Below are 208,160 nucleotides of genomic sequence, written 5' to 3'. Positions count from 1 at the left end.
AGCCGCGTCTGCCGCGTCTGCCGCGTCTGCCGCGTCTGCCGCGTCTGCCGCGTCTGCCGCGTCTGCCGCGTCTGCCGCGTCTGCCGCGTCTGCCGCGTCTGCCGCGCCTGCCGCGCCTGCCGCGGACCAGGGCGTCGCCGCGGTCGGTCGCGCCGACCCGACCGCGTCTGCTCAGAGCGGCCATCCGGCGGCCGTGACCGACCCAGACCTCCGATCTGACACGGCCGACCGTTCCGACCTGTCGACGTCAGCCCAAATTGACCCTGCGGACCCGGCCGACCCGGCCGACCCGGCGGACCCGGCCGACCCGGCCGACCCGGCGGACCCGGCGGATCGCAGCAGCTCGGCCGAGTCCGTCCAGGTGGGCCGCGACGCCTTTCCGGCAGGTGCGGCAGTCTCGGCTAGTGCAGGTGGGCCAGCCGGCGAGGCCGCCTCGCTGGCCGGCTCGCCCGGCGGGACCGCCAATGCGGCCGGCCGGGCGTTGGCGGCTGGCTCAGCTGGCCTCCCCGAGTGGTGGCCCGAGCTTGCCGAGGCCCGTGCGGTCGTGCACGTGACTCAGGGGACGCTCGATGTCGACCCGGCAGACCTTCTTCGCCCGGCCATGCAGGGGCTTGCCGACCGGGACGTGCTGGTGGTCTGCACGACGGGCGGCGCCGACCCGGCCACGCTTGGGCCGCTGCCGGCGAATGCGCGGGCCGCCGCCTTCCTCCCGCACGACCTCTTGCTCCCGCACGTGGATGTCATGGTCACCAACGGCGGCTGGGGTGGCGTGCTGGCCGCTCTGCAAGCCGGGGTGCCGCTCATTGTCGCCGGTGGGTCGCTGGACAAGCCGGAGGTGGCGCGTCGGGTGGCCTGGTCGGGCGCGGGTCTCGACCTGCGAACCGGGAGCCCGAAGTCGAGCCGGATCGTGGCGGCTGTTGATCAGGTGCTCGGCGACCCGAGTTTCCGCGCTCGGGCCGGTGAGATCTCCGCGGCCATGGCGGTGGCCGGCGGTGTGCCGGTGGCCGTTGACCTGATCGAGGGACTGCTGACGCGCTGAACTGGGCTCAGGGATCATGATCGGCTCCTTCGGGTCGCTCATGGACAGGCTCGATTCTGACTCCGGCCGGTTGGGCGGCGCCGAACTTTCTCGCCGGCCTGTGGATAACCGCCGGCTGTGGATAACTCCAGTTCTGTCGGTGGCGGCTGATAGACATGCCGGGTGACCGAGACAACGCGGACGACAGCCGGAGTGGCCGAGCGAGCAGCGGTGCGTGAGCGCGCCGAGGAGGTGCTGCGGCGCCTCGCCGGCGAGCGTGCCGTCCTGCGCGAGGACCAGTGGCGAGCCATCGAGGCGCTGACCGTCGATCGGCGGCGAGTGCTCTGCGTGCAGCGCACCGGGTGGGGCAAATCGGCCGTCTATTTCGTGGCCACCGCCCTGCTGCGCGGCGCGGTTACGGCCGAGCCCGGCGACCCGCCGGCCGGCCCGACCGTCATCGTGTCGCCGCTGCTCGCGCTGATGCGCAACCAGGTCGATGCGGCCGCCCGAGCCGGCATCCAGGCCCGCACGATCAACTCGGCCAACCTCGACGAGTGGTCCGAGATCGAGCACGAGATCCGGGCGGGCAGCATCGACGTGCTGCTGATCAGCCCGGAGCGGCTCAACAACCCCGACTTCCGTGACAACGTGCTGCCCGGCCTGGCATCGAGCACGGGGCTGCTGGTGGTCGACGAGGCGCATTGTGTCTCCGACTGGGGCCACGACTTCCGCCCCGACTATCGGCGCCTGCGCACGTTCCTGGCCGGCCTGCCGGGGCGCACGCCGGTGCTGGCGACCACCGCGACCGCAAACGCGCGGGTGACCGCCGACGTGGCCGAGCAGCTCGGCGATGCGCTGGTGCTGCGCGGTGCGCTCGACCGCGATTCGTTGCGCCTGGCGGTGCTCGACCTGCCCAATCCGGCGCAGCGGCTGGCCTGGCTCGCCGACCACCTCGACCGGCTTCCCGGTTCCGGCATCATCTATACGCTGACCGTCGCCGCGGCCACGGAGACCGCCGATTTCCTGCGCACGCGGGGCTTTGCGGTGGCGTCCTACACCGGGCAGGTGGAAGACAACGAGCGGCGTGCCGCCGAGCAGGACCTGCAAGACAACAAGATCAAGGCTCTGGTGGCGACGTCGGCGCTCGGCATGGGCTTCGACAAGCCTGACCTCGGTTTCGTCGTTCACCTGGGCGCGCCGCCCTCCCCGATCGCCTATTACCAGCAGGTCGGCCGGGCCGGGCGAGCTGTTGAGCATGCCGAGGTGGTGCTGCTGCCCGGGCGGGAAGACGCGGCGATCTGGCGCTATTTCGCCTCACTGGCCTTCCCGCCGGAAGATCAGGTTCGCCTGGCGCTGGCCAACCTGTCGGCGGATCGTCCGATGTCGACACAGGCCCTCGAGCCACTGGTCGACCTGCGCCGCAACCGCCTCGAGATGATGCTCAAGGTCCTCGACGTGGACGGCGCGGTTCGCCGCACCCGTGGTGGTTGGCTCGCCACCGGTGAGCCGTGGACCTACGACACCGCGCGCCTGCGGCGGGTGGCCGAGGCGCGATCGGCCGAGCAGCAGACGATGATCGATTATGCGGAGACCGACGCGTGCCGCATGGAGTTCCTGCGTCGCTGCCTGGACGATCCCGAGGCCACACCGTGCGGCCGCTGCGACAACTGCGCTGAGCCGCTGTTCGATACCGATGTATCGGCGGCCGCGCTCGCCGCGGCCGACGCGTTCCTGGGCCGGCCGGGCGTCGAGATCGCGCCGAAGAAGATGTGGCCCACCGGCATGGCCGCCGTCGGCATCTCGCTCAAGGGCAAGATCGCGCCGGCCGACCAGATCGAGCCCGGCCGGGCCGTCGGCCGCCTGTCCGACCTGGGCTGGGGCGGTCGGCTCCGCACAGTGGTCGCGCCCGAGTCACCCGACGGGCCGATTCCCGACGAGTTGGCTGCCGCGGTTGTGGAGATCCTGAAGGCTTGGGCGCACGGCGAGGACGCCTGGCGCCGTCGCCCGGCCGCCGTGATCGAGGTGGGCTCGCAGCGTCACCCGCAGCTGATCCACACGATGGCCGAGCACATCGCGCGGGTGGGCCGGCTGCCGCTGCTCGGGGCGATCGCTTCCGCCGCCCCATCCGGCGACGGTTCCCGAGGCAACAGCGCGCAGCGCGTGCGCGCGCTGCACGAGGCCTTCACAGTCCCGCCCGAGCTGTCGACCTTGGGCGGTCCGGTCCTGCTGGTGGACGACCTGGTCGATTCGGGCTGGACGATGGTGCTCGCCGGCCGAGCGTTGCGCCGGGCCGGCGCGGAGGGGGTGCTGCCCTTGGCGTTGGCGGTGGCCGCCTGACCATCTGAGCTGTAGCGCTCTCGGGTGCCTGGTGGTGACAAAAGTACTGGAAGTGGACAAGATGGGCCGCGAGGGCCACCCCGGCGAGGGGCGGCCGGGAGCGGCGCAGATACGGGGAGGGGGTATGCTCGCACCATGTCCGACGAGTCGACGACACACCACGGTCCGCATGGTTACTCCGGTGACAAGGCGGCGCTGCTCGGGCGCCTACGGCGTATCGAGGGGCAGATCCGTGGGCTCCAGCGAATGGTCGACGAGGACACCTACTGCATTGACGTCCTGACCCAGATCTCGGCCGCCAAGAGCGCACTTCAGGCGGTGGCGGTCGGCCTGCTCGAGGACCACCTGGCGCACTGCGTCGTCGACGCGGCGCGGGCTGGTGATCCGAGCGCCAAGGTCAAAGAGGCATCGGACGCGATCGCCCGGCTCGTGCGTTCCTGACGAGTCCGGATCGCCACGAGTCCGGATCTCCATCATCCAGAAAGGCAGTTCCATGGCTGTGACCAGCACCTACACCGTGACCGGGATGACCTGCTCGCACTGCGTCCAGGCAGTCACCGGTGAACTCACCGCCCTGCCGGGCGTCGCGGAGGTGCGGGTCGACCTGACCTCCGGCGCGGTCACGGTGACCAGCGAGTCGCCCCTGGCCGACGACGACGTGCGCGCGGCGGTCGACGAGGCCGGCTACGAGCTCGCGAATGCCTGACGGCTCACCACAGGACAGCACGACCACCTCCGCCAAAAAGCCGACCGGCGGCGGCGCGACCGAGCCTGAAAAGCAGGCAGGCGGCGGGACGACCGAGCCTGAAAAGCAGGCAGGCGGCGGGACGACCGAAGCAACCGCGCGACCGGAAACCGAGCGACTGGAATCCGGACAACCGGAAACCGGGAGCGACCAAGACCTCAGCCTCCCCGGGACGCCCGCAGCGGGGGACAAGGCCGGCTTCCGGCTGGCGGCGTTCGGGGCGCTTCTCATCGTGGTGCTCTTCGCGGGCTACGGCCTCGGCCGCCTCAACAACGGCACCGCCTCGGCCTCGGCCCCACCGGCGACGGCGACCGGAAACGGCAGCGGAAGCGCGATGCCGGGCATGGTCATGGACGAGAGCCAGCCACACCAGCACAACACCGACGGAACGGTCACCCAGGGCAGCACGGCGGCCGGCACCACTCCGATGGGCGCGGCGGTCGGCGGGCTCTCACTGAGCTCCGGCGGCCTCACCCTGGTGCCCACGACGACGAGCTTTACGGCCGGGAAACCCCAGCGTCTCAGCTTCCGGATCGCCGGGCCGGGCGGTGCGCCGGTCACGACGTACGCGATCGTGCATGAGAAGTTGTTGCATCTCATCGTGATCCGGCGAGATCTCAGCGGGTTCCAGCACCTGCATCCCTCGATGGCGGCCGACGGCACCTGGGGCATCGACCTGACTTTGCCCAGCCCGGGGATCTATCGGATGATCGCGGACTTCACCGCGGTCGTGGGTGGCGTGCCGATCGCCACCACCTTGGGCAGCGACCTGACGGTGGCGGGCAACTACGCGCCGACCGCGTTGCCCGCGCCGGTGCGGGCGGTGGCCACCGACGGTTTCGCGGTCGGCTACGAGGGTGAGCCCAGCACGAAGTCGACCCAGCCGATCCTGATGAGTGTGGCCGGCCCCGATCATCAGGCCGCGGTGCTCGAGCCCTACCTGGGCGCGTACGGGCATCTGGTGGTGCTGCGCGCCGGCGACCTTGCCTACGTGCACGTTCATCCGGAGGCGCAGCCGATCGACGGGAAGGTCAAGTTCTGGCTGTCGGTGCCGAGCAGCGGTAGCTACCGGATGTTCTTCGACTTCCAGGTGGCCGGCCAGGTGCACACCGCAGCGTGGACGGTCGAGGTCAGCTGAGCAGCTTCTCCAGCGCGGGAGTCACGTACCACTGGCTGGTCAGGGTTTCGTACTCGGTGCGCTGGGCCTCGGTCGGCGCGGCGCCCGTGCGGCGGGCGCGGAGCAGCAGGTTGCGCGGGGTGTGCGCCGAGTCGATGAACTCGACCACCTCCACCTTGTAGCCGTTCAGCCGGAGCAGGGACGCTCGCAGCGAGTCGGTGAGCACGTCGGCGAAGCGCTCGCGCATGATCGCGTGCCGGCTCAGCTCGCCGAACGGCGCCGGGGCGGGCGAGCCCTTGAGCTGGGCGGCGATGTCGTGGTGGCAGCACGGCGCGGCCAGCACCCAGCCGGCGTCCCACTGCACCGCCCGGGCGAGCGCGTCGTCGGTGGCGGTGTCGCAGGCGTGCAGGGCCAGGACCAGGTCCGGTGTGAACGGAAGCGACGCCTCCGAGATGGTGCCGGCCACGAAGCTGACGTCGGCGGAACAGCCCAGCTCGGCGGCGACGGCGGTGTTGCGTACGCGCTGGTCCTCGCGCACATCGACCCCCACGACCTGGACCGACACGCCCAGCCCGGCGAGGTAGCGGTAGGCGGCGAAGGTCAGGTATGCGTTTCCGCAGCCCAGGTCGACGACGCGCAGGGGCGACGGCAGCGTGTCGGGCAGAGTGGCCGCGAGCGCTCGCAGGAACGCGTCGACCTGCCGCCGCTTGGCCGCGTTGCCGCCGATCACCGAGAACAGCGGGTCGCCCGGATCGAGCAGCCACTGCTTGGCGCGATCATGCGAAAGCGAAGCGGCAGAGGCGGGTGCCGAAGAGGAACGGTGCACCAGGGCGTCACCCTTTTTGGTGATTCGCACCTGCACCGTCGCCGACGACGTCTCCACGTGCCAGTTCCCGAACGGCTCCGCGAGCAGCTCATCCACCGCCGCAGCGGCCTCGTCACCGGGCGTCACGTTCCGAGTGAACGGTCGCGATCCGTCGTCGGTGACGATCTGCAACTTCGGGCCACCCTTCAACGCCACCGGCCGCAACTCCGCCCTGGTCACCGAGGGTGTCTGGCCGCGGCGGCGACCGGCCGCGACGGCACGGGTCAGAGCGGGGTCGAGCAGAAGGGTGCGAACTTCGGCGAGTACGTCCGCCAAGGGCTGTGGCATTCCCCAATTGTGCCTGGCCCCTGGGCCCACGAATTCGTCACCAGGGGCGGGACATGAAGTCGATCAATAGCTACGCTGTGCCCCCAAGAAGCGGTGACAGAAAGTGAGGTCAGCGATGGCCGACCCGCCGGGGGCTCATCGGCTCTCCGCCCGGCTGCGCCGGGAGACCCACGCCGCGCACGATGCGGCGCAGGGCAGCGGGTTCCTCGACGCGCTGGCCACCGGGTTGCTGCCCTGGGAGGCCTACGCCGATCTCACCGCGCAGCACTGGTTCCTCTACGAGGCGCTCGAGCTGGCCGCGCGCACTATGATCGACGACCCGCTGGCCCGCGCGTTCGTCTTCCCCGAGCTGACCCGGCTGCCATCGCTCGAGGCCGACCTGCGCTTCATGCACGGCCCGCGCTGGCCGGATCGGATCGCCGCGCTGCCGGCCACCACCACCTACTGCACCCGCCTGCGCTACGCCGCCAACTCGCACCCGATCGGCTTCATCGCCCATCACTACACGCGCTACCTGGGCGATCTCTCCGGCGGGCAATATCTGGGCCGCGCCATCGCGCGCTCCTACGGCCTGAACGGCGAGGGCCACCGCTTCTTCGTCTTCGACGGCATCGACGCAGAGTCCTTGAAGAGCTACTACCGACAGTTACTCGATACGCTGCCCTGGTCACGCTACGAACAGGAGGAGTTCATCGCCGAGGTGCTTGAGGCGTACCGTCTCAACATCGCGGTGCTCGATGACCTCCGCCAACGCTGGACCTGACCACCCCGCAGGAGTCCGAAATGTCAGATCCGTTCACGCCCGAAGTGGTCGAGCAGATCGCCCGCCACATGAACGATGACCACGCCGAAGACAATGTGGTGATCGTGCGCGCGCTCGGTGGCATGCCATCGGCCACCGCCGCCCGCATGTCCGGCATGGACTCCGACGCCATCGAGTTCGCCGCGGTGGTCGACGGCATCCAGGTCCCGGTCCGCATCCCCTTCGCGGAACGCCTGACCGAACGAAGCCAGGCCCGGCTGGAGGTGGTGCGGATGTACCGCGAGGCTTGCGCAGCGCTAGGCATCGACTCTCACCCTGAGTGAGATTCCTACGCCACTTTTCCAGTACGGAGATAGGCCAAGCCCCGCCAAGCAGTCGGAGCGCCATCGGCCTCAAGGCCGTCCGCCCGCTACGGCCCAGCCGGTTGTCGCTCCGCTGCCGCTGAACGACCTCGGCCACGCACCCCGGTAAGGGGCGGTGGCCGAAGACGATCAGACAGGATGCCGGCCACGCCGCGAGAAGCGGCAGTAACCGACGAACGGATCAGGCAGTGGTGCCCACCCCGGCCTCGGAGCCGCCACTCATGTCGGCCGCAGCTTCACCGGCGCTGCCGTTGCCGGAGCCACGGTTGCCGCGGCCACCGCGCCGACGCCGCCGGGGAGCCCGATCGGCGTCGCCCTCGTCCGAGGACGGTGCGCCGGGGGATGCGGATGGCGCGGAGTCGCTGAGATCCACCGTGGGGGAGTCGGGAGCGGCATTGCCGTCGTCGAAGGAGAGCGATGTTGCCGGGGCGCGCCGCCGCGTCCGCGTCCGCTTCGGAGCCGCCTCGTCGGTGGCATCGGGCGCCGCCTCGGTCGAGCCCTCGGCCGGCGTGATCTCCGGCGTACCCGGCTCGGCGTCGGCAACCTGGCGCCGGCGACGCTGGCGCTTGGGCCGGTCGCCGTCTTCTTCCGCGGCAGGCGCCGCCGGGCTTTCGTCGGCGGGCCCGGAGCTGTTGCGTCCCCGGCGGGGAGCGCGGTCGCGGTCGCGATCGCGGCTGCCGCGACCACCGGTTTCCCGCCGCCGGCGACCGCCACCGAGGTCCTCCTCGATCTCGGCAGCCAGTCCGACGCGGTTGCGGTCCGCGGTCGGCAGCGTGCCCGAGATGTCGGTCGGGATGTCGAGGTCGGCGTAGAGCGCCGCGCTGGTGTGGTAGGTCTCCGGGGGCTGCGGCATGCTCAGGCCCATCGACTTGTCGATGAGCACCCAGCGCGGCATGTCCTCCCAGTCGACGAAGGTGACCGCGACACCGGTGGCGCCGGCGCGGCCGGTGCGGCCGATCCGGTGGGTGTAGGTGTCCGGGTCTTCCGGGCAGTCGTAGTTGATCACGTGGGTGACGCCGGAGACGTCCAGACCGCGGGCGGCGACGTCGGTCGCGACCAACACGTCGATCTTGCCGCTGCGGAAGGCTCGCAGAGCCCGCTCGCGCGCGCCCTGGCCCAGGTCGCCGTGCACGGCCGCGACCGCGAAGCCGCGGAAGTCGAGGTCTTCGGCAACCCGGTCGGCGGCGCGCTTGGTGCGGCAGAAGATCATCGTGAGGCCGCGGCCGCGGGCCTGCAGGATGCGGGCCACCATCTCCAGCTTGTTCAGCGGGTGGGTGCGGTAGACGACCTGCTTGGTGAGCGGCGACGGGCCGCTCTCGCTGGTGTGCCCGGCGTGAATCGTTACCGGGTTGTGCAGGAAGCGGCGGGACAGCGCGACGATCGGGTCGGGCATGGTCGCCGAGAACAGCATGGTCTGCCGCTGATCGGGGAGCATCGCCAGGATCTTCTCGACGTCGTCGAGGAAGCCCAGGTCGAGCATGCGGTCGGCCTCGTCGAGCACCAGCGCCTTGATCGACTTGAGGTTGAGCTGCTTCTGCTTGGCCAGGTCGAGCAGGCGGCCGGGCGTGCCGACCAGGATCTCGACGCCCTTCTTGAGCACGTCGACCTGCGGCTCGTAGGCCACGCCGCCGTAGATCGGCAGCACCCGCACGCCGCGCGTGCTGCCCGCGGCGGCCAGGTCGCGGGCGACCTGAAGGCCCAGCTCACGGGTGGGAACGACGATCAGCGCCTGCGGCTTGCCGTCGGCGCCCTCACTCGGGGCGAGAACGCGCTCAAGCAGGGGCAGGCCGAAGCCCAGCGTCTTGCCGGTGCCGGTCGGCGCCTGGCCGATCAGGTCGGTGCCGCGCAGGGCGATGGGCAGGGCGTATTCCTGGATCGCGAAGGCCCGGGTGATGCCGGCTGTCGCCAGCGCCTCGACGGTCTCGGCGCGGACACCCAGCTCAGCAAAGGTGGGGCTGTCCGGACGGACCGGAGCGCGATTGATAACCGGCACCAAAGCGGGTTCTGAATTTTCGATGTCTGTCATGAAGTTTTACGGGTGCCTCTCGTGGTGCGCCCGTCGTGTCAGGGGCGCGCTATGGGTAGGGCGCGGGCCACACGCTGTAAAGCGGGCCGCACGCGCGCGGGGTGCCGCGGCGACTCAACTGCTCCCAAAACCGCTCAAAGCCCGGGAACATGAATCGACGTCGACGGCAACGCCCGCAAGTCTACCCGACCGGGAGATCCCGCACCTCAGACCAGAGTTACGGGAGGGCACCCCGATGCACGGGATGCCCTCCGGACGAGGCGTTACCTCAGCGGGTGGTGAAGCCGAACGGCCGGTTGGACGACTCGGCGATCTCCACGTAGGCCACCTTGGCGATTGGAATGATCACCTTGCGGCCCTTCTCATCCGTGAGCGACAGCACGCTGTCCTTGGCCATCGCCTCGGCCACGGCCTGCTCGACCTCCGCCGGGGACTGAGCGCTCTCCAGCACCAGCTCGCGGGGCGTGTGCTGCACGCCGATCTTGACCTCCACGGGGCCCTCCCTCTGTGCGGGTGTTACCGCACAGAAGGTTATCCGATTTCGGCTGGTGTTCCGCCGGATGTGCCGCCCTGCAGGGGGTAGCTGGCGATGCCGCGCCAGATCAGTGCAGCTACGAGCGCTTCGGCTTCAGCTTTAGGCGTACGCCGTCCGTTCGCGAGCCAGAACTGAGCCGACTGGCCGGCCGCTCCCACCAGGCCGGAGGCGAGCAGCTCGGCCGCGTCCGAACTGAGCGCGGTGTCCGAGATGATCGTGTCCGTGACCGCGGCGATGCAGCCCTGCTCGACCCGCTCGACCCGCTGCCTGACCTGCGGATCGTTACGCAGATCGGACTCGAAGACGAGACGGAACGCCTCGCTCTCGTGGTCGACGAAGTCGAAATAGGCCCGGACGGCGCCCTTGACCCGGTCCTTGTTGTCGCTGGTAGCCAGCATCGCGTCCCGCACCTTGGCGATTATCGCGTCGCAATGCGTGTCCAGCAGGGCGAGATAGAGCTCGAGCTTGCCCGGGAAATGTTGATAGAGCACCGGCTTGGAGACACCGGCCCGTTCGGCGATGTCGTCCATCGCGGCGGCGTGGTAGCCATGCGCCACGAAGACCTGCTGGGCAGCGGCCAGCAACTGCTTGCGTCGTGCGGAACGAGGCAGGCGGGTGGGCCGGGCGGTCTGTGCCCCGCCAGAAGCAGCGGTCATCTCTCTCTAACCTCCAGGGGGTCGGTCCCCACGGTTCGGTCGGCGCGGATTGTCCGGATCGGCGCTCCTCGCGGCCAAGGCCGGTCAACTGTCGCGACGCCGCAACTTATCGCCACCGCATGCACACGGTAGCCTCAGCACGGGCGAGCGAGGAGCGCGCGGTGGATGAATCAGGGCATTCCGGAGACACTGGAGCCGCGGATAGCGGTAACAGTGCCGATTCGCGTGAGCGCGCTCGGGTGAACGGCTGGGCGACGCAGGATAGTCCCTGGTCGAACACCGGCGCGGCGCTCGACGCGGAAAATGACGTGCCGGCATGGCGCCGGCCCACGCCATTTCCGCGCAATCAGGCATTTCCCCCGCCTGACCGCGGTTATACCCCTGTTCAGACCACTCCCGCTCAGCCGCCCATGCCGGTTCCGCCCACCCCGATCGCCGCGCCCACGCCGCCCGGTTTCGTCGACGCGAAGCAATCTGGCGAAATTCCCCCGTCCGTGGTGCCGGCCGACCCCGATCCGCGGTGGTCGGACAACCGTCCGCGCTATTCGGACCTGCTGGCCCACCTGACGCCGTCGGGCAGCGAGCCGGCCCGCCCGCCGGCCCCGCGCACCGAGCCGCCACCGCCGCCCGCTCCATTGCAGCGCCCCACCGGCGAGAGCATCGGCGCCTCGAGTCCCGCATCACCGGCATTCGGCGGACGACCGGTCAGCGGGCCGGGCCTCGGTGCTCGTGCCGCGAGCGAGCCGGGTCTCGGCTCACGGGATGCGGCGGGCCGCCCCACCAGCCTGCGGTCGGCCGAACCGCGCCGCTACGACGTGCCCACCCCGAACAGCGCACCCCCTTATCCGTACGAGGGGGACCTCGACGACACGCAGACCACGGCCCCGGCGCCGGCCGCCGCCCAGCAGCGCGCCGCGGTGCCGCTGGTGCGCCCGGCCGCGCCCGCGGCGCGTCGCCCCGAATGGAGCGCTCCCGAGTCGCCTCGCCCGCAGTCGCCGGCGCCCTTTCCGCCGGCCGCCGCGTCCCCGCCGAGTGCCCCAGTCGACGCACCGTCCCCGACCCGCCCGTCGTACGATCCATCCAGCTTCCCGCGCCGGGTGTCGTACGAGTCCGGGCCGGCCGCCGAGCCGTCGGGTTATGTCCCGCCTCCGGCATACGCGTCGTTCGGCAACTCGCCCGCGGCCCCCGGAGCAGGCGGACCGGCCGACCCCGGTTCGCGGGGGCTGCCGCAGCGCGTCCCGGCCCAGCCGGACGTGCCGAGAGTTCCGGAGCCGCCGTTGACCGAGCCCACGGCCGAGACGCCGGAGTTGGCCCGGATCGCGACGCATCTGCGCCGCGGCAACACGGTGCAGCCGCGCGAGCGGGAGGAAGGCTTCGACGTGCAGGCGATCCTGGCGGCCGTCCGCGGAGTGGACGGCGTGCGCGACGCTTCCCTGCGGGCAACCCCGTCGGGCGCGCACAGTCTCCGGCTCGACCTGGCCGAGGGCGCCGACCCGGCCGAGGTGAGCCGCCGGGTGGCCCGCCTTCTGCAGGACCGGATGGGCCTGGACGCCGCCATGAAGGGCGAGACGCCTCCCGCGGCCGCCCCGGTCTCCCCGTCCGCCCTGGTGCCGACCCGCCAGCGCAGCGCGCCCCCGGCGCCACCCGCCGGCCCGCCGCCGTCCACCTCACCCTCGTTCGCCGCCGAAGCCCTGCCGCCGGCCCGCCAGCCCGACCCCGCCCGCCAGCCCGACCCCGCCCGCCAGCCCGACCCAGTTCGCCCGTCCGAGTCGGCCCGGCAGTCCGAGCTCGCCCGGCAGCCCGAGCCGTTCCGGCAGTCCGAGCCGTTCCGGCAGTCCGAGTCGGCCCGGCAGCCCGAGTCGGCCCGGCAGTCCGAGCTTGCCCGGCAGCCTGAGCCGGTCCGGCAGCCCGAGCCGATCCGCCAGGCCGAGCCGGTCCGGCAGCCCGAGGCGGTCCGCCAGGCCGAGCTCCCCCGGCAATCCGAGCCGTTCCGCCGGCCCGAGCCGGCCCGGCAGCCGGATCCGACGCCGGCTCCGGTGGTCGAGCGGGCGCGCCCGCAGCGCGAGGAGCGACCGGTCGAGCCGGAACCGCCGCGCCGGGTGGAACGCCAGCCGGAACGGGCCGAGTCGCACCGGGACAAGGACGACGCGTACGACGCGGTGGTCCCGGCCGACGACGAGCCCGGCCCGCCGCGCCCGCTCTTCCCGGGCGAGCACCCCGGCCCGCGCATCCTCATCGAGAACGTGCACGTCAATACGTACGGCACGGACGCTTCGGTCGAGGTGCAGCTGGCCGTCGGCGGGCGGACGGCGTCCGGTGTGGCCGACGGCCCGGCCGTGGACGGCTACCTGCTCCGGCTGTGCGCGATGGCCACCGCCGGCGCGGTCAACGACCTGCTGAACGAGTCGGACCATCCGGACGGCCCGGCCCGCTGTTTCGTCGAGCACGCCGCCGCCGTCCCGTTCGGCAACTCCCAGGTCGCGGTGGTTGTGCTGCTGCTGTCCTGCAACAGCTGGGTGGAACAGCTGGCCGGTTCGGCCGTGGTGAGCGGTGACGATCGGCACGCCATGGTTCGGGCAACTTTGGCGGCGGTCAACCGGCGCCTCGAGGCACTGTTGTCGCAATGAGAGGCGCTCGACTGGCCGACGACAGCGTTCTGCTGCCGGACGGCGACGGTCCACCCCCGTGGCCCGCACGCCGGGTCGTGATCGGCGGGTCGATGCTCCACGTCCGCGACACCCCGGCCACCGAGCCGGGCGCCGAGCCGGCGGTCTACGTGCACGGCTTGGGCGGTTCCTCGCAGAACTTCACCGACGTGGCCGGTCTCCTCGCCGACCGGTTCGACGGGCAGGCCGTCGATCTGCCGGGATTCGGCTACAGCGATCCGAGCCGGCGCTATTCGATCCCGGCGTTCGCGGCCGCGCTGATCGGCTACCTCGAGCACGCCGGCCGGGGCCGGGTGCATCTGGTGGGCAATTCGCTGGGCGGCTCCATCGCCGTACGCGTGGCTGCTTTGCGCCCTGACCTGGTCCGGACCTTGACGTTGATCTCCCCGGCCATGCCGTTCCTTGATCCGCGCCGGACGGCGCATGGGCCTTATCTTCCGATCCTGGCCCTGCCGGGCGCGGACCGGATCTTCGCGTGGGGGATGGCCCGCCTCTCGGTCGAGGAGATGGCCGATCAGGTGCTCGCGGCCTGCTTCGGCGACACCCGCAAGGCGAGCGCGCAGCGCCGGGCCGAGGCGCTCGAGGAGATCCGGCTGCGCTACACGGTGGAGCACTATCCGAACGCCTACCTGCGTACGCTGCGCGGCCTGGTGTCCAGCTTCCTGCGGGCGTACCTTCCCGGTCGCAATTCGCTGTGGCGGCTGGCCACCGAGATCACCGCGCCGACCCTGGTGATCGGCGGGCTGACCGACAAGCTGATCGACCCGCGGGTGCCGGCGCAGGTGGCCCGGGCGATTCCGGACAGCCGGCTGCTGGTTCTGCCGGGCGTGGGCCACGTGGCGCAGATGGAGGTGCCGCGGGTGGTGGCGCGCGCGATCGTCGGCATGCTCGACGAGTTGCCGGCCACCGTTACCGAGAAGGCGGCGTAGCTCTCACAAGATCCATCGGGGAAGACAACGATCGCCGTATGTGAAACCCTGGCGATCGATGATCGAGCAAGCCCTCGCGCCCGTTTCCCGGCCGCCCAGTTCGCCGGATCGGTGGCGGCGCTGGTGGCTGGCCGCTCTGGTGCTGACCGCGGTGGTGGCGTCCGGTTTCCTCGCCGGCCGCGGGCTGAGCTCGAGCGCGTCGACCGTGCCATCGACACCAGTGACTTCCGCCATGCCCAGCGTGACACCGTCGATCGTCCCGTCGAGCGAGCCGCCGGTATTGGAAAGCGCGGCTGCGCAACCGCTGAGTCTGACGGGCGCGGTGCCGTCGCACGGCTCCGGCAAATTCACGTACGCGATGACCGCCGGCCCGGTGCTCGGCGCCGCAGGGCCGCTCCGGCGCTTCCACGTGGCCGTCGAGCAGGGCAGCAACGAGGACGTGACCGCGTTCGCGGACGCGGTCGTGGCGACCCTGGGCGACCAGCGCAGCTGGATCGGCGGCGGTCAGGTGCGGCTGCAGATGGTGGCCGGCCCGGCGAAGGCCGACTTCACGGTCTATCTGGCCACCCGGGAGACGGCCGGGCGGATGTGTCAGCGCGGCGGCACCAACATCAAGATCAATGGCGTGCCCTATACGTCGTGCCGCACCACCGGCAAGGCGATCATCAACCTGGACCGCTGGCGGCTGTCCGCGAAGCCGTACGTGAACGCGAAGGTCCCGCTGGCCACCTACCGCCAATACGTGGTGAACCACGAGGTCGGCCATGAGCTGGGACACCGGCACGAGGGCTGCCCGAAGGCGGGTGGCCCGGCGTCGGTCATGGTGCAGCAGACGCTCACCACCCGCGGTTGCGTGCCGTACGCGTGGCCGCGCCGGGGGAGCGGTTACCTGACCGGTCCGGCGAGGTAATCGCACGAGAACGGCTCATATTTCCCGATAAAGCGTGGCAATCTCGGCTATGTCATGACTGTGCGGGGGAGGACTGAGTCGGCGCGGGCGGCGGAGCCCTCGGTGCCGGCCTGGAATCCCGTACGCAATCCACCGGCGATGAGCCGTGCCGTTCTCGCCCGCCAGGAGCCCCCGCCGCTCGTCGAGGACGAACCGGTCGAGCCGCGGCCCGCCCGGCTCCGGCGTCGCCTGACGTTCGCCCTGGTCCTGATCGTGTTCGCCGCGGTTGCCCTGCTGGTAGGCCGGCTGGTGCGGGCCGACGGCGGCGACCGCATTGTGGTCCCGCAAGCCGCACCGGTCGCCTCGGCCCACCCGTTTGCCGCCAAAACGCTGAAGCCGGTCGGCACGAGCGGATCCTTCACCTATGTCGGCGGGTTCGGGCCGATCCTGGGCAGCGGCGGCCCGATCCACCGCTTCAAGGTCGCGGTGGAGAAACCTGCCACCGGGGTGACCGACTTCGCGAACGCGGTCAACCGCACACTGGGCGACCGCCGCAGTTGGATCGCGAGCCACCGGTTCCGCTTCCAGCGCGTCCCGGACTCCGCGCACGCCGAATTCATCATCTACCTGGCATCGGCGGCCACCTCGGAGAAGATGTGCCGCACCGGTGGGCTGGAAACCGACGGTTTCACGTCCTGCCGGGTGCCGCGGAAGGTGATCATCAACAGTGACCGCTGGGCGGGCGCGATCCACGGCTACGGGGCTCCGCTGGCCACGTACCGCGCCTACGCGATCAACCACGAGGTCGGCCACCAGCTGGGACACGGGCACGAGCAGTGCCCGGGCAAGGGCCGGCGGGCGCCGGTGATGATGCAGCAGACGTACGGCTTGAAGGGCTGCGCGGCCAACTCGTGGCCGTACCCGTGAATATTCCCCGTCCCGCATGTCGGGCCGGTGGGCAACGTCATGGTTACGGCGCTCGCGAACGAGCAAGAATGGGTACCGATCCTTACTACCAACCCGGGGAGTGAACCGTGGCATTGCCCCCGCTCGTCGAGCCGGCCGCTGAGCTGACCATCGACGAGATCCGCCGCTACTCTCGTCACCTGATCATCCCGGACGTCGGGATGGACGGGCAGAAGCGGCTGAAGAACGCCAAGGTGCTCGCCGTCGGCGCGGGTGGCCTCGGCTCGCCGGCCCTGCTCTACCTGGCCGCGGCCGGGGTGGGCACGCTCGGCATCATCGACTTCGACACGGTCGACGAGTCCAACCTCCAGCGCCAGATCATTCACGGCGTCTCGGATGTGGGCCGTCCCAAGGCCGAGTCGGCGGCGGACAGCATTCGCGAGATCAACCCGCTGGTGAACGTGATCATTCACAACACCGCGCTCGACCGCGACAACGTCCTGGAGATCTTCAGCCAGTACGACCTGATCGTCGACGGCACCGACAACTTCGCGACGCGTTACATGGTCAACGACGCAGCCGTGCTGCTCGGTAAGCCGTACGTGTGGGGCTCGATCTACCGCTTCGACGGTCAGGCCTCGGTCTTCTGGGAGGGGCACGGTCCCTGCTACCGCTGCCTCTACCCGGAGCCCCCGCCGCCCGGCATGGTCCCGAGCTGCGCCGAGGGCGGCGTCCTCGGCGTGCTCTGCGCGTCGATCGGCTCGATCCAGGTCAACGAGGCGATCAAGCTGATCACCGGCATCGGTGAGCCGCTCGTCGGCCGGCTGATGGTCTACGACGCCCTGGAGATGGAGTACCGCAAGATCAAGGTCCGGAAGGACCCGAACTGCGCGCTCTGCGGCGAGAACCCGACGGTCACCGAGCTGCTCGAAGACTATGAAGACTTCTGCGGCGCGGTGTCGGCCGAGGCCGAGGAGGCGACGCAAAACGCCACCATCACGGCCCGTGAGCTGAAGGACTGGCAAGACTCCGGCAAGGACCTCTTCCTGGTCGACGTGCGCGAGCCCGCCGAGTGGGAGATCAACCGCATCCCGGGCGCCGTGCTGATCCCGAAGGGCGACATCCTGTCCGGCGAGGCGTTGTCCCGCTTCCCGCAGGACCGGCAGATCGTGCTGCACTGCAAGTCGGGCGTGCGCTCGGCGGAGGCTCTCGCCGCCATCAAGGCGGCCGGTTTCAAGGACGCCGTGCACGTCCAGGGCGGCATCGTCTCCTGGGTGAACACGGTCGACCCGTCACTCCCGTCGTACTGATCGATCACTCTGGGGAGTTGCGATGTGACTCCCCAGAGTGATTGGTGAGTGACTATGAACAGATGCCGAGACGCGTGAGCGGAATGCCGGTAGGCGATGTAGCGTCACCGTCGTGGTCGATATTGACGCCGCGATCGGGTATGTGGTCGCACACGGCGACCCCGTAGAACGCGCCCGTCTTTCCTTCCTGCGCACCCGTCAGGCGCCGCCCCCGCACATCGTCGAGCGCATCGCGGCCGGGCAGATCGCGTCCGGCGGCTGGCCGGCCTCCACCGACGGGGTGATCCCCTCCGTCGACGCCACCTGCTTCCGGCTCAACGAGCTCGACGACCTGGGCGGGCTGCACGGCGACGTCGTCGACCGGGCGCTCGGCTGGCTGGCCTCCGTGCAGCGGCTGGACGGCACGTGGCAGGAAAATGAGTCGCTCGCCGCCGAGGCGCCCGCCTGGGCGATGCCGGGCGACCCCGAGGCCACGCTCTACCTGACCGCGCTGGCCGGTTTCTGGTTCACGGTCGCCGAGGTGGAGGTCAACCCGCAGCTCGACCGCGAGACGCGGTTCCCGAACACCATGCAGGCCGCGGCCGCCTTCTTCGTCTCCCAGCTGAACCCGGACGGCACCTGGCCGTCGTTCCTGGCCACCGGCTGGCATGCCGCCGGGCTCCTGCACGCACAGCAGTTCTTCTACGAGTCGGCCCGGATGCAGCTGGTGCTCGGCGACCGCCTGCATGACATGACGCCGGCCGATGTCGCCTCGATGGCGGCGGCGCTGCGCCGGGTCAACCTCGGTGACGACTGGCTGCTGCAGGAAGCCCGCAAAAAACTGGCCGCCACCCAGCGGACGGATGGCGGCTGGGACAGCGCCGAGGGCCCGATCTTCGACGTCAACACGACTCTGACGGTGTTGCGGGCCTGTCGTTAGCGGGTGTGGCCGTTGCCGGTCACGATGTATTTCGTCGAGGTCAGCTCGGGCAGGCCCATCGGCCCGCGGGCGTGCAGCTTCTGCGTGCTGATGCCGATCTCGGCGCCGAAGCCGAACTCGCCGCCGTCGGTGAACCGGGTCGACGCGTTGATCATCACGGCGGCGGCGTCCACCCGGGCCGCGAACCGGCGCGTCGCCGTGCCCGACTCGCTGACGATCGCCTCGGTGTGCCCGCTGCCGTAGCGGCGGATGTGCTCGAGCGCGTCGTCCATCGAGTCGACGATCGCCACCGCGATGTCGGCCGACAGGTATTCCTTGCCCCAGTCTTCCTCGGTGGCCGGGACGACGTCGTCGCTGTAGCCGGCGACCCTCGGATCGCCGTGCACCGTCACGCCCTTGAGCGTGAGCTCCTCGATCACCAGAGGCAGGAACGAGTCGGCGATCTCGGCGTGCACCAGCAGGGACTCGGCGGTGTTGCAGGTGGACAGTCGCTGGGTCTTCGAGTTGACCGTGACGCCCAGCGCCTTCTCCAGGTCGGCCGCCTGATCGACGTAGACGTGGCAGTTGCCCACCCCGGTCTCGATCACCGGAACCGTGGACTCCTCGACCACCGTCTTGATCAGGCCGGCGCCGCCGCGCGGGATCAGCACGTCGACCAGGCCGCGGGCCCGCATCAGCTCCTTCACCGAGTCACGCGAGCTGGCGTCGAGCAGCTGAATGGCGTCCGCCGGCAGGCCGGCGTCCGCGACGGCCTTGCGCAGCACCGAGACGATCGCGGCATTTGAGCTGTACGCCGACCCGGAACCGCGCAGGACAGCCGCGTTGCCCGACTTCAGGCAGATGCCGGCCGCGTCCGCGGTCACGTTGGGCCGGCCCTCGTAGATGATGCCGACCACGCCGAACGGCACCCGGACCTGCCGCAGCTCGAGCCCGTTGGCCAGGGTCGAACCGCGCACCACGTCACCGACCGGATCGGGCAGCGCGGCAAGCTGGCGCAGCCCGTCGGCCATCGCCTCGACCCGGGCGGGCGTCAGGGTGAGCCGGTCGATCATCGACTCGCTGTGCCCGCCGTCACGGGCGCTGTTCACGTCGACCGCGTTCGCGGCCACGATGTCCTCGGCCCGCTCGACGAGGCGGTCGGCCATCAGCAGCAGCGCCCGGTCCTTCTCGCCACGGGTGGCGGCGGCCAGGTCGATCGAGGCCGCGCGCGCGTCGGCGGCCTGCTTCAGCACAGTCATCCCGGACTCTCCGCTCAGAGAAGGACTAGGTCGTCACGGTGGACGACCTCTCGTTCATAGCCTGGACCGAGGGTGGCGGCCAACTCGGGGGTGGACCGTCCCAGCAGAGCAGGAAGTTCGACAGCGTCGTAGTTGACCAGGCCCCGGGCCACCGGTGCACCGGAGCCGGCGTCCACCAGATCAACGGGATCGCCCGCCGCGAAGGAACCGTCAACCGCGGTAATTCCGGCCGGCAAAAGCGACTTGCGGCGGGCCACCACCGCGGCGACCGCGCCCGGGTCGAGGTGCAGCCGGCCGCGCGGGGCGGTGGCGTGCGCGAGCCAGAAGAGGCGGGCGGCCGGGCGGTGCTCGGCCGCCCGGAACAGGGTGCCCACCTCGTCGCCGGCCAGGGCGGCGCCGGCCATCGGGGCCGAGGTCAGCACGACCGGGATGCCGAAGCCGGTGGCGATCCGGGCCGCCTCCACCTTGGTCACCATGCCGCCGGTGCCGACCCCGGACTTGCCGGGCGTCGAGACCTTGACGCCGGCCAGGTCTTCGTCGCCGGCAACGTAGGGAATCCGTTGCGACGCCGGGTCGGACGGGCTGCCGGTGTAGAGCGCGTCCACGTCGGAGAGCAGCACCAGCAGTTCGGCGTCGACGAGCGCGGCCACCAGCGCGGCGAGCCGGTCGTTGTCGCCGAACCGGATCTCCTCGGTGGCGACCGTGTCGTTCTCGTTGACGATCGGCAGCGCGCCCAGGTCGAGCAGCTTGCGCAGAGTTCGGTACGCGTTGCGGTAGTGCACCCGCCGGGTCACGTCGTCGACCGTCAGCAGCACCTGGCCGACCGTCAATCCGTGGCGCGCGAAACCCGCCGCGTACCGCCCGATCAGCAGGCCCTGCCCCACCGAAGCCGCCGCCTGCTGAGTGGCCAGATCGCGCGGCCGGCGGCGCAGCCGCAGTGGCGCCAAGCCGGCGGCGATGGCGCCGCTGGAGACCAGCACCACCTCGCGGCCGTGGGTGGCCAGACCGCCGAGCACGTCGACCAGGGCATCGACGCGCTGCTCATCGAGGCCGCCGGCCGCAGTGGTCAGGGAGGACGAACCGACCTTGACCACGATGCGTTTCGCACCCGTCACTACTTCGCGCACCTGGCCCATTGTGCTCGGGTGGGGCGTCCGGCCCACGCGGTGATCCCATATCGTGGCCCGGGTGACACCCCAGGAGTACGTGGAAGAGGTGCTCTCGCTCGTCGAGCGCATTCCCGCGGGCAAGGTCATGTCGTACGGGGCGATCGCCGACTCGCTCGCCGAGCTCTCCGGCCGGAACTCGGCCCGTCAGGTCGGCACGATCATGGCCCGGCACGGCGGCGGCGTGCCCTGGCACCGGGTCGTGAACAGCGCCGGGCGAATGCCACCCGGGCACGAGCAGGAGGCTCGTCAGCGTTTGCTGAGCGAGGGAGCCCCGCTGAAGGGTGATCATGTGGATATGACGCGTGCGATGTGGATGCCTTGATGGAAACCGGACAGCCCAGCAAGACCGCCTACAGCGCCGCGCGCTATCGGGCCGCGCACCAGTTCCTCGAACTCGGCGCGATCTTCAAAGATCCGCTGGCGCCACGCATCCTCGGCGCCTCGGCCGAGGAGTTGCAGGCCGACGCCCCTCGGCGGGCGATGCGGGTGTTCATCGCGGCCCGCCACCGGTTTGCCGAGGATGCCTTGGCCGCGGCCGTGCACCGGGGCATCCGCACGGTCGTGGTGCTCGGCGCCGGGCTGGACACGTTCGCCTATCGCAACCCGTTCGAGGACGTGCGGGTCATCGAGGTCGACCATCCGGCCACGCAGGCCTGGAAGCGCGAGCGCCTGGCCGACACCGGCATCGAGATTCCCCCGACCGTGTCGTACGTGGGCGTCGACTTCGAGAAGGAGTCGCTCGGCGACCGGCTCGACCTGGCCGGGCCGGCGTTCTTCGTGTGGCTCGGCGTCGTGCCCTACCTGACCCGTCAGGGCTTCGACGAGACGCTCCGCTTCGTGGCCGGCGTTCCCGGCAGCGAGGTCGTGTTCGACTACGCCCAGTCGCCGTCGGTGATGTCGCCGGAACGGCGGGCGCAGCTCGAAGCTCGCGCCGACCGGGTGGCCCGGATCGGCGAGCCGTGGCTGACCTACTTCGAGCCGGCCGAGATCGCGGCCGAGTTGACCGGGCTCGGCTTCACCGAGATCGAGGACCTCGGGCCGGCGCAGTTGGCGGCGCACTTCTTCGGGCGTCATGACGTTCCGGCCGACACCCCCGGCGGCCATCTCCTCAGAGCAGCCCGATAAAGGTCGCCGCGCCGCGCATCTGAAACTCGAAGAAGCCCCGGCGGTCGTCCTCGATCGTGTTGTTGAGCTGGCCGAACAGTTCGGCGCTGACCGCGCCCATGAGCTGGATGAAGGCGGCCATGCCGGCGCCGATGAGCCGGGGCGGGATGCCGGGGCCGAACTGGTCGGCGACCGCGGACAGCTCCTGCGCGTAGCGGCCGGTGAGCTCGGGGCGCGGTTCGACCCGGCCGGCCTCGTGCGCGTCCTTGATGATCTCGGCGATCTGCATGATCACCCGGATGGCGGACACGATCGTGTCCTGCGGCGCCTGGTAGCCGGGCACCGGGCTGCCGTAGATCAGGGCCCACTGGTGCGGGTCGGCGAGCGCCCACTCCCGTACCGCCAGAGCGACCGCGACCAGGCGATCGGCCGGACTCTCCGCCGGTTTTGCCGCCGCGGTCTCCGCGGCGGCGCCGACCGAGTCGTACGCCTCGATGATCAGCGCCGTGAGCAGGTCGTCCCGGCTCGCGAAGTAGCGGTAGACGGCCGAGGAGGCCATCCCGACGTCGCGGGCGACCGCGCGTAGCGACAGGTTCGCCCCGTCGGTGGCGAGGTGCCGGCGGGCGACCGTCTTGATCTCTTCGGTCATCTCGGCCCGGACCCGGGCGCGTACTCCTGAGGCGCTCATGCGACCAGTGTGCCATATCGAGAGCACTGCTCTTGCATTTCTGCGAAAAAAATGTGACTGTTGTTCTCGACAGAGAGCACTGCTCGCAAAGGAGAACAGTAATGTCGACCCACGTCATCATCGGTTCCGGCCCGATCGGCAGCGCCATCGCCCGCCTCCTCGTGGACCAGGGCGAAAGCGTTCGGATGATCACCCGCAGCGGCAGCGGCCCCGACCTGCCCGGCGTCGAGCGAATCGCCGCGGACGCCTCCGACGCCGCCCGGCTCACCGCACTCAGTGCGGGCGCCGAGGCGATCTACAACTGCGCGAACCCGAAGTACACCGAGTGGGAGCGCCTCTGGTTCCCGATGAACGACGCGATGATCGCCGCCGCCAAGGCGACCGGCGCGGTCTACGTGATCACCGGGAACCTCTACGGCTACGGCCCGCAGCCGGGCGGCCGGATGAACGAGAACACACCGATGGCCGCGGTCGGCCGCAAGGGCAAGGTTCGCATCAAGATGTGGCGCGACGCGCTGAACAGCGGAGTGCGCACGGTCGAGGTGCGCGGCTCCGACTACGTCGGCGCCGGCGCGGTCGGTGTGTTCAGCTCGGTGCTGCTGCCGGCAATTCAAAGCGGGCGTACGGCGTGGGCCCCCGGCAACACCGACCTGCCGCACAGCTTCACCTACACCGTCGACATGGCCGCCACCATGGTCAAGCTGGCGCGCGAGGAGCGGGCGTGGGGCCGGGCCTGGCACGCGCCGACCCAGCCCGCCGTCCCGATCCGCGAGCTGGCCAACCGCTACACCGATCTGACCGGCCAGCCCCGGGTGAAGATCCGCAACCTGCCGCGCTTCGTGATGCGCACGGCCGGTCTGGTCGCCCCGATGGCCCGCGAACTGGCCGAGATGGACTACCAGTTCTACGCCCCGTTCCACCTGGACAGCCGGCTGACCGAGGAGACCTTCGGCCTCAAGCCCACCGCGCTCGAGGTCCCGCTGCGCGAAACCGCCGCGGACGCCCAGAGCGTCGTGTCCCGCCGCATGAACTGACCGCCACGGCAGCCCTCCGGCCACGCGCACCCCAGCGTGGCCGGGCTGGTCGCGCTCGTCAGAGCGGCAGGCCGACCCCGTCCCGCCGGGGATCGCCGGCCGCACCGGCCTGGCCGACCGCGGTGACCCCGCCGAAGTAGTGGTTGAGGTCGGACCACTGCTCGATCTTCCAGCCGTCGGCGGCCAGCGCCGCCAGCTCGTCCCGGGGGTAGCCACCCTCGGCGTGGACCGTGTCGCCGACCACGTGGAAACGCGGCCGCCCGATCGCGGCCGCCATGTCGAGGTCGTCGACCAGCACGCCGAGCAACGTGTCGATCAGGGCCGTGCGGATGCGCGACGCACCGGCCGAGCCGGCCGCGACGGCCAGCCGGCCCTCCGGGTCGATCACCACGAGCGGGCACATGTTGGAGGGCATCCGGTCGCCGGGCTCGAGGTCCCCGATGATCAGTTCGCCCTCGCCGAGCATCGAGTTGAGGTTGATGCCGAGGCCGGGCAGCCACACCGCGGACCCGAGACCCAGCGTCGTCGTGATCACGCAGGCGTTGCCGTCGGCGTCCACCACGGACACGTTGGTGGTGTCACCGACCCGCTGCCGCCCAGGATCGCGCAGCGCCCGGGCCAGCCCGACCGCCCGCCCGGGCCGGGACAGATCGGCCGGCAGCGCCCCGATCGTGTCGACCACCCGGTTGAGGTCGTGCCGGGCCCGCACCTGATAGCCGCCGAGGGTGGCTCGATCGACCGGCGTCTCCAGCACCCGGTATTCGGCCAGGTCGCGCGGGCCGAGCGAACCGCCCGCGCCGCGCACCGCGTCGACGATGACCGGGGCGAAGTCGCCGGTGTAGAAGATCGACGGGCCGTCCACCGCGAGCGCCTCCAGCGCGGTTGCCAGGCCCGGATGGAAGAGCAGCTCACCGCCCCGCAGCCGGCGCCCGTTCGGGGTGTAGATCGGGGCGCCCTCGCCGTAGGCCAGCGCCGGCGCGCACGCGTCGAGCGTGCGGGCGTGCGCCTCGGGGGTCGGCACCCCGGTCTTGGCCAGCGCGAACGCGGGCGCCACCAGATCGGCCCAGGGCAGCCGCCCCCAGCGCCGGTGGACCTCGCCGCAGCCGGCCGGCACGCCGGGCACCGCGGCGCTGGCCCCGCCGATCGAATAGACCTGCGGCAGGCCGCCGAAGAACACGTCCACCGAGATCATCGGTCCGGGCTCGGCGTCGCCGTCCAGGCCGGGGGCCGCCACGAAGAAGTCGAGGCAGGTGACGTCGCCGGTGGCCGCGTCGAAGTAGGTGGCGAACCCGCCGCCGCCCAGCCCCGTGAAGATCGTCTCGGTGACGCAGGTGGCGAGGACGGCTGCCACCGCCGCGTCCGCCGCGCTTCCGCCGTCCCGGAGGATCTGCTGACCGGCCCGCGCGGTCGCGGGGTGGCTCGCGGCGACTCCGGCCGCAACGCTTTTCATGCGGCGAAGCGTAGGCGTAGCCGCATGATCATGGTTACCATGCGCGACCATGACGACCTCCGGTCCCTCTCCGGAAGTACGGCCCGCCGGCGTGTTGCCCCGTCGCGTCCGGGCCGGTTACTCCCTGGGTTCGTTGGTCACGGGTGCCTTCGGCACCGTGCCGGGTCTGCTTCTTCTGCCTTATCTGACCGATACGTTGGGTGTGGCCGCGGGTGTGGCGGGACTGCTGGTTCTGCTGCCGAAGGCGTGGGACGTCGTGGTCAACCCCATCGCCGGCCGGATCTCCGACCGTCGCGGTGACCGGCGGGCGTTCCTGCTCGTCGCGGGCCTGCTGCTGGCCGTGCTGTTCGCGGCCATCTTCGCCGGTCCGATCAGCAGCGGCGCCGGTGCGGGCGCCTACGTGGCGATCTCCTTCCTCGCGGCCGCGACCGCCTATGCGTTCTTCCAGGTGCCCTACGTCGCGATGCCGGCCGAGCTGACCGACGGCTACGACGAGCGCACCCGCCTGATGACCTGGCGGGTCGCGGTGCTGGCCCTGGCCATCCTGATCTCCGGGGCGCTGGCCCCGCTGGTGGTCGACCAGACCGGCGGCGGCATAGTCGGCCACCGATGGTCCGGCATCTTCGTGGGCGTGCTCATCGCCGTGGGCACGCTGGGCGTCTGGTGGGGCACCCGCTCGGCCGACTCCCGCCCCGCCGGCGAGGCCGAGCCGAATCTGCGTAGCCAGTTGCGCATCGCCGCCGCCAACCGTCCCTTCCGCTCGCTGCTGCTCTGCTGGGTGATCCAGGCCGTCGGCATCGGCACGATGCTGGCCGGCGTGCAGTACTTCGCCGACCACGTCGTGCGCGCCGACTCCGGCGCCACCTTCCTCTTCGCCGCCTTCGTCGGCCCGGCGTTACTGGTCATGCCGCTGTGGAGCCGGGTGGGCGCTCGAGTCGGCAAGCTCCGCTCGCTGGTCGCCGCGTCGCTGATCTTCGCGACCGGCGCACTGGTGCTGCTCGCCGCGCCGATCCTGCCGCCGATCGCCGTCTATCTGGTGGTTGCCCTGATCGGCTGCGGCTACGCCGGTCAGCAGGTCTTCTCCCTGTCGATGCTGCCCGACTGCATCGCTTACGACACCGCGCGGACCGGCCGCCGCCAGGCCGGCGTCTTCACCGGCCTGTGGACCGCGGGGGAGACGCTCGGGCTGGCCCTCGGTCCCGGAATCTACGCATTGGTCCTCCAGCTCTTCGGCTATGTGTCGTCGTCGAGCGGCGAGGCCGCCGCCCAGGACAGCACCGCGCGACTCGGCGTGCTGCTCGGTTTCACCGTGCTGCCGGCCGTGCTGGTCGGCGTCGCGGTCCTGCTATTGGGCGCCTACCGCGACGTTGATCGGTAGCCGACTTTGGTCGACGGACCGTCGACCAAAGTAGGCTGCCGCCCGGCGACGCGACTCGGTTAACTTCATCGCATGTTCGAAGCGCTGCCCGAGAAGGGCGTCCCTGGCCAGCAGATCCTCGATGAGCTGCGTGAGTTGCGCCGGGCCGATCTGCCCACCCACGGCGGCCGCCTGTTCGCTTACGTCTACGACCCCGCGCTCGAGGGCCTCGACGAGCTGGCCCAGGCCGCCTTCGCGATCTCGGCGCACGTCAACGGCCTCGACCCGACCGCCTTCCCGTCGCTGCTGGCGATGGAAAATGCTCTGGTCGGCGCCGCGGCCGGGCTGCTGGGTGGGGGCGACGAGACGGTCGGCAGCGTCACCAGCGGCGGCACCGAGTCCCTGATCCTGGCGGTCAAGGCGGCCCGGGACAGCCGCCCCGAGCTGACCGCCCCGCGCCTGGTGATCCCGTCCACCGCGCATGCCGCGTTCGCCAAGGCCGCGCATTACCTGCGGGTCGAGCTCGACGTGGTGCCGGTCGGCGCCGACCTGCGCGCCGGCCCCGAGGCGATGGCCGCCGCGATCACCCCCGACACGGTGCTGGTGGCCGCGTCCGCCCCGTCCTATGCGCACGGCGTGGTCGACCCGATCCCGCAACTGGCCGCGATCGCGGCCGAGCGGGGCGTGCGCTTCCACGTGGACGCGTGCTTCGGCGGCTGGGTCCTGCCCTACCTGAAACGGCTCGGCGCCGACCTGCCACCGTTCGACCTGTCCGTCCCCGGCGTCACCAGCATCTCGGTCGACCTGCACAAATACGCCTACGCCCCGAAGGGCGTCTCGATCCTGCTGCACCGCACCGAGCAGCTGCGCCTCCCGCAATACTTCGCGTTCGCCGGCTGGCCGGGTTACACGATGATCAACCCGATCATCTCGTCCACCCGCTCCGGCGGCCCGATCGCCGGCGCGCTGGCCACCATGCGCCACATCGGCGACGCGGGCTATCTGGAGCTGGCCCGCCGCACGCGGGAGGCGGTCGAGGTCCTGTCCGCGGCGGTCACCGAGACCGACGGGGTCAGCCTCTTCGCGCCACCGGAGACCAGCGTGGTGTGCCTGACCGCGGAAAATCCGTTCGTCCTGGCCGACGAGCTGGCCGCCCGCGGCTGGCACACCCAGCCGCAGATGTCGTTCGGCGACCTGCCCGCCACGATCCACCTCACCGTGACGGCGGCGGTCGCGCCCACCGCCGGGGAGTTCGCCGCCGACCTGGCCGCCGCGGTGGCCGCGACCCGCGAGCGAGGCCCGGCGCCGCAGCTCGACGTCTCCGGTCTCACCCCCGAGATGATCACGCCGGAGCTGGTGGCCGGCCTGGCCGAGAGCCTCGGTCTGGGCGGCGGCGATTTCACTCAGATGGCCGCGGTCAACTCGCTGCTCGACACCGTCCCGCCCGCCGTCCGCGAGGCGCTGCTGACCAGCTTCCTCAGCCTGCTGCAGCGTCCGGCGAAGACCACAGAGTAGGTTGACGACGTGTCCGGTCTGCCAGGAGTGCTCGGCGAGCCCATCCGGTTCGTCCTGAACTGGGGGAGGCGTTACTCCCTCTGGGTGTTCAACTTCGGGCTGGCGTGCTGCGCGATCGAGTTCATCGCGTCCAGCATGAGCCGGCACGACTTCATGCGCCTCGGGGTGATCCCGTTCGCGCACGGCCCCCGCCAGGCCGACCTCATGGTCGTCTCCGGCACGGTCACCGACAAGATGGCCCCGGCCATCAAGCGGCTCTACGACCAGATGCCCGAGCCGAAATACGTGATCTCGTTCGGCTCCTGCTCGAACTGCGGCGGACCGTACTGGGATTCCTACTCGGTGACCAAGGGCGTCGACCAGCTGATCCCGGTCGACGTCTACGTCCCCGGCTGCCCGCCCCGCCCCGAGGCGCTGCTGCACGGCATCCTTCGCCTGCAGGAAAAGATCGCCGCCGAGCAGTCCGGCCTCGGCGGGGTGCCGCGCCCCGATCCAATAAAAAGCCCTCGCGACGCTTCCTCTCTGACTGCCCCGATGGTCCCTCCTCCGGTCCGCACCGCCGACTAGTCTGCGCCTTATGAGCCCTCGCGCGGATTTCATCATCGACGTTCTGACCAGGGAATTCGGCGAGCTGATGGCGCTCGATCCGGCCGCCTTCCGGCGGAAGTTCCGGAAAATGGCGGCCTCGCCGTTCGCCTTCTACCGGGGCAGCGCCTCGCTCTTCTACGCCGACATGACGAGCGCGTTCGCCGACGACCGCTTCCTCGACGAGCGGACCAGCCGGGTGTGGATCCACGGCGATCTGCACGCGGAAAACTTCGGCACCTACATGAACTCGTCGGGCGTCCTGGTCTTCAACGTCAACGACTTCGACGAGGCCTATGTCGGGCCGTTCGCCTGGGACCTCAAGCGGTTCTCGGCCAGCCTCGCCCTGATCGGTTACCAAAAGGCGCTCTCCGACGACAACATCACGACGCTGGTCAAGGCGTTCGCCCAGTCCTATCTGATCGAGCTGCGGGCGATCGCGTCCGGCGGCGACGACGCGATCGGCTCGATCACGCTGGACACCGCGGACGGGGTGCTGCGCCGCGTGCTGCAGGAGGCCCGCCTCAACACCCGGGTCGACCTGCTGGCCGGCCAGACCACGATCGACGACTACGAGCGCCGGTTCTCCGCGGGCGACGGCGTATTCGAGGTCGACGAGGTGACCGAGTCCCTGGTCCGTGCCGCGTTCGACGACTACCTGTCGACGCTGCCCGACGCAAACCGGGCGGTGGCCACCAACATCAAGGACATCAAGCTGCGCAAGGGCGTGGGCATCGGCTCGGCCGGCCTCCCGTCCTACAACCTGTTGCTCGAGGGCCACACCCAGGCCCTGGAAAACGACGTGATCATCTATATGAAGCAGGCGCAGGTGCCGGCCGTCGCGCGCTGGGTCGACGACGAGCGCGTGCAGGCGTACTTCAAGCATCAGGGCCACCGCACCGCCGAGTCGCAGCACGCGCTGCAGGCGCACGCCGATCCGTGGGTCGGCTACACCACGCTCAACGGCATCGGCCAGCTCGTGGCCGAGGTGTCGCCCTACGCGGCCGACCTCGACTGGGCCGACGTCAACGAGCCCGACGAGCTGCTCGGCGTCATCACCGACCTGGGCCGCGCGGTCGCCCGCATGCACTCGGTCGCCGACGACGAGTCCAGCCACGACCTGGTCGACTTCTCCACCGAGGAATCGATCGCCGCCGCCGTCGACAAGGACGAGAAGGGCTTCGTCGACCACCTGGTCGAGTTCGCGCATCGATACGGCGATCAGGCCCGCGACGACCACCAGGACTTCGTCGACGTGTTCCGTAACGGTCAGCTGCCGGGCCGGTAGGTCAAGAGCAGCCATAGGATGACGCCATGACGCCCGAAGAGGTCGGCGAACGCCTGGTCACGCTGATGGAGGACGACTCGCCCGACCAGCCGGACAAGGCCAACGCGACCGCGTCCGTCTCCGGTGGCGGCCCCGGCCACGAGCGTGCCGTCGTCGACGTGCCGGCCGCCCGCTGGTGGGAGGCGATCGGCACAGCGAAGCACAACGGCGCGCTGGGCTGCGACTACTTCGACTGGCTGTCCGCGGTCGACGAGCTCGACGAGGGCTTCTCCGTGCTGTGCCACCTTTATTCGACCCGCCGCAAGCATTCGCTGCTGATGCGCACCCGGGTTACCCGGGAAGACCCGGTGGTCGAGTCGGTGGTCGAGCTGTTCCCCGGCGCCGCCTGGCACGAGCGGGAGACGTTCGAGATGTTCGGCATCCACTTCGCGCGCCACCCCGACCTGCGGCCGCTGCTGCTGCCGCCCGGTTTCGAGGGCCACCCGCTGCGCAAGGAGTTCGTGCTCGCGGCCCGGGTGGCGAAGGCGTGGCCGGGCGCCAAGGAGCCGGGCGAGTCCGAGGCCGGCACGTCCAAGCGCGCTCCGATGCGGCCGCCGGGAGTGCCCGATCCGGCCGAGTGGGGGCCGGACGCGAAATGATGCCGCTCTGGCTCGATCTCCTGATCCGCATCGTGGCCGTGGTGGTCGGGTTCCTCACCCTGCCGCTGATCGTCGGCCAGGCCGAACACAAGGTGATGGCCCACATGCAGGGCCGCCTCGGCCCGATGTACGCGGGCGGTTACCACGGCTGGGCGCAGTTGGTCGCCGACGGCGTGAAGTTCGTCCAGAAGGAAGACATCACCCCGAAGGACGCCGACCGCGGGGTGTTCCGGCTGGCGCCGATCGTGGCCCTGTTCCCTTACCTCCTGGTGCTGCTGGCCGTCCCGCTCGGACCGGGCAACCTGGTCGCCCAGCCGCTGGACGTGGGCCTGTTCTTCGTCCTCGCCGTTCTCGGCGTAGGCGTGCTCGCCGTGCTGATGTCGGCGTGGGCGAGCGCCAACAAATACAGCCTGCTCGGTGGCCTGCGCGGCGCCGCCCAGTTGCTCGGTTACGAGCTGCCGCTGGTGCTGGCGGCGGCGAGCGTGGCGATGGCGGCCGGCACGCTGAGCCTCCCCGGCATCGTCGAGGCGTGGAAGCCGTGGTGGCTGCTGTGGCAGGCGCCGGCCGCGATCATCTTCTTCGTCGCCGGCCTGGCCGAGATCCGCCGTCCCCCGTTCGACATGCCGATCGCCGACTCGGAGCTGGTCTTCGGGTACATGACCGAATACACCGGTCTGCGCTTCGCGTTCTTCCTGCTGGCGGAATACGTCGGCATCATCGTGATCGCCGCTCTGACCACGGTCCTGTTCCTGGGCGGCTGGCACGGCCCCGCCGCCGATCATCTCGGCTGGCTGTGGACCCTGCTGAAGATCTTCGCCCTGTCCTTCGTGATCATTTGGTTCCGGGTCACCTTCCCCCGCCTGCGCGAGGACCAACTCCAGCGTCTCTGCTGGCTGATCCTGGTCCCGCTGGCCCTGGCCCAGTTGGTTCTGACCGCCGCGGTGAAGATAGCGACGTAATACGCGGGGGTGTGCTCGCATCAAAACCCCTGACGGGGCAGGATGTGCGTTTGTGACTGATGACGGGGAGCGGGGCACGCCGGGCAAAGGGCTGGTGCAGGGGCTCGCCGTCACGCTCAAGACGATGACCAAGCGATCGACGACCCGGCAATATCCGGACGTCGAGCCCGAGCTCCCGCCGCGCAGCCGGGGCGTGATCGCGCTGCTCGAGGAAAATTGCACGGTCTGCATGCTCTGCGCCCGCGAGTGCCCCGACTGGTGCATCTACATCGACTCGCACAAGGAAGAGGTCGTCGTCCCGGGCGCGGCGCGCGCGAGGCAGCGCAACGTGCTCGACAAGTTCGACATCGACTTCTCGCTGTGCATGTACTGCGGCATCTGCATCGAGGTCTGCCCCTTCGACGCGCTGCACTGGACGCCCGAGTTCGAGTACGCCGAGACCGACGTCCTCGATCTCCTGCACGACAAAAATCGGCTGGGCGAGTGGATGCGCACGGTGCCTCCGCCGCCGGCCCACGACGTGCTCGGCGAACCTTCCAAGGAAGAAGCGACGGCCGCGCGGAAAGCTGCGGGTCCGGGGGCGGCAACGGCCGCGAAGGCAGATGTACGCCGTCCCACCGCACCACCCGCAGGGCGGCCGAACCCAGCTGCTCAAGCCGAGCCCGAACCCCCGGAGCAACCGCAGTGACCGTGGCGGACGCGCTCATGCTGGCTCTCGGCCTGATCGCGTTGGGCTCCGGCGCGCTCGTGGTGACCAGCAGTCACCTGGTCCGGGCCGGTTTCTACCTGGTGGTGAGCCTGGGCGCGATCGCCGGCCTCTATCTGGTGATGGGCGCCGAGCTGGTCGCCTGGGTGCAGGTGCTGGTCTATGTCGGCGCTGTGGTCGTCCTGCTGCTGTTCGCGGTGATGCTGACCCGGGCCCCGATCGGCCCGTCGGAAGACCTGGACCGGCCGGCCCTCCCGGCCGCGATCATCGGCGCCGGCACCGGTTTCGGGCTGGCCGCGTTGCTGATCGACGCGTTCCGCTGGACCGAGTTCGAACTGCCCCCGCCCAGCACCGCCGAGCGGGTCGGCGAGCAGGTCTTCGGCGCCTGGGTGCTGCCGTTCGAGGTGCTGTCGATCCTGCTGCTGGCCGCCCTGATCGGCGCGATCGTGCTGTCCCGCCCCGACCTGGGCGCCCGGCCCGACCCGGCGGCGGTCGAGACGGCCGATGGCCCGCACGACCCGGTCGACGAGTCGGCCGAGGTGGTTGCCCGGCTGGAGCGGATCGCCGCCCGCCAGACCGCCGCGCAGGCCCGGGTCCGGCAGGCGCACGCCGACGCGCTGGCGGCCGAGGCGGCGGCGAACGCCCCCGAGTCCGAACCGGCGCCGGCCGACCCGCTCCGGCAGCAGGCGCATGACCTGGTCTTCGGCGCCCACGAGGCCCGCCCGCGGGTGGGTCAGCCGCGCGACGCCGAGATTCTCGACTCCCGGATCATCCAGGGTGAGAGCGTGGTCGAGAACGATCAGCCGATCCCGCCCCGGCGCGCGATCGAGGGCAACGTGGTCGAGGGCGAGCTGGTGGAAGGCGAGCCGGTCAAGGAAAAGCGGCCGGAGAAGGACAAGCTCGAGGGCCGCAAGGATCGCCCGGCGCTCCCGGCCGGCGAGAACGACGACGGGAAGGAGAAGTGATGCACGCGGTCATCCCGTACGTCATCGCGTCTCTGCTCTTCGCTCTCGGTGTTTACGGCGTCCTGCGCCGGCGTAACGCGATCCTGGTCCTGATGGCGGTCGAGCTGATGCTCAACGCGGTCAACCTGATCCTGGTCGCCGCCGACGGGACGGTCCGCGCGGTCCTGAACGGAGTGCAGCCCGAGGCGTGGGCCTATCCGGTGCCGGAGCCGAGGTCCGGGGCAATCTTCGCGCTGTTCATCATCGTGCTGGCCGCCGCCGAGGTGGGCGTCGGCCTGGCGATCGTCCTGCAGTACTACCGCCTGCACCGGGCAGTCGTGATCGACGAGGTGGTGCTGGACGAGCACGACCACGAGAAGAGCGAGACGCAGGTGACCGGGTGAACGCCGCCACGTTCGGTGCGCTGATCCCCGGCGTACCCCTGCTGCTTGGTGTTGTGGGTTTGACCCTGAAGCCCGGGGATCACGGTCCGCGACGGACTGCCGCCTCGCTCGGCGTCGCGGGAGCGGCCATCTCGCTCGTCGTGACCATGGAGATGTTGCTCGGCGCGACCATGCCGCTCGATGCCAACACCCACTGGGTCAGCATCGGCGACATCGACATCACGCTCGGCTTCTCGGCCGGCCTGGCCGCTCTCTACATCGCGCTGGCAGTCGGCGTGGTCGCGCTGTTCGTGCAGATCTACTCGATCGCCTACCTGCACGACGACCCCCGCTACGCGCCGTACGCCGCCCAGGTCAGCCTGTTCACCGGCGCGATGCTGCTCGTCGTCACGTCCGGTGACCTGATCGGCATGCTGGTCGGCTGGGAGGTGATGGGCGCCTGCTCCTATCTGCTCATCGGCCACGACCGGCGGCTGCCCGAAGCGCCGGCCGCCGCGGTCAAGGCATTCCTGGTCACCCGGGTCGGCGACGTCGGCTTCCTGCTCGGCATCGCGCTCCTGGCCGTCGACGCCGGCACCACCCGGATCAGCGTGGTCCTGACGCACGACTACAGCCACGGCACGCTCACCGCCGCGCTGCTGCTGATCCTGGCCGGCGTGGCCGGCAAGAGCGCCCAGTTCCCGCTGCACACCTGGCTGCCGGACGCGATGGCCGGCCCCACCCCGATCTCGGCGCTGATCCACGCCGCCACCATGGTCGCGGCCGGCGTCTACGTCGTCTTCCGGATGTACCCGCTGTACGAGCAGTCCCCGGCCGCGCTGGCCGTGCTCGGTGTGGCCGCCTCGATCACGATCCTGCTGGGCGCGCTGAGCGCAACCGCGCAGGACGACCTGAAGCGGGTGCTGGCCTGGTCGACGGTGAGCCAGATCGGCTACATGACCGGCGCGCTGGCGGTCGGCTCGCCCGCCGCCGCGCTGTTCCACCTGCTGACCCATGCCGCGTTCAAGGCGCTGCTGTTCCTCGCGGCCGGCGCGGTGATCCACGCGGTCGGCACCAACTACCTGTCCCGGATGGGCGGCCTGCGCGAGCACATGCCGGTCACGTTCTGGTCGTTCGTGGTCGGGCTGGGTGCGCTGGCCGGCCTGCCGCCACTGGCCGGTTTCTGGTCGAAGGAGAACGTGCTGGCCGCGGCCGCGCACGCCACCGACGGCGGCGGTCCGGCCCCGGTCTGGGTGGCCTGGCTGGTCTGGCTGGCCGCGCTGTTCGCCATCGCGCTCACCGCTTGGTACGCCACCCGCCTGCTGCTCTGCGCGTTCTTCGGCATCTCCCGCGCGCACGGCCCGGACGGACCGGACTGGGAGGTCGGGTTCGACGACGCCCGCTACACCGAGGCGCACACCCCGCACGACCCGCCCGGCCTGATGCGCCGGCCGATCATCCTGCTGGCGATCCCGGCCGCGCTGCTCGGCCTGGCCGCCTACGCCCCGGGCTTCCGCACCGCCCTCGAGCTGGAAGACCCGCACCTGGGCGTGGCCATCGTGCTGCCGCTGGTGCTGCTCGCCCTCGGCGCCGGCTCGGCCTGGTGGTTGTGGCGCGCGGCCCCCGGCGTCGACCCGGCCGCCGTGCTCGGCCCGGCCCGCGAGTTCTTCCAGAAGGGCTTCCGCCTCGACGAGGTGCAGGACCGCCTCATCGTCCGCCCGGTGAAGCAGATCGCCCGGCTGGCCAAGACGACCGACGAGCGGGTCGTCGACGCCTCGGTCGAGGGCACCGGCACCGCCACCAGCTGGCTGGGCGAGCTGGTCTCGGACATGCACCGGATGGCCCTGCCCTTCGCCGCGCTCATCGTCTTCGCCGGCGCCCTGCTGCTGACCGTCTGGTTCGGAGCCGCCTCGTGAAGCAGATGAACGACGTCTACCAGGTGATGCTGGTCGCGGCCGTGGCGTTGCCGGTCGTCGGCGCCGCGCTGCTGGCCGTGCTGCCGGCCCGCGTCGCCGGCGTCACCGCGACCGCGTTCGCGGCGGTGACCCTGATCCCGATCGTCGTGCTGGCGTTCGCCCACGACTCCAATCTGGGAGAGGGCGCCCGGCCCTCGGCCGTGAAACCGTGGGCCGAGCTCGACGTCTCCTGGGTGCCGTCCCTGCGCCTCGACTTCCACCTGGGCGTCGACGGGGTGTCCTACCCCCTGGTCGCGCTGACCGGGTTGCTCACGCTGCTCTGCTGCGTCTACACGATGCGGCGTGCGCCGGCGGGCGGCTCACCGCGTACCCTCCTGGCCCTGCTGTTGGTCCTCGAAGCCGGCATCCTCGGCACCTTCCTTGCCCTCGACCTGATCCTGTTCTTCCTGTTCTTCGAGGTCGTGCTGCTCCCGATGTACGCGGTGATCGCCGGCTGGGGAGGCGAGGACCGGCGCCGGGCCGCCCGCAAGTTCGTGCTCTACACCCTGTTCGGCTCGGTGCTCCTGCTGCTGGGCGTGCTCACCGTGGTGGTGCACGCCCGCACCGGCAACATCGTCGCGCTCAGCGGCGAGCCGATCCTGACCAAGACCACCCAGTACGCCGCGTTCGCCCTGTTCGCCGTCGCGTTCGCGGTGAAGGCCCCGCTCTGGCCACTGCACAGCTGGCTGCCCGACGCACACACCCAGGCCCCGACGGTCGGTTCGGTGATCCTGGCCGGCGTGTTGCTGAAGATGGGCACGTACGGCCTGATCCGGGTCGGCGTCGGCGTGACGCCGCTCGGCGCGCAGTGGGCCGCGCCGGCGCTGGGCATTCTGGCCGCGGCCGCCATCGTCGCCGGCGCCCTGATCTGCCTGCGGCAGACCGAGTTGAAGCGACTGATCGCCTATTCCAGCGTCGGTCACATGGGTTTCGTGCTGCTCGGCATCGCCACCCTGACCACCACCGGCATCCAGGCGGCGCTGCTCGGCAACGTGGCGCACGGGTTGATCACCGGACTGCTGTTCTTCCTGGCCGGGGCGATCAAGGACCGGGCGCACACCGGCGATCTGGCCGCGCTCGGTGGCCTGCGGGAGACCGCGCCCCGGCTGGCCGGCCTGCTCGGGTTCGCCGCGATCGCGTCGCTGGGGCTGCCCGGCCTGGCCGGCTTCTGGGGTGAGGCGTTCGCCGTGGTCGCGGCCGTGCAGCACGGCGGAGCGCTGTGGATCGTGCTGGCCGCGGTGGCCGCGGTCGGCGGCGCGCTGACCGCCGCGTACTTCCTGCGCCTGTTGCGCAAGGTGACGCACGGACCGGTCGGCACGCCGGTGTCGCCGGGGATCTCCGGCGTGGAATGGTTCGCCTGGGCGCCGCTGGTGGCGTTGACCCTGGCCGTCGGCCTGGTGCCGTCCCTGGTGCTGGCCATGACGTCGCTGCCGGTGGAGGCGCTGATCCGATGACCATCGACCAGGTGACGCTGCTGCCGCTCTACGCGGCCTCCGGGACCGCCGTTCTCGTCCTCCTCGCCGACCTTCTGCTGGCTCGGCGAGGGTTTACGGTCGGGGTTTTAAGCGCAGGGGGCCTGGCCACGGCTGTCTGCGCGATTGTCGTGGGCACGCGAAAGCCGACATTTTGCGTCGGCCCCGAGTGCTCCTGGGTCCCGACACCGCTGGCCGTCACCATGGCCGTCGTATTCGTGGCACTCACCATCGGCGTGCTGGCCCTGTCGGTGCCGTCGCTGCGGATCGGCGCCGCCCCGCCCGGCGAGTTCTGCTTCCTGCTCGCCGCGTCGATGACCGGCGGCATCGTGATCGGCTACGCCGGCGACCTGATCACCCTGATCGTCGGCCTGGAGACACTGACCCTGCCGCTGTACATCCTGGTCGGCCTGCGCCGCTTCGCCCCGGGCGAGAAGGCCAGCACCGCGGGCGCCTCCGCGTCCATCACGTTCTTCCTGATCAGCGTGGTCTCCACGGCGATCGCGCTGCTCGGTGCGGCTCTCAATTACGCCGCCACCGGCGCGATCCACCTCAACCACCTGGTCGCCGGCATCGGCCCGCTCGCTCCGGTCGCGCAGACCGGCGCCGCCCTGCTGGTGATCGGCTTCGCGTTCAAGGTCGCGGCCGTCCCGATGCACGCCTGGGCGCCGCCGACCTACGAGGGCTCGCCACTGCCGGTCGCTGCCTATCTGTCCACCGCCTCGAAACTGGGCGGCATCCTGGCCCTGGCCGCGATCGTCTCGAGGCTGGACGCCGCCCCGATCATGGCCGCCCTGGCCGTGCTCACGATGACCACCGGCAACCTGGTGGCGTTGCGTCAGCAGCGGATGGTGCGGCTGCTGGCCTGGTCGTCGATCGCGCAGGCCGGCTACATCCTGGCCGCTCTCGCGCTGGGCGCCGAGGGTGTCCGGGCGGCCGGCGTCTACGCGGTGTTCTTCGTGCTGCTCGAGTTCCTCGCGTTCGGCGTCGTGGTGGCGCTGCGGCCACCGGCCGCCGACGGCGGCGATCTGCTCGCCTACCGCGGCGCCGGCCGCCGGCACCCGTGGCTCGGTGCCGCCATGGTGCTCGCCCTCGCCGGCCTGGCCGGCCTGCCGCCCGGTCTGGCCGGCATGTTCGCCAAGGTCACGGTGGTGGACGCGCTGATCGGCGCGGGCTGGGGGTGGCTGGCCGGCTTCGTCGCGCTGAACGCGGTGATCGGCCTGGCCTACTACGTACGCGTCGGCGCCAACCTTTACGTGCACCCGCCCAAGCCCGGCATCCAGATCGTCGACCCGGACCTGCTCGAGGCGGCCACCCACCCGCGGGTGCGGGTGACCGCCCCGGTGGCGGCCGCCCTGATCGGCGCGGCGATCGCGGCGGTGGCGATCGGCTTCGCCCCGCAGCTGCTCTTCGACGCGCTCAGCTGACCTTCTTCTCGATCTCTGCACGCATGTCGGCGTCCAGCCCTTCGGCGTCGAGCAGCCGGGCCAGCCGAGGCCGGTCGAGCATGTAGATGTGGAACGCCTCGGCGATGCTCACGCTCTTCGCCGGCCGGTGGACGATCGAGATCGAGTCGCCGGCCTGCACCGACCCGGGCGTCACCACGCGCAGATAGGCCCCGGTCCGGTTCTCCTTGGTGAACCGCTTCAACCAGTGCGGCTCCTCCATCCGGACCTGGAACGTGACGCACGGGATCCGCCCGAACGTCGCCTGCAGCTCCAACTCGTCACCGATCCGCCAGACCTCGCCGATCATCGCCCCGCACACGTCGACCCCGACCGTGGTGAGGTTCTCGCCGAAAGCGCCGGCGGCCAGTTGCCGGCCGAGCTCCTTCTCCCACCAGTCGTAGTCCTCCCGGGCGTACGCATAGACCGCCTGGTTGTCGCCGCCGTGGCTCCTGATGTCGCCGATCGGATCGCCGACCAATCCGCTGTGCAGGCCGGTTGTCTTCGGCCCGGGCGCGCGCACCTGCACCGGATGGTCGACCGGCCGCTTGTCGATGCCGGTCATGGCGAGCTGTTTCGCCGGGTTGGACCGGGGAACGCCGACGTTCACCGAGAGGACATTCACCAGAACTCCACCACCGTTCGATCCTCGACCGGCCGGTAACCCAGCCGCTGATAAAGCCCGTTGCTGGTCGGATTGGCCAGATCGGTGTTGAGGACGACCGCCTCGGCGCCCTGGTCGATCGCGGCTCGGGTGGCCACCGTAGTGGCGCCACCGGCATAGCCGCGACCGCGAAACTCCTTCGGGGTGTAGACCATCTGCACCCGGCTCATCCCCGCCTCGACCCGGGAGAACTCGGCCACCGACACCGGCACGCCGTCGACCTCCCACAGCACGACGCCGCCGTAGCCGAGCCGATCGTCGACGATCCCACCGGGCGATCTTTCGCCGATCTCGTCGTAGAACGCTTCATGCCAGCGCAGCAACAGGTCCCGATCCGCCGCCGCCGCAACGCGTGACTGTCCTATTTGTCTGGCAGGCGGCGGGAGAGTGTCCAAAAGGTACAGCCGGGTGCGCATCTTCACGGTGGTCGTGGCGCCGGTGCGCTCATGCCAACCGGCTACGAACTCGTCGACGGTGTCGGCCAGCATGTTCACCCCGGTCAACGGGCGATCGGCGACCGCCTCGACGGCCTCGGGAACGGCCGCGGCGGGCATCGCGCTGAACATCATCGGGTACGGCGGGGTCTGGATCAGGACGGCTTCAACACTCTGGTCAGGGCGCCAAAAGCCGAAAACCGGATCCCCCGGCCCGTACGCATGAAGCCCTCGCCGCCGCAACGTGCCGACCAGCGTGAGCATCACCGTGTGCTGAACCGGCCGGGACCGCAGGAAATCCCCCGCGGTGGCGACGAAAGCCTCGACATCCGCGGTCAGCTCCCAGGGCATTCCCCCATCTTTCTCCAGCGAGGGCGGGAATGCACCCCGATTAGAGACCCCAGACCTTCGCGATCCGGGCCAGCGAATCCTGCCGGGTAGCCGGGTCGTAGACGGTCCCGGCGAGAATCAGCTCGTCCGCCCCGGTTCGTTCGACCAGCGCGTCCAGGGCGTCGACGACCTCCTCGGCGGTGCCCGCATATTGCGTGCCCGGCAGGGAGTCGAGCATCGCCCGGTCCAGATCGGACAGTTCGACCTGCGCGGCCTGCTCGGGCGAGACGATCGGGCCGAGCCGGCCGGTGCGCAGGCTCAACGCCATGATCCGGCTCGGGCCGGCCAGGTAGAGCGCCTCGTCGGTCGTCTCGGCCGCGATCACCGAGGCGCTGACCATGACGTGTGGCGCCGGAAAGTGCGGCGACGGCTTGAACCCGGACCGGTAGAGATGCAGCGCGGACTCCACATCGGAGCTCGTCGCGAAGTGGTAGGCGTAGCAGAACGGCAGCCCCAGCGCCGCCGCCACCTGCGCGCCGTAGGTCGAGGAGCCGAGCATCCACACCTCGGGGAAACTCTCCGCGGCCGGCGTCGCCCGCAGCCGGGAGGCCGACCCGGCGTCGATCCGCTCGTCGCCCAGCAAGGCCAGCAGCGTCTGCAGGTGCTCCGGAAAATGCTCGACCGTCAGATAGGGCGAGACGCCGCGCAGCGCGGTCGCGGTGGCCTGGTCGGTGCCCGGCGCGCGGCCGATGCCCAGGTCGATGCGGCCCGGGTGCAGCGCCTCCAGGATCGCGAACTGCTCGGCCACCACGAACGGCATGTGGTTGGGCAGCATCACGCCACCGGAGCCGACCTTGATGCGGTCGGTGCGCGCGGCCACCGAGGCGATCAGCACCGGGGGAGCGGTCGACGCGACCGCCGGCATGTTGTGGTGCTCCGCCACCCAGAACCGGCGGTAACCAAGCTCGTCGGCGGTCTTGGCGATCTCGAGAGTGCCGCGGAGCGCATCGGCGCTCGTGTGCCCGTCACGGACGGTGGCCAGGTCGAGCACGGAGAGCGGAACGCGCGTCATACGTCCGACTTTAACGCGGCCGTGATCAGTGCTTCTGGTTGCGGATCGCCTGCACGCCCACCGTGACCGCGCCGAGCGCCGCGCCCGGCACCAGCAGCCAGGCCGGCCACGGATAGATCGTCCCGTCCGTGCTCGCCACCACCAGGGCGAACACCACCAGGTTGACCACGGCGAGCGTCGCCCAGATGGTCCAGAGCACGATCAGCGCCGGCGGCAGCCGACGCGCCTCGCGGCGCCGCTCGGCCAGTTGCCGGGCGGCGACCTCGCTCGCGCTCAGACCCGGGCGGGGCAGGTCGGCGACGAGGACGAGCAATTCCTTGTACGTCTTTGCGCCGTACGCGTCGCGCACCCGTTCGTCGTACTCATGAAGCGAAAGTCGACCCTCGTCGAGCGCCGCTCTCAGCTGGTCGGCGACCTTCTGCCGATCGGAGTCGGCCGCCCGGAGCGTCTCGATGTCGACCCGGATCTCTTTCCCCATCGGACGCTCCTCCCCGTTGATGCGGGTCAGATTATCCGAGCTGATCCATCAGTGGTGATGCTGCTGCGCGTGGTGATATTGATGCGCCACCGCGTGCCCTTTGCCGCGCGAAATCATCCACCGGTTGACCGGCACCGTGATGACGAACGCGATGGCCAGCGAGGCGATCAGGCTGCCCCAGAAGAGAAGGTCGCCCAGCCCGGCATTCATCGCCCCCGGGATGAACAGCAGGCTGCCGTTGTCGACGATTTCCATGACCGCGATCGAGACGGTGTCGGCGGCCAGCGCGACTCCGAGCGCCCGGCGAAAGTCGACACCGGCCGCGAGCACCGGCCGGATGGCCAGCGTGTAGCCGAAGAAGAAGGCCAGCACGATGGAGAGCGCGATGTTGCCGGCGTTGTGCCACCCCAGCGCCGTGCTGATCACCATGCCGAGGATCTCCCCGATGGCACACCCGGTGAGGCAGTGCAGTGTCGCCGAGATGGCGGCCTTGGTCAGATCTCGCGAGTTCATGCAATCAACATACCCCCGGGGGGTTCATTTTCGACCGGCCAGTTGCTCCTGCAGACTCTCCTCGGCGCGGGCGATCGGCCCACTCGGTGCCGCCGTCACCAGAGCCGCCGCCACCAGCACACTGCCGGCGAAGACGAACGCCCACGGCAGACCGCCCGGCCGGTCGACGATCAGGCCGGCCACCGCGGCGCCGACGGCACTGCCGCCGACCGAGACGGTCACGGTCCAGGTGTACGCCTCGTTCAGCATCGCCGCCGGGGCAAGACGCCCGACCAGCGTGTTGCCGATCGTCAGAGCCGGCGCGATGGTCACCCCGCCCAGCACCAGCGCCATGCCCAGATAGAGCGGCCGCGGCATCACGGTCAGGATCAGGAAGCTGGCCGCGACCGCGCCGAGCGCCCAGGCGAACTGCCGGGCGAGAGCCATCGCCGGCCGCCGGGTGCCGAACCAGATGCCGCCGACCGCACTGCCCACACCCCAGATGCCGAGGAGTACGCCGCCGAGCCCGTCACCGCCGCCGTGGTGCTCCGCGTACGCCGGAACGATGACCCCAGCCGCGCCGAACGCGATGCCCAGCGCCACCACGCAGGTCATGAGCGCCGGGAACCCGGCCGCAGCCAGCGGTCCGAGCCCTCTGGCGGCGAGCCCCGAATCGGCCCGGTGCCGATGCCGCATCACCGGCAGCCGGGAGATCCAGCCGGTGCCGGCGAACGTGGCCGCCGCGGCCGCCAGCAACGCCGCCGCCGGCCGGTGCGTGATCACCACGAGCACCGACACCAGGATCGGCCCGAGCACGAACACCAGCTCGAACAGCGAGGTCTCGGCGGCCAGCGCGGCGCCCCGCAGATGATGCTGGCCGGAACCGGCCGCGGTCATGTCGTTCCAGGCACGCCGGATCGCCGCGGTCAGCGGGGGATAGGTAGCGCCCGCGACCGCCGACGCCACGAAGATCCAGGCCAGAGCGGACTCGCCCCCGCGACTCACCAGCACCAGGGCCACCAGGGCGAGCGGGTGCAGCACGGCGGTGGCGAGCAGGATCGGCGCCGGCCCGATCCGGTCGGCGAGGCGACCCACGACCGGGCTCACGACACCGCCGGCGATCGCGTAGAGGCCGCCGGTGAGGCCGGCCGCCGAGTAGCGCCCGGTGGCTTCCTGCACGAGCAGGAGCAGGGCGAGCGGTGTCATCCCGATGCCGAGACGGGCGAGGATGCCGACGCTGAGCAGGATCCGCCCGGCGGGCAGCCGCCAGACGTCGGCGTACTGCCGCAGCGCGGTCACGGCACCGACGGTAGCGGGCGCACACGAACGGGGCCGCCCGGTTTTTCCGGACGGCCCGGCGTTTGCTGGGTCAGCGGCGGTGCTGGACCGCGCCCGCCATCTCGCGCAGGCGGGCGATCCGCTGCTCCATCGGCGGGTGGGTGGAGAACAGCGCCGAGATGCCGCCGCCCCGGAACGGGTTGGCGATCATCAGGTGCGCGGCGCTGGTGAGCTGCCCGTCGGCCGGCAGAGGCAGCCGCGCCGCCCCGTACTGGATCTTCTCGAGCGCACTCGCGAGCGCCAGCGGATCGCCGGTCAGCGTGGCGCCGGAGGCGTCCGCCTGGAACTCCCGGTTACGGCTGATCGCCAGCTGGATGACCGAGGCCGCGAGCGGCCCGAGGATCAGCATGAGCAGCAGCGCGGCCGGGTTGGGGCCGTCGTCGTCGTCCGAGCCGCCACCCAGCGGCAGGAAGATCGCCAGCTGGGCGAACATCGTGATGATCCCGGCGAGCGCCGCGGCGACGCTGGAGATCAGGATGTCGCGGTTGTAGACGTGCGACAGCTCGTGCCCGATGACGGCGCGAAGCTCCCGCCGATCGAGCAGCTGGGTGATGCCGACGGTGACCGCCACCGCCGCGTGCTGCGGGTTACGCCCGGTGGCGAACGCGTTGGGCTGCGGCGACGGCGACACGTACAGCCGGGGCATCGGCTGCCCGGCGGTGGCGGAAAGCTCCCGCACCATCTGATAGAGCGCCGGGAACTCGGCCTCGCTGACCGGCTGGGCCCGCATGGCCCGCAACGCCAGCTTGTCCGAGTAGAAGTAGCTGAACGCGTTCATCGCCAACGAGATGAGCACCGCGAACACGAGCCCACCGCTGCCGCCGATCCAGTAGCCGACGGCCAGGATCAGCCCGGTGAGCAGACCAAGCAGAGCGGTCGTCTTGAGACCGTTGTGATGGCTGGACACTGTTACTCCTAGGTGAGTTTGCGTACCTACGTGAACGCCTCTCACCTGCATTTTCATCCGCGCGGGACTGTGAGTTCGCTGAACGCTTGCTAGCGTCTTCCGGCATGTCCGTGACCGCGCTGCGCGCTCTGACCGACGCCGACCTCGAGCGCCTGTTCCGGATGATGCGTGACCCCGAGTCGGTGCGGATGGCGGCCTTCACCGCCCCCGATCCCGACGACCGCGCCGCCTTCGAGGCCCAGATGTCCCGCATCCGCACCAATCCCGAGGTCACCAACCGGGTGATAACCGTGGACGGCGAGGTAGTCGGAAGCATCGCCTGCTTCGTGATGGAGGGCGACACCGAAATCACCTACTAGCTGGACCGCTCCCGCTGGGGCCAGGGCATAGCCACCGAGGCCCTGACCCTGTTCCTGAAGATCGTCCCGACGCGCCCACTGCACGCCCGCGTCGCCAGCGACAACACCGGCTCCCGCCGGGTCCTGGAAAAGGCCGGCTTCAAGCAGATCAACACCGAGATGTCGTACGCCGAAGCCCGCGGCACCGACATCGAAGAGACGATCCTGATCCTCGAATGAAAGCGACCCCGGAGCGCGTTTCCGCAGCTCACGGGGCCATTTTCAGTGGATGTGGCGGGTAGAGGATTCGAACCTCTGTAGCTTTCGCGACGGATTTACAGTCCGGGCCGCACCTCCGTTCTGACCTGCTGAAACAGGGGATAGGCGGCGTGGCGGGGGACGCATGGGGGAGACGGCCACCCGCTGCTCTCTGTTTCAGCCGCTCTGCGACTCCGGCGCCGAAGGTGCGGAGCCGGCCTTGCTTGAGTCCATCTCGCGCCACTCGCCAGGCCCGTCGGCGGTCGTCAGCCGGTCGACCATGGAGCGGGCTGCGTCCTCGGACTCGAAGTCCCAGCGCAGGACTTTGCCGTGCTCGGAGTTCCCTTGCCGGGCGGTAACCCGGTAGTTGATCGACAGCCAGATGTCCCGCCTCCCGAGCCGGCCCCATACGCCGTTCCACCAGCGACCCAATACAGCCATGCGACCAGGTTAATCGAACACACGTTCTAGAGGGGTGTGACACTGTCGTTAGCACGCGTCACACCGGTTTCCCCAGCTCAAGCCCCATGCAGTGACAACAGTGACATGAGTGACACGGTGACACGGGGCAGCGTGATCCGTGAGTGTTGACCTATCGTGCCTAAATGATCACCCAAGTCGATCGCGTCAAGCGCTGGGCAACGGAAATTAGGGCAACCTATGACCAGTGGGAGGCCCAGGTAAGCGCCGGCCGCTTGAGCCGCTCAGTCCGCCGCCGATGGGTCACGCTCGTCCTGTTGCCTGTCCTGCTGGTCTGCTGCGGCGGTACCGTGGTCGGTGTCCCGGTCGCTTGGGTGGCGCGCCTCACGATCGAGGCCAGCAGGGGCGAGAAGTCGCCGGATGCCGCAGCGAACCTCTACCTGATGGCATTGGGCTACACAACGAAGACGGCCTCTTGCCAGTGCTCGACAATCGAGCGCAGGACGAACTCCTGACTCAGTGGCGCTCGTATCGGGACGCGATGCAGGCCACCCATCCAAAACCGGCGCGCTTGGATTTCGGCGCGTTGACCGTCGGCCCGATCCATGACGGCCGGGCAGAGGTCACAACGGACGTTGCCGCAACGTGGTGGGATACGGATGGCCATGCGGGGAGCTATCGCAGCGAGGATCATGCGTGGACGTTCGAGACGCGAGAAGACAATGGGTGGCAAGTTTCGGCGGTACGTCCATACCGATGGTGTGGCGGATATGTTCGTACTGAGGTGTGCCGCTAGCGGGACTAGAGGTAGTCCTTTTCCCCTCGTTCCTTCATCGGCCGATCAACCCAGAGCGACTCGCCGCCGCCAACTTCCAGTGACGGCAACTGCGCGGCGTTGAGCGTCAGTCGAAGCGCTCGTATTGCTTGAACCCGCTGCAAGGCCGTATGCCTTGCAGCATCGCTCTGCTTCTTCCATTCGGCCGTTCTGGTGACCTGGCCGGGATGCTGCCGATAGAGCCATGTCACTTCCGGGTCGTTGTAACCGTCGCAGACTTCACCGAGTCCGCAGAACATAATCGTGTCTTCATCGTTTGGACTAGCGGCCCATCCGCCAAACGCACGAACGGTATCGGTCCGGAGCATTAAGCCTGCGCCGTGAATGGGCCAGTTCGCCCCGTGCGCGATTGCATAGTCATTTATGACGCCTGCCTTAACCAGGCCAACCGGGATCAGAGGATCCCATGCGACTCGGCTTCCGTCCGTCATGAGGTCATCCGCCTGACTAATTCCCCAGTGGATCGGTTGGTTCACAAAATGAGGAATCAGGGAAGCGACTGCATTGGGAAGGAGGAGGTCGTCAGCATCTAGGACGCGTACGAGGCTCCCCGATGCGCGCTCCAGTGCCAGATTGCGAGTAGGGCCGACGCCCAACTGTTTCCCGTTGGCTGAGTACCGGACGCGGGCCACGTCGTCAAAAAGGCTAGCTAGAGTGGGCTTGTTTCCGTCTTCTTGTACAAGCCACTCGATTTCCCACCCGGTCGGCAATATCTGTGCCTCGACGCTTGATATCGTTTCCCGGATGAATCCTGCGCTCGGCGCGTGAGCGGCGGTAATGATCGAAACGGTTGCCATGTGTCGTCAATCTCTCTGCGTTGAGTCGAAAGCGAGAACGGGGAAGTGATATCTATTGCCACTTCGCCAAGTTGCTAGTGAAGCTCAGCTCTGTGCGGTCGGCAGGAAAATCGGCATCAGAAAGCTCTACGATCTTGCCACGCCCGTCGTAGGAGATTCGTCGCACGCGTAACATCGGCACCCCAACATCTAGCCGCCATTCGTGCGCTTCCGCGGTGGTCGGCATGGACGCTGAGACTTGGTCGTCCACGCGCATAACTTCGATTCCCGCCGTATAGAGCTGGTGCTGAGTACCCCCGGGCCATGGCTCGTTATTCTTATCTAAAAGGGCTGGCTGCATTTCGATGAGCGGGAGTGGAATGTAGGAAACGCTCCAAGAGAGCCGCCGCCCGTCGCGCCTATCCCGCATTTCATAGGTTCGCCGCAGAACCGTGGTTTCTTGCGTGATCCCGAGGTCCGCTGCAAGCCTCGCTGAGGGCAAGATCTGTTCATATTCTGTCGCGAATGACAAGTCGCCAATCTTGCTGCCCATGTCGGTCTCAGCGACACCCGTTGCGGCCCGGATTTCTTCCGGCTGAAGAACGAGATCCTTTTCTTGTTGGTGCCTATCAGACGAACGGCAGACGCGTGCCGCGGGAACACGAACAACGGGCGCCTTTCCACGCCCGCCCGTGATCAAGCCCTGTTCCTTGAGTAGCCGGATGGCGTTCCTGGCTGTGTTGATCGCGCAGTCGTAGTCGTCGCAGATGTCCTGAAGGGTCGGCAAGGGATCGCCGGGCGCGAGGTCGCCTCGCTCGATCTTCATGCGCAGGTCGTCAGCGATCTGAAGTTGGAGAGGCGCGACAAGGCCCGTGGGCTGCGGTTCCATGCAGCCACGGTACCTCAGTTTGAGGGTTTGTGGTCAAACCCCCTTGCGTTCTTGCGGTGATGGGGCTTACGGTCCGAGGCAAGCAAGTTTGTGGTCAAACCATCAAACCCACAAACTCGACCTTGGAGGATCAGTTGAGGAAGCGTGAACCCATCTCCGCTGAGGAGCCAACTGCGGAGGATCTGTCCTCGATCGAGGCCGAGTGGCCGCTGATCGAGGCTGAGTTGGCCGTATTGGACGCCGAGATCACTCTGATCAACGCCGCCGACCACAGCGCCCCGTCGCCGCTGGACTGGCGGCGCCTGCGCCGGGCTGAGGCCCGCCTCACCCGCGTGGCCGCCGAGCTGGCCGCGCGTCCCGCCGCCCTGCGCGAGGTGGCGTGATGACCCCGGACATCAACCGTCTCAAGCGCATCGGCTGGGGCACCCGAGGCGTGTTCGCCCTCGGTATCACCGCGTCTCTAGCTGGCAACGTGCTGCACGCCGCGGATAACCCGGTCAGCAAGGCAATCTCGGCGTGGTCGCCGCTCGCCTTGCTGCTGACCGTTGAGCTGATTTCCCGTGTTCCGGCCTCCCGTGGGATGGCGTCAGTGGCCCGGCTCGGTGCTACAGCGGTGATCGCGGGCATCGCGGCGTGGGTGTCGTACTGGCACATGGCCGGCGTCGCGGCCCGGTATGGCGAGACGGGCGCGAGCCCGTACCTATTGCCGCTCAGCGTGGACGGTCTGATCGTGGTCGCCTCGATCTGCCTGGTCGAGATCGGCGGGCGAATCAGCGCGCTTGCGGCACCTGCGTGTGCTGACGACGAGAAATCCGGCCGTGACGCGCTAGAAGGCGTGCTTGGCAAGCTCGCCATGGTCTCGGCCGGTGAGGGCTGGATCTCACCTGAACCGGCTTCCCCCTCCCCGACGGCCGAGTCCGCCGAAGTTCCGGCCCGGCCGGCGAAGCGCCCGGCGCGGCCGAAGGTCACGACCGCCGAGCGGGTGGCGCGGCATCTGGCGAAGAACCCGGATGCGACGCAGGAACAGGTCGCGGCCCGGCTCAAGGTCACGGTGCGCACGGTTCAGCGGTACTGGCCGAGCCGCGAGGCCACCGTCACGGCACTGCCGGTCGCGGCGTGAGGGGGCGTTCCGATGGCTAACAACCTTGCGGGTCCTGGTCAGAGTTTCTCCGCTGCGGTACACGCCGACCGGATCGCTGAGCGGCAGGCCGAGGCGATGCGTGAGGACGCCGATCGGCAGCGCGCCGCGCGGGCGGCCGGCCCGGCCCGCCGGTCGATCGCCGCGGTCCGCCGCTCGCGTGACGACGGCGACGAGTTCTAGCTCCGCCCGGGGCGCGGCCTTCCGGCTGCCAACCACCCGGCCGCGCCCCGGTCCTCCCGAGTCCCGAGCCCAATATCCCCTTCGATCCACGTAGGAGCACAGACCGCGATGAGCGAAGAAGAGATCGAGATCAACGAGGCGTACGCCGAGCTGCACAACCTGCGTACCGAGCTGGCCGAACTGCACAACTGGGCCGACCGGGTGCTCGACAACGAGAACACCGACCGGCAGTACATCGCTGAGCACCTGTCCACCGCATGCGGGGTGCTCGCCTCGGGCGGCCCGATGCCCACGCGGCCGTACGACGACATCGACGAGTTCTGAGAGGCCACGAAACCATGACTTCCAAGACCCTCGTGCGGACCGCCGGCGCCGGTCTCGTGATCGCCGCGTCCGGGTGGCTGCTGGCCGGGCACCCGGGCCACCGTCTCGCCGGCGCGGGCCTGATCTTGGCCGGCCTGGCGATCGGCGCCGTGCCGGTGTGGTGGCAGCTCCGCTCGACCGGGACGGCCGGGCTGATCGGCCGCTGGGATCGGCACGGGCGCCGCAACGCCGGGACCGCCTCCCGGTGGGACATCTGGCGTACCTCTTCGCCGTGGGCGATGCGCCGCAAGGCCGCGGTCATCCGTCCGTCGCTGGCGCTGTTGCCGTGGTGGGGGGCCTGGCGTGAGCCGCTGCGCAGCTTCGCCGTACCTCTCGCGAAGGCGGGCCGGCAGACCGTGTGGACCTCGGGTGAGGAGTCCACGCTGCGGATCGGGATCCCCGGCACCGGTAAGACTGCGGAGCTGGCCAACCGAGTGATCGACGCCCCGGGCGGGGTCGTCACGACCAGCACGGCCACCGACCTGTACGACCTGACCGCCCCGCTGCGGCACAAGGCCGGGCCGGTGCAGGTGTTCAACCCCGGCGGCCTCGGCGGACTCGTCTCCACGTTGCGCTGGTCGCCGCTGTCCGAGTGTGCCGACCCGTCGACCGCGGCGCGCCGGGCGGCCGACCTGATCGGCCCGATTGACTCCCAGGGCGCCGAGGGTGCCCGCTGGGCGGCACAGGGCCGCCGCGTGCTCGCGGTGTGGCTGCACGCCGCGGCGCTGGGCGGGTACCGGATGGCCGACGTGTCCGGTTGGGTCGCCGACCCGGACACCGCCCGCGAGGCGATCCTGACCGCGCTCAAGACCTCCCCTCGGGCGGCCGAGATGCGCCAGGCCGCCGCGCAGTCGATCGACATGAGCGCCCGGACCCGCGACGGCGTGATGTTGGCGATGACCCCGGCGCTGGCGTGGATCACGCTCCCGTCGGCCGCCGAGGTCGGCGACCCGGACCCGGACGCCGACGTGTTCACGGTGGCGGAACTGACCGACCGGCGTGGGGCGTTGTATCTGCTGGGCGACGATGACGGCACGGTCGGTCCGCTGGTCGCCGCCTTGGTCGCCGAGGTCGCCTACCAGGCCCGTCGGACCGCCGCGGCCCGGCCGGGTGGCCGGCTCGACCCGGGGCTGACCTTCGTGCTGGATGAGGTCGCGCTGGTCTGCCCGACCCCGCTCGATCGGTGGATGGCCGAGTTACGCAAGCGCTCGATCACGATCCACGCGGCCTGCCAGGGCCTCGGCCAGTTGCGCGAGCGGTGGGGCGACGACGGCGCGTCGATGATCCTCAACTCCGCCGCGGCGGTCCTGGTCTACGGCGGCTGCAAGGACGCCCGCGACCTGCGCGCCTTCACCGACCTGGCCGGCGAGCGGGAGGAAACCACGCACACCCGCGGCGCCGACGGGCGGATCACCGGCAGCAGCACCCGCCGGGTGCCGGTCATCGCCCCGGCGCAACTGGCCGGCCTGCCCAACTTCCAAGCCCTGCTGATCCGCCGCGGGATGCGCGTCGCCCTCGTGCGCACGCCGATCGTTTGGAAGCGCCGCGACCTGCGCCGCGCCTTGAAACCCGCCAAGACCCACCGGGCGTTCTCCCTGCGCCTCAAGGACTCCCTGCGCCTCAAGCACTCTCTGCGCTTCACGCGCACCCCCAAGCTCCGCCCGGCGGCCGACGTCCGGACGGCTCGTACCGCCGCCTGACCACCAAAAGGAGAAACCTCGCGATGAGCAGCAAACCCACACCACCGCCGTTCAACGCCCGCGCTCTGGGCGAGTTGGTTCTCAACCGGCTCGCCGAGATCGAGTACCTCAACTCCAAGGCCCGCCAGGACGAGCCCGGCGCCGTGTACGAACGGCAGCACGACCGGGACCGGGTGACCGAACTGTCGCAGCACCTCGGCCTGTACGCGCAGCTCGCTGACACCGCCGCCCACGCCGAGCAAAACGACGTGTTCGCCGCCGAACAGCAAGCCACCCGCCGCCGCACCGACGAAGACGAGTTCTGAGGAGAACTAGCAGATGACCACCGAACCCGAACACGACAGCTTCCACCCCGGCCGGCACTCCGACACGTACGAGGCCCTCGCCCGCCGCTGCGAGACCGGCGCCGAGCAACTGAAGTACGAGGCCGAACACGCCGCCGAGATCCTGCCGACCCGGGCCGGCGGCGACCGGCTCGACCCGCAGCAATGGGCCGCGCAGAAGCTCACCGCCGCGCAGGCCGCTCTCGACTACGCCGCGGGGCTGCGGGCCGAGGCCGCCGAACACGGGCCGCTCGCCCGGATGGAGCCCGACCGGCTCGCGCAGGCCGACAAGGTGGCGTTGGCCGCGAACCTCGGCGGCATCCTCATCGACGGCCGCGGCCCGGCCGAACGCCAGGCGCAGTCCGACTCCGTGTTCGACGAGAACCACCGGAAGGCGTGGGAGGCCGGCGAGTACCCAGCCCAGATCAAGGCCGCCGAGATCGAGGCCACCGGCCGGTTCACGCACGTCGCCGAGACGATCGACGGCATCGAACAGGAGGCGTTCTGGCAGCTCGGCGGAACCGCCGACGAGTCCACCGACCAGCGCCAGACGCAGCACACCGACAACGACAGCGACGAGTTCTAGCTCCGCCCGGGGCGCGGCCTTCCGGCTGCCAACCACCCAGCCGCGCCCCGGTCCTCCGAATCCCGAGCCCTCACGAACCCGTGGAGGAACACCCATCATGACAAGCCCCACCCCTGAGGACCGCTTCGACTGGCAGGCCGCCGAGGCTGATGTCGTCGATCTGAACGCGGCCCGCCAACGCCGCGACAACCGGGACGACACCGCACCCGACACCGAACACGACACGACCGGCGACACCCGGGACGGCGTCGACATCGACACGGATCCCGACAGCGAAGACGACACCGGCCGGCCGACGTTGGTCGACAGCATCGGCGTGCAGCGGCGCCCGCGGTTCTCCCTCGCAAGCTTCCGCGACGCGCAGCGCGTGCCCATCGTCCCGTCGTCGCTGAAGTCCCGGACCGAGTTCGCCGGGAACCTCGCATGGGCAGCCGGTTTCGGCCTGCACGCCCTCGCCTACCACGCGATCCGGCTGCCGAAATACGGGCTGCGGATCGCCTGGCGGATCCCGCGCGGCTCCGCCCGGGCCGGCAACATCTTCGGCCGGTGGCTGTTCGACCTGGAGGCCGAACAGGTGCGCCAGGCCACCGTGCGCCGCGAGGACGCCGAAACCTACATCAAGCTGGCCCGCCAGCGCGACCGCCGCGTCCGGTGGCGCGGCATCGTCGCCGTCGGCGCCCTGATCGGCAGCACTTTGTTCTGGGTGTGGCTCGCGTTGCTCGGCCCGGACTGGCTGTGCAACACCGTGATCGCCCTGGCCGCGGTCGTGCTCGGCTGGCTCGGCACCCCGGCGGACAAGCCGCTGTTGGACACTGCCGTCGTGCGCCGTGATGTGGCCCCGTTGACCTCGGTGGAGGTGTTCGCGGCGCTCGGCTCGCTGCGGATCCCGGGCATCGACGCGGCGATCCGCCGCGGCGACAACGGCAAACGCTGGTTCCCGGCGCCGATCGCCCGGGAGAACGGCGCCGGGTGGCACTGTGCGGTGGAACTGCCGCGCGGCGTGGTCGCCTCGGCTGTCGTCGACAAGCGCGAGGAACTGGCCGGTGCGCTGACCCGGCCGCTCGGGTGCGTGTGGCCCGAGACCAACGCCGAGGTGCACCCCGGCCGGCTCGAACTGTTCGTCTCCGACAAGGACATGAGCAAGGCCAAGCAGGCGCTGTTCCCGCTGATGAAGGCCGGTACGGCGAACCTGTTCAAGGCCAACCCCTTCGGCACCGATCCGCGCGGGGCGATGGTCACGATCACGCTTATGTTCGCGTCGATGATCATCGGTTCGATCCCGCGGATCGGCAAGACGTTCGCGCTGCGTCTGGCGCTGCTGATCGCCGCATTGGATCCGCGGGCGTGGGTGCTGCCGTTCGACCTGAAGGGCACCGGTGACCTGTCACCGCTGGAGCCTGTCGCCCACCGGTATCGGGCCGGCGATGACGATGAGGACATCGCCTACGGCCTGACCGCGATGCGGGAGATGCGCACCGAGATGCGGCGCCGCACCAAGGTAATCCGGGAGCTACCGCGTGACCTGTGCCCGGAGAACAAGGTCACCGATGACCTGGCAAACAACCGCAAACTCGGTCTGCAACCGATCGTGATCGGTGTCGATGAGTGTCAGGTGTGGTTCGAGCACCCGAAGTACGGCGACGAGTTCGAGGAGATCTGCACCGACCTGATCAAGCGTGGCCCGGCGACCGGGATCACGCTGATCCTGGCCACCCAGCGGCCGGACGCGAAGTCGCTGCCGTCGGGCATCTCCGCCAACGCGGTGTTGCGGTTCTGCCTGAAGGTCATGGGGCAGATCGAGAACGACATGGTGCTCGGCACGTCGATGTACAAGAACGGCATCCGGGCGACGATGTTCAGCCGCCGCGACCGCGGCATCGGCTACCTGGCCGGCGAGGGCGACGACCCCGTCATCGCCCGCACGTTCTATGTGGATGCTCCGACCGCCGAGATCCTGGTTCGTCGGGCACGTGGCCTGCGAGAAAAGGCCGGCACGATCACCGGATATGCCGCCGGGGTCGTGCTCGACACCGTCGAGGTGCGCCGGGACACCGTGCTCGAGGACCTGGCCGCGGTCATGGGTGACAAGAAGCCGAAGGTGTGGACCACGGTGCTGGTCAAGCTGCTGGCCGAGTTGCGCCCCGAGGTCTACGGCGACCTGACCGCCGACCAGCTCCGAGCCGCGGTCAAGGCCCACGGCGTCAAGCCGGGACAGGTGTGGGGCAACGACCCGGACACCGACGAGACCGGCAACCGGCAGGGCTACGCCCTCGCCGACATCCACAAAGCGCTCACCGAGCGTGACGGAAACGGCGGGCGCGGCAAGAACAAGTGACCCGCGAATCGGTCCTAGGTCTAGCACCCCATCCCTCCTAGACCTAGGACCCCTCCTAGAACCGAATCCGAATGCCTGCCAGCGCCCTAGCAACTAGGAGCGCCGGCCCTTCACACCCTGAAAACGGCCCTGGAGGCACTTCCGTGACCACCCTCGCCCTGCTAGCTAGCCTCGCCACCCTCGGTTACTCAGCGTTCTACATCCTCAACTGCGCCTTCAATCCGTGGGGCGTCTGCAAGCGGCCCCGGTGCCGCGGCGGACGCGTCTACTCCCGGATCTTCACCAAGACGTTCCGCGAGTGCCCACGCTGCAACGGCACCGGCCGCCGGGTGCGTATCGGCCGCCGGATCTACGAGTACCTGCGCTCCGAGCACAAGGCGGGCACCCGATGAACCGGACCATGGGCCAGTTCCGCCGCGAGGCCACCGAACACACCGACTGGTGCGCCCGCGACCACCGGTGCGGCATCAACGAGCACCGCGCCCCCGACGTCGAAGCCCGCGAGGTCGGCGGCCGGGCCTGGATCACCCGCACCCGCGCCGGCGACGTCGAGTACGCCGAGGTTCGCGTCCGGATCCCGTTGCACCGTACCGAAACCGGCGCCCGCTGGCAGCTAGCCCTCACCCTGCGCCTCATCCGCGAACTGCTGACCGCCGTCGCCATCCGTCCCGGCATCAGCCGCACCGGACAGACAGGCGTCGACAGTGCCCGCTCCCGCGGCGCGATCGGGAGGGCCGCATGAAGATCCGGGCCTTCCTCGCCCGGCTCGTCTGCGGGGACACCGCGCAGGCGCCGACCGGCGACGCGCACGGCACCACCCGCCGCGCCGAGGCGGCCGATCAGGTCGAGCCGCGGACCGCCTGGCGGCCGACCGCACGCAGCGCCTACGGCCGGTACCTCCAAGCGTCGCAGCACCAGCAGGCCGCGATCGAGGCCATCAGCCGGCGCGGGGACCAGATCGGGGCCGACCCGAGGGACGTCCTCGCCGCCTACGACCGGCTCGACGCCGGGCTGCGCGCCCGCGGCTGGCACCCCGACCAGTTCCGGGACGGCTGGAGCAGCGACGAGCCATGGATCGACGACTTCATGGACCGCACCGACGTCGACTACGACCCCCGCATGGCCGCCTACGACGCGCAGCTCAGGCAGCGCCGGGACACGGACGGGGACGAAGCATGAGCCGCTCGCTGCTGCTGGACCTGTTCTGCTGCGCCGGCGGGGCGGGCGCCGGCTACCACGCGGCAGGGTTCGACGTGCTCGGCGTGGACCTGGTCGACCGCCCGCGGTATCCGTTCCGGTTCGTCCGGGCCGAGGCCCTGTCCCACCTGGCCCGGCTGATCACCGGCGGCGGGATCCGGGCGTTCTCCCTGATCCACACCTCGCCCCCGTGCCAGGACGGGTGCGCGCTCACGCAGGGCACGAACCGGGCGATGGGCTGGGGCCGCGATCACGTGCAGCTCATCCCCGACCTGCGCGATCTGCTGGAGCGGTCCGGGCTGCCGTACGTGATCGAACAGCCGAACGGCACGGCGCCGGTGCGCAAGGACGTGACCTTGTGCGGGGAGATGTTCGGCCTCGGCGTGATCCGGCACCGCAACTTCGAGCTGGGCGGCTGGACCGCCGGGCAGCCGGTGCACGTCAAGCACCGCGGCCGGGTCCGCGGGTGGCGTCACGGCGTCTACCACGACGGCCCGTACGTGGCCGCCTACGGCGACGGCGGCGGCAAAGCCTCGGTGGCCGAGATGCAGACGGCGATGGGCATCGACTGGACCGACGTCCGGGAGGAACTGACCGAGGCCATCCCGCCCGCCTACACGGCCTGGCTCGGCCGGACCTTCCTCGCCGCCGCCGTGGCGCCGGCCCGGATCGCGAGGGCCGCCTGATGAGCCGGATCCGGGCGGTCTTCAACGACCCCGAAGGCATGCAGTTCGGGATCCCGACCTACTGGTGGCGCGGGGCGCCCGCGGGCCTGGCCACTCGTCGGCAGCTCCGGGCGCGCGGGCTGAGGCCGGGCGGGCAGGAGATCGCGGCGCAGGTGCGGTGGATGGGTGTGGGCGGGGAGCGGTTCGCCGACCTCTACCGCGTCGACCTGGCCCGGCCCAAGCGCACCGCGAGCCCGGCGCAGCGGCGGGCGATCCGGGCCGCGCTGCGCGCCCGGCGGGTCTGCCCTACCTGTGGTGAGCTGCGCGACTACTACATCCCGCGCTCGCTCGGTGAGTGCCTGATCTGCCACGACCGGTACCCGGTCCGATGACCGGCCGGTCGCGGCGCGGGACCAATCTCGTGGCGCAGGAGGACTGCGTGTTCGGCGGCGGGCACCTCCCGGCGCTGATCTACCGCGACGCGGCCGGGATCGAGCATGCCGGGCTCGACTGGACGGAACACAAGTTCGATCACCGATACGCACCGTACGGGCCGTGCCGGGTCTGCCGGCACCGCACCCAGCTCCGCGACTGCCGCGGCCGGCCCTGCCACAAAACCTGCGCCGAACAGGAATTCCTCCGTTCCGGACAACCATCCACATCAGACATCAAGGAGCGCAATCCCATGCGAGACAACGAATTGCTGACCGCGGCACTCACGGCCGCGGGGCACGGCTGGCACGTCTTCCCGCTGCGCCCGGACGACAAGCGCCCGGCGATCGAACGGTGGGAGGAACGTGCCACCGTCGACCCGGCCCGCATCCGCCGCTGCTGGTCCGCCGGCCCGTACGGAATCGGGCTCGCGTGCGGGCCGTCCGGGCTGGTCGTGCTCGACTTCGACGCCCGCAAGACCGGCCAGCCCGCGCCCGCCGGGCGCGAGGGCTACCTGCACGGGTGGGGCGTGTTCACCGACCTGTGCCGCGACCTCGGCCACCCGATCCCGCAGGACACCTACGCCGTGACCACCGGCCGCGGCGGACTGCACCTGTACTTCCGCCACCCGGCCGAGGCCGAGCTGCGCAACACCGCAGGCGCGTTGGGCTGGCTCATCGACACCCGCGCCCACGGCGGCTACGTCGTCGCCGCCGGCTCCACCGTCGCGGGCCACCCGTACGTTGTCCAGCGCGAGGACGAACCCGCCACCCTGCCCGACTGGCTCGCCGACCGGCTACGACCCGCGCCGCTACGCCCGGAAGGCCCACCGGTCGTGGTCGAACTGCCCGCCGACCGCCGCGGCGCCTACCTGCGGGCCGCGATCGACGGCACCCTGGCGAAGCTGACCGAGGCCGGTGAGGGCGGCCGGAACCACGCGCTGTTCATGGCCGCGCAGACCCTCGGACAACTGGTCGCCGGCGGCGCGATCGGCGAGGACCCGATCGTTGACGCCCTCGCCGATGCCGCGGCCCGCATCGGGCTCGGCCCGCGCGAGATCGAGCGCACCATCCACTCCGGGCTGACCGCCGGCGCCCGCCGGCCGCGGCAGGTGGCGTGATGACCGCCCCGATCCCGGCCGAGCGCCCGCTGCTGCGGGTGGCCGGGCCGGACGACGCCGCGGCGGTCCTCTCGGCCGCCGACAAGCGCGAGCCCGGCCGGCTGCGGACCGCGTGGACCGCCGCGGACATCATGAGCATGGAGTTCGCCCCGCCGAAGTGGGCCGTCCCGGGGGTGATCTCCGAGGGCTTCAGCCTGCTGTGCGGACCGCCCAAGGTCGGCAAGTCCTGGATGTCGCTCGCCCTCGGCGTGGACGTCGCCCTCGGCCACAAGGCGCTCGGGTCGATCCACGTCGAGCAAGGCCCGGTGCTCTACCTCGCCCTGGAGGACACCGCACGGCGGCTACAGAACCGGCTCCGCAAGGTCCTCGGCGAGCGCCGCGCACCGACCGGGCTCACCCTGGCCACCCAGTGCCCGCCGCTGCCCCAGGGCGGCGCCGAGGCCATCGCCGCGTGGCTCGACCGGCACCCCAACGCCCGCATGGTCATCATCGACGTGTTCGCCAAGCTGCGCGGCAACTCCACCCCCGGCGCCTCCGCCTACGACGCCGACTACGCCGCCGTGAGCAGGGCGAAGAAGGTCGCCGATGACTACGGCGTGGCGATCGTCGCGGTCCACCATGTCCGCAAGGCCGGATCCGAGGACTTCCTGACCGAGGTGTCCGGGACCAACGGCCTCGCGGGCGCCGCGGACGCGACCCTCGTGCTCAAGCGGGCACGCAACCAGGGCGACGGCGTGCTGCACGTGACCGGCCGCGACGTCGATGAGGCCGAGTACCCACTCACGTTCGACCCCAACGCCGGGACGTGGCAGATGCTCGACGGCCCGGCCGATGAGCATAAGGTCAGCAGCACCCGCGGGGCGATCCTGCGGTTCCTGCGCCAGGCGCCCGGCAGCACACCCAAGGTCATCGCCGACGGCACCGAACTCAAGCCCGAAACCGTCCGGCAGACGTGCTCCCGGATGCTCGCCGATGGGCAGCTCGCCGCTGAGCCGGGTGGCCGGTACAGGGTGCCGGGTGTCACTGCTGTCACTCCTGTCACTGCTGTCACTCAAGCCGAGCTGACCTGCGAAAACAGCAGTGACACCCCGAGTGACACCGCTCGTGAGCCGTGACGTGATGGATCGGTTCAAACAGGAACAGATTGGCCTCAATCCGGCCAGACCCTTACAAACACACCGGGGTAGCGGAGATCTTGGCTCAGCGCGGCTCTCAGCGGGCCGTTCTCCGCCCCTCTGCGGTACCGCCTCCCGCGCCCTCCGCATCGCGCCACCCGCCGAGCGATCGGCCGCCACAGCCGCACTGAGAGCCACGCACCGCCCAGCCAAGGGAGGCCGGAACCCCATGGCAACGAGCAACTTCCTCACCCTCGACGAGTTCCTCGACGAGATGTCGGTACCCCGCTCGACCTTCTTCCGCTGGAAGGCCCTCGGGCAGGCACCCGAGCACTACAAGATGCCCAACCGCCAGATCCGCATCCGGCGCGCCGCATTCGAGTCATGGCTGTCCGCACGAAAGGAACCCCAGACCGCATGAAGATCAGCTATGACGTGCAGGTCTACAAGATCGAGGAGCGGAAGTACCCTTCCACGAAAGGCGGCAAGCCTCGCGTCTCCTACCGGGTGCGGTGGGTCGTCGCCAGCGCCCGATTCGGCGACACCTTCCAGACCAAGGGCCTTGCCGAGAGCTTCCGTTCCCGGCTGATCACCGCACAGCGGGAAGGCGTTGCCTTTGATACCGCGACCGGGCTACCCGAGCCGATGGCCCGCGAACTCAACACCCGCTCGTGGTACTCGCACTCTGTCGCGTTCGTCGACCTCAAGTGGCCGCGGGCGTCGGCCAAGCATCGCCGGGACATCGCAGAGGCTCTCGCGACCGCCACCATGGCGCTTCTCTCGACCGACCGAGGCCGACCGGCGGACGCCGATCTCCGGGCCGCGCTCAAGGGGTGGTCGTACAACAAGGGCCGCCGTGGCGCCGCGGGTCAGCCGCCGGCTGACCTCGCGGATGCCGTGAGCTGGCTCGAATCCGGCACCGTGGATCTTGCCGCCCTCATGGAGCCAGACACTGCCCGCAAGGCCCTGGACGCTCTTGCGCTACGCATCGACGGCAAGATCGCCGCAGCGAGCACGGTCCATCGCAAAAAGGCGATCGTGAGCGGCGCTCTGCGCTACGGCGTCGAAACGGGGCACCTGCCCACCCATCCGTTCGGCAAGGTGCGATGGGAGGCCCCGAAGCTCAGCACGGAGGTCGACCGGCGAGCCGTGGTCAACCAGGAACAAGGACACCGCCTATTGATGGCGGTTCGGCAGACCACTCCAGAGCTGGAGGCCTTTTACGGAACGATGTACTACGCGGCGCTACGGCCGGAGGAGTGCCTGAACCTGCTGGACACCGAGTACGAGCGGCCAAAGAAGGAAGGCGAGTGGGGCTGGCTGCATCTGACCGGCGCGGTAGTTGAGGCGGGGGCAGGGTGGACCGACTCCGGATCCACGATCGAAGAGCGGGGCCTCAAGCATCGCGCCGATGCCGCGGTGCGCGACGTCCCGGCCTCACCGCCGCTGTGCGCGCTGCTGGACCGTCACATCGAACTGTGGCCACCCGCCCTGAACGGCCGACTGTTCGTCACCCGCCGCGGACCGGGTGGGATATACGTCGCCGCCAGCGGCCGGCCAGTCACTCGCAACGCGATCGGCACGGGGTGGCAGAAGGCGCGAACCGCGGGGCTCACGGCCGCTGAGTTGGCCTCGCTCCTGGCCCGAAGGCCCTACGACCTGCGGCACGCGTGCGTCTCGTACTGGCTCTCTCGCGGCATATCCCCGGCCCTGGTCGCCCGCTGGGCAGGGCACAGCATCAAGGTCCTGCTGTCGACCTACGCAAGCTGGATCTTTGGTGAGGAGGAAGCGGCGATGCGGCGGATCGAGGAAGGGTTCGAGACCTTCCCTGAAGAGGGTGATCTCGCCGCTTGATCTTGCCCGGAACTCGGGGGACGTATGGGGGACAGCGAGCGAGATCAAGCGGTATCGAGTGGGACTGAATGAGACTCACGAAAGAGGCCCCCGACCGGCTTCATGCCTGGTCAGGGGCCTCTTTGTGCTTATGGTGGCGGGTAGAGGATTCGAACCTCTGTAGCTTTCGCGACGGATTTACAGTCCGCTCCCATTGGCCGCTCGGGCAACCCGCCTTGCCACACTGCGCGATCTCTCGCCGCAGCGGAGAACAGAATAACCGTACCGCCGCCCCGGATTGCAACCGGGTACGGTCGGCATGTCGGAGGGCCGGTTCGCGGCCTCCGACTACATCGACGTACGCCAGCCCGCAGGAGTCTGATCATGGCAGCCAGCCCGTCCTTCGACATCGTCAGCAAGGTCGACAGTCAGGAGGTCGACAACGCGTTCCACCAGGCGGAAAAGGAGCTCAGCACCCGGTTCGACTTCCGGGGCACGGGCACCGTCATCGCCAAGTCGGGGGAGGACGGGATGACCATCACCTCGGAGACCGAGGAGCGGGCCACCGCCGCGCTCGACGTCTTCAAGGAGAAACTGGTCAAGCGGAACATCTCGCTGAAGTCTCTGGACGCGGGTGAGCCCCGGCAGTCCGGCAAGACCTACAAGATCGACTGCAAGGTCGTCGAGGGGATCGAGACCGACAAGGCCAAGGCGATCAGCAAGAAGATCCGGGACGAGGGCCCGAAGGGCGTGCAGGCGCAGATCCAGGGCGACCAGTTGCGTGTCACCGGCAAGAAGCGCGACGATCTGCAGGCCGTGATCGCCCTGCTCAAGGCCGAGGACTTCGGCGTCGCCCTGCAGTTCACCAATTACCGCTGATCCGGCGCCGCGCGGCGGCAGACTGGGGCGATGAGCACCAGTACCTGGACCATGGTGGTCGGCGCGGTCGCCGGCCTGACGCTGGTGGTGTTCGGCGGCGGAATGCTGGTCACCGGGCGCGCACCGGACGCTACCGTCCGGGCTTTCCGCAGCGTGCGTGACGCCGGCCTCTATCACCTTCTGTTCGGCGCCGGCCTGGCCCTGGTGGTGGTCGGTACGGCCCTCGGCGGCGGAATCATCACGGTGATCACCGCGGCCATCGCGCTGGTGCTGGTCGCGATCGCCGTGGTCCGTTTCCGGCCGCGAGGCCACCGCCGGCCGTTGAGCAGTGGCAAGTAGCGACTCGTAACGGATAGAAACGGCGTGTGGACCTGACACACGCCGTTCTGTCGTTCGCCGTGCTGGGCGCCCTGCTGACGATCACGCCGGGCCTGGACACGGCCCTGGTGCTGCGCGCCGCCGTGACCATGGGCCGCGGTCCGGCCTTCGCCACCGCGCTCGGGGTGGGTGCGGGCGCGCTTACCTGGGGCGCAGCCGCCGCGGTCGGAGTTTCTGCCCTGCTCACCGCCTCGCACGTGGGTTACACGATCCTGCGGGTGGCCGGCGCCGCCTACATGATCTACCTGGGCCTGAAGATGATCCGCGGCGCGAAGGCCGGCGCACATCAGGACGAGCCCAAAACCCAGAAGACCTTCCTGGGTACGTTCGGACGCGGCCTCCTGACCAGCCTGCTCAATCCCAAGGTCGGCGCCTTCTACGTGGCCGTGCTGCCGCAGTTCATCCCGGCCGGCGAGTCTCCGCTGCTGGTCGGCGTCCTGCTGGCACTGGTGCACGACCTCGAGGGCATTATCTGGTTCACCGCGATCATCCTGGGCGCCGGCGCGCTCCGCCGTCACCTGGCCCGCCGCAAGGTCCGGGTAGCCGTCGACCGCGGCACCGGCGCTGTCCTGGTCGGCTTCGGCGTGAAGCTGGGATTGTCCAGCCGATAACGTAGGGCTGTGGTGATCGAACCGGTGGTCGGGCTGGATCGGGTGGACGAGCGCGTCGTGCTCGCGGACGTCAGGTACTACCTGGACGGCCGCTCCGGCCGGGAGGCCTACGAGCGTGGCCACCTGCCGGGCGCGATCTTCGTGGACATGGACCGCGATCTCGCCGCGCACGCCGGGCCGGGGGAGGGGCGTCATCCGCTGCCGGACGCCTCGGCCTTCGCCGCGCGGATGGCCGAGCTGGGCGTCGGCGACGACGACACGGTGATCGCCTACGACGACGCGGGTGGCGTGATGGCCGCCCGGCTGGTGTGGATGCTCCGGGCCACCGGGCACGACGCCGCGCTTCTGGACGGCGGCCTCACGGCGTACTCCGGGGATCTCGAGACCACCGTGCCGGACCGTCCCCGCGCGACCTTCACCGCCCGGCCGTGGCCGGCGAAGCGGCTGGCCGGGATCGACGACGCGGCCTCGGCCTCCTTTGTGGTGATCGACGCGCGCCAGCCGGAGCGGTTCCGTGGCGAGTCCGAGCCGATCGACCCGAGGCCGGGCCACATCCCGGGCGCCCGCAGCGTGCCGTGCCGGGAGAACGTGGGCGCCGACGGTCGTTTCCTCGCCCCCGAGGCGCTGCGCGACCGTTTCCGGCAGGCCGGCGTCACCGACGATGCCGAGGTCATCTCCTATTGCGGCTCCGGCGTGACCGCCTGCCACAACCTGCTGGCGCTGGAGCGGGCGGGGTTCGCGCCGGGCCGTCTCTACCCGGGCTCATGGTCGCAGTACAGCTCGACCGATCGCCCCGCGGCGACCGGCGACTAGTTCTCGATTCCCTGCTCATCCAGCCACCGGGAGTGCGATTCCCAGGCGGCCTGCTTGCTGCTGCCCAGCGCGGTGCCGACCTGGGTCCACGAGGCACCGGCCCCGCGCGCCGAGCGCACCATGGACTGTCTGCCGTAGCCGGCTTTGCGGATGACGACCTCGCTCAGCGCCAGCATTTCGAGGGCCTCGTCCCGGCTGAGCGGAGGCGAGTTTCCCTCGTTCTCGACCGCCATGGCGGCCAGCGCGTCCCGCATCCTCAGCTCGTCGTACCGCGTTGTAGCGGTCGAGAGGGTGTGCTGTCGCTCCAGTTCGTCCGGTGAGGCCGTCATGCGCCCACTCTGGCGTCAGGCCTTCTTGACGTCAAGTGATCTTGACGAGTCCGAGGCGAAATGCCCTCACTTACGGTCCTATATCCGGCAGAAAGCCGTCAATTTTGCTGGGTGAAATCCGCGCCTAACCTCAGCCGTTCGGTCAGGATTTAGGTATGAGGGTCGCCGAGTCGCTCGTGCACACTGCCCATCGCACACCTGGTGTGGCACCATCATGTGACCCCCCACAAGGCGCGTCTAATGCATCGCAGGAGCCAAAGATGTTCACAAGGAAGCTAGGCCGATTCCTCGGCTTGGTTTTCGTTCTCGCCGCAGCCATCGGTGGTGTTAGCGCCGCGGCGGGGGCGGAGCAGAAGACCGGTGCTCCGGCAGCTGTCGAGTTCTCCACCCTGACCATTGTCTGGGATTAATTCCGAGGTTGGACTGAGCGGTGCTGTCCTGCTGAGTTGAGCGACGAGGGAGCACGATGGTCGGGCGTCCGGCGACGCAGCGCCGCTCTGCGCAATATGCGTGGCTGGTCACCAATCCGATGGCCCTGTTCACACTGGTTTGTTTGAGTTTCTTCTGGGCGGCCCATCCGCGGTGGTATGAAGCGTGGGCCGCCGGACTCATAGCCTTCTTGCTCTACATCGTGGCCGACATCGGCGTCTTCAACGTCGTGATCGGCCGCAGCACGTTCAGCGTCATCGTCTACGAAGTTCCCTTCGTCCTCGCGCTGTACTACTTGCCGCCACCGATGGTCATCTGTGTCGTCACCGTGTCGATGATCGTCTGTCAGTGGCGATCCCGGATGACGCCCGCCAAGTTGTGGTTCAACGTGGCCAAGACGGCGGCCAGCGCCTGCGTGGCGCTCCTGGTGATCGCCGCGCTTCCGGACATCCGCGGCGCCGGTCCGGGCACCTGGGCGATCCTCACCGCGGCCGTCGCCGTCAACTTCCTGTTCGACATCGCGGCCCTCGCCGCCATCATGAGCGTGGTGCAGGGCCTCCGCGCCGGCCAGGACGTGTTGCGGGCGATCTGGTCGCCGATGCTCATCTCCGGCATCAACCTCACCGTCGGGCTGGTCTTCCTGGTCGCGCTCGACACCACCTGGTGGGCGGCCATCCTGCTGGTGGTGCTGGCCGCGGCGCTGATCACGGTGCTCCGCTCGTTCGCCGAGTTCTTCCGCCAGCACCGCACGCTCGCCGAGGTCTACGAGCTCACCCAGGCGATCCGCGCGGTGGACACCGACGCCGCCCTGCCCGACGTGCTGCTCGGCCGCACCCGAGCGCTGATGCGCTCGGAGTACGCGACGCTCTGGCTCGCCCCGCAGGGCCGGCACCCCGAGGTGCTGCTCACCGCCCGGGTGGAAAACAAGGGACTGCTCGACCTGTCGCCGACGCCGGCCTCGATCCGGGAGCGCTCGGTCGCCGATGGGCAGACGATGGCCGCCGGGCCGCGGTTCGCCGAGAGTCAGGAGCTGCGCCGGGAACTGCGCTCGTCGAAGATCAAAGACGCGATCATCGTGCCGCTGCGCTCCGGCCAGACCACCATCGGCAGCCTCGAGGTGCTCAACCGGCTCGGTGACGCCCGCTCCTTCCGCCCGGCCGACGTGCAGGTGCTCGAGACGATCGCGGCGCACGTGGCGGCCGCGGTGGAGAACACGCGGTTGGTCGACCGGCTGCGCCACGACGCGTACCACGACCGCCTCACCGGCCTGCCCAACCGGCGCCGCATCACCGACGCGCTCGCCCAGTCGGTCCGGGTCCGGGCCGAGCAGGACGTCGTCGCGATCCTCCTGTTCGACGTGGACGGCCAGCGCGACGTCAACGAGTCGATGGGCTATGCGGCCGGCGACAAGCTTCTCGCCGAGGTGGCCGAGCGGCTGCTGGCGATCGCCGGTCCCGGCGCTCTGGTGGGCCGGATCGGCGGCGACGAGTTCGTGGTGACCCTGCGGGCCGAGAGCACCGACGCGACCGTCGAGCTGGCGACCGAGATGCGCGAACGCATGCGCGGCCCGATGACGGTCGGCAAGCTCACTCTGGACGTCGACACCGCGGTGGGCGTCGCGGTCTACCCCGACCACGGCGTCGACCCCGAGACGCTGCTGCAGCGGGCCGAGCTGGCCGCCAACGCGGCCAAGGTGCTGCCCTACGGGGTGCAGCTCTTCCACCCGGCCCTGGAGTCGCGTGCGGTCCGCCGGCTGGGCATCGCCGCCGACCTGCGCAAGGCTCTCGACAACGACGAGCTGAACGTCTACTTCCAGCCCAAGGTCACGCTCGCCGACCGTCATCTGGTCGGTGTGGAGTGTCTGGCCCGCTGGCAGCACCCCACGCACGGCGAGGTGGCCCCGGAAGACTTCGTGGCCGTCGCCGAGCACACCGGCCAGCTCTCCCGGCTGACCGAGCGGGTGCTCAGCGAGGGCCTGCGGCGCTGCCGGGAGTGGTCCGACGCCGAACGTCCGCTCTCCATCGCGGTCAACCTGTCGGTCCGCACCCTGCTCGACTCCCGCTTCCCCGACCAGGTCGAGGCGATGCTGGCCAGTTCCGGTGTGCCGGCCGCCCAGGTGACTTTCGAGATCTCCGAGCCCGGCATGCTCGGCGACATCGAGCGGGTGCTGCCCACCCTCTACCGCCTGCGCGATCTGGGCGTCCGCCTCAGCGTGGACGACTTCGGCACCGGCGCCTCGTCGCTGTCCTATCTGCGTCAGTGGCCGGTGCACGAGGTGAAGATCGACGACAGCTTCGTGCAGGGCATGGCCACCGATTCGGGCGATCTCGCGATCGTGCGGGCGGTGGTGAGCCTGTCCCGCGAGTTCGGTCTCACCGTGGTGGCCGAGGGCGTGGAGAGCGAATTGACGCTCGACCTGCTCGAGGAGATGGGCTGCGAGATCGGCCAGGGTTACCTGTTCTCCCGCCCGTTGCCCTACGAGCGTCTCGAGGCCTGGTTCAACGCCCAGACCGAGCCGGAGACGACCCCCACAGGCGAGGTCCGCAGGCTCCGCGCAGTCATCTGAACTGCGGTTTCCGGCGACTGGGGGAGTCGATTTCACCCCGGCGGAAGGGCCGTGTAATGTTACCCCCGCAGCGGGCAAGAGATTGCCCGCGCGCCCCCTTAGCTCAGTCGGCAGAGCGTCTCCATGGTAAGGAGAAGGTCTACGGTTCGATTCCGTAAGGGGGCTCTACCGGGTTTCGTTCCCCGCCGCGGCGCTGGACTTGAGCCCGGCTCGGCGGTGTAGCTCAGTTGGCAGAGCAAGCGGCTCATAATCGCTGTGTCGCCGGTTCAAGTCCGGCCACCGCTACTTGCGATAGGGACCCTCCCTGGGGTCCCGCTTTGCAGAATGGCCTGGCAAGCATCTACGCTGTTAGGTCGTTAAGTAATCCCGTGAGCAGGAAGGCACCTTGCCGTGGCCAAGGCGACCGACGTCCGTCCGAAGATCACCCTGGCGTGTACGGAGTGCAAGGAGCGGAACTACATCACCCGCAAGAACCGGCGTAACGACCCCGACCGCGTTGAGCTGAAGAAGTTCTGCCCGCGGGACGGCCGGCACACCCTGCACCGCGAGACGCGCTAACTCGCACCAAGCTTCCCCTGCGCCGCTCAGGCTCGTCCTCAGGACGAGGCTTCTGGGCGGCGCAGAGTAGTTTGTGGGCATGCCCCTGGACCAGTCCTTCATCGGACGTTCATACGCGCCCACCGAGCCTTATCTGGTCGGGCGTGAGAAGATCCGCGAGTTCGCCCGCGCCATCGGCGCCACCGACCGGGAATACCTCGATCCCGAGGCGGCCCGTGCGATCGGCTACGCCGACGTCGTCGCCCCGCCCACGTTCCCGATCATCGTGACCATGTCGTCCAGTCACGCGCAGATCGTCGAGGACCCGGAGCTCGGCATCGACTACAGCCGGGTGGTGCACGGCGACCAGAAGTTCGCCTACGTCCGCCCCATCGTGGCCGGCGACGCGCTGGTCTGTGTGAACACGGTCGAGGACATCACCTCCCGGGGCGGCCACGACTTCATGACCACCCGCAGCGACGTCACCACCGAGTCGGGCGAGAAGGTCGTCACCGTCTGGGCCAAGCTCGTGCAGCGCGGGGAGGAGTGACGATGACGTCGGAAAACTCAGAGACCCAGACCTTCCGGGTCACCCGGGCCGACCTGGTCCGCTATGCCGGCGCCTCCGGTGACTTCAACCCGATCCACTGGAGCGAGCGCTTCGCGAACAGCGTGGGCCTGCCCGGCGTGATCGCGCACGGCATGTTCACCATGGCTCTGGTGGGCCGGGCCGTGACGGCCTGGGCCGGCGCTGCCGACTCGGTTGTGGAGTTCAGCGTCCGCTTCGCCCGCCCGGTCCCGGTGCCGGACACCGACGAGGGCACCGAGGTCGTCGTGACCGTCACGGTGAAGGGCGAGACCGACGAGGGGCACACGAAGCTTTCCCTGGTGGCGACGTGTCAGGGCGAGAAAGTTCTGTCCCTGGCGCAGGCGGTTGTGCGGAAGCGGTAGGGCGGGTTGGGCTAACGGCCTGTGAACCCGTACACTTCTCTGCCGTGGGGCAGTGACCCCCTGAACTTGCCTGCCTGAAGCAGATCTTGATCAGGGATAAACCGCCTCGCACAGGGGTGTAGCTCAATTGGCAGAGCAGCGGTCTCCAAAACCGCAGGCTGCAGGTTCAAGTCCTGTCACCCCTGCGCAACTCTCCTGACGTGCCCGCCCGGTGCGCGGTCCGCACGACCCCCGCGCCGGATCGAGCGCCGACGGGGGTCCACCACCACCGATCACGGAAGTAGGGCGGCATGGCCGAGAGGAACCGACCCGGTGACGCCGGCGACCCGGCCGACGACGAGGTCTTTGACGATGCCGTCGCCGAGGACGTGGAAGACGACGAGGACGCCGACGGCGAGCCGGTAGGCCGTGGCGGTGCCGCCGTCAAGGAGCGCACCAAGGGCGATGCCCCGAAGGCGAAGAAGGAGACCCGGAAGACCGGCTTCTTCGGTCGCATCGGTGGTTTCTTCCGTGAGGTCGTCAGCGAACTGCGTAAGGTCATCTGGCCGACCCGCAAGGAGCTGTTGACCTACACCACGATCGTGATCGCGTTCGTCACGATCATGACCGCCATCGTGGCTGTCCTGGACTACGGGTTCGGCAAGGGCATCCTCTGGGCGTTCGGCGGCAAATAGCCGTCTCTTCGATAAAGACTTATCTGGAAGTGAGCGAGCGTGCCTGAGTACGACGACGAGACCGCGCAGTCCAGCGACGAGCAGTCGTCGGTGGCCACGGCGGATACCGACGAGTCGGTCGAGGCCGCCCCCACCGAGACGGCAGTCGAGGAAGAGGCCGTCGAGGCCCCGGCCGTCGAGGACGACGAAGACTTCGACCCGGTGCAGGAGCTGCGGCAGAAGCTGCGCTACGCGCCCGGCGACTGGTACGTCGTGCACTCGTACGCCGGTTACGAGAACAAGGTCAAGACCAACCTCGAGACCCGGATCACGAGCCTCGACATGGAGGACTTCATCTTCCAGGTCGAGGTGCCGACCCGCGAAGAGGTCGAGGTCAAGAACGGCAAGCGCCAGCAGGTCAACAACAAGGTCTTCCCGGGCTACATCCTGGTCCGGATGGATCTGACCCCGGAGTCGTACTCTTGTGTGCGCAACACCCCGGGCGTGACCGGCTTCGTGGGCGCCACCGACCGGGTCGACCGGCCGGCCCCGCTCTCCCTCGACGAGGTGCTGAAGTGGCTGGCGCCGGCGGTCGAGACCGAGGAGAAGAAGGCCAAGGTAGAGATCAAGGTCCTCGACTTCGAGGTGGGCGACTCGGTCACGGTCACCGACGGTGCGTTCGCGTCGCTGCCGGCCTCGATCAGCGAAATCAATGCCGACCAGCAGAAGTTGAAGGTTCTGGTCTCCATCTTCGGTCGTGAGACGCCGGTGGAGCTCAACTTCAACCAGGTCACCAAGATCTGACAGCAGTCAGTGGGAGGGGCTTCGAAACCAGAAGCCCCGCCATCAACCACAGGAGTAATCAGAAATGAAGCGCAGCAAGGCTTACCGCGCGGCAAGCGAGAAGATCGACGTCGCGAAGCTCTACGAGCCGACCGAGGCGATCAAGCTCACCAAGGAGAGCAGCCCGGTCAAGTTCGACGCGACCGTCGAGGTCGCGATGCGACTGGGCGTCGACCCCCGTAAGGCGGACCAGATGGTCCGTGGCACGGTCAACCTGCCGCACGGCACCGGCAAGACGGCCCGCGTGATCGTCTTCGCCCAGGGCGCCAAGGCGGAAGAGGCCGTGGCGGCCGGCGCCGACGAGGTCGGCACCGACGAGCTGGTGGCTCGCATCCAGGGCGGCTGGCTCGACTTCGACGCCGCGATCGCGACCCCCGACCAGATGGCCAAGATCGGTCGGATCGCCCGCATCCTCGGCCCGCGTGGCCTCATGCCGAACCCGAAGACCGGCACCGTGACGGTGGATGTCACCAAGGCGGTCAACGAGATCAAGGGCGGCAAGATCACGTTCCGGGTGGACAAGCACTCGAACCTGCACCTGATCATCGGCAAGGCCTCGTTCTCCGAGACCCAGCTGACCGAGAACTACGGCGCCGTCCTCGACGAGGTGCTCCGCGCGAAGCCGTCCGCGGCCAAGGGCAAGTACCTCCGGAAGGTCACCTTCAGCACCACGATGGGCCCCGGCGTGCCGGTCGACCCGAACGTCGTGAAGGGCTTCATCAACGCCGAGGCCTGATTTTAAAAGGCTCTCGAGAGGCCCCCGGGGGACACCCGGGGGCTTTCTTTGTGGCAGGCTTGCCGCCGTGCGATTCGAGGCGGTCTGGTTCCGATACGCGAGGCGGGCCGGCTGGACGCTGAGTGAGGTCGATGCCTCGGTCGAGCCGGGTTCGACGGTCGTGGTCCTGGGCCGCAACGGCGCCGGCAAGTCCACCCTGCTCCAGCTGGCGGCCGGGGTGCTGCGCCCGGTCCGCGGCGTGATCAGCGGCCGCCCGGCGACGATCGGCTGGGTGCCCGAGCGCTTCCCCGCCGACCAGCCCTTCACCGCAGGCGTTTACCTGCGCCACATGGCCGGGATCCGCGGCGTCACCGACCCGCACGCCGCCGACCGCTGGATCGAGCGCCTCCTGCTCACCGAGCACACCGGCACCCGCCTGGCCGACCTCTCCAAGGGCACCGCCCAGAAGGTCGGCCTCGCCCAGGCCCTGCTGGTCCCACCCGGCCTGCTGGTCCTCGACGAGCCCTGGGAAGGCCTCGACGCGATCGCCCGCACGCTGGTCCCCGAGATCGTCACCGAAGTGACCGAGGCCGGCGGCATGGTCCTGGTCAGCGATCATCGCGGCGAGATCACCGCGCTGCCCGGCGCGATCCACTGGACCGTTTCCGAACACGGCGTGCACGCGGCCACGGCGCCACAACCGGAACGGACGGACGAGGTCATCGTCGAACTCGCGGTCCGCCGTGAAAAGGCGACCGAGACGGTGGCCCAGCTCCGTGCCGCCGGTCACCGCGTGCTGCGCATTCAAGACCCCGATGACGTACGCGGTGGGCCCTCCCTCGCCGGGCCGGGTCGCGACCAGGAAGCTCGAGCGGAGTGGGAGTCCCGATGACGGCCCTGCTGGCTATGCGCATCGGGGGATTCGTCCGGGGCGGCCGGGCCCTGGCCCCGCTGATCGCCGTGCTCGTCGAGCTGGGCGTGATCTACGGCGGGGGAGCGTCCCCGGCCGCGGTCGCCTACGGCTATTCGGCCGCGGCCCTGTTCCCCGTTCTGGCCTGGCTCACGAAGCTCCTGCTGGACACCGAGCCCGACGTGCAGCGCCGCCTGGCCCGCCTGGCCGTCGGCCCCACCCGCGAGGCGACCTCCGGCATCCTGGCCGCCGTCCTGCTGGCTCTGCTGGTCTGCGTGGCCGCGATGGCCGCGCCGTGGCTGTTCAACGGCATCGACACCACGGTCGACCTCGGCAGCGGCATCGTGCTGGGCATCCTGGCCCACCTGCTGGCCGTGCCGGCGGCGGTGGCAGTCGGCGCGCTGGCCAGCCGCGCCGTCACCGGCAGCATCCGGATGGGCGTCACGGTGCTGGTCGTCTCCGCCGTCCTGGTGGTCGTGCTGGGCCTGAGCGGTTCGATCGCGCCGTGGGTGGTCCCGCCGGTGATGGCCACCGCCCGCGAGCTGACCGAGGCCGTGCCGCCAACCGGCACGGGTGTGCCGCCGGCCGGCACGTTGGTGCAGCTCATCGTATGGGCGGCGGTGTGGTGCGCGGCCGCGTTCGCCGGCTACGGCTGGCTCCGCCGCTCCCGAGCCTGATTCCGGAGTCGCCGGGCGATGCTGGCGAATCCGCACGATCGCGGAGGGCGGCGTTCGGTATCCGCACGGGAGTGGCTGCTTTGCGCGCCCGAGGCAGGTGCGGCCCGATTTGGCGGTGGCGGTGAGGCCGCGTACTGTTGCCTCTTGAAGTTCCACCCATAGACCGCTGGTCGCCGCAACCACCGTTCGCAATGACGGAGGTCGCGGTCGAAGGCCCCGCAGGATGCGGGCGGCCCGCGCAGGGGAGAACGGTTCGTGAAACTGGTTCATGTTTGCTCTGAGCCTGCTTCCCGCCCCGTGCGCCCTGCGCCGGGGCGTTTCTCATTCGCGGTTCCTTCTCCCCAGCCCAGTGGTTTGAGCACTGAGAGAGGAGGGACATGGCGGACAAGCCGGTCCGGGCCGACAAGGCCTCTGCCGTTTCCGAGCTGACGGACAACTTCCGTAACTCGGCGGCCACCGTGTTGACCGAGTACCGCGGCCTCACGGTCAAGCAGATCACCGAACTGCGGCGATCGCTCGGCAAGGAGACCAAGTACTCGGTTTCGAAGAACACGCTGGCCAAGCGGGCAGCGACCGATGCGGGCATCGAGGGTCTCGACGCGCTGTTCACCGGTCCTACCGCGCTCGCCTTCGTCAGCGGCGACCCGGTCGAGGCGGCCAAGAGCCTTCGTGCTTTCGCCAAGGCCAACCCCGTCCTGAAGATCAAGGGCGGCGTCTTCGAGGGCAAGCCCCTAACCGCTGACGAGGTCAACAAGCTCGCCGACCTCGAGTCCCGTGAGGTGCTGCTGGCCAAGCTGGCCGGTGCCATGAAGGGCAACCTGAGCAAGGCCGCTGCGACGTTCCAGGCTCCGCTCTCCCAGGCCGTGCGCCTGGTGGACGCCCTGCGTGCCGAGCGCGAGAAGGACGGTTCCGCCGAGGCTGCCTGACGGCCTCGCGAACCGCGCAGTTTTTACATCAGAAGCTAAGAAAGGTTGCCAAACATGGCGAAGCTCAGCACCGACGAGCTGCTTGACGCGTTCAAGGAAATGACGCTGATCGAGCTGTCCGAGTTCGTGAAGACGTTCGAGGACGTCTTCGACGTCAAGGCCGCCGCGCCCGTCGCGGTTGCGGGCCCGGCGCAGGCCGGCCCGGCTGCCGAGGCCGAGGCCGAGAAGGACTCGTTCGACGTTGTCCTCGAGGGCGACGGTGGCAAGAAGATCCAGGTCATCAAGGTTGTGCGCGAGCTGACCGGCCTGGGCCTCAAGGAGGCCAAGGACGCCGTCGAGTCCGCCCCCAAGGCGATCCTCGAGGGTGTCAACAAGGAGAAGGCCGAGGCCGCCAAGGCCAAGCTCGAGGGCGAAGGCGCCAAGGTCACCCTCAAGTGATCTAACGCTCCAATGCTTTTCCTTGCGGATGGCGGGGACCTGTGTCCAGGTCCTCGCCATTCGTGTTTTGTGGCGCATTGTCGCTGGTGAGAGGGTTGCTAACCGCTGTCAGCCTCCCGACCGGCAAAGCCGGTTTAATCGGGCATTCCCTCGGGTATGGTCGCTAGCACGTGCCCGTCACCCGGCGGCACGAGTCCGACCCGCAGCGCAGCCCTTGACTGAGTGTCCGCTGACAGGCACGCTGACAGCAGCAAGTTTCCGCGCTTGCGACAGCCGCCCTGGGGGTGGCCCGATTTTCTAACGGGCCTCTCGCAGACGGCACCCGAGGGAGACAGCCGCGTTCTGAGCGGCCCCACGTGAGGCACTGACCCGGAGGCGCAGGTCAGAGGCTGTGGGGACACGTTCCGCAGGCACCCTCTGGTGTGGGCTGGACAGCGGTTAGCCGAGCGGCTACACTGCTAGTTTGCGCTGCCTTCTGTCATGAGCCCTGCCGGGACATCCATCCGGATGATTTCCTGGGGGCTCGTCACAATGCCTGCATAACGAGGGCAACGCAAACAGTTGCATACCGCAGCTGCAGCCGCATCAGCAGCACCGGTCCTCGGAAGGACGCATCTTGGCAGCTTCCCGCCCTGCGAAGACCAGCCGTACGTCGAGCGCTTACGCACCCCGCCGTGTCTCTTTCGGCCGGATCACTGAGCAACTTGAGGTCCCCAATCTCCTAGCCCTCCAGACCGAGTCGTTTGACTGGCTGGTCGGCAACGAGGCTTGGCAGGCCCGGTCGACGGACGACCAGGACGCCCACTCGGGCCTCGCAGAGATCCTCGAAGAGATCAGTCCCATTGAGGACTTCTCCGGCACTATGTCGCTGTCCTTCTCGTCTCCACGATTCGACGAGGTCAAGGCCTCGATCGAGGAGTGCAAAGAGAAGGACCTGACTTACTGCGCACCGCTGTTCGTGACCGCGGAATTCACCAACAACACGACTGGCGAGATCAAGAGCCAGACCGTGTTCATGGGCGATTTCCCGATGATGACCCCCAAGGGGACGTTCGTCATCAACGGCACCGAGCGCGTCGTGGTGAGCCAGCTCGTCCGCTCGCCGGGCGTGTACTTCACGAAGGAGCCGGACAAGACCTCTGACCGTGACCTCTCCAGCGTCAAGGTCATCCCGAGCCGGGGTGCCTGGCTGGAGTTCGACATCGACAAGCGCGACACCGTCGGTGTCCGGATCGACCGCAAGCGCCGGCAGGCTGTCACCGTCCTGCTCAAGGCGATCGGTTGGTCGGCGGATCAGATCCGCGAGCGCTTCGGCTGGTCCGAGCTGCTCATGACCACCCTCGAGAAGGACCACATCGCGGGTCAGGACGAGGCCCTTCTCGACATCTACCGCAAGCTGCGCCCTGGCGAGCCCCCGACCCGGGAGAACGCGCAGACCCTGCTCGACAACCTCTTCTTCAACCCGAAGAGGTACGACGTCGCCAAGGTCGGTCGCTACAAGTTCAACAAGAAGCTCGAGATCGATGTCCCGATCATCCGGGGCACGCTGACCGAGGAAGACGTCGTCAAGACCGTGGAATACCTCTGCCGGCTGCACGCCGGTGAGGAGGGCTACGAGGCCGACGACATCGACCACTTCGGCAACCGTCGCCTGCGCACCGTCGGCGAGCTCATCCAGAACCAGGTCCGCGTCGGCCTGTCCCGGATGGAGCGCGTCGTTCGCGAGCGCATGACGACTCAGGACGTCGAAGCGATCACGCCGCAGACCCTGATCAACATCCGCCCGGTGGTGGCGGCGATCAAGGAGTTCTTCGGTACTTCGCAGCTGTCGCAGTTCATGGACCAGACCAACCCGCTGGCGGGCCTGACCCACCGGCGCCGGCTGAGTGCTCTCGGCCCGGGTGGTCTGTCGCGTGAGCGGGCCGGCTTCGAGGTGCGCGACGTGCACCCGTCCCACTATGGCCGGATGTGCCCGATCGAGACCCCGGAAGGCCCGAACATCGGCCTGATCGGTGCGCTCTCGACGTTCGCGCGGGTCAACCCGTTCGGCTTCATCGAGACGCCTTATCGCAAGGTCGAGGACGGCACCGTCACCGACGAGGTCCACTACCTGACCGCCGATGAGGAGGACAGGTACATCAAGGCCCAGGCGAACGCCGTCCTGAGCAGTGATAACACCTTCGCCGAGGATCGCGTCCTGGTCCGCCGTAAGGGCGGTGAGGTCGACTACGTGCCTGGTGTACAGGTCGACTACATGGACGTGTCGCCGCGGCAGATGACCTCGGTCGCCACCGCGATGATCCCGTTCCTCGAGCACGACGACGCGAACCGCGCGCTCATGGGCGCGAACATGCAGCGTCAGGCCGTGCCGCTGGTCAAGGCCGAGGCCCCGCTGGTCGGCACCGGCATGGAATACCGTGCCGCGGTCGACGCCGGTGACGTGGTCGTCGCCGAGGTCGGTGGCGTGGTCGAGGACCTGTGCGCCGACTACGTGACGGTGCACCAGGACGACGGTCACCGCCGTACCTACCTGCTGCACAAGTTCCGCCGCTCGAACGCCGGCTCCTGCGTCAACCAGAAGCCGGTCGTGTTCGAGGGTGACCGGGTCGAAGCCGGCCAGGTCATCGCCGACGGCCCGTGCACCGACGAGGGCGAGATGGCCCTGGGCCGCAACCTCCTCGTCGCGTTCATGTGCTGGGAAGGCCACAACTACGAGGACGCGATCATCCTGTCGCAGCGCCTCGTGCAGCAGGACGTGCTCACCTCGATCCACATCGAGGAGCACGAGGTCGACGCTCGGGACACCAAGCTCGGCCCGGAGGAGATCACCCGCGACATCCCCAACGTCAGCGAGGAAATGCTGGCGGACCTGGACGAGCGGGGCATCATCCGGATCGGTGCCGAGGTCGTCCCCGGCGACATCCTGGTCGGCAAGGTCACGCCCAAGGGCGAGACCGAGCTGACCCCCGAGGAGCGGCTGCTCCGCGCGATCTTCGGTGAGAAGGCGCGCGAGGTCCGGGACACCTCGCTGAAGGTTCCGCACGGCGAGACCGGCACGGTCATCGGCGTCCGCACCTTCTCCCGCGAGGACGGCGACGAGCTGCCCCCGGGCGTGAACGAGCTGGTGCGGGTCTACGTCGCGCAGAAGCGGAAGATCCAGGACGGCGACAAGCTCGCCGGCCGCCACGGCAACAAGGGCGTCATCTCGAAGATCCTGCCGGTGGAAGACATGCCGTTCCTCGAGGACGGCACGCCGGTCGACATCGTGCTGAACCCGCTCGGTGTGCCCTCGCGTATGAACATCGGCCAGGTCCTGGAGACCCACCTCGGGTGGATCGCCAAGACCGGATGGTCGGTCGAGGGCGACGACACCGAATGGAAGCGTCAGCTGCGGTCGATCGAGGCGCACGAGTCGGTCAAGGACTCGAACGTCGCGACCCCGGTCTTCGACGGCGCGCAGGAAGAGGAGATCAAGGGTCTCCTCGAGTCGACGCTGCTCAACCGCGACGGTAAGCGGCTGGTCAACGGCGACGGCAAGGCGCAGCTGTTCGACGGCCGCTCGGGTGAGCCGCTGCCGGACCCGATCTCGGTCGGTTACGTCTACATCCTGAAGCTGAACCACCTGGTCGACGACAAGATCCACGCTCGCTCGACCGGTCCGTACTCGATGATCACGCAGCAGCCGCTGGGCGGTAAGGCCCAGTTCGGTGGCCAGCGGTTCGGCGAGATGGAGTGCTGGGCCATGCAGGCTTACGGCGCCGCATACGCGCTGCAGGAGCTGCTCACCATCAAGTCCGACGACGTGCTCGGCCGCGTGAAGGTCTACGAGGCCATCGTCAAGGGCGAAAACATTCCGGAGCCGGGTATCCCGGAGTCCTTCAAGGTGCTTCTCAAGGAACTGCAGTCGCTGTGCCTGAACGTCGAGGTGCTCTCCAGCGACGGTGTGGCCCTGGAGATGCGCGAGACGGACGACGAGGTCTTCCGGGCCGCGGAGGAACTGGGTATCGACCTGTCCCGGCGCCCGAACGAGGGCGTCAGCAGCGTCGAGGAGATCTGACGGATGGCGCCCCCTCGTCACTGAGGGGGCGCCGCCGCCGGCCTTGAATTCATTCCGAGCAACGAAACACGAGGGATAGTCCAAGTGCTCGACGTCAACTTCTTCGACGAGTTGCGCATCGGCCTGGCGACCGCCGACGACATCCGGCAGTGGTCGCACGGCGAGGTCAAGAAGCCCGAGACGATCAACTACCGCACGCTCAAGCCCGAGAAGGACGGACTCTTCTGCGAGAAGATCTTCGGTCCGCAGCGGGACTGGGAGTGCTACTGCGGTAAGTACAAGCGGGTCCGGTTCAAGGGCATCATCTGTGAGCGCTGCGGCGTCGAGGTGACCCGGTCCAAGGTCCGTCGTGAGCGGATGGGCCACATCGAGCTGGCCGCGTCGGTCACGCACATCTGGTACTTCAAGGGTGTGCCGAGCCGGCTCGGCTACCTGCTCGACCTGGCTCCCAAGGACCTCGAGAAGATCATCTACTTCGCCTCGTACGTGATCACGAGCGTTGACGCCGAGTCGCGTCACCGTGACATGTCCACGATCGAGAACGAGATCTTCGCCGAGAAGCGCCAGTCCGAGAACAGCCGCGACTCGGAGATCGAGAAGCGTGCCGGAAAGCTGGAGCAGGACCTGGCCGAGCTCGAGGCCGAGGGTGCGAAGGCGGACGTGCGCCGCAAGGTCAAGGAAGCTGGCGAGCGCGAGATGCGCCAGATCCGGGACAAGGCGCAGCGCGAGATCGACCGCCTCGACGAGGTGCTCGACACCTTCCGCAAGCTCGACTCCAAGCAGCTGGTCACCGACGAGCTGCTCTACCGCGAGCTGCGCGACCGCTTCGGTGAGTACTTCACCGGCGGCATGGGCGCCGAGGCGATCAAGGCGCTGCTCGAGAACATGGACCTGGACGCTGAGGCCGAGAACCTGCGGGAGATCATCCGCAGCGGTAAGGGCCAGCGGAAGATCCGTGCGCTCAAGCGCCTCAAGGTCGTCGCCGCGTTCCTGAACACCCGCAACTCACCGCTCGGCATGGTGCTGGACTGCGTCCCGGTCATCCCGCCGGACCTGCGCCCGATGGTGCAGCTCGACGGTGGCCGCTTCGCGACTTCCGACCTGAACGACCTGTACCGCCGGGTCATCAACCGGAACAACCGGCTCAAGCGCCTGATCGACCTGGGTGCGCCCGAGATCATCGTGAACAACGAGAAGCGGATGCTGCAGGAGGCCGTCGACGCGCTGTTCGACAACGGCCGCCGCGGCCGGCCGGTCACCGGCCCGGGTAACCGCCCGCTGAAGTCGCTGTCCGACATGCTCAAGGGCAAGCAGGGCCGGTTCCGTCAGAACCTGCTGGGCAAGCGGGTCGACTACTCCGGTCGTTCCGTCATCGTCGTCGGCCCCCGGCTCAAGCTGCACCAGTGCGGCCTGCCGAAGCAGATGGCGCTGGAGCTGTTCAAGCCGTTCGTGATGAAGCGCCTGGTCGACCTGAACCACGCGCAGAACATCAAGTCGGCCAAGCGGATGGTCGAGCGTCAGCGCCCGGTCGTGTGGGACGTCCTCGAAGAGGTCATCAGCGAGCACCCGGTGCTGCTGAACCGCGCGCCGACCCTGCACCGCCTGGGCATCCAGGCCTTCGAGCCGCAGCTGGTCGAGGGCAAGGCGATCCAGATCCACCCGCTCGTCTGTACGGCGTTCAACGCCGACTTCGACGGTGACCAGATGGCGGTGCACGTGCCGCTGTCGGCCGAGGCGCAGGCCGAGGCCCGGATCCTGATGCTCTCGTCGAACAACATCCTCAAGCCGGCCGACGGCAAGCCGGTGACCATGCCTACCCAGGACATGATCATCGGGCTCTACTACCTGACGCACCAGACCGTTGGCGCCAAGGGTGAGGGCCGGGTGTTCTCCTCGGACGCCGAGGCGCGGATGGCGTTCGACAACGGCGAACTGCACCTGCAGGCGTCCGTCAAGATCCGTCTCCGTGAGGTCATCGGCGTCGACAACGGCATCAAGGGACCGAAGTGGGACGCTCCGGAGGAGTGGACCGCGGGCGAGAACCTGCTCGTCGAGACCACGCTGGGCCGGGTTCTCTTCAACGAGACCCTCCCGCCGGGCTACCGCTTCGTGAACTACGAGATCCGCAAGGGTCAGCTGTCGGCGATCGTCAACGACCTCGCCGAGCGCTTCCCCAAGGTCGCCCTGGCGGCGACCCTGGACGCGCTCAAGGAGGCCGGCTTCCACTGGGCCACCTGGTCCGGTGTGACGATCGGTATGGGCGACGTCATCGGCCCCCCGCGCAAGCCGGAGATTCTGGCCCGCTACCAGGCCGAGGCCGACACCATCGACAAGCAGTACCAGCGTGGTCTGATGACCGCCGAGGAGCGTCGCGGCGAGCTCATCGAGATCTGGACCAAGGCGACCAACGAGATCGCTGCCGAGATGTCGACGGCGCTCCCGCAGGAGAACCCGCTCTGGGTCATGATCAACTCGGGTGCTCGCGGTAACCTGCTGCAGCTTCGGCAGATCGCCGCGATCCGTGGCCTGGTGGCCAACCCCAAGGGTGAGATCATCCCGCGGCCGATCACCTCGTCCTACCGCGAGGGTCTGACCGTGCTGGAGTACTTCATCTCCACGCACGGCGCCCGTAAGGGTCTGGCCGACACCGCGCTGCGTACCGCCGACTCGGGTTACCTGACCCGTCGTCTGGTGGACGTCTCGCAGGACGTCATCATCCGCGAGGAGGACTGCGGCACCGACCGCGCGATCCCGATGCAGGTGGGCGAGCGCGAGGCGGACGGCACCCTGGTCGTCCACGTGCACGCGGAGACCGGCGTGCACGCCCGGACGCTGGCCGACGACATCAAGGACGCCAGCGGCAACCTGGTCGTCGCGCGTGGCTCGGACCTCAACTCGATCATGGTCGACCAGCTGGTCGCGGCCGGCGTCGAGAACGTCCGGGTGCGCTCGGTGCTGACCTGTGAGTCGAAGCTCGGTGTGTGTGCGGCCTGCTACGGCCGTTCGCTGCCGACCGGCAAGGCGGTCGACATCGGCGAGGCGGTCGGCATCATCGCCGCCCAGTCCATCGGTGAGCCGGGCACGCAGCTGACGATGCGTACCTTCCACACCGGTGGTGTCGCGGGTGAGGACATCACCCAGGGTCTGCCGCGTGTGCAGGAAATCTTCGAGGCCCGTGTGCCCAAGGGCAAGGCGCCCATCGCCGACACCCCGGGACGCATCCGCATCGAGGACGGCGAGCGCTCGCGGAAGATCGTGGTGATCCCGGACGACGGCAGCGACGAGATCGTCTACGACAAGATCTCCAAGCGCGTCAAGCTGCGAGCGCACGACGGCGACCACGTCGGCGTGGGCGAGAAGCTGACCGAGGGCACCATCGACCCGCACGAGCTCCTGCGCATCATGGGTCCGCGCGCGGTCCAGGTTCACCTGACCGCCGAGGTCCAGCAGGTCTACCGCTCGCAGGGCGTGCTCATCCACGACAAGCACATCGAGATCATCATCCGCCAGATGCTCAAGCGGGTGACGGTCATCGACTCGGGTGCCGCGGAGTTCCTTCCGGGCATCCTGGTCGACCGGGCGCTCTTCGAGTCGGAGAACCGCCGGATCGTGGGCGAGGGTGGCGAGCCCGCCGCCGGTCGTCCGGTGCTGATGGGTATCACCAAGGCCTCGCTGGCCACGGATTCCTGGCTCTCGGCGGCCTCCTTCCAGGAGACCACCCGGGTTCTGACCGACGCGGCGATCAACTCGCGTAGCGACTCGCTCGTCGGCCTCAAGGAGAACGTGATCATCGGTAAGCTCATCCCGGCCGGTACCGGTATCTCCAAGTACCGCAACATCCGGGTCGAGCCGACCGAGGAAGCCAAGGCCAAGGTGTACTCGATGACCGGGTACCCGGAAACCGACTACGGCTTCGGGCCGGCCAGCGGGCAGGCTGTGCCGCTGGATGACTTCGACTTCGGTTCCTACCGCTGACGTTGTCTTACTGAAGGGCGGTCGCGCGCTGCGCGGCCGCCCTTCGGCGTTCTTACTATGGTGTGGTGACTCTTCCCGTGGCCGCGCCCACCCGCCATCCGATGGACCCGGACCCGGCGCCCGCGACGAAGGCGCGAGCGGTCTTCGCGCTCGGCCTGGTGGGCTTTCTGGCCGGCGTATTCATCGGTGGGGTGATCCCGGCCGTGATCGCCCTCGTAATGGCGCGTCAGACCGCACGGGACGCATTTACGGCCAAGGGCTATCTCACCGGCTCCGCCTGGATCCGCCGGGGCCGACGGCTGGCCTGGGCCGGCATCGTGCTGGCGATCACTGCGCTCGTGGTGGCCTCGATCGCCGGCCTGCTCCACCTGGCTTCCGCCCCGTCCGGAACGGACTTCGCACCCGGTACTGACTGATTCTCGTTCGGGTGACATCCTCGTGTCATGAGCCAGCCGCCCTACGCGCCGCCGGTACAACCACCCCCGCCGTCCGGCCGCTGGGAGCCGGAACGGGTCGAGGCCGTCCCCGGCACCGAGTTCGGCCTGGTTCAGTTCAAGGTCGTGCCGATCACCTCGGGGCTGGCGATCGGGTCCCTGATCGCCGGCGTCGGCGCCATCCTGGTCTCGACCCTGGTCCTCTGCTTCGGCCTGACCGGCGCCAATGGCGGCTGGGGCGGGTTGGTGGCCGGCGCGTTCTGCCTCACCTCGGTGCTCGCCGGCGGTGGCGCGATCACGGTCGGTCTGGTCGCGCGCCGGCAGATCCGCCGGTCGGGCCGCACTGGTCAGGTGCGCTTCACCGGCCGCGGAGTCGCCGTCGCGGGGATCTCCTGCGGTGCGGCCGGCGTGGGAATTGCCCTGGTGTCACTGGCGTTGACACTGGTGTTGCAGTTGTCTTCGTCCGGGAGCTGACCCGGATCCCGATACCGCGGCATTGCCGCCTCAGGGCACCCGGTACACTTGTATCGGAGGTATCCGTCGTCGGCCCCAAGTTGTTCATTTTGACCTGGGTGCTTGTGGTGGGTAGTCTTTCCCCTCGTGCCCGGGCTTGCCCGGGCAACTCGTGCGTGCGCCCGAGTCGGAACTAGACGGGGCATGAAGCACGCCGAGCTCACCGCTCTGACCTGATCAGTGCGGTGACACAGACAAGACCCGGTGCGCGTAACCACGCGCGGCGGGACCGTGAGCCGGACGACACGCCCGACCGCGGGTGCCGGGGATGACCTCGCTGACGTGGGGGAACTCCGGCACAGAGCCATACAAGACGGTGCGGCCGTTCGAAAGCGGCCGAAGGGAGCGGAGAAACCCGGTGCCCACGATCCAGCAGCTGGTCCGAAAGGGCCGTCAGGCGAAGACGAGCAAGACCAAGACGCCGGCGCTGAAAGGTAGTCCTCAGCGGCGCGGCGTGTGCACGCGCGTGTACACCACCACCCCCAAGAAGCCGAACTCTGCGCTGCGCAAGGTCGCTCGTGTGAAGCTCAGCAGCCAGATCGAGGTGACGGCGTACATCCCGGGCGTCGGCCACAACCTGCAGGAGCACTCCATCGTGCTCGTGCGCGGCGGTCGTGTGAAGGACCTTCCGGGCGTTCGCTACAAGATCGTCCGCGGTTCGCTGGACACCCAGGGTGTCCGCAACCGCAAGCAGGCCCGCAGCCGTTACGGCGCGAAGAAGGAGAAGAGCTGACATGCCGCGTAAAGGCCCCGCGCCGAAACACCCGCTGGTAGCGGACCCGGTATACAACTCTCCGCTGGTCACGCAGCTGGTGAACAAGATCCTGATCGGTGGCAAGCGTCAGCTCGCCGAGCGCATCGTCTACGGCGCCCTCGAGGGCTGCCGCGAGAAGAGCGGCACCGACCCCGTGGTGACGCTCAAGCGCGCGATGGACAACGTCAAGCCGACCCTCGAGGTTCGCAGCCGCCGCGTCGGTGGCGCGACCTACCAGGTTCCGGTCGAGGTCCGCACCCCGCGGCAGACCACCCTCGGTCTGCGCTGGCTGGTTCAGTACTCCAAGGCCCGCCGTGAGAAGACCATGATCGAGCGCCTGCAGAACGAGCTGCTCGACGCCAGCAATGGCCTCGGTGCCGCCGTCAAGCGGCGCGAGGACACCCACAAGATGGCGGAGTCCAACAAGGCCTTCGCGCACTACCGCTGGTAAGACCCCGCCGCAGGCCCGGCGATTGCCGGGCCACACGGCAAGTCGTACCGGTTTTCGAGACGACGACGAAGAAAAGTAGGGATTGAAGTGGCCGCCGCAGACGCGCTCGCCAACGTACGCAACATCGGCATCATGGCGCACATCGATGCTGGTAAGACCACGACTACCGAGCGAATCCTGTTCTACACCGGCATCACGTACAAGATCGGTGAGGTCCACGAGGGCGCTGCCGTCATGGACTGGATGGAGCAGGAGCAGGAGCGCGGTATCACGATCACTTCCGCCGCCACCAAGTGCGAGTGGAAGGGCCACACGATCCAGATCATCGACACGCCCGGCCACGTCGACTTCACGGTCGAGGTCGAGCGGTCGTTGCGAGTGCTGGACGGCGCGGTTGCGGTGTACGACGGCGTGGCCGGCGTGGAGCCGCAGACCGAGAACGTGTGGCGCCAGGCGGACAAGTACCACGTTCCCCGGATGTGCTTCGTCAACAAGCTCGACCGGACCGGTGCTGACTTCTTCCGCTGCGTGCAGATGATGATCGACCGGCTCAATGCGACCCCGCTGGTCCTGCAGATCCCGATCGGGCTCGAGGGCGACCACATCGGCGTCGTGGACCTGATCGGCATGCGCGCGCTCACCTGGCGTGGGGAGACCCAGAAGGGTGACGACTACGCGATCGAGGAGATCCCGGCCGACCTGGTCGACTCCGCGAACGAGTGGCGCGAGAAGCTGATCGAGACCCTCGCCGACGTCGACGACGACGTGATGCTGAAGTACCTCGAGGGCGAAGAGGTCTCGCCGGACGAGATCAAGGCCGCCATCCGGCGCGCCACGATCGCCAGCAAGGCCAACCCGGTGCTGTGCGGCTCGGCGTTCAAGAACAAGGGCGTTCAGCCCATGCTCGACGCCGTGATCGACTTCCTGCCGTCCCCGCTGGACGTGCCGGCCATCGAGGGCACCGCGCCGGACGGCGAGACGCCGCTGCTGCGCAAGCCGTCGAACACCGAGCCGTTCTCCGGCCTGGCCTTCAAGATCCAGACGGACAAGCACCTCGGTAAGCTGACCTACGTCCGGGTCTACTCCGGCACGCTCGACTCCGGTTCTCAGGTGGTCAACTCCACCAAGGACCGCAAGGAGCGGATCGGCAAGATCTACCAGATGCACGCCAACAAGCGTGAAGAGCGTCCTTCGGCGCAGGCCGGGGACATCATCGCCGTGCAGGGTCTCAAGCAGACCACCACCGGCGACACGCTGAGCGACCCGGCGCACCCGGTCATCCTGGAGTCGATGACATTCCCGGAGCCGGTCATCCAGGTCGCCATCGAGCCGAAGACCAAGTCGGACCAGGAGAAGCTGGGCACCGCGATCCAGCGCCTCGCCGAGGAGGACCCGACCTTCCGGGTCTTCAACGACGAGGAGACCGGTCAGACGATCATCGCCGGCATGGGCGAGCTCCACCTGGACATCCTGGTGGACCGCATGCGCCGCGAGTTCAACGTCGAGGCCAACATCGGCAAGCCGCAGGTCGCGTACCGCGAGACCATCCGCGGCAAGGTCGAGAAGCACACGTACGTCCACAAGAAGCAGACCGGTGGCTCGGGCCAGTACGCCAAGATCGTCGTCAACGTCGAACCGCTGCCACTCGAGGCGGACGGCCCCACGTACGAGTTCGTGAACTCGGTTACCGGTGGTCGCATCCCCAAGGAGTTCATCCCCTCGGTGGACGCGGGCGCGCAGGACTCCCTGCAGTACGGCGTCCTCGCCGGATACCCGCTGGTCGGCGTCAAGTTCACGCTGGTCGACGGTCAGTACCACGAGGTCGACTCGTCCGAGATGGCGTTCAAGATCGCCGGCTCCATGGCAATGAAGGAAGTAGCCCGCAAGGCTGACCCCGCGCTGCTTGAGCCGATGATGTCCGTCGAGGTCACCACCCCTGAGGACAACATGGGTGACGTGATCGGCGACCTCAACTCCCGCCGCGGCCTGATCCAGTCGATGGAGGAGCGCTCCGGCGCCCGCGTCATCAAGGCTCTGGTTCCGCTTTCGGAGATGTTCGGCTACGTCGGCGACCTGCGGTCGAAGACGGCCGGCCGGGCTAGCTACAGCATGCAGTTCGACTCCTACGCCGAGGTTCCGCAGAACGTCGCGAAGGAGATCATCGCGAAGGCAACCGGCGCGTAAGCGTCAACTGCCTCAAGCGTTGAGGCGCGTGCGGTCCGTCGAGGACCGCACGCGCGCGAGCAGTCGACAGAGTCCCAGTCGCTCTAACCGGGCGTGCCGGGCAAAGTAATGATCAGTCCACAGGAGGACACCAGTGGCGAAGGCGAAGTTCGAGCGGACTAAGCCGCACGTCAACATCGGCACCATTGGTCACATCGACCACGGTAAGACGACGCTGACTGCGGCCATCACGAAGGTCCTGCACGACGAGTTCCCGGACCTCAACCCGTACACCCCGTTCGACGAGATCGACAAGGCGCCTGAAGAGAAGGCCCGTGGTATCACGATCTCGATCGCGCACGTCGAGTACCAGACCGCGTCGCGCCACTACGCGCACGTGGACTGCCCCGGCCACGCTGACTACATCAAGAACATGATCACCGGTGCCGCGCAGATGGACGGCGCGATCCTGGTGGTTGCCGCGACCGACGGCCCGATGCCGCAGACCAAGGAGCACGTGCTCCTGGCCCGCCAGGTCGGCGTTCCGTACATCGTCGTGGCGCTGAACAAGAGCGACATGGTCGACGACGAGGAGCTCCTCGAGCTCGTCGAGCTCGAGGTTCGCGAGCTGCTCAGCACCTACGAGTTCCCGGGCGACGACCTGCCGGTCGTGCGCGTCTCGGCGCTCAAGGCGCTCGAGGGCGACAAGGAGTGGACCGCGAAGCTCCTCGAGCTGATGAACGCGGTTGACACCGCGATCCCGCAGCCCGAGCGTGACGTCGAGAAGCCGTTCCTGATGCCGATCGAGGACGTCTTCACGATCACCGGTCGTGGAACGGTCGTCACCGGTCGCGCCGAGCGTGGCATCCTCAAGCCGAACGAGGAGGTCGAGATCGTGGGCATCCGCGAGAAGTCGACCAAGACCGTTTGCACCGGCATCGAGATGTTCCGCAAGCTGCTCGACGAGGCTCGCGCAGGCGAGAACGTCGGCCTGCTGCTCCGCGGCATCAAGCGCGAGGACGTCGAGCGCGGCATGGTCGTGGTGAAGCCGGGCTCCAGCACTCCGCACACGGAGTTCGAGGGCCAGGTCTACATCCTCTCCAAGGAGGAGGGCGGCCGGCACACGCCGTTCTTCCAGAACTACCGCCCGCAGTTCTACTTCCGCACCACGGACGTCACCGGCGTCGTCACGCTGCCCGAGGGCACCGAGATGGTCATGCCGGGCGACTCCACCAGCATGTCGGTCAAGCTGATCCAGCCGATCGCCATGGAGCAGGGCCTGAAGTTCGCGATCCGTGAGGGTGGCCGCACCGTCGGCGCCGGCACGGTCACGAAGATCAACGTCTGAGCTAAGTGTGACCCCGATTAGCATTGCCAGGTTCCATCGGGCATACTAGTCAGGTTGCGTCCGCGCGGGGTGGTTGGCGCCTTTGGGTTGCCAGCCACCCTCGCCGGGTGTCCGGGCGTGTTTATGGCCCGTCCGGCACTCCAGATCCCCGTGATCGAGTTGCTTGATAAAGGCTGCATAGCGACAGCAGGCGCGACACGCCCGACCGCGGGGGTCGGACATCGCAGGATCAACGGTCCTGCGGGCATGCGAGAGCCACCGCTCTCGCACGTAGCGGCATCGAGAGAAGGAAACAGAAGCCACCATGGCGGGACAGAAGATCCGCATCCGGCTCAAGGCCTATGACCACGAGGTCGTCGACTCCTCGGCGCGAAAGATCGTCGAGACGGTGACGCGGACCGGTGCTCAGGTTGCTGGCCCGGTGCCGCTGCCCACGGAGATCAACCGTTTCTGCGTGATCCGTTCGCCGCACAAGTACAAGGACTCGCGCGAGCACTTCGAGATGCGCACGCACAAGCGTCTGATCGACATCATCGACCCGACTCCGAAGACGGTCGACTCGCTCATGCGCCTCGACCTTCCGGCTGGCGTCGACATCGAGATCAAGCTGTAGGGATCTGCGACTAATGGACAGGCAAGTAAAGGGGATCCTGGGCGCCAAGCTCGGCATGACCCAGGTCTGGGACAACAACAAAGTCGTCCCGGTTACCGTGGTGCAGGCCGGCCCTTGCGTCGTGACTCAGGTCCGCACAGACGAGAAGGACGGCTACACCGCCGTCCAGCTGGCGTACGGCGCTGTCGACCCGCGCAGGGTCAACAAGCCGGAAAGCGGCCACTTCGAGAAGGCAGGCGTGTCGCCGCGGCGGCACGTCGTGGAGATGCGCACCAGCGATGCCGGTGAGTACGAGCTCGGCCAGGAAATTACCGTTGAGGCGTTTGCGGTCGGTTCGCCGATCGACGTCACCGGTAAGACCAAGGGCAAGGGCTACGCCGGTGTCATGAAGCGCCACGGCTTCCACGGCCTCAAGAGCAGCCACGGTGTCGAGCGCAAGCACCGCTCGCCCGGTTCGATCGGCGCGTGCGCGACCCCGGGTCGCGTCTTCCGGGGAACCCGGATGGCCGGCCGGATGGGTAGCAAGCGGTTCACCGTGCAGAACCTGGTCGTGCAGGCGGTGGACACCGAGAACAACCTCCTGCTGGTCAGGGGTGCCGTTCCCGGTCCCAAGGGCGCGCTGATCCTGGTCCGCACCGCCGCTAAGAAGGGTGGTGTCAAGTGAGCTCGGTTGACGTGATCAACGCCGAGGGAACCAAGGCCGGCTCGGTCGAGCTTCCCGACGACATCTTCGACGTGCAGGCGAACATTCCGCTGATGCACCAGGTCGTCGTGGCGCAGCTGGCCGCGGCCCGGCAGGGTACGGCGAAGGCCAAGAACCGCGGTGAGGTCGCCGGCGGCGGCAAGAAGCCCTACAAGCAGAAGGGCACCGGTCGTGCCCGTCAGGGCTCGATCCGCGCGCCGCAGTTCACCGGCGGTGGCGTCGTGCACGGCCCCGTGCCGCGCGACTACAGCCAGCGGACTCCCAAGAAGATGAAGGCCGCTGCTCTGCGTGGCGCCCTCTCCGACCGGGCCCGCGATGGCCGGGTGCACGTGGTCGAGGCGTTCCTCGACGGTGACAAGCCGTCGACCAAGGCCGCGATCACGATCCTGCGCAAGGCGACCGAGTCGAAGAAGGTCCTGGTCGTTCTCAGCAGCACCGACGAGCTGAACTGGCTGTCGCTGCGGAACGAGACCACCGTGCACCTGATCGAGGCAGGTCAGCTGAACACGTACGACGTGCTGGTCGCCGACGAGGTGGTCTTCACCAAGGACGCTCTCGACGAGTTCCTGGGCGTGCCGGCCGAGGCCTCCGAGGAGGGGGACAAGTGACCACGATCGCCGACCCGCGCGACATCATCTTCGCGCCCGTCGTCTCCGAGAAGAGCTACAGCGTTCTCGACCAGAACTGGTACACGTTCCTCGTCCACCCGGACGCGAACAAGACCCAGGTCAAGATCGCTATCCAGCAGATCTTCAATGTGCGCGTGCTGACCGTGAACACCGCGAACCGCCAGGGCAAGCGCAAGCGCACCCGGACGGGCTTCGGGCAGCGTAAGGCTACGAAGCGCGCGATGGTCAAGCTGGCTGACGGTGACCGTATCGAGGCCTTCGGCGGCCCGGTCAGCTAAGGGGTTGTAAAAACAATGGCTATCCGCAAATACAAGCCGACCACGCCGGGCCGTCGTGGCTCCAGCGTCGCCGACTTCGCCGAGATCACCCGGTCGACGCCGGAGAAGTCTCTGCTGGTCCCGCTGCCCAAGAAGGGCGGCCGCAACGTCCACGGCCGGATCACCACCCGGCACCAGGGCGGCGGTCACAAGCGGCAGTACCGGCTGATCGACTTCAAGCGGGTCGACAAGGACGGCGTGCCGGCCAAGGTCGCGCACATCGAGTACGACCCGAACCGCACCTCCCGCATCGCACTGCTGCACTACGCCGACGGCGAGAAGCGCTACATCCTCGCGCCGAAGGACCTGAAGCAGGGCGACGCCGTGGAGTCGGGCCCGGGCGCGGACATCAAGCCGGGGAACAACCTGCCCCTGCGCAACATCCCGGTCGGTACGACGATCCACGGTGTGGAGCTTCGTCCCGGCGGTGGCGCCAAGCTGGCCCGCTCGGCCGGTGTCGGTATCCAGCTGCTCGGCCGTGAGGACGTTTACGCCACGCTGCGTATGCCCTCCGGTGAGATCCGCCGGGTCGACATCCGCTGCCGCGCCACGGTCGGCGAGATCGGCAATGCCGAGCAGTCGAACATCAACTGGGGCAAGGCCGGCCGCATGCGTTGGAAGGGCAAGCGCCCGACCGTTCGTGGTGTCGCCATGAACCCTGTCGACCACCCGCACGGTGGTGGTGAGGGTAAGACCTCCGGCGGTCGCCACCCGGTCAATCCGGCTGGTAAGCCCGAGGGTCGTACCCGCCGCAAGGGCCAGGAGAGCGACAAGCTGATCGTTCGCCGCCGCTACGCCACCCGCAAGCGCGGATAACGGGAGTAGAAGAAGATGCCTCGCAGCCTGAAGAAGGGCCCGTTCGTCGACGACCACCTGATCAAGAAGGTGGAAGTCCAGAACGAGAAGAACTCGAAGAACGTCATCAAGACCTGGTCGCGGCGCTCGACGATCATTCCCGACATGCTCGGGCACACGATCGCCGTGCACGACGGTCGCAAGCACGTCCCGGTGTTCATCACCGAGGCCATGGTCGGTCACAAGCTCGGGGAGTTCGCTCTGACCCGCACGTTCAAGGGTCACGAGAAGGACGACCGCAAGAGCCGTCGTCGCTAGTCAGTCCACGGATAAGAAAGGGGTCACAAGCGATGCCAGTAAAGAACGATGCTCCGGCGCTTCCGGGTAGCCGTGCGGTTGCGAAGCACGTCCGCATGTCTGCGAGCAAGGCACGCCGTGTGGTCAACCTCGTCCGCGGTCTGCCCGCGAAGGAGGCTCTGACCGTCCTGCAGTTCGCGCCGCAGGGCGCCAGCGAGCAGGTCTACAAGGTGCTCGCCAGCGCGATCGCCAATGCGGAGAACAACGAGCGGCTCGATCCCGACGCACTCCTCGTGAGCGAGGCGTTCGTCGACGAGGGTCCGACGCTCAAGCGTTTCCGTCCGCGGGCTCAGGGCCGGGCGTACCGGATCCGCAAGCGCACCTGCCACATCACGATCGCCGTCGAGGCGGTCCAGGTCGCACGGCCGGCCAAGAAGGCCGCCGCGGCGAAGAAGGCGGCGCCGGCCAAGGCTGTTGCTGCTGAAGAGCCCCAGACCACGGAGGAGTCCGAGTAATGGGCCAGAAAGTTCACCCCACCGGATTCCGCCTGGGCATTTCCACTGACTGGAAGTCCCGGTGGTTTGCGGACAAGCTCTACAAGGACTACATCGGCGAGGACGTCAAGATCCGCCGCATGATGTCCAAGGGCCTCGAGCGGGCCGGCATCTCCAAGGTGGACATCGAGCGCACCCGTGACCGGGTTCGCGTCGACATCCACACCGCCCGGCCGGGCATCGTCATCGGCCGTAAGGGCGCGGAGGCCGACCGGATCCGCGGCGAGCTCGAGAAGCTGACCGGCAAGCAGGTCCAGCTGAACATCCTCGAGGTGAAGAACCCGGAGTCGGACGCACAGCTCGTGGCGCAGGGCGTCGCCGAGCAGCTGTCCTCCCGGGTCAGCTTCCGCCGGGCGATGCGCAAGGCGATGCAGTCGGCCATGAAGAACCCGATCTGCAAGGGCATCCGGGTGCAGGTCTCCGGCCGCCTCGGTGGCGCGGAGATGAGCCGCACGGAGTTCTACCGTGAGGGTCGCGTTCCGCTGCACACGCTGCGGGCGAACATCGAGTACGGCTTCTTCGAGGCCCGTACGACGTTCGGCCGGATCGGCGTGAAGGTCTGGATCTACAAGGGCGACGCTGTTCCCGGTCGCGAGGCTGTTGCCGAGGCTCCCGCGCGTCCGCGCCGGGACCGCGCCGACCGCCCCGAGCGTCCGCGTCGTGGCCGTTCCGGTTCGTCCGGCACGACCGCCGGTGGCACCGAGGCCGGCCGGGCTGCCCAGCAGGCCGCCGCCAACGCCGACGCGACGCCCGCACCGCAGAACGACACCGCCGCTGCTCCGGCCGCGGCCGAACCGCAGCAGGAGGGCTGACCCATGCTGATGCCGCGTAAGCCCCCGAAGGGCTTCCGCAAGCCGCACCACCCGGACCGCCACGGCGCGTCCAAGGGCGGCAACCGGGTCGTCTTCGGCGAGTTCGGTATCCAGGCGCTGGAGCCCGCGTACGTGACCAACCGGCAGATCGAGTCGGCCCGTATCGCGATGACCCGTCACATCAAGCGTGGCGGCAAGGTCTGGATCTCGGTCTTCCCCGACCAGGCTCTGACCAAGAAGCCGGCCGAAACCCGGATGGGTTCCGGTAAGGGCTCGCCCGAGTGGTGGGTGGCGAACGTCAAGCCGGGACGCATTCTCTTCGAGATGTCGTTCCCGAACGAGACGATCGCGCGCGAGGCAATGCGCCGCGCGATCCACAAGCTCCCGATGAAGTGCCGCATCGTTACGCGCGAAGTGGGTGAAAGCTGATGGCAGCGGGCGTTAAGGCCGGCGAGCTGCGCGAGCTGACCGGCGAAGAGCTGGTCTCGCGGCTCCGTGAGGCCAAGGCGGAGCTGTTCAATCTTCGCGTTCAGGGTGCGACCGGCCAGCTCGACAATCACCGTCGACTGCAGGTCGTTCGCAAGGACATCGCGAAGATCTATACCGTGATGCGCGAACGCGAGCTGGGGCTCTCGGTTGCGCCGGATGAGGTGACGGCATGAGTGACGAGAGCACGACCCCGGCGCGCGCGACCCGTAAGGTTCGCGAGGGCCTGGTGGTCAGCGACAAGATGGACAAGACGGTCGTCGTCGAGGTGGAGGACCGTGTCAAGCACGCCCTCTACGGCAAGGTTCTGCGGCGCACCCGCAAGCTCAAGGTGCACGACGAGCAGAACGCCTGCGGCACCGGCGACCGGGTTCTTCTGATGGAGACCCGTCCGCTCTCCGCCACCAAGCGGTGGCGGGTCGTGGAGATCCTCGAAAAGGCCAAGTGAGTGAGTCGGGCCGGCCCCGGTCGGCCCGACACACCTAGTTCCGCCAAGCTTCGCCCCCTCTTGCCGATCTTCTGGTTTCGGCAGGACGGGCGAAGAACTGGCAGACATAGGAGACCCCAGTGATCCAGCAGGAGTCGCGACTGCGTGTCGCCGACAACACGGGTGCGCGTGAGATCCTGTGCATCCGCGTGCTCGGTGGTTCCGGCCGCCGCTACGCGAGCATCGGCGACGTCATCGTGGCCACCGTCAAGGACGCCATCCCCGGCGCCGGTGTCAAGAAGGGTGACGTCGTCAAGGCGGTCATCGTTCGCACCGCCAAGGAGAGGCGTCGTCCGGACGGCTCGTACATCCGTTTCGACGAGAACGCCGCCGTCATCATCAAGGATGGTGGCGACCCCCGCGGTACCCGCATCTTCGGCCCGGTCGGGCGCGAGCTGCGCGACAAGCGGTTCATGAAGATCATTAGCCTGGCGCCGGAGGTGCTCTGACCGTGAAGATCAAGAAGGGCGACACGGTCGTCGTCATCGCCGGCAAAGACAAGGGCGCCAAGGGCAAGGTCATCGCGGCCTACCCGACGCGTGACAAGGTCCTGGTCGAGGGCGTCAACCGCGTCAAGAAGCACGAGCGCATCCGTACGACGCAGCGCGGGTCGAAGACCGGCGGCATCGTGACCCAGGAAGCCGCGATCCACATCTCGAATGTGCAGATCGTCGACGACCAGGGCAAGCCGACCCGGATCGGCTACAAGGTCGACGAGAACGGCAACAAGGTTCGTATCGCGCGTACGACCGGTAAGGAACTCTGATGACTGCCGCTACCGAGACCAAGACGCTGCCGCGCCTCAAGCAGAAGTACCGCTCCGAGGTCATTGGTGCGCTCAAGGAGCAGTACAACTACGCCAACCCCATGCAGGTTCCCGGCCTGGTCAAGGTCGTCGTGAACATGGGTGTGGGCGAGGCGGCCCGCGACGCGAAGCTGATCGATGGCGCGGTCCGTGACCTCACCACGATCACCGGCCAGAAGCCGCTGGTCCGCCGGGCGACCAAGTCCATCGCGCAGTTCAAGCTGCGTGAGGGCATGCCGATCGGCGCGAAGGTCACCCTTCGCAACGACCGGATGTGGGAGTTCCTGGACCGGCTGCTGTCCATCGCGCTGCCGCGTATTCGCGACTTCCGCGGCCTGGACGGCAAGAAGCTCGACGGGCACGGCAACTACACGTTCGGCCTGACCGAGCAGTCGGTGTTCCACGAGATCGACCAGGACCGGATCGATCGCACCCGGGGCATGGACATCACGGTGGTCACCACCGCCGCGACTGACGACGAGGGCCGGGCGCTGCTCAAGCTCCTGGGCTTCCCGTTCAAGGAGAACTGAGCATGGCTAAGAAGGCGCTGATCCTCAAGGCGGCCGCGAAGCCGAAGTTCGCCGTGCGTGCCTACACCCGCTGCCAGAAGTGCGGTCGCCCGCACTCGGTCTACCGCAAGTTCGGCCTGTGCCGGATCTGTGTGCGGGACATGGCCCACCGTGGTGAGCTGCCCGGCGTGTCCAAGGCTTCCTGGTAACCAGAGAAATACCGCTTCGCCGTAGGCCTGGCCAGTCCGGGAACCCCGGCGAGAAAGGTTGACGAATACCCATGACGATGACGGACCCGATCGCAGACATGCTCACGCGTCTGCGAAACGCCAACCAGGCGTACCACGACAAGGTGACGATGCCCTTCTCGAAGATCAAGGCGAACATCGCCGAGGTCCTCAAGGCCGAGGGCTACATCGCCTCCTGGACGGCTGAGGAGCCCGAGGAAGGCGCTGTCGGCAAGCGTCTGGTCGTTGAGCTCAAGTACGGCCAGAGCCGCGAGCGCAGCCTCGCCGGCATCAAGCGCGTTTCCAAGCCCGGCCTCCGGGTGTACGCCAAGTCCGACGAGCTCCCGCGGGTGCTCGGCGGCCTCGGTGTCGCGATCATTTCGACGTCCCAGGGGCTGCTTACCGACAAGCAGGCCCGCAAGCGGAGCGTTGGCGGGGAAGTCCTCGCCTTCGTCTGGTAACTGGAGACTTTGACATGTCGCGAATCGGACGTAAGTCGATCCCGGTCCCGGCCGGCGTCGATGTCACCATCTCGGGCCAGACCGTCAAGGTCAAGGGCCCCAAGGGCGAGCTCTCGCACACCGTTTCCGAGCCGATCACGGTCGAGCAGGACGGCAGCGAGCTGCACGTCAACCGCCCCAACGACGAGCGCAAGGCCAAGGAGCTCCACGGCCTTTCTCGTACGCTGGTCAACAACATGATCGTCGGCGTTACCGAGGGCTACAAGAAGACGCTCGAGATCAACGGCACCGGTTACCGCGTGACCGCCAAGGGCAAGGACCTCGAGTTCGCCCTGGGCTTCTCGCACCCGGTCAACGTGGTCCCGCCGGCCGGCATCACCTTCTCGGTGGAACGGCCGACGCAGTTCACGGTCGCTGGCATCGACAAGCAGCTCGTCGGCGAGGTCGCCGCTAACATCCGGAAGATCCGCCCGCCGGAGCCCTACAAGGGCAAGGGCGTCAAGTACCAGGGCGAGGTCATCCGCCGCAAGGCTGGAAAGGCAGGTAAGAAGTGACCGCCACGCTGCTCAAGCGCCGCAATGGCGGCGGTGTGTCCGCCGCCCGTGCCGTCGGCAAGGCGCGTCGGCACTTCCGGGTCCGCAAGAACGTCCGCGGCTCCGCCGAGCGCCCCCGCCTGGTCGTCACCCGCTCTTCGCGGCACATCACCGCGCAGATCATCGACGACCTCAAGGGTCACACGCTGGCTTCGGCCTCCACTCTCGACGCCTCGATCCGGGGCAACGAGGGTGACAAGAGCGCCCTGGCCGGCAATGTCGGCGCGCTTCTTGCGGAGCGGGCCAAGGCCGCCGGTGTGTCCAAGGTCGTCTTCGACCGGGGTGGCAACAAGTACGCGGGGCGGATCGCCGCGCTTGCCGGTGCCGCCCGTGAAGCCGGACTCGAGTTCTAGGAGGAATTGACCTATGCCTGGTCAGCAGCGCCGAGGCGGCGGGTCCGGCGGTAACACCGAGGGTGGCAACCGCCGGGACAACCGCCGTGAGGGCGGTCGCGGCAACGCGCCCGTCGACAAGACCCCGCATCTCGAACGGGTCGTCGCGATCAACCGCGTCGCCAAGGTCGTCAAGGGTGGTCGTCGCTTCAGCTTCACCGCCCTGGTGATCGTGGGCGACGGCGACGGCACCGTCGGTATCGGCTACGGAAAGGCCAAGGAGGTGCCCGCGGCGATCGCCAAGGGCGTCGAGGAGGCCAAGAAGCACTTCTTCAAGGTTCCGCGGATCGCCGCGACGATCCCGCACCCGATCATCGGCGAAGCTGCCGCGGGTGTCGTGCTCCTCAAGCCGGCCTCCGCCGGTACCGGTGTTATCGCCGGTGGCCCGGTGCGTGCCGTGCTGGAGTGCGCGGGCATCCACGACATCCTGTCGAAGAGCCTGGGTTCGTCGAACCCGATCAACATCGTGCACGCGACGGTGGCCGCTCTGAAGGGCCTCGAGTCGCCGGAGATGGTCGCGGCTCGCCGTGGCCTGCCCGTCGAGGACGTCGCACCGGCTGCGATGCTGGCGGCGCGGGCGGAAGCGGCGGTGCACTGATGGCACGCCTGAAGGTCACCCAGACCCGGTCCGGTATCGGCCGTAAGCAGAACCAGCGGGACTCCCTGCGGTCGCTCGGCCTGAAGCGGATCAATGATGTGGTGGTCAAGGAGGACCGCCCCGAGATTCGGGGCATGATCTTCGCCGTGAACCACCTCGTGACGGTTGAGGAGGTCGAGTAATGGCGATCAAGGTCCACCACCTCCGCCCGGCGCCCGGAGCCAAGACCGCGAAGACCCGTGTGGGTCGCGGTGAGGGCTCGAAGGGTAAGACTGCCGGTCGCGGTACCAAGGGTACGAAGGCCCGTTACCAGGTTCCGGCCAGGTTCGAGGGTGGGCAGATGCCCATCCACATGCGCCTGCCGAAGCTGAAGGGCTTCAAGAACAAGAACAAGGTCGTCTTCCAGGTCGTGAACCTGGAGCGGCTCGCCGAGCTGTTCCCGAACGGTGGCGAGGTCGGCCCGTCCGAGCTCGTCGACGCCGGCGCGGTCCGCAAGGGCCAGCTGGTCAAGGTTCTGGGCTCGGGCGAGCTGGGCGGCGTGTCGCTGACCATCTCGGCGCACGCGTTCAGCGAGTCGGCCAAGGAGAAGATCGCAGCAGCCGGTGGTTCCGCCACCGAGCTGTGAGGCTTGTGGGGGTGCTCGCCCGGGCGCCGAGAACGCGTCGCCCGGGCAGCATCCCCTTTGTGGCGTCTGACCAGCCATTTCGCCGGCCGGAAAGATGCCTACCCGCAGTGAGCGCTACCGCGACTCACCGCGGCGCTCCAAGACTGTTAGAGTCCGTTCCCAGCTAGGGATATCGGTCGTCCGGACCGATGCCTTCCCCCGTCCGCCGGATACGGCGGTAACCTCGCGCAGGAGGAAGAAGTTGCTCTCCGCCTTTACCAGTGCGTTCCGGACGCCTGACCTGCGCAAGAAACTGTTGTTCACAGTAGCGATCATCGCTCTGTACCGGTTGGGCGCCACCATTCCCAGCCCTGGTGTGTCCTACACCAACGTGCAGACGTGTCTGAAGGCTGTGAGCGACGCCGATGCCGGCGGCGGTGTGCTGAACCTCCTGAATCTCTTCTCAGGCGGCGCACTGCTGCACCTGTCGGTCTTCGCGCTAGGCATCATGCCCTACATCACCGCGTCGATCATCCTGCAGCTCCTGACTGTCGTGATCCCCCGCCTCGAGCAGCTCCGCAAGGAGGGCCAGTCCGGCCAGGCCAAGATCACTCAGTACACCCGGTACCTGACGCTCGGCCTGGCGATCCTGCAGTCCTCGGCGTTCGTGGCGCTCGCGCGCACCGGTCAGCTGTTCGGCAACGCGTGTGACCAGAGTCAGCCGTCGATGCAGATCATCCCGGAGAACACCGGGCTGCCGATGTGGCTGACGCTCAGCATCCTGGTTCTGACCATGACTGCCGGCACCGGCATGGTGATGTGGCTCGGTGAGCTGATCACCGACCGCGGTGTCGGTAACGGCATGTCCGTCCTGATCTTCACCTCGATCGCGGCCCGCCTCCCCGGCGAAGGCTGGACGATCAAGGAGACCAGCGGCGTCGCCAAGTTCTTCCTGGTCATTGCCTTGGTCCTGGTCATCATCTGCCTGGTGGTCTTCATCGAGCAGGCGCAGCGCCGGATCCCGGTGCAGTACGCAAAGCGCATGATCGGTCGCCGGATGTACGGCGGCACCTCGACCTACATCCCCCTCAAGGTCAACCAGGCCGGTGTCGTCCCGGTCATCTTCGGCTCGTCGCTGCTTTACCTGCCGCAGCTGTACCTGCAGTTCTTCGACCAGAACAACCTCAAGGGCTACCAGATCTGGATCCAGAAGTGGCTGGCTGACCCCACGAGCACGCTCTACATCGGGGTCTACTTCTTCCTGATCATCTTCTTCACGTACTTCTACGTCTCGATCACGTTCAACCCGACCGAGGTCGCGGACAACATGAAGAAGTACGGTGGTTTCGTGCCGGGTATCCGCCCGGGCAAGCCGACCGCCGACTACCTGGACTTCATCCTCAGCCGGATCACCCTTGCGGGCGCGCTCTATCTCGCCGTGATCTCGGTTCTGCCGAACTTCTTCTTCATCTGGCTGAATCAGCAGCAGTACCAGAACTTCCCGTTCGGTGGTACGGCAGTGCTGATCATGGTCGGTGTGGGTCTGGAGACGGTGAAGCAGATCGAGAGCCAGCTCATGCAGCGCAACTACGAAGGGTTCCTCCGGTAGTGGGGACGCGGAGCCGGGGGGCTCGTGCGTCTGGAGTTTCTCGTTCTCACCGAAGCGAGGCGATGTAGGTGCGGCTGGTACTGGTGGGCCCTCCCGGGGCCGGCAAGGGGACCCAGGCTGAGTTCATCGCCGCGCACCTGGCCGTACCGAAGATCTCGACTGGCGACATCTTCCGGGCCAACGTCTCGCAAGGCACGCCCCTGGGCGTGGAGGCGAAGCGCTACATGGACGCCGGGCAGCTGGTTCCGGACGAGGTGACCATCAACATGGTCCGGGACCGGCTGGCCGAACCGGACGCCGGCGACGGCTTCCTGCTCGACGGCTTCCCGCGCACGGTGCCCCAGGCTTCGGCGCTGGACAAGCTGCTGGCCGACCTGGGCAGCGGTCTTGATCTGGTGATGGAGCTCGTGGTCGACGACGACGAGGTGATCCGGCGGCTCTCGGGCCGCCGGACCTGCCGCGGCTGCGGCAAGATCTGGCACGTCGAGTTCGACCCCACCAGCAAGGACAACATCTGCGACCGGTGTGGGTCGGAGCTGTTCCAGCGGGACGACGACAAAGCCGACACCATCGCCAACCGCCTGGTGGAGTACGCGGAGAAGACCGCGCCCCTGGTCGACTTCTTCGGCGCGCAGGGCAAACTGGTAGGGATCGACGCGACCGGGCCGGTCGAGGACGTTACGGTGCGCGCCATCGACGCCCTTCGGTCGTACGGGGGCTGACATGCGCCGCCCGCAGCTGGATATTCAGCTGAAGACCCCCGAGCAGATCGCGAAGATGCGCGGCGCCGGCCTGGTTGTCGCCGCCGCCCTGGACGCCATGCGCGACGCGGTGGCGCCCGGTGTCTCGACCGCCGACCTCGACGCGATCGCCGAGAAGGTCATCCTCGACGCCGGCGCGGTCCCGTCGTTCAAGGGCTACCACGGCTTCCCCGCCTCGATCTGCGCCTCCGTCAACGAGCAGGTCGTGCACGGCATCCCGCACGCCGACCAGGTGCTCGCCGAGGGCGATCTGATCTCACTCGACTGCGGCGCGATCCTGGACGGCTGGCACGGCGACTCCGCGATCACGGTCGGCGTCGGCGCGACCGACCCGGCGCTGCTGACCATGGCCGAGGTCGCCGAGGACGCGATGTGGGCGGGCATCGCCGCCGCCGCGCGCGGCGCCGCGAACGGCCGGGGCCGGCTCACCGACGTCTCCTTCAACGTGGAGAAGACGGTGCGCAAGGCCGGCCGCTACGGCATCGTCGACGGTTACGGCGGCCACGGCATCGGCACCGAGATGCACCAGGACCCGCACGTGCTCAACCACGGCAAGCCGGGCAAGGGCCCGCGCCTGGTTCCCGGCCTGTGCCTGGCCATCGAGCCGATGATCACCATGGGTTCGCCGCGCACGCAGGAGCTCTCGGACGGCTGGACCGTGGTGACCCGGGACGCGTCGTTCGCGGCCCACGTCGAGCACACCATGTGCCTGCTCGAAGACGGCGTCTGGGTGACCACCGCGGTCGACGGCGGCCGCGGTCGCCTGGGAGACCTGGTCACCGCCCGCCAGGCCTGACCTACCGGTCCGAGTTTCCATCGGGCATGCTGGGACGCATGGGGCGGGACGACATGCGGGCCGGGGACAACGATCGCAAGGCCATCGCCGAGCAACTGAAGACGGCGCTGGACGAGGGCCGGCTGGACCTGGGCGAGTACGACGAGCGCCTCCAGCGGACCTATTCCGCGAAGACCTACGCCGATCTCGACGGGCTGCTGTCCGACCTGCCCGGCACGACGCCCGTCCAGCACTCTCAGATCCAGCCTGCCGCCACGGCAGCCCCGGTCGGTGCCCCGGTGCAGCGTCCGCACACGACGGGTCGTCAGGTCGCGCAGTGGGTGGGGCCGTACGCGGGAGTGATCCTGGTCTGCACGCTGATCTGGGTGATCACCAGCGTGAGCGCCGGCCACCTCACCTACTTCTGGCCGGTCTGGATGCTGATCCCGCTGATCTTCGGGGTCTTCGGTCAGGCGTTCGGCGGCGGTGGCGGCCGGCGCGACCGAAAGCGTTGACCGGGGAGTTCACGATGGAGGGCATGAGCCGGGAGCAATTGCGGGCCGCCGACACGGATCGCCAGGTGGTCGCCGACCAACTGAAGTCCGCGCTCGAGGAGGGCCGCCTCGACCTCTCCGAGTACGACGAGCGCCTCCGGGACGCGTACGCGGCCAGGACCTATGGCGATCTGGACCGTTTGCTGACCGACCTGCCGAACGCCGCACCGGTTGTCCCGGCTGCGCCGCAGGCCCGGCCGGAGGCGAAGAGCGACGGTGTGACCGGGGCCTGGCTGGCGCACGTGTGGGGTTCCTGGGCCCGGACCGCCGCGCTGCTGACGCTGATCTGGGCGATCGCGTTCGTCGCCTCGGCCGACACGATCTATTACTGGCCAGCTTGGGTGATCGGCCCATGGGGCGCCGTGCTGCTGGTGCAGACGGTGTCGGGCCTGACCAGGGGCGAGCCCCGGAAGTACGCGGGGGAGGCCGAGCACCGGCGGCGGCTGCGCGCGCACAAGCAGGAGCGCAAGGAGCTCTACCAGCAGGCGATCGCGCAGGGCGAGCTGCCGGTGAACCCGAGCAAGGAACAGCGCAAGGCGTTCATCGCGGAGGCGACCGCCCGGGGTGAGCTGGCACCGAAACCGCGGCGGGCAGGGGACTAACAAAGGTCTTTGTCCGGTTTTGGGCACGGCGACACACCCGACCCCGGGTCAGGGATACCTCGGTTTGGCTGGCCGAAGCGGCGCGCGTACACTGGCTAGCTGGCGCGCAGCGTCCACTCCCGCATGTCCTCAGCGCTTCGAGGGCGAGCGGGTGCCGCGGCTGGTCCGAGCAGTTCAATTGCTCGGAGAAGACGTTGCAAGCCAGCCCCGAACCCCAGTGTCAGGTAGCGGAGGACATGCCCAAGAAAGACGGAGCAATCGAGATCGAGGGCCGAGTGATCGAGCCCCTGCCCAACGCCATGTTCCGGGTGGAGCTCGCGAATGGTCACAAGGTGCTGGCTCACATCTCCGGCAAGATGCGGCAGCACTACATCCGCATCCTTCCCGAAGACCGGGTCGTCGTGGAGCTCTCGCCCTACGACCTCACCCGTGGGCGCATTGTCTACCGCTACAAGTAACTAGGGCGGGGTTCGTCCCGTCCGTTCTGAGAGTTAAGGCAAACCGTGAAGGTCAAGCCGAGCGTCAAGCGGATCTGCAACAACTGCCGGGTCATCCGGCGGCACGGTCGCGTCATGGTCATCTGCAAGACCGACGCGCGCCACAAGCAGCGCCAGGGCTGAGCCCTAGCAAAGCAACGGCAGATCCCGGCACCACAAACAAGCTCGTCCCGGTCGCTGAAGAGTGGCCACACCCCCGGTCGGAGGCCGGGGCCCGTCCGGGCAGACGGGGTGGGACGGGCACAGACCTCCGAATGATTTCGAGGAGCACGCCCACTTATGGCACGTCTCGTCGGCGTCGATCTGCCCCGCGAAAAGCGGATGGAGATCGCGCTCACCTACATCTACGGGATCGGTCGTACCCGTTCCGTCGAGGCACTGACCGCCACCGCGATTGACCTGAACAAGCGCGCCAAGGACCTCACGGACGAGGAGCTCGTTCAGCTCCGGGAATACATCGAGGGCAATTTCAAGGTTGAAGGCGACCTTCGCCGCGAGGTCGCCGCGGACATCCGCCGCAAGGTTGAGATCGGCTGCTACGCCGGCATCCGCCACCGCCGGGGCCTCCCCGTGCGTGGACAGCGGACCCGTACGAACGCTCGTACCCGCAAGGGTCCGAAGCGCACGGTCGCCGGTAAGAAGAAGCCCGGTCGGAAGTAATAGGAGCGCACTGACTTATGCCACCGAAGGCGCGCACAGGGGCCGCAGTAAAGAAGGTCCGGCGCAAGGAACGCAAGAACGTCGCCCACGGGCAGGCGCACATCAAGAGCACCTTCAACAACACCATCGTGTCGATCACCGACCCGACCGGTGCGGTCATCTCCTGGGCCTCTTCCGGCCAGGTGGGCTTCAAGGGCTCCCGCAAGTCGACCCCGTTCGCCGCGCAGCTGGCCGCCGAGGCCGCCGCTCGCCGGGCGATGGAGCACGGCATGCGCAAGGTCGACGTGTTCGTCAAGGGCCCCGGTTCCGGCCGGGAGACCGCGATCCGTTCGCTGCAGGCCGCCGGCCTCGAGGTCGGGCAGATCTCCGACGTCACGCCGCAGCCGCACAACGGATGCCGTCCGCCGAAGCGTCGTCGGGTCTAGGGGAGAGACAGAAGCAATGGCTCGTTACACAGGTGCGGACTGCAAGCGCTGCCGCCGCGAGAAGATGAAGCTGTTCCTCAAGGGCAGCAAGTGCGATGGGCCGAAGTGCCCGTTCGAGTCGCGTCCCTTCCCGCCCGGCCAGCACGGCCGCGGTCGCACGAAGGAGACCGAGTACCTGCTCCAGCACCGCGAGAAGCAGAAGGCCCGCCGCGTTTACGGCGTGCTGGAGAAGCAGTTCCGCGGTTACTACGAGGAGGCTGTCACCAAGCCCGGCAAGACCGGTGAGGTGCTGCTGCAGATCCTTGAGTCGCGTCTCGACAACGTCGTTTACCGGGCCGGCCTCGCGCAGTCCCGGGACATGGCCCGGCAGCTGGTCAAGCACGGCCACTTCCTGGTCAACGGCGTCAAGGTGGACATCCCGTCCTACCGCGTCAAGGAGCACGACATCGTCACGACCCGGGAGAAGTCGAAGGAGATGACTCCCTTCGTCGTCGCTCAGGCCCAGGCCGGTTCCCGTACGGTGCCGGCGTGGCTCGAGCCGATCCCGAGCGAGTTCAAGATCCTCGTGCACTCGCTCCCGGCCCGCGCTGTCATCGACACGCAGGTCCAGGAGCAGCTGATCGTCGAGCTCTACTCCAAGTAGCGCTCATGGGGATGCCGGCCGTTCGGCCGGCATCCCCAGCATCATCGACGGCCATCAAATAGTGGGTGGCCTGACAGAAAGAAGAATTGCGTGCTCATCAGCCAGCGGCCGACCCTCTCCGAGGAGTCGATCAGTGAGACCCGCTCCCGGTTCACCATCGAACCTCTGGAGCCGGGCTTCGGCTACACCCTCGGCAACTCGCTGCGGCGGACCCTGCTGTCGTCCATCCCGGGCGCGGCGGTCACCAGCATCAAGATCGACGGCGTCCTGCACGAGTTCACCACGATCCCCGGTGTCAAGGAGGACGTGGTCGAGCTGGTCATGAACGTCAAGGAGCTCACTGTCAGCTCCGAGCACGACGAGCCGGTCAGCATGTACCTGCGCAAGCAGGGCCCGGGCGACGTCACCGCTGGTGACATCCAGCCCCCGGCCGGCGTGTCCGTGCACAACCCCGACCTGAAGCTGGCCACGCTCAACAGCAAGGGCCGGCTCGACATGGAGCTCACCGTCGAGCGGGGCCGTGGCTATGTCACGGCGGCGCAGAACAAGAACACCGGCGCCGAGATCGGCCGCATCCCGGTCGACTCGATCTACTCGCCGGTCATGAAGGTGACCTATCGCGTCGAGGCGACTCGTGTCGAGCAGCGCACCGACTTCGACCGCCTGATCATCGACGTCGAGTCGAAGGCGTCCATCTCGCCCCGCACCGCGCTGGCGTCGGCCGGCTCGACCCTGGTCGAGCTGTTCGGTCTCTGCCGCGAGCTGGACGAGACCGCCGAGGGCATCGACATCGGCCCGTCCCCGCAGGACGCGCAGCTCGCTGCCGACCTGGCCCTTCCGATTGAGGAGCTGGACCTCACCGTCCGGTCGTACAACTGCCTCAAGCGTGAAGGCATCAATAGCGTGGGCGAGTTGATAGGGCGTACGGAGGCTGATCTTCTGGACATCCGGAACTTCGGCCAGAAGTCCATCGACGAGGTCAAGATGAAGCTCGCCGGAATGGGCCTGGGGCTCAAGGACAGCGCGCCGTCCTTCGACCCGGCGCACGTCGTGGATTCGTTCGGCGACGTGGACTACGACACCGACGACTACCGCGAGACCGAGCAGCTGTAACCCCCGCTGCCCGGCCCATCATCAAGGAGCATCTGAAATGCCCACGCCCACCAAGGGTCCCCGCCTCGGCGGCAGCCCGGCGCACGAGAAGCTCATCCTGGCCAACCTGGCCACCGAGCTCTTCCGGCACGGGAAGATCAAGACCACCGAGACGAAGGCCAAGCGGCTGCGCCCGCTGGCTGAGCAGCTCATCACGAAGGCCAAGCGCGGCGACCTGCACTCCCGTCGCCGGGTTCTGACCGTCGTGAAGGACAAGGACGTCGTGTACGCCCTGTTCGAGCAGATCGCTCCGCGCTACGGCAACCGGCCGGGTGGCTACACCCGGATCACCAAGACCGGCCCGCGCAAGGGTGACAACGCTCCGATGGCGGTCATCGAGCTGGTCGAGGAGCTGCAGGTCGCGGCCACCACCGCGCCCGCCAAGAAGGCGGCGCGCAAGGCCGTCGCGCAGCAGGACAAGGTCGAGGCGCTCGCCCGCGAGGACGAGACCCCCGCGACCGCGCCGGCTGAGGCGAAGGCCGACGAGACTGAGGCCGCGCCCGAGACCGAGGTCAAGGACGACGAGGTCAAGGACGACGAGGTCAAGGACGACGACGCCAAGGCGTAAGCAAGGCATCGAGCGCCCGGCACCCTTTCGGTGTCGGGCGCTCTTTTTATGAGTACGGGGTTGGGCTGCGTCCCGTTTCGACGGCCCGGCGCCGTCGTGGGTCACGGCCGAAGAGGGGCGTTTCGCGTGAGGGAATCCATCCGCTTAAGACTCGACATCTCCTATGACGGGGCCGAGTTCTCCGGGTGGGCTGTTCAACCGGGCCGACGGACCGTCGCCGGCGTGCTGCTGGAGGCGCTGGCGCGGCTGGTGGGCGCCGAGACGCCGCTGGGCCTGACCGTGGCCGGGCGCACCGACGCCGGCGTGCACGCGACCGGCCAGGTGTGCCACATCGACCTTCCGTCCGCGTCGTGGATCGAGCTCGAGGCGTCGCTGCTCCGGCGACTCGCCGCGCTCATGCCGCCGGACGCCCGGGTTCGCACGATCACCGAGGTGCCGGAGACGTTCGACGCGCGGTTCTCGGCCACGTTCCGGCGCTACGAATACCGGGTCTCGGACACGCCCTGGGGGCCGGAGCCGCTGCGCCGGCACGACACCCTGGGCTGGGTGCGGCCGCTCGACCTGGAGCGGCTCAACGTGGCCGCGATGGGGTTGCTGGGGGAGCACGACTACGCGGCCTACTGCAAGCGGAAGGAGCACGCCACGACGGTCCGGGCGATCACCCGGCTGGACTGGCGCCGCGACCCGGACGGGATCTGCGTGGCGACCGTGCAGGCCGACGCGTTCTGCCAGTCGATGGTGCGCAGCCTGGTCGGCGCGATGCTCGCCACCGGCGACGGCCGCCGCCCGGTCGAGTGGCCGGCCACCCTGCTCACCCTGCGCGAACGCTCCAGCGAGGTGACCGTGGCCCCGGCCCACGGCCTCACCCTGATCGCGGTCGGCTACCCGGCGGACACGGAGTACGCGGCCCGCGCCGAAGCCACCCGCCGGCTGCGCGCCTAGGGGCTCGACGCGCGCCGGCCGAGCACCGTGGTGTTCAGATAGGCGTCGACCAGTTGCGCGGTGATCCGTTCGGCGACCGGGTCGTCGCTGGTGACCAGCTTGCCGTCGGAGCGGGTGATCACGCAGTAGAGCAGGTAGTGGCCACTGGTGCGCCAGCCGACCTGGGCGGTGGGCAGCGCGTCCGGACCCGAGCGGGTGGCCGGCAGCGTCGCGAAGCTGCCGTCGCCGCTCACCACCAGCTCCCGCAGCCGTCCGTCGACCACGCCGGCGCCGGCCTCGTCGGCCAGGTTGAACAGCCCGGCGGTCACCTCGTAACCGTCGTAGGGCGCGGTCATCCCGGCCCGGACCACCTGGTTACAGCCGTGCGCGAGCAGCAGCGCGCCGGTCTCGCCGGTGGTGGCGGTGCGGCAGTCGGCATCCGTGTGGGTCATGGTGATTCGGTAGGGCAGCGCCGAGGGCGGCCGCACCTCGCGCGAATCGGGGAAGACCTCCTCGACCGTCAGCGGCGCGTTGTCCACCGTGCGGGAGGTGAGCAGGCCGGCCTTCACGTCGGCGGCGGCCTCGGTGCCGGCCTTGCGATCGCCGCCGAACACCAGGAACGTGGTCATCGCCACCAGGCCGAGAAGGATCAGCGCGGCCAGCCCGCGGACCAGGAACTGCGCGGTGCGTTCCGGCTCGCGTGGCGCTCGCCGGCGTTGGGTCCGGGCGCGCGGCGCCGGCCGGTGCTGGCCGCTTCCCACGGCGCCGAAACCACGGACGTACAGGGCGAGGCCGCCGCGAGCGGTCGCTCGGGGTTCGTAGCGGGGAGGGGTCCCGTACAGCATGTATTTGAAGCTAAAAGCGTACGGTGATCGATGGACGCACTGGTTGTGCGGCACCCCGGCGATGGTCGCCCGTTGTGGGGCGGCAAACTGGACACGTGACCGCCGAGCATTACTTCAGCGCCGAACCGTCCACGCCCGCCCAGCGCGGCGAGATCGAGTTCAGTGCCGCCGGCCGCGACTACCAGTTGGTCGTGGCATCCGGTGTCTTCTCGGCCGGCCGGCTCGACCCCGGCACGGCCGTCCTGCTGCGCAAGGGCAGCCTGCCGGACGCCACCGCCACCGGGGTCTTCCTCGACCTGGGCTGTGGCTACGGGCCGATCGCGAGCGTGCTGGCGAGCGAATCGCCGCAGGCCACCGTGTGGGCGATCGACGTGAACGCGCGGGCCCGCGAGCTGGCCGCGGAAAACGCGGAACGGCTCGGCCTGGCCGACCGGTTGCGGGTGGCCGAGCCCGACGACGTACCCGCCGAGGTGGTCTTCGATGAGATCTGGAGCAACCCGCCCACGCATGTCGGCAAGGCCGAGCTGCGCGCCCTGATGGAACGCTGGTTGCCCCGGCTCGCTCCGGACGGGGTGGCCTGGCTGGTGATCAACCGGCATCTTGGCGGTGACTCGTTGCACACCTGGCTCACCGGCCTCGGCTGGGCGGTCGAGCGGATGGCCAGTCAGAAGGCCTATCGGGTGCTGCGGGTGCGCCGGAAAACCAGCTGACCGCAACGCCCTCGACCCGGGAGAATGCGTCCCCATGGGTTATGTGGACGTGGCCGGGGCCGGTTTTGTGCTGCCGGACGGCCGGGAGCTGTTCGCCGACGTGTCGTTCCGGGTCGGTGAGGGCGCCAAGGTCGCGCTGGTGGGGCCGAACGGGGCCGGCAAGACGACGCTGCTGCGCCTGGTCGCCGGTGATCTGCCGACCCAGACCGGCAGCATCGCGCGGGCCGGCGGGCTGGGCGTGATGCGCCAGTTCATCGGCATGATCGGCGACGATCGTACCCTCGCGGATCTTGCTCTTTCGCTGGTCGAACCGCCCCTGCGCGCGGCTGGCGAGCGACTCGCCGCGGCCGCCGCCGCCCTCGACGAGACCGAGCGCACCCAGCTCGCCTACGCCAACGCCCTCTCCCATTGGGGCGAGGTCGGCGGTTACGACGTCGAGGTGCTGTTCGACACGGTGGCGGTCGCGATCCTCGACAAACCGTGGGAGCAGGTGCGGAACCGTCCGGTTCGGACACTCTCCGGCGGGCAGCAGAAGCGGTTCGCGCTCGACCTGCTGCTGCGCGGGCGCGACGAGGTGTTGCTGCTCGACGAGCCGGACAACTTCCTCGACGTGCCGGGCAAACGCTGGCTGGAGCAACGGCTGCGCGAGTCGTCGAAATCGGTGCTGTTCGTCTCCCACGACCGGGAGCTGCTGGCCCAGACCGCGGACCGGGTGGTGGCGGTCGAGGGTGGTGGCGCGTGGACCCATCCGGGCGGTTTCGCCTCCTGGCACGAGGCCCGGGTGAACCGCCACGAGAAGCTCGAGGAAAACCGCCGGCGCTGGGACGAGGAGCACCAGAAGCTGCGCGAGCTGATGTTCATGTACAAGCAGAAGGCCGCCTACAACTCCGATATGGCCTCTCGATATCAATCGGCGCAGACCCGGTTGCGTAAGTTCGAGGAGATCGGGCCGCCGCCGCTGCCGCCCAAGGAGCAGTCGCTGCGGATGAACCTGCGTGGCGGCCGCACCGGCAAACGCGCGGTGATCTGCGAACAGCTCGAGCTGGTCAACCTGACGTTCCCGTTCGACCTGGAGATCTGGTACGGCGATCGGGTCGCGGTGCTCGGCGCCAACGGCACCGGCAAGTCGCACTTCCTGCGGCTGCTCGCGGCCGGTGGCAGCGACCCCGACGCGGAGAACAAACCGGTCGACGGCGCGCCCCTGGCCTATGTGGCGCACGACGGGGTGGCCCGGCTCGGCGCGCGGGTGCGGCCCGGTCACTTCTCGCAGACGCACGACCGGCCTGAGCTGCTCGAACGCACCCTCGTCGAGATCCTCTGGCGGGGCGACGACCACCGGTCCGGGATGGACCGGGCCGGTGCGATGAAGGCGCTCAACCGGTACGAGCTGGCCGGACAGGGCGATCAGCGGTTCGGCACGCTTTCCGGCGGGCAGCAGGCGCGGTTCCTGGTGCTGATGCTGGAGCTGTCCGGGGCGACTCTTCTGCTGCTGGACGAACCGACGGACAACTTGGACCTGGCGTCGGCGGAAGCGCTGGAAGAGGGGCTTCGCCAGTTCGAGGGCACGGTGATAGCGGTCACCCATGACCGCTGGTTCACCCGGTCCTTCGACCGCTTCGTGCTGTTCCAGGGCGACAACGAGGTGGTGGAGACGCCGGAGCCAGTCTGGGACGTCCGCTAGCGCGGAGCGTGCTTGGGCGGTTATGGTCCGAGACAAGACCAACCCCACGGGAGTCCGGTGCACCGGGCTGAGAGGGGGGCTGAGGCAGCCCCCGACCGTCGAACCTGATCCGGATCATGCCGGCGCAGGGAGGAGCGTTCGTTGTGTTTCCTCGGCTGCACATCGTCACCGACTCGCTCGACGTGGTTCGCGGCGCGGTCGGGCACGGGCCGGTCGCCATCCAGGTGCGGATCAAGACCGGTGACCGGGACGCCTATCAGCTGACCGTCGCCGCGCTCGCTCTCTGCCGGGCCGCGGGCGACGCGCTCTGCCTGGTCGACGATCGGGTCGGGGTCGCGCTCGCGGCCGGCGCCGACGGCGTGCACGTGGGGGCCGAGGATCTTCCGGTCGAGGCCGCTCGGCGGGTGCTCGGGCCGGCCGCGATCCTCGGCGTGACCTGCCGGAACCCGGCCGACGCGCGAAAGGCCGTCGCGGACGGCGCCAGCTATCTGGGCGTGGGACCGGTTTTCGCGACCTCCTCCAAGGACGGGCTGCCGCCACCGATCGGGCCGGCCGGGCTGGCGGCGGTGGTCGACGCGGTGCCGGGCACGCCGGTGATCGCGATCGCCGGCATCACCCCGGCGCGGGTTGCCGACCTGCCCGGATACGGCGTCGCGGCGATCTCGGCGGTAACCGCCGACCCAGCCGCCGCAACCGCCGAGTTCCTGCGCGTGCTCGGCGCACGGGACGGCGCCTCCGCGGCGGCACGCGGTGGCTTGACCGTGGCGAACGGCTCTGGCGCTGCGGCAGGCGGTGGCTTGAACCTGGCGAACGGCTCTGGCCGGGCGGCGCGCGATGGCGGCGCGGCTGGGGGTGTGGCATGAGCGGCGGCGGTGGGACGGTTGCGGTCGTCGGCGGCGGGATCATCGGGCTCTCGATCGCGTGGCGGCTGCAGCTGGGCGGAGCCGACGTCGTGGTGCACGACGACGGCGAGCCGGGCGCGTGGCACGTCGCGGCCGGGATGCTCGCGCCCGGTGGCGAGGCCACGCACGAGGAGCCGGAACTGATCCGGCTGCTGGCGGCGGGCAATGAGCGCTGGCCGGCGTTCGCGGCGGAGCTCGGGGTGGACGTCGGCTACGACGACACCGGGACGCTCAGTCTCGCGATGACCGCGGACGACCTGGCCGAGGTCGCCCGGGACTGGACTCACCAGAAGCTGGCCCAACTGCGCCCCTCCGACCTGCGGGAACGCGAACCGGCCCTGTCGCCGCGAGTCCGTGCCGGGGTGTTTTCGCCGGCCGAGCGGCAGGTGGATCCGCGCCGGGTGGTGGCGGCCCTCCGCGACCGGCTGGCCGATCGGATCGTCAGCAAACGGATCGACGATCTGTCCGAGGTGGACGCGGCGACGGTGATCGTCGCGGCCGGCTGCGGGACGGCCGCCCTCACCGGGTTGCCGATCCGCCCGGTCAAGGGCCAGGTGCTGCGGCTGCGCGGCGAGCCGGGGCTCATCCGGCACGTGCTCGAGGCGGCCGTCGACGGGCGGCACGTCTACGTCGTGCCGCGCGCGGACGGCGAGATCGTCGTCGGCGCCACCCAGGAGGAGCGCTCCGACCGCACGGTCACCGCCGGGGGCGTGCACGAGCTGCTGCGGGCGGCCATCGGCCTCGTACCGGATCTGGCCGAATGCGAGCTCGTCGAAACCACCGCCGGACACCGCCCGGGCACGCCGGACAACGCGCCGCTGCTCGGCCGGCTCGACGAGCGGGTGATCGTGGCGGCCGGGCATTTCCGGAACGGGGTGCTGCTCGCGCCGATCACCGCCGACCTGATCGCCGGCCTGGTCCTGGACGGGGTCGCGGATCCGCTGCTCGAGCACTTCGCGCCGGGGAGGTTCTGATGCGGTTGACGGTCAACGGGCGAGAGCTGGTGGAAAGCGACGACGACCTCTGCGTGGCGGCCCTCGTCGAACGGCTCACCGAGGCTCGGCGCGGGGTCGCGGTCGCGGTCAACGGGACGGTGGTTCCACGCAGTACCTGGGACGACGCCCGGCTCGCGGACGGCGACGCGGTCGAGGTGCTCACCGCGGCGCAGGGAGGATGACGATGTTCTTCGGCGAATCTCGGCTCATCCTCGGCACCGGCGGGGCGAACAGCCTCAGCGCGCTGGAGGGCGCCATCCGCGCCTCCGGCACCGAGCTGGTCACGGTGGCGCTCCGGCGGGTCGACGCGGCCGGGCCGGGGCTGCTGCCGATGCTCGACCGGCTCGGCGTGCGGGTGCTGCCGAACACGGCCGGCTGCTACACGGCCGCCGATGCGATCAAGACCGCTCACCTGGCCCGGGACGCGTTCGAGACCGATCTGATCAAGCTCGAGGTGATCGGTGACGAGCGGACCCTGCTGCCGGACGGCGTCGAGCTGCTGGCGGCCGCGGAGAAGCTGGTCACGGACGGGTTCACGGTCTTGCCCTACACCACGGACGATCCGATCCTGGCCCGCCGCCTCGCCGGCGCGGGCTGCGCCGCGGTGATGCCGGCCGGTTCGCCGATCGGCTCCGGCCTCGGCATCTCCAACCCGCACCACATCCGGCTGATCCGCCAGGCGGTCGACATCCCGGTGGTGCTCGACGCCGGCATCGGCACGGCCTCGGACGCGGCTCTGGCCATGGAACTCGGCTGCGATGCGGTGCTCATCGCAAGCGCGATCACCCGGGCCGACGACCCGGCCGGGATGGCGGCAGCGATGCGGCACGCGGTCGCCGGCGGCCGCCTCGCCTACACCTCGGGGCGGATTCCGCGTCGCTTCCACGCGGTCGCGTCCACCGCCGACGAAGGGCTGGCGCGGTGGTGACGCCGAGCGGTCTGGTGCTGCTCACCGACCGGCGGCTCGCCTCCGGCTCGCTTGCCTGGGTGGTCGCGCGGGCGGTCCGCGGCGGCGTGGCGTGGGTCATTCTCCGGGAACGCGATTTGCCGTACGCCGAACGAAGAGCCCTCGCGATCGACCTGCGCGACCTGCTGCCCCCGGGCCGACTCATCGTCGCCGGCCCGGACCCGCTGGGCGCGGACGCGGTTCACCTGGCCGAGGCAGACCCATCGCCACCCGCGGGCATCGTCTCCCTGATCGGCCGCTCCCGCCACGCCAACCCCGCCACGCCGCCGCTCGGCGGCTCGTCGGCCGGCCGTTCCCGCCACGCCGACCCGGCCGCGCCGTCGCCCGGCGGCCCGCTGATCGGCCGTTCCCGCCACTTTGAGCGGGACCCGCTTCCACGGCCCGGCGGCTTGCTTGGCGGCCGGTCTCGCCACGCCGCGCCGGACCCGTTGCCGCCAGCCGATAGCTCACTGATCGGGCGGTCCGGCCCTGCTGAGCCGGACCCGCCGGTGCAGGCCGGCGGCTCGCCGGTCGGCCGGCCCCGGGATGATGCGCCACCCGTGCCGTCCATCGAGGACTACGTGACGATGTCGCCGATCTATCCGACGTCGACCAAGCCGGGATACGGGCCGGCGCTCGGCCCGGACCGGGCGGCGATGCTGGCCGGGGACGTGCCCTGGTTGGCTCTGGGTGGGATCCACTCGCCGGAGCGGGCGGCGGCCTGCGCGCATGCCGGTGCGCGGGGAATCGCGGTGCTGGGCGCGATCATGCGAGCCGCCGATCCGGAGGAGATGGCGCGAACGCTGGCCACCGCCTTTGGCGCGGCACGGTCCGCCCGCGCCGCCGAGGCGGCGCGCGAGAGCCCGAATGCGTGGGCCGATGACGTGGGGCCGATCAACGCGGTCCTAACGACCGGCGCGCCGCCGGAGCGGCCCGGCGGGACGACCCGCCCGGCCGAGCCGGCGCGCCCGGCAACGCCGCCGGCGCCCCGCACCCGGGGCCCGGCCGGATCGGCGGGCCTGCGATGACGCCGTCCGCGCCGCGAATTCACGGCATGGGTGGAATCGGGGCCGCGATGACGGGGCGCATTCGTGGCTTGGGTGGATCGGTGGGGGCGGGATGACGCCGCCGGTTTTGTTGACTATTGCTGGGTCGGACTCCGGTGGGGGCGCGGGGATTCAGGCGGATCTCAAGACGTTTGCGGCGCTCGGAGCCTATGGGGTCTCCGTCGTTACGGCGATTACGGCGCAGAACACGCTTGGGGTTACGGCCATTCATTCGGTGCCGGTGGATGTCGTTGCGGCGCAGCTTGATGCGGTGCTTGACGACTTTTCGGTGGTGGCGGTCAAGGTGGGGATGATCGGGGACGCGGCGGTCGCCGAGATGGTGGCCGAGCGGGTTTCGCGGCTTCCGCACCTGGTGGTGGATCCGGTGCTGGTGGCTACCTCGGGCGCTCGGCTCGCGGGTGTTGCGTCTGTTGCGCCGCTGTTGGCGTACGCAAGCATCGTCACGCCTAATCGGCAGGAAGCTGCCGCCCTCACCGGAAGCCGGTGTGAGACGGCCGAGGAAATGGTTGCGGCGGCGGTGCGGCTGGCCGCCGCCGGGCCGCGCGCGGTGGTGGTGACCGGCAGCGAGCTCGCGGTGGACGTGCTGCATTGCGACGGGGAGACGTCGGTGCTGCGCGGGACGCCGGTGGAAACCACGAACAACCACGGGTCGGGGTGCACCTTTTCCTCGGCGGTGGCGGTGCGGCTGGCGTTCGGGGACGACGTTCCCGCGGCCGTGATCGCCGCCAAGAAGTATGTCGCCGGTGCGCTGCGCGGCGGTCGTTCATGGCGGCTGGGCGCCGGGCCCGGACCGCTGAATCACTTCGCCTGACGGTTCCCCCGTCCCGGCCATGGGATCCGTGCTGCCGTCGTCTGTCCATTTAGTACCTGTTTGGGAGGAAAAGATGAGGCGCAAGGTGTACGTCGAGGGGTCGCGGCCCGAGCTTCGCGTGCCGTTCAGCGAGGTCCCGTTGACCAACGGTTCCTCGTTTCGGCTGTACGACACCTCGGGGCCGGGCAGTGACCCCGAGGTGGGGCTGCCGCCGCTGCGGTCGGGGTGGGGCTCCGGGCGTACTCAATTGGGGTTTGCCCGCTCCGGTGTGGTGACGCCGGAGATGGAGTTTGCCGCCATCCGTGAGGGGGTCTCGCCGGAAATTGTTCGCGAGGAGATCGCCGCCGGGCGCGCGGTGCTGCCGGTCAACCGGAACCATCCGGAGTCGGAGCCGATGGTGATCGGGTCGCGGTTCCTGGTGAAGGTCAACGCGAACATCGGGACCTCGGCGGTGACCTCGTCGGTCGCCGAGGAGGTGGAGAAGATGACCTGGGCGACGCGGTGGGGTGCGGACACCGTGATGGATCTGTCGACCGGGCCGCGGATCCACGAGACACGCGAGTCGATCATCCGGAACTCGCCGGTGCCGATCGGGACCGTGCCTCTCTATCAGGCCCTGGAGAAGGTCAACGGCGATCCGGCGAAGCTTTCCTTCTCGATTTTTCGAGACACGATTCTGGAGCAGGCCGAACAGGGTGTGGACTACATGACGGTCCACGCCGGGGTGCTGCTGCCGTACGTGCCGTTGACCGCGAACCGGGTGACCGGCATCGTCTCGCGTGGCGGATCGATCATGGCGGCCTGGTGTCTGGCGCACCACGAGGAGAACTTTCTCTACACGAATTTCGAGGAGCTCTGCCGGATATTTGCGGAATATGACATCACGTTCTCGCTCGGCGACGGGTTGCGGCCGGGCTCGATCGCGGATGCCAATGACGAGGCCCAATTCGCCGAGCTGCGGACTCTCGGGGAGCTGACCCGCCTCGCGTGGGAACACGACGTGCAGGTCATGGTCGAGGGGCCGGGCCACGTGCCGATGCACAAGATCAAGGAGAACGTGGATCTGCAGGTCGAGCTGTGCGGGGGAGCGCCGTTCTACACCCTTGGGCCGCTGACCACCGATATCGCGCCGGCCTACGACCACATCACGTCGGCCATCGGGGCCGCGATGATCGGGATGTTCGGCACCGCGATGCTCTGCTACGTCACGCCCAAGGAGCACCTCGGGCTGCCCAACCGGGACGACGTCAAGGCCGGGATGATCGCCTACAAGATCGCGGCGCACGCGGCCGATCTCGCCAAGGGGCATCCGGGCGCGCAGGCCTGGGACGATGCGCTGTCGGCGGCGCGGTTCGACTTCCGCTGGGAGGACCAGTTCGAGCTGGCGCTGGATCCGGCCACCGCGCGGGCCTACCACGACGAGACGTTGCCGGCCGCGCCGGCCAAGACGGCCCACTTCTGTTCGATGTGCGGGCCGAAGTTCTGCTCGATGAAGATCTCGCACGAGATTCGCGAGCGAGGGTTTGCTGACAAATCGGATGAATTCCGCGCTTCGGGCGGGAAGGTCTACGTGGAGGTGCAGGCGGGGCCTTCTCTCGTGGAGACCCCGCCTGTTTCCGCCTAGAGCTTGTAGAACGTGACGTAGTGGTCGGGGGTGAACCAGGTCTCCTTGGTGGAGCGGTTCACCACGATCCGGTACGCGTCGCGGCTCGCACCCCGGGCGCGGGAGTAGACGTCGTACTCGTTGTAGTTCGCGTTCGTCGGGAGCTCGCCCTCACGGTTCTGGAAGGTCCCGCCGGTGTAGTTGTACTGGCCGTACGGCCAGGCGTACCAGCCGGAGCTGGTCGGCCAGCCGAGCGAGCTCCAGCCGGTGCGCGCCGTGCGGGCCGCCGAGCAGCGGGAGATGGTGCAGGTGGAGTAGACCGCGGCCTCGGCGGCGGAGGTGTGCGTCGGCGCAACCACGGCCGGCGCCACCAAGCCGGCGCCGGACAGCGCGAAGACGAGAGCGACACCGGCGATGAGCCGGCTGAGGCGGGTGCGGGGTTGCCGGTCAGTGTTCATGATCGGACTCCGTTGCCGTCGTGGGGTCGGGGTCGACCCGGTTGGCAACATCGTCGTCAATCAATGCGTCCAGCGGTACATATCCGGCTGGTCATTCCATCTATGTTCGTCTATGCGTTACTTCGTTACATCGATCAGCTGTTGCCGAGGCCGCTGACCCATTCGGCCACGCCGTCCGGTTCCGCCTGGCGGCGCGCTTTCACCTGGGGCTTCACCTGGGGCTTCGCCTGGGGATTCACCGGCGGCGGAGGCGCGATCGGGGTGGGGTTCGGCAGTGGCGGGCTGATCTGCTGCGGGACCTTCGCCGGGGTGAACCCGTCGAACGGGGGCGGCGGCGGGTCGGCCTTGGGTGGCGCGGCTTTGCCGACGGCGGCCTTCGCGATCACCGACTCCGGCTCGGGGTCGCGCTTCGGCAGCGGCGGGCGGTTCGGGGTCGGCTTCGGGCCGTCGCCGGGGTGGGTCTCCGGGGCGCGCCGCAACACGGCCGCGAGCACCGAGCCGAGCACGCCGGCGCCGGCCGCGGTCATCGCCGCCCAGTACGGCACGGTCTGGTAGCCGTCGTCGCCCGAACCCGGACCGGCGATCAGGTAGGCCGCCGTCAGCAGCGCCGGGCCGGCCAGGCCGGACAGCGCGATGGTCAGTGTGGAGAACTCGCGCCGGCGCGCCGTCCAGCCCAGCGCGATGCCGCTGATCAGAGCCAGCAGCGGCATGGTGAGCAGGGCTGTCCGCTGGGTGACCTGGTCGGAGAGGAACGCGGCGTCGAGCACGCCGAGGCGAACCGTGGGCAGTTCCTTGCCGGGGGCCATCGAGGGCGCCACCGAGATGATCGCGATCGCCCAGACAGCGACGCCGATGGCGGTGAGGCTCCAGCGGGCGACCGGCCGGCTCAGTGCGGCGTACGCGGCGAACAGGCCGGCCGTGGCGGCCAGCGTGGCGCAGACCCCGATCACGAAGACCGGCTGGACCCCGGCGACCGCGGCGGAGCGAGCGGGCTGCATGGTCAGCGGGACCACCACGGCGGCGCCGATGCCGGCCGCGACCGCGGTGACGAGCCGGGTGCCCGCCCCCGAGTGTTTCGGCAGGCGCGGCCGGCCGGCCATGCCACCGACCACCGCGGCGGTCATCGCGAACCAGGCGACCCAGGCGAGCTGAGCGGTCCACTGATCACGCGCAGTTAGGTCAAGCTCGAGGGTGAGACGCACGATGCCCAGCCCGTAGGCCAGCCCGAGCTGGCTCGCGCCGGCCAGCGCGGCGACGCCGAGCGTCACTCCCAACAGTTTGGCCGAGGTCCGGAATGCCATGTCGGGCACGTTACGGAATCCTCCGTCGATGTCGCCACTGCAGAATCGGATTCTTAATACAGGATTAGATGAGTGACTCTGAGTGACTGGTTGATCTTGCCGGTCGGCTCAGGATGCCAGTCGCCAGCGGCCGGCGCGAGCCACCAGGAGAGTGAGTGCCTGCGGCATCAGGCCGGAGTGGTTCGCCGGGGTGAGCCGGATCGGGCCGGAGAGGCCGTCGGTCTGTGACGTCTCGATGATGGCCCGGATCTCCTCGCGGTTGCCGCCGACCCGGGAGATCGCCGCGGTGATCAGGTCGACCGCGTCGGCCGCGAACGACGCGACACCCGAGTAGCTGCCGTAGCGCGAGACGTAGTCGCGGAACCACTGCTTGCGCGCGGCCTTCGCCGGCGTCGTCGCGATCACGTCGTCGATCGCCAGGATCTGGGTGAACACCATCGTGGTGTTGTTGGTGGCGGCGGCCGAGTCGTTCGGGATGAACATGTCGCTCGCGGCGGCCGCGTCGAAGAACACCCGGCCGGAGAAGCCGGCGCTCTTCGCGCTCTTCGCGGCGAGCGCGGCCTGGTCCGGGCCGGCCAGCACCAGCAACGCGGCCGGCTTGGCGTCGATCAGGGTGCCGACCGCCTGGGTGATGTCGGTGGCGGACGCCTTCACCGCGCGGGTGCCGCTCACCGGGATGGCGGCCTTGCCCAGCTCGGCGGTCAGCGCCAGGTTGCCGCCACGGCCGTAGAGGTCGTCGGTGTGCAGGATCGCCACGTTCGCGACCTTGAGGCGGCTCAGCTCGGTGACCATGGCCGCGGCGCTGTCGGCCGAGTTGGGACCGAGCTTGAAGAAGTACGGCTGATCGGTGACCGGCGTGGGGACGACGTCAGCATCGGCCAGCGCGATGGCCGGGATCTTCTTGTCGTTGATCGTCTTGGCGGCGCCGACCGAGCACTCGTCGCACGAGCCGAACACGACCGCGGCGACCGACGGGTCGTCGGCGAACGTGCTGGCATTGCGCAGCGAGGCGGTGGCGTCACCCCGGTTGTCCTGGGTGTGCAGCTCGAGCTTGCGACCGCCCAGTCGACCCGACGCGTTGATCTGGTCGATCCGCAACTGCAGCGCGCGGCCGTAGGCAGTGTCCACGGTGGACGAGTTGTTCAGGTCGGCGGCGATCACGACGGTGTCGCCGTCGCTGCCCGATTTACCGTCGTCCGATGTGCAACCGGCCAATCCGGAGACGAGAAGTGTCGAGGCCACGATGGTTGCCGTGGCGAGGCGGGGGAGCCTCACTGGGGGTGCCTCCTCGGAGGGCGTCGTCCGGCCGGAATGCGCGCCGATACGGACTGCATGTCCGTCTGATCGCGGCAAACCTTGCCAACGAGAAGGCGGCTGGTCAAGCTGGTGGCGACCGTCGCGGCGGGACAGTTGTCCCACATATTGGTTGGAATCTTGACCGTTCTAGGTAGTCGTAATATCACTCTCAGTGTTCTATTGGACATTCGCGCACGTCAAAGCCGCAGCGGTGTCGATTGTGGATCCGAATAGCCGGTTACTCATCGGACAACAAGTTTGTTTCCGGGCGCACTCAGACTTCCCAAACGGCAACGCCGTCTGATGAAATCGCCGGGCCGCAGGCTCCAGTGCGGGCGAAGAACACGGGAAGACCACGGAGGAGAAGTCGTGAGCACCGGATCTTCGACCCAGGTGACGCGCCGTGGTGTCCTCCCCCGGCTTCGGGACGCCCGGATCCGCGCCAAGCTCGCTCTCATCCTGGTCGTTCCACTCGCCGCAGTCATCGTGCTCGCCACCGCCCGCCTGGTCGACGTGAGTCAGCGGGCCAACGCGGCCGGCCAGGTCGAGAAGCTGACCGATCTCGGCACCGACGTCTCGACGCTCACCCAGTTGCTGCACGGCGAGCGGATGCAGGCCGCCGAATACCTGGCAACTCCCGGCGCCAAGGTGGACGAGTACACCTCGCGGGTCCAGGCCACCGACGCCGAGATCGAGATCTACCGCGGTCACCGCCGCGCGCTCGACGGGCCGCCCGCGGCCGTCGAATCCCGGCTGGTTCAGATCGACGACAACCTGAACACCCTGAACGCCACCCGCGACCAGGTGACCAAGCGCGACGGCCTCGGCGTGGCCGAGGCCATGTCCCGGTACGGCGTGGTCCTGACCGACCTGCTCGGTTACGGCGACGCGGTCAGCCAGTACGCGGGTGACGACGAGGTCGGCGACAGCCTGCGGGCCACCAGCGCGTTCGCCAAGGCCAAGGCGGGCGCGGCCGAGTTCGAGGCGACCGCCTACTCCGCCCTGGTCTCCGGCGACCTCAGCGTCGAGCAGCGCAGCGCCTTCATCGCCGCGCAGACCAGCCAGCAGGAGGGCCTGCTCACCTTCGCCGCGTTTGCCGACCAGAACCAGCAGTCCCTGGTGGACAACGTGGTCACCGGCGACGCGGTCAACCTGGCCGACCAGACCTCCATCCAGCTCAGCCGCGGCGTGGCCGTCACGCCCGCCGAGGTCATCCAGTCGCTCGGCTCGGTCGTCGACCTGATGCGCTGGGCCGAGCAGGAGCTGGAGTCGGCGAACGTCAAGCTCGCCGGGGACGAGGCCGACTCGGTGCTCCGGCAGGCTGCCCTCGAGGCCGCGCTGGTGCTGCTGGTGCTGATCGTCGCCATCGCGCTGGCGGTGCTCCTGGCCCGCTCGCTCAACCTCTCGCTGCGCCGCCTGCGTGAAGGCGCGCTCGCCGTGGCCAACCGCGACCTGCCCGACGCCGTGGCCCGGCTGCGCGACGCGCGCACCCTCGGCGAGAACGGCGCCGAGGACATCATCCGGCAACTGCGCGACCCGATCCGGCTGACCAGCAAGGACGAGATCGGCCAGGTCGGCCAGGCGTTCAACGTCGTCCACCGGGAAGCCGTCCGGATCGCGGCCGAGCAGGCCGCCCTGCGCACCACCGTCTCGGCGATGTTCCTCAACCTGGCCCGCCGTTCCCAGTCCCTGGTCGACCGGATGATCGGCGAGCTGGACTCGATCGAGCGCACCGAGGAAGACCCGAAGCGACTGGCCCGGCTCTTCGAGCTCGACCACCTCGCCACCCGGATGCGCCGCAACGACGAAAACCTCCTGGTGCTCGCGGGCGCCGACTCCAGCCCGCCGCGCCGCGAGGACGCGCTGCTGGTCGACGCGCTGCGCGCCAGCCAGTCCGAGGTGGAGCTCTACAACCGCATCGAGTTCGGCACGGTCGACACCGACGTGGCCATCGCCGCGCTCGCCGTCAACGACGTCGTCCGGCTGGTCGCCGAGCTGCTCGACAACGCCACCCGATTCTCCCCACCCACCACCAGCGTGGTCGCCGACGCCCGGCGCATCCGCGACTACGTGGTGATCCAGGTGGAGGACCGCGGCCTCGGCATGTCCGAGGAGCAGATGGACCAGCTCAATCGGCGGCTCGCCGAGACGCCCAACGTGGATGTGGCCGCGTTCCGGCTGATGGGTCTGGCCGTGGTCAGCCGGCTCGCCAGCCGTTACGGCATCCGGGTCGAGCTGCGCGCCAACCTCGAGGGCGGCACGGTCGCCCAGGTGATCCTGCCGGCCAGCATCGTGGTGCTGCCGAACCGGCGGGACGGGCAGCTCAACGGTGGTGGGCACACCCCGGAGCTGAGCGCCGCGCCGCGTGGCAGCTGGGACTCGATGTCCGCGATGTCGGCCACCGCGACGCTGCCGGCCATCGCGCCCGAGCCGTGGCGCGATCAGCACCAGATGTCCGCGCCCTCCGTGCCGTCCCACCCGCAGCTGCCGATGTTTCCGTCGCAGCGGCCGGAGCCGGCGCCGGAGCCCGCACCCACGCCGAACCGGCCGCCGCTGCCGACCCGGGTGGCGAAGCCGGCCACCGCGGAGGGCGGCATGAACGGCTTCGTCCCGACGGTGCCGGCGCCGACACCCATGTCGCCGACACCCATGTCGCCGACGCCGGCGCCCGGGCAACCCGACTCCGGCAGCTGGGGGGCGGCGCTGGCCGCGATGCCGCCGGTGCCGGCCCAGGCGATGCCCGCGCCGGCCGAGGATCGGACCGATTCGCCGATCTTCGTGCAGATGCAGCAGAGCTGGTTCCGCAATCACGACACGGCGGCAACGGAAGAGTGGGGTATGCCGACCGCCGGATATGCTCCGCCTCCCAACTCGGGTGGTGGCGAGAAGAAGTCGGCACCGGCTCCGGCATCTCGTCCGGCTCCGGCTCCGGCACCAGCTCCGGTGGCGGCACCACCACCCGCACCCGCTCCGGCGGCGAACGGGCACAATGGATCATCGATTCCGAAGCCGCGGCCGGCGGCGGAGGACCGGTGGAAGACGGCGGCCGACGACGGATGGAAGCTGGCGATGGCGGCGGCCGAACCGGTCGACGCCGGGACCACCCGGTCGGGACTGCCCAAGCGCGTACCGCAGGCACAGCTCGTGCCCGGCGGCGTGCAGAAGGGGCCGAGCACCCAGAACCGTCGTAGCCCCGATGAGGTCCGTGGACTCCTGTCCGCGTACCACCGCGGTGTGCAACGCGGACGGACGGACGGCACCGCCGAGAACGCCCTCCAGGCTAAGGAGAAGGACCAGTGACCAGGCCCCCCACCATGCATGACATGGGCTGGCTGCTCAACAACTTCGCCAACAGCGTCGCCGGCATCGCCCACGTGGTTGCGGTGTCGGCCGACGGTCTGCTGCTGGCGGCTTCGCGCGATCTGCCGGCCGACCGCGCCGACCAGCTCGCCGCCATCGCTTCCGGCGTGGTCAGCCTCACCGAGGGCGCGTCGCGGATGTTCAACGCCGGCGACGTCCAGCAGACGATCATCGAGATGGACAGCGGCTATCTCTTCCTGATGTCCGTCAGCGACGGCTCGTCGATGGGTGTCCTCGCCGCGCGCAGCTGCGACGTCGGCCAGGTCGGCTACGAGATGGCGCTGCTCGTGGAGCGGGTCGGCGCTGCGCTGACGCCGGCTCCCCGTGAGGTCGTCAGTCATTAGCCGCCGGCCGGCCGAAAGGGGGTGATCGCGTCATGGGGCAGCCACATGACCCACGGGGCAACCTGGTGCGCCCGTACGCGGTCACTCGCGGACGGACCGAGCCGCGTCGCGACATTCCGATCGAGGCGATCCTGGTAGCCAGCCAGGCCGCCGTGCAAGAGGCCCGGTTCGCCGGGCATGACAAGTACCGCATCGCGGTGCTCTGCGAGGCGAAGGCGCAGTCCCTGGCCGAGCTCGCCGCCCTCTCCCGGCTCCCGCTGGGAGTGGCCCGGGTGCTGGTCGCGGACATGGTGGCCGACGGACTGCTGTCGTTGCACAGCGCCGCTCCCAAGAAGGGCTTCACGGAGCGGATGGATCTGCTGGAAAGGGTGTTGAGTGGACTTCGCAAGCTCTGAGCGGGCGGGGGCGCAACCCAAGGAGATCACCTCCGCGAAGATCGTCATCGCCGGCGGCTTCGGCGTCGGCAAGACGACGCTCGTCGGTGCGGTCTCCGAGATCGAGCCGCTGACCACCGAGGCGCTGATGACCTCGGCCGGGCAGGGTGTCGACGACGCGTCCAAGGTGCCCGGCAAGGAGACAACCACGGTGGCGATGGACTTCGGCCGGATCACCATGGCCGACGACCTGATCCTCTACCTCTTCGGCACCCCCGGGCAGACCCGTTTCTGGTTCATGTGGGACGAGCTCATCCGGGGCGCCGTGGGCGCCGCGGTGCTGGTCGACACCCGCCGGATCGCGGACGCGTTCGCGCCGCTGGACTACTTCGAGAACCGCCACCTGCCGTACATCGTGGCTCTCAACTGCTTCGACAACGCGCCGCGTTACGAGCCGGAAGAGGTCCGCGAGGCGCTGGCGATCCCGGCGCACGTGCCGATGCTGATGTGTGACGCCCGTCACCGTGAGTCGGTCAAGCAGGTCCTGGTGCACGTGGTCGAGCACGCGATGGCCACGCTGGTGGCCGAGCAGTCCGGCGGTTACCCGGCCGTCGTCGGGTAACCCGCTCCACTCAGTTCGGGAGGCGGTAGCCCCGCTTCACCACGGTTTGAACCACCCCGGGAGCGCCCAGACCGGCACGCAGGCGGGCAACCGCCATCTCGACCGCGTGCTCATCGGCGCCCCGGGGGAGGGCATGCAGAAGCGCGGCCCGGGACAGCACCCGGCCCGGCGTCTCGGCCAGGGCCCGGAGCACCGCCATCGGGGCCGGCGCCAGCGGCCGCAGATCGCCGTCGACGATCGCGGCGTGGCCGCGCAGGGTCAGCGTGTGGCCGGCCACCTCGAGCGAGAGCGCCCGCTTCGGCAGCTCCTCCACGATCGTGCGGACCAGCGCGCTCAGCCGGGCGCGGGCCGGAGCCACGATCGGGATGTCGTGCCGTTTCAGCGGCGCAGCCGTCACCGGGCCCACACAGGCCACCAGCACGTTCGTGCGCAGTGCCTCCAGCAGAGCCTCGGAACCGGGGCCCGCGGCCCGCAGGAGGGCTGTGACGGCCGCTGCCGAGGTGAATGTGACGGCGTCCACCAACTGGCCGGTGATGAGGTCGACGAGGCGGTGCAGCGGCGCCGGGTCGGTGGGCGCCGCCCAGCGGTAGACCGGCACCTCGATCACCCGGGCACCCGCCGCCTCCAGCGCCTCGGTGTATTCCGGCTGGCTCTCCCCGTGCAGTTGGAGCGCCACGGTCAGGCCGGCGATGCCGCGTGCCTTGAGGTGGTCGACGACCTCCTCGTAGCTTTCCCCCTCGGGGGACCACTGGTCGTGCAGCCCGGCCGAGCGGATCGCGGCGCGCGCCTTGGGGCCGCGAGCGACCAGGTAGGCGCGGGCCAGCGCGGCTCGCAGCGGCTCGGACAGGCCCCAGCCTTCGGCGGCCTCGAGCCAGCCCCGCATGCCGATGCCGGTGCTGACCAGCACGATGTCGGGTGGGTGGTCGAGGCAGGCGCGGGTGGCCGCCTTGAGCTCGGCGTCGTCGGCGATCGGGACGATCCGCAGGGCCGGGGCCAGCACGACCCGGGCCCCCCGGCTCTCCAGCAGGCCGGCCAGCTCGTCGCGGCGCCGGTCGGCGGTGACGCCGACGGTGTATCCGGACAGTGACGCGGTCGGCTCGGCCAGGGCGGCAGCTGTGATGACCGTCCGTCGCGTTCCCCCCGCGCGATCGGTCATGTTTTTTCGAGAAGTCGCGGCGTGGCCGGCCGGTCCACCGAAGGGCACGCTCGGAGCCCGCCGTCCTCAGCGTCGACCCGCTCCCATGTCACGCTTGCGTTCTCCGCCGTACCTCCGTCCGGCGCACACCGCGACTTCTCCTCGCCGAACCGGTTAACCGGTTCGGCGGTCACCGTCAGGTCCGTCCTCAACCCTGACGGTGGCTTTCCCATAGTGCGCTGTCGACGCCCGTGGGGGCTACGCCAGTCCCACTTCGTCGAGGGGTGCGCACCATTGGCCATGCCAGGAAGCGTGCCGGGGGGGAATTTCGGCCTCGCGTCCCGTTTGTTTCAAGCCTGCTAAGAGGTATAGATCCGGGACCTTGGTGACCTTGGATCCCGGGCTCGGGTGCGTCGGGAGGGCGGAGTATGCTTGCCGGGCATATCGTGGGGGTCTTGTGAAGAGGCCACCTCGTTTTGACCACGTGTCGCGCGGCCGGGTATTGTTGCCTGCTGTTGTGTGAGCGCTCGGAAACTTTAGTTCTCGACGCGACCAGCGCGCGACCCCAGACCGACGACAAGACAAGGTAATTCTGTGCGTACGTACAGCCCGAAGCCGGGTGAGATCGAGCGTCAGTGGCACATTATCGACGCTTCCGACGTCGTTCTGGGCCGCCTGGCTACCCACACCGCGACCCTTCTGCGCGGTAAGCACAAGCCCACCTTCGCGCCGCACATGGACACTGGCGACTTCGTGGTGATCATCAACGCGGGCAAGGTGGCTCTGACCGGCAACAAGCGGCAGACCAAGGTCGCCTACCGGCACTCGGGCTACCCGGGTGGCCTCAAGCAGATCGGCTACGAGGAGCTGCTCACCAAGCGCCCCGAGAAGGCGATCGAGCTGGCCGTTCGCGGCATGCTCCCGCACAACAAGCTCGCGCGGCAGATCATCAAGAAGCTGAAGGTCTACCCGGGCGCTGAGCACCCGCACGCCGCTCAGCAGCCCAAGCCGTTCGAAATCACCCAGATCGCGCAGTGAGCGCGGGAGAAGGCAGCAGCATGTCCGACATCATCGAGCCCGAGGTCGTCGAGACCGTCGAGGAGCCCGCTGAGACGGTCGTCGTCGTCGAGACGCCCGCGCCGGCCCCGGTCCGCGCCCCGCGTCCCGGTGACCGTCCGATCCAGACCGTCGGCCGCCGCAAGGAGGCCATCGTTCGGGTGCGCCTCGTGCCCGGCAACGGCAAAATCACCTGCAACGGTCGCGACCTCGAGTCGTACTTCCCGAGCAAGGTGCACCAGCAGCTCATCCGTGAGCCGTTCGTCACCGCCGAGAAGGCCGAGCAGTTCGACGTGATCGCGAACCTTCGCGGCGGCGGCATCACCGGCCAGGCCGGTGCGCTCCGCCTCGGGATCGCCCGCGCTCTGATCACGAACGAGCCGGACGACCGGCCGGCCCTCAAGAAGGCCGGCTTCCTCACCCGGGACTCCCGGGTCAAGGAAAGCAAGAAGTACGGCCTCAAGAAGGCCCGTAAGGCTCCGCAGTACTCGAAGCGCTGATCGCTTCATAGGCGGCCGGGTTCGCCCTCCTCGTTCATCGGAGGGCGAGTCCGGCCGTTTTGTATTCGTTCCCTTGAAAGGAAGCCGCCATGGGGCGACTCTTCGGTACTGACGGCGTGCGCGGACTCGCCAACGGCGACCTGACCCCGGAGCTCGCTCTCTCGGTCGCGGTGGCGGCGGCCCGGGTCCTGATCGAGACCGACACCAGCCACCCGCCACTGGCGATCGTCGGGCGCGACCCGCGGGCCAGCGGCGAGATGCTCGAGGCGGCCGTCGTTGCCGGGCTGACCAGCGCCGGCGCCAACGTCGTGCGGGTCGGCGTGCTGCCGACGCCCGCCGTCGCCTACCTGGTCGCGCAGACCAACGCCGACCTCGGCGTGATGCTCTCCGCCTCGCACAACCCGATGCCGGACAACGGCATCAAGCTGTTCGCGCCCGGCGGCGCCAAGCTGCCGGACGAGCTGGAAGCGCGGATCGAGCAGGCGATCGAGGACGGCCACGGGCTGATCGGCCGGCCCACCGGCGGCGGAATCGGCCGGGTCAACGACCTGCTGGACGGCGCCGAGCACTACATCAAGCACCTCGTCTCGTCGACGCCGCACCGGCTCGACGGGATCAAGGTCGTGGTGGACTGCGCCAACGGGGCGGCCAGCGAGGTCGGGCCGATCGCGTACGAGGAGGCCGGCGCCGAGGTCATCGCGATCCACGCCGACCCGGACGGCCTGAACATCAACGAGGAATGCGGCTCCACCCACATGGACGTCGTCCGCGAGCGGGTCCTCGCCGAGGGCGCCGACCTCGGAATCGCACACGACGGAGACGCCGACCGGTGCCTGGCCGTCACCGCTTCGGGTGACATCGTCGACGGCGACCAGATCATGGCGATCCTCGCGCTGGCCATGCGGGACGCCGGCACGCTCACCGACGACACCCTGGTGGCGACCGTGATGAGCAACCTCGGGCTGAAAATCGCGATGAAGCAGTCCGGCATCCGGATGATCGAGGCCAAGGTCGGCGACCGGTACGTGCTGGAGGAGCTGAACGCGGGCGGACTGGCACTGGGCGGCGAGCAGAGCGGCCACATCGTCATGCCGGCGTTCGCGACCACCGGCGACGGCGTGCTCACCGGCCTGCACCTGATGGCCCAGCTGGCGTCCAGCGGCAAGTCGCTGGCCGACCTGGCCGCGGTGGTGCACAAGCTGCCCCAGGTGCTGATCAACGTACGGGTCGGCGACCGGGAGGCCGGCGCGGCCGCCCCCACGGTGCAGGCCGCGGTGGCGCTGGCCGAGGCGGAACTGGGTGAGACCGGCCGGGTGCTGCTGCGTCCCTCCGGCACCGAGCCCCTCGTTCGGGTGATGGTCGAGGCCGCCACCGAGGAGCAGGCGCGCACGGTGGCCGAGCGGATCGCCGACGAAGTGAGCGCGGCCAGCCCTTCTGCTTAACTCTTCGCCAGGCGGCGGGCCGCCTCGTCGATGACCTCTTCGCGCTTGCAGAAGGCGAACCGGATCAGGTGGCGGCCCTCCGCCTTGCGGTCGTAGAAGACCTGGGTGGGCACGGCCACGACGCCGCATCGCTCGGGCAACTCCCGGCAGAAGTCGGCGCCGTCCTTCGCGCTCAGCGGCCGGATGTCGGCCGTGACGAAATAGGTGCCCTCGGACGGCTGCACCGCGAAGCCGGCCTCGGTCAGGCCGGTCACCAGGCGGTCCCGGCGCGCCTGCAGGCCCGCTCGGAACTCGGTGAAGTACGTGTCCGGCAGGCCGAGCGCTACCGCCACGGCGGGCTGGAGCGGGCCGGCGTTCACGAACGTCAGGAATTGCTTGACGCGCTGCACGGTGGAGACCAGCGCGGCCGGCCCGGTGGCCCAGCCGACCTTCCACCCCGTACAGGAAAAGGTCTTGCCCGCCGAGGAGATCCGCAGCGTGCGGTCGTGCATGCCGGGCAGCGTGGCCAGCGGGGTGTGCGGTTCGGCGGCGTCGGTGAAGACCAGGTGCTCGTAGACCTCGTCGGTCACCGCGTACGCGTCGAACTCCTGGCAGAGCTCGGCGATCAGGGTGAGCTCGGCTCGGGTGAAGACCTTGCCGGTGGGGTTGTGCGGCGAGTTGAGCAGCACCAGCCGGGTGCGCGGGCCGAACGCGGCGCGCAGCTCGGACTCGTCGAAGCCGTAACGACCGCTTTCCGGGCGTAACGTCACGGTCCGTCGTCTGGCGCCGGCCAGGGTGATCGAGGCCGCGTACGAGTCGTAATAAGGCTCGAACGTGACCACCTCGTCGCCCGGCTCGCACAATCCGAGGATCGCGGCGGCGATCGCCTCGGTGGCCCCCGCCGTGACCACGACCTCGGTGTCCGGGTCTCGAGTCAGGCCCCAGAACCGCTGCTCGTGCTCGGTGATGCGGGCTCGCAGCGCGGGGATGCCAGGCAGCGGCGGGTATTGGTTGGCGCCGCCCGCCAGCGCTTCCGCGGCGGCCGCCAGCATCTCCGGTGGGCCGTCGGTGTCCGGGAAGCCCTGGCCCAGGTTGATCGAGCCGGTGCGCACGGCCAGCGCGGACATCTCGGTGAAGATCGTGGTGCCGAACGCTTGCATGCGCTCGACCAGCGGATCGCCCGTCATCTCACTCCAGGACCAGTTGGACGCACGAGGTGGTGGCGAAGTTCGACGACGCCGACTCGTTCTGCTTGACCTCTTTGCCGTCGACCAGCGCGCGGCAGCTCACCGTGCCCTCGCTCGTGGCGATCCGGACGGCGACCACCGACAGCAGCGCCGGGATCTTGGCCTTGGCGGTGAACTTCCACGGCAGCTGCACGTCTTCCAGCCGCGTCGGCGATGCGCCGATCTTCTCGATGTAGACGATCGAGACCGGTCCGTCGCCGGTCACCTCGTACGTCACGGTGATCTCGCGGCCGCTGCCGGCGCCGTCGGTCGGCACGTCGGTGGGCAGGGCCGGCACCTCGGGCAGGCTCGTCGGCAGGCTGTTGACCGTCTCGTCGGCCTTGTCCTTGACGCTGCGGGCGATCAGCACGCCGGCCGTGGCGATGCCGCCGCAGAGCAGCAGCGTGACCGCCAGGATCACAGCGATGATCGGAGCGTTGCTCCGGCGCGGCGGCGGCGGCTGCTGCGGCGGATAGCCATAGCCGGCCGGTGGTGGGGGATAGCTGTAGCCGGCGGCTGGGGCGCCGTAATCAGGTGCCTGGCCCGGCGGCGCGTAGTTGACCGCCGGAAACTGCGACGTCGGCGGGTAGTCCGGCGGGGGCGGGATGGGGGCCTGGCCCGGCGAATAGCTCGGCGGCTGGTAGGGCTGGGCGGAGAGCGGGTCGCCCGAGGGCGTCGACCAGGGCTGCGCGGAGATCGGCGAGCTGCCGCTCGGGCTTTCGCGCGGCGCACCGGTGCCGTCCGAAGCGGGCGGCGGCGGGCTGTCTGGCTGGTCGGTCACGCTGGTCTCCCGGTCCGGGCGCGACGTTCCGCGCGCATGCTGACGGTACGCCGGCGACGCCAGCGGGCAAGCTCCGGTACCGGCCGATCGGCCAATTCGACAACACCCTTTCGAGCAAATCGGATGCTCGAAAGGGTACTTCCCGAGCATGCGGCGTGAGCGGTCGTCGGTTACGCTGCCCCCCATGTGTGGCATCGTGGGTTACGTCGGAAGTCGTCCGGCGCTCAGCATCGTTATCGACGGACTACGCCGGCTGGAATACCGCGGGTATGACTCCGCCGGGGTCGCCGTCGTCGACGACGGCATCGTCCTGACCGAGAAGAAGGCAGGAAAGCTCGCCAACCTGGAAAAGGCGCTGGCCGAGCGGACCGGCGACAACATCGCCTCCGGCAACACCGCGATCGGGCACACCCGGTGGGCCACGCACGGCGGCCCGACCGACCGCAACGCCCACCCGCACCTCTCCGCCGACGGGCGGGTCGCCGTCATCCACAACGGCATCATCGAGAACTTCTCCCGGCTGCGCGCCGAGCTCGAGGCGACCGGCATCGAGTTCGCCAGCGACACCGACACCGAGTGCGCGGCCCACCTGCTCGCCGGCGAGATGCGCGCGCTGCGCGACTCCGGCGGTCTTTCCGGCCCGCAGCTGCTGGCCGAGGCGATGCGCCGCACCGTCCGCCGGCTCGAGGGCGCGTTCACCCTGCTGGCCATCGACGTCGACGTGCCGGACGCGGTGGTTGCCGCCCGGCGCAACTCGCCGCTGGTGGTCGGCCGCGGTCAGGGCGAGAACTTCCTGGCCAGCGACGTCTCCGCGTTCATCGAGCACACCCGGGAGGCGATCGAGCTCGGCCAGGACCAGGTCGTGCTGATCACCCCGGCCGGCATCGAGATCACCGGCTTCGACGGCGAGATCGCCGAGGGCAACGAGTTCCACATCGACTGGGACGCGAAGGCCGCCGAGAAGGGCGGCTACGACTACTTCATGCTCAAGGAGATCGCCGAGCAGCCGCAGGCGATCGCCGACACCCTGCTCGGCCGGCTCTCCGACCGCGGCGAGATCGTCCTGGACGAGGTGCGGCTCACCGACCAGGACCTACGCGACATCGACAAGGTCTTCATCGTGGCCTGCGGCACCTCCTACCACGCCGGGATGGTCGCCAAGTACGCCATCGAGCACTGGACCCGCATCCCCTGCGAGGTCGAGCTGGCCAGCGAGTTCCGCTACCGCGACCCGATCCTGGACCGTTCCACGCTGGTGATCACGATCAGCCAGTCCGGCGAGACCATGGACACGCTGATGGCGGTGCGGCACGCCAAGGAGCAGAAGGCCCGGGTGCTCGCCATCTGCAACACGAACGGCTCGACCATCCCGCGCGAGTCCGACGCGGTGCTCTACACGCACGGCGGCCCGGAGATCGCGGTGGCGTCCACCAAGGCCTTCCTCACCCAGCTGGTCGCCTGCTACCTGATCGGCCTGCACCTGGCCCAGATCCGCGGCGTGATGTATGCCGACGAGGTCGCGGCCGTGGTGGAGAAGCTCCAGAGCACGCCGGACAGCCTGCGCGAGCTGCTCGGCCGGATGGAGGACGTCCGGGCGCTGGCCCGCGACCTCAAAACGGCCTCGACCGTGCTCTTCATCGGCCGGCACGTCGGCTTCCCGGTGGCGCTCGAGGGCGCGCTGAAGCTGAAGGAGCTCGCCTACATGCATGCCGAGGGCTTCGCCGCGGGCGAGCTCAAGCACGGCCCGATCTCGCTGATCGACGAGGGCACCCCGGTCGTCTGCGTGGTGCCGTCACCGGCCGGCCGCGGCGTCCTGCGCGACAAGGTGGTCTCCAACATCCAGGAGGTCCGCGCCCGCGGCGCCCGCACCATCGTGATCGCCGAGGAGGGCGACGAGAGCGTCCGTGCCTACGCCGACCACCTGATCGTGGTGCCGGCCACGCCGACGCTGCTGGCGCCACTGATGACCACGGTCCCACTGCAGATCCTCGCCTGCGAGATCGCCGCGGCCCGCGGCCTCGACGTCGACCAGCCCCGGAACCTGGCGAAGTCGGTCACCGTCGAATAGCTCCCGGCGGCCCGCCCGCCCGTGCCCGGGCGGGCGGCCCCCGCCCGGCTGTCCACTCGCCCCGCCCGCCCGGCGGCCCCGCCGCTCCCGATATTGGCGGCGGTCTCGCTCCGGGCCGCGCCGGCAGCCGACGGCCGGGGTGCGGTGCAGGCGTCGCTGCTTGCCGGGAAATGGGCTTCTCCGCCCTGACCGGCGTGCTGAGCGCGGGCGGGATCATCGGGCCGTGCCCAGGGTGATGGACGCCAGAGCGTCCAGCGATGGGCCGCCGGCATCCCAATAGCCCAGGTGGCCGGCGTTCACGCTGCTCGGGAACTGGTGGGCGCCGAACGCCGGGTCGCTCGGGTTGTGGCCGAACCAGAGGTCGCGGCTGGGGCTGCCGAAGGCCAGGGCCGGGCCGATCACCGGGACGGCGCCGGCCAGCTCCAGCTTGCGGAGCAGTGAGCCGGGCGAAGGCGCCGCGTATTGGATGACGTCGCTGTGTGAGGTCGACGACCAGACGTGGCCGGCCGGGACCGCGAGATCACCGGCCGAATCGACGCCCACGCCGGGGGAGCCCACGAACACCACCTCGTCGGCGGCCAGGCCGGCTCCGGTTGCCGCCTTGCCCACGACCAGCGAGCCGTAGCTGTGCCCGATCAGCGTGTGGCGGGCCGACGTGTCGTCCTGAGTGGCGCGGATGCCCTCCAGGAAGCGGCGCAGCGCTGGTGCGCCCGCCTCCGCCCGGCGGGCCGAGGCAGCCTCGCCGACGAAGTCGGGTGCGTCGTAGTCGAGCCACAGCACGGCGCTCGTCGACGCCGCCGGCGACAGCTCGGTGGCCCGCTCGGCCACCCGGGCGGCCCGGGACAGCTCGCCGGTGAAGGAGGCCAGGTCGGCGGTCATGCCGGGCACGTGGGTGACCACGTTGGCGGCCTGGTCGGGGTCGCCGAGCGCCACCACCGTGCGGCCCTCCTCGCTCAGGTCGAGCCGCAACAGGTACGCCCTCGGGCCCTCCTCGTCGGCCAGCCGGTCGGCCAGCGCGCCGAGCCCGTGCCGGATCTCCCGCAGCCGATCGCGTTCGCCGCCGGTGGCAGTGGTCAGCGCCCGGTCGACCTCGGCCCGCCGGTCGTCCAGCAGCAGGCGGTTGGCGGCGTCGCGGTCGGCGGCCGGGATGCCGTCGAGCGGGGCGAGCCAGGACGGCTCGGTGGCAAGCAGCCACTGTCGCTCGGCCGTGGTCAGACCGGCCCACCAGCGCCGAACCTCGGCGGGCGATGCGGTGCACGCGGGCCGGTCGGGCGGCGGTGTCGCGGCCTGGTGGGTCGCGGCCGCGATGCGCTCCAGCCGGGCGGCCGCCCGATCGTCGGCCTGCGCCGCCACCGCGAGCGCGGCAGCCACCTCCGATGCTGCCGCGGTCAGCGCCGCGCCGGCGGCTGCGGAGGGGATAGGCGGTATGGAACCGGTGGGTGAGTGGACACTGCCGTCGTCCTCGATGGTGACACCGCGGGCGGCGGCCCGGGCCAGTAACCGCTTTGCCCGCTCCAGTGCCGAGGCGAACTCGCTCGTTGCCTGGTCGGCCTGCCAGCAGAGCACGCGGAACAGCACCAGGCGGCGGCGCAGCGCGGCCGCGCTGGCCAGGGCGGCCGAAGCCGCGGCGCCGGACCAGACCGCGGCGATGCGGGCCAGACCCGTGGCGAGGTCGGCGGCGAGGCGGCCGGCCAGGGCGGCCCAGCGCCGCCAGGACAGGGCCGCCGCTCGCCAGCGGGTGGGCTCGGTGACGCGGAGCCGGGCGTAGACCGCGGTGGTCATCGGGCCGACCGCAGGCGGGCGGCGGCGCGGGCGTCGGCCTCCTCGTACGCCTCGGTGGCCTGTCTGATCCGCCGGGCGGTCTCGCCGATGTCGCCGCCGAGCAGGACGAGTTGTCGTCGGGCGGCCTCGGCCGCCAGGCTCGCCGCGTCGGTCGTCAACCAGCGAGGGACCCGCGGGATCGTGGGCGTCTCCGACGCCCCGGCGGTCACCCGGGCCGCGGTGTCGGCCAGAGCGGAGGCGGCTCGGCGCAGCTCGTCGGCGTCGACCTCGAAGTCGGGGTTCATCGGCAACCTCCATGCGGGGCGATGGTGGGGTCTCGGCCAGGTGGGCGAGACCCCGGGGATGCGCCGACGTTATGGGCCGCGGGCGGTCGGTGGGTGCGGTTGTGGACGGCCGGATAGGTGCGTACCCGAGGGTTGTCCACAGGCCTTGCACAACCGATCGGCCGTGCGTTAGGCCGCAGCACGGCTGATCGGCTACCGATAGGGTTGGGCGGTGATCGTGGCTGTCGGCATCGATGTCGTCCTGGTGGAACGCTTCGCCCGGGCCCTCGACCGAACTCCGCTGCTCGCGGATCGGCTCTTCACCGAGGGCGAGCGGCTCAGCGGCTCCGGCAATCCGCGTTCACCGGAGTCTCTCGCCGCCCGGTTCGCGGCCAAGGAGGCGGTGGCCAAGGCGCTCGGCGCTCCGGCCGGCCTGCGCTGGCACGACTGCGAGATCGTCTCCGACCCGGACGGCCGGCCCTGGTTGACCGTTTCCGGTACGGTCGCCGCCGCCGCCACCGAGCGGGGTGTCAACCGGTGGCATCTCTCGCTCTCACACGATGGCGGGATCGCCTCGGCGATGGTGGTCGCGGAGACCTGACCAGCCGAAAGTGGAGACCTGACCAGCCGAAAGTGGAGACCTGACCAGCCGAAAGTGGAGACCTGACCAGCCGAAAGTGGAGACCTGACCAGCAGAAAGCGGAGACCTGGCCAGCAGAAAGCGGAGACCTGGCCAGCAGGAAACCGAGGCCAAAGACGGTGGAGGGTTGATGCGGCAGGCATGGCGGGTCGCGGATGTGCGCGCGGCCGAGAAGAAGCTGATGGCGACCTTGCCGGAAGGCACGCTGATGCAGCGGGCCGCGGCCGGTCTGGCTCGGCGCTGCGTGCTGCTGCTCGAGGATAGCGGCGGTGTCTACGGCGCCCGGGTGCTGCTGCTGGTGGGCAGCGGGGACAACGGCGGTGACACGCTCTACGCCGGTGCGGCGCTGGCCCGGCGCGGCGCCCAGGTGCGGGCGCTCCTGCTGCGGCCCGAGCGGGTGCATCTGGCCGGGCTGGCGGCGCTGCGATCGGCCGGCGGCCGCTCGGTGAAGGACCTGCCGCCCGGGGCCGATCTGGTGCTCGACGGCATCGTGGGCATCGGCGCGAGCGGCGGCCTGCGCTCGCCGGCCACCGAATTCGTCGCCCGGCTGGGTGACCTGCGCGGGCGGACCGGCCGGCGGGCGCCGGTGGTCGCGGTGGACGTGCCGAGCGGGGTCGCGGTCGACACCGGCGACGTGCCGGGCGAGGCGGTCACGGCCGACGTGACGGTCACCTTCGGCTGCCTCAAGCCGGCGCACGTGCTCGGGCCGGCCGCGGTGCGCTGCGGTCAGGTCGAGCTGGTCGACATCGGGCTCGGGCCGGTGCTGCGGGCCGATCCGGCGGTGCGCGTGCCCGACGCGGCCGACATCGCCGGGTGGTGGCCGCAGCCGGGGCCGGCCTCCGACAAGTACACCCGCGGCGTGGTCGGCATCGCGACCGGTTCCGCGCAGTACCCGGGGGCCGCGCTGCTCTCGGTGAGCGGTGCGCTGGCCGGCCCGGCCGGCATGGTGCGTTATGCCGGCAGTGCCCACGAGGAGGTGGTGCGGGCGCATCCGTCGGTGGTGGCCGCGCCCCGGCCGGGCGACGCGGGGCGGGTGCAGGCCTGGCTGTGCGGGTCCGGCCTCGGCACCGACGACGAGGCCCGCCGGAGCCTGCGCAGCGTGCTGGCCTCCTCGTTGCCGGTGGTGCTCGACGCCGACGCGCTGACCCTGCTCGTCGACGGCTCGCACGCCGAGGACCTGAAACGGGACGCCCCGCTGGTGATCACGCCGCACGACGGCGAGTTCAAGCGGCTGGCCGGCGAGATGCCCGGGGCCGACCGGGCCGGCGCCGCCTGCAAGCTGGCCGCCTGGACGAACGCGGTGGTGCTGCTCAAGGGCGACCGGACGATCGTGGCGACGCCGGGCGGCGAGGTGTGGGCCAACCCGACCGGCACGTCGGTGCTGGCCACCGCGGGAAGTGGCGACGTGCTTGCCGGGCTGCTCGGCTCGCTGCTGGCCGCCGGGTTGCCGCCGCAGCGGGCGGCGGTCGCGGCCGCCTATGTGCACGGGTTAGCCGGCCGGCGAGCGGCCCAGTCCGGGCCGGTGACCTCACCCGACGTGGCCGCCGCACTTCGCCCGGTTCTGGCTGAGCTGCTGTGACAGGCGATGCTGCGGTAACAGACGATAAGTAGGCTGGGAACCATGTGGCAGGCCGAGGTCCGGGTCGATCTGGACGCGATCCGGGACAACGTGGCGCTGATGCGCGCCGGAACCAGCGCCGAGGTGATGGCGGTGGTCAAGGGCGACGGTTACGGGCACGGCATGCTGCCGTCGGCGCGGGCGGCGCTGGCCGGCGGGGCGACGTGGCTCGGGGTGGCCACCCTCGACGAGGGGCTGGCCCTGCGCCGGGGCGGCATCGAGGCGCCCGTGCTGGCCTGGCTGCATTCGCCCGGCCTGGCGCTGCACGAGGGTGTCGAGGCCGGCATCGACCTCAGCGCGAGCAGCCTGGGCGTCGTCGAGGAACTGGTGACGGCCGCGCGCCGGGCGGAGCGGACCGCACGCGTACACCTGAAGCTCGACACCGGCCTGGCACGCGGTGGCGTGTCGCCGGCCGACTGGCCGGCGGTCCTGGAAGCGGCGGCGAAGGCGCAGGCCGACGGCGATTTCGAGCTGGTCGGGGTGTGGAGCCACTTCGCCTGTGCGGACATGCTCGGCCATGAGTCGATCGATCGGCAGCTGGCCGCGTTCGCGGACGGCCTCGCGGTCGCCGAGCGGTTCGGCATCACCCCGCGTTATCGGCACATCGCCAACTCGGCGGCCACCTTGACCAGGCCGGATGCTCACTACGACCTGGTTCGGCCGGGCATTGCGGTCTACGGGCTGTCGCCGATCGAGGGGGAGACGTTCGGGCTGCGGCCGGCCATGACCGCGCGGGCCCGGGTGGCGCAGACGAAGCGGGTTCCGGCCGGGCAGGGCGTCTCCTACGGGCTCACCTACGTCACCGAGCGGGAAACGACGCTCGCGCTGGTGCCGCTCGGCTATGCCGACGGGGTGCCGCGCGCCGCGTCGAACGCCGGGCCGGTGGAGTTGGGCGGGAAACGGCGCACGGTGGCCGGCCGGGTGTGCATGGACCAGATCGTGCTCGACGTCGGCGACGATGAGGTGGCGGCGGGCGACGTGGCCACCCTGTTCGGCCCGGGGGACGACGGCGGGCCGACCGCCGACGACTGGGCCGAGGTGGCCGGCACGATCAACTACGAGATAGTGACCCGGTTCGGCAGCCCTCGGGTGCCCCGGGTCTACGACGGCACGGCCGGGGTGCCGGCGTGAGCCCCCGCAGACCCCGGGCCAAGCAGCTCGGCATCGCCGGGGCCGCGGTCGGTGTGGTCGCGGCCGGGCTGGCCACCGCGTTCGCGGTCGAGCGGGCGCTGGTCCGCCGCTCGGTCAACGCGCCCGGCGACCGGTACGCCGAGGAGAGCTTCGCCGACCAGCCGTTCGACGCCGAGCTCACCGTCACCGCGGCCGACGGCACCGATCTGCACGTCGAGGTGGTCGAGCCCCGCCGGGACACCGGCAAGCCGACGATCGTCTTCGTGCATGGCTTCGCGCTGGACATGGGCACGTTCTACTTCCAGCGCAAGCTGTTCACCGAGCGCGGTGACCACCGGCTTGTCTTCTACGACCAGCCCGGCCACGGCCGGTCCAGCAAGCTGAAGTCCGGCAACTACGACATCGCCGGTCTCGGCAAGTCACTGGCCGCGGTGCTCGACGCCACCGTGCCGGAGGGGCACATCATCCTGGTCGGGCACTCGATGGGCGGCATGACGATCATGGCGTTCGCCGAGCAGTACCCGGAGTGGTTCGGCGCCCGGGTCACCGGCGTGGCGCTGATCTCCACCTCGGCACGGACCATCGACCGGGCCAAGCTGGCCGTGCCGTCGCTGGTGGCACGGGCCAGCGCGCCGTTCTTCCCGCTCTGGGACCGGGCCGCCCACCTCGGCGGCGGCGCCATCGAGCGGGCCCGGCACACATCGAGCGACCTGGCCTGGCTCCTCACCCGGCGGTACGGCTTCGGCGACGCGAAGCCGAGCCCGTCGTTGGTCTCGTTCGTGGAGGGGATGAACTCCAAGACCTCGGTCGAGACGCTGACGAAATATCTGAACACGCTCTACAACCACAACCGCTTCCCGGCGCTGGCCGCGCTGCGCGGGGTGCCGGTGCTGGTGATCGTCGGCGACCGGGATTACCTGACCCCGCGAGCCCACTCCGAGGAGATCGTGAAATACCTGCCCGACGCGAAGCTGGTGACGGTGGCGGACAGCGGACACGTGGTGATGCTGGAGAAGGCCGACGAGGTCAACGCCGCGCTGGGTCCCTTCGTGGAGAAGATCTCGTGAAGCTGGCCACCGTCGAGGACACCCAGGCTTTCGGGCGCCGCCTCGCCGGCCTCCTGCGCGCCGGCGACCTGGTGCTGCTCACCGGGCCGCTCGGAGCCGGCAAGACCGCGCTGGTGCAGGGCATCGGCGCCGGCCTCGGGGTGACCGACGCGATCACCTCGCCGACCTTCGTGATCGCCCGGGTGCACCGGGGCCGCACCCCGCTCGTGCACGCCGACGCCTATCGTCTCGGTGACAAGCCGGACCCGCGCGCCGAGATCGACGACCTCGATCTGGATGCCTCGGCGGACGACGCGGTCACTGTCGTCGAGTGGGGCGCCGGCCTGGTCGAACAGCTCAACGACGAATACCTGCAGGTCCGCATCGACCGGCTGGACGACGACACCCGGGTGGTGGAGCTCGTGCCGCACGGCGGCGACTGGACCACCCGATTGCGTGATTGGGAGACCCCGTGAACCTGCTCGAGCTCCTCCCGGCCCAGTGGCGTGCCGAGCTGGAGCCGTTCCTCGACGCCGGGGCGACGGCCGCCCTCGGCACGTTCGTGGCCGGCGAGTACGCCGCGCAGACCGTCTACCCGCCGATCGAGGACCTGTTCGCGGCCTACCGGCTGTGCTCGCCGGGTCAGACCCGGGTGCTGATCCTGGGCCAGGACCCGTACCACGGGCCGGGCCAGGCGCACGGGCTCAGCTTCAGCGTGCGCGAGGGGGTGCGGATCCCGCCGTCGCTGCGCAACGTCTTCAAGGAGCTGGCCGAGGACGTCAACATCGCCCCGCCCGTCTCGGGTGACCTCACCAACTGGGCCGAGCGGGGCGTTCTGCTGCTCAACGCGGTGCTCACGGTCCGGGCCGGTGCGGCCGCGTCGCACGCCGGCAAGGGCTGGGAGGCGTTCACCGACGCGACCATCCGGGCGCTGAACGCACGCGACGAGCGGATCGTCTTCCTGCTCTGGGGTGGGTACGCGAAGAAGAAGGCGGTGCTGGTCACCAACCCGGCGCACGTCGTGCTGGAGGCCGGCCACCCGAGCCCGCTCAACCGGGAGGGGTTCCGGGGCGCCCGCCCGTTCAGCGCGGCTAACAAGGCCCTCGCCGACGGTGGCCGCCCGCTGGTCGACTGGGACCCGCGTTAGGGTCGGCTGGTGCTCGTTCTAGCTCTCGATACGGCTACGCCCGCCTCCACCGCCGCGCTGGTGGAGGTCACCGCCGACGGCCTGTCCGGCATCGCCGAGCGGCGGACCGTCGACCCCCGCGCGCACGGTGAGAAGCTGGCGCCGGAGATCGCGGCGGCGCTGGCCGAGGCCGGGGTGCGGCCGGCTGATCTGGGCGCGATCGTGGCCGGGGTCGGGCCGGGGCCATATACCGGTCTGCGGGTTGGCCTGGTCACGGCGGCGAGCATGGGGCACGTGCTCGGCATCCCGGTTTACGGCGTGTGCTCGCTCGACGGGCTCGGCCGGGCGGCCGGGCCGGGCCGGGTGCTGGTGGCGACGGATGCCCGCCGCAAAGAGGTCTATTTCGCGACTTATGCCGACGGAGTCCGGCAAAGCGGCCCTGAAGTCGCCAAGCCGGCCGAGGTGACCGGCGAGTTCGATCGGGTCGTCGGCGAGGGTGGCCTGAAATATGGCGATGTTTTCGGCGTACCGGTGGAGGAGCATTTGCTCTATCCGCCCGGAGCTGCGCTGGTGGCGCTGGCCGCCGACCGGATCCGTGACGGCGCGCCGAGCGAGCCGCTCACGCCGCTCTACCTGCGCCGGCCGGACGCCGTCGAGCCGGCCGGGCGCAAGCCGGTGCTGACCTGATGCAGATCGAGCGCTTCCGGTGGTGGCACATCGCCGACGTGCTGACCATCGAGGAAGACCTGTTCGGCGCGGAGAAGTGGTCGCCGGCGATGTTCTGGAACGAGCTCGCCCAGCGCAATTTCTACGTGGTCGCGGTGGATCAGGACGAACTCGCCGGCTACGCCGGGCTCGCGGTGAACGACGGCGAGGCCTGGGTGCAGAACATCGCGGTGCGCCGCACCGCCCAGCGCCGCGGAATCGGCCGCGAGCTGCTGGAATCGCTGCTCGGCGAGGCCGAGCGGCGGGGCATCAAGCAGACGCTGCTGGAGGTCGCGGTCGACAACGCGCCGGCCCAGCATCTGTACGCGACGTACGGTTTCGAGCCGGTCGGGATCCGGCGTGGCTACTACCAACCCAGCAACACCGACGCTCTGGTGATGATGCGTGATGTCTGACGAGCCACTGGTCCTCGGGATCGAGACCTCCTGCGACGAGACCGGGGTCGGCATCGTGCGCGGGCACACGCTGCTCGCCGACGCGCTGGCGTCCAGTATGGAGCAGCACGCCCGGTTCGGCGGGGTGGTGCCCGAGGTCGCCAGCCGCGCCCACCTCGAGGCGATCGTGCCGACCATGCAGCGCGCGCTCGACGAGGCCGGCGTCACCATCGCCGACATCGACGCGATCGCGGTGACCAGCGGGCCGGGTCTGGCGGGCGCGCTGCTGGTCGGAGTGGCCGCGGCCAAGGGTTATGCGCTGGCCGCGGAGAAGCCGCTCTACGGCGTCAACCATCTGGCCGCGCACGTGGCGGTGGACACCCTGGAGCACGGTCCGCTGCCGGAGCCGGCGATCGCGATGCTGGTCTCGGGTGGACACTCGTCGTTGCTGCTGGTCGACGACCTGGCCCACGGGGTGACGCCGCTCGGCGCCACCATCGACGACGCGGCCGGCGAAGCGTTCGACAAGGTGGCCCGGCTGCTCGGGCTGGGCTTCCCGGGCGGCCCGATCATCGACCGGCGGGCCCGCGACGGCGATCCGGGCGCGATCGCCTTCCCGCGCGGCCTGACCTCGCCGAAGGACCAGGCCACGCACCGTTTCGACTTCTCCTTCTCGGGCCTGAAGACGGCGGTGGCCCGGTGGGTGGAGGCGCGCGAGCGGGACGGTGAGCCGGTGCCGGTCGCCGACGTGTCGGCCAGCTTCCAGGAGGCGGTCTGCGACGTGCTCACCGCGAAAGCGATCGACGCCTGCCGCACCAACGGCGTGGAGACCCTGGTGATCGGCGGCGGCGTCGCCGCCAACTCGCGGCTGCGGATTCTGGCCGAGCAAAGAGCGGCAAAACACGGCATTCGCGTACGCGTTCCGCGCCCCGCACTGTGCACGGACAACGGGGCGATGGTCGCGGCGCTCGGCTCCAGATTGGTCGCGGCCGGTGTGGCGCCGAGTCGTCTCGATCTGCCTGCCGATTCGGCAATGTCATTGACCACGGTCAGCGTGACGGGGTAGGCAGTGCACATGATCGCACGGATGTGGGAGGTTCGGGCCCTCGCCAGCGGCTTCGACGAGCTCCTGACCTGGGTCTGCGACGTGGCTGTGCCGCGGCTGGAGGTGCTGCCGCAACACGTTGCGAGCGATGTGTACTCGTCCACCGACAACCGCATCGTCGTGATCACCAAGTGGCGCAACAGCCCGGAAGCCATGCCGGCGCCGCCCGCCAAGCTGGTCGCCCGCGCCCCGCACGTGTGGGACTTCAGCCCGGTCGACCGCTGAGAGAGCCGCTGGGAAACTGCGTCGCGAACTGTCGCACCCGGCCCGTAACGTCGGGCCTCGATGAGACAGCTACCCGTCGCCGATCTCGGCACTCCTGACGGCCGGTCCGCCACCCACTACCTGGGCTGGCTGACCTGGCGGTTCCGGCGCACCGTGTTCCCGGCGATCGGGATGGCGATTCTCTGGATGCTCTGCCAGGCCGTGGTGCCGGCCATCGTCGGCAAGGCGATCGACGCCGCCGTCCGGCACGACCGCGACGGCCTGCTGACCTGGTCGCTGGTGCTGTTCGCGGTCGGCGCCGGGCAGGCCTTCTTCGGGGTCAGCCGGCACCGGTTCGCGCTGGTCAACTTCCTGAGCGCGATGTTCGCGACCGTGCAGACCACCGTGCGGCAGGCCGGCCGGCTCGGTTCGGTGCTGTCGCGCCGGATCGACACCGGTGAGGTGGTCGCGATCGGCACGGCCGACATCCGGGCGGTCGGCGCGGCCATCGACATCACGGCCCGCGGCACCGGCTCGCTGATCGCGGTGGTCACCGTGACGGTCATCCTGCTCACCACCTCGGTGCCGCTCGGGCTCGTGGTGGTGCTCGGGGTTCCGGTCCTGATGGCGGTGGTGGGTCTGCTGATCAAGCCGCTGCACCACCGCCAGCAGCAGACCCGCGAGCAGCAGGGCCGGCTCACCAGCCGGGCCACCGATCTGGTGGGCGGCCTGCGGGTGCTGCGGGGCGTCGGCGGCGAGGCGGTGATCGCCGAGCGTTACCGGGCGCAGTCGCAGGCGCTGCGGGCGGCCGGCGTGCGCACGGCCGGGGTGGAGTCGCTGCTGGAGGCGGCCCAGGTGCTGCTGCCGGGGATCTTCCTGGTGCTGGTCACCTGGCTGGGCGCGCGGTTCGCGCTGCGCGGGCACATCACGGTGGGGCAGCTGGTCTCCTTCTACGCCTACGCCGCTTTCCTGGTCGCGCCGCTGCGCCAGTTGACCGAGGCGCTCGACAAGCTCACCCGCGGGCACGTGGCCAGCCGGCGGGTGGTGGGGCTGATGGGGGCGACGACCGATCTGCCCGACCCGGCCACGCCCCGGCCTGCCGAGCGGCTGACCGGCGAGCTGGCCGACCCGGAGTCGGGCGTGGTCGTCCGGCCCGGCCAGATGACCGCGATCGTGGCGGCGCTCCCGGCCGACGCCGCGCTGATCGCCGACCGGCTGGGGCGTTACACCGAGGGCGGTGTCGTTGATGATCAGCCGCTCGACGAGTTCGCGCTGTCGGTGGTGCGCGACCGGATCCTGGTGGCGGACAACGACGCGCGGCTGTTCACCGGGCCGCTGCGTGCCGATCTCGATCCGCACGACACCGGGCGTCTTCCCGCGGCCCTGCACGCCGCGGCGGCCACCGACATCGTCGAGGCGCTGCCGGAGGGGCTCGACAGCGAGGTGGCCGAGCGGGGCCGCACCTTCTCCGGCGGCCAGCAGCAGCGGCTGCGTCTCGCCCGTGCGCTGGTCGCCGACCCGGAGACGCTGATCCTGGTCGAGCCGACCAGCGCGGTCGACGCGCACACCGAGGCGCGCATCGCCGGCCGGCTGATCGCCGCGCGGGCCGGCCGCACCACGGTGATCTGCACATCCAGCCCGCTCGTGCTCGACCGCACCGACCGGGTCTGTTATGTCGAGGAGGGTCGTTTGGTCGCCGAGGGCAGCCATCACGAACTGCTCACCGCCGAGCCGCGATATGCCTGGACAGTGCTGCGGGAGGATGCGTCATGACCGCGTTGCTGCCCGTCGCCGACATCGGCCAGGTGCGGAGATACGCCCGTGACCTGTTCCGGCGCAACCCGCGGGCGCTCGTCGTCATGGTCGGGTTGCACGTGCTCGCGGCGGTCGCCGGGCTGGTCGGGCCGCGCCTGCTCGGCGAGCTCGTCGAGTCCATCCAGCACGGTGGGGCGGTCCGGACGATCGACCGGCTCGCGGCGCTGATCGCCGGGTTCGTGGTGATCCAGGCGGTCCTGACGCGCTTCGCGCATCTCGCCTCCGCCCGGCTGGGCGAGCGCGTGCTGGCCGACCTGCGGGAGGAGTTCATCGAGCGGGTGCTGGCCCTGCCGCTGTCCACGGTGGAGCGGGCCGGGAGCGGTGACCTGCTGACCCGCACGACGCGGGACGTGGACGCGCTGTCGAGGTGCGTCCGGCTCGCCGTGCCGGAGACGATGATCGCAGTGATCCTGGGCGCGCTCGTGGTGGCCGCGATGGTCGCGGTCTCCCCGCCGCTCGCGTTGCCGCTGCTGGTGGCCGTGCCGATCCTGGTCGTCGGCACCAGGTGGTATCTGAAACGTGCGCCCGCGGCCTACCTGAAACAGAACGCCACCTATTCCGCGGTCACCGACGGCCTGGCCGAGACGGTGGAGGGCGCCCGGACGGTCGACGCCCTGCACCGGGAGCGGCAGCGCATCGAGCGCACCGATACCGACCTGCACCGCACCTGGCTGGCCGAGAGATACACGCTGTTCCTGCGGACGGTGTGGTTCCCGATCGTCGAGGTCGGTTACGTGCTGCCGGTGGTGGCGACGCTGCTGGTCGGCGGCCTGTTCTATCTGCACGGCACGGTCACGCTCGGCCAGCTCACCGCGGCGGTGGTCTACGCGCAGATGCTGATCGACCCGGTCGACCGGCTGCTCAGCTGGCTCGACGAGTTGCAGGTGGGCGCTGCGTCGCTGGCCCGCCTGCTCGGAGTGGCCGAGGGTGGCCCGGAGATCAAGGTGGGGCCGGAGCCGGTCGGCACCGGGATCGAGGTGCGCGGGGTGCGTTTCGCCTACGTGGCCGGGCGCGAGGTGCTGCACGGCATCGACCTCACGCTGACGCCGGGGGAGCGGCTCGCCATCGTCGGGCCCTCCGGGGCCGGCAAGTCGACGCTCGGCCGGCTGCTGGCCGGGGTGCACCAGGCCACCGCCGGCACGATCACGGTCGGCGGGGCGCCGCTCGGCGACCTGCCGCTCGACCGGCTGCGCTCCGAGGTGGCGCTGGTCAGTCAGGAACACCACGTGTTCATCGGCTCGGTGTGGGACAACGTCGCCATGGTCCGGCCCGGCGCCGGCGAGCCGGCCGTGCGGGAGGCGCTGGCCGCGGTGAACGCGCTGGACTGGGCGCTGGCGCTGCCCGGCGGGCTGGCCACCGAGGTCGGTGCGGGCGGGCACCCGCTGTCGGCGGCGCAGGCGCAGCAGATCGCACTGGCCCGGCTGGTGCTGGCCGATCCGCACACGCTGGTGCTGGACGAGGCGACGTCGCTGCTCGACCCGCGCGCGGCCCGCGATCTGGAGCGGTCGCTGGCCGCGGTGCTGCATGGCCGCACGGTGGTGGCGATCGCTCACCGCCTGTTCTCGGCGCACGACGCGGACCGGGTTGCGGTGGTCGAGGACGGGCGGATCACCGAGCTGGGCTCGCACGACGAACTGGTCGCGGCCGATGGGTCATACGCCGCGCTGTGGCGGTCGTGGCACGGTGAGCGGGCGCATAGCGAGGCGATCATGGAGCGGTGAGCGGGGTGATCATGGAGCGTGAAACGGGGTACCGTGCGCGGATGGAGCAGCGAGGTCCCTGGACGCGGTACAGCACCGAGGAAGTCTGGGGTGGCCCGTTCTTCCGGGTGCGCAACGACCGGGTCGCCACGCCCGGCGGAGCCGACATCGACTACGCCTGGGTGGACGCCCCCGACCTGGTCCGGGTGGCCGCGCTGACCAGCGACGGCGAGATCTACGTGGTGCAGCAGCACCACTACCTGCCGGACCGGCCCGGCATGTGGCAGCTCCCCGGCGGCGGAGTCGGCCGGGACGAGGCGCCGGAAGCGGCGGCGGCGCGTGAGCTCCGTGAGGAGGTCGGCGCGACCGGCACGCTGGAGCGGGTCGGCGAGGTCTGGCCGATGCCGGGTCTGACCGGGTCGCGCACCCACCTGTTCATCGCCCGCGATCTGCGTGTGGACGGCGTGACGGAGTTGGACGAGTCCGAGGCCGACCTGGTCGCGTTCGCGGTTCCGCTGTCCCGGGCGATTGCCGCCGCGCTGGACGGCACCATCGGCTGTGCGCCGTCGGCACAGTTGGTGCTGTCGGTGGCCGTGACGGTCAGGTAAGCAGCAGCGGGTCTTCGAGGAGGTGTTCGAAGGCCAGCTCGGCCGCGCCGATCAGGGCCGCGTCGTAACCCAGCTCCGGGGTGCGCAGGCGGATGTGTTCGCGGCACGCGGGGAGGGCGATCGCGTTCAGTCGGCTGCGGATCTGGGCCGCCGCCACCAGGTAGACGTCGCGCAGGGTGCCGCCGAAGATGACCGCTTCGGGGTTGAAGATGTTGACCAGGTTGCCGACGCCGAAGCCGATCCACTCGCCGACCTGGCGCACCGCGAACTGGGCCTGGCTGTCGCCGCGCATGGCCGCGTCGACCACACCGAGCACCGCCTCGCGCCCGGTGTCGTCGGTCCGACCGGCGTGCTTGAGCAGGGCGTACTCGCCGATCTCGGTTTCCCAGCAGCCACGCGAGCCGCAGCTGCACTCGCGGCCGTAGGGGTTGACGACCATATGGCCGACCTCGCCGCCGTACCCGCCGTGGCCGGAGACCCGGCGGCCGTCAGCGATGATGCCGGCCCCGACCCCGACGTCGCCGTACAGGTAGATGACGTTGTCGCAGCCCTTGGCGGCGCCGCGGGCGTGCTCGACCAGCGCCGAGACGTCCGCATGATTGCCCACCGTCAGCTGGCCGTCGCCCAGCTCGGCGCGCAGTGCCGCGCCCACCGGCTCCTCGGTCCACCCGATCGTCGGCGCCAGCCGCACCATGCCGTCGTCGCGCCGCACCATGCCGGCCACCGCCACCCCGGTGCCGACGTAGCGGGCGCCGGGGGGCAGCTCCTGGCGCATCTCGCGAACGAACTCGGAGAGCGGCTCCACCGCGTCGAGCACCTGCATGCCGCGCGGCCGGTCGGTCTCCCGCCGGTCCAGGATGCGCCCGCCGAGGCCGACCCGGGCCGCGCGCAGCCGGTCCACCTCGATGCTCAACGCGTACGCGTAGACCGTGGACGACTCGGGCCGGACGACCAGCGAAGGTCGTCCGGCCCGGCCGGTCTCACGTGGTGCCGCCTCGCTGACCAGCCCTGCGGTGGTCAGCTCGGCGGTGAGGGCCCCAATGGTGCTCCGGTTGAGGCCGAGCCGGGTCGTGAGTTCCGCCCGGGAGGTCGCGCCGTGTACGTGCACGTACCGCAGCAGGGTCCCTAGGTTGTGCCGGCGAACCTCTTCCTGGCTGGGGCCGGCCCGCATCATCAGCGTGCCGCCCCCGTTCCCAGGATCCTTCTCATCGGTTTCCGGTTGATGCGGCTCTGCGCCGCGCCAGTGCGTCGACGCTCGCGGCGACCAGCAGAATCAGACCGGTGACCATGTACTTCGTGCCGGCCGAGTACCCCATCAGGCCCATGCCGTTGTCGATGACCGTGATCACGGCGCCACCGACGACGGCGTTGATGGCCTTGCCCTTACCGCCGAAGAGGCTGGTGCCGCCGATGACGGCCGCGCCGACCGAGTAAAGCAGGATGTTGCTGCCACCGGTGTTCGGGTCGACCGAGTTGGCCCGGCTGACGGCGAGGATGCCGCCGATGGAGGCCATGAACGAGCCGATTACGAAGACCGAGATGCGGATCCGGTCGACCGGGATACCGGCCCGGCGGGCGGCCTCGGTGTTGCCACCGACCGCGTACAGGTGCCGGCCGTAGGTGGTCTTGCCGAGTACGAAGGTCCAGATGACCAGGAACACCGCGATGATCGGGGCGACGATCGGCACGCCCTTCACCGAGTTGATCACCGGGTTGATGCTGCGCTCCTGGGTCAGGATCGCGGTCGCCACCAGCACGATGATCGCGAGGGCGCCGATCCGCATCGCGACGATGCCGATCGGGTCGGTGACCAGTTTGCGGGCCAGGCGGGTGCGTACGTTGTTGAGCTGCACCACGGCGAACAGGACCACCGCGACGATGGCGAAGACCCAGCTCAGCCCGACCGACAGGTTGCTGTTGGCCAGCTTCAGCACGAACGTGTCGGTGATCGAGATGTTCTTGCCGCCGCCGAGCAGCTTCAGCAGGATGCCCTGGAAGGCGAGGAACGCGGCCAGGGTGACGACGAAGGACGGGATGCCGAATTTCGCCACCATGAAGCCGAGCACGAAGCCGATCACGATGCCGGTGAGCATCGCCGCCGGGATCGCGGTGTACCAGTCCCAGCCGTGGTTGGTCAGCAGGATCGCCATGATCGCGCCACAGACGCCGGAGGCGAAACCGGCGGACAGGTCGATCTCACCCAGCAGCAGGACGAAGACGAGGCCCATCGCGATGAAGATGTACTGAGCGCCCTGCGAGAACAGGTTCGCGAAGTTCAGCGAGCCGAAGAACGTGTCGCGGGCGATGCCGAAGATCAGGCACAGGATGACCAGGCCGAGGACGGCCGGGAGACTGCCGAGGTCACCACCGCGTACGCGGCCCCAGTAGTCGTTGATGTGGCTACCGACAGTCGGCTTGACAACCTTGATGTCGCCGGCCGTGGTCGTAGTGGTGGTCACTTGTCGCCTCCCGGCGTGATGTCGACGATGTCGCCGCTGAAGTCGGAGGGCTTCTCGGGAGGCAGGCCGATGTTGCCGCTACGGCCGGCGGTGATCAGCTCCACGATCTGGGAGTGGGTCACATCGGTGGTCTTGACCTGGGCGGCCATCCGGCCGAGGTAGAGCGCCGCGATCCGGTCCGACACCGCGAACACGTCGTTCATGTTGTGCGAGATCAGCACGACGCCGAGGCCGTTGTCCGCGAGGCGGCGCACCAGCTCCAGAACCTGGGCGGTCTGCGCGACACCGAGGGCGGCGGTCGGCTCGTCGAGGATCACGACCTTCGAGTTCCACAGCACTGCCTTGGCGATCGCGACGGTCTGCCGCTGACCACCGGAGAGGCTGGCCACGAGCTGGCGGAGCGACTTCACGGTGCGGACGGACAGGCTGGCGAGGGTGTCGCCGGCCATCTGCTCCATGGTCGGCTCGTCGAGCACGATGCCGCGCTTCTTCTCCCGGCCGAGGAACATGTTCTGGACGATGTCCAGGTTGTCGCAGAGCGCGAGGTCCTGATAGACGACCTCGATGCCGAGGGCGGAGGCGTCGCGGGGACTGTGGATCGCCACCGGGTTGCCAGCGAAACTGACCGTGCCCGAGTCGATGGTGTAGATGCCGCTGACGCATTTGACCAGCGTCGACTTGCCGGCGCCGTTGTCACCGACGAGCGCGGTGACCTCGCCCGGGTAGACGCTCAGGCCGACGTCGTGCAGGACCTGAACGGGACCGAAGCTCTTGTCGATCCCGCTTAGTTCCAGGAGGGGTGTGGCGGCCACGGTGGTTCTCCTTCGCATAGTGACCGGGGTTCGTCGTCGTGGCTCGGCCACAGGCGAAAAGGGGTGACGCAACTCCGGCGCCGCCCACACCCGGGAGGGAGTGAGCGGCGCCGTTGTCAGCCAGCAGAGGTCAGCTGATGCCCGCGGTCGTGCAAGCCGCGGCGAACTCCGCCGTGCACAGCTCATCCTTGGTGACGTAGCCGTCGGTGACGACGTCCTTGACGTTGTCCTTGGTGATCGACGCCGGGGTCAGCAGCACCGAGGCGACGTCCTTCTTCGACTCCGGGTCGGTCACCTTGCCGGTGGCCGTGGTCGGCTTCTCGCCCTTGGCGATGGCGATGGCCACCTGCGAGGCGGCGTCCGCCTCCTTCTTGATCGCCTTGTAGACCGTCATGCATTGGTCGCCGGCGAGGATGTTCTGCAGACCCTGAACGGTCGCGTCCTGGCCGGTGACCGGGACCTGGCCGTTCAGCTTGTTCTTCTTCAGAACCGCGATGGCCGCGTTGCCGAGGCCGTCGTTGGCCGCGAGGACACCCTTGATGTTCTTGTTGGAGGTCAGCATCTGCTCGAAGATCGTGCCTGCCTGGGTGTTGTCCCAGTCCGGCACGTCCTGGTTCGGGCCCTTGACGAAGGTGCCGTCGGCATACTTGGGGTCGAGCACCGAGTTGTAGCCCTGCGCGAACAGGGTGGCGTTGTTGTCGGTCGGCGAGCCGTTGAGCTCGGCGACGACCGGCTTGACGGCCTTGTTGGCGGTGAGGCAATCGACCAGGCCCTGGCCCTGCAGCTCGCCGACCTTCACGTTGTCGAACGACACGTAGTAGTCGGCGCCACCGTTGAGGGTCAGCCGGTCGTAGTCGATCGTCGCGATACCGGCGGCCTTGGCCTTGTCCAGCACGGCCTTACCGGTGCCGGAGTCCAGGTTGACGATCATGAGGACCTTGACGCCACTCGAGATCATGCCGTCGGCGATGGTCTGGAACTGCGTCTTGTCACCCTGCGCGTTCTGGATGTCGGCCGTGATCCCGGCCGCGTCGAACGCGTCCTTGAGGTACTTGACGTCGGCCGTGGCCCACCGGGCGGAGCTCTTGGTGTCCGGGAGGATCACGCCGACCTTGCCGGTCGACGAGCTGGTGGTGCCGCTTCCGGAGCTGTCACTCTTGCTGTCACCGCAGGCAGCGATGCTGCCGGTGGCCAGCAGGCCGACCGCGGCGAGGGCGAACAATCCCTTACGCATTCCTTGTGTCCTTTCGGGTGATCCGGCCTTCGATCGGATTCGATGGGTGTGCGCTGCCGGGAGTGTCGCTCCCTGAGACGCCAAATGATCAGGAGCTAGTTTGTTGTGTCCGGCAACGTATTCCCGTTGCGGCTTGGAACACAAGCGGTTGCGCCATGGCGATCTGGTAACCCGGCATAACAATCCGGCAACACGGCGGTGATACAAGGATTTCGGCCCTTCCAGCGGGCGGGGCCGGGCCTGGACGGTAGCTCAGGTGGCTCACAAAATTACGCTAAGTCACATCTGTGCCCGATCTATCCGGTTCTCGGGAGAAAGATCGTCCGGAGCGTAACGTTGTCATAACGGAGGAGCACCAGCCAGACATATCAAGCTTTATGTCCGAATATTAGCGGTAACCGCATCAGTCAGGCGGATCAGGTCGGCCGGCGCGAGCCCCACCTGTAACCCCCGGCGACCAGCCGAGATGAACATCCGGTCAAGAACCGTCGCCGACGAGTCCACCACCGTGAGCAGCCTCTTTCGCTGTCCGAGCGGACTGATCCCGCCCCGTACGTAACCGCTGCTCCGCTCGGCGACGGCCCGGTCGGCCAGGGCGCCCCGCTTCCCGCCGACCGCGATGGCGAGTGCCTTGAGGTCGACCTCGCCGGTCACCGGCACGACCGCGACGACCAGCCGGCCGTCGACGTCGGCGACCAGCGTCTTGAAGACCCGCGCCGCCTCGATCCCCAGCGCCTGCGCCACCATCGCGCCGTAGTTGGACGCATCGGGGGAGGCGTCGTAAGGATGCAGCGTGTGCTCCACCTTCTGATCGGTGAGCACGGCGATCGCCGGGGTCGCGGCGGACTTCTTCGCCATGACCGAAGATTAAGCCCCCAGCGGGCGGCACAGCAGCACCGTAGTCGGGCCGGCGACGCGGGTCAGGGTCAGCGCGAGGCTGCATCAGGCCCGGACAGGCGCAGGTCACGGCGCAACTTGATCAGGTTCCAGTGCGAGCCGCGCTTGCGGATCTCGAGCCGGCCGATGCCGCGCTCACACAGCAGGGCACGTCGGCAGCGTCTTTCGTTGTCCGAGCGGACTTATTCCGCCGCGCACATAACCGCTGCTGCGCTCGGCCGCCCGGTCGGCCAGGGTCGCGCGCTTGCCGCCTGCGGCGTGGGCCCGCGCTTTCATATCGAGCTTGCCGGTGACCGGCACGACCGCCACCGTGAGTGCGCCGTCGACGTCGGCGATCAGGGTTATGAACACCCGCTCTAGCTCGATCCCGAGGACCTGGGCGATCAGCGCACCGTAGTTGGGCGCGTCGGGTGACACCTGGTACGAGGGCAGCGTGTATGACGTCCGTTGCGCGTCCTGGGCCGCAGTCGCCAGAGTGTTGGCAGCATCCTTTTTCGCCATGGCCAGCACGCTAATCTGCTCGGGAGCCCGCCCCCGTCAAACAAAGATCGGCTTCAACATCTGGGCCGGCATGACCCGCAAGCCCGAATGGCTGAACAATTGACCTCAGCCATTCAAAGCCTTGTGGCAGGCGAGCACATCGTGCCGGTCCAGACGATAAGCGATATGACAAGATTCAACTAGGTTGAAACAGTGTTGATCGCGAAGTGGATCCTCGGTTAGAGGACTCCTACGGTTCCACCCTGCAGGTACCTCTTGTCGCTTCCGCATGTCGCTATGGAATATTTTCCAGACGACACCGAGACCGTCGAACCGAAGACGTAGGTGAAGGCACTCCCCTGGGTGGGGTTTGCGCTGCAGTAGGCAATGGCCTGGTAGTAGCCGCTGCCGGCGGTGCAGTGGGCTGTGTAGGACCCGGGAATGGAGTAGTTTGCGGTTCCCTGGCAGTTGCTCGCCGCGGCCATCGCCGGTCCGCCCGTGGAAACAAGAGCTGCTGCCGAAACGAGCCCGACGGCGGCTCCCGTCAAAAGCGGCATTCTAACTGCTTTGCGCATGGATTACCGTGCCTCTCGCTCGTAGTGAATAGCATAAGCTAGGACGTCGAGAGCGTATCAAGGGATATCAATCTTGTCCACGACGGCGGTCGGTCCCAATTGCGCTATATCGATATGCCGGAAGGTGTCCGGTTAAGGGGATTTATGTGCTCTCGCAAAGGTCTGTCTAGCAGTTTGGCTCACATAGTAGGGCGGTGGGGGCGCCGGTCACTCGGGTCAGCACCAGCGACGCGCCGTTCGGTCCGGCAAGCTTGAGGTCGCGGCGCAGTTGGTCCGGCTCCAGCGCCGACCCGCGCTTACGAATCTCCAGCTTGCCGATCCCGCGCTCGCGCAACAGCGCCCGCAGCCGCTTGAGCGAGAACGGCAGCACGTCAGTGACGCTCAGCCTCCTCCCGAACCGGGTTTCGATCCGGGCGTCCGTGTAGACGTACGCGATCGACGGGTCGGCGAGCCGGCCGCCGATCGTCGCGGCGAACTCGGCGACCAGGTGCGCGCGGACCACGGCCGGGTCCGGGTCGTACAGGAAAGCGCCGACCGGGCCGACCGCCGCGACCGTGTCGCCGGGCCCGATCAGCTCGGCGCCGGACGGCAGTAAGGTGGCGCGTCGCGGCGCGGACGCGAGCGGGCCGCACCAGAAGGTCGCCTCGACCAGGTCGCCGCCGACGCTCACCCATTCGCCCTCGGCGCCGGGCGGGAGCAGCGCGTGGTCGATGCCGGGGGCCAGTTTCAGGACGGTGCGCGGGACCCGGGTGGCCAGGTCGCTGACGAAATCCCACGGCGGGGAGAAGGACTTCGGGTCGAAGACGCGACCCCGGCCCGCCTTACGCCGGGCGGGATCGGCGAAGACCGCATCAAAATCCTCCACGCGTACGGTCGTGGCGTCCGCGCAGTCCACCTTGATCATGTCGTCGAGGCCCAGAGCGGCGACGTTGGCGGCGGCGACCGCCGCTGTGGTCGGGTCGCTGTCCACCGCGTACACGAAAATGCCGGCCCGAGCCGCGGCCATCGCGTCGGAGCCCAGGCCGCATCCCAGATCCGCCATGGTCTTGACCCCGGCGGCCGCGAGGCGCGCCGCTCGACGTTCCGCGACGACCGCTCGCGTCGCCTGCTCCAGGCCGGGCCGGGTGAAAAACATCCGTTCGGCCCCGGCGCCGAACTTCGGCACGGCTCGCCGGCGCAGCTCGGCCTGGGTGAGCGCGGCCGCCGCGAGATCCGCGGGGATGCCGCGGGAGCGCACCGCGGAGGCCGCCGCCAGCGGATCTCCATGATCGGTTTCCGTGGCGACAGTCAGGGCATTCACCCCGGCGGGGGTGCGGAGTTGGGCCAGCAGCTCGGGAGTCACGCAGGCATTCTCCCTGGCATGACGACAAATGAGGGTTGTTCAGGACGGTGGCGAACTACTCACAAACACGCGGCGACCTGCAACTCAAGGTAAGTCCTGAACAACCCTCATTGGCACTCTGGTTGACGGAGTGCTAGTTCCGGCATAACCTCGCGTTAGCACTCTCAACATGAGGGTGCCAGCTGTCCGCCCGTCGGGCAGACAGTTAGGCACCAGGCGGACCGGCACCCGCGACGACGGCCCCGCCCGGTGGCATGAGGCATGAGTCCGGCCAGTCAATGGCCGGCAAACCTGTACCCAGGAGGGTATGCCCGTGACTACCGCGACCAAGGTTGCGATCAAGCCCCTCGAGGACCGCATCGTGGTCCAGGCGAATGAGGCTGAGACCACCACTGCGTCGGGCATCGTGATCCCCGACACCGCCAAGGAGAAGCCGCAGGAGGGCACCGTCCTCGCTGTCGGCCCCGGCCGCATCGACGACAAGGGCAACCGCGTCCCGATCGACGTCCAGGTCGGCGACACGGTTCTCTACTCGAAGTACGGCGGCACCGAGGTCAAGTACGCCGGCGAGGAGTACCTGGTGCTCTCCGCCCGCGACGTCCTCGCGGTCATCGAGAAGTGACCTACTGACAGTGCTGACCGCCCTGGCCCACCTTGTGGGCCAGGGCGTCGGTGCGTGAAGGGACCTAAATATGGCGAAGATTCTCAGCTTCTCTGACGACGCCCGGCACCTGCTGGAGCACGGCGTCAACACGCTCGCCGACACGGTCAAGGTCACTCTGGGCCCGCGCGGCCGCAACGTCGTCCTGGACAAGAAGTTCGGCGCGCCCACGATCACCAACGACGGCGTCACCATCGCCAAGGAGATCGAGCTTTCCGACCCGTACCAAAACCTTGGCGCGCAGCTGGTCAAGGAGGTGGCGACGAAGACCAACGACGTCGCCGGCGACGGGACCACCACCGCGACCGTGCTCGCGCAGGCGCTGGTCAAAGAGGGCCTGCGCAACGTGACCGCGGGCGCCAACCCGCTCGGCCTCAAGCGCGGCATGGACATCGCCGCCGAGGCTGTCTCCAAGGCGCTGCTGGCCAAGGCCGTCGGGGTCGACGACCACAAGGCGATCGCCAACGTCGCCACCATCTCGGCTCAGGACGCCACCATCGGCGAGCTGATCGCCGAGGCGATGGACCGGGTCGGCCGCGACGGTGTCATCACCGTCGAGGAGGGCTCGGCGATGCTGACCGAGCTCGAGGTCACCGAGGGTCTGCAGTTCGACAAGGGCTTCGTCTCGCCGAACTTCGTGACCGACGCCGAGTCGCAGGAAGCCGTCCTCGAGGACGCGCTCATCCTGCTGACCACGCAGAAGATCTCCAGCATCGAGGAACTGCTCCCGCTGCTGGAGAAGGTGCTGCAGGCCGGCAAGCCGCTGCTGATCATCGCGGAGGACGTCGACGGTCAGGCGCTGTCCACTCTGGTGGTCAACGCGATCCGCAAGACCCTCAAGGTCGCCGCGGTGAAGGCCCCCGGGTTCGGTGACCGGCGCAAGGCGATGCTGCAGGACTTTGCGATCGCCACCGGCGCCGAGCTGATCGCGCCGGAGCTCGGCTACAAGCTCGACCAGGCCACGCTCGACATGCTGGGCACCGCCCGGCGGGTCGTGGTCGACAAGGAGAACACCACCATCATCGACGGTGGCGGCAAGGCTCCCGAGGTCGCCGACCGGGTCGCGCAGATCCGCAAGGAGATCGAGGCGGCCGACTCCGACTGGGACCGCGAGAAGCTCTCGGAGCGGCTGGCCAAGCTCTCCGGCGGCGTCGCGGTCATCAAGGTCGGCGCGGTCACCGAGGTCGAGATGAAGGAGCGCAAGCACCGCATCGAGGACGCCATCGCGGCGACCAAGGCGGCCGTCGAGGAAGGAACCGTCCCCGGTGGCGGCGCCGCCCTCGCGCATGTCGCCAAGGAACTCGACGGCGGCCTCGGCCTCACCGGCGAGGAAGCGATCGGCGTCTCGATCGTCCGCAAGGCGCTCGTCGAGCCGCTGCGCTGGATCGCGCAGAACGCCGGCCACGACGGTTACGTCGTGGTGGGCAAGGTCGCCGAGCTCGGTTGGGGTCACGGCCTCAACGCCGCCACCGACGAGTACGTCGACCTGGCCGCGGCCGGCATCATCGACCCGGTCAAGGTGACCCGCAACGCGGTCACCAACGCCGTGTCGATCGCCGGTCTGCTGCTGACCACGGAGAGCCTCGTGGTCGACAAGCCGGCCGACTCGGAGCCGGCCGCTGCCGGCGGTGGCCACGGCCACGGCCACGGTGGCCACGGCCACCAGCACGGCCCCGGCTTCTAGATCCACTCAGTCGAAAGGGCGCGCCGATGGCGCGCCCTTTCGCTGTATCTGCCGGTCGGAAAACGGGGCATCGGAAATGATCAAAGTCGGTTACGATCCCGGGCCATGTCCGACACCGTGCTGCTCGATGCGGCGTCCGCCTACCCCGAGGTGAACAACGTTCTGGCGGCCCTGCGCGGGCGCGACTGGAGCGCTGTTCGCGCCGTGCTCGACGCGGCGCCGCCGGTGGGTCGCTCGATCCTGATCCGGGCCGCGGCCGACGAGGCCGGGCTGGAAGAGTTCCTGCGGTACGTGTTGTCGGCCGACCCGGACGACACGGCGGCCGCGGCGATGCTCGGCATGCACCTGATCGACATCGGCTGGAAGATCCGCTCCGGCGCCCGCGCGCAGCATGTCTCCGGCGATCAGTTCGTCGCGTTCCACGACTGGCTGCGCCGGGCCGAGGTGGTGCTGCTGGAGGGCGTGGCCCGCCGGCCGGACGACCCGGCGCTCTGGGTGGCCCGGCTGACCTCGGCGCGCGGCCTCGAACTGGGGCTGGCCGAGACCCGCCGGCGCTACCGCAAGCTCGCCGCGATCGACCCGCACCACCTGCCCGGCCAGAACCAATACCTGCAGCGCCTGTGTCCCAAGTGGAGTGGCAGCTGGGAGTTGCTGCACGCCTGGTGCCGCGAGGAGATGCTGGCCGCGCCGCCCGGGGCGGTGCAGGGCGCGCTGGTCGTGGACGGGCACATCGAGCACTGGCTGGAGCTGGACTCCGGCGCGGACCTGACCTATCTGCGGAACCGGCCGGTCCGGCAGGAGATCGACGAGGCGGCCCAGCGGTCGGTGCTGCATCCGGACTTCCGGCACGACTACGGCTGGGTGCAGGCGGCCAGCAGCTTCGCCATGGCGTACAGCGTGCTCGGCGACCGGACCGCGGCCGCGTCGATGTTCACGCTGCTCGGCGACCTCGGCACCGACCTCCCCTGGTGCTACGTCGGCGACGGCAACGCGGCGAGTCAGATCCGGATCCACCGGCAGCGGTCCCTGCGGCGCGGAAAGGCGGCCTGATGATCAAGAAGTTCGAGGTCGGCGGTGTGCCGGGCCTGCTCGCCCCGACCACCGGGCCGATGCAGGCCGGGCTGGCGTTCCGGGTCGGGTTCACCGACGAGCCGCTGGCCAAGCGCGGCATCACCCACCTGATCGAGCACCTGTCGCTGCACTCGGTGGGCGTCGCCGACTACCACTACAACGGCGCGACCGGCGTCGAGTTCACCCGCTTCCACATGCAGGGCGCCGAGAAGGACGTGGTCGCGTTCCTCAACGGCGTCTGCGCAGCGCTGCGCGATCTGCCGATGCGGCGCCTTGCGGTGGAGAAGGAGGTGCTCGAGGCGGAGGCACACGGCCGCAGCGCGTCGGTCTCCGAGCCGATGTGGCTGTGGCGGCACGGGGCGCGTGACTACGGCGCCGGCGCCTACCCGGAATGGGGCCTGCCCTCGATCACCGAGGACGATCTGCGCGCCTGGGTGGCCCGCTACTTCACCCGGGAGAACGCGGTGCTGTGGGTGGCCGGCGACGCGGTGCCGGCCGGCCTGGAGCTCGATCTGCCGTCCGGCACCCGGCAGCCGCTGCCGGAACCCTCGTCGGCGCTGCCGGTCACCCCGGCCTGCTTCGGCGGCTCGCCCGGCCTGGTCGCGTGGGACACGGTGGTGCCGCGGTCGGCGGCGTCGTCGGTCTTCGCCGAGGTGCTGGAGCGGATGCTGTTCCGCGAGCTGCGCCAGGAGTCCGGCCTGTCCTACGCGGCGCAGACCGATTACCAGCCGACCGGCCGCGACCGGGTGGTCATCACGGCCGCCGCCGACTGCCTGCCGGAGAACTCCGGTGCGGTCCTCGGCGGCATGGTCGACGTGCTGGCCACGCTGCGGGCCGGCCGGGTCGACCCGGCCGACGTGACCGCGGTGATCAGCAAGCGGGTCGAGGGCCTGCGGCACGCCGAGGAGGTGGCCGCGCGCCTGCCCGGCCTGGCGGTCGGCCTGCTGGCCGGTCGCGACGTGCTCGACGTCGACGAGCAGATCGCCGGACTGACCGCGGTGACCCCGGCCGACGTGGCGGCGGTGGCGGCCGGCGCCTGGGCGAACGGCCTGATCATGGCGCCGTCCCGGGCCGACTGGGCCGGCTTCGCGATCGCGCCGCCGGAGTCCCTGCGGGCGGTCACCGGCACCGAGTTCAAACCGCTCGGTGACGTGACCGCGCGACTGGTGGTCGGCCCCGAGGGGGCCAGCCTCGTCGAGCCCCACAACCTGCTGACCGTCCGTTTCGACGAGTGCGTCCTGATGCGGGCGTGGCCGGACGGCGGGCGCCAGCTGATCGGCGCCGACGGGATCGTGGTCTGGGCCGAGCCGACCCTGCACCGCGGCGGCCGGGAGGCGGTCAAGCTGATCGACGCGGCCGTCCCGCCGGAGCGGGTGGTCGTCCAGGCCATCCGCAACCCCGAGCAGATCCCGCAGCCCCGCACCAGGTCGACGACGCCGACCACCACGGCCAGCACGTCGGACCGGGTCAGCGGGATCCTCGGCCTGATCGTGTTCTGGCCGCTCACGCTGATCTTCGGGGCGCTCGGGGCGTTGCTGTTCCTCTCGCTGTCGACCGACGCCGAGGATGTCGAGTACACGATCGTGATCGGGCTGCTCTGCATCCCGGTGACGATCATCGGCATCATCGGCATCCGCCGCTCGCTGTACCGGATGCGCTACGGACCGCGGAAGTCCAGGCAGCGGTAAGGAAGCCGTAACAAAAGCGTGTCGCCGGGCCGCGTGCGGCGGAGCACCATGGGGTGGTGAATCTTTCCGTGCGCGGCGGGCTGTCCGGCGTGGCGGCCGCCGCGGTAGCTGTGGGCGTCGCCGAGTTGGTGGCAGTGCTGACCGGGCCGCTGTCGGCGCCGCTGCTCGCGGTCGGCGGCGTGGTGGTCGACAACGTGCCGGCCCCGGTCAAGGACTTCGGCGTCGCCACCTTCGGTGTGCATGACAAAACCGCGTTGCTCACCGGCACGGCGATTCTCCTGGCGATTTACGCGTACGCCGTGGGCGTCACCGCCGTGCGGCACTGGCGGATCGCGCTCGCCGGCATCGGCCTGTTCGCCGTCGTCGGGGTCGCGGCCGCCGTGACCCGGCACGACGCGGGTGTGTTCGCGGCCCTCCCGACGCTGATCGGAGCGGGTCTGGCGGTGGTCGTGCTGCGTTATCTGCTCGACCTCGCCCGGGCCGGGGCCCAGAGCCCGGCTCGGGCGCCGGCGCTGGTCGGAGCGGCCCCCGGGGTGACCACCGGGGCCGGGCCGCAGCGGGCGGACGGCCCGGTGCCCGACGATGCTCCCACCGAGAAGGCCGAGACCTATTCGACGGCGTACCTCATGGAAAGCCGCCGCCGATTTCTCAAAGCCGTGGGGATCGCGGCCGGGGTGGCGGTGGTTTCCGGCGTGGCCGGCCGTCTGCTGACCGCGCGCAAGGCCGTCACGCAGGCGCGCAAGGAGGTCGTCCTGCCGGCGGCGAAGCAGACGGCGACGCCGCTGCCGGCCGGCGTGCAGGCGCCCGGCGCGACGCCCTACATCTCGCCGAACAGGGATTTCTATCGGATCGACACCGCGCTCTACCCGCCGCAGGTCGACCCGTCGACGTGGCAGTTGAAGATCCACGGGATGGTGCGGAACCCGATCACGATCACCTGGGAAGAGCTGCTGCAGCGGCCAATGATCGAGAGGTACATCACGCTGACCTGCGTGTCCAACGAGGTCGGCGGAGATCTGATCGGGAACGCGCGGTGGCTCGGCACCCCGATCAAGGCCTTGCTGGACGAGGCGGATCCGCTGCCCGGGGCCGACCAGGTGGTGCAGCGGTCGGTCGACGGATGGACGTGCGGTTCGCCGACGGCGACGTTGCGGGACGGGCGGGATGCGCTGCTCGCGGTCGGGATGAACGGCGAAGCGCTGCCGGTCGATCATGGTTTTCCGGTGCGGATGGTGGTCCCGGGTCTGTACGGCTATGTGAGCGCCTGCAAGTGGATCACCGAGATCGAGCTGTCCCGGTTCTCCGATTTCGACGCCTACTGGGTGCCGCGCGGGTGGTCGCAGCAGGCGCCGATCAAGACCGGTTCGCGGATCGACACGCCCCGCGACGGGGCCGCCCGCGAGCCGGGCACGGTGGTGGTGGCCGGCGTGGCGTGGGCGCAGCACGTGGGGATCGCCAAGGTCGAGGTGCAGGTCGACGACGGGCCGTGGGCCGTCGCCACGCTCGCCGACACCGCATCGACGGACACCTGGCGGCAGTGGAGCTGGCCGTGGCCGGCGACCGCGGGTCAGCACACTTTGCGGGTGCGCGCAACCGACACTTCTGGGCAGACCCAGACGAGCGCCGACGCACCGCCCGCTCCGGACGGAGCCACCGGATGGCATTCCGTGCAGGTCAACGTCGGGTAGTGCCATTGATTGAAGGACGCACTAACGGTCCGACTCGGGTGCGCAAGTCGCTCATACGGTGGTTTGCATGTCAACCGATGCGGTTGTTGAAGAACCGTCAGACAACGAAGCCCGGCCCCCGTACGGGGACCGGGTCGTCGGAGTAATGCCCCGTGCTGATCAGGCGGCAGGTGCCTGTCGCTGTGCCGGCACGGCCGATTTGTGGGGCCGACCCAGGCGAGCTTCGAGACGAGCAAGGTCGACACGTCCGTGAGTACGGTCGGCGAGGTCTTCCCAGCCAACCGCGAGCAGCCGCAGCCGCTCCGCTTCGCTGAAGCCTCCCCAGACCCCGTACGGTTCCCGGACCGCGAGAGCGTGTGCGGCACACTCCGCCCGAACCGGGCAGGCGCCGCACATGGACTTGGCCTTGGCCTCCCGGCGATTGCGGGACGACCCGCGCTCGCCGTCGGGGTGGAAGAACTGCGCACTGTCCCGACCTCGGCAAATTCCGAGGCGTTGCCAGTCCCACAGGTCAGCGATGGGCCCGGGCAGTCTGCGAACGTTCGACATCAAACACCCTCCTCCCGCGCGGCACCGCGGAGTGTTCGTATGAGGGGCCTACATGCTCAGGCCTGGGCCGCACTTACCCCGGTGATCCCCGGCTCACACACGACTCTTCGATGTGTTCTTCAGCCGCATGACATCGACCAAGCAACTGATACCGATCTTTCCCATTTTTTCCATCTAAAGCGCGTAATGCTGCGGCCCTCGCGTGATCTCCTCTGAGAGAGAAGGAGGATCACTGTGCGTACCGTCCTCGTGTGCGTCCGTACCCCGCTGGCGGCCCAGACCGTCGCGTCCACCGCGGCCCGGCTCGGCATGACCGGCGTCGTCCGGACCGCCGTTAGCGAGACTGAAGCCATGATCCGGCTGGCCGAACGGCCGGCTGAAGTGGTCCTCGCCGACACCGCCGTGACCCGTCCCGACAGCGTCGGGTTCACCCGTCGCGTTCTCGCCCGCGCCCCACAGGCGCAGGTGGTGCTCTTCGGCGCCGAAGACCCGCGGGTAGCCGCGGCGGCGGTCGCGGCCGGCGCCCGCGGCGTCATCCGTGGCGTCGAGCACGACCTGGTCAGCGTCGTCGCCAAGGCGCTTCTCCTGCTGCTGCTCCCGGTGCGGCCGCAGGGCATGCCGATCAATGGAACCAATGCGCAGCCGGCGGGGGTCGCCGGCGGCGCACGCAACAACAACTCCCCGGCGGCCCGGGCCGCCTATCAGAACGGCCTGCCGATGGGGTCGCCGAACTCGGGCGGGGTGCCGGCCATGCTGCCGAACTCGCCGATGGTGCCCGCCCAGCGTGGCGACGCGCCGATCGACCCGGTGACCGGCCGGCCGATGGTGGCCTGGCCGGGCAACGAAACGCAGGTCGGGGTGGCCGACCCGGCTCCGGCCGGCCGGCGGCTCACGCTCACCGAGCGGGAGCTGCAGGTGCTGCGCGGGATGGCCGACGGCAAGAGCAACGCGGAGATCGGCCGTGAGCTCTTCGTCTCGGAGGACACCGTCAAGACCCACGCTCGCCGGCTCTTCCGCAAGCTGGGTGCGCGTGACCGCGCGCACGCGGTGGCGGCAGGTTTCCGGGCCGGGCTGGTCGCTTAGATCATCGAACGGGGCCGGCGACTACTCGTCGTCGGTCCCTTCGGTCAGCGTGTCGTGTACGCCGTCGGCGTAACCACGCGCGTATTCCCACGTCACGTAATGATCGGGATCGGGGTCGTAAGCCGGCTCGTGCACCCGTGGGCGCCCGCTGGACAGCAGATGCCGCAGGTTGCCCCGGAGCAGATCCCAGTCGAAGTAGTGTGGCTCGTGGCAGTCCTCGCACTCGATGACCAGCCCGCGGATGCCGGTGGGACTCAGAAGTGCCTGGTAGATCTCCAGGTCACTGAGGTCCTCGAGCACGTCCTGCCGCTCGGCCTCGGTCAGCGGCTCGGACTCGTCGGCGTCGCCGATGTCGTCGAGGCTCGCAGCCGGGTCGCTCGGGTCGCCGTTGAACGGGTCGATGGGCTCATCCTGCACCCCCTTACCGTACTCACCCCGGGCGGATGTGTGCTGGCCCGCACGTCCTGTCCGTCGCACGAGAGCGCCCACAACGGATGGGTACGATGAACCATCCGTCTTCCGGCAGTTAGGGATGCTCCGTGGAAAGCGACTCGGCCCGTACGGTTCCACTCGGTCTGACCTTCGACGACGTGCTGCTCCAGCCCGGCGAATCGGACATCGTGCCGAGCCGGGTCAACACGAATACGCGGCTGACGCGCAACATCGACCTGACCATCCCGGTGCTGTCGGCCGCGATGGACACGGTGACCGAGGCGCGGATGGCGATCGCGATGGCCCGCGAGGGCGGCATCGGCGTCCTGCACCGCAACCTTTCGGCCGAGGACCAGGCCGCCCAGGTCGACCTCGTGAAGCGTTCCGAGTCTGGCATGATCACCAACCCGGTCACCTGCAGCCCGGATGACACGCTGCGCGACGTCGACGCGCTCTGCGGACGCTTCCGCATCAGCGGCCTGCCGGTGGTCGACGCCGAGGGCGTGCTGGTGGGCATAGTCACCAACCGCGACATGCGCTTCGTCACCGACCACAGCGCCAAGGTGCGCGACGTGATGACCAAGGCGCCGCTGATCACCGCGCCGGTCGGCTGCAGCAAGGACCAGGCCCTCGGCCTGCTCCAGCGGCACAAGGTGGAAAAGCTTCCGCTGGTCGACGAGGCCGGCCACCTCCGCGGCCTGATCACCGTGAAGGACTTCACGAAGTCCGAGCAGTTCCCGAACGCGACCAAGGACCCCCAGGGCCGGTTGCGCGTCGCGGCCGCGATCGGCGTCGGCGACGAGTCCTACAAGCGGGCCCGGGGCCTGATCGAGGCCGGTGTCGACGTGATCATCGTGGACACCTCGCACGGTCACCAGCGCCAGGTGCTCGACATGATCGCCCGGCTGAAGCGGGACACCAGCACCGACATCGTCGGCGGCAACGTGGCCACGTTCGCGGGCGCCAAGGCGATGGTCGAGGCCGGTGCCGACGCGGTCAAGGTCGGCGTAGGCCCGGGCGCGATCTGCACCACCCGGATCGTGGCGGGCGTCGGCGTCCCGCAGATCACCGCCGTGATGGAGGCGTCCCGGGCCTGCCGCGCGGCCGGCGTTCCGGTGATCGCCGACGGCGGCATCCAATATTCCGGCGACATCGCCAAGGCGATCGTGGCCGGCGCGGAGACGGTGATGCTGGGTGGCCTGCTGGCCGGCTCCGAGGAGAGCCCCGGCGATCTGATCTTCGTGAACGGTAAGCAGTACAAGTCGTACCGGGGGATGGGCTCGCTCGGCGCCATGCAGTCGCGCGGCCAGGCCAAGTCGTACTCGAAGGACCGCTACTTCCAGCATGATGTGCCGGAGGAGAAGCTGGTGCCGGAGGGTGTCGAGGGTCAGGTGCCCTACCGTGGCCCGCTGTCGCGGGTGGTCGCTCAGCTCGTCGGTGGCGTGCGGCTGGCCATGGGTTACGCCGGCGCCGAGACGATCCCGGACTTGCAGGAGCGCGGACAGCTCATCAGGATTACCGCTGCGGGCCTCAAGGAGTCGCACCCGCACGACATCCAGATGACCGTCGAGGCCCCTAACTACCACTCGCGTTAAAAAGAGGATCAGTAATGCGTGACGTCGTGGAGATCGGCCTCGGAAAGACCGCGCAGCGCGGTTACCACCTGGACGACATCGCCATCGTTCCGAGCCGGCGGACCCGCGACGTGGACGACGTGTCCACCGAGTGGCGCGTCGACGCGTACCCGTTCAAGATCCCGTGCGTCGCGCACCCGTCCGACGCCACCATGAGCCCGGAATCGGCTGTCGCCCTGGGCCGCCTCGGCGGCCTGGGCGTGCTCAACGCCGAGGGATTGTGGACGCGGTACGAAGATCCCAGCAAGATCCTCGAGGAGCTGGGGTCGCTCGACGAGGACGCCGACGCCACCAAGCGGCTCCAGGAGGTCTACTCCGAGCCGATCAAGCCGGAGCTGATCGCCGAGCGGGTCCGCGTGATGCGGGAGGGCGGCGTCACCGTCGCCGTCCGGGTGTCGCCGCAGCACACTCTCGCCCTCGCCCCGGTGGTGCTGGACGCCGGCGTCGACCTGCTCGTCATCCAGGGCACCCTGGTCAGCGCCGAGCACGTGTCCACGACGGACGAGCCGCTCAATCTCAAGGAGTTCATCGCCGACCTCGACCTGCCGGTGATCGTCGGCGGCTGCACCGACTACAAGACGGCGCTGCACCTGATGCGCACCGGCGCGGCCGGCGTGATCGTCGGCGTCGGCGCCGACGAGTGGTCCACCACCGACACCGTGCTCGGCATCCGGGTGCCGATGGCGACCGCGATCGCCGACGCGGCCGCGGCCCGTCGCGACTACCTCGACGAGACCGGCGGGCGTTACGTCCACCTGATCGCCGACGGCGGCATCTCGACCAGCGGTGACATCGCCAAGGCGATCGGCTGCGGCGCCGACGCGGTCATGCTGGGCGAGCCGCTGTCGCTGGCCGAGGGCGCGCCGGCCGGGGGCGCCTGGTGGCACTCGTCGGGCAGCCACCCGGCGCTGCCGCGGAGCGGGTTCTGCATCGGCGGCGAGCCGGACGGCACCCTCGAGGAGCTGCTGTTCGGCCCGGCGAACCGGCCGGACGGCCAGCTCAACCTGTTCGGCGGCCTGCGGCGGGCGATGGCCAAGTGCGGCTACCGCGACGTCAAGGAGTTCCAGAAGGTCGCGCTGGTCCTCGACCACTGATGCGCTCTGCGCTTGCCGGGCTCGTCGCGTTAGCGTTGGCCCTGGTCGGATGCTCAGGAAAGCCCGCTCCGTCGTTCTCGGCCGGCGCCGAGGGAGCGGGCGATCCCTATTTTCCGACCTACGGCAACGGCGGCTACGACGTCGCCGGCTATGACCTCAACCTGCGCTACGACCCAACACCAGGGCACTTGTCCGGTACGGCGACCATCAGTGCCACCGCGACGCAGAACCTGTCCCGATTCGACCTCGATCTCGCCCACCTGACCGCGAGCCGGGTGACGGTCGACGGCGCCGCCGCCCAGGCCAAGCAGGACGCGAACGAGCTGGTGGTGACGCCGGCCGCCGGAATAGTCAAGGGCACGGCCTTCACCGTGGTGGTCGACTACGCCGGCACTCCCGGCCAGATCGCCAACAAGACTCTCGGTGACGGCGGCTGGTTACGCAGCGACACCGGCGCGGTCGCCCTCGGCCAGCCCGAGTCGGCGAGCACCTGGTTCCCGGTGAACGACCACCCGTCCGACAAGGCCACCTTCAGGCTCGCGATGACCGTGCCGGCGGGCCTCGAGGCGCTCAGCATCGGCGTGCCCGGGGAGCAGACCACCGCCGACGGCTGGACGACCTGGCGCTGGACCGAGAGCTCGCCGCTGGCCAGCTATCTGTCCACCGTGCTCATCGGGCAGTACCGGGTGTCCACCAGCACGCACGACGGCAAGCCGATGGTGACGGCGGTGCCCGATTCGCTCGCGGCCGACAGCCCCGCGGCGAAGTCGATCGCCCGCACCGGCGAGATCGTCGACTTCCTGGCCACCCAGTTCGGCCCGTACCCGTTCGACGCCTACGGCGGGATCGTGGTCGACGACACCCGGATCCGTTACGCGCTGGAGACGCAGTCCCGGCCGGCCTACGGGCGGGCGTTCTTCGCGGGCGGCGAGAACGACACCGTGGTGGCGCACGAGCTGGCCCACCAGTGGTTCGGCGACAGCGTGGCGCTGGAGAAGTGGCAGGACATCTGGCTCAACGAGGGTTTCGCGACGTACGCCGAATGGCTCTGGCAGGAGCATGACGAGAAAGTCCCGGTCGAGGAGAGCTTCCGGCGCGCCTACGACGCATTCGACTGGAAGCAGACGCCGGGCGATCCCGGGGTGGCCCGGCTGTTCGGCGGCGCCGTCTACGACCGCGGCGGGATGACCGTCTACGCCCTGCGCAAGAAGATCGGCGACGCGGCCTTCGCCACGCTGTTGACCACCTGGACGAGCGAGCACCGCGACGGCAACGCCGACACCGATGACCTGATCAAGCTGGCCGAGAAGCTCTCCGGGTCGGATCTCGGCGCGTTCTTCCAGGCCTGGCTCTACGGCACGAGCAAGCCTACTTATTGATCAGTTTCGGGTGTTTGGCCAGGTAGGGCCCGATCTGTCCCTTGGCGACGGCGGTCAGGAAGCCCTTGCCCTCGGCGGTCAGCGCCTCGCCGAGGTAACCACTTCCGCTGCCGACCCCGTTACCGGGCAACCCGACCAGCGTGATCTTCGCGGGGGTGAGGTCGCGTAGGGCGTACGCGTACTCCAGGGAGGTCCGTCCGCCGACGTACACCAGGGTCTGACCCAGAGCCGTGATGACACCCTGCAGCTTGGCCGAGTCGGAGGCGAGCCCCTGGGCGAGCGACTTGGTCAGGATCGACTTGACCAGTTGCCGCTGGTGCCGCTGCCGGTCGTAGTCGCCGTCCGGCAGGCCGTACCGCTGCCGGGCGTAGTCGATCGCCTGCCAGCCGACCAGGTGGCGCTGCCCGGGCAGGTAGACGGCGGCCGGCCCCTGATATTCGCCACCGACCAGCGGCCGCAGCGACCCGTCCGGCTTGCGGTGGTGCGACGTCACCTTCTGGTCGACCTTCAGGTCGACCCCGCCGAGCTGGTCGACCAGCTTGTCGAGGCCGCCGAAGTTGAGGATTGCCCCGGCCTGGAAAGTCTTGATCCCGGTGTACGCCGAAAGAGTCTTGGTGAGCAGCTCGTAGCCCTGCTGCACGTTCGTCTTCTTCGACCCCGGCACCCGCGATCCGCGGCTCATCGCCTCGGTCAGCTTGTAGGTGCCGCCACCGAACCCGGCCTTCGCGAACGCCGGCATCTTGACCCGCAGGTCACGCGGCAGCGAGTAGAGGTATCCCGACTGCAGTCCGGCGTCGACGTGCAACAGCATGATCGCGTCGGAGTGCGGCTCCCAGTCCGGGATCGTGACCCGGGTGTCGACGCCGAGCAGCAGCAGGTCGAGCGGGCCGGTGATGTCGGCGCCGGGGGAGGGCGGCGGGGTGGTGGGCGTCGTGCTCTGCTCCACAGTGGGCGCAGCGGTCGCCGCCGACGGAGCAGGCTTCGCCGCGGGGGACGATTTGCGCGAAACGGCTAAAGCGATCCCGCCGCCGCCCAGGAGCACGACGACGATCGCGCCTACCACCCACCACATAAGCTTCCGATTCCGCACAGCGGAACAGTAGAGGACGACTTCCAGCAGCTCAATGCCACAAGATCCCGTACTGTGAAACAGCCCATTGCTCTTCACCGATGGACCCTTACGCTCTCTCCGCCACATCTACGGGGGAGGGCACGAGCTTCATGCAGCTCACCAAACGACGGCTTGCCGTCGGTTTGATCTCCACGACGGTCGTCGCAGCAATGACGGGCGTCGCCACCTGGGCCAACGCTGCCGTGACGGGTGGCCCGGCCACCACGGCCGCGCCGGTCCGTCTGGTCATCGGCTACAAGTCCGACACCATCCCGACCAGCGCCACCCAGAGTTTCTCCGCGGCCGGCGTCCGCGCCCAGAGCCTTGACCAGCTGCGCGCCGCCACCGTTCAGGTGTCCGCCTCCCGCAGTGCCGGCCTGATCGCCTCGTTGAAGAGCGACCCGAACGTCGCGTACGTCGAGGTCGACCACGTGCGCAAGATGGCCGAGACGACCCCGGACGACCCGATCTACGGCGAGGGTTACCAGCCCGAGCTCAAGGAGCTCAACGTCCCGACCGCGTGGGACACGACCACCGGCTCGGCCGTGAACGTCGCGGTCCTCGACACCGGCGTGAACGCCGGCACGAACGGCGTGGACGACCTGTCCGGCGCCCTGCTCGGCGGCTACGACTTCGTGAACAACGACAGCAACGCGGCCGACGACGAGGGCCACGGCAGCGAGGTGGCGTCGCTGATCGCCGCCCGCGGCAACAACAGCCTGGGCATGGCCGGCGTCTGCTGGAGCTGCCAGATCCTGCCGGTGAAGGTCCTGGACTACAAGGGCGACGGTTACGACAGCACCATCGCCAAGGGCATCACCTGGGCCGTCCAGCACGGCGCGAAGATCATCAACATGTCGCTCGGTGGCGTGCAGTCCAGCCAGGTCCTCTCCGACGCAGTGGCCTACGCCAACGCCAGCAGCGTGCTGGTCGTGGCCGCGGCCGGCAACTCGAACTCGACGACCAAGCAGTACCCGGCCGCGTACACCGATGTGCTCGCGGTCGGCGCCACCGCCCGCTGCCCGAACTGGCAGAGCAACGTCGGCTGCACCGAAGGCATCACCGGCAAGGCGAGCTTCTCGAGCTACAACTCGAGCACCGTCAAGTGGGTCGACGTGGCCGCGCCGGGCACGGTCTACAACAAGGACTCGAACGGCAACTACAGCTCCGGTCAGTCCGGCACGTCGTTCTCGGCGCCGCTGGTCACCGGGGTCGCCGCCCTGATGAAGTCGAACAAGCCGAGCCTGACCGGCTGGTCGCTGCTGAGCCAGATCCAGGCCAGCGCCACCCCGATCCCCGGCACCTGGGTCACTTACGGCAAGGTCAACGCGGCCAAGGCACTGACCATGAGCAGCGAGACCACGCCGCCGACGATCTCCGGGCTCTCGCCGGCGCAGAACGCGAAGGTGCGCGGCACGGTCACCTTCACGCCGGTCAACCTGACTGACGTCGGCTCCGGCGTCCGCAGCATCACGCTGTGGGTCGACGGGGTGTTCAAGTCCGGCACCTACAAGGCGCCATGGGCGCTGAAGTGGAACTCGGCCGGTCGCAACGGCACCGCCAAGGTCTCGTTCCGGGTCTTCGACAAGGCCGGCAACCAGCGGTACTACGACCGGGTCGTGATCGCGGACAACACCGCCCCGACCGTCAAGGTCACCAAGGCGCCCGCCAACAAGGCCAAGATCAAGGGCACCGTCAAGATCTACTACACCGGCTCCGACAAGTACGGCATCAAGAACTACCAGCTGATCATCAACGGCAAGGTCGTGTCGACGCACACCAACACCGCCGCGTTCAGCTTCGTCGCCAGCAAGTACCCGAAGAGCAGCATCAAGGTGCAGGTCCGGGCGTACGACGTGGCCGGCAACTCGAAGATCACGTCCACGCTGACCTACCACCGATGACGACAACCTGATCGCACCCGGGATCGACCAGAACGCTCAGGGATCCGCCCGAAGTTGAGGGAGCCGGCCAAGTTGGCCGGCTCCTTTCATGTAGGGGGCGGACCACATGCTCGTTCGAGGAATCCTCGCCGGCCTGGCCCTGGTTGTCGCGATCTCGTCGCCGGCCCAGGCCGCGGTCGCCCGCCCGTCCGACCCCGCCTACGCCACCCAGTGGGGCGTGCAGCGTGCCCGCGTCAACGAGGCCTGGTCCGCCGTCAAGGGTGACCCGCGGGTCACTATCGCGATCGTCGACACCGGCGTGAGCAAGCTGCCCGACTTCGGCGACCGCCTGCTCGACGGCCACGACTTCGTCAACAACGACGACGACGCGTCCGACGACAACGGCCACGGCACGATGGCCGCCGGGGTGGCCGCCGCGGCCGGCAACAACCGGCTCGGCGTCGCCGGCATCTGCTGGTTCTGCCGCATCCTGCCGGTCAAGGTCCTCGACGCGACCGGCGCCGGCAACTACGACAACTTCGCCAACGGCATCCGGTACGCCGCCGACCACGACGCCACGATCATCAGCGCGTCGTTCGGCGGCAACGACGACAGCCAGTCGCTGCGCGACGCGGTGAGCTACGCGACCGCCAAGGGCTCGCTGGTGATCGCCGCGGCCGGCAACAAGGGCACGTCGCAGCCGCACTACCCGGCGGCGATCCCGGCCGCGCTGGCGGTCGGCGCGGTCGACGCGCAGGGCGTCCGCTATTCCTGGTCCAACTACGGCCCGAGCTGGGTCGACCTCACCGCTCCCGGGTGCAATCCGGCCCAGCAGCGCAACGGCGTGATCGGCGACTACTGCGGCACCTCGTCGGCGACCCCGTTCGTCTCCGGTGTCGCAGGTCTGCTCGCGGCGACCGATCCGGCGCCGTCGGCGTCGACCATCCGCGCGGCGCTGGTGGCCGGTGCCCGCGGCGGTCAGGTCGACGCGGTCGGCGCGCTGAACGCGCTTCCCCCGGCCGGTGACACGACCGCTCCGGCGGTCGCCGTCGACGCGCTTCCGGCGCTGGCCCGGGGCCTGGTCACGGTGGGTGCCGCGGCCGCCGACCAGCACGGAGTCGCCCGCGTTGAGGTGTACGCCGGTGGGCGCCTGATCGCCGATGACCGCGTCGCCCCGTACTCGGTCGCGTGGCAGTCGGCGCCCCGCAACGGCCTGGTCCCGCTGGAGTTCCGCGCCTACGACCGGGCCGGCAACGTGACGGTCGTCCGCCGCACCCTGCGCGTCGACAACGCCGCCCCCGCGGTCAAGGTCTACCGCAACGGCCGCAACGTCACCGCCCGCGCCACCGACGCCTCCGGCGTGGCCCGCCTCGAGCTGCTGATCAACGGCAAGATCATCGCCCGGTACGCCGGTTACCTGCACCAGTTCCGGGTCCCGGCGGGCGCCCGCACGATCGGGATCCGCGCCGTCGACAAGGCGGGCAACGCCCGTCTGGTGGCCGCCGCCCGCTGACCGGTTTTCCGGGTCGCCCACGTAAACTCGCCGGAGTGAGTACCCCGCGCCCCGTTCTGGTCGTCGATTTCGGCGCTCAATATGCCCAGCTGATCGCCCGCCGCGTCCGCGAGGCACGCGTCTATTCGGAGATCGTGCCGCACTCGATGCCGGTCGCCGAGATGCTCGCCAAGGAGCCGGCCGCGATCATCCTGTCCGGCGGCCCGGCCAGCGTCTACGAACCTGGCGCGCCGTCGCTCGACCCCGCGCTGTTCGACAACGAGGTGCCGGTCTTCGGCATCTGTTACGGCTTCCAGGCGATGGCCCAGGCGCTCGGCGGCACGGTCGCGCACACCGGCTCGCGGGAGTACGGCCGCACCCTGCTGGCCGCTCAGGGCGGCACGCTGCTGCGCGACCTGCCGGCCGACCTGCCGGTGTGGATGAGCCACGGCGACAGCGTCGCGGTCGCCCCGCAGGGCTTCGCGGTGACCGCGTCGACCCCGGGCGCCCCGGTCGCCGCGTTCGAGGACCTGACCGCCAAGCGGGCCGGTGTCCAGTTCCACCCCGAGGTGGCGCACACCGAGCAGGGCCAGCGGATGCTGGAGCGGTTCCTCTACGACATCGCCGGCCTCGAGCCCACCTGGACGTCGAGCAACATCATCGACGACCAGGTCGCCGCGATCCGGGCGAAGGTCGGCGACAAGCAGGTGCTGTGCGGCCTGTCCGGCGGCGTCGACTCGGCGGTGGCCGCGGCCCTGGTGCACAGGGCCATCGGCGACCAGCTGACCTGCGTCTTCGTCGACCACGGCCTGCTGCGGGCGGGCGAGGCCGAGCAGGTCGAGAAGGACTACGTGGCCGCGACCGGCATCCGGCTCAAGGTGGTCGACGCGTCCGAGGTGTTCCTCGGGCACCTGGCCGGCGTGATCGACCCCGAGCAGAAGCGCAAGATCATCGGGCGCGAGTTCATCCGCACGTTCGAGGCCGCGGCCCGCGAGCTGGACGCCGAGCGGCACATCGAGTTCCTGGTGCAGGGCACGCTCTACCCCGACGTGGTGGAGTCGGGCGGCGGCACCGGCACCGCGAACATCAAGTCTCACCACAACGTCGGCGGCCTCCCCGACGACCTGCAGTTCGATCTGATCGAGCCGCTGCGCACGCTGTTCAAGGACGAGGTGCGGGCCCTGGGCGCCGAGCTCGGCCTCCCGGAGGAGATGGTGCAGCGTCACCCGTTCCCCGGCCCCGGCCTGGCGATCCGCATCATCGGCGCGGTCGACCGCGACCGCCTGGAGATCCTGCGCGCGGCCGACCTGATCGCCCGCGAGGAGCTGACCGCGGCCGGTCTCGACCGGGGCGTCTGGCAGTTCCCGGTGGTGCTGCTGGCCGACGTCCGCAGTGTCGGCGTGCAGGGCGACGGCCGCACCTACGGCCATCCGGTCGTGCTGCGCCCGGTCTCCAGCGAGGACGCGATGACCGCCGACTGGTCCCGCCTGCCCTACGACCTGGTCGCCAAGATCTCCACCCGGATCACCAACGAGGTCCGCGAGATCAACCGAGTGGTGCTGGACGTGACGAGCAAGCCGCCGGGCACCATCGAGTGGGAGTAATCCTCAACTGACCGGCCGGCCCCAGCTCGGGTCGGCCGGGTCGCGCCACGGTGGCGGGGTGGGCGCCGGCTCCTCCGGGATGATGAACCACATCACCGGGTAGGCCAGCAGGGCCACGCCCCACGTGACGGCGGCGAAGATGGCGAAGGCGACCCGGATCAGCACCGGGTCGACGCCGAAGTAACGGCCGATGCCGCTGCAGACGCCGGCGATGACGCGGTCGTCCAGCGGGCGGAGAAGGCGGCGATAGGGTGCGTCAGTCATGTCTCCATGCTGGCTTCGTCCCGGCCCGGCAACCTCGGTGACAGCCCCTATTTGAACCCTGAGATCGGGCCCCAACAAGATCGGAAATTCCCGACACTACGGGTAACCGCCCGGAAGCTCCGAGTGGGCAACAACGCTCTGATCTGCGGTTACGCAGCGCCACCACACTGTCAGGAATACGACAGACGTTTTCTCTAGGTAACATAAACCGGGCAGAATTGCGGCCCGTGACCCCCGCACTGGAACCACTTCGGCGAATCGCCGCGTATGCCGTCGCTACCGACGACGACGGCCGTGTGCTGCTCGTCCGAGCGTCGAGCCGCTCCGGCACCCCCGGCGTCTGGTCGCTCCCCGGCGGCGCAGTCGATCATGGTGAAGACCCCAACCACACCGTCGTCCGCGAAACCGCGGCCGAGACCGGCCTGAGCGTCGCCGTCAGCGGCCTGCGCAACGTGCTGGCCGACATGCGCTCATTGCCGCATCGTGGTGTCACCATCCACACCGACCGCCTGATCTACACCGTGTCGATCCGCGGTGGCAACCTCGTCGATCGGGTCGGCCACAACACCGACCTGGCCCGATGGTTCACGCTGGAGGAGGCGGAGAAGCTCAAGATCCGCCCGTTCGCGGCGGACGCTCTCGGGCTGAGCGCGGCCTCGCCCGACCTGCGCCCCGACGTGGCGCCCACCTTCCCGTCCTTCTACGCCTACGAGGGCCCGGACGGCCTGCACCGGGCGCAGCGCTTCGCGGCGTACGCGATCGCCACCGACGCGGACCAGACCCACGTGCTGCTCACCCGGATCGCTCGCGGCTACCCCGGCGAGGGCTGCTGGCACCTGCCCGGTGGCGGCACCGACTACGGCGAACAGCCCGGCACCGCGCTGATCCGCGAGCTGGTCGAGGAGACCGGCCAGGAGGGCCGGCTGATCGAGCTGCTCGGCGTGGCCAGCCATCGCGACGCGGCCTCGCTCGGCCCGGAGGGCTACCCGATCGACTGGCACGGCGTGCGCGCCTTCTATCGGGTGATCGTCGACGATCCGACCGACGTGATCGTCAAGGACGTCGGCGGGTCGACCTCCGAGGCGATGTGGATGCCGCTGCCCGACGTGCGCCGGCTGGCTGAGTCGGAACTCACCGAGGTGACCGCCGAAGCACTGCAAAAGGCGCGGCTAACCTAGTTAGGTGAAGATCAGACGGGTCGGGGCGTACGGGGTGTGCCGCGACGATTCCGGGCGAGTGCTGCTTGCCCGGAATTCGGCCGCGAGCGAGTTCCCCGGCCTGTGGACGCTGCCCGGCGGCGGTGTCGAGCAGGGCGAACATCCCGATGACGCGGTGATCCGCGAGTTTTTTGAGGAGACCGGTCTGTCTGTTCGGCGGGCCGGCCTCCGCGCCGTGACCGCCGACGTGTTCCGACTGCCCAACGGCCATCTCGAGCACACCGACCGGATCCTCTACGACGTGACGGTCGTGGGCGGCTCGTTGACCGCCGAGGTCGGCGGCACGACCGACCAGGTCGCCTGGGTCGACCCGTCGACGGTCCCGCTGATGGCCTTCACCGCCGATCAACTCGGACTTCCCGCTGATTTCCCTGCTCTTTCCGACAAATCGGATGAGGAGCTGGCCCGGCCGGTCCGGGTGCAGCGCTTCGGGGCGTACGCGGCGGCAACCGACCCGGACGGGCGAATCCTGCTGGCCCGGATCGCCCCGGGATACCCGGGCGCCGGCAACTGGCACCTGGCCGGCGGCGGCACCGATCACGGCGAGACCCCGGAGCAGGCGCTGGCCCGTGAGCTGGTCGAGGAGACCTCGCAACACGGCCGGGTGACCAGGCTGCTGGCCATTTCGTCCCGATATGATCCGTCGGCCGTTGGACCGGAACGGGTGCCGATCGACTGGCACGTCATCCGGGCGATGTTCAGGGTCCAGGTCGACCTGCCGACAGAGCCGATAGTGACCGAGGCAGCCGGCGGATCCACCGCCGAGGCAGGCTGGTTCACGCGGGCCCAGACCGAGCGGCTCCCGCTGAGCGAGTTGGCCCGTGAAGCCATTGAGCAAATTGACCGGGAACGAGCGAGTTAAAATCGTCACACGGGACGTCTGGTCCCGCCGCCCGCTCGTAACAAAGGCCGCCGGTCGGCCTCTCGCCAAGGCTGCGCGGCTGTGCAATCGTGTAACCCCCGCGCATCGGACGGACGCGTGTGCGGCGGGCGACGGGGCTACCACCCACCGCAACAGTGCAGGTGGGCATACCGATCCATGGAGGAGACACACGTGCCGAGAACCCCTTGGCGCCGGCGACGTACGACGGATAGTCCCCGTCCCGCCGGACGCCGTTGGGCAGGCCGTCTGCGCCGCAGTGGCACCATCGCACGGCAGGCTCTGCTGGTGCGCGTGGGCCGCCGAACCGGCGAGTCCGGGCGGGCAGCTACTGCCACCCGGGCCGAGGTGATCTACACGGGGCACGAGCCCGCGCCCGCACCCCGTCCGGTCGTCTCACATGTGATCACTGCCCCGGTCGTGGTGGCCGAGGAGACCTCGCTGCTGCCCGGCGAGCAGACCACCGCGCGCCGCCTGCGGTTCGCCCTGGTCAACTCGTGCACCCTGGCCAGCCTGGCGCTGGGCCTGTTCGCGATCTTCCTGGCCATGTCGGGCGACATCCGCCCGGCCGCCGCCTGCCTGGTCGCGTGCGTGGCGTTCGACGGCCTGGACGGCGCGCTGGCCCGCAAGCTCGGGGTGTCCAGCCCGTTCGGCGCGCAGATGGACTCGCTGGCCGACATGTGCTCGTTCGGCCTGGCCGCTCCCGTGGTGGTCTACGCCTCGCTCGCGCACACCGTGCCCACCGCGGTCGCGGCCGTGGCCTGCGTGCTGGTGGCCGGCTGCGCCGCGATCCGGCTGGCCCGCTTCAACGTCTCGCCCAAGGACGGCAAGTTCTTCTGCGGCGTGCCCACCACGATGGCGGCCGCGGTGCTGGCCGTGACCGTGCTGATCGACCTGCCGGTGCCGGGCCTGGCCCTGCTGGGCGGCGTGGCGCTGCTGGCGTTCTCGATGGTGTCCAGCTTTCCGTACGCAAAGCTGGCCCGCCTGCTGCGCCTGCCCCCGTGGATGTGGCTGCTGCCGGTGGTCGGTGTCCTGGTCGACCCGCGGCTGACGTTCGCCGTGGTCGTCCTGGCCTACCTGCTGAGCGGCCCGGTGCTCTGGGCCCGCGCCCGCCGCGCCTGATCCTCTAAGCAAAATGGGCCGCCCCTCGGGGCGGCCCATTTTTATGCGCTCAGCGCCAGCGGGCGATCACGGTCGAGCCGCCGATAACCTTCTCGTTGACCGCGACCAGCGGGTCGGCCTGGTCGACCGGCAGGTAGACGTCGGTGCGGGAGCCGAAGCGGATCAGGCCCATCCGCTCGCCCCGGGCGACCAGCGTGCCGACCGGCACCCGCTGCACGATCCGGCGGGCGATCAGCCCGGTGCGCTGGGCGACCACGACCGTGCCGTGCTCGGTGTCCAGCACCGTGTACGCCGCCACGTTGTGCTCGGCCGCCGCGGTCATCGCGTTCGCGTAGCCGCCGTCCTCGACGAAGTAGTCGGTCACCCGGCCGGCCACCGGCACCCGGTTGACGTGCACGTCGAGCACCGACAGGAACACCGCGATCCGCAGGAACTCGCCCGGCCCGAACCGCTCGTCGGTCATCCGCTCGACCGACAGCACCCGCCCGTCGGCCGACGACACGACCGCGGCCGGGTCGGTCGGCACGTCCCGCTCGGGGTCGCGGAAGAACGCCGCCACCGGCGCCGCGGCCAGCGCGGGCAGGAGCCACAGCTTCGACTTGGGGCGGGTGGTGCGGGCCAGCGCGGCCAGCCCGAGCGCGATGCCGGCCGCGGCCACCCCGTTGGAGTCGATGTGCATGCCGCGGGTGACCGGCACGCTGGACGGGCGGTATGCCGGGGCGAGCGTGGCCGCCACCTTCGTGTCGGCCGGGGTGAACCGCAGCTTGTGCACGCGCAGCGGCGGCGAGTTGCGCACCACCAGCTCGGTGCCGACCCCGAAGAGCGCGCCCTGCCGGAACAGCTCGGCGGCGGCGCCGCCGGTGCGGCCGGGCGTCGCCGGGGTGGCCAGCGTGACCACCGCACCGTCGGTCAGGTATTTGCCGAGTTGATCGAGCAGGCCGCGGACCTCCTGCGCGGTGCCGGTGATCGGCTCGCCCACGATCACCACGTCGGCGGGCTGCGCCTCGTCGAGCGCGTCCACCACCTTCACCCGATCGGCGATCCAGCCGCCCAGCCCGGTGATGTGGTCGCGGAGCAGTTCGGCGGTGCTGCGCTCGCCGGCCACCAGGGTGAGCGTGTCGCCGGGGAGCAGCGCCTCGACCGCGGCGGCCACCACGAGCGACGCGTGGTCGGCGCCGACCACCAGCGCGGACGTGGCCGCGTTGTGCCGGGCGAACTCCGCGGTGAGCGCGCGGGCAGCGATGCTCCCGATGCCGACGATGGGTGCCTTGGAGACGGCGGGGTACGAGGTCATGGGGCCGAGCATATTGCGCCGCCCGTGAGCGGTCTGCTCACGGGCGGCTGCATCAGTTGCTGCGCGGTTGGTCGGCCTGATCCGGATGTTCCTTCCGGAAGCGCTCGGCCGGGTCGTCGAGCAGTTCCTGGACGATCGAGGCGTGCATCTCGGGCGGCAGATCACCCGGGATGGCGGGCTCGGCCGGCTGCGGCTCGACGGTCGCGGTGGCCTGGACGGGCGGGGTGCGCCGGCCGGTGCGGATGGCGCCGAGCAGGCCGATCACCCCGAACATGATCAGGCCGCCGGCCACCATCCAGCCGACCGCCGGCAGGTGGATGGTCATCATCCGCGACAGCGCCCACCAGAGCGCGACCAGCAGGAAGATCAGGCCGAAGCTCAGCGAGACTCCATCGGTGCGATGCGGCTTCATCGGAGCACCTCCACGTTGCCCGTGTCCATCTGAAGATCGAGCTTGAGGGTGCCGCCGCCGGTGCCGTCGGAGCCCAGATCGGTGACCGTCTGCGTGGTGTCGTTGCGGTCGCCGGTGAATTCGTGCCCGAAGAGCACCGCTCGGCCACCGTCGATCTTGACGTCGGCGACGGTGTCGACGTTCGGCGGGAGCAGGACCCGCATCTGACCCACCTTCATGGTCATCGTGATGAGTTGGCTCTGGTCTTTGAAGTCGATGGCGCGCAGGTCGAGCGTGGCGTTGCCGGCGGTGAAGTCATACCGGTCGGCGACCGCCGCCACCGTTTCCGGGCGGTAGACGCTGTTGCCGACGTCGCCGCCCCAGCGCTCGACGCCGTTCGAGACGAACAGGCCGATCGAGGTCAGGACGGCCAGGGCGATCAGGCCGCGGGCCCGGCCGAACCAGGCGCCCACGATCAGGCCGAGGGCGATCGTGATCAGGGCGGCCGCGAAGTAGGCGGAGACCGCGATGCTCGCGCCGGCCGTGTCGATCGCGGCCATCGTGCCGATCACCACGATCACCGCGAAGAAGGTGAGGCGGCCGAGCTTGGAGCGCTCACGCGGCGGTTTCGGCGGCTTGGGCGGGCGGGGCTGCTGCAGCGGGTGGCCCTGGTGGTGCTGCGTGGGGCCGGCCCAGGGGCCGTGCGGGGCGAACGGCGGGCGGTAACCGCTGGGCGGCGGCGAGAACGGCGGTCGCGGGGGCAGCGGCGGCTCGGTCACCGGTTCCGTGGCCGGTGCGGCCGTGGTCGCCGAAGATGCGAAGCCGGCCGGAGCGTACGCCGCAACGGGCTGCTCTGCCGTCGGGAAGCTGCTGGTCGGGAAGCCGACCGGCGGCTCAGCGGCCGGCGGGGGCGGGGGAAACGTCGCGGGCGTGCCGCCGTTTCCCCGTTTGATCAGCAGGACCGCGCCGAGGATCACCGCGGCGGCCAGCAGGCTGGCCCGCATCCCGTCGTTGACGATGAACCCGAACGAGATCACCGCGGCCGCGCCGAGCAGCACGACCGACAGCGGCGCCATGCCGGAGCGGCCCCGGCCGAGCAGCGACTCGATCGGTGAGGCGGTGTCGCCCTCAGCCGGGATGATCAGCCAGCCGATCAGATAAAGAAGGACGCCGACACCGCTCAGGACGCCGAGCACGGCGACCAGCACCCGCCAGAGGACCGGGTCGGTGTTGGTGGCCCGGGCCATCGCCGCGCAGACGCCGGCAACATATCGGCCCTGGCGGGGGCGGACGAGGTGCTCGCGGGAGAAGGCGGGCCCGGTGGTGGTCGGTGGGGTCTGCTCCGTCGTCGGCGCCGAGGCGGAATCCGACGACGCGGCGGAGGCGGCGGAGTTGATGGGGTCGTCGGTCATGCCATCGATCCTGTCTTCGAAGGCGCCCTAGTCGCTTCCGGAGCCGACCCTGAGGCCACCCTGAGATCCGGACGGCCCGATACCGGGGGTCTTACCCCGTGGCCCGGGACCGCCGAACGTGTGACGATCGGAGGACCGAACTTAGGAGGAGCCATCAGCACCGCGGTCAACGCACCCACCCGCCGGCTGTACCGGCCACGTGACCACCGGATCATTGCCGGCGTCGCGTCCGGTCTCGCCGAGCATCTGGGTGTCCCGCTGCTGGCGGTTCGCATCGCGCTCGTCGTCCTCCTCGGCTTCAGCGGCCTGGGCCTGTTGCTTTATGCGGCCTTCTGGGCGGTCCTGCCGCAACAGATTCCCACCGCCGACGCGCCGCCGCGACGCGACCTGGCGATGTTGCTGCCATTTGCGGCGATCGGTCTCGGCGTGGTGCTGCTGCAGGCACTGGTCTTCAAGGACAGCGTGGCCGGCACGGTCGGCTGGCTGATCGCGGTGGTCGCGGTCGGCGCCGGCATCATCTGGCACCAGTCCGACCCGTCCCGCCGCGGCCAGCTGGCCGGCAACCTGCCGCAGACGCCCTGGCTGGCCGCCGTGGTGGCGGAAAGCGACCGCCGGTTCTTCCTGCTCCGTTTCATCGGCGGCGGCGTGCTGGTGGCCACCGGCATCATCGGCGTGGTCGCGGTCTACGCCCCGGCCGGCTCGCTCGGCTCGGTGTTCAACGGCGTGATCTTCGCGCTGGTCGGCCTGCTCGGTGTCGGCGTGGTCGCCGCCCCATTGCTCTACCGCATGTTCAACCAGCTGCGCACCGAGCGCGAGGGCCGCATCCGGGAGCAGGAGCGCGCCGAGGTGGCCGCCATGATCCACGATCAGGTGCTGCACACGCTGGCGCTGATCCAGCGCAACTCGGCCGACATCAAAGAGGTGCAGCGGCTGGCCCGCGGCCAGGAGCGAAGCTTGCGCAACTGGCTCTACAAACCGACCGCCTCGCCGACCGAGCGGTTCGCCGCGGCTCTCGAGCAGGCCGCCGCCGAGGTCGAAGACACCTATGCGATCAGTGTCGAGACCGTCGTGGTCGGCGACACCCAGTGCGACGAGCGGGTGGCTGCGCTCGTCGCGGCGGCCCGCGAGGCCCTGGTCAACGCGGCCCGGCACGCCGGGGTGCAGACCGTCTCGCTCTACGCCGAGGTCGAGGCGGACGAGTTGAGCGTGTTCGTGCGTGATCGCGGAGCGGGGTTCGACATCGATAGCGTGGAGGAGTCGCGCCACGGAGTCCGAGGGTCGATCATCGGGCGTATGAAACGACACGGCGGGCGTGCCGAGATCCGCAGTACGCCCGGCGAGGGCACTGAGGTCCGCCTCATGTTGTCCGTGACCCGAGAAAGCATGACCGCAGGAAAGGAGTCCGCACGATGAGCGAGACCGAGGCCGAGGTCGGCCGTCTGCGGGTCTTCCTGGTCGACGACCACGCGATGTTCCGCGCCGGGGTGCGCGCCGAGCTGGGCGTCCACGTCGACGTGGTGGGTGAGGCGAGCACGGTGGCCGAGGCGGTCAGCAAGATCGCCACGATCGAGCCGGACGTGGTGCTGCTCGACGTGCACATGCCCGACGGCGGCGGGCGCGCGGTTCTGGACGCGATGCGCCGTTCCCACCCGCAGGTCCGTTTCCTGGCGCTGTCCGTCTCCGACGCGGCCGAGGACGTGATCGGCCTCATCCGGGCCGGCGCGCGGGGCTATGTAACCAAGACCATCTCGCCGGACGAGTTGGCCGCCGCGATCCGGCGGGTGGCCGACGGCGATGCGGTGTTCAGCCCGCGGCTGGCCGGCTTCGTGCTGGACGCTTTCGCCTCCCGTCCGGACGTGCCGGTCGCCGACCCCGAGCTCGACCAGCTCACCAACCGCGAGCGCGAGGTGTTGCGCCTGCTCGCGCGGGGTTATGCGTACAAGGAGATCGCCAAGGAGCTGTTCATCTCGATCAAGACGGTGGAGACCCACGTCTCCAACGTTCTGCGCAAGCTTCAGATGAGCAACCGTTACGAATTGTCACGATGGGCGGCCGACCGGCGGCTTGTCTGACTTCTGCCAACTTCGTCGCTGCGGTGCGTCGTAGATCGCACACCGAGTGACATATTTGCAGGTCAAGGCGCTGTGGACGGCGTCCGCCGGTAAGCCGTATCCTGGCCGTCGCTAGTATCGGCTTGGTAACAGGGCACCGGCGTTCGGTATCGCTGTGTCACAGTTGCTCGGGCTCACAGACCCCCGTGAGCCGACGAAGGAGGCATCCTCCACATGCGTGGGAATGGCCCATGGAAGATGGCGGCCGGTGTGGCCGCCATCGCCTTGTTGGCGGGCGGCTGCTCCGGCGGCTCCTCGGACGACGACGAGACCCTGCCGAACACCATCAGCATCGGGATCGTCGAGCCGGACAGCCTGGTTCCGTCGAACACGACGGAGGCGAACGGCTCGTCCGTGCTGGCGTCGATTTTCTATCCGCTCATCCGGTTCGACGACAACAGCAACCCCTACACGGTGGCTGCTGAGTCGATCACGCACGACAAGGCCAACAAGGTCTGGACGATCAAGCTGCGTTCCGGCTTCACCTTCAGCAACGGCGAGCCGGTCACCGCCGACAACTACATCAACGCCTGGAATTACGGCGCCTACGGGCCGAACGCTCAACTCGCGTCGTACTTCTTCAGCCGGATCGACGGCTACGCGCAGATGCAGTCGATCGACCCGGACGGCTCCGGCCCGGACAAGGCCTCGGAGCCGAAGGCCAAGAAGCTGACCGGGCTCGCGAAGCTCAACGACCTCACCTTCCGGGTGACCCTCTCGGCCGGCTTCTCGGGCTGGGAGTCGGTGATGGGCAACGACTCGTTCTATCCGCTGCCCAAGGCCGCGTTCAAGTCCGACGGCGTGCTGGCGGACGGGTTCGGCGACGCCCCGATCGGTAACGGCCCCTTCAAGATGAAGGGCAAGTGGGAGCACGACTCGAAGATCGTGGTGGAGAAGGTCGCCGACTTCAAGGGCACCATCCCCAAGGTCGACGGCATCACCTGGAAGATCTACCAGGACCTGGGCGCGCAGTACGCGGACCTGATCGCCGGCAACCTCGACGTCGAGACGAAGATCCCGATCGAGAGCCTCGCCTCGGCCTCCGGTGACCTCGGCGCCCGCCTGCAGAAGAGCAAGAGCTCGGCGTTCTCGTTCGTCGGTTTCCCGCTCTACGACAAGGACTACCAGAACCGGGATGTCCGCCGGGCGATCTCCATGGCGATCAACCGCGAGGAGATGACCGACCAGATCTTCCTGGGCTCGGAGACTCCGGCCACGTCGTTCGTCTCGCCGGTGGTCGCCGGTTACCGGGCGAACACCTGCGGCGACAACTGCGTGTACAACCCGACCGAGGCCAAGGATCTGTACACGAAGGCCAACGGCCCCAAGGATCTGAAGATCTCGTACAACGCCGACGGCGGCCACAAGGCCTGGGTCGACGCGATGTGCAACCAGATCAAGGCGTCGCTCGGTGTCAACTGCACCGGTTCGCCGGAGCCGAAGCTGGCCGACCTGCTCAAGAAGGTGCGCGAGCACAAGTCGGTCGGCATGATCCGGCTGGCCTGGGCGATGGACTACCCGCTCATGGAGAACTACCTCGCCCCGCTCTACACCACGGACGGGTCGTCGAACTACTACGGCTACACCAACACGGCGTTCGACAGTCTGGTCGCCGAAGGCTCGGCCGCGGCCACCACGCAGGCGGCGCAGAAGAAGTGGCAGGACGCCGAGGACATCCTGGCGACCGACATGCCGGTTCTCCCGCTGCGCTTCGGCCAGAACGTGTACGGCTTCTCGGAGAAGGTCACGAACGTGAGCATGGACCTCTTCCAGAAGGTGGACATATACAAGATCGAAGTGGCCAGCTAGCCTGGCCGCTCGAAACGCGGTGGCGTCACGGCCGAACCCGTGGCGCCACCTTTCTTCGGCAAAAGGCCCACCCGAATGCTCCGCTACATCGTGCGGCGTCTGCTGCAGATGGTCCTCACCTTCTTCGGGGCCACGTTCATCGTGTACGCCCTGATGTTCGCGGTGCAGGACGACCCGATCCAGGCGCTCGTCGGCGAACGACCCATCACCGCGAGCCAGCGCACCGCTCTGACCGAGCGGTTCCACCTGAACGACAACTTCTTCGCGCAGTACTGGTACTACATGAAGGGCCTGCTGACCGGCGATTTCGGGACGTCGATGACCAACCGGAAGGTCGCCGACATGCTGGCCGACGCCTGGCCGGTCACCCTGCGCCTGTCGCTGCTGGCGATCGTCATCGCGGCCGCCGTCGCGATCCTGGCCGGCGTCGTCTCCGGCATCCGGCGCGGCAGCATCTTCGACAACGCGACCCTGGTCATCACGCTGATCGTGCTGGCCATGCCGATCGTGGTGCTGGCCCCGCTCGCCCAGCTGATCTTCGGCATCAAGCTCGGCTGGTTCCCGGTCACGGCGGGCAAGGACGCGAGTCTGTGGCAGCTGCTGTTGCCCGCGATCGTGCTGGCCAGCCTGGTCGTCGCCACCGAACTGCGGGTGACCCGGGCGTCGGTCGCCGAAAACCTGCGGGCCGACTACGTGCGTACGGCGCGGGCCAAAGGCCTCACCCGGGCAAGGGTGATCGGCGTGCACGTGCTGCGCAACTCGCTCATCCCGGTGATCACCCTGATCGGAGTGGACCTCGGCGCGTTGATGTCGGGCGCCATCGTCACCGAGAAGGTGTTCAACATCCCCGGCGTCGGCTTCAACCTCTTCCGCGGCATCCGCACCGAGGACGGCCCGCTGGTGGTCGGCTTCGTCAGCGTGCTGGTGATCGTCTTCCTGGTCGTGAACCTGCTGGTGGACCTGCTGTACGCCGCCCTCGATCCGAGGATCCGCTATGAGTGACTCCGCGGTCAGCGAACAGGCCGTACTGGAAAAGGTCGTCGGCAAGCCCCGCAGCCTGGCCTCCGACGCCTGGCATGACCTGCGCCGCAGCAAGATCTTCTGGATCGCGTCGGTGCTGATCCTGGTGATCCTGCTGATGGCGGCCTGGCCGTCGCTGTTCACCTCGGCCGACCCGCGTGCCTGCGTGCTCAGCCGCCAGCACCGCGGGGCGAGCGGCAGCGCCATCTTCGGCTACGACTTCCAGGGCTGCGACGTCTACGCCAAGACCGTCTACGGCGCTCGCTACTCGATCGTCGTCGGCGTCTTCGCCACCCTGATCTCCGGCGTCATCGGCGCCGCGGTCGGGCTCTCGGCCGGCTTCTTCGGTGGCTGGATCGACGCGATCCTGTCCCGCTTCATCGACATCGTGCTCGGCGTGCCGCTGCTGCTCGGCGCGATCGTGCTGGCCAAGCGGCTCTCGGCGAACCCGGAGAGCAACGGCGTCTTCGCGGTGACGTTCACCCTCGGCGTGCTGGGCTGGACCACCGCGGCCCGGGTGATGCGCTCCTCGGTGCTCACGGCCAAGAACCAGGACTACGTGGCGGCGGCCCGAATGCTCGGGGCGAGCAACAGCCGGCTGCTGTTCCGGCACATCCTGCCCAACTCGATGGCGTCCTTCACCGTGGTGCTGACGATCCTGCTCGGCATCAACATCGCCAGCGAGGCGACCCTGTCGTTCCTCGGCATCGGGCTCAAGGGCGACGCGATCAGCTGGGGCATCGCGATCTCCGAGGCGACCGGTTACGTGCGGGTCGCGGCCGGCCCGCTGATCTGGCCGTCGCTGTTCCTGGCCGCCACCGTGCTGGCCTTCATCATGCTCGGCGACGCCGTCCGCGACGCCTTCGACCCGAAGCTGCGGTGACCGGAGTGACAGACATCAACGTCGGCCTCGATCCCCGCGCACCCCTGCTGCACGTCGACGACCTGCGCGTCGAGTTCCGCACCCGGGACGGCGTGGCCCGGGCCGTGAACGGCGCCAGCTTCTATCTCAACCCGGGGGAGACCCTCGCGATCCTCGGCGAGTCCGGCTGCGGCAAATCGGTCACCGCCCAGGCGGTGATGGGCATCCTCGACACGCCGCCCGCGCACGTCACCGGCGGCCGGGTCCTCTTCCGCGGCGTCGACCTGCTGAAACTGTCGGAGAACGAGCGCCGCGGCTTCCGCGCCAACCGCATCGCGATGATCTTCCAGGACGCGTTGTCCGCCCTGAACCCGGTCTACACGGTCGGCTTCCAGTTGGCCGAGATGTTCCGCAAGCACCGCGGGATGTCCCGGAAGGACGCCAAGCAGCGCTCCATCGAGCTGCTCGATCAGGTGCGCATCCCGGCGGCGAAGGAGCGGATCAACGACTATCCGCACCAGTTTTCCGGGGGCATGCGCCAGCGGGTCATGATCGCGATGGCGCTGGCCCTCGACCCCGAGGTGCTGATCGCCGACGAACCGACCACGGCTCTCGACGTGACCGTCCAGGCGCAGATCATGGGCCTGCTCGCGGAGCTGCAGCACCAGCGCAACATGGGTCTGATTCTGATCACCCACGACATGGGTGTGGTGGCGGATGTCGCCGATCGGATCTCGGTCATGTACGCCGGCCGGATCGTCGAGGAGGCGCCGGTCTACGACATCTACGCGCGCCCTGCCCACCCGTACACCAAAGCGCTCTTGGAATCGATTCCGCGTCTCGATCACAAGGGCCGGCAGCTCAACGTGATCCGCGGCCTCCCGCCGTCGCTGACCGACATCCCGGCGGGTTGCTCGTTCCATCCGCGCTGCGGCTATGCCCGCGACATCTGCCGGTCGGATCAGTCGCCGCCGGTCTATCAGATCGCCCCGCACCGCTTCGCGCGCTGCCACTTCATCCGGGAGGTGCTCGGTGTCTGACGTGTCCGATCTGGTGCTCGACGCCCGGGGCCTGGTCAAACACTTCCCGATCACCCAGGGCATCGTCTTCAGGTCGAAGATCGGCGCGGTCCGCGCGGTCGACGGCGTGGACCTGCAACTGCGTCGCGGCGAGACCCTCGGCATCGTCGGCGAGTCCGGCTGCGGCAAGTCGACACTGGCGAAACTCCTGGTCGGCCTGGAGAAACCGACGGCCGGCGAGATCATGGTGCGCGGCGACGACATGACCCGCCTCTCCGGCCACGCCCTGCGCCGGGCCCGCCGCAACATCCAGATGGTGATGCAGGACCCGTACACGTCGCTGAACCCGCGCATGACGGTCGGCGACATCATCGGCGAGCCGTTCGAGATCCACCGCGACGCCGTCCCGCGCGCCGGCCGCGAACGCGCGGTCCAGGAGCTGCTCGATCTGGTCGGGCTGAACCCCGACCACATCAACCGCTACCCCCACCAGTTCTCCGGCGGCCAGCGCCAGCGCATCGGCATCGCGCGCGCCCTGGCGCTACGCCCCGAGATCCTCGTCTGCGACGAGCCGGTGTCCGCCCTGGACGTCTCCATCCAGGCTCAGGTGATCAACCTGCTCGAACGCCTGCAGCGCGAACTGGGCCTGTCCTACATCTTCATCGCCCACGACCTGTCGGTGGTCCGGCACATCTCCGACCGGGTGTCCGTGATGTACCTCGGCAAAATCGTCGAGACCGGCTACCACATGGCCATCTACGAGCAGCCCACACACCCGTACACCCAGGCCTTGCTCTCCGCGGTCCCGGTGCCGGACCCGCGCCTGCGCGGCCACCGCGACCACATCGTCCTGGAGGGCGACGTGCCGTCCCCGGCCAACCCGCCGTCGGGTTGCCGCTTCCGCACCCGCTGCTGGAAGGCCCAGCCCTACTGCGCCGACCACGAGCCACTGCTCCAGATCCGCCAGCGGGCCCCCCACCCGAGCGCCTGCCACTACGCCGAGATCCGGGACGTACTGCACCGCTACTAAAACCATTTGGAAGTACGCATACCCGACACCGGCCCGGGTTGTCAGTTTGCGCTGACTGCAACACCGGGCCGTGCGCCCGCTACGGCCAGGTGGGCACTCAGGCCGGGCGGAAGCCGTCGTCTTTGACGCCGCTGATGAAGGCCGCGAAGTCGGCGGGCGTGAACTTGAGGATCGGCCCGGTGCGGTCCTTCGAGTCGCGGACGCCGATGGTGCCGTCCGTCAGCCGGCCGACCTCAACGCAGTTTCCCGAACCGTTGCTGCGAGTGCTCTTGCGCCAGACCCCGCTGACCTCGACCTGCGCCACCTGCTCGTCCTTCCGTCTACGTGCCTGCCGCCTCGGCAATGAGCGCGGTCGACGCCCGCTGGTCACGGCCGGATGCGGTCAAATGGGTGAACAAGACCGAGTATTCGCGAGCCTGTACACCCTCCACGTAGAGGCTACCGGCCCGTGTCTCGATGTAGACCACTGGCGAGTCGCCGGGCTCGGGGAACGAGAGGATCGAGAAGGAGCTTCCCATCGATCCGTGCTCGCAGACATCAAAGGGAAGCACCTGGATGGTCACTCCCGGCGTTTCTGCCGACGCTTGCAGCCGTTCGAGCTGTTCGCGCATCACGCTGGGGCCGCCGACGGGGCGCATAAGCACGCTCTGATCCAGAATCACCCAGAGCTTCGGCCTGTGCTCAGCGCCCTGGCGTCTCATTCGCAGTTCGACGCGGCGGTCGACTTCTGCCGTCGAAGCCTCGGGGTGCTCCGCGCGGATGATGGCGCGTGCGTAGTCGGGTGTCTGGAGTACGCCGGGAACAAGCTGGGATTCGAAAGTTCGGATTTCGCTCGCCTCGGCTTCGAGGCCCACGTATGTCTCGAACCAGTCCGGCAGCACCTCGGAGTAGCTCTGCCACCACCCACGCTTGCGGGCTTCCCTGGCAATCTGAAGTAGAGCTTCGAAGTCGTCGCCCTCGACGCCATACGTGCTGAGCAGGGAACTCGCCGCGGGGACGGAGATCGACACCTGCGCGTTCTCGATGCGGCTGAGCGCCGACTTCGAGATGCCGACCTCCTTCGCCACGTCGTCGATCGTTCGGCCGGACTGGTCGCGGAGTCGTCGCAGCGCCGCAGCAAGTCGGCGGCGCCGGACCGTTGGGCTCACAGCATTCACGCAACGCATTCTCCGCCCCCTCGCAGGGCTAGTGCAACGTACCCGAAATGGGAATCCCGATCTGGGCGTTGCCAATCGGGGCGGCCCCGAGCATTATGGCCGGGTAACAGGCACCGTGCTTTCAAGATCGCACACGGTGCGGAAGCTCCCCGGGCCTCGCGTTGTGAATCGAGGGGATCGGGTCGAGGAGTGGCGGGGCGCCGGCCGAAGCCCCCAGGAACTGCGCCGGTGCTCCGCCGCTCACCATCGGAAGGAGCGAGGCGCTGTGACCCTGGCGGGTGCTGTTATCGCGTCACTGCTGGTCGGCTCCTGGCCGGTCTGATGTCCTTCAAGAAGTCGCAGGAGTTCTGTCCCGCTCATGGGGTGACGACGAACTGCCCACTGTGTATGAAAGGCAATCCGGCCGATGAGCGACGGGGAGCTGGGGTACGTCCTCAGTTTGACGTTCGACGTGCAGGACCCGGACGAGGCCCAGCGCCTTGTCCGTCAGCTCGTGCTCTCGATCGAGCACCTGCCGACGCTGGAGTTCGAGGCAACGTTCATCTCTCCCGGGGGCCTGCCGACCCGGCGGATCTGGGTCTTCTGCGGTTACTTCATCGCGGGCGGTGGCCGCTGCCGGCTGCCCAGCATGCACGAGGGGCCACACTCGCCGGAGTGGCCTGACGACGGGCTCTGAGCCTAGAGGGGACCGCGGCCGGCTCGGAGGATCATCAGGGCGATCTGGGTGCCGTCGGGGCCGAGGGCCTCGCGGAAGCGCTCGACGATCTCGCGTTCGCGGGAGAGCACCAGGCGGGTGCCGCCGCTGGCCATGCGGGTCTTGCCGACGGCCTGGGAGATGCGGGCTCGTTCCAGCCACAGGTCGATGATGGCCTGGTCGATCTCGTCGATGCGCTCGCGCATCGCGATGATCTCCTCGGCGGCCAGAGTCTCGCCTGCACCGGTCGGCTGGTCAGCCACGTCCGCGGTCATATCGTGCTCCTCGGGTGCTTGCGCCCCGGTCGGCCCGGCCCGGGCAGCATCAAGCCCCGGGCTGGGAGGCCCGGGGCTCGATGTAGGTCTGTCGTTCAGACGAGGCCTACGGCCGCCGGACATCCGGTGCCGTAGTAAAAAAATCGTGCCCGCTGAATCACGCAGCCGAGTATGCCCCCGTCCGGAACCGCTCCGCAAGGAAACCGCCCGAACCGTGGGATGGACGTCGGGGCTGACGATCAGGGCAAAGGGGCCCACGCTGAGATTGGCGGGCCCCTTCGCCGCGGTCAGGCGATCGTGCTGATCCGCTTGGTGTCGCCGGGGGCGACGGGGGCGGCGCCGAGGTAGGCGACCAGGGCGTCGATGTCGAAGCCCGGGGCCGTGGTGCGGCCCGTGCCGGTGGCCAGGACGGTGAAGCCGTCGCCGCCGTTGGCCAGGAAGTCGTTCGTGGTGACCTGGTAGTTGGTGGCGGGGTCGATGGCCACGCCGTTGAGCTTCAGCTCGGTGATCTTCGAGCCGAGCGCGGCCGAGGCGCTCCACGTGTAGGTGAGGCCGGCCGACACCTGGAGCATCTTCGTGGTGGTCTGGCCCTTGTAGCCGGTGAACTGCTGCTCCAGCGCGTCCTTGAGCTGCGCCCCGGTCAGCGTCTGGGTAACCACCAGGTTGTTGAACGGCTGGACGGTGAACGCCTCGCCGTAGGTGATCTGGCCGACCGCCTCACCGCCCGCCGACGCCTCGGCGTCGAAGTCGGCCCGGATGCCGCCCGGGTTCATCAGCGCGATCTGAGCGTTGCTCGACTTGGTGTAGGCCAGCTGGCCGTCGGCGATCACGTCACCGAGCGGGGTCTCGCCGGCCGCCGTCGCGGTGCGGGTGATGTCCGCGGTGATGCTGCCGACGATCTTGTTGGCGATCGGGGCGACCGCGGTGCGGTACTTGTCGGCGATCTTCTTGGCGCCCGCGTCGACGGTGTCGGGGTTCTTCAGGTAGACGCCGGCCGCGTCCTTCTTCCAGCCGCCCGCGCCGTCCGAGACGCCGTTCTCGACGATCACGTTGTGCGCGGTGATCTCGGCGAACTTGCCGCTGCGCTTGTCGATCGAGTAGTCGATGTCGGTGATCAGCTGGCCGTTGGTGCCGGCGCTGGTGACGACGCTCGTGCCCGTCGAGTTGGGCAGGCTGCACGAGTAGAAGCGGTGGGTGTGACCCGAGACGACCAGGCCGATCTCCGGGTTGAGGCCCTTGACGATGTCGATGACCGGGCCGGAGAAGTTGGTGCAGTCGGACACGCCCGGGGTCGGGGTGGCCGAGCCCTGCTGGCCGCCCTGGTGCAGCAGCAGCACCTGAGCCTTGACGCCGAACAGCTTGAGCAGGTTGCTCCACTTGTTCGCGGTCTCGATCTCGGGGGCGAAGTGCACGTTTTTAATACCGGCCGGGTTGACGATGCCGGCCGTGCCCTCGAGGGTCAGGCCGATGAAGCCGACCGGAACGCCGTCGATGAACTTGATCTCGATCGGCGGCAGGATCGGCAGGCCGGTCTTGTTGTTGATCGTGTTCGCGGCCAGGTAGGTGAACTTGGCCCCGTAGAACGGGTCGCCGTCCTGGCAGCCGTCGGTCGGGTGGCAGCCGCCGCGCTGGAGGCGGATCAGCTCGTCCACACCCTCGTCGAACTCGTGGTTGCCGACCGAGCTGACCTGCAGCCCGACCTGGTTCATCAGCTCGATCGTCGGCTCGTCGTGGAACGCCGCGCTGACCAGCGGCGAAGCGCCGACCAGGTCGCCGGCGCCGACGGTCAGCGTCTGCCGGCCCTCGGCTTTCGCCTCGGCGCGAAGCTTCTTGAGGTACGTCGCCAGGTATTCGACACCGCCGGCCGGCGTCGAAGTGCCGGACGCGTTGACCACGGCGCCGCTGCCGCTGGGCGGGTCGATCGCGCCGTGGAAGTCGTTGTAGCTCAGGAACTGACCCTTAGCGACCTTGGATCCCTGCGGGAAGCCGTAGGAGACGCTCACCGGCTTGAACTCGGCGGGCGGGGCGGCGGCACCGGGCGCCTGCCGGGCGATCGGCAGGGCGGCCACGACGGCCAGGGCGAGGGCGGGTGCGGCCAGATGGCGCAGCACTCGTTTCATATCAGAAGCTCCCGATCAGGGTTAACGGTCGATCAACGTCCGTCAGCTTGGCCCATCGACGCAGGTGAGCGCCACAACGTTCAGGTGACAACTCTGTTGCTGGTCGGCTATCCGACCTGGTGCGTCATCCAATTGACACACGTCGTGGTGACATGCCGGAAATCTGTTCCGAACACGCTCCGGGAAGCATCGTCCAGGGCGTACCGCAAGCGCAGGCGAAGCCGGACAAACTCCATCGCACGGGGCTCGCCGAACGCCGTGACCAGACAGTCCACCGCGAAGTGGCCCTGCGCGTAGAACGCGGCGACCTCCTTCTCGCTCGCACCGTCCCGCAGCGGGTGGGCGGCCAGCCGGGTGGGTTTCTGCAGCGACCGCCGGTTGTACGTGTCGAAGGCACGCTTGGGCTGGGCGCCGATGTATTCCGCCACGCCCTCGACGAGCCACATGTCCTCGTGCCGGGAAGTCACCCCGCCGATCGTGGCGACGTGGCCGAACTCGTGCTGGATCACCTCGCGCAGAGCGGCCGTCGTGGTCAGCTTGCTCGGGTTGATCACCACGTCGGCGCCGGCCTCGCCCAGCGGCTGCATGTAACCCACCGCCCAGTCGGTCGCCTTGCCGCCGTACCAGCTGCGCCAGAGCTTGTCGGTCGCGATGAACAGGCGGTATCTCGTCTGGCGGTTGCCGGCGTAGGCGGCGTACCGGTCGTCGATCGCCGCCGCGCCGTCCGCGATCCTGGTGATCTCCGGCAGCCGGCTCTTCAGTGCCGGCGGGGCGCCGACCGTCACCCGCTTGCCCTGGGCGAAGACGAGGTCACCCTTTTCCCACGGGGTCGGCTGCAGGTCGGTCAGCTGGCCGGGCCGAGCCTCGGCCATGATCACATTGGACTTGACGGTCAGTTTCTGGGCGATCTTGGGCCGCTCCGCCGGGCACTTCGCACCGGCGAAGCAGTACGAGAGCTCGACGTCGACCGTCGGCGGGCTCGTGGCCGTGATGCGATAGTCCACTGTGGTCACGTGCAGAGCCTGCAGACTTCGGTAGAGATCGCGGTAACGCTGCCGGAGCGGTGCGGCCACCGGTTTGAGCCAGCCGGCCTGGTCGCCTCGGGACAGCGCGGTGGCCTGGGCGGCCAAGATCTGCTTGACCGGATCGGCCGGGCTGGGGGTGGCGGCACCGGCCGGGATCACCCGGGTGGGGTCGCCCGGACCGGTGATCAGGATGGACACGGTGATCGCCAGCACGGCGACCAGAACGAGACCGCCGATGCGCCGAGCCAGGTCATGCGCCCCCGTGACATCCCGCACCGCGCCTCCTGGGGCCGGACCTGCCTGTTGTCCGAGTGAAACAGAAGCTCGTTTGTGTCGCACCCCCTCGGCATGATGATTGGCATGCGAGCGGCGGGTTGGATAGTGAGCGTGGGGCTGGGCGCCTTGGTGCTCTCCTTCCTCGTGCTGCATAGCGACCTGCTGTCCATGGGCGACCAGCTCGCCAGCGTGATCAGCTGTGCGGTCGCGGTGGCCGGCATGGTGTTCACGGCCTCGGTGCAGCGGCGGCAGGCGATCGACCCAGCGGAGCGGCGGCGGCGCGCCACCGAGGAGCTGGCGCTGCGCATCCGTCGGCAGTGGACCCGCGAGGCGACCGAGCGTGGTTTGCTGCACGCCGAGCCGTTGCACGTGCGCTGGGCGTCGACGTCGCGGCCGGTGCAGACGACGCCCGCCTCCATCGCCGGAGCGGGCGTGACCAAGCTGCGGTTGCACGGCGACGTGGTGGGCATCGCGGCCGCCTTCCGTCAGTTGCCGCAGCGCAAGCTCGTGGTGATCGGCGCGCCCGAGGCCGGGAAGTCGTCTCTGGCCGTGCTCTTGGTCAACGGCCTGCTCGACGCTCCGCTTGCCGCCGAGCCGGTGCCGGTGCTGCTCAACATCGCCGGGTGGGACCCGGCCGAGCATCTCGACGCGTGGCTCGTCCGGCAGTTCGCCGAGCAACACCCGTTCCTCGCCCGGGAAATAGCGAGGGAGCTGGTCGAGCGGGAGATGGTGCTGCCGGTCCTGGACGGCCTCGACGAGATGCCGGCAACGCTGGGTAAAGATGCGATCATGGCCCTCGACGACGCGCTGGGCGGAAAACGACCCTTCGTGTTGACCTGCCGCGCCGAGGAATACGAAGCCTTGGTGGCCGCCACCGGCCGCCCGCTGCTCGGGGCCGCGGTGATCGAGATCGCCCCGGTGCGCGCGGCCGAGCTGGCGGCCTACCTGCCGAGCGGCCAGATCGACGGCGAGCGCCGCTGGCGGCCGGTGATCGACGAAATAGGCACCCATCCCGACGGCGAACTGGCGCAGGTTCTTGACAGTCCGTTGATGGTTTATCTGGTCCGGACCATCCATAGCGCGCCCGGCAGGGATCCGGCCGAACTGCTTCGGCTGGGTGGTAAGGCGGCGATCGAACGGCACCTGCTGGCCGCATACCTGCCGACGGTGTACGGTCGCCGGCCGCCGGCGCCCACTGCGGGATCGAGCCTGCGTGATTGGCGGCCGTCCGACGCGGAGAGGTGGTTGCGTTTTCTGGCCGGCGACGTCGTCCGTCGCAACACGCAGAGCATCGCGTGGTGGGAGCTGCCGCTCTCACCGACCGTCCCGTCAGTGAACCGATTGGTCTCGCGCGTAGCCGGGATGGCGACCTTTGCGGGCACGATCATGATGGGCTACCCAGCGGCGAGTCTGGTCACAGCCGTCGCAGTTGTGCTCGCCGTGAGCTGGGTGCTTCCTCGACGTATGGTTCTGCCCAACCGTCTGCGCCTGAGGGCACCTTCGATGTATCTCGGCATCGCGTTTGGCATCCTCGCCGAGGTCGTCCTGCTGATGCTGGGGGATGTCTGGTCCGACCATGGGCGCGGTGCGATCGGATCGGCGTTCATTGTGGGCTTTCTCAGATTCGCTAATATCCCGGCCGATCCGCAGCTGGTGACCCCGGCCAAGTCGATGCGGGCCGAGTGGGTCGGGTTGTCCGTGATCGTCGGTGTGCTGAGCAGCTTGGCGATCGTCGCGTCCGTGTTCGTGGCCGGCTGGCCCGACGGGCTGCGAATCGGTCTCGGCGCAACGTTGGAGCTTGGTGTCCTTACGGTCGCAGTCGACATCGCCGGCACGGCGTGGGCGCTGTTCGGGGTCATGTGTTTCGTGCGGTCATTGAGTGGCGAACTGCCGTTCCGGCTGATGACGTTCCTTGACGACGCGCATCGGCGTGGGGTGCTCCGGCAGGTCGGGGCGGTCTATCAGTTTCGGCATGCGCGGCTTCAGGCGTACCTCGCAGGAGAGTGACGGTGAATTTCTTGTCGGTGGGTGGGCCTAGACTTGCCAGCGCGATGCGACCTTCTGCGGAAACCCCCAGTGACACCCCGAACCCGGGGCTCTTTGCCATGCCCGCCGTGCGTGAGCAAGAGCCGCCGAGGCGGGCGCCGGCGCGCCGGCTCGACCCGGATGAGCTGCTGGTCGGCCTCAACGGGCCGCAGCGTGACGCGGTCACCCACGCCGGTTCGCCGCTGCTCATCGTGGCCGGCGCCGGCTCCGGCAAGACGCGGGTGCTGACCCACCGCATCGCCTATCTGCTGGCCGAGCGCAACGTGCATCCGGGCGAGATCATCGCGATCACGTTCACCAACAAGGCGGCCGGCGAGATGAAGGAGCGGGTCGCCCATCTGGTGGGGCCGCGGGCCCGCCTGATGTGGGTGTCGACGTTCCACTCGGCGTGTGTGCGCATCCTGCGCGCCGAGCACGACCACGCGGGGCTGAAGAGCACGTTCTCGATCTACGACGCCGACGACTCGCGCCGGCTGATGACGCTGGTGATCCGCGAGCTCGACCTGGACCCGAAGCGGTACACCGCGCGGGGTCTCGCGGCCCAGGTGTCGAACCTGAAGAACGAGCTGGTCGAGCCGGAAGGCTTCAAGGACAACGCGAAGGGCCCGAACGAGCGGGCGCTCGCCGAGGCGTACGAGCTGTATCAGCGTCGTCTGCGCGAAGCGCATGCCCTTGACTTCGACGACATCATCATGGCGACCGTGCACCTGTTCCAGTCGCACCCGCACGTCGCCGAGGCTTACCGCCGGCGGTTCCGGCACGTGCTGGTCGACGAATACCAGGACACGAACCACGCGCAATACATGCTGGTCAAGCAGCTGGTGGGGGAGAGAGGCGGCGAGGTGCCGCCGGGCGAGCTTTGCGTGGTGGGTGACGCCGACCAGTCGATCTACGCGTTCCGTGGCGCCACGATCCGCAACATCCTCGAGTTCGAGCGCGACTACCCGGACGCCCGCACGATCCTGCTCGAGCAGAATTATCGGTCGACCCAGACGATCCTGTCCGCGGCCAACGCGGTGATCGACCGCAACACGTCGCGCAAGCCGAAGCGACTGTGGAGCGACCAGGGCGCCGGCGAGCAGATCGTCGGCTATGTGGCCGACACCGAGCACGCCGAGGCCGACTGGGTGGCCCGCGAGATCGACCGCCTGCACGATCGGGAGGACATCCGCCCGGGTGACGTCGCGGTCTTCTACCGGACGAACGCGCAGTCCCGGGTGTTCGAGGAGGTGTTCATCCGGGTCGGCCTGCCCTACAAGGTGGTCGGCGGGGTGCGCTTCTACGAGCGCAAGGAGGTCCGCGACGCGCTGGGTTACCTGCGTGCGGTGGTCAACGACGACGACACGGTCAGCATCCGGCGGGTGCTCAACACCCCGAAACGGGGCATCGGCGAGCGGGCCGAGGCGTGCGTCGAGGCGCTGGCCTCGCGGGAGCGCATCTCGTTCGGCCAGGCGTTGCGGCACGCCAAGGACGCGCCGGGCATCGCCGCCCGCTCGGCCAACAGCATCGCCGACTTCGTGCAGCTCCTCGACGGCCTGCGGGAGATGTCGCTGGCCTCCCCGCCGGAGGAGGTGCTGGAGGCGGTGCTGCAGCGTTCCGGCCTGCTCAGCGAGCTGGAGGACAGCATCGACCCGCAGGACCAGGGCCGGGTGGAAAACCTGCAGGAACTGGTGAGCGTGGCCCGGGAGTACACCGAGCGGGTGGAATCGCAGGCCGAGGAGGGCGAGGAGCAGGTCGCGACGCTGGCCGGCTTCCTCGAGCAGGTGGCGCTGGTCGCCGACGCCGATCAGTTGCCCGACGACGACCCGGACAACCAGGGCGTGGTCACGCTGATGACGCTGCACACGGCGAAGGGCCTGGAGTTCCCGGTGGTGTTCCTGACCGGGCTGGAGGACGGCGTCTTCCCGCACATGCGGGCGCTCGGCGACAACAGCGAGCTGGAGGAGGAGCGCCGCCTGGCCTACGTGGGCATCACCCGCGCCCGCCAGCGGCTCTATCTGTCGCGTGCGGTCACCCGGGGCGCCTGGGGCCAGCCGCAGTACAACCCGCCGTCCCGCTTCACCGACGAGCTGCCACCGGAGCTGATCCGCTGGGAGCGCACCGCGGGCAACTATACGTCCTGGTCGGGCACCGGCGGCGGAGTGGGTGGCCGCGGCGGCGGTGACCGCGCGCGCGGTGGCGGCTTCGCCGGGGGCACCCCCAAGGCGCAGCAGCTCGCCAGCCGGCTCGGCATCGACGCCAGCAAGCTCGCCACGGCGAGCGAGCTGCCGCAGACGCCCAAGGTCGTGGTCGGCGACCGGGTCAACCATCAGAGGTACGGGCTGGGCCGGGTGGTCGCGGTCGAGGGGCAGGGTCCCGGCGCGCGCGCCCAGATCGACTTCGGCGACCAGGCGATGTGGCTGATCCTGAGGCACGCCCCGATCGAGAAGATCTAGAAAGCCGCGCAGCCCTGGATGTCGATCCCGTGCAGATGCATCCATCCGGTCGGCTCCACCGGGTTCTGGTAATAGCCCTGGTGCACCTCGAAGTGCAGGTGCGGTCCGGTGGAGTGCCCGGTCGAGCCCTCGTTGCCGATCTGTTCGCCGGCGACCACGCGCTGCCCGGCGACCACGCCGATCACCGAGAGATGCCCGTAATGGGTGAGCCACCCGTCGCCGTGGTCGATCAGCACCGCGTTGCCGTAGCCCTGCTCGACACCGGCCCGCACGACGACGCCCGCGCCGGCCGCCACGATCGGCGTACCGTCCGGGGCCGCCATGTCCACACCTTCGTGCTGCCGTCCCCAGCGCGGCCCGAAGCACGAGGTCACCCGTGCGGTCGGGTTGGGGTTCACCCAGGCGGCGCCGGCCGCGACGACAACCTTGGGCTGCGGACGGGATTTGAGATGTACGCCTTGGGCGCCGATCCCGGCGGCGAAAACCGGCTCCCGGTGGACGACCGCCCGGCCGCCACCCTCCCGCAGCACCTCGGGCGGCACCGCGTCGACGTCGTCGATGTAGGTCTGGGCGGTGACCGGCGTCGGATCGGGAAGCGCCGCGACGTCATGGTGATGCCGGGCGGTGGCGGCCGCGGTGGTGCCGCCGGCGATCCCGGTGATCAGGGCCGCGCCGAGGGTGACGGTCAGCGTCACGTTGCGCCCTCGTTTGCCCGGACCGGCCCGATGGCGGGGCGAGGCTTGCCCGCGGTGGCGGCCAACGGCTTGCTTGGGCACGCGCGCGATCCTCCCCGCAGGCATGAAAACACCGACATAAGGCCTGTCGGCCCGGTTTCGATGTGCCTGAGCGGGAAGAGGAGAAAGCGGGGAATCAGCCGGCCGCGGCGGCCATGCCCGCGTAAACCGACTCGACCTGCAGCTTGATGTCGACGCCGCGGTCACGCAGGAAGGGGATGGGGTCGACCGGCTGGCCGCCGACGTGCACCTCGAGGTGCAGGTGGGTGCCGTACGAGTTACCGGTGTTACCCACGAGGCCGATGACCTGACCAGCCTTGACCTGATCGCCTACGTTGACCAGCACACGCCGGGAGTGGGCGTAGATGACCTCGGTGCCGTCGGCGTTCTGCACGGTGACGGCGTAACCGTAACCGCCGTAGTAACCCGCCTGGATCACCTTGCCGGCGTGGATCGACTTGTAGGGGATGCCCTCCGGGGCGGCCAGGTCGATGCCGGCGTGCAGCTTGCCCCAGCGGATCCCGAACGGCGACGTGTAGGTGTATTCGTCCAGCGGCAGCAGCCAGACATCCGCGGCAGACTCGTCGGCGTTGACCTTGGTCTTGTCGGTTACGCCGCGGTCTTCGCTGCGGGAGGCCTTGTCGTCGGTCGAGCGGTCCGCGATGGCCTCGTTGGCGACATGCGCACTTTTGAGGCCTTGGAGAACTTCAGGATTAACGTCCTTGGCGTTGGGCAGGTTGGAACCAGCACCGATTGCCACGACCCCGGCGCCGATGAAGGCGGAGGTGACGACCACCGCGTAGCGGCTGCGGGGAGGGGTGGGTACGCGGCGACGCCCGCGGTACCGGTCGGGCTCAGACGACAAGCGCTGGCGCACGAACAACCCTCCGTCAGTGGCATTTCGACAGCGGCTCCGATGGCCCAAAACTCTGGGTTATCGGTGGCCGACCGGGCTGGCGGTTCGAACTAATCCGTTCGCCAGCCGGGAGCCACGGTAACGAAACGGCAGCCGAGCCACAAGTCGCAGCGCCAATTCCCTGACAGTTCCTGGTCCGCTTTGCGCAGCTAATGTCCGAATTCGTTACCTTTCACGAGCGCTCTCGTTGCGTACTCTCTGTGATTGATTGAAAAGCGCAAAGTCAGATCACGCTGAATACATTATCGGTCACTCAAAGTGATCTCACTTACTCGGAGCCGACTACCCGGGTCGGGGCGCGCAGGTTACCGTTCGTTCAGGACAACGGTGTTCCGCTGGACACGGAGGGTCGGTATGCAGGCTCGCATCAGGGTGGTCGTGGCCAAACCCGGGCTGGATGGGCACGACCGTGGTGCCAAGGTGGTGGCCCGCGCGCTGCGTGACGCGGGTATGGAGGTGGTCTACACCGGCCTGCATCAGACGCCGGAGCAGATCGTCGAGACGGCTATTCAAGAAGACGCCGACGTGATCGGTTTGTCCGTTCTGTCCGGCGCGCACATGACGTTGTTCCGCAGAGTGATCGAGCTATTGGCGGAACGTGACGCAGGCGACATCGTGGTATTCGGCGGCGGCATCATTCCGGCCGACGACATTGCCGAATTGGAGTCCCTCGGGGTCGCCAAAATCTTCACCCCGGGCGCCACTACGGCATCCATCATTCAATGGGTGCGCGACAATGTGACTACGCCGGTGACGTAACGACCAGGAACAACCCGACGGCCGTAGCCAAATGGCTACGGCCGGTTGTGTTCCGGTGGCCGGCGAGGGTGACTAAAGCAAGAGGCAAGGGGAGAGGCCGGACGCACCCCTCACACGTCCGGCCCCTCTATGCACGATGCCCCGCCGCCACCCCTCGACCGACAGGGCATCGGCCGTTCCTTTTCGGCTCGCCGTAGCGCTCCGACATCACACTCAACGACGCCCTCCCGGGCCGGTTACGCGGCGCGGCACGAGTTTTTCGAGTGCACTCTGATGGGGGTGGGGTGTGTGGTCTTGCACACCGCGCACCCGCGGCTACGGGGCGCGTCCTCCGCTCGCTAGTCTGCGAATGAAGGCCCTTCGGGCCGGACATTCTTCACGCGGGCGACGCCGAGAGAGGCCGCCGCGCACACAGGTCGGGACGCAACGGTGCGGCTTGCCGGCGCTTGGCGTCGCGAGCGAAAGGAGACACGTGGACCTGTTCGAGTATCAGGGGCGTGACCTGTTCGAACGGCACGGGCTGCCCGTGCTGGGCGGCGGCGTCGCCGAGACCCCGCAGGAGGCCCGCGCGATCGCGGAGCGGCTCGGCGGCAAGGTTGTCGTCAAGGCCCAGGTAAAGGTCGGCGGCCGCGGCAAGGCCGGCGGCGTCAAGCTGGCTGACGGCGCCGACGAGGCCGAGGCCCGCGCCACCGACATCCTCGGCATGGACATCAAGGGCCACACGGTCCACAAGGTGATGCTGGCCGAGACGGCCGACATCAAGGAGGAGTACTACTTCTCCTACCTGCTCGACCGGGCCAACCGCACCTTCCTCTGCATCGCCAGCGTCGCCGGCGGCATGGAGATCGAGACGGTCGCCGAGGAGCAGCCCGACCGGGTCGCCAAGATTGCGATCGACGCCAGCAAGGGCGTCGACGAGGCGAAGGCCCGCGAGATCGTCACCGCGGCGCAATACCCGGCCGAGGTCGCCGAGCAGATCGTCGACATCGCGGTGAAGCTGTGGCAGGCCTTCGTGGCCGAGGACGCCACGCTGGTCGAGGTCAACCCGCTGGCCAAGGTCGGCGACGGCCGGGTGCTGTTGCTCGACGCCAAGATCACCCTGGACGAGAACGCGTCGTTCCGGCACCCCGACCACGAGGCGCTGGTCGACCAGTCCGCGGTCGACCCGCTGGAGCAGGCGGCCAAGGCCAAGAACCTCAACTACGTCAAGCTGGACGGCGAGGTCGGCATCATCGGCAACGGCGCCGGCCTGGTCATGTCGACTCTCGACGTGGTGGCCTACGCGGGCGAGGCGCACGGCGGCGTCAAGCCGGCCAACTTCCTCGACATCGGCGGCGGCGCCAGCGCCCAGGTGATGGCGAACGGCCTGGAGATCGTGCTCGGCGACCCGGCGGTCAAGTCGGTCTTCGTGAACGTCTTCGGCGGCATCACCGCGTGCGACGCGGTGGCCAACGGCATCATCCAGGCCCTCGCCCTGCTCGCCGAGCGCGGCGAGACCGTCACCAAGCCGCTCGTGGTGCGCCTCGACGGCAACAACGCCGAGGAAGGCCGCGCCATCCTCGACAGCGCCAACAACCCGCTGGTCCAGCGGGTGGACACGATGGACGGAGCGGCCGAGCGCGCCGCCGAGCTCGCGGCTGCGGGGAAGTGACGTAATGGCTATCTGGCTCACCAAGGACTCGAAGGTCATCGTCCAGGGCATCACCGGCTCGGAGGGCTCCAAGCACACCAAGCGGATGCTCGCCGCCGGCACCAACGTGGTCGGCGGGGTCAACCCGCGCAAGGCCGGCACCACAGTGGACTTCGACGGCGTATCGCTGCCGGTGTTCGCGACCGTCGCCGAGGCGATCAAGGAGACCGGCGCCGACGTGTCGGTCATCTTCGTGCCGCCGGCGTTCACCAAGGCCGCCGTCGTCGAGGCGATCGAGGCCGAGATCCCGCTCGCCGTGGTGATCACCGAGGGCGTGCCGGTGCAGGACTCGGCCGCGTTCTGGGCGCTCAACCTCGACCGCGGGCAGAAGACCCGGATCATCGGCCCGAACTGCCCGGGCATCGCCTCGCCGGGCGCGTCGAACGCCGGCATCATCCCGGCCGACATCACCCCGGCCGGCCGCATCGGCCTGGTCAGCAAGAGCGGCACGCTGACCTACCAGATGATGTACGAGCTGCGCGACATCGGCTTCTCGACCGCGGTCGGCATCGGCGGCGACCCGATCATCGGCACCACGCACATCGACGCGCTCAAGGCGTTCCAGGACGACCCGGACACCGACGCGATCGTGATGATCGGTGAGATCGGTGGCGACGCCGAGGAGCGGGCCGCCGAGTTCATCAAGGCGAACGTGACCAAGCCGGTGGTCGGCTACATCGCCGGCTTCACCGCCCCGGTCGGCAAGACCATGGGTCACGCCGGCGCGATCATCTCCGGCTCGGCGGGCACCGCCGACGCCAAGAAGGCGGCCCTCGAGGCCGTCGGCGTCAAGGTCGGCAAGACCCCGAGCGAGACCGCGCGGCTCATGCGCGAGGTCATGAGCTGATTTTGGTACGGACTGGAAAGGCGCGCCGTCGTCCGGGTTCGCGTGACCCGAATGGCGGCGCGCCGCCGTATCTGCGTCGCCGCAAGCCCTCTGTCGTGGAAAAGTAGGCGGCGATGCCGAGCACAACCGACCGTCCCGACGACTCGGACGACCCGTTCGCGGTCGCTGAGGCGGCTCTCGATGTGCGAGAGACGGTCCCGGTGGAGCGCCCGACCGCCCCGATTGACCGGCCGACCGGGGCGCTGGAAGCGGGCGACCGCCCCACCGTCCTGGTCGACGAGCGCAGGCTCGGTGAGCAGCCCACCGTCAAGGTGCCCGGCCAGCGAAAGCCACCCCCGCGCGCCCGACGTGCCCCGCTGCCGGTCGCGGTCGCGTTCGCCACGCTGTGGGCGGCCGCGCTGGCCTATCTTCCGGTGTTCGCGGTCATCGGCCTGGCCCGCACGCTCGAGGGTGAGGGCGGTCTCGGCGGCGCCGCGCATGCCGGCCTGGCCGGCTGGCTGCTCGGCAACGGCGTGCCGATCGGCACCTCGATCGGATCGCTGGGCCTGCCGCCCCTGCTGCTCACCGGTTTCATCGTCTGGCGGCTCAACCGGGCCGGCCTGCACGTCACCCGCGCGATCGGCGCCCGCCGCTCCGGTCGCCTCGGCACCGCGCTGCTGGTGGCGTTCGGCATCGGGCTCACCTATTCGCTGCTCGGCTCGGTCGCCGCGCTCGCGGTCGACGGCAAGGGCACCGATGTCACGCCGGGCCGCGCCGCGATCAACTTCTTCGTGCTCGGCCTGCTCGGCGCGTTCGTCGGATCGCTGCGCGGCACCGATGCGCTCGGCAAGCTGGCCCACCGCTCCCCGAAGGTGCTGCGGGACGGCCTGCGCACCGGCGTGATGGCCGCGCTGTTCATCCTGGCCGCGGGCGCCGGGGCAACCGGGTTGTCGGTGGCGATCGGCGGCGGTCAGGCCGCCGAGACGATCTCCGTCTATCACACCGGAGTGGCCGGTCAGGCCGGCATCACGCTGCTCAGCCTCGCCTACGGCGGGAACGCCGCGGTGTGGGCGGCCGCCTACCTCGTCGGGCCGGGCTTCGCGCTGGGCACCGGGTCGGAGGTCGGGCTCACCGACGTGATGGTCGGCAAGCTGCCGGCCATGCCGCTGCTGGCCGGGGTGCCGGACGGGCCGATGGGCGCGACCGGCGCGGCGCTGCTGGCCGTTCCGGTGCTGGCCGGGATGGCCGCCGGCTGGCTGCTCATCCTGCGCCTCAAGCGGGTCGACGAGCCCGGCGACAAGCCACCGGAGCTGCCCTGGTCGCAGGTGCTGGGCAGCAGTCTGCTCGCCGGTCCGGCGGCCGGCCTGCTGCTCGGTGTCGCGTGCCAGGCGTCCGGCGGCCCGCTCGGCGACGGCCGGCTCGCCACGATCGGCCCCGACCCGTGGCAGGTGGCGCTGGTGGCCACGATCGTGGTGGCGGTGTCCGTCGCGATCGGGACGGCTGCCGCGCGTACGTTCGCACCTGTTCCGAAAGCCTGACCGCCCGAAAGCTGGACCGGCCCTGCGAGATAGGGTTCTCGGGTGACTGACCCCGCGCCCGCCCGCCTGGTCGTCCTCGTCTCCGGATCGGGCAGTAACCTGCAGGCCCTCCTCGACGCCGCCGCCGATCCCGCCTTCGGCGCGCAGGTCGTCGCGGTCGGCGCCGACCGCGACGGCATCGCCGGTCTCGACCGTGCGGCCGCCGTCGGCGTGGCCACCTTCGTCGACTCGGTGAAGGCCTACGAGACCCGTGACGGCTGGGACGAGGCGCTCACCGCCCACGTCGCCGAGCACAAGCCCGACCTGGTCATCTCGGCCGGCTTCCTCAAGCTGGTCGGGCCCGCGTTCCTGGCCGCGTTCGGCGACCGTTACGTGAACACGCACAACGCGCTGCTGCCGTCGTTCCCGGGCATCCACGGCCCGCGGGACGCTTTGGCCTACGGCGTGAAGATCGCCGGCGCGACTCTCTTCTTCGTGGACGCCGGTGTCGACACCGGCCCGATCATCGCCCAGGTCAGCGTTCCCGTGCTCGACGACGACACGGAGGAGACGCTCACCGAGCGGATCAAGGTGGCCGAGCGCACCCAGCTGGTCGAATTCGTCGGCCGGCTCGTCCGCGAGGGCTGGACCATCGAAAACAGGAAGGTACGTATCCCGTGAGTGCAGACGGGCGCCGCCCCATCAAGCGGGCGCTGCTGAGCGTGTACGACAAGACCGGCCTCGTCGACCTCGCCCAGGCGCTGCACGCGGCCGGGGTGCAGATCGTCTCGACCGGTTCGACCGCGTCGACCATCGAGAAGTCCGGCGTCCCGGTGACCAAGGTCGAGGAGCTGACCGGTTTCCCCGAGTGCCTCGACGGCCGGGTCAAGACGCTGCACCCGAAGGTGCACGCCGGCCTGCTCGCCGACCGGCGGCTGCCGGCCCACGAGGCGCAGCTCGCCGAGCTCGAGATCGAGCCGTTCGACCTGCTGGTGAGCAACCTCTACCCGTTCACCCAGACGGTGGCGTCGGGCGCGAGCGTGGACGAGTGCGTCGAGCAGATCGACATCGGCGGCCCGGCGATGGTGCGCGCGGCCGCGAAGAACCACCCGTCGGTGGCCGTCGTGACCTCGGTGGACAGTTATAAGTTGATCTTTGAGGCGGTGCAGCAGGGCGGATTCACGCTCACGCAGCGCAAGTTCCTGGCGGCAAAGGCTTTCGCCGACATCGCGGAGTACGACGTGGCCGTGGCCAACTGGTGTGCGACGACCCTCGCGCCGAGCGAGTGGCCGGAGTTCGCCGGGCTGGCCCTCAAGCGCGAATCCACCCTGCGCTACGGGGAGAACCCGCACCAGCAGGCCGCGCTCTACGTCGACCCGAACGCGCCGGCCGGGCTGGCCCAGGCGAAGCAGTTGCACGGCAAGGAGATGTCGTACAACAACTACGTCGACGCGGACGCCGCCTGGCGCAGCGCCAACGACTTCACCGACCCGTGCGTGGCGATCATCAAGCACGCCAACCCGTGCGGCATCGCGATCGGCGCGGACGTGGCCGAGGCGCACCGCAAGGCGCACGAGTGTGACCCGGTGTCCGCGTTCGGCGGCGTGATCGCGGTCAACCGCGAGGTCACCCGGGCGCTGGCAGAGCAAATTGCCGAGATCTTCACCGAGGTGGTCGTCGCGCCGTCCTTCGCGGACGACGCGCTCGCCCTGCTGACTGAGAAGAAGAACCTGCGCGTGCTGGTGGCGCCGGCGTGGAACCCGCCGCCCGCCGAGATCAAGCAGGTCGGCGGCGGCCTGCTGGTGCAGATGGCGGACCGGATCGACGCCCCCGGCGACGACCCGGCCAACTGGGAGCTCGCGACCGGTTCGCCCGCGTCGTCCGAGGTGCTCGCCGATCTGGCCTTCGCGTGGCGGGCGATCCGCAGTGTGAAGAGCAACGCGATCCTGCTGGCCCACGAGGGCGCCACGGTCGGCGTCGGGATGGGCCAGGTCAACCGGGTCGACTCGGCGCGGCTGGCGGTCGAGCGGGCCGGCACCGACCGGGCCAAGGGCAGCGTGGCCGCGTCCGACGCGTTCTTCCCGTTCCCGGACGGCCTCGAGGTGCTGATCGCGGCCGGGATCAGCGCGGTGGTGCAGCCGGGCGGCTCGATCCGCGACAACCTCGTCATCGAGGCCGCGGAGAAGGCGGGCCTGACGGTTTACCTGACCGGCACCCGGCACTTCTACCACTGAGATGGCGGAGAGCCTCGGTTGATGGAGCATCTCGTTCAGGATCAGATCTACTCGGGCACCGACTGGGCGCTCGAGGAGATCACCGGTGTCCGATACGAGGACTGCGCGTTCCACGACGTCGACTGGTCGGAGGCGCGGCTCACCGGCTGTGTCTTCACCCACTGCACATTCGGGAACGTCCGTTTCAACGCCGCCACCCTGGAGCGGGTGGCGATCCTGCAGTCGACGCTGGAACGCTGCTCGTTCTTCGACGCCGGCCTGATCGGCTGCAAGCTGACCGGCAGCCAGTTCCTCGACTGCGGGCTGCGGCCGATCACCGTCGACGGCGGCGACTGGGGTTTCGTGGCGCTGCGCGGGCAGAACCTCACCGGAGCGAAGCTCGGCGGCCTACGGTTGCGGGAGGCCGACCTGATGGGCGCCGACCTCACCCGGGTCGACCTGCGCGGCGCCGACCTGTCGGCCGCACGCCTCAAGGATGCTGTGCTCAAGGGCGCCGACCTGCGCGGCGCCGACCTCGGCGGGGTAGACCTGAAGGGTGTCGACCTCACCGGCGCCAAGATCGACCTGGCCCAGGCGGCGTTGTTCGCGTCGGCGTACGGGGCCATCGTCGATGGGTAGCGACAGTGGCTTAGGTCCCGTTAAGCCGACCGCCAGGAAATACCCCGTTAACCGACTGATACGGTCGCGAAAAATCGTCCCGAGACTGGAAGTGGCAGAGCTATGGGCAAGAAGGTAACCGTCGTAGGTGCCGGTTTCTACGGCTCGACGACTGCGCAGCGCCTGGCCGAGTACGACATCTTCGACACGGTGGTGCTCACCGACATCGTTGACGGCAAGCCGGCTGGTCTTGCGCTCGACCTGAACCAGTCCCGGCCGATCGAGGGCTTCGAGACCAAGGTCGTCGGCGTCACCACCGGCCCGAACGGTGAGGGCTACGAGGCCATCGAGGGCTCCGACGTCGTCGTGGTGACCGCCGGCCTCCCGCGCAAGCCCGGCATGAGCCGGATGGACCTGCTCGAGGTCAACGCCAAGATCGTGCGCCAGGTCGCCGAGAACATCGCGAAGTACGCGCCGAACGCCGTCGTCATCGTCGTCTCCAACCCGGTCGACGAGATGACCGCGCTCGCGCAGCTCGCCACCCAGTTCCCCAAGAACCGGGTCTTCGGTCAGGCCGGCGTGCTCGACACGGCCCGTTTCACCAACTCGATCGCCGAGACCCTGGCGGTGCCGGTCAAGAGCGTCAAGGCGCTGACCCTCGGCTCGCACGGCGACACCATGGTGCCGGTCCCGTCGCGCTGCACCGTCGACGGCAAGCCGCTGTCCGACCTGCTCCCGGCCGAGAAGATCGAGGAGCTCGTCGTCCGCACCCGCAACGGCGGCGCCGAAGTGGTCGCGCTGCTGAAGACCGGCTCGGCCTATTACGCCCCGTCGGCCGCCGCGGCCCGGATGGCGAAGGCCGTCATCGAGGACTCCGGCGAAGTCCTGCCGGTCTGCGCCTGGGTCGACGGCGAGTACGGCATCTCCGGCGTCTACCTCGGTGTCGAGGCGAAGGTCGGCCGCGAGGGCATCAAGGAGATCGTCGAGGACAAGCTCACCGACTCCGAGGTCGCCGGTCTCAAGGAGGCCGCCGAGGCCGTGCGCGCCAAGCAGGCGGACGTCGCCAGCCTCTGAGCGGCGGTATTTCGCGAAGGCCGGGGCCATCTGCCCCGGCCTTTTGCTATCGGAAGGCCGCCCCCAGGTGCGAGACGGCCAGCGTGGTGCCGCGGCGAGCGGCCTCCGCGAGCGCACGGGTGCGGGTGGCGCGGGCGCGCTCCGGGTCCATGTCGCTGGCGTAGGCGAGTGCGGGGTGCAGCAGCTGGATCGCGTGCACCAACAGGTCGCCGGTGACGAGAAGGCTGTCATCGCCATCCTCGACGAGCACGGTCTGATGCCCCGGGGTGTGGCCCGGGGTGGCCACGACGCGGATGCCGCGACTCACCGCATGGTCGCCGTCGAGCACCTGTAAACGGCCCTGAGCCATCAGTGGCTCGATCAGCAGGTCGTACTGCCCTGCCTGGTCGCGGTCCGCCCTATACGCGTCCACGTCGGCCTGCTGGACTATCACCCGGGCCCGGGTGAACGGGGAGTCGCGGGGCACGGCCCAGCCCATGTGGTCGTTGTGCAGGTGGGTCAGCACGATCGCGCTCACCTCGGACGGCTGGATGCCGGCCTCGGCCAGCTCGCCGGGCAGCCGGCCGGGCACCGGCGCCCAGCCCGCCGCCAGCGAATCCTCCGGGCCGATCCCGGCGTCGACCAGGGTGACCGGGCCGTCGCCGAGCCGGATCGCGTAGCTCCGGAAGCGCAGCCACCACTCGCCGTCGGCGCTGCGCGCCGCCGGGTCGAGCGCATCGGCCGCGGCGCACTGCGCCTCGGTGGCGTCGGGGAAGCACTCCTGTCGTGAATCCGGAAAGGGACCTTCCGCGTCCTGCAGGGCGGTGATCGTGAACCGCCCGACGGTGTGGGTGAGGGCCATGAGGAGATTGTGCCGGGCCGGAGCGGTTCCCCGTGTGCCCGATTCCTAGCGGGAGTTTCGCGGCTAGGTGCTCGTCCGGCGTGTAATCCGTTGCGGTGCTTGGATTTTAGGCCTGGATCGTGTATTACCCACATATGGCA

General features: G+C 69.4%; 212 protein-coding genes, 4 tRNA genes, 7 pseudogenes and 1 riboswitch. Of the genes and pseudogenes, 171 read left to right on the top strand and 52 right to left on the bottom strand.

Translation table 11 applies throughout. The features are described 5' to 3' along the window. Window positions 1-193 precede the first annotated feature (193 nt). The 5 genes from AB0E90_RS19880 (at window position 194) to AB0E90_RS19860 (ending at window position 5,238) form a co-directional block, all read left to right on the top strand. Complete coding sequence (locus AB0E90_RS19880; protein ID WP_360407174.1) at window positions 194-1,039, top strand: nucleotide disphospho-sugar-binding domain-containing protein; 846 nt, start codon at window positions 194-196, stop codon at window positions 1,037-1,039. 162 nt (window positions 1,040-1,201) lie between these two features. Beyond that, complete coding sequence (locus AB0E90_RS19875) at window positions 1,202-3,355, top strand: DEAD/DEAH box helicase (RefSeq protein WP_360407171.1); 2,154 nt, start codon at window positions 1,202-1,204, stop codon at window positions 3,353-3,355. 135 nt (window positions 3,356-3,490) lie between these two features. Next, on the top strand, window positions 3,491-3,796 hold the full coding sequence (locus AB0E90_RS19870) for a metal-sensitive transcriptional regulator (protein WP_360407168.1): 306 nt from the start codon (window positions 3,491-3,493) through the stop codon (window positions 3,794-3,796). Window positions 3,797-3,848: 52 nt separating this feature from the next. Continuing rightward, window positions 3,849-4,061 (top strand): cation transporter, encoded by a 213-nt coding sequence (locus tag AB0E90_RS19865; protein WP_360407165.1) that lies wholly within the window; start codon window positions 3,849-3,851, stop codon window positions 4,059-4,061. Between the two features lie 271 nt (window positions 4,062-4,332). Then, window positions 4,333-5,238, top strand: a complete 906-nt coding sequence (locus tag AB0E90_RS19860; RefSeq protein ID WP_360407162.1) for a hypothetical protein — start codon at window positions 4,333-4,335, stop codon at window positions 5,236-5,238. Here the strand turns inward: AB0E90_RS19860 and AB0E90_RS19855 are convergent. After that, complete coding sequence (locus AB0E90_RS19855; protein ID WP_360407159.1) at window positions 5,231-6,370, bottom strand: SAM-dependent methyltransferase; 1,140 nt, start codon at window positions 6,368-6,370, stop codon at window positions 5,231-5,233. The genes AB0E90_RS19860 and AB0E90_RS19855 overlap by 8 nt on opposite strands. A gap of 115 nt (window positions 6,371-6,485) precedes the next feature. Here AB0E90_RS19855 and AB0E90_RS19850 point away from each other — a divergent pair, with 115 nt between their 5' ends. Then, window positions 6,486-7,133 (top strand): biliverdin-producing heme oxygenase, encoded by a 648-nt coding sequence (locus AB0E90_RS19850; protein WP_360407156.1) that lies wholly within the window; start codon window positions 6,486-6,488, stop codon window positions 7,131-7,133. 20 nt (window positions 7,134-7,153) lie between these two features. Then, entirely contained in the window at window positions 7,154-7,456 is a 303-nt protein-coding gene (locus AB0E90_RS19845) for a DUF2470 domain-containing protein (protein ID WP_360407153.1), read from the top strand. A gap of 220 nt (window positions 7,457-7,676) precedes the next feature. On the opposite strand, the gene AB0E90_RS19840 is transcribed toward AB0E90_RS19845, so the two are convergent. From AB0E90_RS19840 to AB0E90_RS19830, 3 genes are all read right to left on the bottom strand, one after another. After that, entirely contained in the window at window positions 7,677-9,521 is a 1,845-nt protein-coding gene (locus AB0E90_RS19840; RefSeq protein ID WP_360407150.1) for a DEAD/DEAH box helicase, read from the bottom strand. A gap of 268 nt (window positions 9,522-9,789) precedes the next feature. After that, window positions 9,790-10,014 (bottom strand): DUF3107 domain-containing protein, encoded by a 225-nt coding sequence (locus AB0E90_RS19835; RefSeq protein ID WP_213011287.1) that lies wholly within the window; start codon window positions 10,012-10,014, stop codon window positions 9,790-9,792. Window positions 10,015-10,052: 38 nt separating this feature from the next. After that, window positions 10,053-10,712 (bottom strand): TetR/AcrR family transcriptional regulator, encoded by a 660-nt coding sequence (locus AB0E90_RS19830; RefSeq protein WP_360407147.1) that lies wholly within the window; start codon window positions 10,710-10,712, stop codon window positions 10,053-10,055. A gap of 410 nt (window positions 10,713-11,122) precedes the next feature. Between AB0E90_RS19830 and AB0E90_RS19825 the strand changes: the two genes are divergently transcribed. From AB0E90_RS19825 to AB0E90_RS19800, 6 genes are all read left to right on the top strand, one after another. After that, window positions 11,123-13,339, top strand: a complete 2,217-nt coding sequence (locus AB0E90_RS19825; protein ID WP_360407144.1) for a Daple — start codon at window positions 11,123-11,125, stop codon at window positions 13,337-13,339. After that, window positions 13,336-14,307: an alpha/beta hydrolase gene (locus AB0E90_RS19820; RefSeq protein WP_360407141.1), complete on the top strand. Its 972-nt coding sequence runs from the start codon at window positions 13,336-13,338 to the stop codon at window positions 14,305-14,307. The genes AB0E90_RS19825 and AB0E90_RS19820 overlap by 4 nt, the downstream gene beginning before the upstream one ends. 58 nt (window positions 14,308-14,365) lie before the next feature. Then, entirely contained in the window at window positions 14,366-15,217 is an 852-nt protein-coding gene (locus tag AB0E90_RS19815; protein ID WP_360407138.1) for a DUF3152 domain-containing protein, read from the top strand. Between the two features lie 138 nt (window positions 15,218-15,355). After that, entirely contained in the window at window positions 15,356-16,123 is a 768-nt protein-coding gene (locus AB0E90_RS19810) for a DUF3152 domain-containing protein (RefSeq protein ID WP_360407135.1), read from the top strand. A gap of 107 nt (window positions 16,124-16,230) precedes the next feature. Further along, on the top strand, window positions 16,231-17,412 hold the full coding sequence (moeZ, locus tag AB0E90_RS19805) for an adenylyltransferase/sulfurtransferase MoeZ (protein WP_360407132.1): 1,182 nt from the start codon (window positions 16,231-16,233) through the stop codon (window positions 17,410-17,412). 112 nt (window positions 17,413-17,524) lie between these two features. Next, window positions 17,525-18,331, top strand: a complete 807-nt coding sequence (locus AB0E90_RS19800; RefSeq protein WP_360407129.1) for a prenyltransferase/squalene oxidase repeat-containing protein — start codon at window positions 17,525-17,527, stop codon at window positions 18,329-18,331. On the opposite strand, the gene AB0E90_RS19795 is transcribed toward AB0E90_RS19800, so the two are convergent. Then, entirely contained in the window at window positions 18,328-19,569 is a 1,242-nt protein-coding gene (locus AB0E90_RS19795) for a glutamate-5-semialdehyde dehydrogenase (protein ID WP_360407126.1), read from the bottom strand. The two genes, AB0E90_RS19800 and AB0E90_RS19795, sit on opposite strands and share 4 nt — an antisense overlap. A gap of 14 nt (window positions 19,570-19,583) precedes the next feature. Further along, window positions 19,584-20,696 (bottom strand): glutamate 5-kinase, encoded by a 1,113-nt coding sequence (gene proB, locus AB0E90_RS19790; protein ID WP_360407123.1) that lies wholly within the window; start codon window positions 20,694-20,696, stop codon window positions 19,584-19,586. Between the two features lie 61 nt (window positions 20,697-20,757). Here proB and AB0E90_RS19785 point away from each other — a divergent pair, with 61 nt between their 5' ends. Together AB0E90_RS19785 and AB0E90_RS19780 are read left to right on the top strand one after the other, a co-directional pair. Beyond that, complete coding sequence (locus AB0E90_RS19785) at window positions 20,758-21,060, top strand: MGMT family protein (RefSeq protein WP_360407120.1); 303 nt, start codon at window positions 20,758-20,760, stop codon at window positions 21,058-21,060. Next, window positions 21,060-21,863 carry a class I SAM-dependent methyltransferase gene (locus tag AB0E90_RS19780; RefSeq protein WP_360407117.1) on the top strand — a complete coding sequence of 268 codons (804 nt, stop codon included), beginning with the start codon at window positions 21,060-21,062 and terminating at the stop codon, window positions 21,861-21,863. Before AB0E90_RS19785 ends, AB0E90_RS19780 begins: the two co-directional genes overlap by 1 nt. Here AB0E90_RS19780 and AB0E90_RS19775 read toward each other — a convergent pair. Further along, window positions 21,847-22,530, bottom strand: a complete 684-nt coding sequence (locus tag AB0E90_RS19775; protein WP_360407114.1) for a TetR/AcrR family transcriptional regulator — start codon at window positions 22,528-22,530, stop codon at window positions 21,847-21,849. The two genes, AB0E90_RS19780 and AB0E90_RS19775, sit on opposite strands and share 17 nt — an antisense overlap. A 101-nt stretch (window positions 22,531-22,631) precedes the next feature. On the opposite strand from AB0E90_RS19775, the gene AB0E90_RS19770 reads away from it, so the two are divergent. Then, window positions 22,632-23,564: an NAD-dependent epimerase/dehydratase family protein gene (locus AB0E90_RS19770; protein ID WP_360407111.1), complete on the top strand. Its 933-nt coding sequence runs from the start codon at window positions 22,632-22,634 to the stop codon at window positions 23,562-23,564. A 58-nt stretch (window positions 23,565-23,622) separates the two neighbouring features. Here the strand turns inward: AB0E90_RS19770 and AB0E90_RS19765 are convergent, their stop codons facing one another. Then, window positions 23,623-25,014 (bottom strand): gamma-glutamyltransferase, encoded by a 1,392-nt coding sequence (locus tag AB0E90_RS19765; RefSeq protein ID WP_360407108.1) that lies wholly within the window; start codon window positions 25,012-25,014, stop codon window positions 23,623-23,625. 49 nt (window positions 25,015-25,063) lie between these two features. Here AB0E90_RS19765 and AB0E90_RS19760 point away from each other — a divergent pair, with 49 nt between their 5' ends. The 12 genes and pseudogenes from AB0E90_RS19760 to AB0E90_RS19705 all read left to right on the top strand — a co-directional run bounded on the left by AB0E90_RS19760 (window position 25,064) and on the right by AB0E90_RS19705 (window position 38,243). Beyond that, window positions 25,064-26,392: an MFS transporter gene (locus AB0E90_RS19760; RefSeq protein WP_360407105.1), complete on the top strand. Its 1,329-nt coding sequence runs from the start codon at window positions 25,064-25,066 to the stop codon at window positions 26,390-26,392. Window positions 26,393-26,464: 72 nt separating this feature from the next. After that, a complete protein-coding gene (locus tag AB0E90_RS19755; protein WP_360407102.1) occupies window positions 26,465-27,886 on the top strand; it encodes an aminotransferase class V-fold PLP-dependent enzyme in 1,422 nt (473 codons plus the stop codon). Between the two features lie 9 nt (window positions 27,887-27,895). Beyond that, complete coding sequence (locus tag AB0E90_RS19750; protein ID WP_360407099.1) at window positions 27,896-28,453, top strand: NADH-quinone oxidoreductase subunit B family protein; 558 nt, start codon at window positions 27,896-27,898, stop codon at window positions 28,451-28,453. A gap of 10 nt (window positions 28,454-28,463) precedes the next feature. Next, window positions 28,464-29,759 carry a DUF2252 domain-containing protein gene (locus AB0E90_RS19745; protein ID WP_360407096.1) on the top strand — a complete coding sequence of 432 codons (1,296 nt, stop codon included), beginning with the start codon at window positions 28,464-28,466 and terminating at the stop codon, window positions 29,757-29,759. Window positions 29,760-29,785: 26 nt separating this feature from the next. Then, window positions 29,786-30,397, top strand: coding sequence for an NADH-quinone oxidoreductase subunit C (locus AB0E90_RS19740; RefSeq protein ID WP_360407093.1), 612 nt, complete (start codon window positions 29,786-29,788; stop codon window positions 30,395-30,397). Next, on the top strand, window positions 30,397-31,356 hold the full coding sequence (nuoH, locus tag AB0E90_RS19735; protein ID WP_360407570.1) for an NADH-quinone oxidoreductase subunit NuoH: 960 nt from the start codon (window positions 30,397-30,399) through the stop codon (window positions 31,354-31,356). The genes AB0E90_RS19740 and nuoH overlap by 1 nt, the downstream gene beginning before the upstream one ends. 52 nt (window positions 31,357-31,408) lie before the next feature. Continuing rightward, window positions 31,409-32,044 (top strand): NADH-quinone oxidoreductase subunit I, encoded by a 636-nt coding sequence (locus AB0E90_RS19730; RefSeq protein WP_360407090.1) that lies wholly within the window; start codon window positions 31,409-31,411, stop codon window positions 32,042-32,044. Continuing rightward, window positions 32,041-32,532: pseudogene (locus tag AB0E90_RS19725) on the top strand (NADH-quinone oxidoreductase subunit J); the annotation flags it as partial. The gene AB0E90_RS19730 and the pseudogene AB0E90_RS19725, both read left to right, overlap by 4 nt. 494 nt (window positions 32,533-33,026) lie before the next feature. Beyond that, window positions 33,027-33,410, top strand: coding sequence for an NADH-quinone oxidoreductase subunit NuoK (gene nuoK / locus AB0E90_RS19720; RefSeq protein ID WP_360407087.1), 384 nt, complete (start codon window positions 33,027-33,029; stop codon window positions 33,408-33,410). Beyond that, window positions 33,407-35,305 (top strand): NADH-quinone oxidoreductase subunit L, encoded by a 1,899-nt coding sequence (locus tag AB0E90_RS19715; protein WP_360407084.1) that lies wholly within the window; start codon window positions 33,407-33,409, stop codon window positions 35,303-35,305. The genes nuoK and AB0E90_RS19715 overlap by 4 nt, the downstream gene beginning before the upstream one ends. Before the next feature lie 5 nt (window positions 35,306-35,310). Continuing rightward, the gene (locus AB0E90_RS19710; protein ID WP_360407567.1) at window positions 35,311-36,798 is read left to right on the top strand and encodes an NADH-quinone oxidoreductase subunit M; all 1,488 of its coding nucleotides are present in this window, start codon (window positions 35,311-35,313) and stop codon (window positions 36,796-36,798) included. Next, window positions 36,795-38,243, top strand: coding sequence for an NADH-quinone oxidoreductase subunit N (locus tag AB0E90_RS19705; protein WP_360407081.1), 1,449 nt, complete (start codon window positions 36,795-36,797; stop codon window positions 38,241-38,243). The genes AB0E90_RS19710 and AB0E90_RS19705 overlap by 4 nt, the downstream gene beginning before the upstream one ends. On the opposite strand, the gene AB0E90_RS19700 is transcribed toward AB0E90_RS19705, so the two are convergent. From AB0E90_RS19700 to htpX, 7 genes are all read right to left on the bottom strand, one after another. Continuing rightward, complete coding sequence (locus tag AB0E90_RS19700) at window positions 38,236-38,889, bottom strand: MOSC domain-containing protein (RefSeq protein WP_360407564.1); 654 nt, start codon at window positions 38,887-38,889, stop codon at window positions 38,236-38,238. The genes AB0E90_RS19705 and AB0E90_RS19700 overlap by 8 nt on opposite strands. Beyond that, entirely contained in the window at window positions 38,883-39,710 is an 828-nt protein-coding gene (locus tag AB0E90_RS19695) for a GNAT family N-acetyltransferase (RefSeq protein ID WP_360407078.1), read from the bottom strand. The genes AB0E90_RS19700 and AB0E90_RS19695 overlap by 7 nt, the downstream gene beginning before the upstream one ends. 40 nt (window positions 39,711-39,750) lie before the next feature. Then, window positions 39,751-40,761, bottom strand: a complete 1,011-nt coding sequence (locus AB0E90_RS19690) for an LLM class flavin-dependent oxidoreductase (protein ID WP_360407075.1) — start codon at window positions 40,759-40,761, stop codon at window positions 39,751-39,753. A gap of 25 nt (window positions 40,762-40,786) precedes the next feature. Beyond that, window positions 40,787-41,239: a DUF1707 domain-containing protein gene (locus AB0E90_RS19685; RefSeq protein WP_360407072.1), complete on the bottom strand. Its 453-nt coding sequence runs from the start codon at window positions 41,237-41,239 to the stop codon at window positions 40,787-40,789. Window positions 41,240-41,287: 48 nt separating this feature from the next. Further along, window positions 41,288-41,752 carry a DUF4396 domain-containing protein gene (locus tag AB0E90_RS19680; RefSeq protein ID WP_360407069.1) on the bottom strand — a complete coding sequence of 155 codons (465 nt, stop codon included), beginning with the start codon at window positions 41,750-41,752 and terminating at the stop codon, window positions 41,288-41,290. A gap of 24 nt (window positions 41,753-41,776) precedes the next feature. After that, window positions 41,777-43,030 carry an MFS transporter gene (locus AB0E90_RS19675; protein ID WP_360407066.1) on the bottom strand — a complete coding sequence of 418 codons (1,254 nt, stop codon included), beginning with the start codon at window positions 43,028-43,030 and terminating at the stop codon, window positions 41,777-41,779. A 70-nt stretch (window positions 43,031-43,100) separates the two neighbouring features. Further along, a complete protein-coding gene (gene htpX, locus AB0E90_RS19670; protein WP_360407063.1) occupies window positions 43,101-43,976 on the bottom strand; it encodes a zinc metalloprotease HtpX in 876 nt (291 codons plus the stop codon). A gap of 104 nt (window positions 43,977-44,080) precedes the next feature. Here htpX and AB0E90_RS19665 point away from each other — a divergent pair. Next, a pseudogene (locus tag AB0E90_RS19665) lies at window positions 44,081-44,554 on the top strand (GNAT family N-acetyltransferase). A 195-nt stretch (window positions 44,555-44,749) separates the two neighbouring features. Here the strand turns inward: AB0E90_RS19665 and AB0E90_RS19660 are convergent. Continuing rightward, window positions 44,750-45,013 (bottom strand): hypothetical protein, encoded by a 264-nt coding sequence (locus AB0E90_RS19660; RefSeq protein ID WP_360407060.1) that lies wholly within the window; start codon window positions 45,011-45,013, stop codon window positions 44,750-44,752. A gap of 164 nt (window positions 45,014-45,177) precedes the next feature. Here AB0E90_RS19660 and AB0E90_RS19655 point away from each other — a divergent pair, with 164 nt between their 5' ends. After that, the gene (locus AB0E90_RS19655; RefSeq protein WP_360407057.1) at window positions 45,178-45,507 is read left to right on the top strand and encodes a hypothetical protein; all 330 of its coding nucleotides are present in this window, start codon (window positions 45,178-45,180) and stop codon (window positions 45,505-45,507) included. Window positions 45,508-45,793: 286 nt separating this feature from the next. On the opposite strand, the gene AB0E90_RS19650 is transcribed toward AB0E90_RS19655, so the two are convergent. Then, window positions 45,794-46,624, bottom strand: coding sequence for a glycosyltransferase (locus AB0E90_RS19650; protein WP_360407054.1), 831 nt, complete (start codon window positions 46,622-46,624; stop codon window positions 45,794-45,796). Between the two features lie 52 nt (window positions 46,625-46,676). Beyond that, window positions 46,677-47,492, bottom strand: coding sequence for a GntR family transcriptional regulator (locus AB0E90_RS19645; protein ID WP_360407051.1), 816 nt, complete (start codon window positions 47,490-47,492; stop codon window positions 46,677-46,679). A gap of 134 nt (window positions 47,493-47,626) precedes the next feature. Between AB0E90_RS19645 and AB0E90_RS19640 the strand changes: the two genes are divergently transcribed. The 17 genes from AB0E90_RS19640 to AB0E90_RS19560 all read left to right on the top strand — a co-directional run bounded on the left by AB0E90_RS19640 (window position 47,627) and on the right by AB0E90_RS19560 (window position 60,503). Next, window positions 47,627-47,875 (top strand): DUF6284 family protein, encoded by a 249-nt coding sequence (locus AB0E90_RS19640; protein WP_360407048.1) that lies wholly within the window; start codon window positions 47,627-47,629, stop codon window positions 47,873-47,875. Then, on the top strand, window positions 47,875-48,612 hold the full coding sequence (locus tag AB0E90_RS19635) for a DUF2637 domain-containing protein (RefSeq protein ID WP_360407045.1): 738 nt from the start codon (window positions 47,875-47,877) through the stop codon (window positions 48,610-48,612). Before AB0E90_RS19640 ends, AB0E90_RS19635 begins: the two co-directional genes overlap by 1 nt. 12 nt (window positions 48,613-48,624) lie before the next feature. Next, window positions 48,625-48,813 carry a hypothetical protein gene (locus AB0E90_RS19630; protein ID WP_360407042.1) on the top strand — a complete coding sequence of 63 codons (189 nt, stop codon included), beginning with the start codon at window positions 48,625-48,627 and terminating at the stop codon, window positions 48,811-48,813. Window positions 48,814-48,921: 108 nt separating this feature from the next. Then, on the top strand, window positions 48,922-49,137 hold the full coding sequence (locus AB0E90_RS19625; protein WP_360407039.1) for a hypothetical protein: 216 nt from the start codon (window positions 48,922-48,924) through the stop codon (window positions 49,135-49,137). 14 nt (window positions 49,138-49,151) lie between these two features. Next, window positions 49,152-50,876, top strand: coding sequence for a TraM recognition domain-containing protein (locus AB0E90_RS19620; RefSeq protein ID WP_360407036.1), 1,725 nt, complete (start codon window positions 49,152-49,154; stop codon window positions 50,874-50,876). Between the two features lie 23 nt (window positions 50,877-50,899). Continuing rightward, entirely contained in the window at window positions 50,900-51,181 is a 282-nt protein-coding gene (locus AB0E90_RS19615) for a hypothetical protein (protein ID WP_360407033.1), read from the top strand. A gap of 13 nt (window positions 51,182-51,194) precedes the next feature. Beyond that, window positions 51,195-51,785 (top strand): hypothetical protein, encoded by a 591-nt coding sequence (locus AB0E90_RS19610; protein WP_360407030.1) that lies wholly within the window; start codon window positions 51,195-51,197, stop codon window positions 51,783-51,785. A gap of 97 nt (window positions 51,786-51,882) precedes the next feature. Then, window positions 51,883-54,120 carry a cell division protein FtsK gene (locus AB0E90_RS19605; protein WP_360407027.1) on the top strand — a complete coding sequence of 746 codons (2,238 nt, stop codon included), beginning with the start codon at window positions 51,883-51,885 and terminating at the stop codon, window positions 54,118-54,120. Between the two features lie 143 nt (window positions 54,121-54,263). Next, window positions 54,264-54,512: a hypothetical protein gene (locus AB0E90_RS19600; RefSeq protein WP_360407024.1), complete on the top strand. Its 249-nt coding sequence runs from the start codon at window positions 54,264-54,266 to the stop codon at window positions 54,510-54,512. Next, window positions 54,509-54,862: a hypothetical protein gene (locus AB0E90_RS19595; protein ID WP_360407021.1), complete on the top strand. Its 354-nt coding sequence runs from the start codon at window positions 54,509-54,511 to the stop codon at window positions 54,860-54,862. Before AB0E90_RS19600 ends, AB0E90_RS19595 begins: the two co-directional genes overlap by 4 nt. Further along, a complete protein-coding gene (locus AB0E90_RS19590; RefSeq protein WP_360407017.1) occupies window positions 54,859-55,299 on the top strand; it encodes a hypothetical protein in 441 nt (146 codons plus the stop codon). Before AB0E90_RS19595 ends, AB0E90_RS19590 begins: the two co-directional genes overlap by 4 nt. After that, window positions 55,296-56,003: a DNA methylase gene (locus AB0E90_RS19585; RefSeq protein ID WP_360407014.1), complete on the top strand. Its 708-nt coding sequence runs from the start codon at window positions 55,296-55,298 to the stop codon at window positions 56,001-56,003. Before AB0E90_RS19590 ends, AB0E90_RS19585 begins: the two co-directional genes overlap by 4 nt. After that, window positions 56,003-56,374 (top strand): RRQRL motif-containing zinc-binding protein, encoded by a 372-nt coding sequence (locus AB0E90_RS19580; RefSeq protein ID WP_360407011.1) that lies wholly within the window; start codon window positions 56,003-56,005, stop codon window positions 56,372-56,374. Before AB0E90_RS19585 ends, AB0E90_RS19580 begins: the two co-directional genes overlap by 1 nt. Window positions 56,375-56,403: 29 nt before the next feature. After that, complete coding sequence (locus AB0E90_RS19575) at window positions 56,404-57,534, top strand: bifunctional DNA primase/polymerase (RefSeq protein WP_360407008.1); 1,131 nt, start codon at window positions 56,404-56,406, stop codon at window positions 57,532-57,534. After that, window positions 57,534-58,649, top strand: coding sequence for an AAA family ATPase (locus AB0E90_RS19570; protein WP_360407005.1), 1,116 nt, complete (start codon window positions 57,534-57,536; stop codon window positions 58,647-58,649). The genes AB0E90_RS19575 and AB0E90_RS19570 overlap by 1 nt, the downstream gene beginning before the upstream one ends. Window positions 58,650-58,878: 229 nt before the next feature. Next, window positions 58,879-59,070: an excisionase gene (locus tag AB0E90_RS19565; RefSeq protein WP_360407002.1), complete on the top strand. Its 192-nt coding sequence runs from the start codon at window positions 58,879-58,881 to the stop codon at window positions 59,068-59,070. Then, window positions 59,067-60,503, top strand: coding sequence for an integrase (locus tag AB0E90_RS19560; protein WP_360406999.1), 1,437 nt, complete (start codon window positions 59,067-59,069; stop codon window positions 60,501-60,503). Before AB0E90_RS19565 ends, AB0E90_RS19560 begins: the two co-directional genes overlap by 4 nt. Window positions 60,504-60,634: 131 nt before the next feature. Here AB0E90_RS19560 and AB0E90_RS19555 read toward each other — a convergent pair. After that, window positions 60,635-60,718: transfer RNA gene (locus AB0E90_RS19555), tRNA-Tyr, on the bottom strand. Between the two features lie 148 nt (window positions 60,719-60,866). On the opposite strand from AB0E90_RS19555, the gene AB0E90_RS19550 reads away from it, so the two are divergent. From AB0E90_RS19550 to AB0E90_RS19535, 4 genes are read left to right on the top strand one after another with little or no spacing between them, the layout of a single operon-like run. Further along, the gene (locus AB0E90_RS19550) at window positions 60,867-61,361 is read left to right on the top strand and encodes a YajQ family cyclic di-GMP-binding protein (protein ID WP_360406996.1); all 495 of its coding nucleotides are present in this window, start codon (window positions 60,867-60,869) and stop codon (window positions 61,359-61,361) included. Window positions 61,362-61,391: 30 nt separating this feature from the next. Then, entirely contained in the window at window positions 61,392-61,700 is a 309-nt protein-coding gene (locus AB0E90_RS19545; RefSeq protein ID WP_360406993.1) for a hypothetical protein, read from the top strand. Window positions 61,701-61,726: 26 nt separating this feature from the next. Beyond that, complete coding sequence (locus tag AB0E90_RS19540) at window positions 61,727-62,350, top strand: LysE family translocator (RefSeq protein ID WP_360406990.1); 624 nt, start codon at window positions 61,727-61,729, stop codon at window positions 62,348-62,350. 9 nt (window positions 62,351-62,359) lie between these two features. Then, window positions 62,360-63,163 carry a sulfurtransferase gene (locus tag AB0E90_RS19535; RefSeq protein ID WP_360406987.1) on the top strand — a complete coding sequence of 268 codons (804 nt, stop codon included), beginning with the start codon at window positions 62,360-62,362 and terminating at the stop codon, window positions 63,161-63,163. On the opposite strand, the gene AB0E90_RS19530 is transcribed toward AB0E90_RS19535, so the two are convergent. Further along, on the bottom strand, window positions 63,160-63,492 hold the full coding sequence (locus tag AB0E90_RS19530) for a hypothetical protein (RefSeq protein ID WP_360406984.1): 333 nt from the start codon (window positions 63,490-63,492) through the stop codon (window positions 63,160-63,162). The genes AB0E90_RS19535 and AB0E90_RS19530 overlap by 4 nt on opposite strands. A 466-nt stretch (window positions 63,493-63,958) precedes the next feature. Between AB0E90_RS19530 and AB0E90_RS19525 the strand changes: the two genes are divergently transcribed. The 56 genes from AB0E90_RS19525 to truA all read left to right on the top strand — a co-directional run bounded on the left by AB0E90_RS19525 (window position 63,959) and on the right by truA (window position 105,902). Beyond that, a complete protein-coding gene (locus tag AB0E90_RS19525; RefSeq protein WP_360406981.1) occupies window positions 63,959-66,487 on the top strand; it encodes an EAL domain-containing protein in 2,529 nt (842 codons plus the stop codon). A 92-nt stretch (window positions 66,488-66,579) separates the two neighbouring features. Continuing rightward, a tRNA-Thr gene (locus tag AB0E90_RS19520) sits at window positions 66,580-66,652 on the top strand. 47 nt (window positions 66,653-66,699) lie between these two features. After that, window positions 66,700-66,772: transfer RNA gene (locus AB0E90_RS19515), tRNA-Met, on the top strand. A gap of 105 nt (window positions 66,773-66,877) precedes the next feature. Next, window positions 66,878-67,045 (top strand): 50S ribosomal protein L33, encoded by a 168-nt coding sequence (gene rpmG, locus AB0E90_RS19510; protein WP_203803251.1) that lies wholly within the window; start codon window positions 66,878-66,880, stop codon window positions 67,043-67,045. 79 nt (window positions 67,046-67,124) lie between these two features. Next, entirely contained in the window at window positions 67,125-67,574 is a 450-nt protein-coding gene (locus AB0E90_RS19505; RefSeq protein ID WP_360406978.1) for a MaoC family dehydratase N-terminal domain-containing protein, read from the top strand. Between the two features lie 2 nt (window positions 67,575-67,576). Further along, entirely contained in the window at window positions 67,577-67,975 is a 399-nt protein-coding gene (locus tag AB0E90_RS19500) for a MaoC/PaaZ C-terminal domain-containing protein (protein ID WP_360406975.1), read from the top strand. A gap of 112 nt (window positions 67,976-68,087) precedes the next feature. After that, window positions 68,088-68,160 (top strand) — tRNA-Trp (locus AB0E90_RS19495). Window positions 68,161-68,265: 105 nt separating this feature from the next. Further along, a complete protein-coding gene (secE, locus tag AB0E90_RS19490; protein ID WP_360406972.1) occupies window positions 68,266-68,649 on the top strand; it encodes a preprotein translocase subunit SecE in 384 nt (127 codons plus the stop codon). Between the two features lie 39 nt (window positions 68,650-68,688). Continuing rightward, on the top strand, window positions 68,689-69,432 hold the full coding sequence (gene nusG / locus AB0E90_RS19485) for a transcription termination/antitermination protein NusG (RefSeq protein WP_360406969.1): 744 nt from the start codon (window positions 68,689-68,691) through the stop codon (window positions 69,430-69,432). Between the two features lie 64 nt (window positions 69,433-69,496). Continuing rightward, a complete protein-coding gene (gene rplA / locus AB0E90_RS19480; protein WP_360406966.1) occupies window positions 69,497-70,207 on the top strand; it encodes a 50S ribosomal protein L1 in 711 nt (236 codons plus the stop codon). Window positions 70,208-70,274: 67 nt separating this feature from the next. Continuing rightward, window positions 70,275-71,078: an ATP-binding cassette domain-containing protein gene (locus tag AB0E90_RS19475; protein WP_360406963.1), complete on the top strand. Its 804-nt coding sequence runs from the start codon at window positions 70,275-70,277 to the stop codon at window positions 71,076-71,078. Further along, on the top strand, window positions 71,075-71,773 hold the full coding sequence (locus AB0E90_RS19470) for a hypothetical protein (RefSeq protein WP_360406960.1): 699 nt from the start codon (window positions 71,075-71,077) through the stop codon (window positions 71,771-71,773). Before AB0E90_RS19475 ends, AB0E90_RS19470 begins: the two co-directional genes overlap by 4 nt. Before the next feature lie 377 nt (window positions 71,774-72,150). Further along, on the top strand, window positions 72,151-72,699 hold the full coding sequence (gene rplJ, locus AB0E90_RS19465) for a 50S ribosomal protein L10 (RefSeq protein WP_360406957.1): 549 nt from the start codon (window positions 72,151-72,153) through the stop codon (window positions 72,697-72,699). 54 nt (window positions 72,700-72,753) lie between these two features. Beyond that, entirely contained in the window at window positions 72,754-73,137 is a 384-nt protein-coding gene (rplL, locus tag AB0E90_RS19460) for a 50S ribosomal protein L7/L12 (RefSeq protein ID WP_360406954.1), read from the top strand. A gap of 616 nt (window positions 73,138-73,753) precedes the next feature. Then, window positions 73,754-77,194 carry a DNA-directed RNA polymerase subunit beta gene (locus tag AB0E90_RS19455; RefSeq protein ID WP_360406951.1) on the top strand — a complete coding sequence of 1,147 codons (3,441 nt, stop codon included), beginning with the start codon at window positions 73,754-73,756 and terminating at the stop codon, window positions 77,192-77,194. Between the two features lie 84 nt (window positions 77,195-77,278). Continuing rightward, the gene (locus tag AB0E90_RS19450) at window positions 77,279-81,169 is read left to right on the top strand and encodes a DNA-directed RNA polymerase subunit beta' (protein WP_360406948.1); all 3,891 of its coding nucleotides are present in this window, start codon (window positions 77,279-77,281) and stop codon (window positions 81,167-81,169) included. A 101-nt stretch (window positions 81,170-81,270) separates the two neighbouring features. Next, window positions 81,271-81,585 (top strand): hypothetical protein, encoded by a 315-nt coding sequence (locus AB0E90_RS19445; protein WP_360407561.1) that lies wholly within the window; start codon window positions 81,271-81,273, stop codon window positions 81,583-81,585. Between the two features lie 27 nt (window positions 81,586-81,612). Then, the gene (locus tag AB0E90_RS19440) at window positions 81,613-82,077 is read left to right on the top strand and encodes a hypothetical protein (protein ID WP_360406945.1); all 465 of its coding nucleotides are present in this window, start codon (window positions 81,613-81,615) and stop codon (window positions 82,075-82,077) included. A 397-nt stretch (window positions 82,078-82,474) separates the two neighbouring features. Continuing rightward, window positions 82,475-82,849, top strand: coding sequence for a 30S ribosomal protein S12 (rpsL, locus tag AB0E90_RS19435; RefSeq protein ID WP_014440718.1), 375 nt, complete (start codon window positions 82,475-82,477; stop codon window positions 82,847-82,849). Between the two features lies 1 nt (window position 82,850). Beyond that, window positions 82,851-83,321, top strand: coding sequence for a 30S ribosomal protein S7 (rpsG, locus tag AB0E90_RS19430; RefSeq protein ID WP_360406942.1), 471 nt, complete (start codon window positions 82,851-82,853; stop codon window positions 83,319-83,321). 87 nt (window positions 83,322-83,408) lie between these two features. Continuing rightward, the gene (gene fusA / locus AB0E90_RS19425) at window positions 83,409-85,505 is read left to right on the top strand and encodes an elongation factor G (protein ID WP_360406940.1); all 2,097 of its coding nucleotides are present in this window, start codon (window positions 83,409-83,411) and stop codon (window positions 85,503-85,505) included. Between the two features lie 133 nt (window positions 85,506-85,638). Next, window positions 85,639-86,832 carry an elongation factor Tu gene (gene tuf, locus AB0E90_RS19420; RefSeq protein WP_360406937.1) on the top strand — a complete coding sequence of 398 codons (1,194 nt, stop codon included), beginning with the start codon at window positions 85,639-85,641 and terminating at the stop codon, window positions 86,830-86,832. A 304-nt stretch (window positions 86,833-87,136) separates the two neighbouring features. Next, window positions 87,137-87,445, top strand: coding sequence for a 30S ribosomal protein S10 (gene rpsJ, locus AB0E90_RS19415; RefSeq protein WP_007073037.1), 309 nt, complete (start codon window positions 87,137-87,139; stop codon window positions 87,443-87,445). 13 nt (window positions 87,446-87,458) lie between these two features. Further along, window positions 87,459-88,109, top strand: coding sequence for a 50S ribosomal protein L3 (gene rplC, locus AB0E90_RS19410; protein ID WP_360406934.1), 651 nt, complete (start codon window positions 87,459-87,461; stop codon window positions 88,107-88,109). After that, window positions 88,106-88,756 carry a 50S ribosomal protein L4 gene (rplD, locus tag AB0E90_RS19405; RefSeq protein ID WP_360406931.1) on the top strand — a complete coding sequence of 217 codons (651 nt, stop codon included), beginning with the start codon at window positions 88,106-88,108 and terminating at the stop codon, window positions 88,754-88,756. Before rplC ends, rplD begins: the two co-directional genes overlap by 4 nt. Then, complete coding sequence (rplW, locus tag AB0E90_RS19400; protein ID WP_360406928.1) at window positions 88,753-89,055, top strand: 50S ribosomal protein L23; 303 nt, start codon at window positions 88,753-88,755, stop codon at window positions 89,053-89,055. Before rplD ends, rplW begins: the two co-directional genes overlap by 4 nt. Before the next feature lie 15 nt (window positions 89,056-89,070). Further along, on the top strand, window positions 89,071-89,910 hold the full coding sequence (gene rplB / locus AB0E90_RS19395; protein ID WP_360406924.1) for a 50S ribosomal protein L2: 840 nt from the start codon (window positions 89,071-89,073) through the stop codon (window positions 89,908-89,910). A 15-nt stretch (window positions 89,911-89,925) separates the two neighbouring features. Further along, on the top strand, window positions 89,926-90,207 hold the full coding sequence (gene rpsS, locus AB0E90_RS19390; RefSeq protein ID WP_014440726.1) for a 30S ribosomal protein S19: 282 nt from the start codon (window positions 89,926-89,928) through the stop codon (window positions 90,205-90,207). 32 nt (window positions 90,208-90,239) lie between these two features. After that, window positions 90,240-90,701 carry a 50S ribosomal protein L22 gene (rplV, locus tag AB0E90_RS19385; protein ID WP_360406921.1) on the top strand — a complete coding sequence of 154 codons (462 nt, stop codon included), beginning with the start codon at window positions 90,240-90,242 and terminating at the stop codon, window positions 90,699-90,701. After that, window positions 90,701-91,552: a 30S ribosomal protein S3 gene (gene rpsC, locus AB0E90_RS19380; protein ID WP_360406918.1), complete on the top strand. Its 852-nt coding sequence runs from the start codon at window positions 90,701-90,703 to the stop codon at window positions 91,550-91,552. Before rplV ends, rpsC begins: the two co-directional genes overlap by 1 nt. 3 nt (window positions 91,553-91,555) lie before the next feature. Then, a complete protein-coding gene (rplP, locus tag AB0E90_RS19375; RefSeq protein ID WP_020513593.1) occupies window positions 91,556-91,981 on the top strand; it encodes a 50S ribosomal protein L16 in 426 nt (141 codons plus the stop codon). Further along, window positions 91,981-92,214, top strand: coding sequence for a 50S ribosomal protein L29 (rpmC, locus tag AB0E90_RS19370; RefSeq protein WP_360406915.1), 234 nt, complete (start codon window positions 91,981-91,983; stop codon window positions 92,212-92,214). The genes rplP and rpmC overlap by 1 nt, the downstream gene beginning before the upstream one ends. After that, on the top strand, window positions 92,211-92,486 hold the full coding sequence (gene rpsQ / locus AB0E90_RS19365) for a 30S ribosomal protein S17 (protein WP_360406913.1): 276 nt from the start codon (window positions 92,211-92,213) through the stop codon (window positions 92,484-92,486). Before rpmC ends, rpsQ begins: the two co-directional genes overlap by 4 nt. 119 nt (window positions 92,487-92,605) lie before the next feature. Then, window positions 92,606-92,974, top strand: coding sequence for a 50S ribosomal protein L14 (rplN, locus tag AB0E90_RS19360; RefSeq protein WP_023358185.1), 369 nt, complete (start codon window positions 92,606-92,608; stop codon window positions 92,972-92,974). After that, the gene (gene rplX / locus AB0E90_RS19355; protein ID WP_203730306.1) at window positions 92,971-93,291 is read left to right on the top strand and encodes a 50S ribosomal protein L24; all 321 of its coding nucleotides are present in this window, start codon (window positions 92,971-92,973) and stop codon (window positions 93,289-93,291) included. The genes rplN and rplX overlap by 4 nt, the downstream gene beginning before the upstream one ends. Then, window positions 93,291-93,860 carry a 50S ribosomal protein L5 gene (gene rplE / locus AB0E90_RS19350; protein ID WP_360406910.1) on the top strand — a complete coding sequence of 190 codons (570 nt, stop codon included), beginning with the start codon at window positions 93,291-93,293 and terminating at the stop codon, window positions 93,858-93,860. The genes rplX and rplE overlap by 1 nt, the downstream gene beginning before the upstream one ends. A 2-nt stretch (window positions 93,861-93,862) precedes the next feature. Further along, window positions 93,863-94,048 carry a type Z 30S ribosomal protein S14 gene (locus AB0E90_RS19345; protein ID WP_360406907.1) on the top strand — a complete coding sequence of 62 codons (186 nt, stop codon included), beginning with the start codon at window positions 93,863-93,865 and terminating at the stop codon, window positions 94,046-94,048. Between the two features lie 71 nt (window positions 94,049-94,119). Then, window positions 94,120-94,527 (top strand): 30S ribosomal protein S8, encoded by a 408-nt coding sequence (gene rpsH / locus AB0E90_RS19340; protein ID WP_213008519.1) that lies wholly within the window; start codon window positions 94,120-94,122, stop codon window positions 94,525-94,527. A 14-nt stretch (window positions 94,528-94,541) separates the two neighbouring features. Continuing rightward, complete coding sequence (rplF, locus tag AB0E90_RS19335) at window positions 94,542-95,081, top strand: 50S ribosomal protein L6 (RefSeq protein ID WP_360406904.1); 540 nt, start codon at window positions 94,542-94,544, stop codon at window positions 95,079-95,081. 8 nt (window positions 95,082-95,089) lie between these two features. After that, the gene (gene rplR / locus AB0E90_RS19330; protein WP_360407557.1) at window positions 95,090-95,473 is read left to right on the top strand and encodes a 50S ribosomal protein L18; all 384 of its coding nucleotides are present in this window, start codon (window positions 95,090-95,092) and stop codon (window positions 95,471-95,473) included. Between the two features lie 13 nt (window positions 95,474-95,486). Beyond that, on the top strand, window positions 95,487-96,110 hold the full coding sequence (gene rpsE / locus AB0E90_RS19325; RefSeq protein ID WP_360406901.1) for a 30S ribosomal protein S5: 624 nt from the start codon (window positions 95,487-95,489) through the stop codon (window positions 96,108-96,110). After that, a complete protein-coding gene (gene rpmD, locus AB0E90_RS19320) occupies window positions 96,110-96,292 on the top strand; it encodes a 50S ribosomal protein L30 (RefSeq protein ID WP_127499777.1) in 183 nt (60 codons plus the stop codon). Before rpsE ends, rpmD begins: the two co-directional genes overlap by 1 nt. Beyond that, window positions 96,292-96,735, top strand: coding sequence for a 50S ribosomal protein L15 (gene rplO, locus AB0E90_RS19315; RefSeq protein ID WP_360406898.1), 444 nt, complete (start codon window positions 96,292-96,294; stop codon window positions 96,733-96,735). The genes rpmD and rplO overlap by 1 nt, the downstream gene beginning before the upstream one ends. 241 nt (window positions 96,736-96,976) lie before the next feature. Beyond that, window positions 96,977-98,323, top strand: coding sequence for a preprotein translocase subunit SecY (secY, locus tag AB0E90_RS19310; RefSeq protein WP_360406895.1), 1,347 nt, complete (start codon window positions 96,977-96,979; stop codon window positions 98,321-98,323). A gap of 68 nt (window positions 98,324-98,391) precedes the next feature. Beyond that, window positions 98,392-99,045: an adenylate kinase gene (locus AB0E90_RS19305; RefSeq protein ID WP_360406892.1), complete on the top strand. Its 654-nt coding sequence runs from the start codon at window positions 98,392-98,394 to the stop codon at window positions 99,043-99,045. Between the two features lies 1 nt (window position 99,046). Beyond that, on the top strand, window positions 99,047-99,880 hold the full coding sequence (gene map / locus AB0E90_RS19300) for a type I methionyl aminopeptidase (protein WP_360406889.1): 834 nt from the start codon (window positions 99,047-99,049) through the stop codon (window positions 99,878-99,880). Between the two features lie 38 nt (window positions 99,881-99,918). Next, complete coding sequence (locus AB0E90_RS19295) at window positions 99,919-100,374, top strand: DUF1707 domain-containing protein (RefSeq protein ID WP_360406886.1); 456 nt, start codon at window positions 99,919-99,921, stop codon at window positions 100,372-100,374. Window positions 100,375-100,397: 23 nt separating this feature from the next. Beyond that, window positions 100,398-101,015: a DUF1707 domain-containing protein gene (locus tag AB0E90_RS19290; RefSeq protein WP_360406883.1), complete on the top strand. Its 618-nt coding sequence runs from the start codon at window positions 100,398-100,400 to the stop codon at window positions 101,013-101,015. 236 nt (window positions 101,016-101,251) lie between these two features. Then, window positions 101,252-101,473: a translation initiation factor IF-1 gene (gene infA / locus AB0E90_RS19285; RefSeq protein ID WP_007073013.1), complete on the top strand. Its 222-nt coding sequence runs from the start codon at window positions 101,252-101,254 to the stop codon at window positions 101,471-101,473. A 45-nt stretch (window positions 101,474-101,518) separates the two neighbouring features. After that, entirely contained in the window at window positions 101,519-101,635 is a 117-nt protein-coding gene (rpmJ, locus tag AB0E90_RS19280) for a 50S ribosomal protein L36 (RefSeq protein ID WP_015619018.1), read from the top strand. A 156-nt stretch (window positions 101,636-101,791) separates the two neighbouring features. Further along, entirely contained in the window at window positions 101,792-102,172 is a 381-nt protein-coding gene (gene rpsM, locus AB0E90_RS19275) for a 30S ribosomal protein S13 (protein ID WP_203816565.1), read from the top strand. A gap of 17 nt (window positions 102,173-102,189) precedes the next feature. Further along, window positions 102,190-102,597 (top strand): 30S ribosomal protein S11, encoded by a 408-nt coding sequence (gene rpsK / locus AB0E90_RS19270; RefSeq protein WP_203730198.1) that lies wholly within the window; start codon window positions 102,190-102,192, stop codon window positions 102,595-102,597. Window positions 102,598-102,613: 16 nt separating this feature from the next. Beyond that, window positions 102,614-103,240: a 30S ribosomal protein S4 gene (rpsD, locus tag AB0E90_RS19265; RefSeq protein WP_203803112.1), complete on the top strand. Its 627-nt coding sequence runs from the start codon at window positions 102,614-102,616 to the stop codon at window positions 103,238-103,240. Window positions 103,241-103,330: 90 nt separating this feature from the next. Next, window positions 103,331-104,353, top strand: a complete 1,023-nt coding sequence (locus AB0E90_RS19260) for a DNA-directed RNA polymerase subunit alpha (RefSeq protein ID WP_360406878.1) — start codon at window positions 103,331-103,333, stop codon at window positions 104,351-104,353. A gap of 37 nt (window positions 104,354-104,390) precedes the next feature. Next, window positions 104,391-104,960, top strand: a complete 570-nt coding sequence (rplQ, locus tag AB0E90_RS19255; protein WP_360406876.1) for a 50S ribosomal protein L17 — start codon at window positions 104,391-104,393, stop codon at window positions 104,958-104,960. A 126-nt stretch (window positions 104,961-105,086) separates the two neighbouring features. Beyond that, window positions 105,087-105,902, top strand: a complete 816-nt coding sequence (gene truA / locus AB0E90_RS19250) for a tRNA pseudouridine(38-40) synthase TruA (RefSeq protein WP_360406873.1) — start codon at window positions 105,087-105,089, stop codon at window positions 105,900-105,902. On the opposite strand, the gene AB0E90_RS19245 is transcribed toward truA, so the two are convergent. Beyond that, on the bottom strand, window positions 105,899-106,726 hold the full coding sequence (locus tag AB0E90_RS19245) for a hypothetical protein (protein ID WP_360406870.1): 828 nt from the start codon (window positions 106,724-106,726) through the stop codon (window positions 105,899-105,901). The two genes, truA and AB0E90_RS19245, sit on opposite strands and share 4 nt — an antisense overlap. 95 nt (window positions 106,727-106,821) lie before the next feature. Between AB0E90_RS19245 and AB0E90_RS19240 the strand changes: the two genes are divergently transcribed. The 10 genes and pseudogenes from AB0E90_RS19240 to thiC all read left to right on the top strand — a co-directional run bounded on the left by AB0E90_RS19240 (window position 106,822) and on the right by thiC (window position 115,462). Next, complete coding sequence (locus tag AB0E90_RS19240) at window positions 106,822-107,436, top strand: methyltransferase (RefSeq protein ID WP_360406867.1); 615 nt, start codon at window positions 106,822-106,824, stop codon at window positions 107,434-107,436. A gap of 34 nt (window positions 107,437-107,470) precedes the next feature. Next, window positions 107,471-109,117 (top strand): ATP-binding cassette domain-containing protein, encoded by a 1,647-nt coding sequence (locus AB0E90_RS19235; RefSeq protein WP_360406864.1) that lies wholly within the window; start codon window positions 107,471-107,473, stop codon window positions 109,115-109,117. Between the two features lie 36 nt (window positions 109,118-109,153). Beyond that, a riboswitch (TPP riboswitch) is annotated at window positions 109,154-109,265 on the top strand. Further along, a pseudogene (locus AB0E90_RS19230) lies at window positions 109,234-109,815 on the top strand (thiamine phosphate synthase); the annotation flags it as partial. (Overlaps the previous riboswitch by 32 nt.) 161 nt (window positions 109,816-109,976) lie before the next feature. After that, window positions 109,977-110,993, top strand: coding sequence for a glycine oxidase ThiO (thiO, locus tag AB0E90_RS19225; protein WP_360406861.1), 1,017 nt, complete (start codon window positions 109,977-109,979; stop codon window positions 110,991-110,993). Then, window positions 110,993-111,196, top strand: coding sequence for a sulfur carrier protein ThiS (thiS, locus tag AB0E90_RS19220; RefSeq protein WP_360406858.1), 204 nt, complete (start codon window positions 110,993-110,995; stop codon window positions 111,194-111,196). The genes thiO and thiS overlap by 1 nt, the downstream gene beginning before the upstream one ends. Then, a complete protein-coding gene (locus AB0E90_RS19215; protein WP_360406855.1) occupies window positions 111,193-111,942 on the top strand; it encodes a thiazole synthase in 750 nt (249 codons plus the stop codon). The genes thiS and AB0E90_RS19215 overlap by 4 nt, the downstream gene beginning before the upstream one ends. Continuing rightward, window positions 111,936-112,229, top strand: a pseudogene (locus AB0E90_RS19210) (thiamine phosphate synthase); the annotation flags it as partial. The gene AB0E90_RS19215 and the pseudogene AB0E90_RS19210, both read left to right, overlap by 7 nt. Window positions 112,230-112,526: 297 nt before the next feature. Beyond that, a pseudogene (locus AB0E90_RS19205) lies at window positions 112,527-112,736 on the top strand (thiamine phosphate synthase); the annotation flags it as partial. A gap of 343 nt (window positions 112,737-113,079) precedes the next feature. After that, window positions 113,080-113,838: a bifunctional hydroxymethylpyrimidine kinase/phosphomethylpyrimidine kinase gene (gene thiD / locus AB0E90_RS19200; RefSeq protein ID WP_360406852.1), complete on the top strand. Its 759-nt coding sequence runs from the start codon at window positions 113,080-113,082 to the stop codon at window positions 113,836-113,838. 73 nt (window positions 113,839-113,911) lie between these two features. Further along, a complete protein-coding gene (gene thiC / locus AB0E90_RS19195) occupies window positions 113,912-115,462 on the top strand; it encodes a phosphomethylpyrimidine synthase ThiC (protein ID WP_360406849.1) in 1,551 nt (516 codons plus the stop codon). Here thiC and AB0E90_RS19190 read toward each other — a convergent pair. The 3 genes from AB0E90_RS19190 to AB0E90_RS19180 all read right to left on the bottom strand — a co-directional run bounded on the left by AB0E90_RS19190 (window position 115,459) and on the right by AB0E90_RS19180 (window position 118,475). Further along, window positions 115,459-115,899: a ribonuclease domain-containing protein gene (locus AB0E90_RS19190; RefSeq protein WP_360406846.1), complete on the bottom strand. Its 441-nt coding sequence runs from the start codon at window positions 115,897-115,899 to the stop codon at window positions 115,459-115,461. The two genes, thiC and AB0E90_RS19190, sit on opposite strands and share 4 nt — an antisense overlap. A 134-nt stretch (window positions 115,900-116,033) precedes the next feature. Further along, on the bottom strand, window positions 116,034-117,200 hold the full coding sequence (locus AB0E90_RS19185) for a hypothetical protein (RefSeq protein ID WP_360406844.1): 1,167 nt from the start codon (window positions 117,198-117,200) through the stop codon (window positions 116,034-116,036). 108 nt (window positions 117,201-117,308) lie between these two features. Further along, the gene (locus AB0E90_RS19180) at window positions 117,309-118,475 is read right to left on the bottom strand and encodes an ABC transporter substrate-binding protein (protein WP_360406841.1); all 1,167 of its coding nucleotides are present in this window, start codon (window positions 118,473-118,475) and stop codon (window positions 117,309-117,311) included. A 390-nt stretch (window positions 118,476-118,865) separates the two neighbouring features. On the opposite strand from AB0E90_RS19180, the gene AB0E90_RS19175 reads away from it, so the two are divergent. The 4 genes from AB0E90_RS19175 to AB0E90_RS19160 are packed head-to-tail and all read left to right on the top strand — an operon-like array spanning window position 118,866 to window position 123,196. Continuing rightward, window positions 118,866-121,796: a nitrate- and nitrite sensing domain-containing protein gene (locus tag AB0E90_RS19175; protein WP_360406838.1), complete on the top strand. Its 2,931-nt coding sequence runs from the start codon at window positions 118,866-118,868 to the stop codon at window positions 121,794-121,796. Next, window positions 121,793-122,200, top strand: a complete 408-nt coding sequence (locus AB0E90_RS19170) for a roadblock/LC7 domain-containing protein (protein WP_360406835.1) — start codon at window positions 121,793-121,795, stop codon at window positions 122,198-122,200. The genes AB0E90_RS19175 and AB0E90_RS19170 overlap by 4 nt, the downstream gene beginning before the upstream one ends. A 32-nt stretch (window positions 122,201-122,232) precedes the next feature. Then, window positions 122,233-122,595, top strand: coding sequence for a DUF742 domain-containing protein (locus AB0E90_RS19165; RefSeq protein ID WP_360406832.1), 363 nt, complete (start codon window positions 122,233-122,235; stop codon window positions 122,593-122,595). Continuing rightward, complete coding sequence (locus AB0E90_RS19160; protein ID WP_360406829.1) at window positions 122,576-123,196, top strand: ATP/GTP-binding protein; 621 nt, start codon at window positions 122,576-122,578, stop codon at window positions 123,194-123,196. Before AB0E90_RS19165 ends, AB0E90_RS19160 begins: the two co-directional genes overlap by 20 nt. 10 nt (window positions 123,197-123,206) lie before the next feature. On the opposite strand, the gene AB0E90_RS19155 is transcribed toward AB0E90_RS19160, so the two are convergent. Beyond that, the gene (locus AB0E90_RS19155; protein WP_360406826.1) at window positions 123,207-124,352 is read right to left on the bottom strand and encodes a uroporphyrinogen-III synthase; all 1,146 of its coding nucleotides are present in this window, start codon (window positions 124,350-124,352) and stop codon (window positions 123,207-123,209) included. 573 nt (window positions 124,353-124,925) lie between these two features. Between AB0E90_RS19155 and rplM the strand changes: the two genes are divergently transcribed. The 3 genes from rplM to glmM all read left to right on the top strand — a co-directional run bounded on the left by rplM (window position 124,926) and on the right by glmM (window position 127,329). Further along, a complete protein-coding gene (gene rplM / locus AB0E90_RS19150; RefSeq protein WP_360406823.1) occupies window positions 124,926-125,369 on the top strand; it encodes a 50S ribosomal protein L13 in 444 nt (147 codons plus the stop codon). 20 nt (window positions 125,370-125,389) lie between these two features. Next, entirely contained in the window at window positions 125,390-125,887 is a 498-nt protein-coding gene (rpsI, locus tag AB0E90_RS19145; protein ID WP_360406820.1) for a 30S ribosomal protein S9, read from the top strand. A gap of 89 nt (window positions 125,888-125,976) precedes the next feature. Then, window positions 125,977-127,329 carry a phosphoglucosamine mutase gene (gene glmM, locus AB0E90_RS19140; protein WP_360406817.1) on the top strand — a complete coding sequence of 451 codons (1,353 nt, stop codon included), beginning with the start codon at window positions 125,977-125,979 and terminating at the stop codon, window positions 127,327-127,329. Here glmM and AB0E90_RS19135 read toward each other — a convergent pair. Together AB0E90_RS19135 and AB0E90_RS19130 are read right to left on the bottom strand one after the other, a co-directional pair. Further along, window positions 127,326-128,495 (bottom strand): pyridoxal phosphate-dependent aminotransferase, encoded by a 1,170-nt coding sequence (locus AB0E90_RS19135; RefSeq protein ID WP_360406814.1) that lies wholly within the window; start codon window positions 128,493-128,495, stop codon window positions 127,326-127,328. The two genes, glmM and AB0E90_RS19135, sit on opposite strands and share 4 nt — an antisense overlap. A gap of 1 nt (window position 128,496) precedes the next feature. Then, the gene (locus tag AB0E90_RS19130; RefSeq protein ID WP_360406811.1) at window positions 128,497-129,315 is read right to left on the bottom strand and encodes an MmpS family transport accessory protein; all 819 of its coding nucleotides are present in this window, start codon (window positions 129,313-129,315) and stop codon (window positions 128,497-128,499) included. Window positions 129,316-129,499: 184 nt separating this feature from the next. Between AB0E90_RS19130 and glmS the strand changes: the two genes are divergently transcribed. Beyond that, complete coding sequence (gene glmS / locus AB0E90_RS19125) at window positions 129,500-131,383, top strand: glutamine--fructose-6-phosphate transaminase (isomerizing) (protein WP_360406808.1); 1,884 nt, start codon at window positions 129,500-129,502, stop codon at window positions 131,381-131,383. Between the two features lie 213 nt (window positions 131,384-131,596). On the opposite strand, the gene AB0E90_RS19120 is transcribed toward glmS, so the two are convergent. Together AB0E90_RS19120 and AB0E90_RS19115 are read right to left on the bottom strand one after the other, a co-directional pair. Then, window positions 131,597-133,165, bottom strand: a complete 1,569-nt coding sequence (locus AB0E90_RS19120) for an alpha/beta hydrolase (RefSeq protein WP_360406805.1) — start codon at window positions 133,163-133,165, stop codon at window positions 131,597-131,599. Further along, the gene (locus tag AB0E90_RS19115; protein ID WP_360406802.1) at window positions 133,162-133,449 is read right to left on the bottom strand and encodes a hypothetical protein; all 288 of its coding nucleotides are present in this window, start codon (window positions 133,447-133,449) and stop codon (window positions 133,162-133,164) included. Before AB0E90_RS19115 ends, AB0E90_RS19120 begins: the two co-directional genes overlap by 4 nt. Window positions 133,450-133,660: 211 nt before the next feature. Here AB0E90_RS19115 and AB0E90_RS19110 point away from each other — a divergent pair, with 211 nt between their 5' ends. The 13 genes from AB0E90_RS19110 to AB0E90_RS19050 all read left to right on the top strand — a co-directional run bounded on the left by AB0E90_RS19110 (window position 133,661) and on the right by AB0E90_RS19050 (window position 145,521). Then, entirely contained in the window at window positions 133,661-134,029 is a 369-nt protein-coding gene (locus AB0E90_RS19110) for a holo-ACP synthase (RefSeq protein WP_360406799.1), read from the top strand. 169 nt (window positions 134,030-134,198) lie between these two features. Beyond that, complete coding sequence (locus AB0E90_RS19105) at window positions 134,199-135,647, top strand: NAD(P)H-hydrate dehydratase (RefSeq protein WP_360406796.1); 1,449 nt, start codon at window positions 134,199-134,201, stop codon at window positions 135,645-135,647. A gap of 42 nt (window positions 135,648-135,689) precedes the next feature. Further along, window positions 135,690-136,817 (top strand): alanine racemase, encoded by a 1,128-nt coding sequence (gene alr / locus AB0E90_RS19100; RefSeq protein ID WP_360406793.1) that lies wholly within the window; start codon window positions 135,690-135,692, stop codon window positions 136,815-136,817. Next, complete coding sequence (locus AB0E90_RS19095; protein WP_360406790.1) at window positions 136,814-137,884, top strand: alpha/beta hydrolase; 1,071 nt, start codon at window positions 136,814-136,816, stop codon at window positions 137,882-137,884. Before alr ends, AB0E90_RS19095 begins: the two co-directional genes overlap by 4 nt. Continuing rightward, window positions 137,881-138,339: a tRNA (adenosine(37)-N6)-threonylcarbamoyltransferase complex ATPase subunit type 1 TsaE gene (tsaE, locus tag AB0E90_RS19090; RefSeq protein WP_360406787.1), complete on the top strand. Its 459-nt coding sequence runs from the start codon at window positions 137,881-137,883 to the stop codon at window positions 138,337-138,339. The genes AB0E90_RS19095 and tsaE overlap by 4 nt, the downstream gene beginning before the upstream one ends. After that, window positions 138,336-139,010, top strand: a complete 675-nt coding sequence (ung, locus tag AB0E90_RS19085; protein ID WP_360406784.1) for a uracil-DNA glycosylase — start codon at window positions 138,336-138,338, stop codon at window positions 139,008-139,010. Before tsaE ends, ung begins: the two co-directional genes overlap by 4 nt. A 9-nt stretch (window positions 139,011-139,019) precedes the next feature. Further along, a complete protein-coding gene (gene tsaB / locus AB0E90_RS19080; RefSeq protein WP_360406781.1) occupies window positions 139,020-139,676 on the top strand; it encodes a tRNA (adenosine(37)-N6)-threonylcarbamoyltransferase complex dimerization subunit type 1 TsaB in 657 nt (218 codons plus the stop codon). Then, on the top strand, window positions 139,676-140,110 hold the full coding sequence (gene rimI, locus AB0E90_RS19075; protein WP_360406778.1) for a ribosomal protein S18-alanine N-acetyltransferase: 435 nt from the start codon (window positions 139,676-139,678) through the stop codon (window positions 140,108-140,110). Before tsaB ends, rimI begins: the two co-directional genes overlap by 1 nt. Continuing rightward, on the top strand, window positions 140,103-141,155 hold the full coding sequence (gene tsaD, locus AB0E90_RS19070) for a tRNA (adenosine(37)-N6)-threonylcarbamoyltransferase complex transferase subunit TsaD (protein ID WP_360406775.1): 1,053 nt from the start codon (window positions 140,103-140,105) through the stop codon (window positions 141,153-141,155). Before rimI ends, tsaD begins: the two co-directional genes overlap by 8 nt. 9 nt (window positions 141,156-141,164) lie before the next feature. After that, window positions 141,165-141,419: a hypothetical protein gene (locus AB0E90_RS19065; protein WP_360406772.1), complete on the top strand. Its 255-nt coding sequence runs from the start codon at window positions 141,165-141,167 to the stop codon at window positions 141,417-141,419. Between the two features lie 60 nt (window positions 141,420-141,479). Further along, window positions 141,480-143,171: an ABC transporter ATP-binding protein gene (locus AB0E90_RS19060; protein ID WP_360406769.1), complete on the top strand. Its 1,692-nt coding sequence runs from the start codon at window positions 141,480-141,482 to the stop codon at window positions 143,169-143,171. Continuing rightward, window positions 143,168-144,934, top strand: a complete 1,767-nt coding sequence (locus AB0E90_RS19055) for an ABC transporter ATP-binding protein (RefSeq protein WP_360406766.1) — start codon at window positions 143,168-143,170, stop codon at window positions 144,932-144,934. The genes AB0E90_RS19060 and AB0E90_RS19055 overlap by 4 nt, the downstream gene beginning before the upstream one ends. Before the next feature lie 41 nt (window positions 144,935-144,975). After that, a complete protein-coding gene (locus AB0E90_RS19050; RefSeq protein ID WP_360406763.1) occupies window positions 144,976-145,521 on the top strand; it encodes an NUDIX domain-containing protein in 546 nt (181 codons plus the stop codon). Here the strand turns inward: AB0E90_RS19050 and AB0E90_RS19045 are convergent. The 8 genes and pseudogenes from AB0E90_RS19045 to AB0E90_RS19010 all read right to left on the bottom strand — a co-directional run bounded on the left by AB0E90_RS19045 (window position 145,514) and on the right by AB0E90_RS19010 (window position 153,320). Further along, complete coding sequence (locus tag AB0E90_RS19045; RefSeq protein ID WP_360407554.1) at window positions 145,514-146,692, bottom strand: ROK family transcriptional regulator; 1,179 nt, start codon at window positions 146,690-146,692, stop codon at window positions 145,514-145,516. The two genes, AB0E90_RS19050 and AB0E90_RS19045, sit on opposite strands and share 8 nt — an antisense overlap. A 34-nt stretch (window positions 146,693-146,726) precedes the next feature. Continuing rightward, window positions 146,727-147,980, bottom strand: coding sequence for an ABC transporter permease (locus tag AB0E90_RS19040; RefSeq protein WP_360406760.1), 1,254 nt, complete (start codon window positions 147,978-147,980; stop codon window positions 146,727-146,729). Further along, a complete protein-coding gene (locus tag AB0E90_RS19035; RefSeq protein WP_360406757.1) occupies window positions 147,977-148,792 on the bottom strand; it encodes an ATP-binding cassette domain-containing protein in 816 nt (271 codons plus the stop codon). Before AB0E90_RS19035 ends, AB0E90_RS19040 begins: the two co-directional genes overlap by 4 nt. Window positions 148,793-148,922: 130 nt before the next feature. Next, entirely contained in the window at window positions 148,923-150,026 is a 1,104-nt protein-coding gene (locus tag AB0E90_RS19030; RefSeq protein ID WP_360406754.1) for a substrate-binding domain-containing protein, read from the bottom strand. A 375-nt stretch (window positions 150,027-150,401) separates the two neighbouring features. Further along, window positions 150,402-150,884, bottom strand: coding sequence for a Cys-tRNA(Pro) deacylase (gene ybaK / locus AB0E90_RS19025; protein WP_360406751.1), 483 nt, complete (start codon window positions 150,882-150,884; stop codon window positions 150,402-150,404). Window positions 150,885-150,893: 9 nt separating this feature from the next. Further along, window positions 150,894-151,093 (bottom strand): annotated as a pseudogene (locus AB0E90_RS19020) (SAM-dependent methyltransferase); the annotation flags it as partial. Continuing rightward, window positions 151,074-151,424 (bottom strand): annotated as a pseudogene (locus AB0E90_RS19015) (YbaK/EbsC family protein); the annotation flags it as partial. The pseudogenes AB0E90_RS19020 and AB0E90_RS19015, both read right to left, overlap by 20 nt. 720 nt (window positions 151,425-152,144) lie before the next feature. Then, window positions 152,145-153,320, bottom strand: a complete 1,176-nt coding sequence (locus tag AB0E90_RS19010) for a methyltransferase domain-containing protein (protein WP_360406748.1) — start codon at window positions 153,318-153,320, stop codon at window positions 152,145-152,147. Window positions 153,321-153,627: 307 nt separating this feature from the next. Here AB0E90_RS19010 and groES point away from each other — a divergent pair, with 307 nt between their 5' ends. The 5 genes from groES to AB0E90_RS18985 all read left to right on the top strand — a co-directional run bounded on the left by groES (window position 153,628) and on the right by AB0E90_RS18985 (window position 160,112). After that, window positions 153,628-153,942: a co-chaperone GroES gene (gene groES, locus AB0E90_RS19005; protein ID WP_084297906.1), complete on the top strand. Its 315-nt coding sequence runs from the start codon at window positions 153,628-153,630 to the stop codon at window positions 153,940-153,942. A 70-nt stretch (window positions 153,943-154,012) separates the two neighbouring features. After that, window positions 154,013-155,665 carry a chaperonin GroEL gene (gene groL, locus AB0E90_RS19000; protein WP_360406745.1) on the top strand — a complete coding sequence of 551 codons (1,653 nt, stop codon included), beginning with the start codon at window positions 154,013-154,015 and terminating at the stop codon, window positions 155,663-155,665. Window positions 155,666-155,770: 105 nt separating this feature from the next. Further along, window positions 155,771-156,715: a hypothetical protein gene (locus AB0E90_RS18995; protein ID WP_360406742.1), complete on the top strand. Its 945-nt coding sequence runs from the start codon at window positions 155,771-155,773 to the stop codon at window positions 156,713-156,715. Continuing rightward, entirely contained in the window at window positions 156,715-158,424 is a 1,710-nt protein-coding gene (locus AB0E90_RS18990; RefSeq protein ID WP_360406740.1) for an insulinase family protein, read from the top strand. The genes AB0E90_RS18995 and AB0E90_RS18990 overlap by 1 nt, the downstream gene beginning before the upstream one ends. 56 nt (window positions 158,425-158,480) lie before the next feature. Further along, window positions 158,481-160,112: a molybdopterin-dependent oxidoreductase gene (locus tag AB0E90_RS18985; protein ID WP_360406737.1), complete on the top strand. Its 1,632-nt coding sequence runs from the start codon at window positions 158,481-158,483 to the stop codon at window positions 160,110-160,112. Window positions 160,113-160,271: 159 nt separating this feature from the next. Here the strand turns inward: AB0E90_RS18985 and AB0E90_RS18980 are convergent, their stop codons facing one another. Then, on the bottom strand, window positions 160,272-160,661 hold the full coding sequence (locus tag AB0E90_RS18980; protein WP_360406734.1) for a WhiB family transcriptional regulator: 390 nt from the start codon (window positions 160,659-160,661) through the stop codon (window positions 160,272-160,274). Window positions 160,662-160,895: 234 nt separating this feature from the next. On the opposite strand from AB0E90_RS18980, the gene AB0E90_RS18975 reads away from it, so the two are divergent. Next, a complete protein-coding gene (locus tag AB0E90_RS18975; protein ID WP_360406731.1) occupies window positions 160,896-161,744 on the top strand; it encodes a helix-turn-helix transcriptional regulator in 849 nt (282 codons plus the stop codon). 21 nt (window positions 161,745-161,765) lie between these two features. Here AB0E90_RS18975 and AB0E90_RS18970 read toward each other — a convergent pair whose 3' ends face one another. Then, a complete protein-coding gene (locus tag AB0E90_RS18970) occupies window positions 161,766-162,161 on the bottom strand; it encodes a DUF5319 domain-containing protein (protein ID WP_360406728.1) in 396 nt (131 codons plus the stop codon). A 122-nt stretch (window positions 162,162-162,283) separates the two neighbouring features. Between AB0E90_RS18970 and guaB the strand changes: the two genes are divergently transcribed. Genes guaB through AB0E90_RS18955 form a run of 3 tightly spaced genes read left to right on the top strand, consistent with a single transcriptional unit; the run spans window position 162,284 to window position 166,283 of the window. Then, window positions 162,284-163,771 (top strand): IMP dehydrogenase, encoded by a 1,488-nt coding sequence (gene guaB, locus AB0E90_RS18965; RefSeq protein WP_360406725.1) that lies wholly within the window; start codon window positions 162,284-162,286, stop codon window positions 163,769-163,771. 14 nt (window positions 163,772-163,785) lie between these two features. Beyond that, complete coding sequence (locus tag AB0E90_RS18960; RefSeq protein WP_360406722.1) at window positions 163,786-164,904, top strand: GuaB3 family IMP dehydrogenase-related protein; 1,119 nt, start codon at window positions 163,786-163,788, stop codon at window positions 164,902-164,904. After that, entirely contained in the window at window positions 164,904-166,283 is a 1,380-nt protein-coding gene (locus tag AB0E90_RS18955) for a M1 family metallopeptidase (protein ID WP_360406719.1), read from the top strand. Before AB0E90_RS18960 ends, AB0E90_RS18955 begins: the two co-directional genes overlap by 1 nt. On the opposite strand, the gene AB0E90_RS18950 is transcribed toward AB0E90_RS18955, so the two are convergent. Further along, the gene (locus AB0E90_RS18950) at window positions 166,273-167,373 is read right to left on the bottom strand and encodes an LCP family protein (protein WP_360406716.1); all 1,101 of its coding nucleotides are present in this window, start codon (window positions 167,371-167,373) and stop codon (window positions 166,273-166,275) included. The two genes, AB0E90_RS18955 and AB0E90_RS18950, sit on opposite strands and share 11 nt — an antisense overlap. An 80-nt stretch (window positions 167,374-167,453) precedes the next feature. Between AB0E90_RS18950 and AB0E90_RS18945 the strand changes: the two genes are divergently transcribed. The 3 genes from AB0E90_RS18945 to guaA all read left to right on the top strand — a co-directional run bounded on the left by AB0E90_RS18945 (window position 167,454) and on the right by guaA (window position 172,373). Then, window positions 167,454-169,298 carry a S8 family serine peptidase gene (locus tag AB0E90_RS18945; protein ID WP_360406713.1) on the top strand — a complete coding sequence of 615 codons (1,845 nt, stop codon included), beginning with the start codon at window positions 167,454-167,456 and terminating at the stop codon, window positions 169,296-169,298. A 106-nt stretch (window positions 169,299-169,404) separates the two neighbouring features. After that, window positions 169,405-170,790: a S8 family serine peptidase gene (locus AB0E90_RS18940; RefSeq protein WP_360406710.1), complete on the top strand. Its 1,386-nt coding sequence runs from the start codon at window positions 169,405-169,407 to the stop codon at window positions 170,788-170,790. A 35-nt stretch (window positions 170,791-170,825) separates the two neighbouring features. Then, entirely contained in the window at window positions 170,826-172,373 is a 1,548-nt protein-coding gene (guaA, locus tag AB0E90_RS18935; protein ID WP_360406707.1) for a glutamine-hydrolyzing GMP synthase, read from the top strand. Between the two features lie 3 nt (window positions 172,374-172,376). On the opposite strand, the gene AB0E90_RS18930 is transcribed toward guaA, so the two are convergent. Continuing rightward, the gene (locus AB0E90_RS18930) at window positions 172,377-172,637 is read right to left on the bottom strand and encodes a PspC domain-containing protein (RefSeq protein ID WP_360406704.1); all 261 of its coding nucleotides are present in this window, start codon (window positions 172,635-172,637) and stop codon (window positions 172,377-172,379) included. A gap of 227 nt (window positions 172,638-172,864) precedes the next feature. Between AB0E90_RS18930 and AB0E90_RS18925 the strand changes: the two genes are divergently transcribed. The 3 genes from AB0E90_RS18925 to AB0E90_RS18915 all read left to right on the top strand — a co-directional run bounded on the left by AB0E90_RS18925 (window position 172,865) and on the right by AB0E90_RS18915 (window position 175,856). After that, entirely contained in the window at window positions 172,865-173,815 is a 951-nt protein-coding gene (locus tag AB0E90_RS18925) for an NUDIX domain-containing protein (RefSeq protein ID WP_360406701.1), read from the top strand. 4 nt (window positions 173,816-173,819) lie between these two features. Continuing rightward, the gene (locus tag AB0E90_RS18920) at window positions 173,820-174,716 is read left to right on the top strand and encodes an NUDIX domain-containing protein (RefSeq protein ID WP_360406698.1); all 897 of its coding nucleotides are present in this window, start codon (window positions 173,820-173,822) and stop codon (window positions 174,714-174,716) included. A 267-nt stretch (window positions 174,717-174,983) separates the two neighbouring features. Next, window positions 174,984-175,856, top strand: a complete 873-nt coding sequence (locus tag AB0E90_RS18915; RefSeq protein WP_360407551.1) for a CDP-alcohol phosphatidyltransferase family protein — start codon at window positions 174,984-174,986, stop codon at window positions 175,854-175,856. A gap of 49 nt (window positions 175,857-175,905) precedes the next feature. Here AB0E90_RS18915 and AB0E90_RS18910 read toward each other — a convergent pair whose 3' ends face one another. The 3 genes from AB0E90_RS18910 to AB0E90_RS18900 are packed head-to-tail and all read right to left on the bottom strand — an operon-like array spanning window position 175,906 to window position 178,953. Beyond that, window positions 175,906-177,150: a phosphatidylserine decarboxylase gene (locus tag AB0E90_RS18910; RefSeq protein ID WP_360406695.1), complete on the bottom strand. Its 1,245-nt coding sequence runs from the start codon at window positions 177,148-177,150 to the stop codon at window positions 175,906-175,908. 52 nt (window positions 177,151-177,202) lie between these two features. After that, entirely contained in the window at window positions 177,203-177,562 is a 360-nt protein-coding gene (locus AB0E90_RS18905; protein WP_360406692.1) for a phage holin family protein, read from the bottom strand. Beyond that, window positions 177,559-178,953, bottom strand: coding sequence for a PspC domain-containing protein (locus AB0E90_RS18900; protein WP_360406689.1), 1,395 nt, complete (start codon window positions 178,951-178,953; stop codon window positions 177,559-177,561). The genes AB0E90_RS18905 and AB0E90_RS18900 overlap by 4 nt, the downstream gene beginning before the upstream one ends. Window positions 178,954-179,106: 153 nt before the next feature. Between AB0E90_RS18900 and AB0E90_RS18895 the strand changes: the two genes are divergently transcribed. The 7 genes from AB0E90_RS18895 (at window position 179,107) to AB0E90_RS18865 (ending at window position 186,804) form a co-directional block, all read left to right on the top strand. After that, on the top strand, window positions 179,107-180,366 hold the full coding sequence (locus tag AB0E90_RS18895; protein WP_360407548.1) for a PspC domain-containing protein: 1,260 nt from the start codon (window positions 179,107-179,109) through the stop codon (window positions 180,364-180,366). Then, window positions 180,363-181,025 carry a response regulator transcription factor gene (locus AB0E90_RS18890; protein WP_360406686.1) on the top strand — a complete coding sequence of 221 codons (663 nt, stop codon included), beginning with the start codon at window positions 180,363-180,365 and terminating at the stop codon, window positions 181,023-181,025. The genes AB0E90_RS18895 and AB0E90_RS18890 overlap by 4 nt, the downstream gene beginning before the upstream one ends. A gap of 213 nt (window positions 181,026-181,238) precedes the next feature. Continuing rightward, the gene (locus AB0E90_RS18885) at window positions 181,239-182,873 is read left to right on the top strand and encodes an ABC transporter substrate-binding protein (protein WP_360406683.1); all 1,635 of its coding nucleotides are present in this window, start codon (window positions 181,239-181,241) and stop codon (window positions 182,871-182,873) included. 75 nt (window positions 182,874-182,948) lie between these two features. Further along, complete coding sequence (locus tag AB0E90_RS18880) at window positions 182,949-183,875, top strand: ABC transporter permease (protein ID WP_360406680.1); 927 nt, start codon at window positions 182,949-182,951, stop codon at window positions 183,873-183,875. Beyond that, on the top strand, window positions 183,868-184,776 hold the full coding sequence (locus AB0E90_RS18875; RefSeq protein ID WP_360406677.1) for an ABC transporter permease: 909 nt from the start codon (window positions 183,868-183,870) through the stop codon (window positions 184,774-184,776). Before AB0E90_RS18880 ends, AB0E90_RS18875 begins: the two co-directional genes overlap by 8 nt. Before the next feature lie 5 nt (window positions 184,777-184,781). Then, window positions 184,782-185,795 (top strand): ABC transporter ATP-binding protein, encoded by a 1,014-nt coding sequence (locus AB0E90_RS18870; RefSeq protein WP_360406674.1) that lies wholly within the window; start codon window positions 184,782-184,784, stop codon window positions 185,793-185,795. Window position 185,796: 1 nt separating this feature from the next. Continuing rightward, window positions 185,797-186,804 carry a dipeptide ABC transporter ATP-binding protein gene (locus AB0E90_RS18865; RefSeq protein ID WP_360407545.1) on the top strand — a complete coding sequence of 336 codons (1,008 nt, stop codon included), beginning with the start codon at window positions 185,797-185,799 and terminating at the stop codon, window positions 186,802-186,804. A gap of 97 nt (window positions 186,805-186,901) precedes the next feature. Here the strand turns inward: AB0E90_RS18865 and AB0E90_RS18860 are convergent, their stop codons facing one another. Continuing rightward, window positions 186,902-187,108: a DUF397 domain-containing protein gene (locus AB0E90_RS18860; protein ID WP_360406671.1), complete on the bottom strand. Its 207-nt coding sequence runs from the start codon at window positions 187,106-187,108 to the stop codon at window positions 186,902-186,904. 16 nt (window positions 187,109-187,124) lie between these two features. After that, window positions 187,125-187,961 (bottom strand): helix-turn-helix transcriptional regulator, encoded by an 837-nt coding sequence (locus AB0E90_RS18855; protein WP_360406668.1) that lies wholly within the window; start codon window positions 187,959-187,961, stop codon window positions 187,125-187,127. 406 nt (window positions 187,962-188,367) lie between these two features. Between AB0E90_RS18855 and AB0E90_RS18850 the strand changes: the two genes are divergently transcribed. Further along, window positions 188,368-188,637 carry a hypothetical protein gene (locus AB0E90_RS18850; RefSeq protein ID WP_360406665.1) on the top strand — a complete coding sequence of 90 codons (270 nt, stop codon included), beginning with the start codon at window positions 188,368-188,370 and terminating at the stop codon, window positions 188,635-188,637. Between the two features lie 2 nt (window positions 188,638-188,639). Here the strand turns inward: AB0E90_RS18850 and AB0E90_RS18845 are convergent, their stop codons facing one another. The 3 genes from AB0E90_RS18845 to AB0E90_RS18835 form a co-directional block, all read right to left on the bottom strand. Further along, complete coding sequence (locus tag AB0E90_RS18845) at window positions 188,640-188,930, bottom strand: chorismate mutase (RefSeq protein ID WP_360406662.1); 291 nt, start codon at window positions 188,928-188,930, stop codon at window positions 188,640-188,642. A 287-nt stretch (window positions 188,931-189,217) separates the two neighbouring features. Continuing rightward, window positions 189,218-191,050, bottom strand: coding sequence for a bifunctional metallophosphatase/5'-nucleotidase (locus AB0E90_RS18840; RefSeq protein ID WP_360406659.1), 1,833 nt, complete (start codon window positions 191,048-191,050; stop codon window positions 189,218-189,220). Window positions 191,051-191,157: 107 nt separating this feature from the next. Then, a complete protein-coding gene (locus AB0E90_RS18835) occupies window positions 191,158-192,351 on the bottom strand; it encodes a hypothetical protein (protein ID WP_360406656.1) in 1,194 nt (397 codons plus the stop codon). A 105-nt stretch (window positions 192,352-192,456) separates the two neighbouring features. Between AB0E90_RS18835 and AB0E90_RS18830 the strand changes: the two genes are divergently transcribed. Together AB0E90_RS18830 and pcrA are read left to right on the top strand one after the other, a co-directional pair. Beyond that, a complete protein-coding gene (locus tag AB0E90_RS18830; RefSeq protein WP_360406653.1) occupies window positions 192,457-194,358 on the top strand; it encodes a hypothetical protein in 1,902 nt (633 codons plus the stop codon). 98 nt (window positions 194,359-194,456) lie between these two features. Beyond that, entirely contained in the window at window positions 194,457-196,832 is a 2,376-nt protein-coding gene (pcrA, locus tag AB0E90_RS18825; protein WP_360406650.1) for a DNA helicase PcrA, read from the top strand. On the opposite strand, the gene AB0E90_RS18820 is transcribed toward pcrA, so the two are convergent. Beyond that, the gene (locus tag AB0E90_RS18820) at window positions 196,829-197,527 is read right to left on the bottom strand and encodes a M23 family metallopeptidase (protein ID WP_360406647.1); all 699 of its coding nucleotides are present in this window, start codon (window positions 197,525-197,527) and stop codon (window positions 196,829-196,831) included. The two genes, pcrA and AB0E90_RS18820, sit on opposite strands and share 4 nt — an antisense overlap. A gap of 175 nt (window positions 197,528-197,702) precedes the next feature. Next, complete coding sequence (locus AB0E90_RS18815) at window positions 197,703-198,443, bottom strand: M23 family metallopeptidase (protein ID WP_360406644.1); 741 nt, start codon at window positions 198,441-198,443, stop codon at window positions 197,703-197,705. Window positions 198,444-198,836: 393 nt separating this feature from the next. Here AB0E90_RS18815 and AB0E90_RS18810 point away from each other — a divergent pair, with 393 nt between their 5' ends. The 8 genes from AB0E90_RS18810 to mdh all read left to right on the top strand — a co-directional run bounded on the left by AB0E90_RS18810 (window position 198,837) and on the right by mdh (window position 207,179). Then, window positions 198,837-199,241 carry a cobalamin B12-binding domain-containing protein gene (locus AB0E90_RS18810; protein WP_360406641.1) on the top strand — a complete coding sequence of 135 codons (405 nt, stop codon included), beginning with the start codon at window positions 198,837-198,839 and terminating at the stop codon, window positions 199,239-199,241. A 472-nt stretch (window positions 199,242-199,713) separates the two neighbouring features. Next, window positions 199,714-200,892 carry an ADP-forming succinate--CoA ligase subunit beta gene (gene sucC / locus AB0E90_RS18805; RefSeq protein ID WP_360406638.1) on the top strand — a complete coding sequence of 393 codons (1,179 nt, stop codon included), beginning with the start codon at window positions 199,714-199,716 and terminating at the stop codon, window positions 200,890-200,892. 4 nt (window positions 200,893-200,896) lie between these two features. Further along, complete coding sequence (gene sucD / locus AB0E90_RS18800; RefSeq protein ID WP_360406635.1) at window positions 200,897-201,778, top strand: succinate--CoA ligase subunit alpha; 882 nt, start codon at window positions 200,897-200,899, stop codon at window positions 201,776-201,778. A 113-nt stretch (window positions 201,779-201,891) separates the two neighbouring features. Beyond that, window positions 201,892-203,295 carry a DUF6350 family protein gene (locus tag AB0E90_RS18795; RefSeq protein ID WP_360406632.1) on the top strand — a complete coding sequence of 468 codons (1,404 nt, stop codon included), beginning with the start codon at window positions 201,892-201,894 and terminating at the stop codon, window positions 203,293-203,295. Between the two features lie 42 nt (window positions 203,296-203,337). Further along, window positions 203,338-203,955 carry a phosphoribosylglycinamide formyltransferase gene (purN, locus tag AB0E90_RS18790; protein WP_360406629.1) on the top strand — a complete coding sequence of 206 codons (618 nt, stop codon included), beginning with the start codon at window positions 203,338-203,340 and terminating at the stop codon, window positions 203,953-203,955. Beyond that, window positions 203,952-205,508 carry a bifunctional phosphoribosylaminoimidazolecarboxamide formyltransferase/IMP cyclohydrolase gene (gene purH / locus AB0E90_RS18785; RefSeq protein WP_360406626.1) on the top strand — a complete coding sequence of 519 codons (1,557 nt, stop codon included), beginning with the start codon at window positions 203,952-203,954 and terminating at the stop codon, window positions 205,506-205,508. The genes purN and purH overlap by 4 nt, the downstream gene beginning before the upstream one ends. Before the next feature lie 21 nt (window positions 205,509-205,529). Further along, window positions 205,530-206,126, top strand: a complete 597-nt coding sequence (locus tag AB0E90_RS18780) for a pentapeptide repeat-containing protein (RefSeq protein ID WP_360406623.1) — start codon at window positions 205,530-205,532, stop codon at window positions 206,124-206,126. Window positions 206,127-206,228: 102 nt separating this feature from the next. Next, window positions 206,229-207,179: a malate dehydrogenase gene (mdh, locus tag AB0E90_RS18775; RefSeq protein ID WP_360406620.1), complete on the top strand. Its 951-nt coding sequence runs from the start codon at window positions 206,229-206,231 to the stop codon at window positions 207,177-207,179. Between the two features lie 46 nt (window positions 207,180-207,225). Here mdh and AB0E90_RS18770 read toward each other — a convergent pair whose 3' ends face one another. Continuing rightward, window positions 207,226-208,020, bottom strand: a complete 795-nt coding sequence (locus tag AB0E90_RS18770) for an MBL fold metallo-hydrolase (protein WP_360406617.1) — start codon at window positions 208,018-208,020, stop codon at window positions 207,226-207,228. Window positions 208,021-208,160 lie beyond the last annotated feature (140 nt).

This window comes from Actinoplanes sp. NPDC026619 (assembly GCF_040638295.1).
Classification (GTDB): domain Bacteria; phylum Actinomycetota; class Actinomycetes; order Mycobacteriales; family Micromonosporaceae; genus Actinoplanes.
The sequence above is the reverse complement of the archived record's forward strand: the minus strand, read 5'-3'. Positions and strand labels throughout refer to the sequence as shown.

Excerpts from the sequence above, each read along its gene's own strand:
- AB0E90_RS19870 (WP_360407168.1), top strand. The coding sequence starts at position 3,491 with ATGTCCGACGAGTCGACGACACACCACGGTCCGCATGGTTACTCCGGT.
- AB0E90_RS19865 (WP_360407165.1), top strand. The coding sequence starts at position 3,849 with ATGGCTGTGACCAGCACCTACACCGTGACCGGGATGACCTGCTCGCAC.
- AB0E90_RS19855 (WP_360407159.1), bottom strand. The coding sequence starts at position 6,370 with ATGCCACAGCCCTTGGCGGACGTACTCGCCGAAGTTCGCACCCTTCTG.
- AB0E90_RS19850 (WP_360407156.1), top strand. The coding sequence starts at position 6,486 with ATGGCCGACCCGCCGGGGGCTCATCGGCTCTCCGCCCGGCTGCGCCGG.
- AB0E90_RS19845 (WP_360407153.1), top strand. The coding sequence starts at position 7,154 with ATGTCAGATCCGTTCACGCCCGAAGTGGTCGAGCAGATCGCCCGCCAC.
- AB0E90_RS19840 (WP_360407150.1), bottom strand. The coding sequence starts at position 9,521 with ATGACAGACATCGAAAATTCAGAACCCGCTTTGGTGCCGGTTATCAAT.
- AB0E90_RS19830 (WP_360407147.1), bottom strand. The coding sequence starts at position 10,712 with ATGACCGCTGCTTCTGGCGGGGCACAGACCGCCCGGCCCACCCGCCTG.
- AB0E90_RS19825 (WP_360407144.1), top strand. The coding sequence starts at position 11,123 with ATGCCGGTTCCGCCCACCCCGATCGCCGCGCCCACGCCGCCCGGTTTC.
- AB0E90_RS19820 (WP_360407141.1), top strand. The coding sequence starts at position 13,336 with ATGAGAGGCGCTCGACTGGCCGACGACAGCGTTCTGCTGCCGGACGGC.
- AB0E90_RS19815 (WP_360407138.1), top strand. The coding sequence starts at position 14,366 with ATGATCGAGCAAGCCCTCGCGCCCGTTTCCCGGCCGCCCAGTTCGCCG.
- AB0E90_RS19810 (WP_360407135.1), top strand. The coding sequence starts at position 15,356 with ATGAGCCGTGCCGTTCTCGCCCGCCAGGAGCCCCCGCCGCTCGTCGAG.
- AB0E90_RS19795 (WP_360407126.1), bottom strand. The coding sequence starts at position 19,569 with ATGACTGTGCTGAAGCAGGCCGCCGACGCGCGCGCGGCCTCGATCGAC.
- AB0E90_RS19780 (WP_360407117.1), top strand. The coding sequence starts at position 21,060 with ATGGAAACCGGACAGCCCAGCAAGACCGCCTACAGCGCCGCGCGCTAT.
- AB0E90_RS19775 (WP_360407114.1), bottom strand. The coding sequence starts at position 22,530 with ATGAGCGCCTCAGGAGTACGCGCCCGGGTCCGGGCCGAGATGACCGAA.
- AB0E90_RS19770 (WP_360407111.1), top strand. The coding sequence starts at position 22,632 with ATGTCGACCCACGTCATCATCGGTTCCGGCCCGATCGGCAGCGCCATC.
- AB0E90_RS19765 (WP_360407108.1), bottom strand. The coding sequence starts at position 25,014 with ATGAAAAGCGTTGCGGCCGGAGTCGCCGCGAGCCACCCCGCGACCGCG.
- AB0E90_RS19760 (WP_360407105.1), top strand. The coding sequence starts at position 25,064 with ATGACGACCTCCGGTCCCTCTCCGGAAGTACGGCCCGCCGGCGTGTTG.
- AB0E90_RS19755 (WP_360407102.1), top strand. The coding sequence starts at position 26,465 with ATGTTCGAAGCGCTGCCCGAGAAGGGCGTCCCTGGCCAGCAGATCCTC.
- AB0E90_RS19745 (WP_360407096.1), top strand. The coding sequence starts at position 28,464 with ATGAGCCCTCGCGCGGATTTCATCATCGACGTTCTGACCAGGGAATTC.
- AB0E90_RS19740 (WP_360407093.1), top strand. The coding sequence starts at position 29,786 with ATGACGCCCGAAGAGGTCGGCGAACGCCTGGTCACGCTGATGGAGGAC.
- nuoH (WP_360407570.1), top strand. The coding sequence starts at position 30,397 with ATGCCGCTCTGGCTCGATCTCCTGATCCGCATCGTGGCCGTGGTGGTC.
- nuoK (WP_360407087.1), top strand. The coding sequence starts at position 33,027 with ATGCACGCGGTCATCCCGTACGTCATCGCGTCTCTGCTCTTCGCTCTC.
- AB0E90_RS19710 (WP_360407567.1), top strand. The coding sequence starts at position 35,311 with ATGAACGACGTCTACCAGGTGATGCTGGTCGCGGCCGTGGCGTTGCCG.
- AB0E90_RS19705 (WP_360407081.1), top strand. The coding sequence starts at position 36,795 with ATGACCATCGACCAGGTGACGCTGCTGCCGCTCTACGCGGCCTCCGGG.
- AB0E90_RS19695 (WP_360407078.1), bottom strand. The coding sequence starts at position 39,710 with ATGCCCTGGGAGCTGACCGCGGATGTCGAGGCTTTCGTCGCCACCGCG.
- AB0E90_RS19690 (WP_360407075.1), bottom strand. The coding sequence starts at position 40,761 with ATGACGCGCGTTCCGCTCTCCGTGCTCGACCTGGCCACCGTCCGTGAC.
- AB0E90_RS19685 (WP_360407072.1), bottom strand. The coding sequence starts at position 41,239 with ATGGGGAAAGAGATCCGGGTCGACATCGAGACGCTCCGGGCGGCCGAC.
- AB0E90_RS19680 (WP_360407069.1), bottom strand. The coding sequence starts at position 41,752 with ATGAACTCGCGAGATCTGACCAAGGCCGCCATCTCGGCGACACTGCAC.
- AB0E90_RS19660 (WP_360407060.1), bottom strand. The coding sequence starts at position 45,013 with ATGGCTGTATTGGGTCGCTGGTGGAACGGCGTATGGGGCCGGCTCGGG.
- AB0E90_RS19655 (WP_360407057.1), top strand. The coding sequence starts at position 45,178 with ATGATCACCCAAGTCGATCGCGTCAAGCGCTGGGCAACGGAAATTAGG.
- AB0E90_RS19650 (WP_360407054.1), bottom strand. The coding sequence starts at position 46,624 with ATGGCAACCGTTTCGATCATTACCGCCGCTCACGCGCCGAGCGCAGGA.
- AB0E90_RS19645 (WP_360407051.1), bottom strand. The coding sequence starts at position 47,492 with ATGGAACCGCAGCCCACGGGCCTTGTCGCGCCTCTCCAACTTCAGATC.
- AB0E90_RS19635 (WP_360407045.1), top strand. The coding sequence starts at position 47,875 with ATGACCCCGGACATCAACCGTCTCAAGCGCATCGGCTGGGGCACCCGA.
- AB0E90_RS19630 (WP_360407042.1), top strand. The coding sequence starts at position 48,625 with ATGGCTAACAACCTTGCGGGTCCTGGTCAGAGTTTCTCCGCTGCGGTA.
- AB0E90_RS19625 (WP_360407039.1), top strand. The coding sequence starts at position 48,922 with ATGAGCGAAGAAGAGATCGAGATCAACGAGGCGTACGCCGAGCTGCAC.
- AB0E90_RS19620 (WP_360407036.1), top strand. The coding sequence starts at position 49,152 with ATGACTTCCAAGACCCTCGTGCGGACCGCCGGCGCCGGTCTCGTGATC.
- AB0E90_RS19615 (WP_360407033.1), top strand. The coding sequence starts at position 50,900 with ATGAGCAGCAAACCCACACCACCGCCGTTCAACGCCCGCGCTCTGGGC.
- AB0E90_RS19610 (WP_360407030.1), top strand. The coding sequence starts at position 51,195 with ATGACCACCGAACCCGAACACGACAGCTTCCACCCCGGCCGGCACTCC.
- AB0E90_RS19605 (WP_360407027.1), top strand. The coding sequence starts at position 51,883 with ATGACAAGCCCCACCCCTGAGGACCGCTTCGACTGGCAGGCCGCCGAG.
- AB0E90_RS19595 (WP_360407021.1), top strand. The coding sequence starts at position 54,509 with ATGAACCGGACCATGGGCCAGTTCCGCCGCGAGGCCACCGAACACACC.
- AB0E90_RS19590 (WP_360407017.1), top strand. The coding sequence starts at position 54,859 with ATGAAGATCCGGGCCTTCCTCGCCCGGCTCGTCTGCGGGGACACCGCG.
- AB0E90_RS19585 (WP_360407014.1), top strand. The coding sequence starts at position 55,296 with ATGAGCCGCTCGCTGCTGCTGGACCTGTTCTGCTGCGCCGGCGGGGCG.
- AB0E90_RS19580 (WP_360407011.1), top strand. The coding sequence starts at position 56,003 with ATGAGCCGGATCCGGGCGGTCTTCAACGACCCCGAAGGCATGCAGTTC.
- AB0E90_RS19570 (WP_360407005.1), top strand. The coding sequence starts at position 57,534 with ATGACCGCCCCGATCCCGGCCGAGCGCCCGCTGCTGCGGGTGGCCGGG.
- AB0E90_RS19565 (WP_360407002.1), top strand. The coding sequence starts at position 58,879 with ATGGCAACGAGCAACTTCCTCACCCTCGACGAGTTCCTCGACGAGATG.
- AB0E90_RS19560 (WP_360406999.1), top strand. The coding sequence starts at position 59,067 with ATGAAGATCAGCTATGACGTGCAGGTCTACAAGATCGAGGAGCGGAAG.
- AB0E90_RS19550 (WP_360406996.1), top strand. The coding sequence starts at position 60,867 with ATGGCAGCCAGCCCGTCCTTCGACATCGTCAGCAAGGTCGACAGTCAG.
- AB0E90_RS19545 (WP_360406993.1), top strand. The coding sequence starts at position 61,392 with ATGAGCACCAGTACCTGGACCATGGTGGTCGGCGCGGTCGCCGGCCTG.
- AB0E90_RS19530 (WP_360406984.1), bottom strand. The coding sequence starts at position 63,492 with ATGACGGCCTCACCGGACGAACTGGAGCGACAGCACACCCTCTCGACC.
- AB0E90_RS19525 (WP_360406981.1), top strand. The coding sequence starts at position 63,959 with ATGGTCGGGCGTCCGGCGACGCAGCGCCGCTCTGCGCAATATGCGTGG.
- AB0E90_RS19505 (WP_360406978.1), top strand. The coding sequence starts at position 67,125 with ATGCCCCTGGACCAGTCCTTCATCGGACGTTCATACGCGCCCACCGAG.
- AB0E90_RS19500 (WP_360406975.1), top strand. The coding sequence starts at position 67,577 with ATGACGTCGGAAAACTCAGAGACCCAGACCTTCCGGGTCACCCGGGCC.
- secE (WP_360406972.1), top strand. The coding sequence starts at position 68,266 with ATGGCCGAGAGGAACCGACCCGGTGACGCCGGCGACCCGGCCGACGAC.
- rplA (WP_360406966.1), top strand. The coding sequence starts at position 69,497 with ATGAAGCGCAGCAAGGCTTACCGCGCGGCAAGCGAGAAGATCGACGTC.
- AB0E90_RS19470 (WP_360406960.1), top strand. The coding sequence starts at position 71,075 with ATGACGGCCCTGCTGGCTATGCGCATCGGGGGATTCGTCCGGGGCGGC.
- rplJ (WP_360406957.1), top strand. The coding sequence starts at position 72,151 with ATGGCGGACAAGCCGGTCCGGGCCGACAAGGCCTCTGCCGTTTCCGAG.
- rplL (WP_360406954.1), top strand. The coding sequence starts at position 72,754 with ATGGCGAAGCTCAGCACCGACGAGCTGCTTGACGCGTTCAAGGAAATG.
- AB0E90_RS19445 (WP_360407561.1), top strand. The coding sequence starts at position 81,271 with ATGGACCCGGACCCGGCGCCCGCGACGAAGGCGCGAGCGGTCTTCGCG.
- AB0E90_RS19440 (WP_360406945.1), top strand. The coding sequence starts at position 81,613 with ATGAGCCAGCCGCCCTACGCGCCGCCGGTACAACCACCCCCGCCGTCC.
- rpsG (WP_360406942.1), top strand. The coding sequence starts at position 82,851 with ATGCCGCGTAAAGGCCCCGCGCCGAAACACCCGCTGGTAGCGGACCCG.
- rpsJ (WP_007073037.1), top strand. The coding sequence starts at position 87,137 with ATGGCGGGACAGAAGATCCGCATCCGGCTCAAGGCCTATGACCACGAG.
- rplC (WP_360406934.1), top strand. The coding sequence starts at position 87,459 with ATGGACAGGCAAGTAAAGGGGATCCTGGGCGCCAAGCTCGGCATGACC.
- rplB (WP_360406924.1), top strand. The coding sequence starts at position 89,071 with ATGGCTATCCGCAAATACAAGCCGACCACGCCGGGCCGTCGTGGCTCC.
- rpsS (WP_014440726.1), top strand. The coding sequence starts at position 89,926 with ATGCCTCGCAGCCTGAAGAAGGGCCCGTTCGTCGACGACCACCTGATC.
- rplV (WP_360406921.1), top strand. The coding sequence starts at position 90,240 with ATGCCAGTAAAGAACGATGCTCCGGCGCTTCCGGGTAGCCGTGCGGTT.
- rpsC (WP_360406918.1), top strand. The coding sequence starts at position 90,701 with ATGGGCCAGAAAGTTCACCCCACCGGATTCCGCCTGGGCATTTCCACT.
- rplP (WP_020513593.1), top strand. The coding sequence starts at position 91,556 with ATGCTGATGCCGCGTAAGCCCCCGAAGGGCTTCCGCAAGCCGCACCAC.
- rpmC (WP_360406915.1), top strand. The coding sequence starts at position 91,981 with ATGGCAGCGGGCGTTAAGGCCGGCGAGCTGCGCGAGCTGACCGGCGAA.
- rpsQ (WP_360406913.1), top strand. The coding sequence starts at position 92,211 with ATGAGTGACGAGAGCACGACCCCGGCGCGCGCGACCCGTAAGGTTCGC.
- rplE (WP_360406910.1), top strand. The coding sequence starts at position 93,291 with ATGACTGCCGCTACCGAGACCAAGACGCTGCCGCGCCTCAAGCAGAAG.
- AB0E90_RS19345 (WP_360406907.1), top strand. The coding sequence starts at position 93,863 with ATGGCTAAGAAGGCGCTGATCCTCAAGGCGGCCGCGAAGCCGAAGTTC.
- rpsH (WP_213008519.1), top strand. The coding sequence starts at position 94,120 with ATGACGATGACGGACCCGATCGCAGACATGCTCACGCGTCTGCGAAAC.
- rplF (WP_360406904.1), top strand. The coding sequence starts at position 94,542 with ATGTCGCGAATCGGACGTAAGTCGATCCCGGTCCCGGCCGGCGTCGAT.
- rpsE (WP_360406901.1), top strand. The coding sequence starts at position 95,487 with ATGCCTGGTCAGCAGCGCCGAGGCGGCGGGTCCGGCGGTAACACCGAG.
- rpmD (WP_127499777.1), top strand. The coding sequence starts at position 96,110 with ATGGCACGCCTGAAGGTCACCCAGACCCGGTCCGGTATCGGCCGTAAG.
- rplO (WP_360406898.1), top strand. The coding sequence starts at position 96,292 with ATGGCGATCAAGGTCCACCACCTCCGCCCGGCGCCCGGAGCCAAGACC.
- map (WP_360406889.1), top strand. The coding sequence starts at position 99,047 with ATGCGCCGCCCGCAGCTGGATATTCAGCTGAAGACCCCCGAGCAGATC.
- AB0E90_RS19295 (WP_360406886.1), top strand. The coding sequence starts at position 99,919 with ATGGGGCGGGACGACATGCGGGCCGGGGACAACGATCGCAAGGCCATC.
- AB0E90_RS19290 (WP_360406883.1), top strand. The coding sequence starts at position 100,398 with ATGAGCCGGGAGCAATTGCGGGCCGCCGACACGGATCGCCAGGTGGTC.
- infA (WP_007073013.1), top strand. The coding sequence starts at position 101,252 with ATGCCCAAGAAAGACGGAGCAATCGAGATCGAGGGCCGAGTGATCGAG.
- rpsM (WP_203816565.1), top strand. The coding sequence starts at position 101,792 with ATGGCACGTCTCGTCGGCGTCGATCTGCCCCGCGAAAAGCGGATGGAG.
- rpsK (WP_203730198.1), top strand. The coding sequence starts at position 102,190 with ATGCCACCGAAGGCGCGCACAGGGGCCGCAGTAAAGAAGGTCCGGCGC.
- rpsD (WP_203803112.1), top strand. The coding sequence starts at position 102,614 with ATGGCTCGTTACACAGGTGCGGACTGCAAGCGCTGCCGCCGCGAGAAG.
- rplQ (WP_360406876.1), top strand. The coding sequence starts at position 104,391 with ATGCCCACGCCCACCAAGGGTCCCCGCCTCGGCGGCAGCCCGGCGCAC.
- AB0E90_RS19245 (WP_360406870.1), bottom strand. The coding sequence starts at position 106,726 with ATGCTGTACGGGACCCCTCCCCGCTACGAACCCCGAGCGACCGCTCGC.
- AB0E90_RS19235 (WP_360406864.1), top strand. The coding sequence starts at position 107,471 with ATGGGTTATGTGGACGTGGCCGGGGCCGGTTTTGTGCTGCCGGACGGC.
- thiO (WP_360406861.1), top strand. The coding sequence starts at position 109,977 with ATGAGCGGCGGCGGTGGGACGGTTGCGGTCGTCGGCGGCGGGATCATC.
- thiS (WP_360406858.1), top strand. The coding sequence starts at position 110,993 with ATGCGGTTGACGGTCAACGGGCGAGAGCTGGTGGAAAGCGACGACGAC.
- AB0E90_RS19215 (WP_360406855.1), top strand. The coding sequence starts at position 111,193 with ATGACGATGTTCTTCGGCGAATCTCGGCTCATCCTCGGCACCGGCGGG.
- thiD (WP_360406852.1), top strand. The coding sequence starts at position 113,080 with ATGACGCCGCCGGTTTTGTTGACTATTGCTGGGTCGGACTCCGGTGGG.
- thiC (WP_360406849.1), top strand. The coding sequence starts at position 113,912 with ATGAGGCGCAAGGTGTACGTCGAGGGGTCGCGGCCCGAGCTTCGCGTG.
- AB0E90_RS19190 (WP_360406846.1), bottom strand. The coding sequence starts at position 115,899 with ATGAACACTGACCGGCAACCCCGCACCCGCCTCAGCCGGCTCATCGCC.
- AB0E90_RS19185 (WP_360406844.1), bottom strand. The coding sequence starts at position 117,200 with ATGGCATTCCGGACCTCGGCCAAACTGTTGGGAGTGACGCTCGGCGTC.
- AB0E90_RS19165 (WP_360406832.1), top strand. The coding sequence starts at position 122,233 with ATGGGGCAGCCACATGACCCACGGGGCAACCTGGTGCGCCCGTACGCG.
- AB0E90_RS19155 (WP_360406826.1), bottom strand. The coding sequence starts at position 124,352 with ATGACCGATCGCGCGGGGGGAACGCGACGGACGGTCATCACAGCTGCC.
- rpsI (WP_360406820.1), top strand. The coding sequence starts at position 125,390 with ATGTCCGACATCATCGAGCCCGAGGTCGTCGAGACCGTCGAGGAGCCC.
- glmM (WP_360406817.1), top strand. The coding sequence starts at position 125,977 with ATGGGGCGACTCTTCGGTACTGACGGCGTGCGCGGACTCGCCAACGGC.
- AB0E90_RS19135 (WP_360406814.1), bottom strand. The coding sequence starts at position 128,495 with ATGACGGGCGATCCGCTGGTCGAGCGCATGCAAGCGTTCGGCACCACG.
- glmS (WP_360406808.1), top strand. The coding sequence starts at position 129,500 with ATGTGTGGCATCGTGGGTTACGTCGGAAGTCGTCCGGCGCTCAGCATC.
- AB0E90_RS19120 (WP_360406805.1), bottom strand. The coding sequence starts at position 133,165 with ATGACCACCGCGGTCTACGCCCGGCTCCGCGTCACCGAGCCCACCCGC.
- AB0E90_RS19115 (WP_360406802.1), bottom strand. The coding sequence starts at position 133,449 with ATGAACCCCGACTTCGAGGTCGACGCCGACGAGCTGCGCCGAGCCGCC.
- AB0E90_RS19105 (WP_360406796.1), top strand. The coding sequence starts at position 134,199 with ATGCGGCAGGCATGGCGGGTCGCGGATGTGCGCGCGGCCGAGAAGAAG.
- alr (WP_360406793.1), top strand. The coding sequence starts at position 135,690 with ATGTGGCAGGCCGAGGTCCGGGTCGATCTGGACGCGATCCGGGACAAC.
- rimI (WP_360406778.1), top strand. The coding sequence starts at position 139,676 with ATGCAGATCGAGCGCTTCCGGTGGTGGCACATCGCCGACGTGCTGACC.
- tsaD (WP_360406775.1), top strand. The coding sequence starts at position 140,103 with ATGTCTGACGAGCCACTGGTCCTCGGGATCGAGACCTCCTGCGACGAG.
- AB0E90_RS19065 (WP_360406772.1), top strand. The coding sequence starts at position 141,165 with ATGATCGCACGGATGTGGGAGGTTCGGGCCCTCGCCAGCGGCTTCGAC.
- AB0E90_RS19060 (WP_360406769.1), top strand. The coding sequence starts at position 141,480 with ATGAGACAGCTACCCGTCGCCGATCTCGGCACTCCTGACGGCCGGTCC.
- AB0E90_RS19055 (WP_360406766.1), top strand. The coding sequence starts at position 143,168 with ATGACCGCGTTGCTGCCCGTCGCCGACATCGGCCAGGTGCGGAGATAC.
- AB0E90_RS19050 (WP_360406763.1), top strand. The coding sequence starts at position 144,976 with ATGGAGCAGCGAGGTCCCTGGACGCGGTACAGCACCGAGGAAGTCTGG.
- AB0E90_RS19045 (WP_360407554.1), bottom strand. The coding sequence starts at position 146,692 with ATGCGGGCCGGCCCCAGCCAGGAAGAGGTTCGCCGGCACAACCTAGGG.
- AB0E90_RS19030 (WP_360406754.1), bottom strand. The coding sequence starts at position 150,026 with ATGCGTAAGGGATTGTTCGCCCTCGCCGCGGTCGGCCTGCTGGCCACC.
- ybaK (WP_360406751.1), bottom strand. The coding sequence starts at position 150,884 with ATGGCGAAGAAGTCCGCCGCGACCCCGGCGATCGCCGTGCTCACCGAT.
- groES (WP_084297906.1), top strand. The coding sequence starts at position 153,628 with ATGCCCGTGACTACCGCGACCAAGGTTGCGATCAAGCCCCTCGAGGAC.
- groL (WP_360406745.1), top strand. The coding sequence starts at position 154,013 with ATGGCGAAGATTCTCAGCTTCTCTGACGACGCCCGGCACCTGCTGGAG.
- AB0E90_RS18995 (WP_360406742.1), top strand. The coding sequence starts at position 155,771 with ATGTCCGACACCGTGCTGCTCGATGCGGCGTCCGCCTACCCCGAGGTG.
- AB0E90_RS18990 (WP_360406740.1), top strand. The coding sequence starts at position 156,715 with ATGATCAAGAAGTTCGAGGTCGGCGGTGTGCCGGGCCTGCTCGCCCCG.
- AB0E90_RS18980 (WP_360406734.1), bottom strand. The coding sequence starts at position 160,661 with ATGTCGAACGTTCGCAGACTGCCCGGGCCCATCGCTGACCTGTGGGAC.
- AB0E90_RS18960 (WP_360406722.1), top strand. The coding sequence starts at position 163,786 with ATGCGTGACGTCGTGGAGATCGGCCTCGGAAAGACCGCGCAGCGCGGT.
- AB0E90_RS18955 (WP_360406719.1), top strand. The coding sequence starts at position 164,904 with ATGCGCTCTGCGCTTGCCGGGCTCGTCGCGTTAGCGTTGGCCCTGGTC.
- AB0E90_RS18945 (WP_360406713.1), top strand. The coding sequence starts at position 167,454 with ATGGACCCTTACGCTCTCTCCGCCACATCTACGGGGGAGGGCACGAGC.
- AB0E90_RS18940 (WP_360406710.1), top strand. The coding sequence starts at position 169,405 with ATGCTCGTTCGAGGAATCCTCGCCGGCCTGGCCCTGGTTGTCGCGATC.
- AB0E90_RS18930 (WP_360406704.1), bottom strand. The coding sequence starts at position 172,637 with ATGACTGACGCACCCTATCGCCGCCTTCTCCGCCCGCTGGACGACCGC.
- AB0E90_RS18910 (WP_360406695.1), bottom strand. The coding sequence starts at position 177,150 with ATGACCTCGTACCCCGCCGTCTCCAAGGCACCCATCGTCGGCATCGGG.
- AB0E90_RS18905 (WP_360406692.1), bottom strand. The coding sequence starts at position 177,562 with ATGAAGCCGCATCGCACCGATGGAGTCTCGCTGAGCTTCGGCCTGATC.
- AB0E90_RS18900 (WP_360406689.1), bottom strand. The coding sequence starts at position 178,953 with ATGACCGACGACCCCATCAACTCCGCCGCCTCCGCCGCGTCGTCGGAT.
- AB0E90_RS18890 (WP_360406686.1), top strand. The coding sequence starts at position 180,363 with ATGAGCGAGACCGAGGCCGAGGTCGGCCGTCTGCGGGTCTTCCTGGTC.
- AB0E90_RS18885 (WP_360406683.1), top strand. The coding sequence starts at position 181,239 with ATGCGTGGGAATGGCCCATGGAAGATGGCGGCCGGTGTGGCCGCCATC.
- AB0E90_RS18880 (WP_360406680.1), top strand. The coding sequence starts at position 182,949 with ATGCTCCGCTACATCGTGCGGCGTCTGCTGCAGATGGTCCTCACCTTC.
- AB0E90_RS18875 (WP_360406677.1), top strand. The coding sequence starts at position 183,868 with ATGAGTGACTCCGCGGTCAGCGAACAGGCCGTACTGGAAAAGGTCGTC.
- AB0E90_RS18850 (WP_360406665.1), top strand. The coding sequence starts at position 188,368 with ATGAGCGACGGGGAGCTGGGGTACGTCCTCAGTTTGACGTTCGACGTG.
- AB0E90_RS18845 (WP_360406662.1), bottom strand. The coding sequence starts at position 188,930 with ATGACCGCGGACGTGGCTGACCAGCCGACCGGTGCAGGCGAGACTCTG.
- AB0E90_RS18840 (WP_360406659.1), bottom strand. The coding sequence starts at position 191,050 with ATGAAACGAGTGCTGCGCCATCTGGCCGCACCCGCCCTCGCCCTGGCC.
- pcrA (WP_360406650.1), top strand. The coding sequence starts at position 194,457 with ATGCCCGCCGTGCGTGAGCAAGAGCCGCCGAGGCGGGCGCCGGCGCGC.
- AB0E90_RS18810 (WP_360406641.1), top strand. The coding sequence starts at position 198,837 with ATGCAGGCTCGCATCAGGGTGGTCGTGGCCAAACCCGGGCTGGATGGG.
- sucD (WP_360406635.1), top strand. The coding sequence starts at position 200,897 with ATGGCTATCTGGCTCACCAAGGACTCGAAGGTCATCGTCCAGGGCATC.
- AB0E90_RS18795 (WP_360406632.1), top strand. The coding sequence starts at position 201,892 with ATGCCGAGCACAACCGACCGTCCCGACGACTCGGACGACCCGTTCGCG.
- AB0E90_RS18780 (WP_360406623.1), top strand. The coding sequence starts at position 205,530 with ATGGAGCATCTCGTTCAGGATCAGATCTACTCGGGCACCGACTGGGCG.
- mdh (WP_360406620.1), top strand. The coding sequence starts at position 206,229 with ATGGGCAAGAAGGTAACCGTCGTAGGTGCCGGTTTCTACGGCTCGACG.
- AB0E90_RS18770 (WP_360406617.1), bottom strand. The coding sequence starts at position 208,020 with ATGGCCCTCACCCACACCGTCGGGCGGTTCACGATCACCGCCCTGCAG.